The following is a 229,337-nucleotide window of genomic DNA, read 5'->3' as shown; positions in this document are numbered from 1 at the left end:
TGCGATGCGCGACGGCGACCTCACCACCCAACCCCACGCCTGGGGCAAAGACGAGATTGCAAAACTGATTGGCAGCGTCAAGGACATGCAATCCTCACTCAGGCGAATCGTCAGCCGAGTGCGCGACGCATCGGGCGCCATGGTGTCAGCCAGCGCAGAGATTGCATCGGCGTCCGTCGACCTTTCTCAACGTACCGAACAATCGGCAGCGAGCCTGGAACGTAGCGCGGCATCTATGGAGCAAATCAGTGCCACCGTGAACCAGACTGCAGACAATGTGGTCCAAGCCGCCGAGGTTGCGTCAGACAACGCACGCGTTGCGTCTAAAGCCGGACAAGAAATTGCTGCGATGGTGAGCACCATGCAAGGCATACACGACGCATCCAAAAAAATCAGCGAAATCATCAGCACGATCGACGGCATTGCATTTCAAACCAATATCTTGGCACTGAACGCGGCGGTGGAAGCTGCACGCGCAGGAGAGCAAGGCAGAGGCTTTGCCGTGGTCGCAGGCGAGGTGCGGGGCTTGGCACATAGAAGTGCAGTGGCGGCGCGCGAAATCAAGACGCTAATCAGCGGCAGTGTGGAGCAGGTCGATGCCGGTACGCAACGGGTGCACAGTGCTGGAAAAAGCATGGGGCAAATGGTGAGCAACGCGACCCGCATCAACGACTTGCTATCTGACATTTCAACTGCGGCCCGGGAGCAAAGCAAAGGAGTGGCGACCGTAGGCGACTCTGTAGCCGAACTCGACAAAATGACCCAACAAAATGCGGCGCTGGTCGAGCAAACGGCTGCGGCTGCCTCCGCTTTGAAAGACCAGGCCAACAACCTGGCCAATGAAGTGGCATCGTTCCGAACAACCTGAGCGCCATTTCGGGGCTTTAGCGTGCGACCGTTCGCACCTGGCGTGACTTGCACCTACTGTCGGGCAATGGCTCTATGTGCGCTTAAGAACAATATGCGCCGGGGTCGGTACGCAGCGCCATTAGATTCCCGCCGTCGGTTGGATGAACGTCCACTGACATCACCCTTGATGTGGCGAAGGCCACTTTCAACCCACTGCCTCGGCAGTGGGTTTTTTTATGTGCGTTCGGGTTTGGGGTCGGTGATGAACAGACGCTGCACGGCTACGTCTACGGCGCTGGTACGCATCTCGCGCCGCAACCGTATCCAGGTCATCGCGGTGGTGCATTTGTACCGATAGAAGACAGTCTGGATTTCCTGGTAGTCCCATCCGGTTTGCGCAATTAACTCCTGCCACCCTATTGGCTGATCGATGTGCCTATCAATCCAGTCGCACAGGGCGTCGAGTTGTTCTCGCTGATCCTGGTGGCGGCGTCCAGATGCGCCCAACGAACCCAAACGCTTTAGCTTTTCTTCCAGCATGGTGTCTCCAACTTCAATGCGTGTGCATCGCAAGTGGTGCGCATGCTAGGAAGCGCAGTGGAGCCCGAACTCCCACAAGTATTGAAAACGAACAATCGCGAGCCACCACGATCCGATTTGGGAAAACACTGCGCCGGTTTTTATTCCACCGAGGTTCACAAACATGGCACTTGGCTCCAACCCGGCACACCCTTTGCAAGTCATTCTGGGCAGCCCCACCATCAAAGCCTATGTGGCTTGCCCAAAAGAGTTTGAGGTAATTGGTATCGTGCGGTGCGCACTGGAATACGGGCTCCTGGCCACCAACGAAGCAGGTCAGTACCTGCGTGTTAACGGATCTCAGGTGGAACCCCTCAGCCAGCGCGCCGTCGAGAAGGCAATCGAAGCCGCCCGACTGCACGGTCGGGGCTGCTCCTACGCAAGCGAGCGACCGACCGAGCAGAAAAAAGCGCCAACCGTCATCTTGCGCAAACGCCGCCACGCCTTGCCGGCCTAGCCCAGCTGCAAGGCGGTCAGCAAGACCGAGATCTGAGGTGCTGCGCTAAGCCTTTCGAAACCGCCGCCAGAGCGGTGGCAACACCAGCAGAAGAACCGACACTGCCATCAACGAGCCAGACAAGGGTCGGACAAAGAAGGTCGACCAATCGCCCATGCTGATAGTGAGCGCCTGGCGCATCGACTGCTCGGCCATAGGCGACAAAATCAAGCCCACGATCAGCGGAGCTGCTGGGAAGTCAAAACGCCGCATCAGAAAGCCTATCAGGCCAAAGAAGTACAGCAAGCCCACGTTGAAGACCGAGTTGCCGGCGCCATACACGCCTGCGGTCGAAATAATGATGATGCCTGCATACAGCCAAGGTGGCGGAATCTTCAGAAGTTTGACCCACAAGCCCACCAGCGGCAGGTTGAGCACCAACAAAATCACATTACCGATGTACAGGCTAGCGATCAAAGTCCACACCAAACCGCCTTGCTGGAGAAACAAGGTGGGCCCAGTCTGGATGCCGTAGCCTTCAAAGGCGGACAGCATGATGGCCGCAGTTGCAGACGTTGGAATACCCAAAGTCAGCAAGGGCATCAACACCCCAGCGGCGGCGGCGTTGTTGGCTGCCTCAGGGCCTGCGACGCCCTCGATGGCACCTTTGCCAAACTCCTCGGGATTTTTGCTCAGTTTTTTCTCGGTGTAATAAGACAAGAGCGTAGGCAATTCGGCTCCACCGGCGGGCATGGCACCAATCGGAAAGCCATACATCGCACCACGCAGCCATGCCTTCCAGGAGCGCGCCCAGTCATTTTTGCTGAGCCACAAGCTACCTGACACTTTCATCACCTCCCCCGCTTTGGACTCCTTGCCATGCCACGCAAGGTACAGCGCCTCGCCAATGGCAAACAAGCCCACCGCAGCGACGGTGACTTCGATTCCATCAAGTAGTTCGGCCTGGCCAAAAGTGAATCTGGGTTGACCCGTTTGCAAGTCGATTCCAATCAACCCAAACAACAGGCCCACTGACAAACTGATGAGACCGCGCAGCACCGAGTTGCCCAGTACCGCAGAGACTGCGACCAGCGACAGGACCATGAGGCTGAAATACTCTGCCGGGCCAAAGGCCAGCGCCGCTTCCACCACCCAAGGTGCGAAAAAAGTCAGGGCGATCGTGCCTATGGTTCCAGCGACAAAACTTCCGATGGCGGCAGTGGCCAAGGCTGGCCCAGCTCGGCCGCGGCGCGCCATTTTGTTGCCTTCTAGTGCGGTCACCACCGATGCAGATTCGCCGGGGGTGTTGAGCAAAATAGACGTGGTCGAGCCACCATACGCGGCACCGTAATAGATGCCAGCAAACATCACGAACATGCCGGTGGCCGGTACGTGGTAGGTCAGTGGCAAAAGCAAGGCGATGGTGAGCGCGGGGCCGATGCCGGGCAAAACGCCTACCAAGGTTCCCACAAAGCATCCGATGAAGCCGTACATCAGCGTCATGGGCTGCAAGGCGCTGGCAAAACCACCCATCAAAGAATCAAAGGCGTTCATTGGATTGTTTCTTTCGGGTTCAAAACGCCCAGGCCACCGCAGGGCCCAGACCGACACCCAACACTTGGGCAAACAGGGTCCAAAACACCAAGGCAATCGCACCGCACATCGCTGCCGACCGCAGACCGAACGGCGCGTCAAAGGCCTTGGCCACGCCCATGCCGCACAGGGTCGCAGGGATCACAAAACCCAGTGGCACCACCAGCGCGATGAAAGCCACGCCGCCCAGCAGGAGGGTCAGCATGCGCCGGTTAGCGCCGGCCAGCGGCTGGCCGTCGTCACCGTCGATCGCGTCGGTCTGGCGTCCGCGCCATGCGCTGACGCCATACAGAAGGCCCAACAAGAGCAGCAGCCCCGCCACCACACCGGGGGTGAGTACGGGGCCCACCGGCATCTGGATGGGTGACTCTGGGATGACGGTGACCTGCCAGGCCGCCAGCAAACCCAGAGCCAAAACGCAATAGGCAACGCGCAAAGGCGTCATGCCAGACCCAGGTCCTTCAACACTGCTTCGGTTTCGCTGATGTTATGTTCGATCTCGCGCTGGAACGGCAGGTCAGCAAGGAACACGCTGGTCCACTTGCGGGTGGTCAGCTCCTGCTGCCACTGTGCCGACTGCGTTACCTTGGTCATCAGGTCGACCAGTTTGTCGCGCTGTGCGGTGGTGATGCCGGGCGCACCGAACACACCGCGCCAGTTGGAGGCGGCCACATTGAGGCCCAGCTCGCGCAGGGTTGGGACGTTCACGCCAGGGATACGCGCATTGCCAGAGACTGCCAAGGGGATCATGCGACCGGCTTTGATCTGCTCTTCAAACTCGGAGTAGCCCGACACGCCCGCAGCCACTTGGTTGCCCAAGATCGCGGCATTGGCGGGGCCGCCGCCAGCAAACGCCACATACGCGGCTTCCTTGGGGTTGCGACCCAAGGCCTTGATGATCAGTCCCAACACGATGTGGTCGGTGCCGCCAGCGCTGCCGCCTGCGACTGACACTGCTTTGGGATTGGCTTTGATCGCAGCCGTCAGGTCAGCCCAAGTCTTGATCTTGCCTGCGGCGGGCACCACGATGACGCTGGACTCTTCGGTCAAGCGCGCAACCGGCGTGACGTTGCGCATGGTGACCGGACTCTTGTTGGTCAGCGCTGCGCCCACCATCACCGAGCCGCCCACCATGAGGCTGTTACCCTGGCCTTTGCGTTGGTTCACAAAACGGGGCAAGCCCACCATGCCGCCGGCACCACCGACGTTCTCGAACTGGAAGTTGCCAACCAAGCCAGCGCCTTTGGCGGCACGCTCAATGGCGCGGGCGGTACCGTCCCAGCCGCCGCCCGGATCAGCGGGCACAAACATGTTGACGGTGTCAAACACTGGCTGGCCTTGGGCCCATGCTGGCAAGGCTACGCTGGCGCCAAGGGCTGCGCCCATGGTCATGAATTCACGCTTGTTAACTTGCATTGATGTCTCCTGGGTGAAAATGTTCATCACACTACTTGGCAACACGCCAAGGCCCGGCAAGTTTCCACCAATACGCGGCGCCAATCTGTCAATCGGCTTTCAAATGCAGTCCGTGATAACCCTTAAATACCGTGTTTTGTTGGTGGAGGACACCCCTGAACTGTCGCTTTGGTTGGGGACCGCGCTGCGCCAGATGGGCCTGACCGTGGACTTTGCGCACGATGGCGAGGACGCGCACCAGCGCCTGCAGCCGGGCCACGGCTACGACCTGGTGTTACTGGACCTCAACCTGCCGCGCCGGGATGGGCTGTCGGTGCTCGAGGCCCTGCGCAAACGCTCAGACCCGGTGCCGGTCTTGATTCTGACCGCCCGCGCCAGCGTGGCCGACCGGGTACTTGGGCTCAATGGTGGCGCCGACGACTACCTGCCCAAACCGTTTGACCTCAGTGAATTTGAGGCCCGCGTGGGTGCGCTGTTGCGCCGCCCGCGCCAGATGCAGTGGTCCGAGCTCGGTGTAGGCCCCTTGCTGTGGGAGGCATCCAGCCACAGTTTTCGGCTGCATGGGCACATGCTCTCGCTCAGCCCGCGCGAAGCCTCAGCGCTGCAAGCTTTGGTGGAATCAGCGCACCGGGTAGTCAGCAAAGAGCGCTTGCACGCCAACGTGTTCGGCGACGGCGCAGCGGAGTTGGACGCGGTGGAAGTGCTGATCTACCGCTTGCGCAAGAAAGTAGAGGTGGGCCCACCCGCTGGCAGCGCGGACAGTGGCAAGCGCTTGCGCATCAACACCTTGCGCGGCCTGGGCTACATGCTGACCGACCAAGGTCAAGCATGAGGCACCAGGGCTGGCCCAAACCAGGCAGGGGCATCCGCACGGCGCGCTCCACCCCGATCGACCAGCCCGGTCGCAAAACCAGCCGCTTCGCTGAATAAAGAAACCATCTGCTCCCATGACTTCGTTGCGCCAACGCCTGCTGCTGTGGATCTTGCTGCCGCTGCTACTGCTGATTGTTGCTGGCGCCTACGTTTCGTACCAACGCGCTGTGGAATCGGCCAACCAAGCCTACGACCGCTCCCTGTACCTGGCTGCACGCACCTTGGCCGAGGAGATCCGGCTCGACCAAGGCCGGGTGCAAGTCGATGTCTTGCGTGCGGCGGGCTACCTGTTCGAAAACCATATTGGTTCGCGCCTGTACTACAAGATCCAAGATGCCGACGGTCGCTTGCTCGCCGGCGACCCGGAAGTCCCCAGCCCACGCGCAACGCCCCAGGAGGTGCATTACTTCTCGCTCGTCGATTTTGAAGACGGCTTGCTACGCAATCAACCGGTGCGCCTTGCCAGCTTGCGCCATGTGCTGGTGGACGCCAGCACCGCTGCGGGCCAAGCACCCCACACCCAGCTCATCACCGTGCGTGTGGCCGAAACCCTGGAGGCCCGCCAACAACTCATCCAACACATCTTGCGCGACACGCTGGCGATTCAGGGGTTCTTGCTCGCCGTTGCGGTGGCACTGGTCTGGTGGGGCATCCACCTTGCCATGCGCCCGCTAGAAGCCTTTCGTTTGCGCCTGGCAGCGCGCGACGAATCCGACTTTTCAGCGATCAGCACGCAGGCCAATGCGAGGGAATTGCTGCCGCTCATCGACACACTCAATGGTTACCTGCAGCGCTTGGGCAGGCTTATCGATATCCGCAAGCGCTTCCTGGACAACGCCGCTCACCAGTTGAGAACGCCATTGGCGATTCTGAAAACCCAGCTCGCCCTGGCCGAGCGCGACACGCTGGGCGAGAGTGCCCACGCGGCAGTCAGTGCGGCGGCGCGCACCACCGACAACGCGGTGCACCTGACAGAGCAACTGCTGGCCATGACCCGCGCCGAGCATGCCCCAGAGCTGGAGACGGCCCAGCCCATCGACCTGGTCGGCATGGCCCGGGAGGTCACCCAATCGCTGTGGCAGCGCGCCCACGACGCACAGCAAGATTTGGGCTTTGAGAGTGCGCTGCAACGCAGCTATGTGCAAGGCAACCCACTGCTGGTCCAAGAGGCTATGCGCAATCTGGTCGATAACGCTCTGGTGCACGCCGGTCCGAACATCCAGGTCACCGTGCGGGTGGGCAATGGCTGGGTCGAAGTGGAAGACAGTGGCTCTGGCATTGCCGCGCACCACCAAGCCCATGTGTTTGAGCGCTTTTACCGTGCCGATACAGCGGCAACCCGCGGCAGTGGCCTGGGCCTTGCGATCGTGCAAGAAATCGCTCGGCAACACGGTATCCAACTGCAACTCACCAGCCCGTGCATTGGCGGGCACGGCACGCGCATTCGTATGCAGTGGCCGACGAAGGAGTCAGGGGCCGCCGTCAGTCCAGCGTAGTTTTGGCGTTTGCCGAAACCGGCTGGCGGCACTGCTCCCAAAACCGGAGGACAAAAAGAAGGCGCCGCACAGTCAGGCGCGGCGCCAGAGCAAACCCGAGTGGCTGGTGGCGTGCTGATTACTTGGGAATGACGACGCTGTCGATCACGTGGATCACACCGTTGTCGGCCACGATGTCGGTCTTGATCACATTGGCACCGTCCACTTTGACGCCGCCCATTGTGCTCACCGTCAGCTGGGAGCCTTGTACCGTTTTCACCTTACCGGCCTTCACGTCCGCCGCCATCACTTTGCCCGGTACCACGTGGTAGGTCAGTACTGCGGTCAGCTTAGCCTTGTCCTTGAGCAACGCATCGAGGTCTGCCTTGGGCACTTTGGCAAAGGCTTCGTCGGTCGGTGCAAACACAGTGAACGGACCCTTGCCCTTGAGCGTATCCACCAAGCCGGCAGCGGTCAGCGCTGCAGCCAAGGTCTTGAAATTGCCCGCGCCCACGGCGGTGTCCACGATGTCCTTAGCCTGCGCAGACAGCGACATGCCCAGGGCCAAAAAAGAAGCGATCAAAGTTTTTTTCATGGGGTTCTCCAAAGTCAATTGGGTGACTGAGTCAGCACGCCAAAAATGTGGCGCGACCGGATCATAAAACCAAAAGGTATCCATTTAGTTTTTACGGTCGTTTTGTGACTGATTAGTTTTTCTCCACTTGCCGACCCCCATTCGGTGCTGCCCGCCACGCGCAGCACTGCACCCCAAGCCGCAGCGCTGCCGCGTCGGCACAATGCTGGGCAGCGCGTCGGCCACACCGCCGCAGGCCAGACCGGCCCCAGCCAACCACCCACGCGAACACTTCACCATGCAAACCTACACCTCCCTGCAGTGGGCCCGAACCGCCATTTGGTTCATTCCTCTTTTGTGGGCGGTCAATTACTACGTGGCCCGCCAAGCGCCTGGGGTGGTGGAGCCCTACACCTTGGCCACTGTCCGTTGGGGTCTGGCCGGGGCACTGCTGACGGTGGCGGCTCGCACCGAGCTGTGGGCACAGCGTCGGCATATCGCAGCGGTTTGGCACCAGTACGTCGTGCTGGGCTTTTGCGGCATGGTGGTGTGCGGTGCCTGGGTGTATGTGGGCGCACAGTCCACTGGGGCCGTCAACATCGCGCTGATTTATGCCGCCTCGCCCGTGCTCATTGCAGTGGGCTCGGTGCTGTGGCTGCGCGAGCGCATGCGCGGGCCGCAAGTGCTGGGCGTGGCCATCGCCTTGGCCGGCGTACTGCATGTGATCGTCAAAGGCCGCTGGACCGCACTGAGCGAGGTGCGCTTTGTGGCGGGCGACTTGTGGATCGTCGCCGCCATGGTGGCCTGGGCGGTGTACGCCTTGCTGCAAAAAGTGTGGCCCAGCCCCATGGGACCCACCGCCCGGCTGGCCGCCATTTGCTGGGGCGCCATGCCGGTACTGCTGCTGGGCACCGCATGGGAGATGGTGCAGCCGCAAACGCCCCCACTGACGCCCCACGCTTGGGCCCTGGGCATCACCGCCGCGCTGGTGCCTGGCATTGCGGCCTACTGGACCTATGGCTGGGCGCAAAAGATGCTGGGCGCCAGCAAGGTGGCCGTGACCCTGTACCTGGGTCCGCTGTACGGGGCCTTGGTGGCGTGGTTGCTTTTGGGCGAGCGCCTGGGTTGGTTCCATTTGCAGGCAGCCCTTTTGATACTGCCAGGCGTTTACTTGGTGTCGCGCCCCGCCCCGCCCTCCCCGGGCTGAGCGCTACGCGACCCCCGCAAGCCGGGTCAGACAATTTTTTTCAACTGCGACCCACTGGATTTCAGCCGTGGGCTGCTTGTCGGCGGCTTACCATCGCGCAAAACACCACCACGAAGAGGCATGGCATGACTGTGATCACCACCATCGAAGACCTGCGGGTTCTGGCCAAAAAACGTGTGCCGCGCATGTTTTACGACTACGCCGACTCCGGTTCCTGGACCGAGTCCACCTACCGCGCCAACGAATCAGACTTCCAGAAGATCAAGCTGCGCCAGCGCGTGGCGGTGAACATGGAGAACCGCAGCACCGCCACCAAGATGGTCGGGGTCGACGCCAAGATGCCGGTCTGCATTGCGCCGGTGGGCCTGTGTGGCATGCAAAGCGCCGATGGGGAAATCAAGGCAGCCAAGGCAGCCGAAAAGTTTGGCATTCCGTTCACCCTCTCGACCATGAGCATCTGCTCCATCGAAGACATTGCCGAGCACACCAGCGCGCCCTTTTGGTTCCAGCTCTACATGATGCGCGACCGCGAGGCGATGAAAAGAATGATCGAACGCGCCCGCGCAGCGCGCTGCAGCGCACTCGTGCTCACGCTGGATTTGCAGGTGATCGGCCAGCGCCACAAGGACCTCAAAAACGGCCTGACTGCGCCGCCCAAACCCACGCTGGCCAACCTCATCAACTTGGCCACGAAGCCACGCTGGTGCCTGGGCATGGCCGGTACCCGCCGCCACACCTTCCGCAACTTGGTAGGCCATGTAGAGGCGGTCACCAATATGTCTTCGCTGGCCTCGTGGACCAACGAGCAGTTCGATCCGCGCCTGTCCTGGGCCGATGTAGCCTGGGTCAAAGAGCAGTGGGGCGGCAAACTGATCGTCAAGGGCATTCAGGATCTGGAGGACGCCCACTTGGCCGTGGCCAGCGGGGCCGACGCCATGGTGGTCAGCAACCACGGCGGCCGTCAGCTCGACGGCGCTCCCAGCAGCATCTCTGCGCTTCCTGCCATTGCGGCGGCAGTGGGAGACAAGATTGAGGTCTGGATGGACGGTGGCATCCGCAGCGGTCAAGACGTGCTCAAGGCCTGGGCGCTGGGGGCGCGCGGCACCATGATCGGCCGCGCCTTCGTATACGGCCTGGGCGCCATGGGCGAAGCCGGGGTCACCAAGGCGCTGCAAATCATCCACAAAGAGCTCGATGTGACCATGGCTTTTTGCGGCCACACCGATATCCAGAACGTGGACCGCAACATTCTGGTTCCGGGTACCTACCCCGCCTGATCGTCTCAGTCCGGCGCGTCGGTGCCTATGGACTCACGGGCCAGTTGCTGCAGCGCTTGAACATCGGAGGCTGATGCAATCCCCATCACGTCGCCCTTGGTCGGCCGCTGCCACAGCACCGTGTCATCCCAAAGAACCATGACCGCCAAGGTCTGATCTTGCAACATGACCGTCAGACGCAAAGCCGGCTCGTTTGCAGGTACTGCCGTTGGATCGCGCGATGCGACTGGCATGTCCCCTAGCTGGCGCATATGCCGCGCCAGGCGGACCATCCCGGAGAACAGTTTTTGTGCCTGCGCACGGTTCAGCGCTTTCGTGTGCCCCCGCATCTGTAGCTGCATTGCAGTCCAGCCATCCAGACCGGAGAGATCGGCGCTTGCCTGCTCCATGGGTGTAGGAGCCAGGGCAGTTGCCAGGAGAGCAGAAGGCATTGCGGACGCGGCGGCAGGCGCTGGGGCGGGTGCAGCAGCGCGCGCCAACTCCGCGCGGGACGACTGTGCCTGCGTGCTTGCATCTTGTTGCAAGCGGGCCGTTTGAGCTTGCTCCTGGGCAGCCACGTCCGCAGTGGCTTTGTCAGCCGCCAGCGCCTGATCCGCCTGCGGTGCAGCAGGCTTTGCAGCCTCGGCCACTTTGGAAAGTGGTGGCTCTTGCGCGAGTACAGCCACAGGAGCTGGCGCTGGCGCTGGCGCCGTCGAGATCTTGGCCGCAGCAAAACGATCTGACTCAACGGGTGCCGGTGCAGCTGCGGGCCCAGGCGGAGGTAAAGATGCCAGTGAAGATTCGCCTTTGGCTGCAGGCGACGGCGCTGACTCCTCAAACGGCCTTGCGTCCGGCACAGGCTCGCGCACCCAGATCACGGTCACTAGAACCGCTACGAGCAGCGTCGCAAAGGCTGCGTGCCATGGCGCGCCAGGTCTCCCGGTGTGATGCCAAAGGCGCTTCCACCAAGGGGGTGTTGCAACTGGCCGCGGCGGCATCGACAGAGCATTGCGCGCGGCGTCGCGTATCGCCTGGGCCACCTTCTGCGGCGGGTGCTCAGCGGCATCGGGAGCCTCTTGCAAGGCCTTCTGAAAGCGTGCGTCCCGCATATCGGTCATACCGCCTCCCCGCCCGGCAAATACCCTTGCATGCAGCCGCGCAACTTCTGTAGCGCATAACGCAGCCGGCTTTTCACGGTTTCAAATCCCAGATCCAGCGTCTTGGCCAGCTCTTCCAGCGTGGCGCCGTCTTCATGGTGCAGCAAGAACACCGCGCGCTGCACTGCCGGCAGGCCCTCCAGGCATTGCAACAGCTGCTTGCCGGCTGCGCGCCAGAAGGCCGCGTCTTCGGCGCTGGCATGACTGAGTTGCATCGTGGCTTGCAGCCACTCCAGCCGTTCCGTCCCGCTTTGCGCGTTATCTCCATCCACACTCAATTCGCGACCAGATGTGCGCAACCGATCCAGCGCCACATGGTGGGCAATGGTGAAGGCCCAGGTTTTCCACTTGCCGGCATCTGCAGAAAAACTCGCCCGTTTATTGACGATGCGCAGCCAGCAATCCTGAAACACCTCATCTGCCTGCGCCGCCAGGGCTTGCCCGAGCACACGACGCATAAAGCGGAACAACGACGCCTCGTAGCGCGCGTACAGGGTGTCAAAAGCCGGAGCTTCGCCCTGGCAGTAGGCCTGCATCAATTGCTCGTCTGACATGTGCTGGTAGCGCGCTTGCATGGTGGATTTGTATCAGTTTGTACGTGCGGGCCCGCCAAACGGGGTCGGCCGCCACAAAAAAAAATTGCACACGCTTTAACCCCGGACCTTGCGCCGGCCCGTATTACGCAGGTCGAAACAACCACAGGAAAGGTCCTTCATGCGATCGCACATTCAAAGAACCCTCTGCGTACTGCTGGTGCAAAGTCTTGCAGGCAACCCGCTGAGCCTGGCTGCCAACCTGGTGTGGCCCAGCCCGAGCCCACCGCAGCAGGGGCAAATCAACACGCAGCAGGTGCCAGTCCGCCCTAACTTTGAAGCGCCCTCGGCCACCAGTTGCCAGCGCCCCATTGCAACCCGCGAGATCAGCGACGGACAACCCCGGACGCAGCACCGACCCTCGCCCAGGACACCGGGTGACAAGACCGATGCGCCACTCGCCGATCGCCTTGAAAGCAGCACCACGTCGGATGCGCGGCGGGAATCCGGTGGGATGGCCGCTCTCGCTGCCGCGCCCGCGCCCGCTGCGGCAGTTGCAGGAGCAAAGAGCAGCAAAGATACCGCCAAGCGGGCGGGCGATGCCGCATACCAGACTGCACCTGGGACACAGGAGCAGGGCGTAGTGACGGCCGGCATGGTGGATGACAATGCCGCGTTTTCGGAGTTTCTGGCATTTCGCAAACGCACCCAGGTGGCGCACCGCGAGCGCGACGTGAGGGAACGCTACCTACTGGAAGTGAATGACGCGCAAGGCCGGGGCGTGCCCGATGCCGAGGTGGCCGTGCAGGCCGCCAACGGTGCCACGACCTGGTTGCGCACCGATGCCGGCGGAAAGGGCTGGATCCACCCAGACGCATTTGATCCCGCCCGCAGCAACTTTTATGAGGTGACCGTGCGCCAGGGCGGCTCCCAAGTCACCGCCGTGCTGCAGCGCGGCCAAAAGAGCTCGGTAGAGGTACAACTGACCAACGCCCGCCAGCCGGTTCGCGCCAAACTGGACCTCGTGTTTCTGGTGGATGCCACTGGTTCCATGGGCGACGAGATCGACAAACTCAAAAGCAGCCTGCGCAGCATCACCGACGAAGTGGCCCGCCTGCCCAGCCGCCCGGACCTGTGTCTGGGGTTGGTGGCCTACCGCGACCGTGGCGACGAGTTCTTTGTTCGCAGCCATGATCTGACGAATGACGTGAACGCCTTCCAGGGCGTGCTCAACGCGCTGCGCGCTGACGGTGGTGGTGACGAGCCGGAGGCTATGAACGAGGCGCTGCATGAGGCCGTACACCGCATCAGCTGGCGCGGCGAGCAGGCCACACGCTTGGTGGTGCTGGTGGCCGATGCGCCACCGCACCTGGACTACGGTGGTCCGCAATATGACGACGCAATGCAGGCTGCCCTGGGCAAAGGCATCAAGCTGATGAGCGTAGGCGCCGGTGGTCTGAACAAGCAAGGCGAATACATTCAGCGCCAGATAGCCCAGTACACCGGCGGGCGCTTTATCTTTCTCACCTATGCCGATGCCAATACGTCAGCCAGCGGGCCAGGGCGCGAAACCGTGCACGACGTCCGCAACTACTCGGTACAGACGCTGGACAGGCTGATCGTGCGGCTGGTACGCGAGGAGTTGGAGAAGCTCCCCAAGGTGTGATGAACGAATGCCCCAAAAGGGATGGGGTAGGATGAAAAACATCTATGTCCCATCCTGAAAATACCCCCTCGATACCAGCCCCAAAAAGTGTCAGCCCGTGGTGGCGCGCACTCAGCATTGTTCTGGCCGTGCTGCTGGCCATTGGTGTCGCATCGGGCGTGAGTTTGTTTGAGCAGTTCAAAGCGCAGATGCAGCACATGCAGACGCAGCTAATCAGCGTGCCGCACATCAAATACATCAGCGTATTGACCGACGCCCAAAAGGCACCCGCCATACTGATCACGCTGGACCCGAAAGACAACACCTTGCAACTTCAGCGCTTGAACAAAGTGACTGAGGGCCAGGAAGACAGCATGCAGCTGTGGGCCTTAAGCGGCAGCGAGCGGCCCCGCTCTTTGGGTGTGCTGACGGCCAAATTGCCTATGCAGCGCCTCAATGCCAGCGACGCCGACTTAGCCCGCGCCCAAGAACTGGCAATCAGCGTGGAGGCCAAGGGCGGGGTGTCGCCACAGCAGGGGCCACGCCTGCCCTACCTGTTTAGCGGTGCGGTGATTCAGAAAGCGCAGTGAGCTCCAAAGTACGACGCATTGCCCACCTCGACATGGACGCGTTTTACGCGTCGGTGGAGCTGCTGCGCTATCCGCAGCTCAAGGGCTTGCCCGTGGTGATTGGCGGTGGGCGGCGCAAAGAAGACGAACTGCTAGAGCGACTGCGTGCAGAGCGGCCAGGCCAGATTCCGGTGGACTTTTTCCCGGTGCTGCAAGGCTATGTAGGGCGCGGTGTGATCACCACAGCCACCTACGCGGCTCGCCAGTTTGGCATCGGTTCGGCCATGGGATTGATGAAGGCCGCCAAGCTGTGCCCGCAGGCTGTTTTGCTTCCGGTGGACTTTGCGCAGTACCGGCGTTATTCACAGCGCTTCAAGGCCATCATCACCGAGATCGCGCCCCAGATGGAGGACCGTGGCGTGGACGAGGTGTACATCGACTTCACCGACGTACCCGGCGGCCAGCGCCAAGGTGGTCGCGCCCTGGCGCGCCTGATTCAAAAAGCCATTCTTGACGACACCGGCCTGACCTGCTCGGTAGGCGTTGCGCCGAACAAGCTGCTAGCAAAAATGGCCAGCGAGTTCAACAAGCCCAACGGCATCTCGGTCCTGATGGAAGACGAGATCGAATCCAAAATCTGGCCCCTGGCGTGCCGAAAGATCAACGGCATCGGGCCCAAAGCGGACGAAAAGTTGCGTAGCCACGGCATCGCCACCGTCGGCGACTTGGCGCGGCGCGACCGCCAGTGGTTGATGGACACCTTTGGCCAACGCACGGGCGCCTGGCTGCACGATGCATCACACGGCCGCGACGACCGGCCAGTGGTGACCGAGAGCGAACCAGTCAGCATGAGCCGCGAAACCACCTTCGAGCGCGATCTGCACGCAGTGCGGGACCGGGCGGCGCTGGGTGCCATCTTCACCCGGCTGTGCGAGCAAGTGGCGGCCGACCTGCAGCGCAAGGGCTACAAGGGGCGCACCATCGGTATCAAGCTGCGCTTCGATGACTTCAGCACCGTCACCCGCGACCAGACGCTGGACCATGCCACCGCAGACGCCGCCGAAATTCGCCGCGCAGCTGGCCAATGCCTCAAGCGCGCACCCCTGGAAAAACGGCTGCGCCTGCTGGGCGTGCGCTTGGCGGGGCTTGAACCCGAAGGCGGCGCACCGCAGGCCGGGCCCGCAAAGTCAGCAGCAGCGTCGGGCAGTTTGTTTTAGCGGGACGCCGCGAGCCCGTTCGCAGCCACGCCCACTACTGCCGCGCAGTGCGAGTGTTGGCTGGTAGCCGTTGGGGGTGGTTGGTGCGAAAGGGGTTGATGTCGAGCCCGCCGCGGCGGGTGTAGCGCGCATACACAGAAAGCTTGTGCGGTTTGCACCGGGTCAGGATGTCCATGAAGATACGCTCGACACACTGCTCGTGGAACTCGTGGTGGTTGCGAAAACTCACCAGGTACTGCAGCAAACCTTCTTGCTCAATGGGTGCGCCAAAGTAGCTGATTTGCACACTGCCCCAGTCCGGTTGGCCGGTGACCAAGCAATTGCTTTTGAGCAAATTGCTTACCAGCACTTCACTCACCGGCGGCGCGTCGGGCACCGTGGATAGCAGCCCAGGCGCGGGTTGGTAGTGCACACATTCCAGGTCAAGGCGGTCCAGGCTCAGGCCATCGAGCTCGTGCACCGGCTCGGCGTCGAACTGCTCTGGGCCGCGCAAGGCCACACCGACTGCGGCCTGCGGCACCGCGCCGCGCCACACCGCTTCGGTCACGTCGGCGCGCAAGCGCTCCAGCACCTCGGCGGCATCGGCAAAGCGGGTGTTGTTGAAGCTGTTGAGGTACAGCTTGAAGGACTTGCTCTCGATGATGTTGGGCGTTTCGCAGGGAATGGTGAAGTGCGCCAACGCGATCTGCGGCTTGCCGCGCAGGTTGAGCCAACTCAGCTCGAAGGCGGTCCAGATGTCGGCGCCCATAAAGGGCAGGCTGCTGCCGATACTGGTACCGATACCGATTTCAGCCCGCTTCTGCGCACGCGGGATGGGAAACAGCAAGGTCGCGTCGTACTGGTCCTGGTACACAGCCGCCTTGCCCAGGAGGGACTGTTCGGGCGTATTCATGCCGCATCGCTCGCATCGGCGGTGGCGTCGGTGTGCCGGCGAAACACCATGCGTTCGGGTGTCGATGCGGCAGCATCAAAGGCGTAGCCCTCGGACCGAAAGGCACGCAGCTGATCGGGCAGAACCGCGCGCTGCTGCACCGCAAAACGCGCCATCAAACCGCGCGCCCGCTTGGCCATGAAGCTGATGACCTTGTACTGGCCATTTTTGTATTCCTGGAACACACACTCCACCACCCGGGCCTTGAGCGCACGCAAGTCCACCGCCTTGAAATACTCTTGCGAAGCCAGGTTGACAACCACCGGGCTGGCATCCGCACGCAAGCGGGTGTTGAGGTAGTCCGCAATCTGCGTACCCCAAAAATCGTACAGATCGCGGCCCTTATCGGTGGCCAGGCGGGTGCCCATCTCTAGCCGGTAGGGCTGCATCAAATCAAGGGGACGCAGCACTCCATACAGCCCACTCAAAATGCACACATGGTCTTGCGCCCAGGCCAGGTCTGCTGGCGGCAAACTGCGCGCAGCGAGACCGCCATACACATCCCCATCAAAAGCCAGCACCGCCTGGCGCGCGTTCTTCACGGTGGCACGGCTGGACCACGCCTGGTAGCGCGCCACATTCAGGCTGGCGAGCTTGTCACTGAGGTCCATCAACGCGGCAACCTGTTGCGGCGACTGCGTGCGCAACACATCGATCAGCGCCTTGGATTGCTTGACGAACAAGGGGGGCGAATGGGTTTGACCAGACAGCTCGGTCTCGTAATCCAAGGCCTTGGCGGGGGAGAGTAAGAAGAGCATGGGAGGGATTATCCCCGTGGAATTCCCGGGCCGGGCGCAGCGCCGCAGTCACAACACCCTAGAAACAAAAAAAATCCAAAGCCAGTCAACAACCGGAAACTATCTACGCATTACGGAGCCAGCAACACCCGCTACTACCGCTGTAAACACCCTGAACTTGGTATGACTTTTTTGCGCTACCAACTGTGGGGGTTGGTTTGCTGGCCGTCACTCCAACTGCCATGTCGCTCACGCGGCTAACTCTGGCACGCAACCTAGTTTTTGTACTATCGGCCATGACAAACGAACGCAGCGACGAAGGCAAATGAAGTCAAGTACCGTGGTCACCTATTCCACTGAACTCCAGCTTGCAGCCTTGGTGGACCAAGGGCGGTCGCTCCACCGCCAAGGGCGGCTTGCTGAAGCCAAGGCTGTGTGCACCCACATCCTGGCGCGCCAACCCAAAAACTCCGACGCGCTGAACTTGATGGGTGTGCTAGCTGCACAGGAGGGTAACCTGGTACTCGCTGCCGAGCTCATGAGCAAGGCATTGGAGGTAAGTCCCAATGAAGCGATGCTGCATTTCCATTGCGCGGCGGTGCTGCGACAACTCAATCGGACCGAGGAAGCTTTGACCAGTTTCCAACGCGCCACCGCGATCCAGCCGGATTACGTCGACGCCCACTTCAACCTTGGACTTGCACTCCAAGATCTCCATCGCACCGAAGAAGCATTGGCCAGCTTCGACCGTGCCATTGGTATCAAACCAGATTTTGCACAAGCCCATTTCAACCGCGGTGTTGTACTAGGGAGACTCAAGCGAGCCGAAGAAGCGCTGGCCAGTTATGACCGAGCCATCGCGATCAGACTGGACTATGTACTTGGAAACAGTAACCGCGGCACTGGGCTGCATTGGCTTTCTCGCAGCGAAGAAGCGTTCGCAAGGATTGACCGTCCCATTGCGCTTGAGCCGAGCGATGCTGAGATCTATCACCAGCCACGCGCGTCGGAAACGCGTGTCGGTCAGACGCAGAACGCAGTTGCTAGTCACGGCAAAGCGATTGCGATCGATCCGGAGGTTGCGGTGCCCCACTGGAATAAGTCCTTGTTGTTGCTCAAAATTGGTCGCTATGAGGAAGGCTGGGCACTGCATGAGTGCCGCTGGATGCTCAAGGAGATAAAGGCGGGGCGTGCTTTCAGTTCAAGCCAACCCCTGTGGCTCGGAGAGCAGAGCTTGGCCGACAAAACCATCTTGCTCCACGCCGAACAAGGGTTAGGCGACACCATCCAGTTTTGCCGCTACGCCAAGCTGGTCAAAGGCTTGGGGGCCACCGTGCTGATGGAAGTTCCCAAGCCACTGGCGGGTTTGCTCTCTGCTTTGGAAGGCGTAGACCAGGTGATCGAGCAGGGCAGCGCACTGCCCGCCTTCGACTACCACTGTCCCCTGATGTCCCTGCCTCTGGCCTTCCAGACCCGGCTTGACACCATCCCCAGCAGCCAAAGTTACCTGCGCGCCGAGCCCACCAAAGTGGCGCAGTGGCAACAGCGACTGGGCCCAGCGCTGCGCCCGCGTGTAGGTTTGGTGTGGTCCGGTGGTTTCCGCCCTGATCAGCCTGAACCGTGGGCGCCCAACAACCTCAGAAACGTCCCGCTCGAACAGCTCAAAGCACTCCAGGGCTTGGACGTGGACTTCATCAGCTTGCAAAAGGGCGAGCCCGCCGAGTCGGAGTTCACATCTGCCATGCAAGCGGGCTGGGAAGGCCCAGCGATTGCAAACTATGGCGGCCATTTGCAAGACTTCAGCGACACCGCTGCACTGATTGAAACGCTGGACCTGGTCATTTCGGTAGATACCTCGGTGGCGCACCTGGCTGCAGCCCTTGGCAAGCCGGCGTGGATCCTCAACGGCTTGGACAGCTGCTGGCGCTGGCTGCAAGACCGTACCGACAGCCCCTGGTACCCAACGGTGACGCTGTACAACCAGCGTACGGCGGGGGACTGGGGGGATGTCATGCAGCGAGTCAGACGCGACTTGGAGCATGTCGCTCCTGTGCCAGCCCTGAAGGATGTCGCGACGCTATTGCAACAAGGGGAAGCGCTGCAGCAGCAGGGGAAGATTACGGCGGCAGAGATGCTTTACCAGCAGGTGCTGGCACTTGACCCAAAGAACTTTGATGCGCTTTGCCTGATGGGTGTCATGGCAGCCCAAGCCAACCAGCCTGCCCAGGCGGACGAGTGGATGGGCAAGGCTTTAGAGCTCGACCCCAGCCGTGCGGAGTTGCACTTTAATCGGGGGGTGGTTTTGCAGACACTCCAACGGCAGAAGGACTCGCTGGATAGCTACGACAACGCAATTGCGATCAATCCTGACTATGCCGAAGCGCACTTCCGTCGCGGTCTTGCTTTACAGGAGTTACAGCGCCCGGAAGAGGCTATCAGCAGCTATGGCCGTGCCATTGCTATACGGTTCGAATACGCGGCAGCGCATTTCAATCGAGGTAACGCACTCTTTTCGCTCCAACGCATCGAAGAGGCCTTGCGAAGCTATGACAACGCCATCGCATTGCAGCCACATCTCGACCGCGCGCACTGCAACAGAGGCAATGCCCTGTGGGCACTCAATCAAAAGCCGGAAGCGTTGGCCAGTTATGACCACGCTATCGCCATTAATCCAAATCTCGCAGAAGCTTATTCCAACCGTGGAAACGTCCTGCATGAACTCCGCTATCTCGAAGAAGCCGTTGCCAGCTACGCCAAAGCGATTGCCATCAGACCAGACTATGCATCCGCGCACTCTAACTGTGGCATCGCGCTACAGGAGCTCAAACGATTCGACGAGGCAATGTCTAGTTTTGACAGCGCCATCGGTATCAACCCTGAATTCGCCCTTGCGTACTGGCACAAGTCGTTGTTGACGCTGCGCCTCGGATTGTTCGAAGAAGGCTGGGGTCTTTATGAATGGCGCTGGAAAATCAAGGGTCGGCCAGAACCGCACTTCTTCCAGTTCACCCATAAGTTCTGGCTCGGCAATAATTCTTTGTCGGACAAAACCATCTTGCTCCACGCCGAACAAGGGTTAGGCGACACCATCCAGTTTTGCCGCTACGCCAAGCTGGTCAAAGGCTTGGGGGCCACCGTGCTGATGGAAGTTCCCAAGCCGCTGGTGGGTTTGCTCTCTACTTTGGAAGGCGTAGACCAGGTGATCGAGCAGGGCAGCGCACTGCCCGCCTTCGACTACCACTGTCCCCTGATGTCCCTGCCTCTGGCCTTCCAGACCCGGCTCGACACCATCCCCAGCAGCCAAAGCTACCTGCACGCCGAGCCCACCAAAGTGGCGCAGTGGCAGAAGCGACTAGGCCCAGCGCTGCGCCCACGCGTGGGCCTGGTCTGGTCCGGCGGCTTCCGCGTGAACCAGCCGGAGTTGTGGGCGCTCAACAAACGCAGAAACTTGCCCCTGGACCAGCTCAAAGCACTCCAGGGCTTGAACCTGGACTTCATCAGCCTGCAAAAGGGCGAGCCAGCCGAGTCGGAGTTTGCGTCAGCGCTTCAAGCAGGCTGGGAAGGCCCAGCGATTACAAACTACAGCGCCGACCTGCAAGACTTCAGCGACACCGCTGCGCTTATCGAAACCTTGGACCTGGTCATTTCGGTCGACACCTCGGTGGCGCACCTGGCTGCGGCTCTGGGCAAACAGGTATGGATACTCAACCGGTTCGACAGCTGTTGGCGCTGGCTAAAAGACCGCACGGACAGCCCTTGGTACCCGACGGTGACGCTGTACAACCAGCGCAGTGCGGGGGATTGGGAGGAAGTCATGCACATGGTGCGGCAGGATTTGATCGCCCGATCTGGTTGACCTTCGCTGAATCACGCGCGCGCACAGGACCAAAACAGAAAGTGAATTCGGCAGCTAAAGCTGCAGCGCCGAGACCTGAATCCAACAACGAAGCCTACTGATTCAATGCCTTGGCGGGTGAGAGTAGGAGGAGCATGGGCGGGATTATCCCGCGCCCCTCAGGGCATCTGCACCACCGCCGCAGTGGCTTTGCGCACCAGCGGCAAGACCAGTAGCAGCACCGGAAATGCGATCACCCACGACAAACCCCACGAGCCCAGCCACAGCACCAGAAAACCATCCGCTAAACCCACGCCGCGCAAGGTACTCACCAGCGAGATGATGCACGTCATGATGACGGACAAAAACAGCGGCATCACGACGCTGGCGTACTTGGCGGGGAGCTTGGGCAGGCCCAGGGGGCCTGTGGGTGGGGTGTGCTTGGAGGTCATGGGGCAAATCCTAGCCTACCCGCCCAGTAAAATCGCGCCCCACCCCATACGAAGCACCATGTCCGACCACGCCCCCTCCCCCGCCCCCGCCCCCGCTAAGAACTCCACGCCAAGCCCCACGGACGCACCCGAGCAACCCGGCTTGCAGGCACTGTCCAAGTCGTTCGAACCGGCTGCTTTGGAGGCGCACTGGGGGCCGGAGTGGGAGCGGCGCGGCTACGGTGTGGCGGGCTTTCGCGGAACCCAGGTGCCGCACCGCGACGCGCCAGCGTTTTGCATCCAGTTGCCACCACCCAATGTGACGGGCACCCTGCACATGGGGCATGCGTTCAACCAGACCATCATGGACAGCCTGACGCGCTACCACCGCATGCGTGGTTTCAACACGGCCTGGATTCCGGGCACCGACCATGCGGGCATCGCCACCCAAATCGTGGTGGAGCGCCAGTTGCAAGAACAAAAACTGAACCGCCACGACTTGGGGCGCGAAGCCTTTGTGAAGAAGGTGTGGGAGTGGAAGGATAAAAGCGGTAACACCATCACCACCCAAATGCGCCGCATGGGCGACAGCGTGGACTGGAGCCGCGAGTACTTCACCATGGACACCAAGCTGTCGGCGACAGTGACCGAAACCTTTGTGCGCCTGTACGAACAGGGCCTGATTTACCGGGGCAAGCGCCTAGTCAACTGGGACCCGGTGCTGCAAAGCGCGGTGAGCGACCTGGAGGTGGAGAGCGTCGAGTCCGAGGGCAAGATGCACTACATCCTGTACCCGTTCTCTGACGGCCCGCAGCTGATTGACGGCGTGCTGTGCAAAGGCATGACGATTGCCACCACCCGGCCCGAGACCATGATGGCCGACGGCGCGCTGGCCGTGCACCCCGAGGACCCGCGCTACCAGCACCTGCTGGGAAAAATGGTGGACCTTCCCCTGTGCGACCGCCAAATTCCCATCATCGCCGACGACTTCGTCGACCGCGCCTTTGGCTCGGGCTGCGTCAAGATCACCGGCGCGCACGACTTCAACGATTACGCCTGCGCCCAGCGCCACAAGCTGCCGCTGATCACCATCTTTACGCTGGAAGCCAAGGTCAACGATAACGGCCCGGCACCCTACCAAGGCATGGACCGTTTTGTCGCCCGCAAGGCGCTGCTGGCCGATCTGGAAGCACAAGGTTTTTTGCTGGAAATCAAACCGCACAAACTGATGCTGCCCATCTGTGCGCGCACCGGCCAGGTGGTCGAGCCCATGCTCACCGACCAATGGTTTGTGGCCATGAACAAGGCGCCTGATGCCGCCACTGGGGCCGCCGCCGGATTGCAGGATGCGCGCTCCATCGCCCAAAAGGCCATCGATGCAGTGCAATCGGGCGCAGTGACCTTCGTGCCCGAGAACTGGGTCAATACCTACAACCAGTGGATGCACAACATCCAGGACTGGTGCATCAGCCGCCAACTCTGGTGGGGCCACCAAATCCCCGCCTGGTACGACGAAGACGGCATGGTGTACGTGGCCCGCAATGAAGCCGATGCCCAAGCCCAAGCCCCCGGCAAAACCCTGCGCCGCGACCCCGATGTGCTCGACACCTGGTACTCCAGCGCACTGGTACCTTTCAGCACCATGGGCTGGCCCGACAAGCAACCAGATAGCGGAGCTGCCGGGCGCACCGGGCATGGTCGCAGCGATTTGGCGAGCGAAGCGAGTATGAGCCAGACCGTGCCCGGTGCGCCCGGCAGCGTAGCGGACCGCAGCGATTTGGCGAGCGCAGCGGGCCACAGTGCCACCAGCGACTACGACCTGTACCTGCCGTCCAGCGTATTGGTCACCGGCTACGACATCATCTTCTTCTGGGTCGCCCGGATGATCATGATGACCACCCACTTCACCGGCCGCGTACCGTTCCAACACGTCTACATCCACGGCCTCGTGCGCGACGCACAAGGCAAAAAAATGAGCAAGTCCGAAGGCAACGTGCTCGACCCGGTGGACCTCATCGACGGCATAGCCCTGCCCGCGCTGCTGGCCAAGCGCTCCGAAGGCCTACGCAAACCCGAGACCGCGCCCACGGTACGCAAAAACACCGAAAAAGAATTTCCTGATGGCATCCCCGCCTTCGGTGCCGACGCGCTGCGCTTCACCTTTGCATCGCTGGCCTCCCTGGGGCGCAACATCAACTTCGACGCCAAGCGCTGCGAGGGCTACCGCAACTTCTGCAACAAGCTCTGGAACGCCACCCGCTTTGTGCTGATGCACTGCGAGGGCCAGGACTGTGGTCTGCGCGAGCACACCAAAGCAGAATGCGCCGCCGGTGGCCCAGCGCACAACTACCTGCGCTTTAGTGCGGCCGACCGCTGGATCGTGTCACTGCTGCAACAGGCCGAGGCAGACGTCGCCAAGGGGTTTGAAGAGTACCGCTTGGACAACGTGGCCAACACGATTTACCAGTACGTTTGGGACGAGTTTTGCGACTGGTATCTCGAAATTGCCAAGGTGCAGCTCCAGCAAGGTGCGCAGCACCCAGACGCTGCCCAGGGCCAAGCGGCCCAGCGCGCAACCCGGCGTACCCTGATCCGCACGCTAGAAACCATTTTGCGGCTGGTGCACCCGATCACGCCTTTCATCACCGAAGCGCTGTGGCAAACCGTCGCGCCAGTGGCCGGACGCATGCCGACCACCGCAGCCGCACAAGGTAGCGCGAACGCAAACGGGACCTCAGGCGCAGCGGACGCAACGGGGACTGCGGGTGCCTCCGTCAGCGTGGCCGCGTACCCCGTGAGCCAGCCCGAGCGCATCGATGTAGGCGCGGTAGCAGAGATCGCCAAGCTCAAACAGTTGGTCGACGCGTGCCGCAATTTGCGCGGCGAGATGGGCGTGTCACCGGCCACCAAGTTGCCGCTGTATGTGCTGGCGAACACGGCTGAGGAAGGTGCCTTTGTGCAGTCCTTCGGTGCGGTGTTGCAGGCCCTGGCAAAGCTCATCGAAGTCAAGCTGTTTGCCACCGAGGCCGACTGGCAAGCCGCCGCGCAGAACGCGCCGGTGGCGGTGGTGGGTGGCGCACGCATTTGCCTGCACATGGAAGTCGACCCTGCCGCCGAGAAGCTGCGCTTGGGTAAAGAAGCAGCGCGCCTCGAGGGTGAAATCGCCAAAGCTCAAGGCAAGCTCGGCAACGAGGCATTTGTGGCCAAAGCACCGCCCGCAGTGATCGAGCAAGAACGCAAACGCCTGGCCGACTTTGGCAGCACGCTGGCCAAAGTGCGCGAGCAGCTTGGGCGGCTGGGCTAACTGCAAATTGCTGATAACGGCTAACAGCTGACGGCTGGAGGTGGACTGAAGGCCGCGTGCGCACTGGAGGGCGCTGCGCCAGACCACGCAGCGCGCCGTCCTGCCGTATCAGCGCCGGCGCATCAGGTGGATAAAGTCAGCTCCCACCGTGGCTTGTTCCAAAAGCTCGTTGCCCGTCTGCTTGGCAAACGCTTGAAAGTCCCGCACCGACCCGGCGTCGGTGGACACCACCCTCAAAACCTGCCCGCTCACGAGCTCCGACAAAGCCTTTTTGGCCTTGAGAATCGGCAGGGGGCAGTTAAGGCCCCGGGCATCAATTTCTTTGTCGAATTGCATAGACATTCCTTGGGTCCGGTCCATTGTAGGTTGCCATGCATCAGGCGGGGAACACGCCGGTGGAGAGGTAGCGGTCGCCTCGGTCGCAAACGATGAACACCACCACCGCATCGCGTTCGCGCGCTGCAATTTGCTGCGCCACCCAGCAGGCACCTGCGGCGGAGATGCCGGCAAAAATGCCCTCTTCGCGCGCCATGCGACGGCACATGGCCTCGGCGTCTGCCTGGCTCACGTACACCAACTCGTCCACCTGCGTGGGGTCGTATATTTTTGGCAAGTAGGCTTCGGGCCATTTGCGAATGCCCGGAATGCGCGAGCCCTCGGACGGTTGCGCGCCGATGATGCGCACCGCAGGGTTCTTTTCTTTGAGGTAGCGCGACACGCCGGTGATGGTGCCGGTGGTGCCCATGGCGCTGACAAAGTGGGTGACGGTGCCGCTGGTGTCCTGCCAGATCTCGGGGCCGGTGGTCTCGTAATGGATGCGCGGGTTGTCTTGGTTGGCAAATTGGTCGAGCACCACGCCCTTGCCCTCGGCTGCCATTTGCACCGCCAAGTCGCGGGCATATTCCATGCCACCGCTCTTGGGCGTGAGGATGAGTTCTGCGCCAAAGGCCTTCATGGTCTGCACTCGCTCGATGGACAGGTCTTCCGGCATGATCAAGACCATGCGGTAACCCTTGATGGCCGCCGCCATGGCCAGTGCAATGCCGGTGTTGCCCGAGGTGGCTTCAATCAGGGTGTCGCCGGGCCGAATGTCGCCGCGCTCCTGCGCACGGGCAATCATGGAGAGCGCCGGCCGGTCCTTGACCGAGCCAGCCGGGTTGTTGCCCTCCAACTTGCCCAGCACCACCGTGTTGCGTTGGGCATTGTCCTGTGCGCCTATGCGCTGCAAAACGACCAGCGGCGTCTTGCCAATAGCATCTTCAAGGGTCGGGAATTTCATGCCGCAACTGTGCCATAATTCGCGGCTTCGCAAGCCCTGCCCGGGTGGTGAAATTGGTAGACTCAGGGGACTCAAAATCCCCCGCCGCAAGGCGTGCCGGTTCGAGTCCGGCCCCGGGCACCACCCCTTCCCTCTCCCCTTTCCCGCAAGCTGCAACGGTTTACAAAAACCGGTCCAGTATGCGCTTGCTCGCCGCATCCAAAGCGCGTTGGTCTCGCACCAGGTACTGGATGCCGTGCGAGTCCGCCACCAAGAGCGCGTGTTCGGTGCCAATACGGCGGATGTCCTCGTCTCCGCGCAGCACAAATTGGGTGGAGCCGCGGTCGGTCTGTACCGTCCAGGTGCAGGGCGTAGAAAAACTGGTGACCCCCACAATGGACTCGATCACCGGCGTGAACTCGCGGCCAGCCAAAGTCTCGCGCACCAGCGTTTGGGCCGGCTCCGGCATGGTGTCCAAACGCGCCACCCACGCCAGTTCCCGGCCATCGGGATGCACCAGCGCAATGCCCTCACCCGGTGCCTTGATGGGGAAGGCGCGCACCGGCACCACGTTGTCAAATCGCTCGCCTTGCGCGTTGGTCAGGGTGAGCTTGCCAAACGCATCGCGCTGCAAAGTGAAGCCGAGGTCGGTCATGGGTCAGTACCCCTCTCAACATGGAGGGCACTGGCAGCCTCCGCGTCCATGTTGCGTGCCTGCGCTTGCACTAAGTTGAAGTACGCGCCTTGCTGCGCCATCAAGACGTCGTGCGGCCCCTCTTCCACCACCCGTCCGCGGTCCAACACCACCAGCCGGTCGGCGCGTGCCAGCGTGGACAAGCGGTGCGCAATGGCAATCGTGGTACGCCCCTGCACCAGGTTCTCCAATGCCTTTTGAATTTCCTTTTCCGTCTCGGAGTCCACCGACGAGGTGGCCTCGTCGAGGATCAGGATGCGCGGGTCGATCAACAATGCGCGGGCAATGGATATGCGCTGGCGCTCGCCACCCGACAAGCCCTGGCCGCGCTCGCCCACCATCGAGTCGTAGCCCAAGGGCAGGCGCAAGATGAACTCGTGTGCATGCGCGGCGCGGGCTGCGGCAATGACCTCCTCGCGCGTGGCCTGCGGCTTGCCGTAGGCGATGTTCTCGGCCACCGTGCCAAAGAATAAAAAAGGCTCTTGCAGCACCAGACCGATGTTGCGCCGATAGTCGGCAATCGGAAAGCTGCGGATGTCCACACCGTCGACCAAAATCGCGCCCTCGGAGACGTCGTAGAACCGGCAAATCAGGTTCACCAAGGTACTCTTGCCTGAGCCGCTGTGGCCTACCAAGCCCACCATTTCACCGGGCGCAATGTTGAGTGAAATGCCGCGGTTGACCTCGCGGTTGCCGTAGCGAAAACCCACATCGCGCACTTCAATGCGGCCTTGCAGCTGGGGCACGGGCACCGGATTTTTGGGCTCTGGAACGCTGGAGACATGGTCAAGGATGTCAAAAATGCGCTTGGCCGCCGAGGCCGACTTCTGGGTCACCGAGACGATGCGGCTCATGGAGTCCAGTCGGCCGTAAAAGCGTCCGATGTATGCCAGGGCCGCCAGCAGCATGCCGACCGTGATCTCGCCTTTGGCCACCTGCCAGATCCCAAAGCCCCAGACCACTAGCAAGCCGATCTCAGTCAGTAGCGACACGCTAGGGGAAAACAGCGACCAGATTTTATTGATGCGGTCGTTGACGACCAGGTTGTGGGCGTTGGCCTCACGAAAACGCTTGGCCTCGCGCTGCTCTTGCGCAAACGCCTTGACCACGCGGATGCCGGGGATCGTGTCGGCCAAGACATTGGTAACTTCGCCCCACACGCGGTCGATCTTTTCAAAGCCGGTGCGCAGCCGGTAGCGCACAAAGTGGATCATCCAAGCGATAAAGGGCAGCGGTACCAAGGTGATGAGCGCCAGGTAGGGATTCATGGAAAACAAGATGACGGAGGTCATCGCAATCATCACCACGTCGCTGGCGAAGTCGGTCAGGTGCAGCGACAGGTACACCGCAATGCGGTCGCTCTCGCTGCCCACCCGCGAGAGCAAATCGCCAGTACGCTTACCGCCAAAGTACTCCAGCGAGAGTCGCAACAAATGCTCGTACGCCGTGGTGCGCAAGTCGGCAGCGATGCGCTCTGACACCAGCGCCAGGATGTAGGTCTTGGCCCAGCTCAAAACCCACGCCAACACGCCAGCCACCAGCAGGCCCGAGAGGTAGCCAAGCACCGTGGTCAGTTCCACATGCTGGCCGTTTTGGTAAGGAATCAAGACCTTGTCGACCAGGGGAATGGTCAAGTAAGGCGGCACCTGGCTGGCGGCAGTTCCCAGCAGCATGAGCACAAAGCCCAGCAGTAACTGGCCCCGGTACGGCCGGGCAAAGCGCCACAAGCGAAAAAGCGTCCAGGTGGACGGCGGTGTGTGCACCACCTGGGTACAGACCGGGCACTCGGTCTCGTCGGGACCCAGCGGTGCCTTGCAGCTGGGGCACACGGTTCTTTGAGGCGGCGCAATCGGCACGCCGCGAGCCACACCATCTTGTACCGCTTGGAACTGCTGCACCAGCGCAATCGCGTGCAGGTTTTGGGCGAGGGTGAAGCGCCAGGTGTGCAACAGTCCGCTGGAGTCTTGCAGCGCCAGCTGGCCCACGCCCGCATGGTCCGAATGCTCCAGCAAAAATCCAGCTGCGCAGGGCCAGTCTGTCCAATTGGCAACCCCTCCCACTCGGCTGAGCAGGCGCTGGTTAGTCACCACCAGCCAACCACTGCGGAAATGCAATTGCGCATCCAGATCGACCTGCATCGCCGCAACCACTTGCTCGTTGACACGCAGTTGCTGCTCCACCTGCCGGTGGGCAGCGGCTGCGATATCGCCCACGCGGGGAGGAACAACGGAGGCTTCGATGGTCATGGCTTGCACTAATCAATCAGAACCGCGCGCAGCGCAGGTGGCACTAGGCCGCCGTCGGCGCCCCACGGGCCGCGATACTGGCAGCCCCGCACTGTACGCCACAAAGGCAAGGGCGCACCTTGGCTCGGTGGTCAGAGTGGGTGAGAATAGACACCGCGTCAGGTGCAGCGTTGGTGCATCGCCTCACTTAGTTCCCATGCCGGTCTTCAAAAACATCGAAATACTGCGGGTCCTTGCCCTGCGCGGCCCCAACATCTGGACCTACCGGCCAGTGATTGAAGCTTGGGTCGACATCGGCGATTTAGAGGACCACCCCTCCAACACCGTGGCCGGCTTGTACGAGCGCCTGGTGGCGATGCTGCCCAGCCTGATCGAACACCGGTGCAGCCCTGGCGTGCGCGGCGGGTTCTTGCAGCGCCTGCAGGAAGGCACCTGGGCTGCGCACATTTTGGAGCACGTGACCTTGGAGTTACAAAACCTTGCGGGCATGCGCACTGGTTTTGGCAAAGCCCGCAGCACCTCTGCGCGAGGTGTATACAAGGTGGCCTTTCGCACCCGGCAGGAAGACGTGGGGCGCGCTGCGCTGAACCTGGGGCGCGACCTGCTGATGGCAGCCATCAACAACACACCGTTTGACGTCACCAGCTCGGTAGACCAGCTGCATGCGATGGTCGACGACCTGTGCTTGGGCCCCAGCACTTCCCACATCGTGGATGCGGCCATCAGCCGCAGTATTCCCTTCATTCGCCTGAGCGAAGGCAATCTGGTGCAACTTGGCTACGGGGCGGCGCAGCGGCGGATCTGGACCGCCGAGACGGACCAGACCTCGGCTATCGCCGAAGAAATCGCCTGCGACAAGGATTTGACCAAAACGCTGCTTGAAGCATGTGGCGTGCCGGTGCCGCGCGGCGCGTTGGTGCGCAGCGCCGAAGCCGCCTGGGAAGCGGCGCAGTCAATTGGCACACCGGTGGTGGTCAAGCCACTCGACGGCAACCACGGTCGCGGCGTTTCCCTGGACCTGCGTACCGAGTCTGAAGTGCACGCCGCCTACGACCTGGCGCTGCACCAAGGCGACGCCAGCAGCGTGATTGTGGAGAAACACATCCATGGCAACGAACACCGGCTGCTGGTGGTGGACTCCAAGGTGATCGCCGCCGCCGCAGGCGATGCGCTGTGGATCGAGGGCGATGGCGTGTCCGACATCGACCAACTAGCCCGCTCGCAGATCAACACCGACCCACGCCGAGGCGAGGGGGAGAAGTTTCCACTCAACCTCGTCAAACCCAGCGAAAGCGGTGAGATCATTCTGGAACTGGAGCGCGTGGGGCTCACACCCAGGAGCGTGCCAGCACAGGGCCGCAAGGTACTGATCCAGCGAAACGGCAATGTCGCATTCGACGTCACCGACAAGGTGCACCCCAGCATCGCGCAGGCAGCCACCCTATCGGCGCGTGTAGTGGGTTTGGACATCGCGGGCATCGACATGGTGCTGCAAGACATCAGCCAGCCGCTGCAAGCCCAGGGCGGTGCGGTGGTGGAAGTCAATGCCAGCCCCGGGCTGCTGGCCCACCTGCATCCCGCCGAGGGTGAAGCGCAGCCTGTGGGGCAGGCCATCGTGTCGCACCTGTTTCGCGCAGGTCACGAAGGGCGCATCCCAGTCGTCGGCATCACTGGCACCCAGCGCGCCGGCCGGGTCGCGCGGTTAGTGGCTTGGCTCCTCCACATCAGCGGCAAGCGCGTCGGCTTGGCCTGCAGCGAAGGCATGTATCTGGGGGCCCGCCAGGTCGAGGCTGACGACTGCGCGCGCTGGGAGGCCGGCCAACGCGTGCTGATGAATCGCGCGGTGCAGGCTGCTGTCATAGAGAACCCCAGCGCACACATTCTGGGCGAAGGCTTGGCCTATGACAAATGCGCGGTCGGCTTGGTCACCGACGTGACTTGGCAACCAGCGCTGCGCGACTTTGATATCCAAGATGCCGAGCAAACCTTCAAAGTGGCCCGCACCCAAGTGGATGTGGTGCTGCCCTCGGGATGCGCGGTGCTCAATGCGGCCGATGCGCAGGCCGTCGCACTGGCCGAGCTCTGCGACGGCCGCGTCATGTTCTACGGGCTCGATGCCTCGCTCCCGGCACTGGCTGCCCACCGGGATGCGGGCGAACGCGTGGTGTTCTTGCGCGATGGTGCCATCGAACTTGCGCAAGGAGCAACGGTCTTGGCGCGGCTGCCGCTGTCCATGCTTAAGCCTGCCAAAGCGTCACAGCCGGAAATGGTCATGGCTGCGGTGGCGGTGGCATGGGCCCTCGACATTCCCTTGGAGTTCATCAGCGCAGGTCTGCGTACCTTTGACTCCAGCCCCAAGAAAACCCCGTATTGAGCACACCATGGACGTGACCCGAATCCGCGCGCTGCGCGGCCCCAACCTTTGGAGCCACCACACCGCCATTCAAGCGGTGGTGGCCTGCAACGCCGAAGAGGACGCCATCCACCGTGTGCCGGGCTTTGAAGCGCGGCTGCGTGAGCGCTTTCCAGCGCTCGGACCGCTGCAAGGGATTGGCCAAACCGACACGGTGCCTATTGCGCGCGCGCTGGAGCTTTGCGCCTTGGGTTTGCAAGCGCAGGCCGGCTGCCCGGTCACCTTTAGCTGCACCACGCCCACGGTGGACCCACAGATCTACCAAGTCGTGGTGGAGTACAGCGAAGAGGCGGTGGGGCGGCTGGCGGTGGAACTGGCGCAGGCGCTATGCGCCTCCGCGCTAGACGGCACCAACTTCGATCTTCAAGACGCGCTGGCCCGCTTGCGTGCCTTGGACGAGGATGTGCGCCTGGGGCCCAGCACCCGCTGCATCGTCGACGCCGCAGTAGCACGCGGCATCCCCTACAGCCGCATGACAGAAGGCAGCATGGTGCGCTTTGGCTGGGGCAGCAAGCAGCGGCGCATCCAGGCGGCGGAGATTGATGCCACCAGCGCGATTGCGGAGGCTATCGCCCAGGACAAACAGCTCACCAAAAAGCTGCTCGCCGCAGCCGGGGTGCCAGTACCCGCGGGGCGCACCGTGCGTGACGCCGAGGACGCGTGGGCTGCAGCCCAAGAGATCGGCCTGCCGGTGGTCGTGAAACCTCTGGACGGCAACCAAGGCAAGGGTGTGACCGTCAACATCACCAACCAAGAACAGTTGCTCAAGGCCTATGCCACTGCCAGCGAGTACCGCCGGCGAATTCTGGTGGAGCGCTACATGCCAGGCAGTGACTTTCGCTTGCTGGTCGTGGGCGACCGCTTGGTGGCAGCAGCGCGGCGCGATCCGCCCACGGTGGTGGGCGACGGCGTTCACACGGTTGCCCAGCTGGTCGACCACGTCAACCAAGACCCGCGCCGAGGCTCGGGCCACTCCACATCTCTGACCCGCATCCGCTTAGACGACATCGCGCAAGGCTGCCTCGCTGTGCAAGGCTTTGCAGCCGATTCGGTGCCACCCAAAGGGCGTCGCGTGCACTTGCGCAACAACGCCAACCTGTCTACCGGCGGCTCGGCCACCGATGTGACCGATGACGTGCACCCCGATGTGGCCGCGCGCGCGGTCGACGCAGCCCAGATGGTTGGCTTGGACATTTGTGGCGTCGACATCGTGACCGAAAGCATTTTGCGCCCCCTGGAAGAGCAAGGCGGGGGTGTGGTGGAGGTCAACGCCGCACCCGGCCTGCGAATGCACCTGGCGCCCTCATATGGCAAGGCCCGCCCGGTTGGCGAGGCGGTGGTGTCCATGCTGTTCAAGCCCGGGCAAGACGGGCGCATCCCGGTAGTTGCGGTCACAGGTACCAACGGAAAGACCACCACTGTGCGTCTCATATCCCACATCATGGCGGTGCATGGGCTGCGGGTGGGCATGACCAATACCGATGGCGTATATGTCAACGGTCAGTGCGTAGACACCGGCGACTGCAGCGGCCCCAAAAGTGCGCGCAACGTGCTGTTGCACCCTGATGTGGACGTGGCAGTACTGGAAACCGCACGCGGCGGCATCCTGCGCGAAGGCCTAGCGTTTGACCGTTGCGACGTGGCGTTGGTGACTAACATAGGTAGCGGCGACCACCTCGGGCTGAACTACATCACGACCGTAGAGGAGCTGGCCATCCTCAAACGCGTGGTGGTGCAAAACGTGGCGCCCAACGGCGTGGCAGTGCTCAATGCGGCAGATCCCAAGGTCGCACGCATGGCCACCATGACCAAGGGGTTGGTAACTTTTTTCGCAATCGATCCGCAGCACCCAGTGCTGGCGACCCACAAAGCCCAAGGCCATGCGGTGGTGTATGTGCAAGACGGCCAGATCGTGGCCAGCAAGGGCAGTTTCAGTCACCATATTGCACTCTCCAATGTGCCCATCACCCTGGGCGGCGCCATCGCCTTTCAAGTGGAAAACGTGCTTGCTTCGGTGGCTGCGGCATGGGCATTGCGCATAGAGTGGCCGACGATCGAAAAAGCCTTGGCATCGTTTTCCAACGAAGCCAACAATGCGGCCGGGCGTTTCAACCTGTTCCAGTTCCGCGGAGCCACTGTGATCGCGGACTACGGCCACAACCCGGATGCCATGGTGGCGCTGGTGCAGGCGGTGGAATCCATGCCCGCCCGTCGACGCAGCGTGGTCATCAGTGGCGCTGGCGACCGCCGCGACGAAGACATCCGTCAGCTTACCGAAGTGCTCGGCAAGGCATTTGACGAGGTGGTGCTGTTTGAAGACCAGTGCCAACGCGGGCGCAGCCACGGCGAGGTGATCGCCTTGCTGCGCCAAGGGCTGGAGCAAGCCCAGCGTACGACCAGCACATGCGAGATCTACGGAGAGTTCCTGGCAATTGACACGGCGATGGACGTGCTCAAGCCAGGCGACCTGTGCCTGATTTTGGTGGACCAAGTGGAAGAAGCGCTGGCGCACATTGCGGCCAGAATCCGCGCGCAGTAGGCCACTAGTTTGCGCCCAGGTCGGGCGCTTCGGCCTTGGGGTCACGTCCCATCAGTTCGGCCAAGGCCTGCGCGCTTTGCAAGCGTCCATCGAGCAGGGCCACCACGCAGCGGGTCACCGGCATATCGACGCCCAGGTCCTCGGCACGCTGCAGCACGGTTCGCGCGCAGTACACGCCCTCGGCTACATGGCCCAGTTCTGCGACCGCATGTTCCAAGCTGGCCCCCCGGGCCAAGGCCAACCCCACTTTGCGGTTGCGCGAAAGATCACCTGTGGCAGTTAGCACCAGGTCACCCAAGCCGCTCAGCCCTGTAAAGGTCTGGGACCGCGCGCCCAGCGCCACGCCGAGGCGCGTCATCTCTGCCAGGCCACGGGTAATGAGTGCAGCACGTGCATTGAGTCCCAACGCCAGGCCGTCACACAGGCCTGTGGCGATGGCCAGCACATTTTTCACCGCGCCGCCCACCTCGACACCCACCACATCGTCAGTGGCGTACACCCGCAGGCTGCGGCCATGAAAGGCCTGCACCAGGCTGTCGCGCACACCGGGGTCCTGGCTTGCCGCTACCAATGCCGTGGGCTGACCCAGCGCCACCTCCTGCGCGAAACTGGGGCCGCTGAGTACGCCGGCGCGCAGTGCGGGCGCCACCGACTGCTGAACCTCGTGGCCCAAGCGACCTAGGCCTCCCACGTCCAAGGGCGGTGCCTCCAAGCCTTTGCACAACCACGCCACTGGGCAGGCCTGGTCCCGCAGTCGCTCCAAGAGGACACGCAAGCCCGCCATGGGTGCTGCGAGAACGATCAGGTCTTGATCTGGCAACAAGTTGCGCAGGCCAGCTTCGCCACCTTTTGCAATGTGCATCGCATCAGGGAATACCAACCCGGGCAAGTAGCGCTGGTTCACTCGGTCGCTGGCCATGCTTTGGGCATGCGCCGTGTCGCGAGCCCACAAGGTCACGGTGTGCGCTGAACCGCCGTGGCTGGCCCGCACCGCCAGCGCTGTACCCCAAGCACCGGCGCCCAGAATTGCAATCTTCATGCGACGTTGGGAGCGCACCCAAGCGCAACGGTGCGCGCGGTTGCGCACATTGGTGCGCTGGATTTACTGAGGCAGGGCAGCACCGACGTCGCCTGCACTCTGCACCTGCTGCTGCTCGTACATCGCCTGGAAGTTGATCTCCGACAGATGCACCGGTGGAAAGCCGCCACGCTGGATCAGGTCGGCAACGTTGCCGCGCAGGTAAGGGTAAACGATTTGCGGGCAAGCAATGCCCATGATCTGGCCAAGTTGTTCTTGCGGTAGGTTGCGAATCTCAAAGATGCCTGCCTGCCGTGCCTCCACCAGGAATACGGTGCGGTCCTTCACTTTGGTTTGCACTGTGGCGGTGACGCACACCTCGTAAATGCCTTCGGCCACTGGCGCGGCTTCTACGCCAAGCTGGATGTCTACTGAAGGTTGCTCCTGCTCTAACAAAATCGCGGGGGAATTGGGCTGCTCCAGCGAGGCCTCTTTGAGGTAGACACGCTGAATCTGGAACACGGGATCTTGGTCGGCCATGGGAGGGTTCTTTCAAAGTAAAACAAAGCCCGCTTGGCCAAAGATGCAAGCGAGCCCAAACAATGCAGTCGGCGCAATTATCTCAGCGCGCTGACAACAACGGCACCAAGCCACCCCGGCTGTCGAGTGCCACCAAGTCATCGCAACCGCCCACGTGGGTTTCGCCAATGAAGATTTGCGGCACGGTGCGCCTGCCGGTGAGCTCCACCATGCGGTTGCGCTCGCCAGGGTTGAGGTCCACCCGAATCTCATCGATGTGCGCGACGCCTTTGGACTGGAGCAGCCGCTTGGCCTGAATGCAATACGGGCACGTCGCGGTGCTAAACATTTTGACGTTCTGCATGGTGCGCCACTCAAGCCTTTTCGGTGGGCAAGTTGGCGTTGCGCCAAGCGGCAAGACCACCCGCCAAGGTTTGAACCTGGGAAAAACCTAACTTCTTGGCAATCGCCACTGCGCGCCCGGAACGCGCACCGGTTCGGCATACCAAGAGCAGCGGCATGGCCTTGTTTTTCACCGCCGTTGGCAGTTTGGTCTCCAACTCTCCCAAAGGGATGTTTTTGGCGCCGACGATGTGCCCCGCCGCGAACTCGCTGAACTCGCTGACATCGACCACTGCAGCCTTTTCGCGGTTCATGAGCTGCACAGCCAATGCAGGGCTGATCCCCGTCGCCGCGGCACCCTGCAGGATGGGCCACAGGAGCATGCCGCCAGAGAGCATGGCGATCGAAATGAGCATCCAGTTGTCAACAATAAATTTCACGGTGATCCTTGATTGGGTAGGTGACCTAGGCCCGCCTGGGCGGGGTAAGTCGGGCAACATTCTAGAATGCTGCGTTGCACTTGCGTCTGGCTGCGGCGCACATCCCCCTCTGACTTGAATACCTACCATGTACAAAATCGTCCTCGTACGCCACGGCGAGTCGACCTGGAATTTAGAAAACCGTTTCACCGGCTGGACCGATGTGGACCTGACACCCACCGGCGTGGCGCAGGCCAAGGCAGCGGGCAAGCTGCTGCAATCGGAGGGTTTTGACTTTGACCTGGCCTACACCAGCGTGCTCAAGCGCGCCACCCGTACTTTGTGGCACTGCCTAGACGAAATGGACCGCACCTGGTTGCCGGTTGCGCACACCTGGCGCCTCAATGAGCGCCACTATGGCGCCTTGCAAGGTCTCAACAAGGCGGACACAGCGCAAAAGTATGGTGACGCGCAGGTGCTGCTGTGGCGGCGCAGTTACGACGTCCCACCGCCAGCCTTGGCCGCCGACGATCCCCGTTGCGAGCGCGGAGACAGGCGTTACGCCAAGCTGTCGGCACACCAGTTCCCTTTGACCGAGTGCCTGCAAGACACTGTGGCACGCGTACTACCGTTCTGGCACGAGTCAGTGGCGCCCGCCGTGCGGGCCGGCAAACGTGTGCTCATTGCCGCACATGGCAACTCCATCCGTGCGTTAATCAAATACTTGGACCAGATTGCGCCGGCAGATATCGTTGAACTGAACATCCCTAATGGCATACCACTGGTGTATGAGCTGGACGCCGATCTGCGTCCCCTGAGGCATTACTACCTCGGCGACGCGCAGGCGGCAGCGTCTGCCGCCGCTGCCGTCGCAGCACAGAGCAAAGCCTGATGGCATCCTCATGGCCGTGGCGGCCCATGCGGACCAATACCCCGCCTCGACGGTAGCGCAGCCAGCAAGGTTTCCAAGGTGTATATTGATTCGCTTACACAGGCAGCACAAAGTATGGGTCACAAATTAAGAATCACCGGCTGGATCGCACTCGGTGTCATGGCGGGTTCGCTGACAACGGTTTCATTGCAGACCTTTGCGCGGGGGACAGTGGCACCGCTGCCACTTGAAGAGTTGCAGCAACTTGCCGTGGCGTTCAGCATCATCAAAAGCGATTATGTGGAGCCTGTCGATGAGAAGAAACTCATTACCGCCGCCATCTCGGGCATGGTATCCAGCCTCGATCCACACTCCCAATACTTCGACAAGAAGTCCTTCAAGGAGTTTCAGGAAAACATCTCCGGAAAGTTCGTTGGAGTCGGAATAGAAATCACCCAGGAAGACGGTCTGGTCAAAGTGGTTTCCCCCATTGAGGGCTCGCCAGCGTTTCGTGCCGGTCTCAAGCCCAACGACCTGATCACCAAGATTGACGACACACCTGTCAAGGGTTTGCCGCTGAACGAGGCGGTCAAGCGCATGCGGGGCGAGCCGGCCACGCGGGTGCTATTGACCGTTTTTCGCAAGTCGGAGAACCGCACATTTCCGGTCACGATCATTCGCGAAGAAATCAAGCAGCAATCGGTGCGAGGCAAGTTGGTCGAGCCGGGTTATGCCTGGGTACGTGTAAGCCAGTTCCAAGAGCGCACTGTCGAAGACTTCGCCAAGAAGCTCAATGAGTTGTACAAACAAGACCCGGACCTCAAAGGACTGGTGCTGGACCTGCGCAACGACCCGGGCGGTTTGCTCAACGCCGCAGTGGCCATTTCAGCTGTGTTTCTGCCAGAGGACGTGACGGTGGTGTCCACCAAGGGACAGACTCTGGGCAGCCAGCAACTGGTCAAGGCCACGCCCAAAAACTACCAGAACGTTTTGGGTAGCGAGCTGGTTGGGTCACTACCGGCAGCATTCAAAACATTGCCACTGGTTGTGCTGGTCAACGAGGGGTCTGCCTCGGCCAGCGAAATCGTTGCCGGCGCACTGCAAGACCACAAGCGAGCCACCATCATGGGCAGCCAAACCTTTGGCAAGGGTTCGGTGCAGGCACCACGTGATCTCGGGGGCGACTCTGGCACGGGTATGAAGATCACGATCTCGCGCTACTACACGCCGCTGGGCCGCTCCATCCAGGCCAAGGGTATTGTTCCTGATGTGCTGGTCGATGAGACCGCGGAAGGTAGCCCGTTTGCCGTCCTTCGCATGCGTGAGGCAGACTTAGAAAAGCACCTCGGTAACGGCCAAGGCGACGAAAAGAAGGACGCCGCGCGGGAAAAGGCACGCGAAGAGGCCATCAAGCGCCTAGAGGAAGAGTCCCGTAAACCGGTCGCCGAACGCCGTGCGCCCGAATTTGGCTCGGACAAGGACTTTCAGCTTGCCCAAGCGCTCAACCAACTCAAAGGCAAGCCGGTGCTCGTGAGCAAAACCCAAGTCGAGCGCGAGGAACAGAAAAAGGAAGAGTAGCGCACCATGCAGGACGCCCAACTGATGCGCTACTCGCGCCACATCCTGCTTAACGACATCGGCATCGAAGGACAGCAACGCATTCGAGACGCACATGCATTGATCATTGGCGCAGGCGGGCTGGGATCGCCACTGGCGATGTACTTGGCTTGCGCAGGGATTGGACACCTCACGGTGCTCGACCACGACACGGTCGATCTGACCAACCTGCAGCGCCAGATCGCCCACCGCACCGAATCCATTGGCCAGCCCAAGGTGCAGTCGCTGCAACACACCCTGCAGTCCCTCAACCCCGATGTCGAACTGACGACCTTGCAGACCCGGGCCGACGCGCAAGTACTGGACGCCTTGGTGCCGCACGTCGATATCGTGTTCGATTGCAGTGACAACTTTCAAACCCGCCACGCGGTCAACGCCGCCTGTGTACACCACACCAAACCCTTGGTCTCGGGCGCGGCGGTCCAGTTTGATTGCCAGATCAGCGTCTACGACACCCGAACGCCGCACGCGCCCTGTTATGCCTGCGCTTTCCCACCGACGGTGACGGTACAAGAGCAGCATTGCGCCACGCTGGGAGTGTTTGCACCGCTGGTCGGAATCATCGGTGCCATGCAGGCGGCCGAGGGCTTGAAGCTTGTCGCCCATGTGGGAAGCAGTTTGCAGGGTCGTTTGCTCATGCTCGATGGCCGAGCAATGCAGTGGACCGAGATTGTGCTACCGCGCGATCCGCATTGCTCAGTATGTGCTAGCCACCGTGGTCTTGCTGTTAGACTTTAAGCAACATAAAGTCAGTTCCATCGTGGCGTCTCCCTCCTCTGTTCCTCCCCTCGACTTTGAACAGTTGCGCCTGGATGATGCGCGCGCACTATTGAGTCGGGACAGCGCACTTCCACTGCCCACACCCGGCCACTCCACCACCGCGTACCTGCAGGCCGTTATCGACGGACTCTGCGAGCTCTCACTGAAGGACCCTTTGAGCGGCCTTGCCAACCGCAGGCACTTCCGCAACGTATTGGACCGCACGATTGAGGTCGTGGCGCGGTCTGGCGAACCTGCCTTGCTGTTGATGCTCGACATTGATCACTTCAAGAAGGTAAATGACACCTATGGCCACAGCGTGGGCGACCTCGTGCTGCAGACCGTGGCCACTGCACTGGGTAAATGCGTGCGCCCGATGGACACCCTGGCGCGATACGGTGGTGAAGAGTTTGCGGTGATCTTGCCCAACTGCCATACCTATTTTGGCCAGACCATTGCCGAGCGCATTCGTCAAACCATTGAGCAAATGCCCATTACTGTGGCGCCCGGCGTGGAGATCCATGTCACAGTCAGCATCGGGGGTGCGTATGCACCTGAATGGGTGCGCTCCACTGGCGCTCTATGGACGGAGCGTGCAGACACGCAGCTCTACCGCGCCAAGACCGAAGGGCGCAACCGCGTGTTCCTCGATTACCAGCAAGAAATCGTGGTGAGTGCCGAAGAAAAAAATATGCTGTTTGGGCATCTGGCGCTGGGTGACCCCGCCTGGATCGAAAACCCGACGGGTGACTCGCCCTCGGGCAGTGCAATGCAGAGAGTGAACTGATGTCAGACCTTACCCCTACGCCCGCAGCGGCCGCAGGCACCCCGACCGTGCCCTTGAAGCCCCTTGGCAAAGTGGTTGCGGTCACCAGCGGCAAAGGTGGCGTCGGCAAGACCTTCGTGTCTGCCAACCTAGCCGCTGCACTGTCACGGCGTGGACTTCGGGTGCTAGTGCTGGATGCAGACCTGGGCTTGGCCAACCTGGACGTGGTGCTCAACCTGTACCCCAAAGTCACGCTGCACGACGTGTTCACCGGAAAAGCCAAAATGGAAGACGCAATCGTGAAGGCGCCTGGCGGCTTCTCGGTGTTGCTTGCGGGCTCTGGCATGGTCGAATACTCGCGCTTAACCCCTGAGGTGCGCGATGATTTTCTGCGCATCATGGGTGGCCTGGTACCGCACTACGACATCGTATTGTTGGACACCGGCGCAGGCATTTCGGACGTGGTGCTGTTTGCGGTTTCGCTTGCTTCCGAGGTGATTGTGGTGGCAACACCGGAGCCGACGTCGCTGACCGACGCCTACGCCACTATCAAGGTGTTGGTGGGCCAGCAAAAACGACAGACGATTCGCATGCTGGTCAACCAAACGGCGCGCCTTGGCGACGGGCGCGCGATCACGGTACAGCTGCAGCAGGTGCTGGATCGATTTGTCAGCTCTGAGCCGGGCCGGCCGATCAAGCTTGTCCACCTGGGCGATATTCCCGCCGATCCGTCGGTACGCCAAGCGATCATGCGCAGACAGCTACTCATCCAGTCCACGCCTGGCTCGCCGGCGGCGATGGCGGTGACCCAGATCGCACAAAAAATCGAAGAAACCGTGCTCCCACGGATTTGATCGTCGGCTAGGCCGTCACGATCCAACCTTCTAAAGGGTCCAGATCTGCAGGCAAGCCATACATAGGCGCACCCTGTTGGTGTTGGCGCAAGCCCCAAGCGGCTTGCAGCAGGCACAGAACTGCGTCGAGAGCATCACCTGCCGCGTCGGCAACTACATGGTCGCGCTGGGCATGACTCACTTTCAGGCGCAAGCCCAGCCGAGACTGCCCGAGTTCCAACCCGTTGAGCAAGTCCTTGCGGGCCAGCAAGCGCTGGGGCGTGTGCTTTGCTTTGTCGTCGCTTTTGTAGCTGCGGCTGCCCAGCAGCTCACGCGCAAGCAAGCCCGGATAGGCCTCCAGTGCCACCTTGCGCGAACCAGGCTCGGGTGGATGTAAACCCGGCAAGTACACGTCCGCATCCAGCAGGCGGGGGACACCCGCGTGCAACATAAAGGCTACTGGCGGATTCACCCATTTCATCGAAGGACTGGACTTGGCAAGCAGGTCGGTGGCACGGTGCGCGAACTTAGCGCCCACTGGCCGCGCATTGCAGAACGCCGCAAAGCGCTCGCGAATCTCTGCTCGGGATAGGCCTGCGTAGTGGCGCATGCAGTCAGCCCAGTCCAGAGGCCAACCCAAGGTCTGCACCAACTGACGCGGCAGGCCAAAAGGCAAATCGAAACCACCCACCCAGTCGCCTGGCTGCGCCATGGCGTGCGAGAACGCATCCAGTGTTTCAAGCCGCTCCAGCCGCGCAAGCGTCACTCGGGTTCCTTCCATCGCACCCCAAGCAAGCACGATCGATTTGCGGCGCGAGGGGCTACTGGAAAAATCGCAACCCAGGAGTTGCATCAGCGCTGCAAAAAAGCCACCACGCCACTGGGCGGCCTGCGGCGAAGAGGTGTCACGCCCGGCCGATGATGGATGCCGTGGCCATCAGCTCTTCGAGCAAGGCCAGCGATACGCGGCCCGATACCGCATAGGGGTCCAACTCGGGCTTTTCGGCGTACTTCAGCAGGATGCTGGTGTTGATTTTGGACATGTTGACCTGGCCCATGGTCCAACCTCCAAAACGGCGCTCGGTGATTTCTTCGTAGTGCAATAACACCACGTCCTTGTGGCGCGGGTCTTTCTGGATGTGACCGTACAACTCGCTCACCGCCATGCGTCCACCCTCGATGGCCTGCAGGAAGATGCCGCCGCCGTAGCACAAGATGCCGGTGATCCCACAGGTGGGGTTGTACTGGCGGGACTGGCTCAAGATCTCATCGATCGAGGTGCACGCAGGGTCTATCGCGCGACTGGCATAAAGCAAACGGACCAACATGACATCAGCCTTTCTTGGGAATCAGGGACAAGAACTCGCGACGCAAATTGGCGTCTTTGAGAAAGACGCCGCGCATGACCGAGTTGATCATCTTGCTGTCCATGTCCTTCACGCCGCGCCACGACATGCAAAAGTGGCTGGCCTCCATCACGATGGCCAGTCCATCGGGCTGGGTTTTTTCCTGGATCAGGTCGGCCAGTTGCACCACGGCTTCCTCTTGGATTTGGGGGCGACCCATGATCCACTCGGCCAGGCGCGCGTACTTGGACAGGCCGATCACATTGGTGTGCTCGTTGGGCATGACGCCAATCCAAATCTGCCCAATCACCGGGCAAAAGTGGTGGCTGCAGGCGCTGCGCACGGTGATGGGGCCGACGATCATCAACTCGTTGAGGTGCTCGGCGTTGGGGAACTCAGTGATGTTGGGCGCTGGCACATAGCGGCCGCGAAACACTTCATTGAGGTACATCTTGGCCACCCGGCGCGCGGTGCTGCCGGTGTTGTGGTCGTTCTCGGTGTCGATGACCAGGCTGCTCAAGACGCCCTTCATTTTTTCCTCGACCTCGTCAAGCAGCAACTCCAGCTCGCCGGGCTCAATGAACTGCGAGATGTTGTCGTTGGCGTTGAATCGCTTGCGCGACGCGGCGATGCGCTCGCGAATTTTGACGGAAACCGGAGTTCCCTCGTCGACGGCTGTGGGGTGCATTCGGCAGTGGCTAATCGTTGGGGTCGGGCCATATTACCAGCGTTCACCCGCTGCAGTGATGGCCCTACAAGGGGTCCACGGCAGCGCGCGTACCGGTTGCGCTCAGTAGTCGGTGCCAGTCAAAAACAGCGTGGCGCGCATCACCCAGTACCCGAGCACATCCTTAGCCCGCTGTCGCCAAGGGCGCCGCTCAAAGGCATTGCGCTCCAGCGGCAAGCTCTTGTCGGTGATGGCCTCGCGCAGACGCGCGAGCAAGGTCTGGGCAAACACTGCGTCGTGCACCACTACATTGGCCTCGCGTGCGAGCAGCAGGCTCAAGGGGTCCAGATTGGACGAACCCACGGTGGCCCACTTGCCATCGATCACTGCCACCTTGGCATGCAAGAAGCCCGCTTGGTACTCGTGGATCTCCACACCTGCTGCCAACAAGATGTTGTAGTAAGGCTTAGCCGCGTGAAACTGCATGAAGTATTCGTAGCGCCCTTGCAGCAGCAACTGCACCCGCACCCCCCGCCGCGCTGCGTGTACCAGCGCGCGGCGCAACTTGGCACCAGGAACGAAGTAGGCGTTGGCAATGACCACCTCCTCTTTGGCGTGCGCAATCGCTTGGCGGTAAGCCCGCTCAATGCGCGAGCGGTTGCGCAGGTTGTCGCGCAACACCAGCGCAGCACCAGCGCCGTGGACCACGCTATGGACCCCACTTTGGGCGACCGCCTGCCCACCGGTCGGCTGATCAGCACCGTGGCCCACTGCCTGTCCACCCGCACTACGCGACGCTTGAGGATCAGGCGCAGCGTGGTCCACCGCGCTGGGGTCGCTGCAAGCGCGGGGCGTCGCCGACGAGGGTGGTTTAGGCGCAGCGCCCACCCAACCGGCACCCAAGCGCCCACTGAGCTCCAAACGGCGCCAGAGCTGCTCCATCGTTGCCTGCGCGTCGCCCACCAACGGGCCGGTGACCCGCACCGCAAAATCCAAGCGCGGCAGTGGCTGAACGCCATGGTCAAATTCGAAATGGTCGTCGAGTATGTTGATGCCACCGCAGAGCAGGACACTGCCATCGACCACACACAGCTTGCGGTGCAGGCGCCGCCAGCGCCCCGGAATCAGCAAGCCCAACGTACCCAGCGGGGAAAACTGGTGCCATCGCACGCCCGCTGCACGAAGGCGTTGCAGATCCTGCAAGGGCGCGGAAGGCGTGCCGATACCGTCCACCACCACATACACCGCCACGCCGCGCAAAGCCGCGCGCTCCAAGGCTGCCGCCACTGCCGAGCCCACGCTGTCGAACAAGAAAATGTAGGTCTCCAGCCGCACCTCGGTCCGGCTGCCATCGATGGCAGTCACCAACGACGGAAAAAACTCCGCGCCACACTGCAACAGCTCCACCGTATGGCCACGCCGCAGGCTCATTGCGCCCTCGCTGGCAAATCAAACTCTGCGATCAATGGCAGGTGGTCAGACATGCGCCACCAGATGCGGCCCTGTGGCACTTCCAAGCCCACCGGGACCAAGCCACGCGCATACACGCAGTCCAGTTGCACCAGCGGGAGGCGCGAAGGAAACGTCGGGAAGCTTGCACTGGTGATCGCGCGCAAGCCTGCGCTTGCCAAGGCCCGCGGCACCACCGTTCCCCAGTCGTTGAAGTCGCCCGCCACCAGCACAGGCGCTTGGTGCGGAACCTCGCGACCGATAAATGATTTGAGTTGCGCCAATTGGCGTATTCGGCTGGCACGGATCAGGCCCAGATGGACCACGATGACATGCACCGCCTGCCCGTGCATCTGTACCACGCAGTGCAACAGGCCACGCTGCTCGAAACGGTGGTCCGACATGTCTTCGTGCTGGTGGGTCACCACCGGCCAGCGTGACAGCATGGCGTTTCCGTGCTCGCCGTGGCGGGTGAATGCGTTGGTTCGGTAAACCGCCTCGTACCCGGGTGGTGCCAAAAAGTCGGCCTGCGGCAGGTCCGGCCAGTGGGCGAAGTGCCGCGCCTCGCGTTTATGGAGTTTGCGTACCTCTTGTAGGCAGACGATATCTGCATCAAATTGCTCTACCGCGTGACCCAGGTTGTGTATCTCCAGCCTCCTGCTTGGGCCCAGGCCTTGCACACCTTTGTGGATGTTGTAGGTAGCCACCCGCACACGATTCATGTTGCACCCCGGTTCGCACGAATCGCACCTGCTACGAAGCGGGGCAACTGCAAAATCGCCTCGGCGTTGGACGGCGAGAAGCACCGCTCGGCGGCCTCTTGGTAGCCCAGCCACACGTGGTTGGTGTGCTCCGCAGCATGCAGTGTCACCGGGCACACGGCGGGTACCGTCAAGCCCAATACCCGCTCCGTGTTGTGGGTCACACCTGGCGCGTAGCGGTGCAGCCAACGGGGGTAAATGGTGTACACGTTTTCAAGCTGCCAATCCTCCAAATGCGCAGCCAAGGGCGTGCCGCTACGGCAGTCAATGCCGGTTTCTTCCCAGACCTCGCGCGCGGCGGTCTCCTGCCAAGGTTCATCGGGGTGGTCCTTGCTACCGGTCACCGACTGCCAGAACGCCGTCTCGCCAACGTCTGCGCGGCGCAGCAGCAGCACCTCGAGCGTCGGCGTGTGGACCACCACCAGCACCGACTGCGGAATTTTGAAATGGGTTGTCATGCGAGATGATTGTGCATCCCGCAAGCGTGGCACAATCGTTTTGGTCCCAGCGTGCTGTGGGACCTTATCAAACTGGCCCAACGCTGCTTGCAGTGCTGGTCAGTGGCGTGGGGAGAGACTGCACAGACCACCCCTGGTGTGCTGCAGCGCCGAAGGAGCAACCGCCCCGGAAACTCTCAGGCAAAAGGACCGACGCCATTTTTGATCTCTGAAGAGCTTGCTGGAGTTTGCGTCGTCCAGCGCACCGAAGGAGCAAACCGGGCACCGCCCTTGCGGCAGTGCGCGGCGAATCTCTCAGGTTCCAAACAGAGGGGGCGTTCGATCCGCGTGCTTGACTGGATGCCGGACGGACCTCCTCCTACTTTGGCGCCTAGGAAAGCTCTCTCACATGAAAACCATTGCAGTCGTCGGCGGCGGCATCACTGGCGTCACCAGCGCGTACGCGCTGGCCCAACGTGGCTTTGCAGTCACGCTCTTCGAAAAACACCGCTACTCGGCGATGGAAACCTCCTTCGCCAACGGCGGCCAGCTCTCTGCTTCCAACGCCGAGGTCTGGAACCACCCGGCCACCATCCTCAAAGGTTTGCGCTGGATGCTGAAGGCGGATGCACCGCTGTTGGTCAACCCCAAACCGAGCTGGCACAAGCTATCGTGGTTTGCCGAGTTCGTTCGCCACATTCCGCTCTACGAGCGCAACACCGTGGCCACCACGGCGCTGGCGATTGCCGCGCGCGAGCATCTGTTTGCCTGGGCCCAGCGCGAACACATCGACTTTGACCTCAAGACGCGGGGCATTCTGCATATCTACCGCAGCAAGGCAGGCTTTGAGCATGCGGGCAAGGTGTCGCAACTGCTCGCCCAAGGTGGACTCGAGCGCCGCGGAGTAACACCATCCGAGATGCGCGCCATCGAACCCACGTTGGCGGGCGATTTTTACGGCGGCTACTTCACACCCAGCGACGCCACAGGCGATATCCACCAATTCACCACCGGCCTGGCCACAGCAGCGCAGCGCTTGGGCGTGGAGTGCCTGTTCGAACGCGATGTGCAATCGGTGACCCACCAGGCCGGACGAATCACCATCCGCACCGCGCACGCAGGGCAAAGCGAAACCAGGTTGTTTGATGCAGTGGTGGTATGCGCGGGCACTGCCAGCCGGGCCATCGCGGCGGGCTTGGGCGACCGGCTCAACGTGTACCCGGTCAAGGGCTACTCCATCACGGTGCAACTGAACGACGCACCAAGCCGCGCTAGCGCACCAACAGTGAGTTTGCTCGACGACGAAACCAAACTGGTCAGCAGCCGGCTGGGCGAGCACCGGCTGCGGGTGGCAGGCACGGCGGAGTTCAACGGCTACAACCGCGATATTCGGGCGGACCGCATCCAGCCCCTGACCGATTGGGTCGCGCAGTGCTTCCCTGGCGTTCGCACCGAGAACGTGGTGCCCTGGGCCGGCCTGCGGCCCATGATGCCCGACATGATGCCGCGCGTCGGCCCTGGCAAATCGCCCTGCGTCTTCTACAACACCGGGCACGGCCACCTGGGTTGGACCCTGTGCGCGATCACTGCGGAGATGGTTGCCGACGCGGTACAAGGCAGTCCTGCACGTGCGGTATCAGTACCCATCCTGCGCCAGCGCACCGTCTGAGCGGCACGCAACCACGAACCATGTAGGTAAGGGCCTGCCAAGAACCAAGCAAAGGTTCTTGGCGGGCGATCAACGCCACTTAGGCTGTACGCGGACTCGGCCGCTCACGCGGTCTTGGCGGGGTCTAGATTGCGCAAGCGGATATGCAGCTCACGCAGTTGCTTCTCGTCCACGGGGGACGGCGCTTGAGTGAGCAGGCACTGTGCGCGCTGGGTCTTGGGAAACGCAATCACATCGCGGATGGATTCGGCCCCGGTCATCAGGGTGACGATACGGTCCAAGCCGAAGGCCAAACCGCCGTGCGGCGGTGCGCCGTATTGCAGGGCGTCGAGCAGAAAGCCGAACTTGAGTTGCGCTTCCTCGGGGCTGATCTTGAGCGCATCGAACACTTTTTTCTGCACCTCAGCGCGGTGGATACGCACTGAACCGCCACCCATTTCCCAACCGTTAAGGACCATGTCATATCCCTGGGAGATGCACTTTTCGGGGGCGGTGACCATCCAGTCCTCGTGGCCCTCTTTGGGCGCGGTGAAGGGGTGGTGCACTGCGGTGTAGCGCAGGTTCTCTTCATCGAACTCAAACATCGGAAAGTCAACCACCCACAGGGGGCGCCAGCCAGCGGTAAACAAGCCGTTCTTGCGGCCAAACTCGCTGTGGCCGATCTTGATGCGCAGTGCTCCAATGGCGTCGTTGACGACCTTTTCTTTGTCTGCACCAAAGAAAATCAGATCGCCGTTCTGTGCTCCGGTGCGCTCCAAAACCGCAGCCAGCGCAGCGTCGTGGATGTTCTTGACAATGGGGCTTTGCAAACCATCGCGCCCCTTGGCCAGGTCGTTGACGCGGATGTAGGCCAGGCCCTTGGCACCGTAAATCTTGACGAACTCGGTATAGGCGTCGATCTCGCCGCGGCTGATACCGCCCGTTTCGCTGGAACCACCGGGTACCCGCAAGGCCACCACGCGCCCGCCCTTCATCGTGGCCGCGCCGGAAAACACCTTGAAGTCCACGTCCTTCATCACGTCAGTGAGCTCTGCAAACTCCAGGTTCACCCGCAGGTCAGGCTTGTCTGAGCCGAAGAGGCGCATGGCGTCTTGGTACGTCATGACAGGAAACGCGCCCAAGTCCACGCCGATGGTGTTCTTGAACACCGTGGTGATCATGCCCTGGAACATCGCGCGGATTTCCTCCTCGGAGAGAAAGGACGTTTCGATATCGATCTGGGTGAACTCGGGCTGGCGGTCGGCGCGCAGGTCTTCGTCGCGGAAGCACTTGGTGATCTGGTAGTAGCGGTCAAATCCCGACACCATGAGCAGCTGCTTAAACAACTGCGGAGATTGGGGCAGCGCGAAGAATTGGCCGTCGTGCACCCTGCTGGGCACCAAGTAATCACGTGCGCCCTCGGGCGTGCTCTTGGTGAGCATGGGCGTCTCAATATCGACAAAACCGTGGGCATCCAGAAACTTGCGCACCTCCATGGACACGCGGTAGCGCAGCATGAGGTTGTTTTGCATGTAGGGGCGGCGCAAGTCGAGCACCCGATGGGTTAGGCGGGTGGTTTCCGACAGGTTGTCGTCGTCGAGCTGGAACGGCGGCGTCACCGAGGGGTTGAGTACGGTCAGCGTGTGGCACAACACTTCGACTTTGCCGCTCTTGAGGTTCTCGTTGGAAGTGCCCTCGGGACGCAAACGCACCACACCTTGGATTTGCACGCAGTACTCGTTACGAATGCCTTCGGCCACCTTGAACATATCAGCGCGGTCTGGGTCGCAGACCACTTGCACATAGCCTTCTCGGTCGCGCAGGTCCACAAAGATCACACCGCCATGGTCGCGGCGGCGGTTGACCCAGCCACACAAGGAAACGGATTGCCCTAGCAGGGCTTCGGTCACAAGACCACAGTAATGGGAGCGCATGGCCATAGAGAGCTTTCGGAGGCTGCGCGCGGCAGCGGTTGCAAAAATCAGGGTTTGGGTTTTTGAAGCGTTGCGGCAGGCAAGGACGGCGCCACCGAGCCCATGGAGATCACGTAGGTGAGGGCCTCATCCACGCTCATCTGGAGTTCGATCACGTCAGAGCGTGGAAGCATCAGAAAAAAGCCGCTCGTGGGATTGGGCGTGGTGGGCACATACACGCTGACAAAGTCCGCGCCCAAGTGGTTTTGCACCTCCCCGCCAGGTACGCCGGTCTGAAAAGCTATGGTCCAACTGCCAGCGCGCGGGTACTGCACTAACAGCGCAGTGCGAAAGGCGTTGCCGTTGCTGGAGAACAGCGTGTCCGACACCTTTTTGACACTGTTGTAGATCGACTTGACGATCGGGATGTTGGTAAACAAGCGGTCCCATTGGCGAATCCACCAGCGTCCGGCCACGTTAGAAACCAAGGCGCCAGTCACCAGCATCACCGACACGACGAGCACCACGCCCAAGCCCGGAATGTTGCGCAGCTTCTCAGACCAGACCGTGATGGCCACGGGTGCGACCGAGTTGATCACCGACAGCAAGCCACCAAAGACTGCATCGAGCGCCCCCACCAACCACAGGAGCACCCAGATGGTGATGGCCAAGGGCAGCCACACCATCAGGCCGGTCAGCAGGTATTTTTTGAATGGCATGGTCGGTCCGGTGGTGGGGCGCTCAACTGGCTGCGGGGATATCGGCTTTTGGCGGGGTTGCACTGCCGGCGCTGGAGCTTGCGCTGGTGAATGCGGCCTCGGTTGCGGAGGCTGGCGTGGTTGCGGCAGGCGATGCGTTGGAATCGGTGGGTGCTGCACTGGGGGCGCCAGAGCCCTTGAAATCGGTTGCGTACCAGCCGGCACCTTTGAGCTGAAATCCCGCTGCCGTCACTTGCTTCTTGAATGCCGGCTGCGCGCACGACGGGCAGTCCACCAAGGGCGCATCGGAAAGCTTTTGCAGCACATCCTTGGCGAACCCACAGGAGTCACATTTGTAAGCGTAGATGGGCATAAGTGTTGGTTTCAGCGAGACTTGGGCGCCGCCGTAGCGTCCATCAGCAAAGCCCACAATTATAGGCCGGGGCCTAAAACAAGCCGACCCGCACCACGACCTGCATGAGCACCATCCCCAGCGCAAACCCAAACAACACATAGACCAAGCTTTGCAGTAAGCGGTTGGTGCGGCGCTGCTCGGCCAACAGCTCGGCGGTCAAGGCGTCGGACGGGTTGCCTCTGCGTTGAAGGTACTGGTGCAACAAGATAGGCAAGTCGGGCAGCAGCTTGGCATAACGTGGGGCCTGGGCCTTGAGTTGTTCTACCAAGCGTTGAGGGCCAACTTGGCCGATCATCCATTGCTCCAAAAACGGCTTGGCCGTGGCCCACAGGTCCAAGTCGGGGTCCAGGTCCCGACCCAAACCTTCGATGTTGAGCAAGGTCTTTTGCAGCAGCACCAGTTGCGGCTGGATCTCGACTTGAAAACGGCGAGAGGTTTGAAACAAACGCATCAGCACCAGCCCAAGCGAAATTTCCTTCAAGGGCCGGTCAAAGTAGGGCTCACACACCGCGCGCACCGCGGCCTCCAACTCGTCAACGCGGGTGGCCGCAGGTACCCAGCCGGACTCGATATGTAACTCCGCCACGCGCTTGTAGTCGCGCCGAAAAAAGGCAGCAAAGTTCTGTGCCAAGTACTCCTTGTCCACCTCGGTCAGCGTGCCCACAATGCCGAAGTCCAGGGAGATGTAGCGGCCAAAGGTCTGCGGATCCAGGCTGACCTGGATGTTGCCCGGGTGCATGTCCGCGTGGAAAAAGCCGTCGCGAAAAACTTGGGTAAAAAACAGGGTCACACCGTCTCGGGCCAGCTTCGGAATGTCCACCCCAGCCTGGCGCAGCCGCTCCACTTGGCTGATGGGCACGCCATGCATGCGCTCCATAACCAAGACCTCGGTGGTGCAGTAATCCCACAGCATCTCTGGAATCAGCACCAGATCCAGGCCCTGCATGTTGCGGCGCAGCTGAGCGGCGCTGGAGGCCTCTTTGATGAGGTCGAGCTCGTCATGCAAGTACTTGTCGAACTCGGCCACCACTTCGCGCGGCTTGAGCCGCTTGCCGTCCACCGACAAGCTGTCAAGCCATCCGGCCATCATGCGCATCAAGTTGAGGTCTTTGTCGATGGCCGACAGCATGCCTGGGCGCAGTACCTTGACGGCCACATCACGCAGCCGACCACTGCGGTCACGCACCACCGCAAAATGAACTTGGGCGATGGACGCGCTAGCCACCGGCTCTCGCTCAAAGGATTCAAATATCTCGGCCAACGGCTTGCGCAGTGCGCGCTCAATGGTGGCCACCGCCAAGCCAGAAGAAAACGGAGGCACGCGGTCTTGCAGCTTGGCTAGCTCATCTGCAATATCGAGCGGCAGCAAATCGCGCCGGGTCGAGAGAACCTGGCCGAACTTGACGAAGATCGGGCCCAAACGCTCTAGCGCCTGGCGCAGCCGCTGGCCGCGCGGTGCGTCTAGATTGCGTCCCAGCGAGACAACACGGGCAACGCCCCGCAGCCAGCGCGACTTGAAGCTATCGAGCAGCAGCGCGTCCAGGCCATACCGCAATACGACCCAGACGATAAAAATGCCGCGGGACAGGCGGCTCATGGGCCGGAGCCCGTGGCAGGCCCGCTGCCCCGCTGCGCCCCCACAAACTGACGCAGCGCCCGCGCCACCGTGCTGGCCGCATCGACCACCAAATGCGCTGGCGCATCGCCCAGCACACGCGACAAGTCTTCTTCAATGTCCCAGCGAACGTGGTCAACCAACCAGTTGATTTCCGCCGCCAACTGCACATCGCCGGCAACCCGCACCGGCGGCTTCTTCCCGTCCAGCAGTGTTTGCGCCAGCGCCCAAGGCGAGTCCTCGGCAATGAACAGTTGCAGGTCCGCGTTGACCACCTCGGCCGCCAGGTCCAACAGGCCCGCTGGCGTCACTATCACGCCAAACTTGAACTCTCGCCACTGCGCCAGCACGGTCTGTCCCTTATGACGAACCAGGCGTTCCATCGCCACCGGCTCTTGCATCAAGATGTGGTTGACCAGCAGCAGGATGCGCCGGTGCGATTCCTGCACCGCCCAAGTCGGCGGCAGGGGCAGTCTGCCACTCTGAAAAAAAGCCTCGACAAAAGAAAATGGGGACTGTGTTGCCATAGTCCCCATTATTCACTGAAAGCCCGTGCGCAGACCCTAGCGCGAGGCTTGTGAAAATGCCCTTACTGGAGTGCTTGCACCCCGGCGACCAGCCAACCACCACCGTTGCGCGGCTTGGTCATGTTCCACACCTCGCGGAACGGGCTGGGACCCGCCGAGGGCTCTTCGCGAATCATGCCGGAGAACTCCACGCTGGCCATGTATTCGTTGGGCAACTCTTCGATGCCGAGCAGGCGGGCTTCGATCATGACCACGTCGGTGCGGTTTGGCGTGTCACCGGTGTGCGTTTCACGCTCGGCCAACTGCGACTTGATTTCATCAAGCATCCCGTCGGTCATCATGGAACGCAAAGACGAGATGTCGGAGCGGTCCCAAGCGGCCTGCAAGGTGATGAAATTGGCCTTGGCGGCCTTCAAAAAGCCTTCGCTGTCAAACCCGGCCGGAATGCCCCAAGTTTGCGAGCCCATTAGACCGGAGCCGATCATGGAGCCGCCTTGCGGTGCCGTCTCCAAACTACCCAAACCACTGCGCTCGAACGGCCGGGCCGAGGCGTCATTGCCAACATGATCCGGGCTGTAGGAACGGTGCTGGGACACGGGGGCATTGCCTGCGCCCTGGAATGCAAACGGACCAGCTGCGTTGCTTTGCACAACCGCCTTTCGACGCATGAACCAGCCCACCAAGAGCATCACGCCCATGGCCAGCAGGCCGAACAACAAAATCTGCCCGAATGCCTCACCCAGCCCCAGCGAGCTGGCCAGCCATGCCAAACCCAGACCAGCCGCCAAACCGCCCAACATGGCACCCCAAGGACGCGAAGGCGCAGGGGCTGCAGCCTGCTTGCCGGCACCCGCATTGCCCACGCCTTGCGAGGGTGTGGCCGGGGTTGCTGGTGCCTGTTGCTGGGTCACATTGTTGGACTGCTTGCCAAACGACTTGCCACCGCCCATGCGCTTGGCGGCTTCGGCGTTGCCGCCAAGCAGCGCCACTGCCAGTGCCAAACCTACTGCCCAAAGTTTCATGATTGCTCCTAAGTGAATCGAACTAACACTTGATTCCAACATGCAACGCTGCAATGCCACCGGTCAGGTTGTGATAGTCCACATGTCCAAAACCACCTATGTGCATCAGGGCTTTTAGCTCATCTTGGCCGGGATGCATTCGGATCGACTCCGCAAGGTAGCGGTAGCTGGCGTCATCGCCTGCAACGATGCGTCCCAAACGGGGCAGCACCTTGAAGGAGTACCAGTCGTACGCCTTCTCCAAAGGCTTAGCCACGCGGGAAAACTCCAGCACCAAGAGCTTTCCGCCGGGCTTCAACACACGGTGCATTTCTGCCAGCGCCCGGTCTTTGTGGGTCATATTGCGCAGGCCGAAGGCCACGCTGACCAAGTTGAAGTAGCCGTCGGCAAAGGGAAGTTGCTCGGCGTCGCACACCAGCGTCGGCAAGGCGATGCCCGCATCGAGCAGTCGGTTGCGCCCAGTGCTGAGCATGGCCTCGTTGATGTCGGTATGCACCACCTGCCCTGACTTGCCAACTTTCTTAGAAAAGGCCATGGCCAAGTCGCCAGTGCCACCGGCAATGTCAAGGGCACGGTCACCTTCGCGCAATCCGGCGACCAACACGGTGTATGCCTTCCACGCCCGGTGCAGCCCGAGCGACATCAGGTCGTTCATGACGTCGTACTTGGGCGCGACCGAATCAAACACGCCGCGCACATGGCGGGCCTTTTCTTCCTCTGCGACTGACTTGAATCCAAAATGGGTGGTGCTCATGGCTTGGGTTTCCTCAATGGCTGGCACAGCCGGTGCCGGCTTTGGGCGCCATGGGCGCATCGCGGTCGGTGTGGGCCTCTTGCAGACGCCGGGCGTAGTCTTGCCAGAGCTGGTCTTGTTGCGCGCCCAGAAAATACAGGTAGTCCCAAGAGAAGATGCCGGTATCGTGGCCATCGGAAAAGCGGGGCTGCACCGCGTAGTTGCCCACTGGCTCGAGCGCCACCAAATCGACCAGTCGCTTACCGGTCTGCAAAACCGCCTGGCCAGGCCCGTGCCCCTGAACCTCGGCGGACGGTGAGTTGATGCGCATCAGCTCGAACGGAATGCGAAACACTGCGCCATCTGAAAAACTGATCTCCAGCACCCGCGACTGGGCGTGCACTGTCAGAGCCTGTGGAGTCGGCGAACCTGCTTGTAAACCTGCCATCCGGTTATTGTAGGCAGGCGGTCAAAAGCGCGCAGTCAGGCTCACGTGCAGCTTGTCCTCGCCGACTTTCGGCTGGGTCGACGTTGCCCCATCTGCAGGTGCGGTAGCACCCGTGATGATCCGCCCCCAGTCCGCTGTCAGGCTCAGCGTGCCAGCCGTGTACCGAAAGCCCAGCCCGGCGCTTGCCAGCTGGTCCCGCGCCGGCTTACCGGAGGAACTGGCACCGGTGTTGAGGCTGCGCAGCCAACCTGCATCGACAAAGCCCAAGAAGCGCAGCCCCTTGGCGACTTCGGGCGTGGTGAGCTCCGCCGACACCGCAAGCCCCCGATCGCCTGAAAGCACACGCTCGCTTGCGCCCCGCACCGACCCCACCCCGCCCAGCCCCATCTGTTCGCCTGAGATCAGGGGGTTGTTGGTGGTCTGCATTTGACTGCGCACGCTGGCGCGCCAGCCTCGGGGCAAGGTTGAACGCCAGTGGGCGTTCAGCCGAAGCACCTTCCATTGGTCCGTGTCGATCCGGGACTCCTCGGTTTGGTAGGCACTCAAATCGTTGCCCGGGCTGCCGGGCAAGTTCAGCGCCAACTCCGCGCCATAACCCCAATCGCCAGCATCGGACTCCGTTTTGGCGCTGTAACCCAGCGAGGCGGGGCGGCTGCCACGGTCGAGCTGGCCGGGAATCACCATGCCATTGATCTTTCCGGCCTTAAAGAGCTTGTCCTCAATACCCAATGTAAGGTAGGACTTGCGCCCGCCTTGCGGTGGCAGGTAGTGGCTGTAGGAGAGGCTGTAGGTGTCACCCGCGCCGGAGCTGTTGAAGGTTCCAAAATGGCCCTCCACGTCCGAGTTGGTGTAGTTAAAGGCAACCATGCCGCCCCATCCGTACAGCGGCACACTGTAACTAAGGCCCAACTGCTTGACACGCTCTGCGCGCTCAATCGATGTGGTGTAGGCGAAGCTTGCTTGGTGGTCGCGCCCAAACAGGTTGGCGTGGCCGCCCACCAAGCTCAGGCGATCCGCTCCGGTGGCCGCGCTGCCGGTGTTGGCCAGACTGGCCGCAAACGTCACGGCAGGTGCGGTCTTGACCATCAGCCTGGCGTCGATTTTTTCAAGCTGGTCCGACTCCTTGAGGAGCACCTGAACCTGCTTGCTTGGGTTTTCGTTGGCCAGTGCCGTCTGCACCGACAGCGAGCGGAAGTTGGGCGACTGCCCCTCTTGAAGCTCGGGCAAGCTGGCTCGAATGTTGACGTCCCCAAACGCACCAGCGCCCTCGACTGTGACGGCACCAATCACGAACTTGACCACCGACAAACGGATTGACTCGCCCACCTCCTGCGGCGGAAGCACGACCCGGTGCAGGCCGAAGCCCCGTGCCTTCAGTGCCGCCTCCAGTGCGGTGGCGGCCTGCTGCAATGTCTCCAGTGTGCCGTCCTTGCGCACGTAGGGCGCCAGCACGGCGGTGACTTCGGCGGGCTGCAGGGGGATGTCGCCCTGAACATCGAACCCGCGGATGTCAAAAGTCACATTCGCGCCGGACGCCTGCGGCTCTGCGGTTTGGGCTTGCGCACCAGATGCCACTGCCAAAGCGACGACCAACAGCGCGACGGGGTTCAAACGACGGCGTACTGCCGACCCACGCCAACCCAGCGAGAGCGACCGGTTCAAGTGATGGAATGCATGCAACATGGTGAAGGCCCGCGTTTACCGACAAATCTGGGGCGCGCCGCTACCGGCCTCCCTGAGCAAACCGACCAACATCGGATTGGCCCGGTTGGGCATCAGCACCGGGTCGTTCTGCAAGAACAGCGGAATCGCGTCGGGTCGGCCGGTCTTGCCGTCAGCCCGGGCGAAGCCCACCTCGCCGCGGCCCAGGTCCAGTACCTCGGTGGCCGTCAAGATTTGAATGTGGCCATCGCGCACCCAAACAAAAACGCCGACATCCTCTGGCATGACACCGCCCACCGAGAACAGTTGTTCAAAGTTCACCGGAACGGTGTCCGGGCGCTGCAGGTTGTCCAGCGTCGGCGTGGTCAACACCCGCACGTCGGTGTCACTCACCCACAAGCCCTGTCCGGCCTGAAGAACCTGCAATGCCGTCTGCCCATTAGGCTGGACCTCGATCGTGCCCAACCAACTAAAGAAGCTGCAGGCCTGCGGCTGGGCGCAGTCCAAGTCCAAGCCAGTTCCCCGAATGCCAATCGTCGCCGTTGGCGTCTTGAAGCCCACGTTGCGCGTGTCAGCCTTACCCACCAAGCCGGTAACGGCACGCATTGACCCTTGGAGCAGACTCACCAAGAAACGTCCCTCGCCAGGGTTTTGCACATCAAATACAAAGCTGTCTACACGGAACTGGCTGTTGGCACCCAGCGTGATCCGGCTCTCGTCCCGAAACGCCACGATGGCGCTGGAGCCTGCACCCGACTGCAGCACATCGCCGGGATACACACTGCCGCCGTCGCTCAGACGGCGTCTGTTACCCGCCATGTCGGTGGCAAAAATCTCCCCGCGCACGACCAGCAGCTTGGCGCTTGCAAGCACCGCGTTGCGACGCGCCTTGTCCGACCCTTTGGCGGACTCAGCCTGGCAGTCTGTGCCACAAATGCGGGCGTCGAAGTCGGTGCCACGGATCCCCAGGGTGGCCGTGGGTGTCTGGATCTTCGCTGCGTCGGGCGTGTCTTTGGACACCAGCCCGGTAATGGCGCGCAAGCCCCCGCGCACCAGCTGCAACACCATGGAGTTGTCTGACGCACCTTCCTGGTAACGGTAGGACTGCACGACCAATTCGGAGCCTGGGCGCAGCGTCATCCGGGTGCCGTCGCGCAGCTTGACGATGGAGCTTGCGCCCTGTGCCGTCGTAAGCCGGTCGCCTTGGTTGAGCACCAAACCCTTGCCCATGGTCCTGGGCAATTGCCCCGGTGCCTGCGCCACCGCCGCACCCTGGGTGAATTCGACCTCGCCCACCGGCTGGGCCAGCACAGTCGTGGCGCCCGCTGCGGCCCAGACCAGCGCGGACACAGCCACCCAACGGGCGGCGCGCTGCGCTGACACTAGCGCACGCATATTTCGCCCTCAACCAACACGCCCTCGTTGGCACGGTCGCGCTGCCCGAACACAGGGTCGGTGGGCACCAATGGGCTTTGCCAGGCGGTGGGCTGGTTGCTCAGGTAGCTGTCAATAATCGCGCCGGAGTTTCCGTACGGTTGCTGTTGCAGCCATTGAATTGGGCTGGGCGCTTCGCTAGGCACTTGCGGAGGCGGTCCCTTGTCTGGCGTTGCTGGCAGCACCACGCCCACGGGACCGCTGACGTCGCTGTCGCCGTAGTACACCGTCATGATGTTGTCGGTTTTCACATCCCTCACGCCCGAAAACACCGGGCGCGTCAGGCGCACCACCTTGCCGGTACCCACATCGGGGTCATCTAGCTGCACAGTAGCCCCAACCAACAACGCTTGCGATAGGTCGTCGTCGGTGCCGTTGGTTTGCGGCACAGGACTGTTGTTATGGGAACTGACAAAACTCAAGCCTGCAAAGCCGATGGCCCGCTCTCCGTCATACACCTTCGAAGTCTGGCCAGACAGCTGCATGTTCCACAAGGTGCCGTTGTATCCGTCCATAACACCATTGCCCGAACCCAGCACGGCGTCGCCATAGACTGCGTCGTACTGCTTGAAGTTGGCTTGCAGGTTACCCAGGTTGATCGTTGGTCTGTTGCAATCACAATTTTCCATAGCGAGGTATACGAGCCAACGCCCACTACCCGTCAAGTCGATGGAGCCGTTTTGGGCATCAAAACCTTGGTTGGCGGCGTGTTCGCCGCCGTTATTGCTGCTCTTGTAAGGCACCAACGTCACTGCGTCGCCAGCAGCATCAGAACGCAGCGCCCCCAGGGTCAGGCCACTCGTGGCTTTCAGCGAAATGCTGCCCTTGGCGGTAATGCTCTTCGCCCCGCCGTTCACCCCGACCATGTTGATGCGGCCGTTCGTCGTCTCGACCCTGACGTTGCCCTGTGGGGCCGCCAGATCGCCTTTGTTTGGGTGAAACACAACGTCTCCTCCAGCAGTGAAGAGCGAGATCGCATCACCAGTCGCTGAGGATTCCAAGTAACCCAAGGTCAAGCCCTGCGTTGCTTTCAGGGTGATGCTCCCACCCGCCTGAATATCCCTATCTGTGGTGTCGATCTGACCACCGGTCGTCTCCACCTTGACGTTGCCTTTGCCAGCCTTGAGGTTGCCGGCAGAAACAATACTGCCTCCGGCGACGACGGATATCGCGTCGCCAGTCGACTTAGAGTCCAAGTTGCCTAAGCTAACGGCATCCTTGGCTTCGACGGTGATGGCTCCAGAGGCTGTAATGCTCTTCGCCACGCCGTTCACTACGTCCACGGTGATGCCACCGCCAGTCGTTTTGAGGATAACCTTGCCCGCATCGGCAGTCAGATTGTCAGCAGAACCAATATTGCCCGCAGTCTCGACGGATATGTCGCCGGTCGATTCGGATTTCAGGTTGCCTAAGCGAACGTCAGCCGTGGCTTTGACGGTGATACCTCCCGCCGCTGTGATGCTCCCCGCGCCGCCTGGCCCGGCCATATTGATGCTGCCGCCAGTGGTCTCGACCTTGACGCTGCCCGCCGAGGCCGCTAAGTGGCCTGAGTCTGCATGAAAAACAATGTCCCCTCCGGTGCGAAGCGAGATTGCTTCCCCAGTCGCTGAAGATTTCAAGTAGCCCAGGGTCAAGTCCTTCGTGGCCTGGAGGGAGATGCTTCCACCGGCTTCAATTTGCCGATTTGTGGTGCCAACCGTGTTAATGATGCCATTGGTCGTCTCAATCCTCACGTTGCCAGCGGTGGCCTTGAGGTTGCCAAATGAAAGAACATCGCCTCCAGTAGAGACGGATATCGCGTCTCCAGTCGATGTGGAGTTCAGGTTGCCTAAGCGAACGTCAGCCGTGGCTTTGAGGGCGATGGTTCCTCCCGTCGCTGTGATACTCCCCGCGCCGTCGTTCATGTAAATGCTGCCGCCAGTGGTCTCGACCTTGACGCTACCCGCTGTGGCGGTCACGCTGCTAAGCAACAGGACGTCGCCATTCGACACAAGGTCAAACGATTCGGCGTTGCTTTGACGCAGCGTTAGATCCTCTGGCGGTGGCGGCGCGGTGAATTGCGCAAAGGATACGTGGTCACCGCCGTCGGGGCTGGGGGGCAAGCCGTTGCTGTTCAACTGAACCGCGCCAGCTTTATGGATCGTGAGGTCCCTGAACCTGTTGCTTTCAGACTCCAATGTAATATCACCAGTCACGTCGAAATCGGCCTTAACGACCTGCATCGACGCCCAGTGAGACTGGGTCACGTTGCCACGCACATTCTCCAGCTTAAGTTCATGTCCAAAAACATCGGCAAACTCGATATTCCGGTTGTTGGAGAACTTGATTTCTCCGCTTTCTTTGTTGGCGGAAAACCTTGCCAATGTGACGCTGTTGCCGTATCCAGTCAGGGTAATGTTCGTAGCGCTGGCTTCTAAATAACCTGCTTTGATCGTGCCTGTGCTTTGCGATATGTCCCCACTGGCACTCAATAACACGTATCTGGATTCGTTTGAGTAGGTTACGTCCACTACACCAGCAATATCCAAGTCTCCACCGGATACATCAATTTCAACGTTTCCACTGTTGTGGCTGCTGCTATCGATGTTGTGCACCACCAGACTTTTCTGGTTTCCAAATTGCAAACTAAATCCTGGCCCACTTATCGGGACTTCCAAGTTGTTAACCTGGTGATAAACGCCGGACACTCGCCCCAACGACACACCACCCGAGGATGAAATGTTTAGTTGGTTAACGGTTATCACCCCGTTGCCGCCCACAATGCCACCCGAGCCAGCATGCAGGTTCAGCTCGGGAGAAATCACGGGGCTACCGTAGCCATCGGGGGCCGCCGAAAGATTGATGTCCGCATCGAGGCGGATACCGTAGCCTGCTCTCAGCGTCAAATCGCGGTGACCAGTCACTGGCGCGTTGACAATGATGTCGTGGGAAGCTTGCAAGGACACATTGGACGGTTGCGACTGCGCAGGCTGCGATGGACTGCCTACGTTCACATCACCAGCGACCTGCAAGCTGCCATCGACAACGTCAATGTCTACCTCTCCTGCAAAGCTGGTGCCGCTTAGCAAGTTAAGGTTGCCAAGATTGTGAAACACCAACCTTGGCCTGTGACCTGTGGTTGAAACAAAGTGCAAATTTTTGACACGTACAAGCGGGCCGGACATTACGTCATGTACGTTAAACAACACATCTCCATCCGATTTAATCTTCAAGGTGTCGACCTCGATAACACCCGCCCCGCCCACAATGCCCCCCGCGCCTGCCGTCAAGCTCAGCTCGGGAGAAATCACGGGGCTGCCATAGCCATTGGGGTCTGTCGAGGCATTGGGGTCCTGCGTGAGGTTGATGCCCGCATTGAGATGGACTGCGTTGCCCGCGTCCAGCGTCAAATCGTGGTGACCAGTCACAGGCGAGTTGACAAAGATGTCGTTGGTTGCTGCCAATGACACGTTCGTGTTGGCTAGTAGGCCAGACAGTGAAGACGCCGTGATGAAACTGGGGAAAGAATCATCTTTGGCAATGTCACCGCTGACAGTCTCGCCACCGTACCCATCGATGAACTCGTTACTAATGAGCAGATCGGTCGGATCCAACAACAAAGTTCCGGTCTTCCCCGCCGGTGCTCTCAAGTCAGCCTTGCCCTGGAAATCCAGAAACTGCTTGCCCGACACCTCGGCGAGACCGCCGTTACCGCCAAGCAAACCGCCGCGCGCAGAAACGGCGCCCATAAACTGCGTGGCTTGGTCGGACCAGACCACCACTGTGCCTCCGTTGCCACTGCCCAAGGCATCGGCCCGGATGTTGGCGCCAGCCTGCACCGAGGTGCGCCGCGCATTGGCCAGCCGGGCATCTTGACCTTTGTAACCGCCGCCAATGAGCGCCTCGCCGCCGCCGCGCTCGCCGCTCACATCGATCAGCGCGTCCCCAAGCACGGCCACCTTGTCTGCCGTTACATGCACTTGGCCACCCCGCCCAGCTAGGCCCAACCCGCTCACGCTGCCACCGACCTCGGCGCGATCGGCGGCCTTCAGAACCACCTTGCCGCCCTCGGTGCTGACCGCAGTCGCAGCTACGCTGCCTGTGGTCTTGAGTGTGCCGGCAAACACGCCGACCGCATCGCCCTGCAGAGTGCCCAGGTTCAGGGCGGAGTCGGTGGGCGCCTGCACCAGCATGGAGATACCCTCTAGCCCACGCCCGGTCAGTTCTACCTGCTGGCCGGCTGCCAGCACGGTGCTGCCGTTGGGCGAGCGCACCAAAGCATCGGCCCCGGTCGCGACTTGTCTGCCGATGAGAACAACGTCGCCGCTGCGGGCCAGCACACTGCCCTGCACCGACACATTGCCGCCGGATGCCGTGGCGCTGCCAAACCGCAGGCGCCCAGCGAGCGCGTCCGCATCGCTCATGTGCAATGCCGACGCGGTAAAACCTGCGGCGTCCACCGTCGCACCTGCGCCCACCGTGACCCCGGTGTGGTTGACCAGCACCACGTGGCCATTGCTGCCCAGGTTTCCAAACAGCAAGGAAGGCGTGTTGGTCACCACCCGGTTGATCACGGTGCTGTTGGCGTCGGGCTGCTGAAAATAGGTGCTACTACCTTTGGGAATGGAGAAGCTTTGCCAGTCAATGGCCGAATGCTTGGTGCCTGCACCGTTTTGGGTGACGACCGTGAGCTGGTTTCCGTTGGTGGTTTGGGTGGCCTGTCCGTGGACCACCACGGCGCCAGTGGGATTGGCCACTGCGGGCAAAGAGGCTGCGCCCCACACACAGGCGACAGCCAGCGCGCACAACCGCAGTCCACCAGCACAGGGCAACTCGCCGCTGGTGCGTGAGCCGGACGCCGACCCGGCTACTGAACCACCCCGCGTGTGTTCAGCTACGGCCACCATCGCGCCCAGGGCCTGGTTCCAGACGGTGCGGTAAATGTGGTTCAGCGATGCACGGTGACCCATAGGACTCCCCTTGGTCTGGTCTGTGACCAGTTTGTTTGACGTTTATTTAATCACAGAACTGTGCCCAGATAAACAATTAGCGCCTCGGCTCTTGAAAGTCTTGCCCCAAAGCCGCCTCTAGTGTCGCGGCGCATCGTCCACACCCAGCGCCTGCGATACATAGTCCCGCACCGCTTCATCCCGGTAGGCTGGGATCTCCCCCTGCAAAACGCGTGCCTGTTCACGGATTTGCGGATTGTTGTGGACGGCCTGGATGGCAGCCGCATAGGCGCTTTGGTCTTGAAAAACCACCGCGCCTGCGCCGGTTGAGACCAAGCGCAGGGCCAAAAACAATTGCTCCTGGTGCAAAGGGACCATCAGCTGGGGCACGCCCGCCGCCGCAAAGGTGGCGGCTGTGCTGTGGTTACCGCAATGCACAACCCAGGCCGCTTGGCACGCCACCTCGGCCAAGTTCACCGGGTGGTCGATAAATCGCATGCGTGGCCCGCTGTAGCGCGCCTTGAGCGCGGGCGGGAGGTTTCGCACAAACAGCAGTGCGCAGACGCCTGCGTCTTGCAGATCCTGAAGCAAGCGCTCAACGCATGTGAAGGCGTTGAGGTAGCCAAACACCCGTGGACCGTCGCCATTCGGCCAGATGGGAGCAGCATAGGGATGTGGCGCCTCCACCCCCAGGTAGCGGACATCGGGCTTGGCACCAAAGTGGTCCAGCTGGGGAAGCGTCATGGCCAGTATGTCGTCGGCCTGGGTGAAGATCGTGTGCAATCCGTCCATGGACGGCGCGCCAAGCGCCTGCAGCGCGGTATTGATGGTTGTCAGCAGCGCGGCATCATCATGCAGCAATGACGCTAACACTTCGGGGGTGCTTGGGGTCGTCGGAAACAGGAGGAAAGGCGTGGTCGGTGCCTGCTCTGGCACTGGTGCGGTGAAGCCGGTTCCGATCAACACCTTTTTAAAGCCGAGGCCGTGCGCGGCAATGAGCGCAGTGGGACTGTGCTCGAACAGCACCACATCCGGCTGGACCAGCGCAAACAAGCTGCGCCAAGCTTGCAGGTACACCCCCAAGTCGCTTGCGCTGGTGCAGCACTGGTGCGCCAGCAAGTGCGTGTAGCTCAGAAAAACAGGTGGGCTGGAAGATGCTCGGCGTTGCTTGAACGGGGCCTGTAGGTAGGTGATAGGCCAATCACCCAACACGAGTTTGGCATTGTGCAGCTCGCGGGCTGCCAGCACCACGCGATGACCGGCAGCCAAGGCGACCTCGATGGGGAGGCGAAAGTGGCTGAGATGCCCTAAATTCCCACCCAACTCCCAAACGCACATTACGGTGGCCATAGCGCATCTGTACCCAAAGCCGGCCGCTACACCAGCACCCGCTCAATGCCGCCCGCGTTGGCATGCTGCACGTACAGAGGCAGCCAGTCATCGCCGAGAATGTGCTTGGCCATTTCCACCACGATGTAGTCGGCCTCCAGCAGGCCATTGCTGAGGTCATTGCCGTAACGGGACAGGCCTTGCAGGCAGCTCGGGCAGCTGGTCAAGATCTTGGTGGGCGCCTGCACTGCGGGTTCCGCGTGGACCGCCGCCATATGCGAGCGCAGCGCGAGTTCGCCTTTGCGCAACTCCTCTTCTTTGCGGAAGCGCACCTGCGTAGAGATGTCGGGCCGGGTGACGCCCAAGGTGCCCGACTCCCCGCAGCAACGTTCGTTCTTCATCACCGCATCGCCCACCAGTGCCTTGACGGTCTTCAAGGGGTCTTGCAGCTTCATCGGGCTGTGACAAGGGTCGTGGAAAAGATAGCCCGCGCCCGCACCGCCTTGTGGCACCAGGGTCATACCTTTTTCCAGCAAGAACTCGTGGATGTCGATGATGCGGCAACCCGGAAAAATCTTGTCGAACTCGTAGCCCTGCAACTGGTCGTAGCAGGTACCGCAGCTCACCAGCACCGTCTTGATGTCGAGGTAGTTCAGCGTGTTGGCCACCCGGTGGAACAGCACCCGGTTGTCGGTGATGATTTTTTCAGCCTTGTCAAACTGCCCGCTGCCGCGCTGGGGGTAACCGCAGCACAGGTAGCCCGGCGGCAGCACGGTTTGCACGCCCGCATGCCACAGCATGGCCTGTGTGGCCAGGCCCACTTGGCTAAAAAGGCGCTCCGACCCGCAGCCAGGAAAGTAAAACACCGCCTCGGACTCCGCCGTCGTGGTGCCCGGGTTGCGGATGATGGGCACATAGTCCCCATCTTCGATGTCAAGCAAGGCGCGCGCGGTCTTCTTGGGCAAGCCACCGGGCATCTTCTTGTTGATGAAGTGGATTACCTGCTCCTTGATGGGCGCGGTGCCCACCGTCGCCGGTGGTTTGGCGGTCTGGGCTTTGGCGAACACGCGCAAAACATCGTTGGCCATGCGCTGCGCCTTGAAACCCACCCCCACCATGGCCGTGCGCATGAGCTTGATGGTCTCGGGTCGCGTGGCGTTGAGGAACAGCATGGCGGCCGCATTACCGGGGCGAAAGCTCTTTTGCCCCATTTTGCGCAGCAGGTTGCGCATGTTCATGGTCACGTCGCCAAAGTCGATCTTCACCGGGCAGGGCGACTCGCACTTGTGGCACACGGTGCAGTGGTCGGCGACGTCTTCGAACTCTTCCCAGTGCCGAATGCTGATACCGCGGCGGGTTTGCTCCTCGTACAAAAAGGCCTCGATGAGCAGCGAGGTGGCCAGGATTTTGTTGCGCGGGCTGTACAGCAGGTTAGCGCGCGGCACGTGGGTGGCACACACCGGCTTGCACTTACCGCAACGCAGGCAGTCCTTGATGGAGTCGGCGATCGCACCGATGTCGCTTTGCTGCATGATCAAAGACTCGTGCCCCATCAAGCCAAACGATGGCGTGTAGGCGTTGGTCAAGTCGGCGTGCAGTGCGGGCTCGGCGGCGGCTGCCGGTGTTTTGCGCTGAACCTCGCGCTGCGCTGGGTCATGCGATGGGTATTGCGCGTCGCCCTGCACCGCAGTCTGGGCTGGTGCCGTAGGTGCACGCATCAGCTTGCCTTTATTGAAGTGCCCTTGCGGGTCAATGCGCTGCTTGTAGTCCTGGAATGGCTGCAGCTCGGCGTCGCTCAAAAACTCCAGCTTGGTAATGCCAATACCGTGCTCGCCAGAGATCACGCCGTCAAGCGAGCGGGCCAGCGCCATGATGCGTTTGACTGCACCGTGCGCGGCTTGCAGCATGGCGTAGTCGTCGCTGTTGACAGGGATATTGGTGTGCACATTGCCGTCGCCTGCGTGCATGTGCAACGCCACCCATACCCGGCCCTTGAGCACCCGCTTGTGGATGGCAACACACTCCGCCCAAATCGCCGCAAACGCGCCGCCAGTAAAAATGGCCTGCAAGGGCTCGCGCAACTGGGTTTTCCAGCTGGCGCGCAGTCGGTGGTCCTGCAACTGGGCAAATAAGGTGTCCACCTGGTCCCGCCAGCCCTGCCACTGGCTGCGCACCTCAGCAATCAACGCCAACGCCTGGCCTACGCGCTCTTCCAGCAGCTCGGGTGAAGGCGTGTCGATGGCGTCGTCGACCTTGCCCAGGGGCAGGTTGTCTCTCTGCAAAAACGCCTGCAAAGCGTCACACAACGCCAGCTTGTTTTGCAGACTGAGCTCGATGTTGATGCGCTCAATTCCATCGGTGTACTCGGCCATGCGCGGCAGCGGAATCACCACGTCCTCGTTGATCTTGAAGGCGTTGGTGTGTTTGCTGATGGCAGCCGTTTTTTTGCGGTCCAGCCAAAACTTTTTGCGCGCCTCGGGGCTCACGGCCACAAAGCCTTCGCCACTGCGTGAATTGGCGATGCGCACCACTTCAGACGTTGCGCGCGCCACGGCATCGGCGTCGTCCCCGGCAATGTCACCGAATAGCGCCATCTTGGGCAGGCCGCCGCGTTTGGACTTGGTGGCATAGCCCACCGCTTTGAGGTACCGGTCGTCCAAGTGCTCCAAACCTGCGAGTACCACGCCCGAACCGGCCTGCGCGAACAGGTAGTCCTTGATCTCCACCATGCTGGGCACCGCCTCGCGCGCCGTGCCAAAAAACTCCAGCACCACGGTGCGGGTGTGCGCCGGCATGCGGTGCACCACCCAGCGCGCGCTGGTGATCAGGCCATCACAGCCTTCCTTTTGGATACCCGGCAGACCGCTAAGAAACTTATCGGTAACGTCTTTGCCCAAGCCCTCTTTGCGAAAGCTGGCACCGGGAATGTCCAAGCGCTCGGTGCGCAGCAGGGTTGTTCCGTCGGCCTCGAAGTACTGCAGCTCAAAACTCGCCACTGGCGCGTCGTGGATCTTGCCCAGGTTGTGGTTAAGACGGGTCACTTGCAACCACTGCGCTTGGGGTGTCACCATGCGCCAGCTCACTAAGTTGTCGAGCGCAGTGCCCCACAGCACCGCCTTTTTGCCGCCTGCATTCATCGCAATATTGCCGCCCACGCAGCTGGCCTCGGCCGAGGTGGGGTCCACCGCAAAAACATAGCCCGCGCGCTCGGCGGCATCGGCCACCCGCTGCGTGACCACGCCAGCTTCGCTCCAGACGGTAGCCACTTCACGGTCCAGCCCGGGCAGGCGCACCATCTCGACTTCCGACATGGCCTCCAACTTTTCGGTGTTGATGACCGCACTCTTCCAAGTCAGGGGAATCGCGCCACCGGTGTAGCCGGTGCCACCGCCCCGCGCGATGATGGTCAGACCCAACTCAATACATCCAGCGACCAGCCCGGCCATCTCTTGCTCCGAATCGGGCGTCAGCACCACAAACGGGTACTCCACCCGCCAGTCGGTCGCATCGGTCACATGCGACACCCGCGACAGACCGTCGAACTTGATGTTGTCGCGCGCGGTGAGTTTGCTCAACAGCTTGTGCGATTGCTTGCGCAACGCCGCCACCTCGGCAAATCCCGCACCAAATGCCTTGACCGCAGCCCGCGCAGCCGCCAAGAGTTCGCCCACCATCGCATCGCGCAGCGGGTCGGCATCCGGTGTGCGTCGCTTTTCTACCTCGGTGAGCCGGTGGTTCAGGGCGTCGACCAATTGGCTGCGTCGCCGCGGGTTGTCCAGCAAATCGTCTTGCAAATAGGGGTTGCGCTGCACCACCCAGATGTCGCCCAATACCTCGTAGAGCATGCGGGCCGAGCGCCCGGTGCGCCGCTCATCGCGCAGCGCGTTGAGGGTGGCCCAGGCTTGGTGGCCCAAAAGCCGGATGACAATCTCGCGGTCCGAGAAGGATGTGTAGTTGTACGGAATTTCGCGGATGCGCTCGTGCCCCAAGGTCGGGGGTTCAGAGGCATTCATCAGGTGGGAAAGCGAAGTCGGAGCATTCATCAATCAGTGCCTTGGCTGCCCAATGGGCCGCAGTTGGCCGCCTAACTGACAAACCGGGTCGCATTCGGGCCAGTTCAGACGGACGGGCATGTTAACGCAGTGCAGCAATTGCACCCGACGTTCCGTCCCATCTCCCCACAGGACGCCCCAGCAGGCCGCGCTGCCCCAGACCGCGTCTGATCTTCCAACAACGCGCTTAGGCGAGCGACCGCAAGACTACACTTTTGCCACTGCGAATCGGGGTTCCACCCGACAGCGCACGCCCACAGCAACCTGGTATCCATATGACGCAACTTGATCTTCCACCTTGGCCCTACCCGCGCTGGATTGCCCACCGTGGCGCCGGCAAACTGGCACCTGAAAATACCTTGGCTGCGTTTCGCGAGGGCGCGCGCCACGGCTACCGGATGTTCGAGTGCGACGTCAAACTCAGCGCAGATGGCATCCCCTTTTTGTTGCACGATGCGACGCTGGAGCGCACCACGAATGCGGCCGGCCCGCTGCGCGGCCAAAGCAACGTGGCAGGGCACCACCATTGGCATGCGCTGTCCCAACTTGATGCGGGTAGCTGGCACTGCGCGGCGTACGCCGGGGAGCCACTGCCCACCCTCGAAGCCGTAGCCCGCTACTGCCTCCACAACGATTTCTTTCTGAACATCGAGATCAAAGCCACACCGGGTACCGAACACCACACCGGCGCAGAAGTAGCGCGCCATGCCGCTCGCCTGTGGCAAGACGCTGCGGTGCCGCCGCTGCTGACCTCGTTCGATGTCGAATCGCTCGAGGGTGCCATGCAGTCGGCACCCGAGCTACCGCGCGGCCTGCTGCTCGATGAACTTTGGACAGGCTGGTTGGAGCGCGCCCTCACCCTGGGCTGCCAGGCAGTGGTCTGCAACCACCGCCTGTGGGACACCAGCAGCGTGACGCAAGCGCAAAGCGCAGGCTTTCGCACGCTGAGCTATACCGTCAACGAGAAGGTCGATGCGCAGCGGCTGATCGCATTGGGGACGGACGGCATCATTACCGACCGGGTAGACCTTTTCGAGCCAGATCAAAATATTCAATTAAGTATTTAACTTTTACTGTTAAACAGTATATATTTGCTGCATTTCAACCTTTAGGAGATTGTCATGCATGGCCCAGACCGCACGCAAACCAACCCATCCAAACAACCTACCGCTGCGCTGACCAAGCTACGCGGCGCCGTCTTTGCAATGCGCTTGCTCAGCGCAGCCTACTTGGTGCTGGTCGCCTGGTACATCCAAAACTGGTGGTTGGATGGCGACAAGGTCGTGCGTCTGAAGGGCTACCACTTTGGGCTCGACTTGGGCGCGATGCAGGCTTGGCAGCGGCATGCGGCGATGGGCTTGGATGTGGTGGCCTGGGCGATGCTGGCAGTTGCCGTGTGGTTTGGCTGGCGCTTCCTGGCTAGCCTGGTGCACAAAACGCAATTTCCAGGCATTGGGGCGCAGGACCTGTTGCGTTGTGCATGGTGGGGTTTGGCTTGCGAAGCCCTGTCGGTACTGTCGCGTCCACTGCAAAGTTACCTGCTCACGCTGCATTTGGAACCAGCGAACCGGCAGTGGCGCTGGGCGTTTCATTCGGCCGATGTCCAAAGCGTCATTCTTTGCCTGGCACTGGTCATCTTTGCGCTGATGTACGCATGGACGCTTGAGGTTGCCGAAGAAAACCGGAGCTTTGTCTGATGCCCATCGTCGTTACCCTGGATGTCATGCTGGCCAGACGAAAAATGCGCTCACGTGAGTTGGCGCCACTGGCAGGCATTACCGAGCAAAACCTGTCTCTGCTGAAGTCAGGCAAGGTCAAAGGGGTGCGGTTTGATACGCTTGAGCGCATCTGCACGGCGCTGCAATGCCAACCCGGCGACATCTTGACTTACGAGGTAGACGAGACGCCCACGCCGCCCGACTGATCTGGCGTGGGCCGTGCCGGGCAGCGTAACTCTGGCATGGAACATGCCCCCTTAAGCCAGACCGCTGGTTGCAAGAACCGCATCGTGGTGAGCCTAGGCGCCCTGCCCTATTTGCGCCAAGCGGCGCTACCCACCCACTGACAGGTAGCCACCAGCGCGCACATGGCCGCGTAAGTTGCCATCTTGCCGTCGTTGCCAAAGAAGGCTAGCCCCGCTAGCAGCGCCACCGCGCCGGCAGCGGCGTTGAAGGCCGACTGGCGCCACAGGCTGCGCGGCGTGCGGCGCTTAAGAACCCAAGGCGACGCCAACGCAACCAGCGTACCCACCACGACCGCGGGCAGGAAAAAATTGAGCAGGTGAATCAAGAAGTCCAGAGGTGCCATTGCGCAGTTTTGGTGCCACACTTGGCCCCCACACACCGCCGCACGGGCGAAAAGGCTAAGCGAGCCGGGATTTTATAATCCCGCACACATATGGCAGTCTGGGCATTAGGCATCAACCACACCACCGCGCCGCTGGACATGCGAGGCCGGTTTGCCTTCGCCACCGAAGCCATGGAGCCGCACCTCAAAGCGCTGCGCCAATCCATTTCGCGCACCCACGAGGCGGCCATCGTTTCCACCTGCAACCGCACGGAAATCTATTGCGCTGGCGACGAATCCGCGCTGGAGCAAACCTTGGATTGGTTGGCCCAATCGGGAGGTGTCTCGGCCAACGAGCTGCGCTCTTACACCTACCGCCTAGAAGGCGACCAAGCAGCGCGCCACGCGTTTCGCGTGGCCAGCGGCCTGGACTCCATGGTGTTGGGCGAACCCCAAATTTTGGGACAGCTCAAAGACGCGGTGCGTGCTGCTGATGCGGCAGGCGCATTGGGCACCACGCTATCGCAGCTATTCCAACGCTCGTTTGCGGTGGCCAAAGAGGTGCGCACCTCCACCGAAATCGGCGCGCACTCCATTAGCATGGCGGCGGCGGCGGTGCGACTTTCGGGCCAGTTGTTTGAAGACCTTGCCAAGGTAAAAGTGCTGTTCGTGGGCGCGGGCGAAATGATCGAGCTGTGCGCGACCCACTTCGCCGCCAAAAATCCACAAACCATCGCCATTGCCAATCGCACGTTGGAGCGCGGCGAAAAGCTGGCCTCGCGCTTTGGTGCCGAGGTGATGCGACTTGCCGATCTGCCCGATCGCTTGCACGAGTTTGACGCCGTGGTAAGTTGCACTGCCAGCACCTTGCCGATCATTGGCCTAGGCGCCGTGGAGCGGGCGCTGAAGAAGCGCCGTTACCGCCCGATGTTCATGGTGGACCTGGCGGTACCGCGCGACATCGAGCCCGAGGTCAAAAAGCTCGAAGACGTCTACCTGTACACCGTGGACGACCTAGCTGGCGTGGTGCAGACCGCGCAGGCCAACCGGCAAGCGGCGGTAGCGCAGGCCGAAGCGATTGTTGATGCGGGTGTGCAGAGTTTTATGCACTGGATTGACCAACGCGGCTCGGTACCGCTGATCCAGCAGCTCAACGCCCAAGCCGATCAATGGCGCGCCATCGAACTGGCGCGTGCACGCAAGGCATTGGCCAAGGGTGAAGATATGGACGCTGTGCTCGAAGCCCTGTCACGCGGCCTCACCCAAAAAATGTTGCACGGTGCCATGGCTGAGCTGCACGCAGGCGACGCGCACGCACGCGAGCGGGCCAGCACCGCCATCCAGCACTTTTTCCTGCGCAAAGAGCGTTAGCGCCGACCGCATCGTGCGTGGCCCTACAGGCTGTGCGCACCGGACGCTGGCTCCGCAGACCGTGCCAGCACACCTACCGGTACCGGCGCTCCTTCCCCAAACTTTCCTTGATCCGTTCACCATGAAACCGTTTCTCCGCCAACAACTTGCCCGCTACGCCGACCGTTTGGGTGAGCTGGAGTTTTTGCTTTCGCGCGAAGACATCATGAAAGACATGAAGCAATTCTTGGTCCTGTCGCGCGAGCACACCGAGGTGGCCGCGGTGGCCAGCCGCTGGGCGCGCTACCAACAACGCGAGTCCGACGTGACCGCAGGTCAAGACATGCTGGAGGCTTCTGCGGGTGACGAGGACATGCTGGTGATGGCGCAGGAAGAGATCGACAGTGCGACTGCTGAACTGGGGCAACTTGAATCCGAGTTGCAACGCATGCTGCTGCCCAAAGACCCGGACGACGCACGCAATGCCTTCATCGAAATCCGCGCCGGCACCGGTGGCGACGAGTCGGCACTGTTCGCCGCCGATCTGGCCCGCATGTACACCCGCTACTGCGACGCCAAAGGCTGGAAGACCGAGGTGGTGAGCGCCTCGGAGAGCGAACTCGGCGGCTACAAAGAAGTCGTGTTGCGCATCGAGGGCGATGCGGTGTATGGCGCGCTCAAGTTCGAATCCGGTGGCCACCGCGTCCAGCGGGTGCCCGCCACCGAGACCCAGGGGCGCATCCACACCAGCGCCTGCACCGTGGCGGTGCTGGCCGAACCTGATGAACAAGAAGCCATCAAGATCAACCCCTCGGAACTGCGCATCGACACCTTCCGCGCCAGTGGCGCGGGCGGACAGCACATCAACAAAACCGACTCCGCCGTACGCATCACCCACTTGCCCACCGGCATCGTGGCGGAGTGCCAAGACGGGCGCAGCCAGCACAGCAACAAGGCGCAGGCGCTGCGGGTGCTGACCGCGCGCATCCAGGAAAAAGAGCGCTCTGAGCGTGCTGCCAAAGACGCGGCAGAGCGCAAGAGCCTGATCGGCAGCGGCGACCGCAGCGACCGCATCCGCACCTACAACTACCCGCAGGGCCGCCTGACCGACCACCGCATCAACCTCACGCTGTACAAGTTGCTGGGCATCATGGAAGGCGATCTGGGCGACGTGGTGGAGGCGCTGCAGGCCTTTGAAGCCGCGCAGCAAATGGCCGATCTCGAATTGGGCATGGCCTGACGTGACCGTCGACCAGGCCGTCCGCCACGCCTTAGCGCTTGGCTTGGAGCGGGTGGATGCCCAGTGGCTGCTGCTGCACGCTTGTGCGCGCGGCGCGGACGGACGGGCCTGGTTGTTGGCGCACGCAGCCGATGCGCTGCCACCCGAAACCCACAGCGTGTTTGACGCCATGGTGATGCGGCGGCTGGCCGGCGAGCCGCTGGCGTACATCACCGGCCAGACCGAGTTCTACGGACTGCCCCTGCAAGTCGACGCCCGCGTGCTGGACCCGCGAGCGGACACGGAAACCTTGGTGGATTGGGCGCTGGAGGTGATGGACACACGTGACACGGCCGCGCCACAACGGCTGATCGACCTGGGCACAGGGAGCGGCGCCATCGCGTTGGCGCTCAAGCACGAGCGCCCGTTCTGGGATGTGCACGCGCTCGACCGAAGTGCAGACGCTCTGGCCGTGGCCCGCGCGAACGCACAGCGACTGGGCTTGGATTTGCACTTGCATGTGGGTGATTGGTTGCGAGGCATGGAGCGCAACTTTGCGCTCATCGTTGCCAACCCGCCCTACATCGCGGCGGCGGACCCGCACTTGGACCAGCTGCAGCACGAACCTTTGCAGGCACTGGCCAGTGGCGCGCTGGGGCTCGACGACCTGGCGGTGATCGTGGCGCAGGCTCCACAGCACCTTGCGCCTGGCGGCTGGCTGTTGCTAGAGCACGGCTACGACCAAGCCGATGCAGTGCGCACCTTGCTGCAGCGCGCAGGCTTTGTGCAGGTTCAGTCGCGGCGCGATGTGTCAGGCATCCAACGCTGCAGCGGTGGCCAGTGGCCTGGGCTGTGACGTGCGCAAGCCCAGGCGCTGTACACCGCTAACCAAGGCCTTGAGCGACGCGGTGACGATGTTGCTATCCACGCCCACGCCGAAGCGATCGGCGCCAAGCCCGGGGGCTACCAACTCCAAAAATGCACAGGCCTGCGCCTCCCCGCCGTGCGTGCTGGCTTGGGTGGACCGCTCCTCGAAGCTGCGCACCTGAACTGCGATGCCCACGCTGTGCAGCGCATGGACTGCCGCATCGATCGGCCCGTTACCCTGGCCCAAAAGTGTCCGTACCTCGCCATCGATTTGCAGCTGCAAGCGGATGCCCTGCTGGGATGCGTGCCCTGCCGGCAACCCGTCGACCAATTGGTGGCCCGCGTAGCGCACGTGGGCCGCGCGCGGGTTGAGGTAGGTCGCGTCGAACAAGTTCCATATGTCTTGGGCGCTCATCTCGCCGCCGTGCAGATCGGTCTGAGCTTGCACCACATTGGCAAACTCCACCTGCAGGCGCCGCGGCATGACCACGCCGTAGTCCGCCTCCATCAGGAAAGCCACCCCGCCTTTACCCGATTGGCTGTTGACGCGGATCACTGAGTCGTAAGTGCGCCCCACATCGGCAGGGTCGATGGGCAGGTACGGCACCTTCCAGAGTGCATCCCTCTTCTGCGCCGCAAAGCCCTTTTTGATGGCGTCCTGGTGCGAACCGCTGAACGCGGTAAACACCAGGTCGCCCACATAAGGGTGGCGCGGGTGGATGGGCAATTGGGTGCAGTGTTCCACGGTGCGCGCCACGGCATTGATGTCTGAGAAATCGAGCCCCGGCGCCACACCCTGGGTGTAGAGGTTCAGCGCCAATGTGACCAGGTCCACATTGCCGGTGCGTTCGCCGTTGCCAAACAGGCAGCCCTCCACCCGGTCGGCGCCAGCCATCAGGCCGAGCTCGGCTGCCGCCACCGCAGTGCCACGGTCGTTGTGGGGGTGCAAGCTCAGCACCACGCTGTCGCGCCGCGCCAAGTTACGGTGCATCCACTCAATCTGGTCGGCGTACACATTGGGTGTGGCCACCTCGACCGTGGCAGGCAAGTTCAGAATGACCGGGCGGTTTGGCGTGGCGCCCCACTCGACTGTGACGGCGTTGCACACCTCCAAAGCAAAATCCAACTCGGTCGAGGTGAACACCTCCGGGCTGTACTGCAAGACCCATTCAGTCTGAGGCCGCTCAGCTGCCAACTGCTTGATCAGCCGCACCGCCTGCACTGCCAGACCAAGCACCTCTGCTTTATCCATACCAAACACCACCTCGCGGAACACGGGGGCGGTGGCGTTGTACACATGGACGATGGCGCGGCGCGCGCCCTGCAAGGCATCGAAAGTGCGGCGAATCAGATCCTCGCGCGCCTGGGTTAGCACCTCGATGGTGACGTCGGCGGGAATGTGCCCGCAGTCGATCAGCGTGCGCACAAAGTCGAAGTCGGTTTGGGAGGCGCTGGGGAAACCCACTTCGATTTCCTTGAAGCCGATGGCGCACAGGCTGCGAAACATGCGCATCTTGCGCTCGCCGTTCATGGGCTCAAACAGCGATTGATTGCCATCGCGCAGGTCGGTACTCATCCAGATCGGTGGCACCGTTAACTGGCGTGACGGCCACTTGCGGTCGGGCAGATGCACCGGCGCGAAGGCGTGGTACTTTTGGTCGGGTTGGGACAGCACAGGCAACTCCTTGGTATCAAAACGCCGGACACCCACGGCGCCCGGACCCAAGAATGGTAGTTGCGCGAAGAACGCACATTTAACCAATAACAGCCTTTCAATCGCCAATATAGACAACAAAAAGTCTGAAAAGTTAAAAATGAAGACTTTTCTAGCTCTTTAGGTGCTTTGCCACCACGGCGCGCAGCTGGTCAACCGCCACAGGTTTGCCCAGAAAGTCATTCGCACCAGCATCGCGAGCGGTTTGAACTGCCTCGTTCATGACGTCGGCTGTGAGCACCACGATTGGGGTCGCCGCCACAGGCCCGTCCATGACACGTATGGCCCGGGTTGCGGTCAGGCCGTCCATGACAGGCATGCTGACATCCATCAAAATCAAATCGAACGGCTCTTGCGCCACACGGTCCAGTGCGAGCTGCCCGTTCTCGCAGAAGGCCACAGAACAGCCCATGCGCTGCAGCAGCACACCCACCAATTTTTGGTTGATTGGGTGGTCCTCGACGACAAGTACGCGGGGTGCATTTGCGACCACTGATGAGGACGCTGCGTCGGCCTGTGTCACGGTGGGCACCAAGGCAAGTGCGGACCGATTCGTCGGCGCAGATGGCGGCGGCGGTTCGCCCACGGCCAATGGCACTGAGAGCGTGAACTCAGAACCCTCACCCAGCTCACTGGTAACGGTAATTGCGCCGCCCATCATGTTCGCCAGGGACTGCGAAATCTCCAGCCCCAAACCGGTTCCACCGAAACGCCGGGTGGCGCTACCGTCGACTTGGTAGAACCGCTGGAACAACTGCGCCATGCCTTGCACATCCATGCCAATTCCGGTATCGCGCACCGCAATGGCCAGACGCACGGATTGATCCGACTCCCTGCTCTGCGCAACCGTCACCTTGACTTCACCTTCTTCGGTGAACTTGATGGCGTTGTTGATGAGGTTAAACAAAATCTGCTTGAGCCGCGTCTCGTCTGCTATCACCCAGCGCGCAGATACATCGCTCGACTGCACATGGACCAAAGAGAAGTCCAATCCCTTGGCGGTGGCATGCGGTTGCATAAGCGCCTCCACGTCCATCAGCAGGCGCCGCAAATCCACCGGCAGGGGTTTGAGCGTGACTTTCCCGGCCTCCAGCGCCGAAACATCCAAGATGTCGTTGAGCAAAGTGAGCAGGTGGTGGGCAGAGCGTTGTGCCGTCTTAATGTAGTCGGCCTGCTCTGCAGAAATAGGGGTTGCCTCCAGCAAGCCCAGCATGCCCATCATGCCATTGAACGGCGTGCGCAACTCGTGGCTCATTTTGGCCAAAAACTGGCTCTTGCCCCGGTTGGCAGCCTCGGCTTGGATGCGAGCCTCCAGCAAATCTTCGGTCAACTTTTCCAGCGCCAGGCGCTCCTTCTCCTGACGTCGATGCCGCAAGGCCAAAGCGGCTGAAGCACCCAGCAGTAACAGAAGCTGCGCCAACGTTAGCGCCACGATCAGGTCGTTTTGGTCCAGCATCGTGGTGGATTGACGCTCCAACAAACGTGCAACCTCGGAATCAGCGGCGTGACTGACGGCCTGCACGCTGGCACCCAAGGCGTTGTACTGATCGAGCAACTGTGCCAATGCATCACGGTCCAGCGGACTGGCACCCATAGCCGCATCGCTACGACGCACAAGCTCTTCAAGCCGGGGCAATAACTCCTGGTATTCAGGGCGCGAGTCGAGCACGGAAAGGCCTGGACTCTCGCGCAGCAAGGCTACCCGGCTAAGGAAAAGGTCGTAGCGCAGCGTCAGGTTCTGGGCATCGATGGGCGCGCTGGCACCGACCTCCTTATCCAACGTTTGTCTAAAGCGCAAGAACTCGCGCTCAAATTGAAACACCAGCGCAGTGAGTGAATCAGAACGCAGGCTGCTGCTTTGCTCGATAGTGCGCTTCTGGGCGAGCTCAAATGCCAGCAGCGCTGCCATCGCAATGGCCATGGTGGCGGTGCCTAGCGCCAGCCACAGCAGATAGCGCTGGTTTGTCCTGCGGCCCGTCATCCGAGGGCTTTACTCGATGACCATCGATTTAAGCTGCCAAGCCGAGCGTTCGTAGTACACCGTGGAACGCAATTCTGCCTTCTTGTCGAAGGGGTAGACGATGAAAAGGGGGCCCTTGGTCTTGATCGGGATGTTGGCGCCGTTCATCTTATGGGCCACCACCACATCAAACTTTTGCGCATCCTCTACAGGAATGCTGGTTTGGTAGTCATTGAGCGCGGCGGCCTTAATCACCGAACCCTGGGCTTTGGCCGCACCTAAAACATCGCGCAGCAAGGGGCCGGTGAACTCGATAGGCTTTTTGTCCCATGGCGTCATGGTGGTGAAGGTTTGTTGCGGCAACTTTTCGATCATCGCCATGTCAAACGCGGCAACGTTGGCCGTGTTTTTCTGCCCGATCTTTCCGGAGATGGTCAACACCACCTTGCCTTTGGGGAGTTCAAGTGCGGATGCGGGCTGTAAGGCTCCCAAGATGACAACCCCCAGGGACGCAACAACACTTTTGGCAAATACAGATTTCATCCTCTGGCCCCTTCGCATGTTTGATCGGGAAATTATGCCAAACGCAGTGTCGCAACTGACCCTCTTCGGATGGCAAGTTTTCCACGCGAATCAGCGTTTCAATGGTGGTGGCCGTGCGCGCCGTGCACATGACCGTGTTGGATCTCCTCGGCTGAAGCGCTACGGACGTCCAGCACTTGGAGTTGGAACACCAAGGTCTTGCCTGCCATCGGGTGGTTGCCGTCCAATAGGACATGGTCGCCCTTGACTTTGACGACGGTGAAAACCTGCGAGCGCCCCGACTCGTCTTGGCCCCGCAGTTGGCCTCCAACTTTGACCCCAGGTGGGAATTGGGATTTTGGAATGCTCGTCAAGAGCGTCTCGTCGCGCTCACCAAAGGCGTCTTTTGCAGCGAGTTCAATGCGCGCTTGGAAACCTGCCTCCCGACCTTCAAGCGCCGCTTCCAGCAAGGCAAACGTGTTGCCGTAGCCACCGTGCAGATAGGCCATGGGATCTTTGCCGTCGTCCAGCACTTTGCCACTGGGGTCGGTGACCTTGTATTGCAGCGTAACTGCCGTGTCTTTTTCGATTTTCATAGTGTCGGTGGAAGTGAAGGCGCGATTATCGATACAAAAAACCACGACACCAGTGCCTGCCGTCGCCGCCAGCGCCACGCGGGCTTGGCGTTGGTGAAATAATCTCTCCCATGCAAGCGAACCAAGGAAACCCAATGAGCAACACCCACCAACGCATCGACCAACTGGTCAAGTCCAACGAAATCTTGCTGTTCATGAAGGGCAACGCCAGCTTCCCCCAGTGCGGCTTCTCTGGCCGCGCAATTCAAATTTTGAAAGCTTGTGGCGTTGACACCAAGTCGGTCAAGACAGTGAACGTATTGGAGGACGACGAGATTCGCCAGGGCATCAAGGAGTACAGCAATTGGCCCACCATTCCCCAGCTGTACGTGGGAGGCGAGTTCATTGGCGGCTCGGACATCATGATGGAGATGTACGAGTCCGGCGAACTCGCCCAAATGCTTGGCAAGAAGCCGGCCTGAGTCAACTGGTTACGCAAATCCCCACAGCCGCCGCGCCCCCAGAACCGCCTGGGGGTAAGCGGCTTTTCCTCGTGAACCGTTGTAGCGCCCAAGCGCAAGAAACAGATCTCCTCGCTCAATGTCGAGGTAGTGCCGCAGGATCACGCAGCCAAAACGCAGGTTAGTTTGCAGATGAAACAGGGCTGCAGAGTTGCCGTCAGCGAGCACCCTAGTCCAAAAGGGCATTACCTGCATGTATCCGCGCGCGCCCGCCACGCTGACTGCAAACTTGCGAAAGTTGCTCTCGACTTGGATCAGGCCGAGCACCAAGTCGGTGTCAAGCCCAGCGCGTTTGCTCTCGTACCACACTGTTTGCAAGAACTCTCTGCGCACGTTCGCATCGGGCTTTCGCTTGATAAGCCGAGCACTCATCTCACCGAGCCAGCGCAGGTGGTTCAGCCTGCTGGAAGTGTCCTCGAACTCCGGAATGGGCGGCGCTAGGTTTTGGATAGCGGCACTCAGCGCGGTGCGCACCGAGTCGACCAAAAGCTCTTCGCGCTGGCGGCCTGCCAATGCGCCACCCGGTAGCAGCATCGCACCACCAACGCCCAAAACCCAGACCATGCCAGCCCGTCGTGTCAGCGCCCCGGAGGCCGACCGGGTCAAGCTTGCAGGCGCGAGCGGATCCATTTCGAGGCGTCAGAGACTGGCACCTTGGTTGGCTCGGTGTCACGGCGGTGCTGGTACTCAACGTGGCCTTCTTTCAGCGCACGGTCACCGATCGTCAATCGGTGTGGAACGCCAATCAGCTCCCAATCGGCGAACATCGCACCAGGGCGTTCGTTGCGGTCGTCCAAAATCACATCCACGCCGGCATCCAACAAATCTAGGTACAGCTTCTCCGCCACAGCTTTCACGTCCGCAAAGCGATCCGGGCTGATCGGACACAGCACCACTGTGAAGGGCGCCAGCGCATCGGGCCAGACGATGCCGCGCTCGTCATGGTTTTGCTCAATCGCTGCCGCAGGTAAACGCGTGATCCCGATGCCATAGCAGCCCATCTCCATGAACTGGGGCTTGCCGTTCACATCCAAAAACGTCGCACCCATGGCCTGGCTGTACTTGGTGCCCAAGTAAAAGATGTGCCCAACTTCGATACCGCGCTCAATTGCCAATGGGCCTTTTCCGTCCGGCGAGGCATCGCCTTCCACCACATTGCGAATATCGGCTACCACATCAGGCTCACGCAGGTCCCGGCCCCAGTTGACGCCGCTCAGGTGGGCGTCAACTACGTTGGCCCCGCAAACAAAGTCAGCCATCAATGCAACTTCGCGGTCGGCGACAACTTTCAAAGCTTGGCGCAAACCCACCGGCCCGAGGTAGCCGGGTTCGCAGCCAAAGTGCTTGTCGATTTCGGCCAAGGTGGCAAATCGGAAGTTTGCCAAACCCGGAACCTTTCCGACTTTGACCTCGTTCATGCTGCGGTCACCACGTATCAACAGCAACCAAACTTGCGACTTGATCACTTCGCCTTGCTCGTTCCGCTCGTCGGTGGCCACCACCAGAGACTTCAGCGACTGTTCCAGAGGCAATCCCAGGAACTCTGCGACATCGACACAGGTGCTCTTGCCTGGCGTGGCGACCTGTGCCATGGCCTGTGTCGGTGCAGCACGGGGTACCGCCGGGGCCAGTGCCTCGGCCTTTTCCATGTTGGCGGCGTAGTCACTGTTTGGGCAGTACACAATGGCGTCTTCACCGGTCGCCGCAATCACCTGAAACTCCTCGCTGAGTTCACCACCAATCGCACCACTGTCGGCAGCTACAGCCCGGTAGGTCAGACCAAAGCGGTCAAAGATTCGACGGTAGGCCTTGGCCATGGTCTGGTAGCTGGCTTTGGCGGCTTCAGAGTCGCGGTCGAAGCTGTAGGCATCCTTCATGGTGAACTCACGCCCGCGCAGCAAACCAAACCGGGGCCGTCGCTCATCACGGAACTTGGTTTGAATTTGGTACAGGTTTTTGGGTAGCTGCTTGTAGCTCTTGATTTCCTGCCGGGCAATGTCGGTAACCACTTCCTCACTTGTGGGCTGAACCACGTAATCACGTTCATGTCGGTCTTTGATGCGCAACAGTTCTGGACCCATTTTTTCAAAGCGACCTGTCTCTTGCCACAGTTCAGCAGGCTGCACCACCGGCATGGTGATTTCAACCGCGCCAGCACGGTTCATTTCTTCCCGCACGATAGCTTCCACCTTGCGAATCACTCGCAGCCCCATGGGCATGTAGCTGTAGATGCCAGCGCCAAGCTTTTTGACCATGCCCGCACGCATCATCAGTTTGTGGCTCACGACCTCAGCATCTGCAGGCGCTTCCTTGAGCGTGGATATGAGGAATTGGGAGGCTTTCATGGCGCAACTCGCAGGAATTGGAAGGGCTCTAGACCACCTCGCCCCTTGATGCACCGCGCACGCTGTGCATAATGAACGAAGTTTAAAAATTGGGGTTTGATTATGCTTGACCGGGACGGCTTTCGCCCCAACGTCGGCATCATCCTGCTCAACCAGAGAAATCAGGTTTTTTGGGGCAAACGCATACGTACCCACTCGTGGCAGTTCCCGCAAGGTGGCATTGACCGGGGCGAAACCCCCGAGCAGGCCATGTTCCGCGAACTGCATGAGGAAGTGGGGCTCCAGCCGGAGCACGTATCCATCGTTGCCCGCACCCGAGACTGGTTGCGCTATGAGGTGCCAGACAGGTACATCCGCCGCGATGCGCGCGGTCACTACAAAGGCCAAAAGCAAATTTGGTACTTGTTGCAGTTGGTCGGCCACGACTGGGATTTGAATTTGCGGGCGACCGACCACCCCGAGTTCGACGCTTGGCGTTGGAACGAGTACTGGATCCCGCTGGACGCAGTGGTGGAGTTCAAACGGGACGTATACCAGCTCGCGCTGACGGAGCTTGCGCGCTTCCTGCCGCGGCAGGAAGCGCGGAGCCGATATCTTCGGGGAGGCGCGCGCACTCGTGAGGCAGACGTATTGGGCTCCCGATCAGAACAACCGGAACCAATGTCGGACGGGTTACACCGAACGACAAGCGCCCCAGACCTTGCAGACCCAGGTTGAAATGTTTGCTTAAACGCTAGCGGGTAAGTACCAAGTTGTCTCGATGCACCATTTCTGACTCAGCCACGTAACCCAACACACGGGCAAACTCGGCGGACGGTTTGCGGCATATCAAACGAGCTTCAGAGCTTGAGTAATTCGCAAGCCCTCGCGCGATTTCGGCGCCCGAAAGGTCGCGGACTGCGATGACATCGCCGCGCGAGAACTCGCCCTCAACTTGGACCATGCCGATCGGTAGAAGGCTCTTGCCCGCGCTTTGCAACACTGCTGCGGCGCCGTCGTCCACTACCACGTAGCCACGCATTTGAAGGTGGTCAGCGATCCACTGCTTGCGGGCCTGAATCTTCTGGGTTTGAGCAACCAACAATGTGCCGATGGACTCACCGCGGGATAAACGGATCAATACGTCGGCTGTGCGACCCCAAGCGATGACCGTAGAAGCACCAGAACCAGCGGCACGCTTAGCGGCAAGTACCTTGGTGATCATGCCACCCCGGCCAATGCTAGACCCTGCGCCACCAGCCATGGCCTCAAGAGCGCCATCGCCGGCGATAGCCTCATGCACGAAGGTCGCAGACGGCTCCTTTCGGGGATCCGCGGTGTACAGCCCATGCTGGTCGGTAAGTATCACCAGTGCATCCGCTTCTACCAGATTCGCAACCAGCGCACCCAGGGTATCGTTGTCTCCGAACTTGATTTCATCGTTGACCACGGTGTCATTCTCGTTAATGACAGGCACGACGCCCAGTTTGAGTAGCGTCAACAAGGTGGAGCGGGCGTTGAGGTAGCGCTCCCGGTCAGCCAAGTCAGCGTGCGTGAGCAGCACCTGCGCACTCCCCAAGGCGCTTTGGCGTAGCTTGGTCTCGTACATCTGCGCCAAGCCCATTTGTCCCACTGCGGCGGCAGCCTGCAACTCGTGGATGGCACTGGGTCGGCTCGCCCAGCCAAGGCGTTTCATACCCTCGGCTATGGCCCCACTGGAAACGATGATGACCTCACGCCCATCTTCCACCAAGTATGCAATCTGACGGCACCATTCGCCGATTGCGACTTCGTCCAACCCCCGCCCCTCGTTCGTGACTAGGCTGGAGCCCACCTTAACAACGATGCGTTTGGCTGTGCGCAGCAAGTGCGGATGCTGGATTGGGTTCATGGTAAACAAGGTCATCGCAACTGCGCCTAAGCATCAATCACGCGCAGGTAGCCCAATGAGAAAGCATAGTGCGCAACATCGCGCTAAGCCTTTGGGTTCGGGCCGCTTTCAACAAACCGGGGATCGGACTCGATATGCGGTTGCTCAGCCAATTGCTGCGCCTTCACATGTTTGTAAATTTCCTTGGTTAAGGGTTCACAGCCATCGCGGGTGAGCGCTGAAATCTCAAAAACGGGACCTTTGAACTTCAAACGCTTTACGAAGTCCTTGACGACGGCAGCTCGGGCATCGGGAGGCACCATGTCCAACTTATTCAAAACCAGCCAGCGTGGTTTCTTGTAAAGCGCTTCATCGTACTTTTTGAGCTCATTGACTATGGCCTTGGCCTGCGCAACCACGTCCACGCCCTCGTCAAAAGGGGCAACATCGACTATGTGCAACAGCAAGCGAGTGCGCTGCAAGTGGCGCAAAAACTGATGCCCCAACCCAGCGCCCTCGGCCGCACCTTCAATCAAGCCAGGCAAGTCGGCGACCACAAAGCTCTGCTCGGGGCCCACGCGTACCACGCCCAAGTTGGGATGCAACGTGGTAAAAGGGTAGTCTGCAATCCGGGGACGCGCATTGGACACCGCTGTGATGAATGTGGATTTTCCTGCATTGGGCATACCAAGAAGTCCAACATCTGCAAGCACCTTGAGCTCAAGCTTGAGATTGCGCTTTTCACCAGGCCACCCTGGGGTCTTTTGGCGTGGTGCACGGTTAATCGCGCTCTTGAAACGGAGATTTCCAAAGCCACCATCGCCGCCTTTGGCGATTGTGATGACTTCCCCAGGCACTAACAACTCAAACAGCAATTCGCCAGTTTCTGCATCAGTAATCACCGTACCTACAGGCACTTTTAGTGTGATGTCGCGGCCGGCAGCACCAAACATGTCCGACCCCATACCGTGTTCACCACGTTGGGCCTCATACCGACGAGAAAATCGAAAATCGACCAAGGTATTGAGGTTGACATCAGCCACCGCGAAGACATGCCCACCGCGGCCACCGTCTCCACCATTGGGGCCACCGAACTCCTTGTATTTTTCATGGCGAAATGAGACGCAGCCAGCACCACCATCTCCTGCGGAGACGTCAATGTAGGCTTCGTCAACAAACTTCATAGTGTCAATTTCAGCTGCGCAGACCTCAGAAACAAAAAACCCCGCGCCAGGCGCAGGGTCTTAGAGTTGAGGCCGCACCAAACTAGGCCGCAGCCACACTAACAGTATGTTTGTTCAATGCGCCCTTGGTCGCAAAGGACACATGCCCATCCACCAATGCGAACAACGTGTGGTCTTTGCCAATACCAACGTTGCTGCCAGGATGGAACTGCGTACCACGCTGGCGAACAATCACGGAGCCGGCACTCACCAACTCACCCCCGAACGCCTTCACGCCAAGCATTTTTGGTTTTGAATCACGCCCGTTTCGCGTCGAGCCGCCGCCTTTTTTCTGTGCCATGACTAGCGCTCCTTATGCGGCAATGGTTCCGATTTGCAGCTCAGTGAACTGCTGCCGGTGACCTTGGCGCTTTTGATAATGCTTACGACGACGCATCTTGAAGATGCGCACCTTGTCGTGTTTTCCGTGGGCGATTACTGTGGCAGTAACCGTTGCACCGGACACCAAGGGTGTGCCAACTTTCATCTCTGCGCCGTTTCCGACAGCGAGCACTTGGTTGATCACCAACTCTTGGCCTACATCCGCAGCAATCTGTTCTACTTTAATTTTTTCACCGGCAGCAACACGATACTGCTTGCCACCGGTTTTTATGACCGCGTACATATTGACCTCTTTCACTAGACGCCTGCAGGTAGCTTCCTGCAAAGCCAGATAGTGTACCAGTCAAACCTTGGGCCGGCAAGTAGGAGCGCTTTTCGCCCCGGCAGGCGGCTTGCACCTTCCTATAATTCGCTGCAATTACTTCGGTACTTCGTTTTGAACGCTAATTCGCGCACTCCCACGACTGGTCTCTCCGTGATAGCGGCAGACATGGCACGCGTTGACCAGGTCATTTTGAGGAGCTTGAATTCCTCGGTGCCGATGGTCAGTAGCGTGTCCAACTACATCATCGATGCGGGCGGAAAACGCCTGCGTCCGGCGCTGATGTTGCTGGTGTGCGGCGCTCTCGGCTGCCAACATCCACAGCGTTGCAACATGGCCGCAGTGGTGGAGTTCATTCACACGGCGACTTTGCTACACGATGACGTAGTGGACGATTCTGCGCTGCGGCGCGGGCGAGCCACTGCCAATGCTGCGTTTGGCAACCCGGCGAGCGTTTTGGTTGGCGACTTCCTTTACTCCCGTGCCTTTCAGATGATGGTAGGGGCGCAAGACATGCGCATCATGCAAGTGCTCGCCGACGCCACCAATGTGATAGCTGAAGGCGAAGTGATGCAACTCATGAACATGCACAACGCAGCGCTAGATGAGGACGGATACGTGCAAGTCATACGATCCAAGACCGCCAAGCTTTTCGAAGCAAGCGCCCGCGTTGGAGCCATTTTGGCTCAGGCGGATGCCAGCATTGAGGCTGCATGCGCTGAGTACGGTCAAGCACTAGGTACCGCATACCAGATCGTTGATGACATCCTTGACTACGCTGGGGATAGTACTGTCATGGGGAAAAGTCTTGGAGACGATCTGCGTGAGGGTAAAGCCACCTTGCCTTTGATTGCAGCGATGCAGCGCGGGAATGCCCGACAGAGCGAATTGGTGCGTACAGCGATTGAAAATGGCGACGTGGGCCAGCTACACGCCGTTTTGGAGATCGTGAAGGCGACTGGCGCCTTAGAGGTCGCACGGATGGCGGCACAAAAGGAAGCACAACGCGCAATACACGCGACGCGACTATTGCCGCCGGGAACCCATACCGAATGCCTGACCCAACTCGCCTGCGAACTTTTGTCGCGCGACCATTGACTACATTTCTGCCGAAACGCTGACAAACGCGCGTTGCTGAAAGCTCACACGCTTCGGGTCGTAGTCTGCGTACGGAGAACCGATGTTTTGGACAGTGATGGCCCACTCGCCGCGTTTTGACCCCAATCGCAAGGGAACTGCAAAGCGAACATCGGTACGCGACACGGAACGCGCCATGTCTACGGCTCTATTCTCGGCCAGCACCCGAGGCCCGCTGGCGTTGTGCATCAGGCTGAACTCCATATTGCCCGGAAGTTTTTGAAACCAGGCCAGCGAGCTGGACTGCGCCGCCACTGACATCGACGTATCCACATTGGACGAATCGTTGTGCAGGTAAGTCTGACTCCAGAGCAACTGGCTGCCTGCCCAAGGTCGCCACTTGACCTGGTACTCTAGGCCATCCAATGCGAATTGGTCAGCATTGGAATACGACTTGACCCCACTGGCTGAGCTACCTTGAAAGATCATTCCCGATAGCTGCTCGTTGAATACCCGTACGTCCATCGCAAGCTTGGCTTGCGGGAACTCACCAAGGTATCCGATCTCACGGGCTCGCACAAACTCCGGACGCAGATCGCCCGAGCACTTGTTCGTGATAGCAATCTCAACTCCGGTGGAGGTTGCATAACGCACATCACACCGTTGCTCGAAGGCACTAGCCGGTCGGTAGGCATGGGACTCGCCAATGCGCCACGTGTGTCCGGGCGCTACATGCCAATTCAGCATGAGACGCGGTGCGAGGGTGTCGCCTCCATCCGCGCTCTTCTCAGCCATGACACCCGCATTCAAGATCAAGGCCGGGCGCAGATGCGACTCCACGTTTCCAAACAAGCGAAAGAACTCTGCTGTAACTGGTTGGTCCGTGTTGTACAGCGGACGAGAGCGCACATGCTCGCTGCGCAGCTCGGCACCCCACGCGATTCGTGACGTCTGAAGGAAACGGGCTGTATGGTGCACCGACAGTGTGTCAATCACCGCGGTTCCCGTGAAATCAATCCATGTGGTGTCTGGCAGGCCCAGTGGCAAGAGTGAATAAGCAAAACGGTCGCCGTAGCGTTCCTCAGTGCGTACATAGCGCAAGACTAAATCGGCGTCGCTGCCCAAAGTGCGCTTCCAGTCCACCTGCAAGTGGTTCGCAACGTAATCGGTATCTCGCAGCGGGTTATCCAACGTGTTGGCCACACCGGTGCCGGCGCGAATAGCAAGTTGTCCCAAGCGGAGCTCCAAACGCTCTGCGACGCCGATTTGCGTCACGGATTGGAAGTTCACACGTTCGACAGTATTGTGGTCATTGCCCCCCTGCAAACCACCATCGCGCCGCCGGTCCAGTGAAAGCCGGTACGCACCGGACTCACCTAAGGATCCAAAACTTGCTCTGGCGTCCTCAATCAGGTTGTCGCCTCGGACGATGGCGGCCGTCCAGCCAGGAGTTTGACTCGGGTTTAGCGTGACGATGTTGATTACACCCAGAAACGCTCGAGCGCCGTAAGTTACGGAGTTGGAGCCCCGCAATACTTCAACGCGCTCTATGTCAGAGAGCGACACCGACTGCAATCCCGTGCCCACTCCACCGACAAGAAATGGCGAATAAACGGAGCGTCCATCCACTAACACTTGCATACGGTTGGATACGCTCCCGTACATGCCATGGTAGGAAGCCTGCGGGGCGATACGCTCAAATGACATCGAGGAGTCAAAGCCTGGCACCAAACGAAGCAGGTCGGCCAAGTCGCGTGCACCAGACAAGCGAATCATTTCGCGGTCCAGGATCGTGACGGCACCGGGTGTTTCATCAATGCGCTGCGAAAGCCGTGAGACCGACAAAACAATTGGAATATCAGCTAGGAAGTCCAACTCCGATAGCGGTGCGCCCACTTGAGCTTGCGCGTGCTGCAAGCCGAAAATGCCCATCCACAACGCAATTGCCAAACAGTCTTTGCTTTTCATGCTGCCTCTCAAAGCCCAAGCGAAGAGGTGCCCAGACCCCAAAGCTGGGCACATTATCTGCGCCAAGCTGGCTCTGCAGTGGCGCATAAATCAGCCGGCGAAGCGCACGGTCAGACCCAATCTGCCGCCGCAAACTGACAATTGCGTTTGCTAGAATCCAAGGCCGTTTGAATTGCGGGGTGTAGCTTAGCCTGGTAGAGCGCTACGTTCGGGACGTAGAGGCCGGAGGTTCGAATCCTCTCACCCCGACCAACTCGAGCATCTAACGCAAGCACCTGCGATTTGCACCCCTGCAGCGCGCCTTTTTTTTACGACTCAGGCGCGAGCATCGCCCCAGCGCAGGTTAGACACATCGTCTCCAACGTACAAGGTCTCGCCACGGCGGTTCACACAGTACTGACGGGACACGATCATTTCCTCAAAATGCATGTTTGCAGCAATGCGCGTGTATTCGAACAACACGCTACGAACGACCCGCGCGCCCGCTCGCAGTATGCTGCCGTGGCCAATCCAACAGGGGCCAATGAGCGTCGCGCCCGGTTCGATCTTGACGCTGGAGCCGATGTACACAGGCCCTTCAATGGTCACATCGTCCCATGGGATTTGGGTGTTCAGTCCCACCCACACACCGGGCCTGACTTGCTTGCCGGGCATTTTCATGTCCGCGATTTCACCCTTGAGAACACGCTGCAACACCGTCCAGTAGTCACTTACTCGGCCGATGTCGATCCAGTGAAATGGGCGACTTTGGGCAAAGAAGGCTCTGCGTTCAACCACCAAGCGGGGGAAAAGTTCTGAACCAATGTCGTAGCTTTGGTTGGGCGGAATCATGCCAATGAGTTCAGGCTCAAACAGGTAAATGCCGGCACTGGCCAAGGTGGACTTGGCTTCTTGGGGCGTGGGCTTTTCCTGGAATGAGGAAATTTGGCCACTGGGCTGGGCAACGACAATGCCGTAGGACTGCACTTCTTCGATCGGGACTTGGACCGCCAAAATGCTGGCCAACGCCCCAACCGCCCTGTGCTCAACCAGAGCCGCTGAGATGTCTAGGTCGATCAGCGCGTCGCCACACAGAACCAAGGTAGTCTCATCGAAAAATCCACTGAAGTCCTGAATCTTGCGCAAGCCCCCGGCTGACCCCAAAGGGCGAGGGAAGATGTCACCGTGCTCGCGTACACCCTCGTAAGAATAGCCAATCGATGCACCCCAACGGCTGCCGTCGCCAAAGTACTGCTCAATGCGTTGGTGGTGGTAAGCCACGTTCACCATGATCTCGGTAACGCCGTGGCGCACCAGATGTTCGACCAGATACTCCATCACCGGCTTACCCAAGATAGGGACCATCGGCTTGGGCAAGTCCTTGGTGAGCGGGCGCACCCGTGTGCCCTGCCCCGCCGCCAAAATCATGCCTTTTGCCATTGGTTGTACTCCTGTATTTCCATCGGAATAGTGCAACTGTCAGATCGCGACTTGCGGGCAGTTGCGGGGGAGAAAGTGGGCCGCAGCCAACTCGGTGAGTTGGCGTGAGCAGTTTAGCGGAGCACCACACACCTTGCGACCCCCGCATCGCATCGCGCAACTGGTGTAGCACAGCCGAAAAGCGCCACCAACTTGTCGCTGATTTGTCACTGAAATGACTCATTTATGTCGCCAATGTGTCGCGTTGCGTTTGTACATTTTGTCATCCACTTTTTGTAAGGCTCAGCGCATGAAGATCACCGTTATCGGCACCGGCTATGTTGGCCTGGTATCTGGCGCATGCTTTGCTGACATGGGCAACGATGTGCTGTGTCTGGATGTCGACCCCCGAAAGGTTGAAACGCTTGAGCGCGGCGATATCCCGATCTACGAACCCGGCCTGCAAGCCTTGGTGACGCGCAACGTCGCTGCAGGCCGACTGCGATTCACCACAGACGTCGAACGGGCCGCGCATTTCGGCACCGTGCAGTTCATTGCCGTCGCCACACCACCAGACGAGGACGGTTCAGCCGATATGCAGTACGTCATGTTGGCTGCGCAAAACCTAGGCAAACATATGACCGACTACAAGGTGGTGGTCAACAAAAGTACCGTCCCAGTGGGCACCGCGGACCAAGTCCAAGCGGCCATTGCGCACGAGCTGGCGCAAAGGTCAGTCACCGTCCCCTTTAGCGTGGTCAGCAACCCAGAGTTTTTGAAGGAAGGTGCCGCTATCGACGACTTCATGCGCCCGGCGCGTATTGTGGTGGGCTGCGACGATGAACAGGCCGCGCTGCACATGCGCGCGTTGTATGCACCGATCCAGCGCAACCACGAGCGGATGATCCTCATGGATGTCCGCAGCGCCGAACTCACCAAGTACGCAGCCAATGCAATGCTTGCAACCCGCATCAGCTTTATGAACGAAATGGCCAACTTGGCCGAGGTGCTGGGTGCTGACATTGAGAATGTCCGTAAAGGTATTGGCTCCGATCCGCGAATTGGGTATGACTTTCTGTATGCGGGGGCAGGCTATGGCGGATCCTGCTTTCCCAAGGACGTGCAGGCACTGATCTCAACAGCGTCTGGCCACGTTGGAGCATCGCTGCAAGTGTTGCAAGCAGTAGAGTCGGCAAACAACGCCCAAAAGCGCGTATTGGGCACCAAAGTTTGCAGGCGCTTTGGCCAGGACCTGCGCGGCAAACACTTTGCGCTCTGGGGCTTGGCGTTCAAAGCCAACACGGACGACATGCGCCAGGCCAGCAGCCGAGAAGTCATTGCAGACCTGCTGCAGGCCGGCGCCACAGTCACGGCTTACGACCCTGTTGCCACGAAAGAGGCGGCAAGATGCTTTCCCGACGAGACGCGCATCACGTTTGCGCAATCCCAAACAGCCGCCTTGGAGCGCGCAGACGCGCTGATCATCGTCACCGAGTGGCGGGAGTTTCGCAGTCCCGACTTTGATGTGATTAAGGCCAAGCTGTCGCACCCGGTCATTTTTGATGGCCGTAACCTGTACGACCCCAAGCTGGTTCGGAGTTTAGGCTTTGAGTACTACGCGATAGGACGCTAGAACACCGCCCGCTTACTCCTTGGCTGATACACGAATCTAGCCCCTAAAGCCCCGGCTCATTGACGCATCCGAGCTCGCAACTAGCCTCGCGTTGTCGCCGATAATCGAGGACTTCTAGTGCCGTTGAGGGGTCCCAATGACAATACTGGTCACCGGTGGAGCCGGGTTTATTGGCAGCAACTTTGTGCTGGACTGGCTTGCCCAGAGCGATGAACCGGTTGTCAACCTCGACAAATTGACATATGCAGGCAACCCGGAAAACTTGGTATCGTTGTCAAAGCATCCGGGCTATCTGTTTGCGCACGGTGACATACAAGACGCTACCCTCGTCGATAGATTGCTGGCGGAGCATAGGCCGCGCGCGGTGGTGAACTTTGCCGCTGAAAGCCATGTGGACCGCAGCATTTCTGGACCGAGCGCGTTCATCCAAACCAATGTCGTCGGTACCTTCCAACTGCTCGAATCGGTGCGGCGCTACTGGGGAAAACTGGTGGACGCGGAAAGAACCACCTGGCGTTTTCTGCATGTTTCTACCGACGAGGTCTACGGTTCATTGGCGCCGACCGACGATGCCTTTTCAGAGACGCACCGCTACGCACCAAACAGCCCCTACTCCGCGTCCAAAGCCGCCAGCGACCACTTGGTGCGCGCCTACCACCACACCTACGGGCTTCCAGTACTGACGACCAATTGCAGCAACAACTACGGCCCCTACCACTTCCCGGAAAAGCTCATTCCGCTGATGATCGTCAACGCCCAAGCAGGCAAGCCCTTGCCCGTCTACGGCGATGGTCAGCAAGTGCGTGACTGGTTGTATGTAAAGGATCACTGCAGCGCTATCCGACGGGTCTTGTACAAAGGGCGGATGGGCGAGGTGTACAACATCGGCGGTTGGAACGAGAAGCCCAACCTCGAGATCGTGCATACCGTGTGTGACCTGCTAGACGAACTCAAGCCTCGTGCCGATGGCAAGTCCTACCGCGCGCAAATCACCTACGTGGCAGACCGCCCCGGCCACGACCGACGCTACGCAATTGACGCCCGCAAAATCGAACAGGAGTTGGGCTGGAAGCCCAGCGAGACCTTTGAATCTGGCATCCGCAAAACTGTTCAGTGGTACCTGGAGAACCCTGCTTGGGTAGCCAACGTACAAAACGGCAGTTACCGCGAATGGGTCGCGCAGCAGTACGGCCATGGCAACCCAGTTGCTCCTGCGGCATGAAGATACTTTTGTTGGGACGTGACGGCCAAATTGGCTGGGAGCTTCAGCGCGCTCTGTCGGTGCTCGGCGAGGTGGTGGCGTTGGGCACCAATTCCACACGCAACTCTGGTGGCTTGTGTGGCGACTTGACCCAGTTGGACGGTTTGGCCCGCACCATTCGAACGATCAATCCTGCGGTGATCATCAACGCTGCGGCATATACCGCTGTCGACAAAGCCCAATCCGAGCCCGATCTGGCCCACACGGTCAATGCGCTGGCACCTGCAGTGCTCGCCTCAGAAGCCAACGCGCTGGACGCGTGGCTAGTGCATTACTCGACCGACTATGTGTTCGATGGCAGCGGCCACACCCCGTGGACCGAAGAAGATGGCCCCAATCCACTCAGTGTTTACGGGCACAGCAAATGGGACGGTGACCAAGCTGTGACCGGCACACCGAAACACCTGATTTTTCGAACCAGTTGGGTGTATTCTGCCCGGCGATTGAACTTCGTCCATACGATGCTGAAGCTGGCGAAAGAGCGCGACACCTTATCTGTGATTGACGATCAACATGGCGCACCAACAGCTGCAGAACTGCTGGCTGACACCACGGCGCATGCGTTGCGCACAGCGCTCATACAGCCCAAAGTGGCTGGTCTTTACCACTGCGCTGCCGCTGGCGCAACCACGTGGCACGGTTACGCGCAGCATGTCATCGAACACGCGACCACATTGGGCTGGCAGTTCAAGGTCAGCGCCGACCAAGTGCGTGCGATTCCCAGCACCGGCTACCCCAGCGCGGCCAAGCGGCCTCTCAACTCGCGCCTGGATACCAGCAAGCTGCAGGCCACATTCGGACTGGCAATGCCGCCGTGGCAGTTTGGCGTGAACCGTGTGCTTGCCGAAACCCCCATTCCCGCCTGACACCATGAGCAACTCAACCGAATCCACCCCTACCCATCCCAGCCGCCGCGGCATCATCCTGGCTGGCGGCTCCGGCACACGCCTGTACCCGGCCACCCAATCGGTCAGCAAGCAACTACTCCCGATATACGACAAGCCCATGATCTACTACCCGCTGACCGTGCTAATGCTGGCGGGTATCCGAGAAATATTGGTGATCTCTACCCCCCAAGATACTCCGCGTTTTGAGCAGCTGCTGGGTGATGGTGCCCAGTGGGGCATTGACATCTCTTATGCGGTGCAGCCCTCGCCCGATGGCCTGGCGCAGGCGTTTTTGATTGGCGAGCGTTTTATCGGGTCGGCTGCCAGCGCATTGGTATTGGGCGACAACATTTTTTATGGCCACGACTTCGCAGCACTGCTCAAAAGCGCCAATCAACAGACCGCTGGCGCAACAGTTTTCGCCTATGCGGTCAACGACCCAGAGCGCTACGGCGTGGTGGAGTTCGACAACGCGGGGCGGGCTATCAGCCTGGAAGAAAAGCCACTCGCACCAAAAAGCCGCTATGCGGTGACCGGTCTGTACTTCTACGACAACCAAGTTGTAGACATGGCCAAGCAGGTCAAGCCCAGTGCCCGCGGAGAGCTTGAGATCACGGACCTCAACCGCATGTACTTGGACAAGGGCGCACTTGATGTGCAGACCATGGGGCGCGGGTATGCCTGGCTCGACACAGGCACCCATGAGTCCATGCTGGAGGCAAGCCAATTCATCTACACCATTGAAAATCGACAAGGCCTTAAAGTCGCCGCGCCGGAGGAAGTGGCTTGGAGAAGCGGCTGGATCAACAATGCCCAATTGGAGTTACTTGCAGGCCAACTGGCCAAATCGGGCTACGGAAAGTACCTGTTGCGATTACTTCAGGAAGCGGTGTATTGATGCCACACTCACCTACATGAAGCCGCCCCCATGAAGGTTACCTCCACGGCCATCGCCGACGTGCTGCTGCTCGAACCCACGGTGTTCGGGGACACGCGCGGTTTCTTTTTTGAGAGCTTCAATGCCCACGTGTTTGAGCAGGCCACGGGGGTCAAGGCCGTCTTTGTACAAGACAACCATTCCCGCTCGACCGAGGGCGTGCTGCGTGGCCTGCACTACCAGGTGCAACGCCCGCAAGGCAAGCTGGTTCGCGTGACGCAAGGCGAGGTGTTTGACGTCACGGTGGACATCCGACCAGACTCCAAAACCTTTGGAGCTTGGGTGGGAGTGATCCTCTCGGCAGAGAACAAACGCCAGCTCTGGATTCCGCCCGGCTTTGCCCATGGTTTTTTGGTGCTATCGGACGCCGCGGACTTTCTCTACAAGACCACCGACTACTACGCGGCGCAGCACGAACGTTGCATCCACTGGAATGACCCAACCCTGGCAATTGCCTGGCCTCTAGGAAGCCGCTTACCCATACTCTCGGCCAAAGACGCCGAAGGTCAAGCATTCTTTGACATCAGGTCAGGGAGCGTTTGATTTACAGTGGCGTGACCAAGTCCGCTGCATTGCAGCCATTTTCAGCACTATACCGACGGCACAATGGCATCTTCAGTTGATTCACTGTTACAAGGTTCCAACACCGTGGCACTTCCTGGCATCGGGCGTGCCATGGTCACAGCGGGCAAGCTGGGACAAAAATCAGCCGAAGAGATCTACAGCAAATCCGTCAGCAACAAGAGTAGTTTCATCGCTGAATTGGTCGGCTCTGGCGTGCTTTCGGCGTCCGATCTGGCACACACCCTCTCGGTGGCATTTGCGGCTCCCCTGGTGAACCTAGATGCCCTTGACCCGAAGCGTCTGCCCAAAGGGCTGCTTGACAGCAAGATTTGCCAAGACTATCGGCTGGTCGTACTGAGCAAGCGCAACAACCGGCTCATGGTGGCTACCGCCGACCCATCGGACCAAAGGGCAGCAGAAAAGATCAAGTTTTCGACCCAACTCGGAGTGGACTGGATCATTGCCGAGTACGACAAACTGTCGCGAATGGTGGAGGCCGACAAGGTTACTGCCACCGAGGCAGTCGAAGACATCATTGGCGGCGATTTCGAGTTTGACGAAAGCGCGGTCGATACCGCCACTGAGAACACCCAAGCCACGGCGGAAGTGGAAGACGCGCCGGTGGTGCGCTTCCTGCAAAAGATGCTTCTTGATGCCGTCAGCATGCGCGCTTCCGACCTCCACTTTGAACCCTTCGAGCACAGCTACCGGGTGCGTTTTCGGGTGGACGGCCAGCTGCGTGAGATCGCCAACCCGCCGGTAGCCATCAAGGACAAGTTGGCGTCGCGAATCAAAGTCATCTCCCGCATGGATATCTCTGAAAAGCGGGTGCCCCAGGACGGGCGAATGAAGCTCAAAGTGGGGCCCGAACGGGTGATCGATTTTCGGGTCAGCACCCTGCCCACCCTGTTCGGCGAGAAAATTGTGATCCGAATACTGGATCCGAACAGTGCCAAGCTTGGCATTGACGCCCTGGGCTATGACGCGGAGGAAAAAGAGCGACTGCTCAAGGCGGTGGGAAGGCCCTACGGCATGATCTTGGTCACGGGTCCCACTGGTTCCGGCAAAACGGTTTCACTCTACACCTGCCTGAACATGCTCAACCAGCCCGGTGTCAACATCGCGACCGTGGAAGATCCCTCCGAAATCAACCTGCCCGGCGTCAACCAAGTAAACGTCAATGAGAAGGCCGGTCTCACGTTTGCGGCCGCGTTGCGCTCATTTTTACGGCAAGACCCAGACATCATCATGGTGGGCGAAATCCGCGACGTAGAAACTGCTGACATATCCATCAAGGCGGCACAAACAGGGCACTTGGTGCTCTCCACCTTGCACACCAACGACGCCCCCACAACACTCACGCGCATGAGGAACATGGGTATCCAACCTTTCAACATCGCGTCCAGCGTGATACTGATCACCGCACAGCGCTTGGCGCGCAGGCTTTGTCTCAGCTGCCGCGCGCCTATGGAAATACCCAAAGCCGCACTACTGGACGCTGGTTTCACACAGCAAGACCTAGACGGCAGTTGGAAACCGTACAAGCCGGTTGGCTGCGCTAGCTGCAATCTGGGCTTCAAAGGCCGGGTCGGCATTTACCAGGTCATGCCGATCACTGAGGCTATTCAGCGCATCATTTTGCAAGATGGCAGCTCACTGGATATCGCCAAGCAGGCCGAGCGCGAAGGCGTGCGTTCGTTGCGCCAATCCGGCCTGAACAAAGTCAAGATGGGACTGACTTCACTGGAAGAAGTTTTGGCCGTCACCAATGAGTAAGTCGATAGCCAAGGGACAATATGGCAACGACTAAGCCCAAGACCAGCGAAAGCAAGGACGCCGTTTACGAATGGGAGGGTAAGGACAGGAACGGAAAACAGGTGCGTGGAGATATGCGCGCCGCTGGGGAAAACCAAGTCAAGTCTGCATTGCGCCGCCAGGGCGTCACCTTGAGCAAGCTCAAAAAGCGCCGAATGCGATCAAGCCGGTCCATCAAGCCCAAGGACCTTGCAATATTCACCCGCCAGCTCGCGACCATGATGAAGGCTGGTGTGCCTTTGCTTCAAGCCTTCGACATCGTGGGCCGCGGCAATCCCAACCCCAGCGTGACTCGGCTGCTCAACGACGTTCGCAACGATGTCGAGACCGGCACCTCGCTGAGCAACGCGTTTCGCAAGTACCCGCTCTACTTCGACAAGCTGTACTGCAACTTAATCGAAGCGGGTGAGTCTGCAGGCATCTTGGACCAATTGCTGGACCGCCTGGCTGTCTACATGGAAAAAACCGAGGCCATTAAGTCCAAGATTAAGTCTGCGCTGATGTACCCGATCACGGTGCTGATCGTCGCCTTTGTGGTGGTTTCTGTGATCATGATCTTCGTGGTGCCTTCCTTCAAAGAAGTCTTTGCCTCATTTGGTGGAGAGCTTCCGGGGCCCACATTGATGGTCATTGCCATGAGCGAGTTCTTTACCGCCTATTGGTATTTGATATTCGGCGCGTTGGGCGGGGGAGTCTATTTCTTCTTAGAGTCTTGGAAACGGGACATTCGGGTTCAGGCCTTCATGGATCGTCTAATGCGAAAGCTTCCAGTGTTCGGACCCCTGGTTGAAAAGTCATGCATCGCACGCTGGACGCGGACCCTTTCCACCATGTTTGCGGCAGGCGTACCCTTGGTGGAGGCACTGGACTCGGTGGGAGGTGCCGCCGGCAATGTTGTTTATGCAGAGGCCACCCAAAAGATTCAGCAAGAGGTTTCCACTGGCACCGCGTTGACGGCCGCTATGTCTAACGCGGATCTGTTCCCTTCCATGGTGCTGCAAATGTGTGCCATCGGCGAAGAGTCCGGCTCCATTGACCACATGCTGTCCAAGTGTGCGGACTTCTACGAAGCCGAAGTGGACGACATGGTGGCGGGCATCTCGAGCTTGATGGAGCCCATCATCATTGTGGTACTGGGCGGCATCATCGGCGGCATCGTGGTGTCCATGTACCTGCCTATCTTCAAACTTGGACAGGTGGTGTGATGCTGTCTGGGGTACCTAGTCTCGATGCCGGTTTGTTCGCACTGGCAGGCCTCTTGGTTGGCAGCTTCATCAACGTTGTGGTGTACCGTCTGCCCAAGATGCTGGAGCGACGGTGGGCTGCAGAGTGCGCAGAGTCTTCTGGCGCCACGCCCAATGAACAAGCGCCCTTCAATCTAATGGTTCCGCGTTCCCGCTGTAATCATTGCGGCCACCCGATCTCCTGGCACGAAAACATTCCCATCGCCAGCTACCTCTACTTGGGTGGGAAATGTTCGGTTTGCGCCTCGCCAATCTCTGTTCGATACCCCCTGGTTGAGGCCCTCACTGGAGGGCTGTTCTTTTTTTGCGGCTGGGTATTCGGAGCCAACGCCACCGGCGTGGTCTGGAGCGTTTTTTCAGCCATGCTGCTGACTTTGGCGCTGATCGATTGGGACACCACGCTGCTGCCTGACGACATCACGCTGCCTTTGCTGTGGCTGGGCTTGGTGGCAGCTGCTTTGCAATGGACTCCTACTGGCTTGAACTCGGCGCTTTGGGGGGCGGTAGCGGGCTACTTATCTCTGTGGTCTATCTATTGGGGCTTCAAAATCACCACAGGCAAAGAAGGCATGGGCTACGGCGACTTCAAGCTGTTCGCAGCGTTGGGCGCTTGGTTTGGCTGGCAAGCTCTCATTCCGCTGATTCTGATTGCTTCGATCGCAGGTGCGGTCGTGGGTCTCGCAATGAAGTTCACGTCCGGCTTGCGCGAGGGCGGCTACATCCCGTTTGGTCCCTTTTTAGCGATGGCTGGCTATGCAGTACTGGTGCTAGGACCAGAAACGGTACGTAGCCTTGCGGGCATTTGAGGTGGGGTCTCGATCCACACGGCTTGGGCTAACTGGCGGCATTGGCAGCGGCAAAAGTACGGTAGCAATGATGCTGGGCCAACTGGGCGCAGCGGTGGTGGATGCGGATGCCATTTCGCGTCAGCTCACCGCGCCCAGCGGCGCGGCGATTCCCGAGATCGCGCAACAGCTTGGTCCGCATTGCATTGCAAGCGACGGTGGCTTGGACCGTGCCGGTGTACGAGACTTGGTATTTCGCAATCCCGACGCCAAGCTTCAACTTGAGCGCATCATCCACCCCTTAGTGGCACAAGAGGTCAAACAGCAGGTCGCATCTGCACAGCGTTCCGCAGTCCCCTGCATCGTGCTGGATATTCCGCTGCTTGTAGAGTCGGCGAATTGGCGTGCCCGCGTGGACCGGGTGCTGGTTGTCGACTGCATAGAAGCGACGCAAATCGCTCGCGTCATGCAGCGCAGCGGGCTGGCTTTGGCCGAGATTGAACGCATACTGCGCATTCAGGCCAGCCGCCACCAGCGCCTCAAAGCGGCAGACCTTGTGCTCTACAACGAAGGGCTGACCATGGACGAACTGGGGCGTGAGGTACGCCAGATTGGGGCGAAGTTCGGGCTATGATTCGGTGACTGGAAAGCGCAGTGTGATTCTTTACGAGTACCCCTTCAACGAGCGAATTCGCACCTACCTGCGGCTGGAGCAGCTTTTCCTAAGGTTGGGTGTTCTGGTGTCGCGCAGCCACGCGGTAGACCACCACTTTGCCCTCACCACCATCTTTGAAGTGATGGATGTCGGAGCCCGGGCCGACCTCAAATCCGATGTATTGCGCGACCTAGAAAAGCAAAAGCAAACACTCAATGGCTACCGTGGGAACCCGGCCATCGCAGAGTCGGTACTGGACCGTGTGGTTGCACAGGTCGAACAATGTTTTGAGGCGCTCAATCGCCTTCCCGGCAAAGCCGGTCAGGCGCTTACGGAGAACGAGTGGTTGATGAGCATTCGAAGCCGCGTGGGCATCCCGGGTGGTACTTGTGCGTTTGATTTGCCTGCCTACTTCGCCTGGCAACAGCGCAGTGATTCGGCCCGCCGATCCGATTTACAGCGTTGGATTGCCACATTGGTGCCCTTGGCCGAGTCCATCCAACTTTTGCTAAAGATGCTGCGTGACGGGGGTGCACCGCAAAAGGTGGTCGCCGTGGGCGGCCAGTTTCAGCAGAACCTACCTCAAGGACGGACCTTTCAGTTGCTGCGTTTGGCCATTGACCCGGGGTTGTGCTTAATCCCGGAGATCAGTGGTAACAGATTGCTGGTATCCATCCGCATGCTGCGCCAGGACGCCGACGACAAGTTGCACGCATGCCAAGAGGACGGTGCGTTTGAAATCGCGCTCTGTTCCTGACCTTATGTACATGGGCTGTGTTTGACACCATGCAATGCAAGATGGTTCCATGTCCGGCGTGCGGGGCAGACAGCGTGTTTGCGCCCTCCAATCCATTTCGGCCGTTTTGTGGCGAGCGCTGCAAGAGCCTCGATCTCGGCGCCTGGGCGGACGAAGCGTTCCGCGTGCCAGTACGCCCTGAGGCCGAAGATGCGGCTCCGGAAGCCCATAACTCAAGACAGTAGACCGCGCTCCTGGGCGAGCCAGTCCAGTACCGGCAAGGTGCCAGGCAACACCGGCTGCAGCTTGACTGGCAACTGGGTCCAGACAAACGACTGGCCCTCACGCATTTGCAAGGCGCCGACCCACGTGAACACCTTACAGAAATGCAGACGCACCAAGGCATGGGGATAGTCAACCACCTCGGACTTCCACGGCCGCGCCGAACCTATGGTGACGCCCAACTCCTCCAACAGTTCCCGCGCGAGCGCCTGCTCGACTGACTCGGCTGGCTCGAGCTTACCGCCAGGGAATTCCCAGTAGCCTGCGTACGCCTTGCCAGCAGGCCGGGTTGTCAACAAAAAGGCGCCGTCAGGTCGTATCAACACCCCAACCGCCACTTCGGTGACCGGTCGGTTGGCACCACCACCTTGGCGAGGCACATCCGCGTCAGCCACCAAAGGCGTTGGCTGGTGGGCCTGGTGCATCAGCGCGACGCCTTACGTCCCGCAAAGTCACGCGCGAATTGCCAGGCCACCCGCCCACTGCGAGATCCACGCTCCAATGCCCACAAAAGCGCCTCTCCACGCGCAGCAGCAACCTCGTCGGGTGCAACGCCCAGCACGTCCAGCCACTGCGATGCAATATGCAAGTACTCGTCCTGGGAAAACGGGTAAAAGCTCACCCACAGACCGAAACGCTCGGACAGGGAGACTTTTTCCTCCACCGCCTCGCCAGGGTGGACTTCCCCATCCTGGGTGTGGGTGTAGCTCAGGTTCTCTGCCATGTATTCGGGCAACAAGTGGCGGCGGTTGCTGGTGGCGTAAATCAACACATTGGGGGTGGATGCTGCCACCGATCCATCTAGCACGGACTTGAGTGCCTTGTAGCCGGATTCGCCGTCGTCAAAGCTTAGATCGTCGCAAAAGACAATGAATTTTTCGGGCCGAGATGCGACCACATCTACGATGTCGGGCAGGTCCACCAAATCGGACTTATCCACCTCGATCAGACGCAGCCCCAATGGTGCGTAAGCATGCAGACAGGCACGGATCAAGGAGGACTTGCCGGTGCCCCGCGCGCCCGTGAGCAATACGTTGTTAGCGGTAGCGCCACGCACGAACTGTTCGGTGTTGCGGCATATCTTTTCCTTTTGGACGTCAATTTCCTTGAGGTCCACAAGTGCCATTGCCCCCACATGCTGCACCGGCGCAATAACGCCTTGACCAGAAGTGCGCCTGCGGTAGCGAAAGGCCACAGACGCGCTCCAATCGGGCTGCACCAAACCACGTTCAAGCGCGGCCTCGACGCGCGACATGAACAACTCGGCGCGCGCAAAAAAATGCATTGCTGGATCGGTCATCAGAGGCCTTGGCCAAACAGATCTGGTTCAGGATCGGTAGTCAGCATTGATCGTGACGTAGTCGTGGCTGAAATCACAGGTCCAAACCGTGTCCATCGCTGGCCCGCGCCCAAGGTGTACACGGATTGTGATTTCCGACTGCCGCATCACTCGCTGTCCATCGGCTTCTTGGTAAGCTGGATTGCGACCGCCCTGTGTTACCACATGTACGTCGTCAAGGTGGAGTTCAATCCGATTGGCGTCTAGGTCGACAATCCCAGCGTATCCCACCGCGGCCAGAATGCGTCCTAGGTTGGGGTCGCTGGCAAAAAAAGCGGTCTTCACCAAAGGTGAGTGTGCGATCGCATAAGCCACCTGGCGGCACTCTTGGGGCGACTTTCCACCCTCCACCACCACCGTGATGAACTTGGTCGCTCCCTCACCGTCGCGAACGATCGCATGCGCGAGTTGCCGGGCGACGCCAAGCATCAAGGCGAAAAGTTGCTGACCCTCTTCGCTGTTGATCGAGTCGATAGGGGCATTGCCCGCCCGGTTGCTGGCGATCACCAGTAGCGAATCATTGGTCGAGGTGTCGCCGTCGACGGTAATCCGGTTGAAGGAGGACTCGGCTAAGGCGGTAGCCAAGCCTTGCATCAGATCGGAGTTCACACACGCGTCAGTAGCAATGAAGCCAAGCATCGTGGCCATGTTGGGGCGAATCATGCCCGCGCCCTTGCTGATGCCGGTGACGGTGATGGTGTGTCCGCCAATCTGGGCTTGCGCGCTGTATCCTTTGGCGACCGTGTCGGTGGTCATGATGCCCTCGGCAGCACGCAACCAATGATCGCCAGCGGCGTCTGCGATCGCCGCGTCGAGCCCTGCCACGATGCGCTCGCTTGGCAGTGGTTCCATGATGACGCCCGTGGAGAAGGGAAGAACTTGGGTTGGCTGCAAGCCCAAGCGGTTAGCGAGAGCCTCACACACATTGCGGGAGCGCAGCATGCCGTCGGCACCAGTTCCTGCATTAGCATTTCCGGTATTGATGACCAGTGCACGCACACCCGCATTCGAGGCCAAATGCGTTCGGCACAGGTGCACTGGCGCAGCGCAAAAGCGGTTTGAAGTGAAAACTCCGGCCACGCTGTTGCCCTCATCGAGCAGGAACACTGTCAGGTCTTTGCGCCCGAGCTTTCGCACACCAGCTTCCGTGACACCGATTTGAACACCGGCAATGGGCAAGAGAGAGGCTACTGCAGGTGCAGAGAGGTTCACAGGCATGGTGCTTTCTCAGGCAAGTTTTCCGTGGCAGTGCTTGTACTTCTTGCCACTGCCGCAGGGGCAGGGATCATTGCGACCAACGCGAGGCACATCGGTCGCAGGGCCCGACCGCGCACCGGCCACTTCCGATGCTGCGACCGTCTCGGTCTCGCCAGTTTCAGTCGGAGCGGTGTAGGTGACGTTCGCAATGCTTTCGGCGCGCTCTTCCATCGCCTGCGCGGCCTCGTCGAGCTGGGCGCTGGACTGGATCTTGACGGTCATAAGCAATTTGGTTACTTCGTTCTTGACCGAGTCCAGAAGTTGGCCGAACAGCTCGAAGGCTTCGCGTTTGTACTCCTGCTTGGGCTGCTTTTGCGCGTAGCCGCGCAGATGGATGCCCTTGCGCAGGTAGTCCAATGCGCTCAGGTGGTCGCGCCAATGGGTGTCTAAGCTTTGCAGCAACACCATGCGCTCGAACTTGGTGAAGTTTTCTTCGCCAACCTCAGCCACCTTGCTCTCAAACGCAGCATTTGCCGCAGCGATGGTGGCTTCCAGCAGGTCTTCATCAGTGATGGCACTGGCCTCGCTGACCTGCTTTTCCAAGTCCAGCGCGATGTTCCAATCGTCCGCCAGGGCCTTCTGCAAGCCCTTGACGTCCCACTGCTCTTCTACCGACTCTGCGGGTATGAACTGACGCACCAGATCCGTGAAGCAGCCTTGGCGCAAAGAGGCGATTTGGGCACTGAGCGTCTGCGCGTCCAAAATGGCATTGCGCTGCTGATAAATCACCTTGCGCTGGTCGTTGGACACATCGTCGTATTCCAGCAACTGCTTGCGCATGTCGAAGTTACGGGCCTCTACTTTGCGTTGGGCGCTTTCGATGCTGCGGGTCACGATGCCCGCCTCAATGGCCTCGCCATCGGGCATTTTCAATCGCTCCATGATGGCCCGCACGCGGTCACCGGCAAAGATGCGCATCAACGAATCGTCGAGGCTCAGATAAAAGCGCGAGGACCCAGGGTCCCCCTGGCGACCCGACCGGCCGCGCAACTGGTTGTCAATGCGCCGAGACTCGTGGCGCTCGGTGGCAATGATCCGCAGACCTCCCAGAGCCTTGACGGCCTCATGGTCCTGAGCCCATTGCGCACGCACCGCTTCAACTTGGCGCGCTTTGGTCCCGTCATCAAGTGCAGGATCTGCCTCGATAGCCTCAACGGCCTTCTCCAGGTTGCCGCCGAGCACGATATCGGTCCCACGACCGGCCATGTTGGTGGCGATGGTGATCATCTTGGGACGACCAGCCTGTGCCACGATGTCGGCCTCGCGCGCATGCTGTTTGGCGTTGAGAACCTGGTGTGGCAGGTTTTCTTTTTCCAGCAGCTTCGCGATGATCTCGGAATTCTCAATTGACGTGGTTCCCACCAACACCGGTTGGCCGCGGGTGTAGCAGTCGCGGATGTCTTGGATGGCGGCGTCGTATTTTTCAGGAGTCGTTTTGTAAACCCGATCGAGTTGATCCTCGCGCCGACTCACGCGGTTGGGCGGCACGACCACGGTCTCAAGACCATAGATCTCCTGGAACTCGTAGGCCTCGGTGTCCGCAGTACCCGTCATGCCAGCGAGCTTGTTGTACAGGCGAAAGTAGTTCTGGAATGTGATGGAAGCCAAGGTTTGGTTTTCGGCTTGGATTGCCACCCCTTCTTTGGCTTCCACCGCTTGGTGCAAACCATCGCTCCAACGGCGACCCGTCATTAGGCGACCGGTGAACTCGTCGACGATCACAATTTCACCTTGCTGCACCACGTAGTGCTGGTCTAGGTGAAAAAGGTGCTTAGCACGCAATGCCGCGTACAAATGGTGGACTAGGGTGATATTCGCCGGGTCGTAAAGCGAAGCACCCTCTGCAATGAGCCCGTTGTTGAAAAGAATACGTTCGGCGTTCTCGTGTCCACGCTCGGTGAGAAAAACCTGATGGGACTTTTCGTCCAGCGTGAAGTCTCCAGGCTTGGTAATGCCCTCTCCAGTGTGTGGGTCGGCCTCCCCCTCTTGGCGCTCCAGCAGCGGCACCACCTTGTTCATGGCTATGTACAGCTGGGTGTGGTCTTCCGCTTGGCCGCTGATGATGAGCGGAGTTCGGGCTTCGTCGATGAGGATCGAATCGACCTCGTCAACGATGGCGTAGTGTAGGCCACGCTGCACCCGGTCTGCGACCTCGTACACCATGTTGTCACGCAGGTAATCAAAGCCGAACTCATTGTTGGTGCCGTAGGTAATATCCGCTGCGTAAGCTGCTTGCTTTTGCTCGCGCGAGGTGTGCGGCAAGTTGATGCCCACAGACAAACCCAAAAAATTGTAGAGGCGACCCATCCACCGTGCGTCACGACTCGCAAGGTAATCATTGACCGTAATCACGTGCACGCCTTTGCCAACCAACGCGTTGAGATAGACCGCCAGCGTGGCTGTCAATGTCTTGCCCTCGCCAGTACGCATCTCAGAAATCTTGCCGTGGTGCAAGGACATGCCACCGAGCAATTGAACGTCGAAATGACGCATCTTCATCACGCGTTTGGAGGCCTCGCGCACCACTGCAAACGCCTCGGGCAACAGCGCTTCCAGAGCCTCGCCGTTGGCAATACGTTGTCTAAAGTCCCCTGTTTTCGACTGCAGGGCTTCGTCTGTCAAACGTTCCAACTGCGACTCGAGTGCATTGATGCGCACCACCACAGCGCGGTACTGCTTGAGCAGGCGGTCGTTTCGACTGCCAAAGATTTTTGTGAGAAAGTTGGTTGCCATGCATTCGAGGCCGGTAAAGCGCAGCGGTCCGCGCCAACCAGCAGCATCCTTTTGTCAATACTGTGAAGAGTTGGGGGTACTTCGAAAAAACGCAACGTCATGCACGCCACGTTCATCAAACCGCCCTGACGAATTTTAGCGTTGCGCGGCAACCCCACCGATTTGGCCTGGCTTGCGCTCGTTCTTTGTTAGCAAGGGAGCGGGCACCGAACTACCCGCAGTCAAAAACTTTTGCGGATCCTGCGGCACCCCCTGAACCAACACCTCGAAATGCAAGTGGGGACCTGTTGATCGCCCGGTGCTACCGACAGCCGCAATTTTCTGTCCTCGCTTGATCAAATCACCCTTCTTTACATAAACCTCGGAGGCATGCGCATAGCGAGTCGTCAGGTCGTTACCGTGGTCGACCTCAACCAACTTGCCGTACTGAGGATGAAACTCTTCAGTCACCACAATGCCCCCCGCAGCGGCAAGTATGGGGGTACCCGGATCCGCAGGGTAGTCCAGGCCTGTGTGCAAGGCCGATCGGCCAGTGAACGGGTCAATGCGCCAGCCAAACTGCGAACCTGTGTTGACCGACTGAACTGGCGCCTGCGTAGGAATCATCATCTTTTTGATCTTCTGTTCAAACAGCCGCGACTCGATGATTGTGAGCATGTCGGTGCGCTGGTCGGTCAACCGATCGAGCTCGCTCAAAGTCTGCTCCAGTTCCTCCAAAGTAAGTGACCGCCCCGGCACCAGTACTCCACCACTACCGGGTTTGGCCTTTAAATCTGCGGGATAAACGCCTGAAAGCCCCGAAACTCGTTCACCCAAGGACTCCATCTGCACCAGCTTGGCCTGCATCTCGCCCAACTTTCGGGCCATGACGTCGATGTTCTCCCGAACAAACCGGTCACGTTGCGCGACCTCGTCCTTCACCACCAAGCGCACTAACGAGCCCACAACTGGCCAACCCTCACGAGCGCCCTTCAAGAATACCCAGTGGTACAGCAAGGCTGCCATTAGCATCAGCATCAGCGATGCGAAGAACGTGACTACCAACAGGCGCGCGGCACTGAGTTGAATGCTGTGGCTCTTGGAGAGCCGGGAGTCCGTGATAATCAACTGCACATGCAATCCCCCACTATGGAACCAAAGCGCCGAAACACTGCCGTTACTGTTATGGAAGCCACCCAAAGCTCGCCCATGTTGGCTCAGCTTGTTGCGATGGCCGATCAGTCACGCGAACGCTTAGAAGCCCTTGCGCCACTCATACCAAAAGCACTGCACAACCACATACTGCCCGGACCCACAGAGGGCAACAAATGGAGCTTGCTGGTGGACAACAACGCTGTGGCCGCCAAACTGCGCCAGATCATCCCCGCCCTGGAGAGCCACCTGAAGTCACGCGGGCTCGGTCAAACCTCTATCCGTTTGCGAGTTCGCTCAGGCAAGTGATCAAGGAATGTACTGCAATGGTGCCGATTATCGGATTCGAACTGATGACCTACCGCTTACAAGGCGGTTGCTCTACCAACTGAGCTAAATCGGCGCGGGGCGAGTGTAACCTAGGCAGATTGGGCTTTACTTGCCCCCGACTACTTGACACGGGTAAGCGTGGGACGCGAACCGGGCGGCGGGCGGGGCGCTGGTCCAGCGTCCCCATGGTCTGCAACAACCGTACTTGAAATTCCACCTGAAGATGTGGTGGGTTCCTCGGCGTCTTCGTCCAAGTTTTGGACCAAAGGGAACGCCATGCCTTGGCCATTCTCGCGAGCGTAAATCGCCAGTACTCGATTCACAGGGATCAAGATATCCCTGGCAACCCCGCCAAAACGCCCTTTGAACTCAATGTAATCGTTGCCCAACTTCAAGGCACTGGTTGCATCGAAGCTGATGTTCAAAACGATTTCACCGTCCTTGATGTATTCATTGGGTACTCGGACAGACTCATCCGCATGCACTGCAATAAATGGCGTGAAAGCGTTGTCTGTACACCACTCATACAAGGCACGAATCAGGTATGGGCGGGTCGACGCAAGCGCGTTGCTGTCCATGCCGGTCAGCCTCCAAACATCACTTGCGCATCACCTTTTCTGACGGAGTAAGCGCTTCGATATACGCTGGCCGCGAAAAGACTCGTTCGGCATACTTCAACAGCGGTGCCGCGTTTTTACTGAGGTCGATACCGTAGTAGTCAAGACGCCAGAGCAGCGGAGCAATGGCAACATCCAGCATGGAGAAGTTCTCACCCAGCATGTACTTGTTTTTCAGGAAGACTGGGGCAAGTTGGGTCAAGCGATCACGGATGTGCGAACGCGCTTTATCGAGCGCCTTTTCATTACCCTTGGATGCACGGGCCTCCAACGTGGAAACATGTACAAACAACTCCTTCTCGAAGTTCAGCAGAAAAAGACGCACGCGGGCCCGGTCGACGGGATCGCCGGGCATGAGCTGAGGATGCGGAAAACGCTCGTCTATGTACTCATTGATGATGTTTGACTCGTAGAGGATCAGGTCACGTTCCACCAGGATCGGAACTTGGCCGTAAGGATTCATCACGCTGATGTCTTCTGGCTTGTTGTAAAGATCCACATCACGGATCTCAAAGTCCATACCTTTTTCAAACAGCACAAAGCGGCAGCGATGCGAAAAGGGGCAGGTTGTTCCTGAATACAGCACCATCATGGCGAAAGACTCCTAAAAATCAAAAGGAGTGGGCCACTGGTCGTCAGCCCACTCCACAATTGCAAATGCGCAAAGCGTGCGCACGCTAACAGCAAAACCTACTTGATGTCTTTCCAAAAGGCGACGTTGAGACGCCAAGTGAAAAGTGTGAGAAGCCCCAGAAACAGGAGAACCACGACGCCAACACGTACACGGGTGTTAGCGGCCGGCTCGGCCATCCATTGCAGGTAGCTCACCAAATTGCCCATTTCGTTGTCGAACTCGGCTTGGGTCAGGGTGCCTGGCGTCAACTGCGTCCAGCCTTTGAACACCTGCGTCTGGTGGCCATGTTCTTCAATGGTGTCGAAGACAGGTGCCCGCATGCCTTGCAGTTCCCACAGCACGTGGGGCATACCGACGTTGGGGAACGCCAAGTTGTTCCAGCCAGTAGGCTTTGTGTCATCGGGGTAATAGGTGCGCAGATAGGTGTACAGGTAGTCGGCGCCAGGGCCCATACCGACCGCAGACCTGGAGCGCGCAATGAGGGTCAAATCGGGTGGGTTGCCACCGAACCACTCTTTGGCCTGACGTGGGTCCACGGACACCTTCATTGTGTCGCCCACTTTGTCGGTAGTGAAAAGCAGGTTGTCCTTGATCTCCTGTTCGGTCAAACCGATATCTTTGAGCCGGTTGTAGCGCATGAATGCAGCAGCGTGACAGTTCAAGCAGTAGTTCACGAAGGTCTTGGCGCCACTTTGCAGAGCCTCCAAGTCGTTCGTCTTGTCGGGCGCCTTATCCCAGGCAATACCGCTAGAAGCTGCATGCGAAGAGATCGCCACGCTCAAACCCATCAACAGGGCCAGAATGATTTTTTTCATGGTGGTGAACTCCTCGCTCAATGGGCCACAAAGTTGACGCGTGCAGGCACGGGCTTGGGTTCACCCAGGCGACTCCACCACGGCATGAGGAGAAAAAATCCGAAATAGAACAAGGTTCCAACTTGCGATACACGCTCGCCAACCAATGACGTTGGCTTGACGCCCAAGTAGGCCAAGATCAAAAAGTTGATCACAAACAAGCCGTACACATACTTGTGCCAGCTCGGACGGTAGCGAATGGACTTGACTGGGCTGTAGTCGAGCCAAGGAAGGAAAAACAGGATGATGACTGCGCCACCCATCACCACAACGCCCCAGAACTTGGCATCGATCGACAACATCATGGCCGCCAAACCGGCAGCCAGCACTGCAATGACGCCCTTCACCACAGAGGGCAACTTGGTCTTGAACATACCAAACGCCGCAGCGGCAACAACGCATGCAATCAGCACATACATCATTTCTGTAGTGATGGCACGCAACATCGAATAGAAGGGCGTGAAATACCAAACAGGTGCGATGTGCAAAGGCGTCTTCAGCGGGTCGGCGGGTATGAAGTTGTTGTACTCCAAGAAATAGCCACCAAACTCAGGTGCAAAAAACACAATGGCAGTGAACACCATCAGGAACACACTCACCATAAAGATGTCGTGCACGGTGTAGTAGGGGTGGAAGGGAATGCCATCCAAGGGGTGGCCCTGCGCGTCTTTGGGTGCATTCGGTCCTTTGATCTCGATACCGTCGGGGTTGTTGGAGCCGACATCATGCAGTGCCAACAAATGGGCCACAACCAGTCCGAGCAGTACCAAGGGGACCGCGATCACGTGGAAACTGAAGAAGCGATTGAGTGTTGCATCGCCAACCACATAGTCGCCACGGATGAGCAACGCCAAGTCGGGGCCGATGAAGGGAATCGCAGCAAACAGGTTGACGATCACCTGAGCGCCCCAGTACGACATCTGGCCCCAGGGGAGGAGGTACCCCATGAAGGCCTCTGCCATCAGGCAAAGAAAAATTGCACAGCCAAAAATCCAGACCAGCTCACGCGGCTTGCGGTAGCTGCCGTACATCAGACCGCGGAACATGTGCAGGTACACGACCACGAAAAACGCCGAAGCGCCTGTGGAGTGCATGTAGCGAATCAACCAACCCCAAGGCACATCGCGCATGATGTACTCGACTGAGCCAAAGGCCAAATTGGCGTCCGGCTTGTAGTGCATCACCAGAAAAATACCGGTCACGATCTGGATGACCAAGACCAACATTGCCAAGGCGCCGAATGCATACCAAAAATTGAAATTCTTGGGTGCGTAGTACTCCGCCATGTGCACGCGGTAGGCCTCAAAGGCCGTTGGGAACCGGTTCTGAAACCAGTTCGTCACATGTTCGCCTGCCGAGGCGTTGGGGGAGATTTCTTTGAACTCAGCCATTTTCACGCGCCTCAGGCTTTCTTATCTTCACCGATTAGCAACTTGCTGTCGGAGAGGAACATGTGGGGAGGAACTTCGAGGTTATCTGGAGCAGGCTTGTTTTTGAACACGCGCCCGGCCATGTCGAATGTGGAACCATGGCATGGGCAAAAGAACCCACCCTTCCAGTCATCCGGCAAGGAGGGTTGGGCGCCCAACTGGAACTTGTCTGACGGAGAACAACCCAAGTGGGTGCAAATGCCCACTGCCACAAACACGTCCGGACGGATAGAGCGGCCTTCATTGCGCGCGTACTCAGGCGTGAACTCTTCGGGCTTGCGTTTGGACTCTGGGTCGGCCAGCTGGTCGGTCAGGGCGCTCAGGGTTGCAAGTTGCTCTGGGGTCCTGCGCATCACCCACACGGGTTTGCCGCGCCACTCCACTGTCACTTTTTCACCCGGCTTCAACGCTGCGATGTCAACCTCAACCGCTGCCCCAGCGGCTTTGGCCCGCTCAGATGGCTGAAAGCTGCTGACAAACGGCACTGCGGTGGCAACTCCGGCGACCGCGCCAGCGCAGCCGGAAGCGATCAGCCAGGTTCTCTTGCTAGAGTCGACCTGTGCGGTCGCAACATGGGTTTCACTCATGAGAATCCTCAATGAATTTCGGTACAAAGGTGAGCTAGGATTGTAGCTGACGCAAAAGTGCCAACTTGGTCACCCGCAGCAAGGGTTTTTCATCCAGCGTCCCGGGGCATCACCTGCCAAAGCCGGTCCAAGACCACAGGAGTCCACAACGATGGGAATGTTGCAAGAGTTCAAGGAATTCGCCGTCAAAGGTAACGTCATCGACCTCGCGGTGGGCGTGATGGTCGGGGCCGCCTTTGGGAAACTGGTCGATTCTGTCGTGGGCGATTTGGTGATGCCACTCATCAGCTCCGTGCTCGGAAAGCTGGACTTCTCCAGCATGTACTGGGTGGTAGGCGCCGTGCCCGCGGGTACAGAAAACACACTTTCTGCACTCAAAAAGGCAGGCGTTCCTGTATTTGCCTATGGCAACTTCTTGACGATTGCTCTGAATTTTTTGGTGCTCGCTTTCATCATTTTTGTGATGGTCAAACAGATCAACCGCCTGAAGCGGAACGCACCTGCTCAGCAGGAGGCTCCTGCGCCCGCGCCTGAGTCTCAAGAGGTGTTGCTGTTGCGCGAAATCCGCGACAGCCTCAAGAAGCAATAAGCTGCCTTGCGGCCCGCAGGGCTGCCACCAGGCTCGAGGGATCCGCTCTTCCCGTGCCAGCAATGTCGAAAGCGGTTCCATGGTCTGGGCTGGTTCGCACCAGAGGCAGACCCAGGGTGACATTGACACCCTGCTCCACCCCGAGGTACTTCACCGGGATCAAGCCCTGGTCGTGGTACATCGCCACCACGACATCAAATGCACCCACGCGGCCCAGCGCGTGCCGCGAACGCATAAAAACGGTGTCGGGCGCCCACGGACCACTCACCTGGCAGCCTGACGCGCGCGCAGCCGCAACTGCCGGCACGATCACCTCCAGTTCCTCCCGGCCAAACAAACCGCCTTCGCCCGCATGGGGATTCAAGCCAGCGACGCCAATTTGGGGCGATCGACCGAGCAGCTTGCCCAGGGCTGCATGGGTCACCATCAGCGTCTCAAGCACACGCTCAAAAGTGACAGCGGCGATCGCGTCACGCAATGACAGATGGATACTGACCAACACTGTGCGAATTTCGCTGTTCATCAGCATCATGCGGACCGGAATCTGTTCGACCGGCTTCCCCAGAAACTCTGCTGCCACCGCCTGGAGCAGCTCGGTATGGCCCGGGTAGCGGCTGTAGGGCGCACCCGCGGCTGCGAAGGCCTCTTTGTGGATGGGTGCGGTCACGATGGCGGCTAGCTCATTGCGCATCGCCGCCTGCGCGGCCCACACGATGCAGGCGCCCGCAAACGCGCCGGCGGCAGGGTTTACTTGTCCGTGAGCCACCGCCTGCAATGGCCCTGTCGGCTGAAGCACTGCGATGCAAGGGGTCGCCAATTTAGTGTAAGCATGCGGGGTATCGACTGCCACTACGGGAATCTCTATCGGGCATGCACCTTGTTGCTTGAGCAGCGCGGCGGCTCTTCGTAGGGTGTGTAGGTCGCCGACCACGAAACAGTCGCGGGCGGCATCCGGAGCTTCACAGTACGTCTTGACGATGATCTCTGGGCCGATGCCTGCAGCGTCACCCATGGTGATGGCGATGGGGGCGGTCACGTCCAAGGCTTTCACGCTGGGTTGTCGATGTCGATAAACAGGTGCTCCAGGCCATGCTGCGCGGCTACGTGAGACGCCAACGCTGACACGCCGTAACGCTCCGTTGCATGGTGTCCGCACGCCAGGTACGAGACGCCGCATTCACGCGCATAGTGGGCCTGAGGCTCGGAAATTTCACCGGTTACAAACACATCGGCTCCCGCTGCGATGGCGGCCTCAAAGTAGCCTTGTGCGCCGCCGGTGCACCATGCGATGCGACGAACCGGCGCCCGGTTGGCGTCGACCACGGTAACCGCGCGTCCAAGCTTGCCGGCGATCTGGTCGGCCAAAGCGTGGGCGCTGGCGAGTGGTCCGCCCACGGGTTCACCCAGCCATCCAAGCTGTTGCTCACCGAACCGCGCAGTGGGCAACCACCCGAGCAACGCGCCGAGCTGGGCGTTGTTACCCAAGGACTCATGCGCGTCTAGGGGCAAATGGTAGGCCAGCAGATTGATGTTGTGCTGCAAGAGCAAACCCAAGCGCTGGCGCATCCAGCCGGTGACGCGACCGTCATTGCCCCGCCAAAACAAACCGTGGTGCACCACCAAGGTATCGGCCTGCGCAGCCACCGCCGCTTCGATGAGCGCCAAGCTCGCGGTGACGCCCGAGACCAGCCTTTGAACCTGCGGCCGACCCTCCACCTGCAGTCCATTGGGACAATAGTCCTTGAACCTCTCTGGTTGCAGCAAATTGTCAAACGCCGACACCAACTGTGCGCGCTCCATCATGGTTGCTCCTCCAAGTTATGCGGTGCGCCCACGGGCGATGGCGCCACCTCCAAATTGCTGTCGCAGCCCACACCTGCCGCGATCCACCGCCGTGCGCCCCAGGCCAAGACCCGTGTTAACCCAGGCTCAGCGAAGCGCAACCACGCGGGCAGCACCTCCTTGGCGACCTTTTGCGGCGTAGATACCACACCACACCGGTACCGCAGCGCTTGGGGCTCCCACACCAGGCCGGGGCACGCGCCACGGCGCTGTCGAAACAACATCATTCCCAGTGGGCAGGGCTCCACTGCACAACACACACCGCAGCCGTTGCAGGCAGCTCCCATCGCCGGCTTGGCAGAGGCCGCTGCTTCGATATGGATCACAAAAGGCTTGGAGCTGATCGGGCCGCGCAGATGCATGGCCTCACTGTATCGGGATCTGTGGTCGAGCCTACAATTTGTTGCTATGAAACGATTCTGGTTGGTTTTTTCCCAGGCCGTGACGGTGTTGGTGGCAGCCTACTTTGTGGTCGCCACGCTCAAACCGCAGTGGCTGGACCGCACGCCGACCATGTCCAATGTGGTGGCACTCCTCGAAGCTCCTGCAACGGCACCGGGGGCGGTCCCGGCGGGAAGCTTTCGGATCGCGGCGCAAAGGGCCTCTGCGGCGGTTGTCAGCATCAGTACCAGCAAGGCGTCGCGCCAAAATCCATCGTCCAGAGACCCTTGGTTCCGATTTTTTTATGGTGAGCAGGGTGAAGAAAACCAAAGTGGGCTGGGAAGCGGCGTCATCGTCAGCCCCAACGGCTACGTTTTGACCAACAACCACGTCATTGAAGGCGCGGATGAAATTGAGGTGTTTTTAAACGACAGTCGGCACGGCACCGCCAAAGTCATTGGCACCGACCCGGACACCGATCTGGCCGTGCTGAAGATCGAGCTTGACCGCCTGCCCGTGATTGTGCTGGGCAACTCAGACCAGCTTGAAGTAGGCGATCAAGTGCTCGCCATTGGCAACCCATTTGGCGTGGGGCAAACGGTCACCAGTGGGATTGTGAGCGCCTTGGGCCGCAACCAACTGGGCATCAACACCTTTGAGAACTTCATCCAGACCGATGCGGCCATCAATCCAGGTAACTCGGGCGGCGCCTTGGTCGACACCAACGGCAATTTGTTGGGCATCAACACCGCGATTTACTCCCGCTCCGGTGGAAGCATGGGCATTGGGTTTGCCATCCCGGTGTCCACCGCCAAGATGGTGCTGGATGGCTTGGTCAAGGACGGGCAAGTGACACGTGGTTGGATTGGTGTCGAGCCCAATGACTTGTCGCCCGAGTTGGCGGAAGCGTTCGGTGTTCAGGCGCAAGCGGGCGTGATCATCACCGGGGTGCTACAAAACGGGCCCGCCGCCAAAGCCGGCGTGCGGCCAGGGGATGTCATCACGCGCATTGGTGATCGCAGTGTTGCCGACGTCTCCCAGCTTCTGTCCGTGGTAGCTGCTCTGAAACCGGGGGCGCCCGCGCGTTTTTCGGTTACGAGAAAAAACCAGAATTTGGAGATCGAGGTAACACCAGGTGTCAGGCCACGGCCCAAAGTGCCCAGCCCCGAACGCTAGGTTTGCTGTTGTGGGGCGTCGTCCGACGGCGCCTGAGTGTGTCGAATGAATATTTGTGCGGCCCAAATGCCTACCTCGTAGAGGATGCACATCGGTATGGCAAGGGCCAGTTGGGACACCACATCGGGCGGCGTGACAATCGCTGCGATCACGAAGGCGACCACAATGAAATAGCTGCGAAACGCCTTGAGTTTTTCGATGCTGACCATGTTCAAGCGGGCAAGGACGATGACCACAATCGGCACCTCAAAAGCCAAACCGAACGCCAAAAACATTGACAACACAAAGTCAAGGTAGGCCTCGATATCGGGCGTGGCAGTCACCGCCTTGGGCGCAAAGCCTTGGATGAACTTGAAGACCTGCCCAAAAACGAAAAAATAGCAAAACGCCACGCCCACAAAAAACAGCAAAGAACTAGAGATGACCAGGGGCAACACCAGCCGTTTTTCGTGAGAGTACAAGCCTGGCGCGACAAAAGCCCACATCTGCCACAGCACCACGGGCAAGGCCAGCAAAAAGGCTGTCATCAGCATGATCTTGAGCGGCACCAAGAACGGTGAAATGACAGAGGTCGCAATCAGCGTGGCCCCCTCTGGCAGCGTGGACACCAGTGGCGCAGCCAAAATGTCGTAAAGGGCCGCCGGGCCTGGGTAGATCGCCAAGACCACCAAGGCCACACCGACAGCAAGCGCCGCCTTGATCAGGCGGTTGCGCAACTCAACGAGGTGCTGGACAAAAGGTTGCTCTGTACCAGCGAGTTCGTCGTCTTTGGGTGGGTCTTGGGCCATAAATCGGGCGTAACTTGAAGGCTCAGCTCAGTCGCGTTGGTCTGTACCGGGCCACGCGGGCAGCGCCCGAAAGTGCCTTGGTGCGAACGCCGCTACGTGCCTTGTACCAGTTGGGAACTGCGCCCTGTTTGAGGCGCCAGTTCTTTTGAGGCCGCTTGTACACAGGGAAACTGGGCTCCAACGATGCATTGAGTTCCACAGTGGACTCTGCCCAAGACTTCTCGAAATCGGACGCTTGGGTTTGGATGGAGCTTTCCACCGCCTGGGCCGCGCCCTCTACCGACTCCCGCATCTTCTTGAGCTCTTCGAGGTCCATGGAACGGTTGACTTCCGCCTTCACATCGGACACGTAGCGCTGGGCCTTGCCCAGCCACGCGCCCAAGGTGCGCGCCACGCGGGGAAGCTTCTCAGGACCGATCACGACCAGTGCAACCACACCGATCAACGCGATCTTCGATATACCAAGGTCAATCACGCGGGTTGCACGCTAGAAACAAGCGTTGCGCCAAAAGAGAACTCAAGACTTTTGCCGCGCTTCTACATCGATCGTGGTTTTTTCCGTGGCGGCGTTGGCAACTTGCGAGGGTGCAGCGGCAGGCTTCTCTTCGGTAGAGGTCGTACCGTCTTTCATGCCGTCCTTGAAACCCTTGACTGCGCTGCCCAAATCTCCGCCCATGTTCTTGAGCTTCTTGGTGCCAAACACCATGACCACGATCAACAAAACGACCAGCCAATGCCAAATTGAAAATGAACCCATGGGGTGCTCCTAACAGTAACAGTGAATTCTAGTCTGCGCTCAACCACGCGCCCAAGGCCGCGGACCACCCATCACGTGGAAATGCAAGTGGTGAATTTCCTGACCGCCTTCAGCACCAGTGTTGGTGACCAGCCGGAACCCACCTTGCGGGTAGGGCCTGCAACCAGTTTGCAAGGCAAGCTGGGGCACCAAGGCCATCAGCCGCCCCATCAGGCCAGCGTGGCTCGCATCCAAATGTGCCATGGACGGGATGTGCGCCTTAGGGATGATAAGAAAGTGCACCGGCGCCCAAGGGTTAATGTCGTGAAAGGCAAAAAACTCGGCGTCCTCGTACGCCACCCGCGACGGAATCTGACCGGCGGCAATTTTGCAGAAAATGCAACTGGCATCGTGTTCCATGGAGGCCTCGGTCATGGTGCTGCGTCAGCCGGTGACGGCATTGCATGGCCCTTGTGCATCGCGACAAAGCCTTTCACGACGCGGTAGAGAAACCAAATAGATATGCATGTCCAGGCAATCCAGCCGGGTGCCAGCAGCAAAACCCACAACGGCGCGGTCAACAGGTACAAGGCGGCCGCAATCAGCACGGTGCGAATGCGCCAGCGAAAGTGGGAGGCGTGCCAGGTGCCCTCAGCATCGCTGCGCTTGACCAAGTCCAGCACCAAGGCAGCAATCAGCAGCATCGGGCCAAACTGCCCGCCCGGAACGACGGCTCCCACTGCCACCACCAAATGCAGCACATAGCTGATGGTGCCTATGGTGTTAAGGGACTGGAGCCTTTGCAAGGCTGCAGCGTCGGATGTGATGGGCCTGGTGAAATTCTGGGTCATAGGGTTGCTCCTGGGTTGGCGTGCGCCGCATCGCGCGCCTGCGCTTTGCGCAGGGCTTTCTCGTCGATGCCGCTGGTGCCCTCGCGCCGCTGCAGCTCGGCAATCACATCATTGGGTGACAATCCGTAGTACGACAGCGCGATCATGCAGTGAAACCATAGGTCTGCGATTTCGGACACAACCTTGGCCGTGTCTGCGCCGTGGTCTGTGTCCTTGGCTGCCATCACGACCTCGGTGGCCTCTTCGCCGATCTTTTTCAGGAAGGCGTCTGGCCCCAAACGCAAGAGCCGGCCCACATAGCTCACATCTGCTTGTCCTGGGACGGCGCCTTTGCGGCTCTCGATCACGGCGGCCAAGCGGGCAAGCACGTCCTGGGAATGCTCTGAAGGCGGAAGATGTGACATGCTGTTGGCGCTCATGGCTGTGGGTACATGGACCGCGGGTCTTTCAACACAGGCTCCACGGTCTCCCACGTGCCATTCTTCAATACGCTGAAAAAGCAGCTATGGCGCCCGGTATGGCAGGCAACGCCTGGCACATGGCCAACTTGGGTCACTTTGAGCAACACCACATCGTTGTCGCAGTCCAAACGGATTTCGTGCACCTTTTGCACATGCCCAGACTCTTCACCCTTGAACCACAGCTTGGCGCGGGAGCGGCTGTAGTACACCGCGCGGCCTAACTCCGCTGTGGTTTGCAGGGCTTGCCGGTCCATCCATGCGAACATCAACACGTCGTTGCTGCCCTGCTCTTGGGCAATCACCGGGACTAGGCCCTGCGCGTCCCACCGTACTTGGTCCAACCAGTTCATCACCACATTGTCGGCTAAATGCGCACCGGTATGCCGCGCTCGGCCATGCGCGCCTTGGCTTGGCCCACTGTGAACTCGCCATAGTGGAAGATGCTGGCCGCCAGCACCGCATCGGCACCGCCTTGCTGCACCCCGTCTGCCAAATGATCCAGCGTGCCCACGCCGCCCGAAGCAATCACCGGCACCGCCACCGCATCGGCCACCGCGCGGGTCAGCTCCAAATCGAAGCCAGACTTGGTGCCATCGCGGTCCATGCTGGTCAGCAGAATTTCACCAGCGCCGCGGCGCGCCATGTCGACCGCCCATTCCACCGCGTCCAAGCCAGTGTTCTTGCGACCACCGTGGCTATAAACATCCCAACCCGGACCGATCGCAACGCCGTCGACGGTACGCGCACTCTCGGTCGCCGACCGACGCTTGGCGTCAATGGCAACGACGATGCATTGGGCGCCATACTTAAGCGATGCATCCTCGATCACCTGCGGATTGGCAATGGCAGCGGAGTTGAAACTCGTCTTGTCGGCACCGGCATTGAGCAAGCGGCGCACATCGTCGACGGTGCGCACCCCACCACCCACCGTCAGCGGAATAAACACCTGCGAAGCAACCGCCTCGATGGTGTGCAACAGCAGGTCGCGCCCGTCGCTGGTGGCGGTGATGTCCAGAAACGTCAGTTCGTCCGCACCCTGTGCGTTATAGCGCGCGGCAATCTCCACTGGGTCGCCAGCGTCACGCAACTCCACAAAGTTGACGCCCTTGACTACCCGCCCGCCCGTCACATCCAAGCAGGGAATGATGCGTTTGGCTAGCAAGGTCGGCTATCCGTTGAGCTCGTCAGCACGCGCCTGCGCGGAAGCAAAGTCCAGGTCGCCGCTGTAGATGGCACGGCCACAGATGACGCCCTCAACGCCCTCGTCCTCCACACCACAGAGCGCTTCGATGTCGGCAATGCCCGAAAGTCCACCCGAAGCAATGACAGGGATGGTGAGCGCCTGTGCGAGCTTGACGGTCGCGTCAATGTTGATGCCGCTGAGCATGCCGTCACGACCAATGTCGGTGTAAATGATGGCTTCCACACCATAGTCTTCGAACTTTTTGCCTAGGTCGATCACGTCGTGGCGTGTCAGCTTGCTCCAGCCGTCGGTGGCCACTTTGCCGTCCCGTGCGTCCAGACCCACAATGATGTGGCCACCAAAGGCGGTGCAGGCGTCTTGCAGAAAACCTGGGTTTTTGACGGCTGCCGTGCCGATGATGACGTAGCGCAGCCCCGCATCCAAATAGCGCTCAATCGTGTCAAGGTCGCGAATGCCGCCGCCAAGCTGCACGTCGACTTCGCTGCCCACGTTTTTGAGGATTTTGCGGATCGCCATTTCGTTCTTGGGGTGTCCGGCAAACGCGCCATTGAGGTCCACCAGATGCAGCCTGCGCGCGCCTTTGTCCACCCAACTTCGGGCCATGGCCACGGGGTCCTCGGCAAACGTCGTGGATTGGTCCATGTCGCCCTGTTTGAGGCGAACGCAGTGACCATCTTTCAGGTCAATCGCAGGAATGAGAAGCATGATGGCGGGGGCGGCCGGTGGAGATCAAGGGTTCCAGTGAAGGAAGTTGCGGTAAAGAGCCAATCCGTTGTCTGCGCTTTTTTCAGGGTGAAACTGCGTGGCAAAAATATTATCGCGTGCAAGCGCCGACGCAAAGCGCTGCCCGTAATCAGTCTCGCCGACGATGTGGTGCGCATCCGACGGTTGTGCATAGTAGCTGTGAACGAAGTAAAAGTAGCTTCCGTCGGGCACCTCACCCCACACGGGATGGAGGCTCCCAGCGGCACTGCGCCACACGCGGTTCCAACCCATTTGCGGCACCTTATACCGGCTGCCGTCCGGCTGTGTTTGCCCGGCGAGCTCAAACTTGACCACTTCGCCGGGGATCAGCCCCAGGCAGGGTGTGTCGAGTTCTGCGCTGTGGTCGAGCAGCATCTGCATTCCCACGCACACTCCCATCAGCGGCTTGCGCTGGGCTGCGTGCAGCACGGCGTTGAGCATGCCAGCACCGCGCAGCTCGCGCATGCAGTCACGCATTCCGCCCTGGCCTGGCAACACCACACGGTCTGCGTCCATTACCTCTTGGTGGGTTCGAGCCCAAACGACCCGCACGCCCGTGCCAGCAGCAACATGTTCCACCGCCTGCGTGACTGAGCGCAAATTGCCCATGCCGTAATCGACGACCGCGACGGTTTTCATGCCCTGACTGTCACGCCTACAAAGCGCCCTTGGTCGAAGGAATGCTGCCCAGCGCACGAGGGTCGAGTTCGACTGCAGCGCGCAGCGCACGGGCAAAGGCCTTAAACACGGTTTCGGCCTGGTGGTGAGCGTTCTCGCCCTTGAGGTTGTCAATGTGCAGCGTGATGCCCGCGTGGTTGACAAAACCTTGGAAGAACTCGTGGGCTAGTTGGGTATCGAAGGTGCCCACCATGCCACTTTTGAATGGCACATCCATGACCAAGCCTGGGCGGCCAGAAAAATCGACCACCACGCGGGACAAAGCCTCGTCCAGCGGCACGTAGGCATGACCGTAGCGACGGATTCCCTTTTTGTCGCCCACAGCCTGCTGCACCGCCTGGCCCAGGGTGATACCGACGTCCTCCACCGTGTGGTGTCCATCGATGTGCAAATCGCCGTCGGCTTCGACGTCGAGGTCGATCAAGCCGTGGCGGGCAATTTGGTCCAGCATGTGGTCGAAAAACCCAATGCCGGTGGACAAGCGACTGAGGCCGGTCCCGTCCAGGTTGATCTTTACCCGAATGCGGGTTTCGGCGGTGTTGCGCGACACCTCCGCGGTGCGCGGCGCTTGCGAAGCGGGAACTTCAGCCAGTGCGTAATTCGTCATAGGATTTCCTTCAGGGCCGCCAGAAGTTGTTGGTTTTCGTCTTCGGTACCCACGGTAATGCGCAAGCAGTTCGCCAACAACGAATGCATTCTAGAAACGTTCTTGACCAGAATGCGGCGCGCCTTGAGCGCCTCAAACACGCTGTGGGCGCGGTCGCCCTGCCCCGCAACCCGAACCAAAATCATATTGGCGTCGCTGGGCCAGGTCGTTAGCCCGGGGAAGCTACTGAGGGCTTCCTGCAAGCGTTGGCGCTGCGAACGTACCGATGCAGCCTGGTGCGCATACACCTCGGCATGCTCCAAAGCGAACAGGGCGCACTCGCAGTTGAGAACGCTGACGTTGTAGGGCGGACGCACTTTGTCAATCTGCGCTACCAGCGCCGCATGCCCCAGCAGGTAGCCAATGCGCACTCCGGCCAAGCCGAACTTGCTCATGGTGCGCATCAAGAGCACATGCCCATGCCTCTGCGGTGCGTCACGGATCACGTCCAGGTAGCTGTGGCTAGAGAAGGGTTGGTAGGCCTCGTCCACCACCACCAACGTGCCCACCTCCGCGGCTGCCGCAATCACCCGGGCCATAGACGCCGCTTCCCACAACTTGGCGGTGGGGTTGTTGGGATACGCCAAGTAGACCAAGGCGGGTTGGTGGTAGGCAAGGGCCTCCACCATGGCGAGCACGTCGAGTTCGAAATCCGGCGTCAACGGCACCCCCACGAACTGCAGCCCTTGCAGTTGCGCGCTCATGGCATACATCACAAAACCAGGCGTGGGCGCCAGCACGACCGGCTTGGCACCACCATCGGGCGCGCTGCACGCCAGCGCCAAGAGCGAAATCAACTCGTCAGACCCATTGCCCAGCACCATGCCAAAGTCGGAGGGCAAGCCAGCTTGGTCTGCCAAAGCCTGGCGCAACGCATCAATTCGGCCATCCGGATACCGATTGAGCGCAAGGTGGCCCAGCCGCTCACCCAAAGCCTGCTGCAGCGCAGGCGCCAGGCGGTAGGGGTTCTCCATGGCGTCGAGCTTGACCATGCCAGAGGCGTCTTGCACGACATAGGCTTGCATGGCCTGCACATCGGGCCGGATGCGGCGGTCAATAACCGACTGCACTTCGGGTGGAGTGGCAGGAGCCGGGGTCGTCATGGCGCAATGGGCTCCGGGCTCAGCAAGGGTAGGCTGCCGCCAGTGCGTTGGCGATGACCAGTTGGGCCGACATGTCGGCTTCGTAGACATCGACGTTGCGACGCATCTCGCCTTGGTACAGGCCTTGGGCCATGCGGGGCTCGAGGCGGCGACCGTCTAGGCAAATGCGTGGCTTGGCGCCTTGGCGCACATCATGTGCGTGGGCCTCCACCACACCTTCCATTACACCTACCAAGTAATACAGCACAAAACTCTCACCATGTCGCGCATCCGATGCTTGCACTGCTCGCAACTCACGAATGGTCATGGATTGTGCTGGCGCGCACAGCGCTGCGGCAAAGAGCAGCGCACCCAAAGTGCGCAGGGCCACAGAAGATCGCGGGGATTTCATAAGGCAGACTTGTAGGTGATATCACTAGGGCTTACTTTAGCCGCAGCGCAGCGGCGCAGGCATGGGCCGCGAGGCCTTCGCCCTGGGCGAGCTCAATGGCAATCGGACCCAATACCTGGGCACCGGCTGCGCTCACCTCGATCAGGCTGGAGCGCTTCTGAAAATCGTACACGCCGAGCGGGCTGGAAAAGCGCGCGGTGCCACTGGTGGGCAGCACGTGGTTGGGACCCGCACAGTAATCGCCCAGGGACTCGCTGGTGTAGGCACCCAGAAAGATGGCACCCGCGTGGCGCAGCAAGGGCTCCCAGCGGTGTGGGTCGCGGCTAGAAACTTCGAGGTGCTCCGGCGCAATGCGGTTGCTGATCTCGCACGCCTCTTCCATGCTGCGGGTGTAGATCAACGCACCGCGGTCACTCAGGCTCCTGGCAATGGTGGCTGCGCGCGGCATGGTGGGCAGCAAGCGCTCGATCGATGCTTGCACTTGGTCGATGTAGCTCGCGTCGGGACATAGCAAAATGCTTTGCGCCAGTTCATCGTGCTCAGCCTGGCTGAACAAATCCATAGCCACCCAATCAGGCGGGGTGCTGCCGTCGGCTAGCACCAAGATTTCGCTTGGACCGGCAATCATGTCGATGCCCACCCTGCCGAACACGCGGCGTTTGGCGGCCGCGACATAGGCGTTGCCAGGCCCTGTAATTTTGTGGACCGCCGCAATCGTGGCGGTGCCGTAGGCCAACGCCGCAATCGCTTGGGCTCCGCCGATGGTGAATGCACGGGTCACACCAGCAAGGTGCGCTGCGGCCAGCACCAAGGAGTTTTTGTCGCCCTGCGTCGTACCGCTGGCGTCTTTGCGCGCCGGCGTGGGCACTACCATGATGATCTCGCCCACACCGGCCACCTGCGCGGGAATTGCGTTCATCAGGACGCTGCTGGGGTACGCCGCCTTGCCGCCAGGCACATAAATGCCCACGCGGTCCAGGGGCGTGACTTTTTGTCCCAGCAAAGAGCCCTCCTCGTCGCGGTAACTCCAGCTTTGGCCACAGGCCTGCAGTTGGGCCTGGTGGTAGGCACGCACCCGCGCGGCGGCGGCCTGCAATGCATCGCGCTGCTTGGCAGGAATTGCGTCAAAGGCGGCCTGGAGTTCGGCCTGCGTTAGCTCCAAAGCGTGCAGCGAATCGGCCACCACGCCGTCAAAGCGCGCGGTGTACTCCAAGACCGCCGCGTCGCCACGGCGCTGCACATCAGCCAAGATGTCGGCCACCCGGCCCTCGATGGCCGCGTCGGTGTCGCCGGACCAATGCAGCCGGGCTTGGAACTGCTTCTCAAATGCAGCGTCGGTGGTGGACAGGCGGGCGGGGAAGGCGCGGGGGTGCATGCTGGGGTTTGAACTGGCCGGCGCTAAGTCGCCTCGCTGGCCGCAGCCACGGCGCCGGCAAATGCCTGGATGATGTTGCGTATTGGCTCTTGCTTGAGCTTCAGCGCCGCTTGGTTGACCACGAGCCGGGCGCTGATGTCCATGATGCGTTCCACCTCGATGAGGTGGTTGGCCTTGAGCGTGCTGCCTGTAGACACTAGGTCGACGATGGCATCGGACAGGCCCACCAAGGGCGCCAACTCCATACTGCCGTACAGCTTGATCAAGTCCACATGCACACCCTTGGCAGCAAAGAAATCGCGGGCAATCGCCACATACTTGGTGGCCACCTTCAGGCGCGCGCCCTGTCGTACGGCCCAAGCGTAATCAAAATCCGCGCGTACCGCGACACTGATACGACACTTTGCAATCTGCAGATCAAGCGGTTGGTACAAGCCTTCGCTACCGTGCTCGAGGAGCGTGTCTTTGCCAGTGATGCCCAGATCGGCGCCGCCATACTGAACGTAGGTCGGCACATCGGTGGCTCGCACCACGAGGACCCTAACGTTAGGCTGGTTGGTATCCAAAATGAGTTTGCGCGATGTGTCAGGGTCGTCTTGCACCTCAATGCCAGCGGCGCGCAGCATCGGCAAGGTCTCCTCGAAAATGCGGCCTTTGGAAAGGGCCAAGGTGATCATGCCGCTGCTCACTTGACGCGCTCCACATCAGCCCCTATTCCTCTGAGCTTCGTTTCCATCTGGTCGTAGCCCCGATCGAGATGGTAGATGCGGTCCACAGTCGTTTCGCCATCAGCCACCAAGCCGGCAATCACCAAGCTCGCAGACGCACGCAGATCGGTAGCCATGACGGTGGCCCCGGACAGGCGAGGCACACCCTCCACCACCGCCACCTTGCCGTCAATCTGTATGTTGGCGCCCAAGCGCACCAACTCGTTGACATGCATGAAACGGTTCTCAAAAATCGTTTCGGTCACCTTACTGTGGCCTTGGCCCACGCAATTGAGCGCCATGAACTGCGCCTGCATGTCGGTAGGAAAACCGGGGTATTCCGTAGTGCGAAAGCTCTGCGCCCTGAAGTATGCACCCGCAGGCTGGGGGGCATGCACACGGATTCCACCGTCCACCGCGGTCACAGTGGCACCACCTTCACGCAACTTGTCGATGACCGCATCGAGATGGTCGGGACGGCCGTGGCGCAGCAGCACATCGCCGCCCGTGGCTGCCACGGCGCACAAAAAAGTACCCGCCTCGATGCGGTCCGCCACCACCTGGTGGGTGCAGCCGCGCAGGGCTTCGACACCTTGGATGCGGATGCGGCTGGTGCCGTGACCTTCGATGCGCGCCCCCATGGCAATCAACATTTCAGCCAGGTCAGGGATTTCTGGCTCCTGTGCAGCGTTTTCCAGAACGGTTTCGCCTTCGGCCAGGGTGGCCGCCATCAGAAAATTTTCGGTACCGGTCACCGTGACCATGTCGGTGGCAATGCGGGCGCCTTTGAGTCTGCTGCGTCCATTGGCAACCTTGGCCCACATATAGCCCTGCTCCACCACGATCTCAGCCCCCATCGCGGCCAAGCCTTTGAGGTGCTGGTCCACCGGGCGCGACCCGATGGCACAACCACCCGGCAGCGACACTTTGGCGCGCCCAAAGCGCGCCAGCAATGGCCCCAAGGCCAGCACCGAGGCGCGCATGGTTTTCACAAGTTCGTACGGCGCTTCGGGATTGACGAGGCGGGCCGCATCGACCGTCACGGTGCCGACCTCGCGCACCTCCACCGCAACGCCCATGTTGCGAATCAGCTTGACCATGGTGCTGACATCTTGCAGGCGCGGCACGTTGTGCAAGGTGACGGGTTGCGCGGTGAGCAGCGTGGCGCACAGCTCGGGCAAAGCGGCGTTCTTGGCGCCCGATATCTGCACCTCACCGACCAAGCGGCGGCCGCCGCGAATGCGTAGTTTGTCCATACTGTGATTCAGGCGGCTTGTTGGGCCCACTCGGCCAGTGTCAGGGTTTTCATTGACAGCGCATGCACCTCGTCGGTGTGCATGCGCGCGCCCAAGGTGGCGTACACCATTTGGTGGCGCGCGATCAGGCGCTTGCCTACAAAGGCGTCTGACACGATCGTGGCGTACCAGTGTCGGCCATCGCCTTCAAGTGTGCAGTGCGCACACGCAATACCGGTGGTGATCAGGGATCGAAGTTCGTCTGCAGTCATGGCAGTTTGGTATCACAAGTGGGCAGCCTAGCTGCGAATTTTGTAGCCGGTGCGAAGCAGGTACAGCGCCACCGCGCTGACTGCGCCGAGTGCCGCGCCGACCACGCCCAGACTTAGCCAGGGTGACACGTCGCTGACGCCAAAAAAGCCAAACCGGAAGCCGTCAATCATGTAGAAGAACGGGTTGAGGTGGCTCACGCCCTGCCAGAACGTGGGTAACGAATGGATGGAGTAAAACACGCCGCTCAAAAACGTCATGGGCATCACCACGAAGTTCTGAAACGCCGCAAGTTGATCGAACTTTTCGGCCCACAACCCCGCGATCAGACCCAACGTGCCCATCAATGCAGCACCTAGCACTGCGAACACCGCAATCCACACCGGTGCGACAAAACTGAGCTGGGTAAACCAAGCTGACACTGCGAACACCCCCACCCCCACCACTATGCCGCGCACTACCGCTGCCCCCACATAGGCGACAAACCAATGCCAGTACGACAGGGGCGTGAGCATCAAGAACACGAGGTTGCCCATCACCTTGCTCATGATGAGCGAAGACGAGCTGTTTGCAAACGCGTTTTGCAACAGGCTCATCATGGCCAAGCCCGGCACCAAAAAGGCGGTGTAACCCACTTGGTCGTAGACCTTGACGTGGTCTTCCAGCGCGTGACCGAAAATAAGCAGGTACAACATGGCGGTTAGCACTGGGCCTGCAATCGTCTGGAAGGCCACCTTCCAGAAGCGCAGCACCTCTTTGTACAACAGGGTTTGCCAGCCGTTCATGTTGTCGGCACAGCGCCAATGGCGGGCAGTGCGTCTTTGTTCTTGGTCATCACATCAAGGAAAACGTCTTCCAGATCTGCCTTGCGGATCTCCACGTCCTGCGCCACCAACCCGGCTTCACGCACTGCAGCCAAATAGCGCTCCACCTCATGCGCATCTTTGGCTGGGAGTTGGACAATGCGGCCGGTGATGCGCGCCTTCGCGGCCAACTGCGGTGGCAGGTCTGCGTCCAGTTTGAAACGCAGCACATTGCTTGACGCAGCCCTCAGCAGGTCGCTCGTTTTGTCTAGTGCCACGATGTGCCCGCTCTTGAGCATCGCAATGCGGCCACACAGTGCCTCGGCCTCTTCGAGATAGTGGGTGGTAAGCAATACGGTGTGACCCTGTTTGTTGAGCTTGGCGATGAATTGCCACAATGTCTGGCGCAGCTCCACATCAACGCCTGCGGTGGGCTCGTCTAGGACGATGACTGGCGGCTTGTGCACCAAAGCCTGCGCGACCAGCACACGGCGCTTCATGCCGCCCGAGAGCTGGCGCATGTTCGCTTCGGCCTTGTCGGTCAGGCCTAGGTGGGCTAGCAGTTCGTCAATCCAGTCGTCGTTGTGTTTGACGCCAAAGTAGCCCGACTGGATGCGCAGTGCCTCGCGCACATTGAAAAAGGGGTCGAACACCAGTTCCTGCGGTACTACACCGAGCCTTCGGCGCGCCTGTGCGTACTCGGTCTGCACATCAAAGCCCATCACGCTGGCCTTGCCAGCGCTAGGCCGAGACAAGCCCGCAAGAATACTGATCAGGGTGGTTTTGCCAGCGCCATTGGGCCCTAACAAGCCAAAGAACTCTCCCTCTTCGATAGCGAGAGACACGCTGTCAAGCGCGAGGAAGTTCCCCTTGCCTGCGGATTTGCTGGGTGTGCGTGAGGACGGGTACGACTTAGAGACCGACTGGAACGAAATAGCGGGCATGGGAGCCGCTGAGTTTACCCGGCCAACACTATGCGCTGGGCAGCAAGCCTTCGATTCCATACAGACTGGCTAGGTCGCGCAATCGCTGCGGCAATCCCTGGACCGCAAAACGCTTGCCGGCACGTGCACACTCGCGCCGCAAGGCCAGCAACACCGCCAGTGCCGACGAGTCAAAGCTGCGCAGGTCTGCGGCATCCACCACCACCTGTGCTGCAGGCTCGCTGTGCACGCCAACCGTCAATTGCCGCAAGCAATCTTGCGCTTGGACTTGTGTCAGTGTGGTGGGCAAAGTCAGCATATCAACCCTTCTTGGCAGCATTGGCCCGATTGCGTTCGGACAGTGTGGCGATCAACCCGTCCAGCCCTTTGGCATTGATCTCCTGGGCAAACTGGCTGCGATAGGTTTCCACCAGCCACACCCCCAACACATTGATGTTGTAAATCTTCCATCCCGCTCCTTGGCCTGGTGTTTTCTCAAGACGGTAGTCAAGCTGGATGGGGTCGCCACTACCCCGAACTTCAGTACGGACGATCACTTCCTTGTCATCTGGACTGGCGCGTAGGGGCCGCATGGAGATCGTTTGGTCTGTCACTTGCGAAAGCGCACCAGAGTAGGTGCGAACCAGCAAGATCTTGAACTCTTCTTGCAATCGCTTCTGCTGCTCCGGTGTTGCCTGGCGCCACGCGGGTCCGACGGCTGAAGCGGTCATGCGCTGGAAGTTCACATTGGGCAGGATCCGTGAATCCACCAAGGCAACCACCCGTCCGATGTCGCCCGCTTTGATCGATTTGTCCGCCCGGATGGTGTCGAGCACATCAACCGACAAGCGTTTGATCAACGCGTCCGGCGCTTCGTCCTCGGCCTGAGAGGCCAATGAAAAGAACAGGGCGCCGACGACCGACATACCCACAAACACCTTGCGCAAAAAACCCAATGTCATACCGTCTACTCCGCCATGCTGATGTGAAGCATTATGAAGGCTGGCCCGATTCCAGGACCGGGCGCGGGGCTTGGAGGGTCATGGTGCAGCGTCCTCCTCGGGCGGGTTACCGTCGTACTGATGGCTTCGCTGGCGCTGCAAATAGGCGTCCCGGGTGAATGTGTATTTGTCCAAGGCCGCGCCACCGAGCACCGAATCAGCACCCAGAAAACCCGCGCGGACATCCACCAACTTCACTACGGTCAAGCCCGTCGACAGCGGTGATTCGAGCTGGTTGATAGGGTCGGCGCTCCATTCCACCGGCAAGGCGGACACCTCACGCAAGGTGAAGGGACCCAACACAGGCAAGACGACATAAGGCCCTGGTGAAACGCCCCAACGCCCCAAGGTCAACCCAAAATCCGCTGTGTGGCGTTCGATGCCCGCCTCGGTGGCGATATCAATGACGCCGAACAAGCCAAAGCTGGAATTGAGCATCACCCGGCCTAGGTTGTCACCCATTTCCTCACCCCGCCCTTGCAACCCGTTGTTCACAACCGACCAAGCGTCTTGCAGGTTGTTGAAAAAGTTGCGTACGCCATTGCGAATCCATCTAGGGGCGACGTCCCGGTACGCCGTCGCTGCGGGCTTGAGCACAGCGCCGTCGACCGCCTCGTTGAAACCGAAGATGGCCCGGTTGACTGGCTCCAGCGGGTCACGCGCATCGCGCTGCAGGTTGGATGCGCAAGCCTGCAACAGCAGCATCGCCAATGCTGCAGCACCGAGTCGAAAAGTGCTGATTCTCATTTTTCTTTCTCTGCACTGGGACCGTCCGCCGCCTTGCTGTAGAGAAACTGGCTAATCAAGTTCTCCAAGACCACGGCCGATTGGGTGGACCCGATGGTGTCTCCAGCCGCCAAGTTGGCCGTGTCTGCACCCGCTTCGATACCGATGTACTGCTCACCAAGCAAACCCGAAGTCAGTATCTTCAGCGAGCTATCTTTCGGAAAGGCATACCGGGTATCCATGGAAATCGATACCCGTGCCTGGAAGGAGGAGTCGTCAAAGGCGATGGACTCGACCCGGCCGACCACCACACCACTGCTCTTGACTGCCGCCTTGGGTTTGAGGCCGCCGATGTTATCGAACTTGGCCGTCACCCGATAACCGCGGTCGAAGCTTAGCGTCAACAGGTTGGCCGACTGCAGCGCCAAAAAAAGGATGGCTGCACCGCCAATAAGCACAAACAAACCGACCCACACATCTTTGCTGGAGCGTTGCATTCTTTGGTCTCCTAAATACTAAACATCATGGCAGTCAGCACAAAATCGAGGCCAAGCACCGTCAGCGATGCCACCACTACAGTGCGCGTGGTGGCGCGTGCCACGCCCTCCGGTGTGGGCTGGGCCTCGTAGCCCTGCAACAGCGCGATAAAGCTCACAGCAAAGCCAAATACGATGCTTTTGAGCACGCCGTTACCCACGTCGGCCCACACGTCCACGCCGCCTTGCATTTGGCTCCAAAACGCGCCCGCGTCAATGCCTATCATCAGCACGCCCACCGCCCAGCCGCCCAAAATACCCACTGCGCTAAACACCGCCGCCAACAGCGGCATAGCGATGACTGCACCCCAGAAGCGCGGAGCCAGAATGCGTTGAATCGGGTCCACCGCCATCATTTCCATAGCGCTGAGCTGCTCACCCGCTTTCATCAGACCGATCTCTGCGGTCAGCGCCGTACCGGCCCGCCCCGCAAACAACAAGGCGGTGATCACCGGTCCCAGCTCGCGCACCAAGCTGAGCGCCACCAGCAGCCCCAATGCTTCCGACGAACCGTAGCGCTGCAGGGTGTAGTAACCCTGCAAGCCCAACACAAAACCAACAAAGGTGCCTGAGACCGCGATGATCGCCAGGGAGTAGTTGCCCATGAAGTGAACCTGGTCACGAAGCAATCCAGGGCGTTTGAGCGTCCCCCCCAACGTGGCCATCAGGCGCAAGAACAGACGCGCACCGAAGCCCAGACCGGCAAGCTGACGGCGCGCTGCCCACCCCAACTCTGAAGGATGCAGCCACTTCACGGATGAGCTCCAGCAGAAAAGTCTTGCTCGACCGTCGCAGCTGGGTAGTGGAAGCGCACCGGCCCTTCGGGCAAGGCGTTGACGAACTGGTGCACCAGTGCGTCCGGGCTCTCGCGCACGGCATCGGGAGTGCCCTGCGCAGCAACTTTTCCGTTAGCCAAGATGATCACGTGGTCGGCGATGTGAAATGTCTCGTTGAGATCATGGGACACGACCACACTGGTAAGGCCCATAGCGTCGTTAAGTTCGCGGATGAGGCGTGCAGCGGTCCCCAAAGAAATGGGATCCAAGCCGGCAAACGGCTCGTCGTACATCACCAGCTCAGGATCGAGCGCAATGGCGCGGGCCAGTGCGACGCGGCGCGCCATGCCACCTGATATCTCCGAGGGAAACAGGTCGCGCGCGCCGCGCAAACCCACAGCGTTGAGCTTCATCAGCACGACGTCGCGCACTAGGTCTGGCGCCAAGTTGGTGTGTTCGCGCAACGGAAAAGCCACGTTATCGAAAACGCTCAAATCGGTAAACAGCGCACCAAACTGGAAAAGCATGCCCATGCGTCGGCGGGCCCTGTACAAGGCATCGCCCTGCATGGGCCCGATGTCTTGGCTCGCGCCGCCCTGCTCTGCGTCATGGAGCAAAACACCCCCGCTTTGGGCGCGCACTTGGCCGCCGATGAGCCGTAAAACCGTGGTCTTGCCACCACCGGAGGCGCCCATCAATGCGGTGACTTTGCCGCGTGGCACACTGAAAGACACACCATCCAAAATGGCGCGCGCACCGTATCCAAAGTGAACTTGGCGAAACTCGACGAGTGGGGCTGGGTTGAGGGCTGCCATGAAGTGCAAAAGCCGGTGGGCACCCGGCTTTTGCATGATAAGTGAAAACCCGCAGTTCAACGGGGCAGCGTGCTGGTCCCCATCAAAAACTCGTCCACCGCGCGTGCGGCCTGCCGACCTTCGCGGATAGCCCAGACCACCAAGCTCTGTCCGCGGCGCATATCGCCAGCGGCAAACACCTTGGGCACGTTGGTGTTGTAGCCACCCACCGCCTCTGTAGAGGCTTTGGCGTTGCCCCGAGCGTCCTTATCGACCCCAAAGCTGTCCAGCACGGAAGCCACGGGGTTGACGAAGCCCATGGCCAGCAAGACCAAGTCGGCCTTCAAGACCTTTTCAGAACCGGCCACTTCGACCATCTTGCCGTCCCTCCACTCGACGTGCACAGTTTTCAGGCCAGTCAGCTTGCCTTTCTCACCGATGAATTCCTTGGTCGAGATGGCAAACACACGCTCGCAGCCCTCCTCGTGGCTGGAGCTGGTACGCAATTTAAGCGGCCAGTAGGGCCAGGTCATGGGGCGGTTTTCTTCAGCCGGTGGTTCGGGCATCACCTCGAACTGGGTGACGCTGGCAGCGCCATGGCGGTTGCTGGTGCCCACGCAATCGGAGCCGGTGTCGCCGCCACCGATCACGATGACGTGCTTGCCGTCTGCACGCAACTGGCCCTTGAGCTTGTCGCCCGCGTTGACCTTGTTTTGCTGGGGCAAAAACTCCATGGCGAAATGGATCCCGTCGAGATCGCGCCCCGGCACGGGCAGATCGCGCGACTGCTCGGCGCCGCCCGTTAGCAACACGGCATCAAAGTCTTGCTGTAGCTTCGCGGCCGAAATGGTTTCCTTGGCCCAGTTGGTGACCTTGCTGTCTTTGGGCATCGCGCCCACCAGCACGCCAGTGCGGATGGTCACGCCCTCAGCGACGAGCTGCTCCACCCGGCGATCAATGTGGGACTTTTCCATCTTGAAGTCAGGAATGCCATAACGCAACAAGCCACCGACCCGGTCATTCTTCTCGAACAGGGTCACATCGTGGCCCACGCGCGCGAGCTGCTGCGCTGCGGCCAAACCAGCCGGGCCCGAGCCCACAACCGCCACCTTTTTCCCGGTTTTTTGCTTGGGCTGCTGGGGCGTCACCCAGCCTTCGGCCCAGGCGCGGTCGATGATGGCGTGCTCGATCGACTTGATGCCCACCGCATCGTCGTTCACGTTCAGGGTGCACGCAGCCTCGCACGGTGCAGGGCAGATGCGCCCGGTAAACTCGGGGAAGTTGTTGGTGCTGTGCAGTGTCTCGATGGCGGCCTTCCAGTCACCACGGAACACCAGGTCGTTGAAGTCAGGAATGATGTTATTGACAGGGCAGCCGTTGTTGCAAAACGGCGTTCCGCAGTCCATACAACGTGCCGACTGGGTCTTGGCCTGCACGTCGTCCAGACCCACCACAAACTCTTTGTAGTCTCTCAGGCGCTCTGCCACCGGTTTGTAGCCCTCTTCCACGCGGGCAAACTCCATGAATCCCGTCACTTTTCCCATGGTCCGTGTCCTCAATCGTTAGTTCGTTGTGCGCAGCATTTACTTTGCTGGTGTGGCCTCTTTGGCAGCAGCCTTCTTGGTCTGAGCACCGGTCGCAGCCGATGCGGCCTTACGCAACTGCATCTCGCCCAAAGCGCGCTTGTACTCGCTGGGAAAGACCTTGACAAACTTGGTGCGCGAAGCGGCCCAGTCGTCGAGCAGTTCACGGGCACGCTTGCTGCCGGTCCAGCGGTTGTGGTCTTCCAACAGCTTCCTGAGTTGCGCCTCATCACTCTCGCCACGGTGCCATACAGCCTTGTTTTCTGCCGCCTCCTGTTCTGCAGATGCCAACACCTTGTCCAAGCTGACCATGGACGTGTTGCAACGCTTGGCAAACTGGCCATCCTCGTCGTACACGTAGGCCATACCGCCGCTCATGCCTGCCGCGAAGTTACGCCCAGTCTTGCCCAAAACCACGACCGTGCCACCGGTCATGTATTCGCAACCGTGGTCGCCGGTACCCTCCACCACTGCAGTTGCACCCGAAAGACGCACAGCAAAGCGCTCGCCGGCCACTCCGCTAAAGAAGGCCTCGCCTGAGGTGGCACCGTACATCACGGTGTTGCCCACAATGGTGTTGGCCGTGGCCGCGCCACGAAAGTCAATGCTGGGGCGCACCACTACGCGACCACCGGACAGTCCCTTGCCGGTGTAATCGTTGGCGTCTCCAATCAAGTACAAGGTGATGCCCTTGGCCAGGAACGCGCCAAACGATTGCCCGCCTGTGCCTTCAAGCTGGATGCGGATGGAATCGTCGGGCAAGCCCTGCGGATGGACTTTGGTCACTGCGCCCGAAAGCATGGCCCCCACCGAGCGATTGACGTTGCGCGCCACCTCCATGAACTGCACCCGCTCGCCCCTGTCGATGGCTTGGCGGCTCTTGGCGATCAACACGTTGTCGAGTGCCTTTTCCAGACCATGCTCTTGCTCCAGCGTCTGAAAGCGCGGAACGTCGGCGGGCACATTGGGCTGAGCGAACAAACGGCTGAAGTCGAGCCCGCTGGCCTTCCAGTGCTCAATGCCTTTGCGCATGTCCAACAGGTCGGCGCGACCGATCAAATCATCAAACTTTCGAACGCCAAGCTGGGCCATGATCTGGCGCACCTCCTCGGCAATGAAAAAGAAATAGTTCACCACATGCTCAGGCTTGCCAGAGAACTTGGCACGCAGCACCGGGTCTTGCGTGGCCACACCTACCGGGCAGGTGTTGAGGTGGCACTTGCGCATCATGATGCAACCCTCTACCACCAGAGGCGCGGTGGCAAAACCGAACTCATCGGCCCCTAGGAGCGCGCCAATTGCCACGTCGCGGCCGGTTTTCATTTGGCCGTCGGCCTGCACCCGAATTCGGCTGCGCAGGCGGTTGAGGACCAGGGTTTGCTGGGTTTCTGCCAGACCAATTTCCCACGGACTGCCGCAGTGTTTGATCGACGACCAAGGCGAGGCCCCGGTACCGCCGTCATGGCCGGCGATGACCACATGGTCGGCTTTGCACTTAGCAACCCCTGCGGCAATCGTGCCGACGCCGATTTCGGACACCAGCTTGACGCTGATGCCGGAGTGCGGCGCAACGTTCTTGAGATCGTGAATCAGTTGTGCCAAGTCTTCAATCGAGTAAATGTCGTGGTGCGGCGGTGGCGAAATCAGGCCCACACCAGGCACCGAGTAGCGCAACCGGCCGATGTACTCCGACACCTTGCCACCGGGCAACTGGCCGCCCTCGCCGGGCTTGGCACCCTGGGCCATCTTGATTTGAATCTGGTCGGCACTGGAGAGATATTCGGCTGTCACACCAAAGCGGCCTGAGGCCACCTGTTTGATACGCGATCGCAGGGAGTCGCCAGCCTGCAGGGGCAAGTCAACCTCGACCACGTCGTCTCCGATGATGCTTTTGAGCGAGTCACCCTGTTTGATCGGAATGCCCTTGAGCTCCTGGCGGTAGCGCGCCGGATCTTCGCCGCCTTCACCGGTGTTGCTCTTGCCGCCGATGCGGTTCATGGCCACAGCCAGCGTGGCGTGGGCTTCGGTGGAGATAGAGCCCAGCGACATCGCGCCCGTGGCAAAGCGCTTAACGATCTCTTTGGCCGGCTCAACTTCGTCAACCGAGATCGCTTTAGACGGATCGATCTTGAACTCAAAGAGGCCGCGCAGTGTGAGGTGGCGCTTACTCTGGTCGTTGATGATCTGGGCGTACTCCTTATAGGTGTTCCAGTTGTTGGCGCGGGTGGAATGCTGCAGCTTGGCGATGGCGTCGGGCGTCCACATGTGATCTTCGCCACGCACGCGCCACGCATATTCACCGCCGGTTTCCAGCGCGTTGGCCAGCACCGGGTTGTCGCCGAATGCCGCCTTGTGCATGCGGATGGACTCTTCGGCGATTTCGAACACACCAATGCCTTCGACCCGGCTGGGCGTGCCAGTGAAGTACTGCTGCACCGTGACGCTCGACAGTCCAATGGCCTCAAACAGCTGCGCACCGCAGTAGCTCATATAGGTGCTCACGCCCATTTTGGACATGATCTTGGAGAGCCCCTTGCCGATGGCTTTGATGTAGTTGTAAATGGCCTTCTCTGCACTGAGATCACCGGCCAAGTCTTTGTGCATGTGCGACAGGGTTTCCATTGCCAAGTACGGGTGCACGGCCTCCGCACCATAGCCAGCTAATACCGCAAAATGGTGTACTTCGCGGGCGGTGCCGGTCTCGACCACCAAGCCTGCGGTGGTACGCAGTCCCGCTTTCACCAAGTGCTGGTGCACGGCGGACAGGGCCAGCAAGGCAGGAATGGCCACTTGCTCGGCAGTGATGCCACGGTCGCTGATGATCAAGATGTTGTTGCCGCTGCGAATCGCATCCACCGCTTCGGCACACAAGGACGCCAGCTTGGCCTCCACGCCCTCGCGGCCCCAGGCCAGTGGATAGGTGATGTCAAGCGTGTAGCTGCGAAACTTGCCTTGGGTATGCGCTTCGATGTTGCGCAACTTGGCCATGTCGGCAAAGTCCAGCACTGGTTGCGTCACTTCCAAACGCATTGGTGGATTGACTTGGTTGATGTCCAACAGGTTGGGCTTGGGTCCGATGAAGGACACCAGGGACATCACGATGGCTTCGCGGATGGGATCGATCGGCGGGTTGGTGACTTGCGCAAACAGCTGCTTGAAATAGTTGTACAGCGGCTTGTCTTTGTTGGACAGCACCGCTAAGGGGCTGTCATTGCCCATGGAGCCCACGGCCTCCTCCCCCGCTGTGGCCATGGGAGCAATCAGGAACTTGATGTCCTCTTGGGTGAAGCCAAAGGCCTGCTGGCGGTCGAGCAGCGCCACCTTGTCGGTGAATCTCTTAGGCGCAACATCTGCCACCGAGTCGCGGTGCACGGGAGCGCTTCGGCGATCGGCAAAGTTCACGTCGTCAAGCTTGATGCGCAGATTCTCAATCCATTGCTTGTATGGCTTGCTATGGGCGAGGTTGGCCTTAAGCTCCTCGTCATCGATCATGCGGCCCTGTTCAAGGTCGATCAGGAACATCTTGCCGGGCTGCAGGCGCCATTTGCGCACGATCTTGTTCTCGGGCACCGGCAGCACGCCCGACTCCGAGCCCATGATGACCAGGTCGTCGTCGGTGATGCAGTAGCGTGAGGGACGCAGACCATTGCGGTCCAAAGTGGCGCCGATTTGCCTACCGTCGGTAAACACGATGGATGCAGGGCCATCCCAGGGTTCCATCATGGCGGCGTGGTACTCGTAAAACGCCTTGCGACGCGGGTCCATCGTGTTGTGCTGCTCCCACGGCTCTGGGATCATCATCATCACCGCCTGACTGATCGGGTAACCGGCCATGGTCAGCAGCTCCAGGCAGTTGTCGAAAGTCGCCGTGTCAGACTGGTCCGCAAAGCTGATGGGGTAAAGCTTGTGCAGATCGGCGCCGAGCACCGGCGAAGACATCACGCCTTCGCGCGCCTTCATCCAGTTGTAATTGCCCTTGACAGTGTTGATCTCTCCGTTGTGCGCCACATAGCGGTACGGGTGGGCCAGCGGCCACTCCGGGAACGTGTTGGTCGAGAAACGCTGGTGCACCAGCCCGAGCGCAGACACGCTGCGCTCGTCTTCCAGGTCTTTGAAGTACACGCCCACTTGGTCCGCCAGCAGCAACCCCTTGTACACCACCGTGCGGCTCGACATGCTGGGAACGTAGTACTCCTTGCTGTGCTTGAGCCGCAGGTTCTGGATGGCCGCGCTGGCGGTTTTCCGAATGACATAGAGCTTGCGCTCCAGTGCATCTTGCACGATCACGTCATTGCCACGCCCGATGAACACCTGGCGCAAAACCGGCTCCTTGGCACGCACCGTGGGCGACATGGGCATGTCGCGGTTGACCGGCACATCGCGCCAGCCCAACAAAACTTGACCCTCGGCCTTGATCGCGCGCTCCATTTCTTGCTCGCAGGCCAAACGTGAGGCGTGTTCTTTCGGCAGAAAAATCATGCCCACTCCGTACTCGCCAAGGGGAGGCAAGGTCACCCCTTGCGCTTGCATCTCCTGCCGGTACAGCGCATCGGGCAGCTGTAGAAGTATTCCCGCCCCATCTCCCATCAGCTTGTCGGCACCGACCGCGCCACGGTGATCCAGGTTCTCCAGAATTTTGAGCGCGCTCTTGACGATCGCGTGGCTTTTTTCACCCCGGATATGCGCCACAAAACCAACGCCACAGGCATCGTGCTCGCGCTCAGATGAATACAGACCATGGTCTTGGAGATGTTTTACTTCTGCAGCGGTCGCCATGGCGCACTCCTAGTGAGTTTTTTTGGATCAAGCAGGATACTGCAATGCAACAAAAGTACCAAGAGAAATAAATGGGGTCAGACCCCAATTTAGCCACAGCCAAACCGGTACTTGAAAAAAATGGGGTCAGATTGATTCAGGCGCGTGCGCTGGCCGACCTGGCGCAGCTTTACGCAGGCGACGGGCCGTTAGCCTTTGCAGACCATCGATGAAATCCGGCTCTCCAAGGGCCCAGCCGCGGTTGACACTGGCGGCCAACGCATGGATCTGGGAGGTATCCACGCCCTCTTGCAGCAGCCGGGCATACGCCGCCTCGCGGGCAAACGGCGTGTTGCCTAGACTCCAGTACTGTGGCAACGGAGTGATGGATTTGTCCATCTTTGCACCACAATAGTGCGGACTGCTAGACCAAGGGTGGGGCTGCTCCAGTGTGGCCAAACCGGCTCGCACCGGATGCAGGTCCATGAATACCATCGCTGCCAGTCCAAAGCGCTCAGGTTGGAGTACGGTGGACTTGTAGCGGCCCTCCCACAGTGCACCAGAGCGGTGATGACGGTCATTGAAGTAGCGTGCGTACCGGCGGCCCAGGACCTGCATCATCAAGGGCAGCGATGTTGCCTCGGGCGGTGTCAGCAGCAGGTGAAAGTGGTCTGGCAACAGGACGTAGGCATGCAGTTCCACACTTAACTGGCCGGCCGCGTCTCGCATCGCATCGCGCAGGGCCTCGAAGTCGGAAGGGTCGGCACACATGCGCTGCCGGTTGTTGCCTCGGTGCAGCACATGATGCAGATGACCGGCAAGCGCCAGGCGGGGAAGACGGGCCATTGCCGATCCAAGGGGCCCCGTGGTCGGTCCACGGGTAGCGACCTACTTGGGTGCCTTGTTCACGCGGACCTTGCCACCGGTGGTCACCAAAATCACTGCATCGCCTGGCTCAAACTTCTCGGACCCCTTGGCCTGCACCACCGCACGGCGCTCGCCGCCCTTGAGTTGAAGCAGGATCTCTAGCGCGTCTTCGCGGGTTACCGCCCGCTCGATCGCATTGCCGGCAGCCGCTCCGGCCACGCCAGCCAGTACGCCCAGCACCTGGGACTCACGCTGCACGCTGCTGCCACCAAAGCCACCGATCGCTCCCACCACGCCGCCCACCGTTGCACCGACGCCAGATTGGCTTCCGTCCACAGTCACGGCACGCACGGATAGCACCACCGCGTCCTCCACCACCGCCAGGCGCTGCGCGTCGCCTCGCTTGACCACATCAGGGCTGCTGCTCGCGCACGCGGTCACCACGGCTGCCACCGCCAACAAAAACAGGCTTTTCACCATTTGCATATCCCAATCCCTTTTTAAAGATACTGATTCATCTCGCAGCGCCCAGCATGGGCGTTTGCGAAGCGTGCAGATTGTGGTTTATCCATGTAAAGCGTGTGTCAAGCAGGGACTCAATTCCGAACTCTTCGAGAATTTGTACCAGCCTCTGCGCCGGGGCCTGTTTGCGTTGGCCGGTGTAGCGCGCGAGGATCAACTCATTTTTCATGCTGTGCTCCCAGCCCACCAGCTCAGTGACAGTGACTTGGTAGCCACAGGCCTCCAGATACAGGCAGCGCAACACATTGGTGATCTGGCTGCCCAGCTCACGAGCGTGCAGCGGATGGCGCCACAACTCAGCCAAAGGGGTCCGGCGCAAGGAAGTGGCCTTGCCCAGGTTCAGGTGGCGGGCCACCTCCGCCTGGCAGCACGGCACTAACACCATCACACGTGCACACTTTTCCAACCCAAAGCGAATCGCATCATCGGTGGCAGTGTCGCAGGCGTGCAAGGCGGTAACCACGTCGATTGCAGGCGGCAAGGCGGCAGATGCCAGTGAGTCCACCACGCTCTGGTTCAAAAACACCATCCGGTCATAGCCCAAACGTTTGGCCAAGGTGCGCGATGCTTCCACCAACTCCGAGCGCGCTTCTATGCCGTAGATCACGCCCTGCGGGAGTTGCTTGAAAATCAAGTCATAAAGAATGAAGCCCAGGTACGACTTGCCTGCACCATGGTCTGCCAGGTGCAAGCCTGCTCCTACTTGCAGGGGCAAGGCTGCAATGGCCTTTTCAATGAATCCAATGAGGTGAAACACCTGTTTGAGTTTGCGCCGGGAGTCTTGGTTGAGCTTGCCTTCACGGGTGAGGATGTGTAGTTCCTTGAGCAGTTCAAGTGACTGCCCCGGGCGCAGGGGCAGATCGGGTGCATGTGACGGCTGGGACGTGGGCCGCGCTTGTGACTTGCGTTGCGCGTGGTGGTTGCTCACTGCGGTGGCTCCTCGGTCAGTCCCACACCAAGCGCAACCCATCCAGCCGCGCCCAGCGCCTGGAGCGTTTCCATGTTCTTTTGGTAGATGGCTTCGGCCTGGGGGTAAGCGGCCACCGCACGGTCCATGCTGTCCTCTCGCAGAAGGTGCAGCATCGGATACGGCGCGCGGTTGGTGCAATTGGTGATGTCATCGGGCTCAGTACTCGCAAACTGGAATTCGGGATGGAAGGTGGCAATCTGCAGCACACCGACTTGGCCCAAGCGTGCGAGCAAGCGCTCTGCTTGCCCAAAAAATGCATTGAACTCCATGAAATCAGGGTATTGCAGGGGCAATATCCAAAGCGTGGTGTCGCGCACCAGAGCTTGAGCTTCCACTAAGCCACTGATCTCCTTGCGTAGTTCGTCCAAGAGCTCTGGCGCGGTGTGCGAGCGCGCAATCGCGTAGTGGATTTGCTTTTTGTTGTGCACCGCCTTGGCAAATGGACAGAGATTGAGCCCGATGACAGCGCGCTCCAGCCAACGCACGGTCGCAGCAAGTACAGCGGCGTCTGCGGGCGCAGCGGTAGTGGCAGATATATCCATGCGTTACACCAGCACCTGCTGACCAGTGAGCCGAGCGTGCTCCCGGGAGGCAAAGCGGTCGGTCATGCCGGCGATGTAGTCTGCAACCACCCGCTGCATTCCAACATGCGAGGCGCCCCCGACCCCGCGGCTGCGCCGCGCCCCCCCCCCTTGCATCTCGTGCGGCGCGTCGACGTACATCACAAACAAGTCACACACGACCGCTTTGGCGATGTCCATGGTCTTCTCGACGCGGGGATGCCGGTACAACTGGCGAAACAGAAACTGCTTGAGTAGCACACAGTCCTCTTGCATAGCTGGACTGCACACCAGTAGCGGCGGACCCGCACGGACATCACTAGCAGATTGCGGCGCATGTTGCGCAATAGCAGCCTGGGTGGATGCGATGACGTCATCCACCTGCGCGCTGAGCATCCTGCGTACCGTCTCGTAGAGAAGCCGCCGCCGCTGGTGTGCTTGACCAAGCGCAGGGTGGGCGCGCAACGCGGCCTCCTGGTGGGTTTGCCACACTGGTAGCGCCTGCAGTTGCTCCAACCCGATCAGCCCTGAGCGCACCCCATCGTCAATATCGTGCGCGTTGTAGGCCAACTGGTCGGCCAGGTTGCACAACTGCGCCTCCAGACTGGGCTGGCGGTGCTCCAGAAACCGCCGGCCCACGCCGCCTAAGGCATCGGGATAGGGCGGCTCGGACGCCTCCAGCGCAAGGGCTTGGGAGCGGGCACAGTGCTTCAGTATCCCCTCGCGCGCCTCAAACGTAAGGTTCAAGCCGTCGTAGGCGCCGTAGCGCTCCTCCAACTCATCTACGACTCGAAGGCTTTGCAAGTTGTGCTCAAAGCCGCCGTAGGCAGCCATGCAGTTGTTGAGCGCCTCTTGGCCGGCGTGGCCAAACGGCGTGTGCCCCAAGTCGTGCGCCAGTGCAATGGCCTCGACCAGGTCTTCGTTGAGTCGAAGAGCGCGGGCGATGGAGCGGGCCAGTTGTGCCACCTCAAGCGAGTGAGTCATCCGGGTGCGAAACAGGTCGCCCTCGTGGTTGAGAAACACCTGTGTCTTGTAGCCCAAACGCCGAAACGCGGTGGAGTGCACGATACGGTCGCGGTCACGCTGGTAGTCGCTGCGCGTCGACGTTGGGTCCTCGGGAAAACGGCGACCACGGGTCCGGTCGGGCCAGCAGGCGTAAGGAGCCAGCAACGCGCTCACTGGCAGCACGCATCCACTACGCGACGCACCAGTGCATCGGGCGCTTCCCGCAGTGCAGCGCACCCGACACCGTCAATCACCACAAAACGTATTGCGCCAGCTTGGGACTTCTTGTCCTGGCGCATCAATTGCAAGTAACGCCCAGCGTTGTCATTTTCGTCAAGCACAGGGCCGACCACTGGAAGACCGGCACGTTCAATTAGCGTGCGCAAGCGCTGAACGAAAGCTCCATCCACCAATCCCAAATCCTGCGACAGGCGCGCCGCCATCACCATTCCACAGCCCACAGCCTCGCCATGCAGCCACTGCCCATAGCCCAAGCCTGCCTCAATGGCATGGCCGAAGGTATGCCCAAAATTGAGGATGGCGCGCAAGCCCGACTCGCGCTCGTCTTGCCCAACGACCCATGCCTTGATCTCGCAGCTTCGGCGCACCGCATGCGAAAGCGCTTGGGGCTCTAGATCGACCAGTTGTGGAATATTCAGCTCGAGCCAGCCCATAAATTCCATGTCTGCAATAGGTCCGTACTTAATGATCTCAGCCAAGCCAGCACTCACTTCCCGTGCGGGTAGGCTTGCCAAGGTAGCAAGATCACACACCACCAGCGCAGGCTGATGAAACGCGCCAACCATGTTCTTGCCAAGAGGATGGTTGATGCCGGTTTTGCCACCCACCGATGAATCCACCTGCGCCAAGAGCGTGGTGGGCACCTGCACAAACGGCACGCCGCGCATGTAGCAGGCCGCTGCAAACCCCGTCATGTCACCCACTACCCCGCCACCCAGGGCAAAGAGCACTGTCTGTCGGTCACAGGCCTGTTCCAACAATGCGTCAAAGATCAGGTTCAGGCTATTCCAAGTTTTGAACGCTTCGCCGTCGGGCAGCACCACGATATGCACGTGACGGTAATAGGTCAGCAAGACGCGCTGCAAGCGCTGCGCGTACAGCGGCGCCACAGTAGTGTTGGTCACTAGCACCGCCGCCGCTGCTCGCGGCAAGTCACCCCACACCTCAGCTTGCTCCATCAGGCCAAAGCCGATGTGGATCGGATAACTGCGCTCACCCAGCGCAATCGGAACGGTGCATGGCAAAGCAGATGTCATACGAGGAGTTTAGGGGCTTTTGTAGCTGCCCCGCCTGAACTCCAACGATGGGCGAGCGGCGTCAACCCTATGCAGCGGGCTGGGGGTACAAGCCTGCAAGTTCGAGCTGCATGACCAGCATGTTCACCAAAGACGGTACCTGGGGCCGACCGGTTTCCAGCACAAAGTGGGCAATCTCCCGGTACAAGGGGTCTCTCTCCTCGAAAAGCGCGCGCAGCCGCGCCAAGGGGTCTGCAACTTGCAGCAGAGGGCGCATGGTGTCGTGCCGCAGGCGGCGATAGAGCTCATCCGGCGTGGATTTGAGATAGATCACCTGGGAGCGCTCGCGCAGACGCAGGCGGCTGAGCTCGCGCAATACTGCACCGCCACCGGTGGAGACAATGGTTCCACGTCGCTGCGTGAGGTTGTCGATCACCTGTTCCTCGATGTCTCTGAACCTCGACTCGCCTTCGCGTTCAAAAAACTCACGAACAGTGCAGCCCAGACGTTCTTCGATGGCGTGGTCTGAGTCCACGAAACGCATGTGCAGTTTGCGCGCTAGCTGCCGACCGACCGTGGTCTTGCCGCATCCTGGAAGACCCACGAGGCTCAAAACCAAGGGTACCGCCACAAGTTCATCCGAATCGATAACCACCGGGCCTCTACCTGCCAAAGCCTCGGTCCGAGAGCATTTTTGGAGTGATGAAAACGAGCATCTCGCGTTTGGCGGTGGACTTGGAACGATTGCGAAACAAAACGCCCAGGCCGGGTATGTCGCCAAAAAACGGGACCTTGGCTTCGTTCTCCTGCTGCTCTTCGGTAAAGATGCCACCGATTACCACGGTGCCACCGTTCTCGACGAGGACCTGGGTTTGTATGTGCTTGGTATCAATAGCGAATCCTGCCGGCGTGAGCGTGCCTACTGTGTCTTTGGTTACATCCAGCGCCAAGATGATGTTGCCCTCGGGGGTGATCTGGGGTGTCACCTCCAGCTTGAGGTTGGCCTTACGAAACGCAATGGACGTGGCACCGCTTGCTGACGCCACCTGGTAGGGCAATTCAGTGCCCTGCTCAATGAGCGCCTTCACTTGGTCGGCCGTGACCACACGGGGACTGGAAACTACCTTGCCCTTGCCGTCGGCTTCGAGAGCCGATATCTCCAGATTAAGAATCTGGTCGGTACCGGCACCAAAAATCGACAGCGCGAATGCCGCAGGTGTATTGACACCATTGGCGCCAGTGGACGGCAGGTTCACAAAGTTATTCAGATTCAAGTTCGGCGTGGTCGCGCCGCTGGTGCTGGGCGATCCATACAAATTGACGCCAATGCCTGAGCCCGTCGACTGCCGCGGCCCACCGCCACCGAGCTTGACACCCAAGGATTTACCAAAGCTGTCGGTGGCTTCAACGATGCGAGCCTCAATCAGCACCTGCCGCACGGGAATATCCACCTTGGCAATGAGCTGCTGCACCTGTTCTAGCTTGCTTGGGATGTCAGTCACAAAAAGCTGGTTCGTTCGCGCCTCAGCAATGACACTACCGCGCGCACTCAAAATGCGGGCGCCCGCGCCAGCCGACCCGCCGCCCGAGCCCATGGCAGACAACTGAGTTGCCACGTCTGTGGCTTTGGCGTAATTCATCTGGAATGACTGCGTCTTGAGTGGCTCCAGGCTCTGAACTGCCGCCTGGGATTCCAACTCGATCTTCTCTTTATTCGCAATTTCGTCTTTGGGTGCTACCCAAATCACATTGCCACTCTTGCGCATTCCGAGACCTTTGGCCTGCAAGATGATGTCCAGCGCCTGGTCCCAGGGTACGTCCTGCAGTCGCAAGGTGACGGCACCGGAAACAGAGTCAGATGTGACGATGTTGAAGTTGGTGAAGTCGGCGATCACCTGCAAGAGCGAACGCACCTCGATATTCTGAAAATTCAGGGACAACTTCTGCCCATTGAAGCCCACGCCCTGGGTCAGCTTTCTTGGGTCGACTTTGAGTTCCTTGACTTCAATGACGAACTGTTCATCACTTTGGTAGGCACTATGTTCCCACTGACCGCTGGGTTCAATTACCATGCGCACCCGGTCTCCAGACTGTTGCGTCGTCACAGTTTTGACGGGGGTTCCAAAGTCCGTAACGTCCAAACGCCTGCGCAAGCCTTCGGGAAGGGTTGACTTCATAAACTCGACCACTAGCGCCTGGCCCTGCTGGCGGATGTCCACTCCCACCAGGTTGTTTGCAAGTGTGACCACAACCCGCCCGGACCCATCGGGGAGTCGACGGAAGTCCACGTCCTTTAGGGGGGCAGTCTCTCTGCTGAGGTTTTCAGCAAAATGGGGGCCTGCGCCGCCGACCACCATGCCGGTGGAAGTGCTCTCTAGAAAGACCAGCAAAGACTTATCCCGGATTTCCGCCTTATAGGCCGCTGGCTTACGCAGATTCAGCACCAAGCGGGTGCGGTCACCGGCTTGCACCACGCTGATTGACCGCAAATTGCCTTGGTTGACTTCAATTGTGGAGCGGCCCAGAGCATTGGACACGCCAGGGAAATCGAGGGCAATTCTGGCGGGTGCCTGAATTGAGAAGCCGGCCGGGACCGCATCAAGGGCTTTCGTCAATTCCACCCGCACCACTTCAGAGCCACCCTGCACCGTTCCGGTTACGGACTCAATTGCATTTTGTGCGTACGCAGAGGGGCCTACAACGCACAGCATCGCAACAAAAACGATGTGCATCCAACGGGTCGCTTGCCATTGCTCGAGTCGATTGGTCATTGTTGTCTCTCCTGGAGTTGGAGGCTTACGATGCGTTCGACCCACTCACCCCCCGCATCTTGCACGATTTCCCTCAGGGTTACTTCTGTCTCTGAGATCTTCGTTACCTTGCCAAAGTTTTGTCCCAAGTAGTTGCCGGGCCGCACTTGGTACAGCAAGTTGTCCACCTTGACCAATGCGACTGGCCGGCCAGCTTTGGAAATGCTACCCACTAAGGTCATCGCATCCAGGGAAAATGCCTCCAATGGTTCGCGGCGGCGTTTGAGTTCAGGCGCAACCAAGGCACCGTTGGAAGCGGCTTGTGACGAGTCGCGCATCAACGCTTGGGTCAATTTCTGGCTGCTAAACGGCTCCACCACAGAAGCGTTTTGGTATGGCTCTGGAACGAACTGCTTGGGTGCTGGCAAGGGCTGTACCTTGGGTTGGGTCTGGTTGCGTTCAGACACCAACCACTGACGTATGTCGTCGTCCCGAGATTCCCCACATCCAGTCAGCAGAACTCCGACAGCCCATACACACGAAAAGTGCCAGAGTTTCATTTCTTGGGTACCTTGGCACCAGTCGCCTTGCGTTGCGCAGCGACCTCATCACTATCAAGGTAGCGGAACGTTTTTGCCGTTGCTTCCAGCACCAGGGTACCGTCAGGCTTGGGTGAAATTGCAAGGTTATTCAGTGTGACGATCCGGGACAGGTGAGCGATATCCGACGCGAATGCGCCTATGTCATGGTAGCGGCCGCTGACTTTGATGGCGATAGGAAGCTCAGCGTAGTACTCCTTGACTGCGACCTGTCCAGGCCTGAAAACATCAAACTGCAGGCTGCGCCCCAGCCCGGCCTGGTTGATGTCCGACAGCAGCGCATCCATCTCTGCCTTGCTGGGGAGTTGTTTCTCCAGCTGGGTTACATACTGCTGCACTTGCTCACGTTGCTTTTTCAAGACCTCTAGGTTGACCGCTTTGTTGAGCTTGAGCTTGTAATCCCGCCGCAAGTTGGCCTCCTGCGCCTGCGCAGCTTCAAGCCCATGCTGGGTTGAACTCAACCAGACAAACCAAAGCAAAATCATGACTGCGATGGTGGTCAACACAAAAAGACCTGCCCTAGGGACTGGTGGCCAGCCAGACGGATCCTTGGGATCCAGACCAGCAAGCTGACTTTGCAGCCGACTACGCAAGAGCGAGAAGTCAATGGACGCTTTTAGCATGCTCGCCATGTCAAGGACCTCACTGCTTGGCCGGGGGCTGGACCAGCTTCGTGGCTTCTGAAGCTTGACTGACCACCGTCGCCCCCTTTTCGGCGTCGGTTGCTCGCACCAGTCCTACACGAATGACGAAATTCGACACGCGCTTTGGCTCTCTGGAGGCCACGCTGACCGAACCGGCAACAATTTCCACGAGCTCAGGCTTGGCAAACCATGGGGTGTTATTGGCAAGGTTTCGGAGCAGCTCGGACACCCGTTCATTGGACTGCGCAGTACCATTGATGGTCACCGACTGCCCTGCCTGCAACATTTTGGAGATGAACACCCCGTCAGGCAGCTGATTCACCAATTCGGTGAGCAGGTGCACCGGTAAATTGCGATCTGACTGAAGGTCCTCCACGGCTTGCTGCCTCGCGCGCAGCGCCGCGATCTCAGCCTCAAGCCCCTCAATGTCCTTGATTTCCGCCTCCAATTTGCGGATTTCCGTCTGCAAGGTTTGGTTGGTCGCCAGTTGGGTGGATTCCGTGTGCTGGAACCACAAATACATCGCACTGGAAATGACAACACCCAACAGCGCCGACAAGCCGAGCGAGAAGTTAAAGACATCGCGTCTGCGCTTTCTTGCAGCCTCCCGATGGGGAAGCAGATTGATCAGAATCAAAGCGCAAACCTCCGCAGCGCCAAGCCACAGGACGTGAGATACGAAGGTGCTTCGCGCGTCATCTTCTTGAGGCGCACGCCGTCTCCGATAACCATGCCGTCAAAGGGATTCAACAAACTGCATGGAAAAGACACTTGCAACGTGACCGCTGAAGTCAAGCCAGGCAGCGCCGCCGAGCCTCCAGCGACTAGGATGTGATCCACCCTGTTGTAAGGAGTGCTGGTAAAGAAGAACTGCAGTGCGCGCCCAAGCTCTTGTGCCAGCGAGTCCATAAAGGGCTTGAGCACCATGGTCGCATAGTCAGGTGGCAGATCGCCACTCCGCTTTTTGGACTCGGCCTCGTCCCCGGAAAACCCATATTGCCGGACGATCAGCTGCGTCAGTTGCGTGCCGCCGAAGGCTTGATCGCGATCGTAGAGCACCTCTTTATCGCGCAACACCTGCATACTGGTGGTAACTGAACCGATCTCAAACAGCACCACGATCAAGCCCTCGCCACGGTTGGGCAGGTGCTCTATCAAGCGGCTGGCAGCTAAGCGGGATGCATATGACTCCACGTCAACCACCACCAGCGTCAGCCCGGCTGCCTCTGCCAATCCTTGGATGTCCTGCACCTTCTCACGCCGCGAGGCGGCGATCAGGACTTCGACGTCACCTGCTGATGTAGCGCTGGGCCCAATGACGCAAAAGTCCAGGCTGACTTCTTCCAGCGGAAAGGGGATGTACTGGTTGGCTTCCAACTCTACCTGCTGCTCCAACTCCAAGTCACTCATTCCACCGGGAAGAATGATCTTCTTGGTGATCACCGCCGAGGGTGGTAGCGCCATGGCGACCTGCCGCGTGCGGGCACCCGTTTTTTTTACCAGCCGCCGGATGGCGTCAGCCACCTCGTCAAACTTTTCGACATTGCCGTCAACCATCCAGCCCCGCTCGAGCGGCTCAATCCCGCAACGCTCGAGCACCAGACCGCCTGCTTTGTCCCGACCCAGTTCCACCAGCTTCACACTGGAAGAACTGATATCAACGCCCAGCAAGGGCGCTGGCTGACGACTGAACAAATACCCCAATGAGATCAAAAAAATCCCCTGAAACGAACCGGCACCAAGCCAGCCACACCATGAAACTCGGCGGAATGCTATCAGCATGCCTATGGCCGGGCAAAAGATTCTTTGCCACCGTGGACAAAGGTCACGTTGTCAAAAGCACACGCTTCGCTGACCATAGTCCCACTGCCGCAGGCGCCAAAAAATGTTCACGCTCGATTCGGCGCAACAATGGGGTCTGAAACAGATGCCGTCTAGGGCGACCGTTTTTATACTTTCGATGTCCAGACGCCAGACGCCATGTCCCAGAACCCACAATTAACTCCGAGCCCAAGTACCGCATCCCCGACTCCTAGACCAAAGGTGCATTGGCTTATCACCGGTTCGCTGTGGTTGCTTGGCTTGGCGGCAGCGGGGGCACTTTCGGTATTGATGATTGTTGGTATCGCGTTGGCGGTGGCCTATCCCAATCTACCAGACATCTCGGACCTGTCCGACTACCGTCCCAAACTGCCCCTGCGCATCTTCTCCATCGAAGGCGAGTTGCTTGGTGAGTTTGGTGAGGAGCGGCGCAATCTGACGCCGATTGCTGAAATTCCCAAGGTGATGACCCACGCCGTTTTGGCGATCGAAGACGCGCGTTTTTTTGAGCACGGCGGTGTCGATTACGTAGGCATGCTGCGGGCTGCTCTTGCCAATGTGAGCCGGGCCAAAAGTCAGGGGGCCTCCACCATCACGATGCAAGTAGCGCGCAACGTTTACTTGTCCTCTGAAAAAACTTTCACTCGAAAAATCTATGAGGTGTTGCTCACCTTCAAGCTCGAGCATCTGCTTAGCAAAGACCAGATCCTAGAGATCTACATGAACCAGATTTTTCTGGGCAACAGGGCCTACGGGTTCGCGGCCGCAGCGGAAACCTACTTTGGTAAACCACTCAAGAACGTGTCCATTGCGGAGGCCGCCATGCTGGCGGGCTTGCCCAAAGCTCCCTCGGCTTATAACCCCATCAGCAACCCCAAGCGGGCACGATCGCGCCAGCTCTACATCATCGAGCGCATGCTCGAAAACGGCTTCATTACCGCCGAACAGGCGCAAAGCGCCAAGACTGAGCAGCTGAACATAAAAAGTGGGCCAGATACCAGCAAGGTGCATGCGGAGTACATCGCGGAAATGGTGCGACAACTGGTGTTCACTCAGTACGGCGACGAAACCTACACCCGTGGGCTCAACGTACAAACCACCATTCGTGCTGCCGAGCAGACCGCAGCGTACCGGGCCCTTCGTGCAGGCATCATGGACTTCGAACGTCGCCAGGTGTACCGAGGGCCCGAAAAGTTCATTGCGCTCGATGGCGGCGCCCAACCCACGGACGAAGCCATTGACGAGGCACTGGAAGACCACCCAGACAATGGCGACATCATGTCCGCCGTCGTGTTGAGCGCAAGCCCGAAGAAGATCGTCGCGGTGCGCCAAAACAGCGAGAGGCTCGAAATTGTCGGCGAGGGCCTCAAACCGGCCCAGTCCGGACTGTCTGATAAAGCGCCACCTACTACCAAGATCCGTGTGGGCGCCGTGATCCGTGTCACCAAGTCCAGCAAAGGGACTTGGGAGATTACTCAATTGCCTGAAGTTGAAGGTGCCTTCGTCGCGATGGACCCCCGCGATGGCTCCATCCGTGCTCTGGTGGGAGGTTTTGACTTTACAAAGAACAAGTTCAACCATGTCACCCAGGCATGGCGCCAGCCGGGATCAAGCTTCAAGCCGTTCATCTACTCGGCTGCACTGGAGAAAGGCTTCTCACCGGCGACGGTGGTTAACGACGCGCCGCTATTCTTTGGAAGCGGGGTAACAGGCGGGCAACCGTGGGAGCCAAAAAACTACGACGGCACCTTTGAAGGCCCTATGACTTTGCGCCGAGGCCTGGCCAAGTCGAAAAACATGGTGTCGATTCAAGTGCTCAACTCCATCGGCCCGCAGTACGCACAAGACTGGATCGTCCGCTTCGGTTTTGAAGCGGAGAAGCACCCCCCTTACCTGACAATGGCGCTCGGCGCCGGATCGGTCACCCCCTTGCAAATGGCCAGCGCTTACGCGGTGTTTGCTAATGGAGGCTTCCACGTCAACCCGTGGCTGGTAACCAAAATCAGTGAGCAACGTGGCAAGGCGCTGCTGGAAACCAAGCCGCCCGTGCTGGACGAGGCCCAACGCGCTATTGAACCGCGCAACGCCTTCGTAATGAGCAGTTTGCTGCAGGAGGTGACCCGATCAGGCACTGCAGCCCGTGCGCAAAGCACGCTCAAACGGCACGACTTGTACGGAAAAACCGGGACGACCAACGACTCCATGGATGCTTGGTTTGCTGGCTACCAGCCCACCATCGCAGCGGTTACCTGGATCGGCTATGACAACCCGCGCAAACTAGGCGATCGCGAGACTGGTGGCGGGTTAAGCCTACCGGTGTGGATCCAATTCATGGAAACAGCCTTGAAAAACGTTCCCGTTTCCGAGCTTGCGGTGCCCGAAGGTGTGGTGCAAATAGGCAATGAGTGGTACTACGACGAATTCACCAAAGGTACCGGGGTCTCCAATCTGACGCTGGTGGACGGAGCCGAGCCCAATCCCAACCAAGTGCCTCCTCCCTCCGAAGAAAAGCGACGCATCTTGGACTTGTTTAGCAATTAGTCAGGCGAAAAACAACAAGGGACTACCGGCCTGTAGAGATGCGTGGTGGCTTAGCGCAGAGAAAAACTCACCCCCACCTTTGGTGTCTTGCCACGCGCCTTCAACACAGCGGTAGTGGTAGCCGCCCAGCTTCGTGGCCATCCAGACCTCGTGCAGCGGCTTTTGCAGATTGATCACGATCTGGCTACCGTTATCGAACACCAGAGTCACCATGCCGCCCACACGCTGGTTGTCGACGTCCACCGCCGACCCGTCGTTGATGCGGTCACAGCAAACTTCCACCGCCCGCAATAGGGCTTCAGCACGTTCTTGGAACTCTAAGTCGGTCATTACAATTTCGCCATGTTGAAACCAACTTTGATTCTAGTCAGCGTAGGACTTGCATCCGCGGCCGTACTGGCTTTGGTCGGGTGTGGCCAAACCGGTCCCCTGTACTTGCCAGAACGCCCGACCATGGCTGCGGCGCTGGACCACTCACCTACAAGCCCCGAGCGCCACGCAGCGCTGTCTTCGCCATGAACCTGCCCGGCCACCCCCAGTTAGCCTACGTCGACAACCTGTTGTGCGTTGAAGGCCACGCCCTAGACGACTTGGCCAACCAGCATGGAACACCTCTGTTCGTGTACTCCAAAGCGTCGATGCTGGCAGCGCTTGCGGCCTACCAAAGAGGCTTTGTGGGGCGCCATGTACAAATCTGCTATGCCATGAAGGCCAACCCCTCACTCGGCGTTTTGCAGGTGTTTGCGAAAGCGGGGTGTGGCTTCGACATCGTCTCAGGCGGCGAACTTGCCCGGGCACTGGCAGCCGGCGCGGCGCCCGAAAAGATCATTTTTTCAGGCGTAGGCAAAACGCGCATGGAGATGCAACGCGCACTCGAGGTCGGCATTGGCTGCTTCAATGTCGAGAGCGAGGCCGAAATCGAGGTGCTCAATTCTGTGGCCCTGTCCTTGGGCAAGCGTGCACCGATCAGCATCCGGGTCAATCCCAATGTGGACCCCAAGACCCACCCCTACATTTCAACCGGCCTGAAGGGCAACAAATTTGGCATCGCGCACGACCGCACCTTGGCCACCTACCAACGCGCCCACGCACTGGCGGGGTTAGAAATCGTGGGCATTGACTGCCACATCGGCTCCCAGATTACGGAAGAAGCGCCGTACCTAGAGACGGTTGATCGCATGCTGGAGCTGGTCGAATCTATTGAACTGGCCGGGATTGCCATTGAGCACCTCGATTTCGGCGGTGGGCTGGGGATCAACTACAACGGAGACTCGCCGCCGGCAGCCGAGACCTTGTGGAGCAAGATGCTGCAACGGCTTGATGCGCGAGGCTTTGGACAGCGCAAGCTCATGATCGAACCAGGCCGATCGCTGGTCGGCAACGCCGGTGTGTGCGTGACCGAAGTGCTGTACCTCAAACCAGGCGAGCAGAAGAACTTTTGCATCGTAGACGCCGCCATGAACGACCTGCCCCGTCCTGCTATGTACCAGGCGTTCCACACCATCATCCCCACCGCCAGACACCAGCACGCCGAGGCCAGTCAGGTGTACGACGTCGTGGGCCCGGTTTGCGAAAGCGGTGACTGGATCGGGCGAGAGCGGCGCCTACTGGTACGCCCCGGAGAGCGGCTTGCGGTGCTGTCGGCTGGTGCTTATTGCATGAGCATGGCCAGCAACTACAACGCCCGACCACGTGCCGCCGAATTGCTGCTCGACAGCGAGCACTGTCATGTAATTCGCCGCCGCGAAACCATAGACGACCAACTGCGCTGCGAAGCTTTGGTGGACGAAACCACGGCCGCGGCCCCAAGGTAATCTACCGGAACGCGATCTAGGCGTCGCCGCGATTTCTCAAGGCGCGGTGTACGCGCCAGCCCAGCAGAGAGGCAAGGATCGCGGCGTACAGGGCCACCTCAGCAAAATCATTCTTGCCCGCACGCATCCAAAAAAAGTGCAATACCGCTAGCAGCGCCACTGCGTAGACCAGGCGATGCAGCATCTGCCAGCGCTTGGCACCCAACCAGCGAATGGCGCGGTGAAACGACGTCGATGCCAGCAGAGTTAAGAGCACCACAGCGCTGAAACCCACCAGAATGAAGGGACGTTTCAGGATGTCCGTGGCGACGTCTTGCAACACGAGACCCATGTCCAGCCACGCATAGGCCAACAGGTGAAGCACCGCGTAAAAGTACACAAAAAGTCCCGCCATGCGCCGAAAACGCGCCAGCGCCGGTAGCCCCAAGACCACGCGCAATGGCGTGATGGCCAGCACGACGCACAGTGCCCGCAAAGCCCAATCGCCGGTGGACCGCACCAATGCTTCGGCGGGGTTGGCCCCCAGCTGATCGGTCAGTGCGGCCACCACCAACCACACCATAGGCAGCAGTGACAGGCCAAACCACAGCGGTTTGGACCAGCCGCTTTGCAACCAGCGCTTCATGGGTACACGCAAAGAACGATTCAATAGAATTTTTTGAGGTCCATGCCTGCATACAACTGGCCCACCTGCGCCTCATAACCATTGAACATCAGGGTCGGGCGCTTCTTGGTAAACAGCCCATCCTCGCCGATTCGCCGCTCGGTGGCCTGACTCCACCTTGGGTGGTCTACTGTGGGGTTGACGTTGGAATAGAACCCATATTCGTTGGCGGCTGCCCTGTTCCAGGCAGTTGCCGGCTGCTTTTCGGTGAAGCGGATCTTGACGATGCTTTTCCCGCTTTTGAAACCATACTTCCATGGCACCACCAAGCGAATTGGCGCGCCATTTTGGTTGGGCAAAACTTCACCATACATGCCAAACGCGAGCATGGTCAGCGGGTGCATCGCTTCGTCCATGCGCAGACCTTCCACGTAAGGCCAATCCAAAACCCGCGAGCCGACAAAAGGCATGGTCTTGGGATCCGCCAGCGTAATGAACTCCACGTACTTGGCGCTGCCCAAAGGCTGCACCCGCTTGATCAATTCGGCCATCGAGTAGCCGATCCACGGAATCACCATGGACCAGCCCTCCACACAGCGTAGGCGGTACACGCGCTCTTCCTGCGCACTGAGTTTGAGCAAGTCCTCCAGTTGCAATGTGCCCGGTCGGCTAACCAGTCCCTCAACTTCCACCGACCATGGCTTGGTCTTCAGGGTGTGCGCGTTGCGGGCGGGGTCGGCCTTGTCGGTACCAAACTCATAAAAGTTGTTGTAGCTGCTGGCATCCTTGTACAGCGTTGCCTTCTCGGTCGTATTGGCGCCAGCCACCTTGGACATCTGCGCAGGCAATGCCGCCAACTTTCCCGGTCGCACGCCCCAGCTCGCTTGGGCCAGCGCCTGGCGCGAAGCCCAGGTCGCCATGCTCAGGCCTGCAACGCCGGTGGCCATCTGTTTCAAGATGTCCCTGCGTCGCGCGTACACCGCGGGGTCGGTGATTTCGCTGGACAGAATGGAGGGAAGGCCGAGGCGTTGCGGGTTGTGGGGCATGGTGTGGTCCTGGTTAAGGCAGTGGTCGGCTGGCAGCCCAGCTTCTTACACACATCTTCACACAGGCGCATGCTGCGTGCCAGCGCGGGGCCAAACCATAAAAAAAGCGAGGTAGCAGATGCCACCTCGCTCCTCAGGGGTGCCGGGCCCGCGCCAAGGGGCGCTGGATGTTTAGCGTAAACCGGCGATGTAGTCGGATACCGCCCGAATCTCGCGGTCGTTGAGCTTGGCAGCGATCTGGGTCATGGCCAAGTTGTTCTTACGGATGCCGTCACGGAAGGCCGTCAGTTGCGCTGCCGAGTAATCGGCATGCTGTCCGCTCAGGCGCGGGTACTGGGAAGGGATGCCGGCGCCGTTGGGGCTGTGGCAACCGGCACACGCAGGAATCTGACGGTCTGCAATACCGCCCCGGTAAATCCGCTCACCCAAAGCCACCAGATCCTTGTCTTTGGCAAAACCTGGCTTGCCGGGCTTGCTCGCCAGCCAATAAGAGATATTGCGCATGTCGTCGTCCGACAAGGCAGTGGCGAAACCCAGCATAACGGCGTTGTTGCGCTTGCCCGACTTGAACTCTTGCAGCTGCTTCAGCAAGTACTGTGGATGTTGCTGCGCCAGCTTGGGGTTGGCAGGGATGGCCGAGTTGCCGTCGGTGCCATGACACGCAGCGCACACTGTGCTGTAGCTGGCTTCCCCTTTGGCCAGATCGGGCTTGGCTTTTTCAGCTGCGGGCGTGTTCGCAAACGCAGAAATTGACAATGCGGCGATCGCAGCAGTGAACATCAAAGAGGCGGGCAGCTTCATAGTGCGTGGGTGTCGGGTGGGCAAAAACTATCGGCATTCTACAATGCGCCCCGGGCCGACCTCTTCACACAATGACAAACCACAAAGACCCTCGCCCAGCACGCGCCACACCCAGCGTACCGCCCAACCCAGAGAAAACCGCAGCCGCCACCGCACTGGGTTGGCTGCACACCGCGAAGTTCCTGACCACGGCGCCGCAGCTGCATTTTTTGCCGGCCCTGGATGTGCCGGAGATTGCGTTTGTGGGCCGCTCCAACGCAGGCAAGTCCACCTGCATCAACACACTGACCCAGCAGCGGCAACTCGCATTTGCCTCAAAGAAGCCTGGGCGCACACAACACATCAATCTGTTTTCGCTGGGCAAACAAGGCGTTACCGATGCGGTGTTGGCCGATTTGCCGGGCTATGGCTATGCGGCAGTGCCGCAGCAAGACAAGATCCGCTGGCAGCAAGTCATGGCCAACTACCTGGTGACGCGGGAAAACTTGGTAGGCATTGTGTTGCTGTGCGACCCACGCCACGGGATCACCGAACTCGACGAAATACTTCTTGACGTGATCCGCCCTCGGGTACAGGAAGGACTGAAGTTTTTGATCGTGCTAACGAAGTCCGACAAACTTACCCGCGCTGAGGCGACCAAAGTTTTGTCCATCACTAAGTTGCAAGCTGGGGGGGGAGAAGTGATGCTGTTTTCAGCCCCAAAACGCAAGGGTATTGACGAAGTCGCCGATTTGCTCTGGCGCTGGGCGCACCCGCAGCAGACATTGCAAGCACTGGCTGCGTCTGACGTGGTGGACCTCCAACCAGCGACAGAATCCGCTGGAGTCGGTGCGCCGCAGGCAACTAGCTAGTAGGGACTGGGCCCGCCGTCGGGACGGTCTTTGAAGCGCTTGTGCACCCAGTAGTACTGCGCTGGATCCCGATCAATATAGGCCTGCAAGCACAAGTTCATGGTGGCGGTGTCGGCCACCCAGTTGTCGCTGGGGAAGTTGGGCCACCGCCGCGTGATCTCGACCTCGTAGCCTTGCGGCGTGATGCGCGAAATCATCGCAATCACTTTGGCGCGACCCATTTTGGCAACCCTCGAAAGCGACGGAATGGTGGCGGCGCTCACACCGTAGAAAGGCACAAACACCGAATCTTTGGGGTCGTAATTCATGTCCGGCAAAAGGCACAGAGGCTCGCCCGCTCGAAGTGCTTGCAGCACCGGCTTGAATCCTTCACGCCGATCAAACGGACGGCCGTTGGGGAAGCGCTTGCGCCCTTTCAAAATCCAGGCATCCACCACCCGGTTGGTTTGCGCGGCATACACCGTGGTGAACTGGCGAGAAAGCTGCTGCGTCATCGCAGTCCAGCCCGCGTCCATACCCACGAAATGCGGCACAAAAATCAAGGTGGCAGCTTGGCCATCCAGTTCATCTACGGCGCCCACTAGCCGCAGCCTCGCCAGGGTTACTTCGGGTGGCGCGTACCACAGCCAACCCCGATCAAGCCAGGCCTGCGCGAAGTAGACAAAGGTTTGGCGGGTCTGGCGCTGCAACTGCCGCGCGCTCCAATGCGGGAAGCACAAACGCAAATTGGTGTGCACCACACGGCGGCGCGACCCGATCAGCAAGTACAAGGCCCAACCCAAGGCTGCCCCCAGAGCGCGCACCCAAGGCAGAGGCAGGCGGCCCACCCACTGCACCAAGCGCAGCGAGAAATGGGTCATCTCAGCCACCCTCCTTGGGTTGTTTGTAGCGGTCGTAGCCCCAAAGGTACTGGCTCGGGTGGGCCAGGATCAGTGCCTCCATGGCCTGGTTGATCTGGCGCACCGCACACTCCAAGTCGGCATCCAAACCCTGCTCTTGCGAACCGTGCGCAACACCTGCCCATGGCGACACATGCACCAAATAGCCCCGCCCCCAAGGCAAGCGCTCGCCCCAGGCCAGCAGCACCGTGGCGTCGGCTTGCAAGGCCAAACGGGCCGACAGTGTCATGGTGTAAGCGGGCTTGCCAAAGAATGGGGTCCACAGCCCCTGATGTTGCGGCGGCACCTGGTCGGGTAGCAGCCCCACGCAATTGCCTGTCTTCAATGCCTTCAACAACTGCTTTACGCCTGCCAACGTTGCCGGCACGGTGTGCAGGCCGGGCCGGGCGCGCGAGGCCACCACGAGGCGCGCTAGCCAGGCTTTGCGCGGCGCCCTGTACAGCACCGTCATCGCCCGCTCACTTTGGCCAAAACGCTGGGCATAGGCCTGCGCCGTCACCTCGAAGCAGCCCAAATGCGGCGTCAAAAAAACAATGCCGCGACCCGCTGCGAGCGCCGCGCGGATGTGCTGCTCACCGTCCCACTCCACGGGCACGGCCGGTCCCAGCCACAGGCGGGGCAACTCGGCCACCAGCTTGCCTGCCTCACCCACCGCGCGCATCCAGGCATTGCGGCCCACACCAGCGAGCGACGCATGCACCAGCAGCCGCTGCCGGTAGCTTCCCGACACCAGAAACGCCAGCCAACCCAATGCCACACCGCCGGCGTGCAGCAGCCACAGCGGCAGGTAGGACAGCAGTCGGAATAGGGCGGTCATGGCTGGGATAAAATGCGCGCTGTCGCTGAGTTACTGAACTACTTGCAGGGCGACACACAGGGGCTGGCTCAGCAAGGGCTTGCCATTGTGCCTTGTCACTTCGGTTTGACAAATCTGCTAAAGCGTTCGCTGCAAGCCAAAAGCCCAAGCAACGCGACTTGACCTCACTTTTGGAGCATCTTTGATGGCGAACGACTTTCTCTTCACTTCCGAATCGGTATCCGAGGGCCACCCCGACAAGGTGGCAGACCAAATCTCGGATGCGATCCTCGATGCGATTTTCAAGCAAGACCCCAAGTCGCGCGTAGCAGCAGAGACGCTGTGCAACACCGGCTTGGTGGTGCTGGCCGGTGAGATCACCACCAACGCGCATGTGGACTACATCCAAATCGCACGGGACACCATCAAGCGCATTGGCTACGACAACACCGAGTACGGCATCGACTACAAAGGTTGCGCGGTGCTGGTGGCCTACGACAAGCAGAGCAATGACATAGCCCAGGGTGTTGACCATGCGTCCGACGACCACCTCAATACCGGTGCGGGCGACCAGGGACTGATGTTCGGCTACGCCTGCAACGAAACACCTGAGCTGATGCCCGCGCCGATCTACTACGCCCACCGCCTGGTGGAGCGCCAGGCCCAGTTGCGCAAAGACGGGCGCCTGCCCTTTCTGCGCCCGGACGCCAAGAGCCAGGTCACCATGCGCTACGTGGACGGCAAGCCGCATAGCATCGACACGGTGGTGCTCTCCAGCCAGCACAGCCCCGAGATGAGCAACGGCACCACCATGAAGCAGGAGTTCATCGATGCTGTCATTGAGGAAATCATCAAGCCGGTGCTGCCCAAGGAGTGGCTGCACAACACCCGCTATTTGGTCAACCCCACCGGCCGCTTTGTAGTGGGTGGTCCACAAGGCGACTGCGGCCTGACCGGGCGCAAGATCATTGTGGACACCTACGGTGGCGCATGCCCCCACGGCGGCGGCGCGTTCTCGGGCAAAGACCCCACCAAGGTGGACCGTTCCGCTGCCTACGCCGCCCGCTACGTGGCCAAAAACATCGTGGCCGCTGGGCTGGCGCGCCAGTGCCAAATCCAGGTGGCCTACGCGATTGGCGTGGCCAAGCCGATGAACGTAACGGTTTACACCGAAGGCACCGGCGTGATTTCAGACGAAAGAATCGCCGCCCTGGTGAACGAGCACTTCGACCTGCGTCCCAAGGGCATCATCCAGATGCTCGACCTGCTGCGGCCTATCTATGAGAAAACCGCAGCCTACGGCCACTTTGGCCGGGAGGAGCCTGAGTTCTCGTGGGAGTCCACCGACAAAGCCACCGCACTGCGCGCAGCCGCAGGCCTTTAAGGCGCGCCTGTAGACCACCACCATGAAACTGCAGACACAACGCTTCATTGACCGCTGGCTAGGCCAGTTGCTGTGCGGCGTGGTGTCTGTGTGGGTGCGCTGGACCCAGCGCACGCCACCCGCACTGCCGCAGCAAGCCAACAACATCCTGGTGATCCTTCTCTCCGAAATGGGCAGCATCGTGCTGGCCGGGCCGATGTTTGCCGAGCTGCGTCGCAAGTACCCGCAGGCCCAAATCCACATCCTGCAGCTCAAGAAAAACCAAGAAGTCTCCAAACTGCTGCAGCTCACCCAGGCAGAAAACATGCACAGCCTGGACGACAGTTCGGGCCTGAGCTTGCTGCGCGACATCGTGCGCGTCAGCCTGGCCATGCGCAAGTTGCCTCTGGAAGCGGTGGTGGACTGCGAGCTGTTTTCGCGCATCAGTGCGCTGCTTTCGTTCTCGACCGGCGCACAGGTGCGGGTGGGCTTCACGCCCCACACCCAGGAGGGTTTGTACCGTGGCAGCTTCATCAACCACGCCATTCCCTACAACCCTTACCAACACATCAGCAAACAGTTTTTGTCGCTGGTGGATGCATTAAACAGCGCTGGCAGCGCGCCGCGCAACAAGTCCGCCGCCATTCGTAGCATGCCGCAAGACACCGAGCTATCGGTGCATTTCAGCGGCACCGAACTGGCCCAGTACCAAAGCCAGCTGTACGCCGACCACCCTGCCACCGCTCAGCGCGATCTGGTGCTGCTGTACGCTGGTGGCGGCATCCTGCCGGAACGGGCCTGGCCGGCTGCCCATTACGCGCGGGTCGCACAAGGGTTGTGCCAAGCCGGGTATGCGGTGGGCTTGATTGGCCTCAAAGACGACGCGCAATTGGCGCGCGACCTGCAAGCCCAAACCAACAGCCCCGCCTGCATCGATCTGACCGGCTACACCCGCAGCATCCGCGAGCTATTGATGCTGTTCCATGCCGCGCGCCTTCTCATCACCAACGACGGCGGCCCCGGCCATTTCGCCACGCTCACGCCCATCCACACCATGGTGTTTTTTGGGCCCGAGACCGGCCGCTTGTACGGCCCGCTGGGCACGCGCAACAAGGTGCTGGAAAGTGGCATTGCGTGCTCGCCCTGTTTGTCGGCCTACAACCATCGGCTCACGTTCTGTGACGGCGACAACCAGTGCCTCAAACGCATTGCGCCCGACCCGGTGCTGGCCGACGCGCTGACCTTTTTGCAGCGAGCCCCGCAGGCGGTTGCGACGGCATGAATGGCCTGCAGCGACTGGTGCTGTGGGGCTTGGGCTGGGTCGAGCGCTACCGGTACATCAAGTTCGGCATCGTCGGCGCCAGCGGTACGGTGGTCAATCTGGCCGTGCTCTACGTGGGACATGAGTACATCTTTCACTCCATCGAGTCGGCTTACCAAAAGCCCTACATCTCACTGGCGTTCGCCATCCTCATTGCCACGATCAACAACTTCACCTGGAACCGCCTGTGGACTTGGTCGGACCGGGTCAAGCGGCTCGAGGCCCACGAGTCACCCGGGCGCGTGAGCCTGCGGGTGCTGTCCAAGGAGTTCGGCCAGTACGCCACAGCCTCCGGCTTTGGCAGCGCCTTGCAGTATGTGCTGACGCTTCTTCTCTCCGGCGTCATGGACTACCGCTTGGCCAACCTGACTGCCATCCTGGCGGCCAGCGTGAGCAACTACCTGGCCAACGACCGTTGGACCTTCCGCCGGCGTTAAGCGCAAGCGCCCTCCGCCAGGCCACCCGCCCCGCAGCGCACCACGCCATGCACAGCACCCCAACCCCCTCGGCGCAGCAGCACAGCACACGCGCCGCGGGCAACGCATTGGGTCAGATCCTCATCCCACAGGGGACGCACCACCAAGCGCTCTGGATTGCGCTCGTGCTGTTTGCGGCGGTGCTCTACCTGTTGGGCCTGGGCAGCATGTATGCGCCCACCAATGGCGACGAGATGGTGTACCTGCACATCGCCCGGCGCACCGCCGAGTCGGGGCAGTGGCTGCCGCTGGTGTCGGACCTTGCCAATATGCGCAACACCAAGCCGCCGCCACTCATCTGGCAGGCTATGGTCGCCGGCGACTGGGGGCAATGGAACCTTGGGGCTCTGCGCTTGCCCAGCGTGCTCTACACCTTCTTGACCACCTCTGCTTTGGCATTACTCGTGTGGCGCATGGACGGGCGGCTGCGCACCGCTTGCCTGGCCGCGGTGCTGTACCTCGCGTTTTTCTCGACCTATCGCTACGGGCGGGTGTACCTCACCTCGGCACCCGAAACCTTTTGGCTGGCGCTGCCCCTGTTTTGGCTGCTGTGGAAATGCACACCGCCGCATTCAAGCACTGGCTCTGGCTTTGGGTTTAGCTACGGCGGCAGCGTGACCAGACCTGGCGCCCATGCCGCCACGGTCAACGCCGTGGCTGTGCCCTGGTGGGCCTGGGCGGTGTTTGGCATCGCCATCGGCCTGGGCGCGGGCTACAAGTCCTTTGCACTGATCGTGCCCGCAGCGGCCACCCTGTGGTGCGCGCTGCTGGTGGCGCAAGGCCCGCTGCACTGGGCCAAGGTCTGGACCACCACGGTGGGCGTGGCTGGGGCCGCGCTGTTGGCGCTGGCCTTCTTTGGCCTGTGGTTTGTTTTCGACCCTGACCCCGGCGCGGTTTGGCGTGAGTTTGTGGTGGGCGAGAACGCTGGCAAGCTCGCCAGTGCCAAGGGCTATTGGCAGGTGGCGCTGGCAGGTGGCGGCTCTATTTGGATACATAGCCTGGCCTATTTTGAAAACGCTGGACTACTCTTTTTTGTGGCCCTGGGTTTGGCGGCGTGGGGGCTGCTGCGGGCGCGCAGTGTGCAGCGCTGGCACACCCTGGCACCGCACACGCGCATCTTGCTGGTGTGGCTGGTAGTGTGGCTGCTGGTGTTTGCCATCCCTAGCCAGCGCTCGGCGCGCTATGTCATCCCGGCCATGCCCGCCCTGGCGATGCTGGCGGCCTTGTACTGGGAGCGCATCGCCCGGCCTTGGTTTTGGCTCACCCTGCTGTTGACGGTGCCCGCCTTGGTGATGCTTGCGCGCATTGCCTGGGTCCTGGCCGACATGGGCCTTGGCACGCCAGTGTTGCTGGCCTTGGCCCTGGCTGGCGCAGCGCTGGGCATGGGAGCAGTGCTCGCCGGGCTGCTGCGCCCGGCTTGGATCCGCAATGCCTCGTTAGTGGCCTGCCTGGCGGTGTACGCCTGCTTCTGCGCCATGGTGGCCCCCTTGGGCACGCGCGAAGCCAACTACAGCGCCGCCATCCAACAACAATTGCAAGGCAAGCGCGTGGCCGTGCCCAACGGCTTCAACGCCCAGTACGAACGGTTTCGGTTTGTGCTGCCCGGTGCGCAGCTCGCACCGTTTGATACCGACGGCCGCAACGCCGGCGAAGGTTACCCGGACCTGCCTTCGCAGGCGCGTTTGCAGCGGCTGCTGGCCGAGTCCGATGCGGTTGTGTGGGTGCAAGACGAGCCGCAACAACAAGCGCCCAGTTGCGTACCTCACTGCCGCGTGTTGGCCCAGCGCTGGCATGTCAAGAGCCGGCACAAATCTGGCGAAATCACCTTGAACAACCTTTGGATGCCCCAGGAGTGGCTCTTCAGGCGCGAGTGGCTGATCGTGCCCGTACCCTGAGCAGCAAAAGAACGTGTAATACCAGCCAGGTCAGCGGGTCCAGCACCGCATCCCATACGTTGCCCGTGGGCAGGCGGGTGGCCGCAAAACAAAGCAACGCTGATGGTGCGATCCAGGCCGCTACACCCCGCGCACCCAGCACAAACGGCAACAGGGACACGACCATCACAGCGGCCAGCGCCCACGGGCTAAAGCCCCAGGCGTACACCTGCAGCGGCAGGTAGCCCAAGGTGTCTAGCAGCAGCACATAGCCCAACAGCACGCCGACCCAGGCACCCACCCGCGCCGCACCCGACAGCGCCCGCGTACCGCCTTGGGTCCAGGGCGCCGGTGGGGCCACAGACAGGCCGCGCCACAAGCCGACCACCGCCAACGCGCACCCCACCCAACTTGGCGACTGGAAGGCCAAGCCCAACCAAAAAGTGGGCGATGCCTCGCCTGGCAGCATCGCCCACAGCGCCAGACCGGTCGCGGCGGCAGCGCGCACCACCAGCGCCTGCCTACGCAACAGCAGCACCGCGATGCAGGCCAGCACCAGCGCCCATGCGATTGAGCGGCCCCACTGCAAGGCCCAACCCAGCGGCAACGATGGCGTGCTCGCAGCGCCCAGAACTTCGACCCAACTCATGGCGCAGGCCCCAATACGGTGGCGCTCGCGCCCGCGGCACTGCTGGCGCCATCTCGCAGCGCAAAACGCTGCCAGGCAATGCGGGTGCGGTGGTCGGTGTAGCTCACCCACAGGTGACCATCGGCCCAGACCATGGAAGGGTAGGAGTACTCGTCGGCATCGGTGCCCTGCTCCAACACAACGGCACGCGTCCAGCTCAGACCGTCACCTGAGGTGCTGAGGTCCAGCAAACCGCGCGAATGGGGCGAGGCGTTGTGCACCAGCACATGGTGGCCGGGCGACAGCGACAGGCCGGCAATCGCCGCGTCCGGATTGACCAGCGGCAGGCTGTCTGCATCGCGCCACTGTGCGCCGCCATCGGTTCTGCGGGAAACGCCGATGCGCCCGTTGGGCAGGTTATCGCGGTGCAAGGCCAGCCAATCGGTGGCCGAGGTGGCCAAGAGCGTGGGCTGCAGCAGGTGCTTGCGCTGCGAGATGCGCTCCATGCCCACGAACGCGCCCGTGCGGTCAAAGCGCAAGGCGACCGGGTACTTGATGCCCAGCTCAAAGTACACCGGCAGCACCATGCCGCCGTCGGCCAGAGGCAAAGGCGCGCTGCGCACCAAGTAGCTGGTGTTCCACAGCCACGACAGCGGCAGCATGCGCAAGGGCGCGAACTCCAACTCGGCCAGGCCCTGTCCCGGACTGCTTTGCACCGTGTGCAAAATCCGGCCCGCCGCCCAACCGCCCAGGCCGGTGGCCACCACAAACAGGTGGATACGCCCCGACGCGTCCAGCCACGCCACCGGGTTGCCAATCCGCCGTATTCCCGAGCCCAGCTGCGCGCCCATCAGGTGCCGATTGACCACGTACTTGGGTGGCACCCACTGCTGGCTGGCCCGGTCGAACTGCGAGGCCGCGATCTGCACATTGGGCGCACTCTCGCGATCTCCCGCGAACCAAAACGCAGTCAGCACCGCAGGCGATGACGCAGGCATGGCCAGCAAATCGCTGGCGTGCGCCGCCAAGGCGTCGCTGGGCATGGGAATCCAACCGCGGTCTACGCGGGTGAAGGATGCAGCATGTGGTTGCGGTGCCGTCCATGGTGCAGCAGGCGATGTCGCAAGCGATGGAAGCGCCGCGTGAGGATCAGGCGCAGGTGCCGCGCGCTGGGCGAGGTCGAGCGCCATTGCGCCAGCGACTAGCGTCACCGCGATCGAAGCGCGCAGCGCGAAGGCGCGCCAAGCACCCCAACTACGTGGGCCACGGGGGCTGGGGCGGTCGTACGAGTGGCGCATCGCTTTAAGGCAGTGGGCTCAAACCCAGCTCGTTCAAAAAGGCGTTGTGCTTGCGCTTTGCATCAGTAATCGCCCGCTCTATATCTACCAACTCTTGGTGCATCGCTTGCAGGTCAATTTCCGCCTCACCCACCGCCGTGCTGATGTAGCGCGAGATGTTCAGGTTGAAATCATTCTTTTCAATCTCTGCCATTTCTACCCGGCGCGAGTAGCGCGCCTCTTCGTCGCGGAACTGGTAGGTCTTGATGATCTTGGCTATGTGCGCTTCGGTCAGCTGGTTCTGGCGCTTGCCTTTGACAAATTGCTCGGCTGCGTTGATGAACAACACGTCGTCGGGCTTCTTGCACTTCTTCAATACCAAGATGCACACCGGAATGCCGGTGGAATAAAACAGGTTGGACGGCAGGCCAATCACCGTGTCGATGTGCCCGTCTTTGAGCAGCTTGGTGCGGATACGCTCCTCGGCGCCGCCACGAAACAGCACTCCGTGCGGCAGGATGATGGCCATTACGCCTTCGTCTTTGAGGAAGTGAAAGCCGTGCAACAAAAACGCAAAGTCCGCCGCCGACTTGGGCGCCAAGCCGTGGTTCTTGAAGCGCACATCGTCGCCCATGGCCTCGGTTGGCTCCCAGCGGTAGCTAAACGGCGGATTGGCCACGATGGCATCAAACGTGGGCTTCTTGGCGGGGTTGAGCTCGCGCAGCATCTCCCAGTCATTGGTGAGCGTGTCGCCGTGGAAGATTTCAAACTCGGTGTCCTTCACCCCGTGCAGCAGCATGTTCATGCGCGCCAGGTTGTAGGTGGTGATGTTTTTCTCTTGGCCGTAAATCTTGCCAATGCCATGTGGCCCCATGCGCTTGCGCACATTCAGCAACAACGAGCCCGAGCCACAGGCAAAGTCCATCACGCTTTCTAGCCTTTGCTTTACGCCCGTGCGCGGCTCCTGGCTGTCCAACGTGACGATGGTGGAAAGAATGTCCGAGATTTGTTGCGGCGTGTAGAACTCGCCTGCCTTTTTTCCCGAGCCAGCGGCGAATTGGCCAATCAGGTACTCGTAAGCGTTACCTAAATCATCCTCATCCTTTGATAAACCGGCAGCCAATCCTTCGGCAATTTCCTGGATCACCACGCACAGCTTGGCGTTGCGCTCGGTATAGGTCTTGCCCAGCTTGGGCGAGCCAAGGTCAATCTCCGAGAACAGGCCCTGAAAGGTACTCTGAAACGACTCGGTCTCGATGTACTTGAAACCCTCTTGCAGCGTGTGCAGCAGCTCACCGTCTTGCGTGCGCGCCATGCTGGCAATGCTGCTCCACAGGTGCTGCGGCTCAATCACGTAATGCACCTTGCGGCGCATCTGCTTTTCAAATTCGGGCACATCGGCTGCGTTGTCGGCATACCAAACTGCCAGCGGCATGCGGGTGTCGTCTTCTTTCAGCGTGGGGTAATCGCTTCCCAACTCCTTCTTGGCCGTCGCCTCGTAGCTGTCGGACAAATAGCGCAGGAACAAAAACGACAGCATGTAGTCGCGGAAATCGTCCGCGTCCATGGCCCCGCGCAGTTTGTCGGCAATGGCCCACAGGGTGTTGCCCAGTTTCTTTTGGCTTTGTTCGGTCATGGTTTAGGGCTTGTCGTCTTGCGGTGGGGGCAGAGTTTTGGTGCGCTCGGCCAGCTTTTTGTCGTCCGTTTTGACTCGGCGTTCCAGCTTCTTTAAGTCCTCTTCTGGCGCCAGCTTTTCAGGCTGAATGCCACGCTGCCCCAGCATGTCGCGCACGCTTTCGTTGTTTTTGACATGCTCGTGCGTAATGGCGGGTTCGCCCCGCAAGTTGTCTTGCCGCACGTTGTGGTTGGTCATCTCGGTGGCCAGGTTTTTGGCGGCAATCGTTAGCGTGGGCAAGAAGTCAGCCAGTGGGCGGTTGGCCACAATGCCGTATTTGTTCTTCATGGCCAGCGTGGTGTTGCCACCAAACAGCGCTTGGTCTCCACGTGATCGAATCCTGCCAAAACCAGCGTCGTCCACACCGCGCTCATAAATGTTTTGCGAGAGTGCCTTTTCTGATTCCTTGAGCCTGTCACGCGCCTCCATGCGCGCTTGCAGGCGCATGCGGTCTTCAATCAGCTCTTGCTTGCGGGTTTGCACCGCAAAGTAGCTTTGCGCAAAGGCGATTTCAGGCTTGCGTGGGTCGCCATTTTGGGCGATGAGGTAACAGGCATAGCGTGTTAGCATGAAATCAACGATTTCACGCTGGGAACCACTGCCCAGCTCGACCATTTTCGTGACGCCACGAAAATGGTCTGTCGCCACATGCCCAGAGGCTTCGCACGACTGCATGGCCCGCTGGATGGCAGCTTGAAAGTTCTCCCAACGGGTGTAGCCCAAGGGGGCTTGCAAATCGCGTGCAAACCAAAACTCGATCCCCTCCGCATCAGCACGCTGGGCACCGGCTTCAAGGCTGGTTTGCAAAGCTTTTAGTTGTTCATCCATAGTGTTTCCTCCGCTGGCTTCTGTCTTGTTCGAGCACTTGAACTGTCAAGGATTTCTTGACGGTTGGCCTTTGGCAAGCGTAGGCGGCAGTTGTCAACCAACACTTGACAACTGAAGCTATGGCCTTTCGTTCTTCAATGCAGTTAAGAGTCGGCGCGTTCATACCTCACTCCGCATGCAACACAAACTTGTACTTCGCTAGAAGGCCACTCATCACCTCCTCGAAGATATCCAGGTTGTCTTGAACAACGATGTCCGACTCGTAGTAGTAAACCTTCTTATGCGACAGGGCATTAACAATGTCTGCTACTCGACTGGCCTCGGTGATACCAATCTGATTAAGCACATAACTGAATTGCCCTACGCCGAGAAACGACGCGACGTTTTCCAGAACCTGCCGGAGCATCGCGAAGTGGTACGCACGGACATCCTTGGCATCACGAGCTATAAAAAGTAACTGGAGTACCCGCAAGTGATACAAAAACACATCGTTACGACAGTTCTCTAGCTCAAGCGCACCCGACTTCGCACTCAAAATGTGCAACTTATAGAGAGGCTTGTCTTTCTTCTTGAACTTGTGGCTCTTTTCACCCTTGGTAATCCAGTCACTCAAGATGGAGAAGAGCCCCAGATGATGCGTGGTGACGATGATCTTGCGTTTCTCAAACTGTTTCTCGATGAGGTCGTACAAAGTCGCCGCAGTCACAAAAATGTTGTGATCGTCCAGGCTAGAGACTGGGTCATCGATAAAGAAGTGGCTCGACTGCTTGTCGGCCCAGCCCTCAACTTCGAAAAGCGCAAGGAAAAAGCACCAGACAAAAATTCGCTCCTCCCCACGAGAAATCTTGATCGGTGGCTGCGGTACATCCGGATTTTGATTGGGTATGAAAAACGAAATCGACTCAATCCCCTTCTCAGGGTCGTCTTCATAAGGATTGAACGAAAACCCGAATTTGGGCTTGTAGGCGTTGAGCTTGTCGCGAACGTTGTCCTCTGTCATGGAGGAGTGGAACTTGCTCAGACTGCTCGGCAAAACAGTCAACCGGACGTTGGTACCACCATTCTCTTCGTCGTTGTCCCAGACAAAGAGATCCTCGCTATAAGCGTTGTAATAAACCCCGGTATGGCTACCGTCCTCTAGCTTAGTGGCATTCTTGTACGCAACGCTGAGTTGTGTCTTGCCAGTCGCGTTGAAGGCGTACATCAGCGTAATCTGTGCAGGATCAACCTTCAGTATTTCAGCGATTTCGTCGAGCGTCATACAGCTTCCTGCAGAGACGGGAAGAGCTGCTGCATGAGCCCCTTCTTGTGGGTCTTAAGTGTTTCGAGTTCTTCAGTGGCAGCAATGATTAAGGTGTCGAGTGAGGATAGACAACTCGCGATTGCCAGTTGTTCTTTTTCAACTTTAGGAACCGCTACAGGTACTTTTTCCAATACATCTACTGACAGGCCTGGTTGCGCCTGACCTGTAGCAAAGCGGTTCAGATTCAGAAGGTCGAGAAGGTAATACAGCCAAATTGCTTCAACGCCCTTGTTTGGTGTCACAACCAGCGCGTGCTCAGTGGCATGAAATTTACCTGTGGCAAGTTTTACGTTGCCGCAGAGAGCCCCTTGGCGACCAATCAACGGATAAGTTCCATTGTGCGTTTGCGTTACGGTATACCCCCGTAGCCCGTTGCCGCCGAAACAAGGAAAAAGTCCACCTGTGCTTTGCGCGTATATGTCCGCCGCCGACACAAATTTTCCAGCTTGCATTTTGCAAGCACCACCCAGAGTTTTCGGTAACCACTCGCCAGAATCCTGAAACTCAGGAAACCGCAGGCGCGGTTGGGTTTCGCCTTCGCGGGGGAAAAGTTGCTGCATCAGCCCTTTTTTATGGGTCTTGAGTGCGTCCACTTTGCGGGCTTGCGCGGCGATCAGTTCGTCCAAGGAACTCAGGCAGTCGGCGATTTTTTGTTGTTCGTTCAGCTTTGGCAGGGGAATGCCAATATTAGAAATATCGTCCTTAGTAAAGCCTTTAATGGCCATGCCTTGATTGAGTGCAAGTAGCTTTGTTTTTAGCGATTTTATGCAATAAGCTAAAAACACCAAATCATCTTTAGCTGGCGTGAAGTTTGTAAAATCTTGGCTTGTACAAATAGATGCTCTTGAAATTGCAAGTTTGCCTACACCGACTCGAGATACAAGCAAAATGCTATTTGGAGGAACCACTTTCGTAGCGGTAGCTTGAATTGCATCATCGGAAATGAATCGACTGATAGAGAGATCGTGGATTCCATCGTCAGATATATCAGAGCTTGACACCCAAGGATTTACTCCTGTCCAATATTCCGCATTGTCCTTGCTAGGAGTTCCCCCGCCAGTAAAGGAACCAATCGAACCAAGCTTGGGAACCGACCAGCCTTCCGTCCCCCTAAACTCCGGAAACCGCAGCTTGGGCACTGGAGCAGCCTTGTTCTTACTGCTCATACGCACTCAACCCAGAAATATCACGCCCCTGCACCCTTTTGCTCAACAACGGCACCAGTTCTTTCATGAGCGCCGTTTCCGCCTGTGCGCGGGCTTTCCAGCCCAATTCCAGCGAAGCCATCAAATCACTTAAGCGCTCGCCATCAAAAATCATGCGCTGCAAGATGCCATCCACAAAGGTTTGCAGTGCAGCGGGGGTCAGTTGGTGGCGTGTGGCAATGGCACTTAGCTCGGCGCTGTCTTTCTCTTTCTTAAAGCGGGTGTAACCCTCGCGGATGGCGGTTTCGCTCAAGCCCTCGCCCGCCTTCAGGGTGTTGATGTAGGCGGCAATGTCGTCGCGCTCGTTCATGAACTTGGCGTCGGCCTGGATGAGGCCGATGAGCTGCTCGCGGCTCATCTTCTGCTTGCCCGGCCCCTGCTGTGAATAGCGGGACATGAGGCCCATGATGTAGTCGTAGTCAATCACCGCGCTGGCAAAGAGCACAAATTCAAAGTCGAGCTGGTCCGCCTCGGCGCCTTTACCCGCGCTACCCGGGTCTGTCTGGGCCTGCTGTGCCTTCAGGCGCTGGGCCGTTTCCAGGTAAGCGCCGCGAAAGCCTTGGAGGTGCTCGGCCGGCAGGATGTGCTCGATGGCTACCGCGTTGCCTTCCGTGAGGTCGGTGTACTGGTCTAGCTGGGTTTTGAGGCGCTGCACTTCTTTGAAGTTTTTGATGAAAGCGGCGCGGGCTTCGTCGCCCTTGAGGCTGTGCACGGATTCGGGCGTGCAAGTCAGACCCTGGCTTTGCATGAAGTCGGCCAGCTTGGTGACGGCGGCGTCCAGCTTTTGGATGACGACCGGGGCTTTGTCTACCAGCCAAATTTCGCGGGCTTGTTCACCTGACTTTTCGCCCGAGAACAGGGCGATGGCGGCGTCCACGTTGGATTGCTGCTGGCGAAAGTCCAGCACGTTGCCGTAGGGCTTGGTGCCGTTGAGCACGCGGTTGGTGCGCGAGAAGGCCTGTATCAAGCCGTGGTGCTTGAGGTTCTTGTCCACATACAGGGTGTTGAGGTATTTGCTGTCAAAGCCGGTGAGCAGCATGTCCACCACGATGGTGATGTCGATCTTTTTGACCGCCGGGTAGTCGGCATTGGGCCACTGCTGGTCTTTGATGCGCGTTTGCACGTCCTGGTAGTACAGGTCGAATTCGTTGATGCTGTGGTTGGTGCTGTAGCGGGCGTTGTAGCTGGCCAGAATGGCCTTGAGCGCGGCCTTTTTGCCTTCGGGGTCTTGCTGGTTGTCTTGTCTTTCTTGGGGCAGGTCTTCCTGAATTTGCTTCACATCCGCATCGCCTTCAGCCGGGGGCGAAAACACGCAGGCGATGTTGAACGGCACAAAGGTTGGATCAGCCTTTTGCTTGGCTTCTTGCAGGCTTTGGAACAGGCCGTGGTATTCAATGGCGTCGTTGATGCTGGCGGTGGCCAGCACGGCGTTGAAACGGCGGCCTGCGGTGGCGGTGTCGTGCTTGGCCAGGATGGCTTCGATGACGGCCCGTTTAGCTAGCGCCTCGCCCGGCTTGGGCGGGTTCTTGCCTTCGGGTTTGAAGTAGTCCACATGGAAGCGCAGCACGTTGGCGTCTTCAATGGCGTGGGTGATGGTGTAGGCGTGCAGCTGTTTTTGGAACAGGTCTTCGGTGGTGCGGAACTGGCCTTCGTCACCCTCGTACTGTTTGGCCGTGGCGTTGGCTTCAAAAATGGGGGTGCCGGTAAAGCCAAAGAGCTGCGCCCTAGGGAAAAAGTTCTTGATGGCGTCGTGGTTGTCGCCAAATTGGGAGCGGTGGCATTCGTCAAAGATAAAGACCACACGCTTGTTCGCCAGCGGCGCCAGTTGCTCTTTGTAGGTGGCTTTGCCATCCTTCTTCTGTTGCTTGTTGCGTTTGCTGTTTTCATCCAGCGCTAAACCCAGCTTCTGGATGGTGGTGACTATGACCTTGTCGGCGTAGTCGTCAGACAGCAAACGGCGCACCAGCGCAGCCGTGTTGGTGTTTTCTTCCACGCAGCCTTCTTGGAAGCGGTTGAATTCTTCGCGGGTTTGGCGGTCCAGGTCTTTGCGGTCCACCACAAAGAGGCACTTTTCCACGTCGGGGTTGTCTTTGAGCAGGGTGGCGGCTTTGAAGGAGGTGAGCGTTTTGCCGCTGCCGGTGGTATGCCAGATGTAGCCGTTGCCACAGTTTTGGTGAATGCAGTCAACGATTTGCTTGACGGCATACACCTGGTAGGGCCGCATCATCAGCAACTTTTGCTCAGCTGACAGCAACACCATGTAGCGGCTGATGGTTTCGCCCAAAGTGCACTTGGCCAAGAACTTGTCAGCAAAGTCGTCGAGCTGCGCGATCTTGGTATTGGCCTCGTCCGCAAATTGGTAGATGGGCAAGAAACGCTCGTCGGCGTTGAAGCTGAAGTGCCGCGCGTTGTTGTTGGCGAAGTAGTAGGTGCTGGTGCGGTTACTGACGATGAAGAGCTGCAAGAAGCACAGCAGCGTTTTGCTGTAACCGTTGCCAGGGTCGTTTTTGTAGTCAACGATCTGCTCCATGGCGCGGCGGGGGTGGATGCCCAGCGTTTTGAGCTCAATCTGCACACACGGCACACCGTTGATGAGGATGAGCACGTCGTACCGGTGGTGGCTGTAGTCGGTGTTGATGCGCAGCTGGTTGACCACCTCAAAGGTGTTTTTGCACCAGTCTTTGATGTTGACCAAGGTGTAGTTCAGCGGCGTGCCGTCTTCGCGCACAAAGGAATTGCGCCCACGCAGCATGCGGGCGGCGGTGAACACGTCGGGGGTGACAACTTCGTCTAGCAGGCGCGCAAATTCTCCGTCGGACAGCTTGACGCGGTTGAGGGCTTCGAACTTCTCGCGAAAGTTGCGCTCCAGCGCGGCACGGTCCCGAATGTCTTCGCGGTAGGCGTACTTCAGGCCCTGCAACTTACCGATAAAGCCGTACTCAATCTGTTCCTCCCGCACGGCAACGCCCATTGAATTGGAAGGCGGGTCGCGGTGCGGGTTGGATGGGGTCATGGTCGGCGGTTGGCGTTGCTGCGCGATTATCCGATTACGCAGAACAAAAAATGCCCCGCCTTTGGATTGGGCTCATGCTGCGAGCGTTCGGCGTTGTGACTGCAGGCCAAAGGCACCAAGTCCTTGGCCATCACGGCCCGCACACACAGCCCCCACCGTAAAATCCACCGATGCAAGACCACTACGCGGCTTTGGGCCTGGACAGCAGCGCCACGCTGGCTGACATCAAAAAGGCGTTTCGCCTCAAGGCCGCCCAACTCCACCCCGACCGCAACCCGGCTGCCGATGCGCCAGCGCGATTCCAGGCGGTGCAAGCGGCCTACGAGGTGCTGGGCGATGCCAGCCGCCGCCAAGCCTACGACGACCACCGACGCCGCAACCTGCTTGACAGCCCAGCCGACACCGCACGCGAAATCTGGGACCAGTTTTTTCGCCCTTTGCGCGGGCACCTTTGACCTCTTTTTGGATCGGCACGGCCATGCGTATTTCCCCGTTTTTCCTGGACCTGCAATCGGTCTACCACGCCGAGTTGGACGACCTGCGCTCCGACTCCGAAGGCGTGGACGTACTGCGCCATCGCCTGGCCGACAAACGCAAGGCGCTGGGCTTTTTGCTGCAAATGATGGAGACCAGCCCCGAGATGGTGGTGGTGGTGCTGCACCAGGCGTTCACTTTCTCCAAGCCCGCCGTGCTGGATCGTCTGGTGTCCCAAGACGATGACGAGTTGCCGGAGTGGGAACAAATTGAAGGCGCACTCACCATCGCACCCTGGGCGCACAGCACGGTGACGCAAATCCTGCGCGAACCGCTGGGCCCCTGGTTCATGGTGGTGGCTGCGGGACTGGAGTACCTGTACCACCGCGCACCGAGTGCTGCCAGCCACAGCGCGGCAGACGATGCCGACGACGACGGCGCTGGTGACGATAACAACCGCGAACACAACGACAACGACCGCGACGGTGGCAGCGATAGCGCAGATGACGACGAAGCCAACGACCGCGCCCGTGAAGACGCCAGCAACGACTGGCTGGCCGAGCAAGGTTTTGACCGCAAGGACCCCACATGACCCAGGAAGCACCCACCAACGCGCTGGCACTGATTGCCAAAACCCAGAGCCTGATCGCCTCGGGCGACATCGGCGCGGCCGAAGCGGCGCTGGCCGAAGTGGCCGACACCCAGGGCGATGGCGCCCTGATGCTGGTGCTGGAACAACTGCCGCCCAAAGACATGCTGGCCGTGATCCGCGAGTACGACAACTCCAAGGAGTCGGTGATCAACCTGCTCATCACACCCGAGATGTTTGCCCGCGCCGTGGTGATCGAGAAGCAATACAAAGACCTCAGCCGCACCCATTTGCGTGGCATGGTCAACGCTGTGGTGTTTCGGGAAGACGCCGACACCGTGGCGTTCTTGGAAGCCATTGGCGAGCTTGAGGGCGGTGCCGAAGCCCTGGCCGACTACTTCTCGGAAAAGTGGGCGCGGGTGGAAAGCTTTGCACGCCACGGCACCTTCGATGCGTCCGAGGACGATGGCGAAATCCTCTCCGAGCAGGCGCTGCTGGCCTCGGCCTACGTCCGGCCCCGGGTGGACGAAGACGAAATCGCCGACCAGGACTGGATGCAACTGGCTTGGCTGTTGCGCCACAAATGCCCGGACCTGTTTATTGAGATGCTGCTGGTGCTGCGCGCCAAGGCGCGCGCGCACGACCTGGGCCTGTCCGAGGACGAGGAGGCCGAAGAAGAGGACGGCAAAGTAGAAACCCGCGACACCGACCGCGGCAAGGCCACGCCCGCTGCGCTCGAGTCTGACGAAGAGTCGGCGATTTAGGGTGTCGCAGACCGCACCGCAGGGCGCCAGCGCCCTCCACTCGCTGGCTCAGTTTGACGACCGCAGCTTCTTCGAAAAGGCTTTGGCGCACGGACTGGCCCACGGGCTGATCGACACCACCAAGCTCGACGCCATCGCACTCGAAGCGCCCAAAGGCATGGTGCAGATTGCACGCTATTTCGGCAGCGAGTTTTTGCGCCCCGAGCTGGAAAAAGCGCGCGAGCGCCTGGTCAACCTGGTCAGCCTCGCCTTGGAAATACACAGCGACGGCGACCTGCACCAAGCCGCCGTCGCGCTGCGCGAGCACAGCCTGCTGTCGCGCTCCAAAGCCGGCGCAGACTTGCTCAAGGCGCTGATTGCCATGCCGCAAAGCAGCCACTTCGGCATGCACGAAAGTGGTGGCTTTACCGACGAACACATTCCTCAGTTGGCCAAGTGGTCCCTGCGAAGCGCGGCCGACTACCGCGCCGAACTGGCCAAGCGCCAACAGGTGGCCAACGTGGTCGATGCCGCGTTGCACTTGGCCGAGGCACTGGGCACCGACCGAGACGACCTGGACGACAGTGGACGCGACGCTGAAGCCGTGATCCGCACTGCACTCTTGGCGCTGTCACTTGGCCACACGCAAATGCCCGATTGGGTGGCGTTTGAAAAAATGGTGCAGCAGCTGCGCAAAAAATTCACTGGCGGCACCACCGGACGCAGCACTGGTAAAGCTGCCGCACGCAAGACAGTTGACGCTGCAGCACGCAGCGTAGCGCTGCCTCTGCCAAAGAGCTTGCCGGCCAGGCTGCATGCTTCCGTCGACGCGGTGCGCCTCTCGGTAGAGAGCGACCTGCCCAAGATCTTCGAAAGCGCCCTGCCCGCGCGCAAACTGTTCGACCAAACCCCAGCTTTCATGGGCCGCTACTTCTGGGTGGAAGACGCCCTGAACGAAGTAGACCACTTTGAACGCGCAGCCAGTGCCGTCTGGCACAAAGCCACTGGCGGCCACAGCGACGACAGCTCGCTGCTCACCTTGTTCTTGTGCGTGGCCGCCGGTGGGCCACACAAAACACTGCTCAGCGCCCAAGGCGCGGCTGCGCTGGTGCGCAAGCTGCGCAAGAACGGCCTGCAAGCGCAGGCCGCGCAAGCCTTCATCGCCGACCACGCACCCGACACCCACCGAAGCGACTACCTGGAGATGTGGCAAGCGTTTTTGCTGGACTTGGAGCCGCTGCTGGCCAGCGACCACCGCAGCGCCCCCAACGACACGCTGTCGCTGCTGCGGCGCGAGTGCAACGTGGCGGACTGAGCGAAGCCTTGGGGACGGCAAGCGCGGCCTTGTGCACTGAGGGCAGGGTGGCGCACGCACGGGGGCCCTGCATCAATGGAAATCCCGGCTGGAAGTCGGTAGCGCACCCAGCCAATCGCTGCGGTCCACCAGCCGCTTGGCCACCAGGTGGCGCACCTCGCCACCGCTGTGGTCGTCGCGCTGCCATACGCCATACACCGCCATCAGGCGGGCGCGGTAGAGCGCATCACGAAACTGGTCTTTGACGGCCTTCCAGACGATCACATTCACGCTGCCGGTCTCATCTTCTAGCGTGACAAACACCACGCCCTTGGCGGTGGCCGGTTGCTGGCGCATGGTGACGATGCCGCAGGCGCGCACCAGCCGGCCACTGGGCAGGTCGCGCAACTGCGCGGCACTGAGCAGGCGCTGCGGCACGAGTTGCGCGCGCAGCATCGCCACCGGGTGGCTGCGCAGCGACAGGCCGGTGGCGGCGTAGTCCAACACCACCTCCTCGCCCTCGTGCGCTTGCGGCAATTCCAACGGCGCCTCCAGCACCGGCACGCCACGCAACAAGGGCGGCGCGGGGCGCAGGGCGGACGCATCCCAGACCTGCTGTCGGCGGTGGCCGCTGAGGGACAAAAGCGCGTCGGCGCTGGCCAGGGCCTTGAGATCGCCCGCGTCCAGCGCACAGCGCAACGCCAGGTCCTGCGTATTGGCAAAAGGCGCCACCGCGCGCGCCGCAGCAATACGCTGGGCCACCGCCTCGGACAAGCCGCTCACCAAGCGCAAGCCCAGACGTACTGCGGGCTGGGATTGGCCGGATGATGGTTTGGGTTGCCGATCGACCGTCGCCTGGTGCAGCACGGTGGGTGGCTCCAGCGTGCAGTCCCAGTCGCTGTGCGACACATCCACCGCGCGCACCTGCACGCCGTGGCGCTGGGCGTCTTGCACCAACTGCGAGGGGCCGTAAAACCCCATGGGCTGGCTGTTGAGCAGGGCCGCTAAAAAGCAGGCGGGTTCGTGGCATTTGAGCCAGCAGCTCACGTACACCAGCAGGGCAAAACTGGCGGCGTGACTCTCGGGAAAACCGTATTCGCCAAAGCCTTCAATTTGCTTGAACAAGGCCTCGGCAAACTCCTCGGTGTAGCCGTTTTTGCGCATGCCACCGACCAGGCGTTCGTAAAACACATGTACCCCGCCTTTGCGTTTCCAAGCGGCCATGGAGCGGCGCAACTGGTCGGCTTCGCCAGCCGAAAAGTCGGCGGCGGCCATGGCAATTTGCATCACCTGCTCCTGAAAAATCGGCACACCCAGGGTGCGCTTGAGCACCTCTTTGAGGGCCGGGCTGGCGTACTGCACATGCTCGGGGTGTTCGCGCGCCTTGAGGTAGGGGTGGACCATGCCGCCTTGGATGGGGCCGGGCCGCACGATGGCGACTTCGACCACCAGGTCGTAAAAGCAGCGCGGCTTGAGGCGCGGCAGCATGCTCATTTGCGCGCGGCTCTCGATCTGGAAGACACCCACGGTGTCGGCGCGGCAGACCATGTCGAAGGTGGCGGTGTCGTCGCTCGGGATGTCTTGCATGCGCACGGTGCGGCCACGGGTTGCGCCCACGAGTTGCAGGCAGCGGCGGATGGCGCTGAGCATGCCCAGGGCGAGCACGTCGACTTTGAGAAGGCCGACGTCGTCGAGGTCGTCTTTGTCCCATTGGATGACGCTGCGTTCTGGCATGGATGCGTTTTCAATGGGGACCAGACGGGAGAGCGGGCCGTGGGTGAGGACGAAGCCGCCTACGTGTTGGCTGAGGTGGCGGGGGAAGCCTTGAAGCTGGGTGGCTAGGTCGATCCAGAGTTGGAGGTGGCGTGGTGGGGGGAGGTGGATGCCAGCTGGCTCGGCGGGGGACTCTTGCGGTTCGCCTGGAGCGCGGGTGCTTGTTACTTTGTCGATCGCGTTTTGCAGGCGCTCGGCCAGCACGGTGCGGCTGTACATGCCGGGATGCTCTTTGGCCAGGGCGGTGATGAGTGGCTCGGGGATGTGCAGGGCGCGGCCTACGTCGCGCAGGGCGCTGCGGGGGCGGTAGCTGGTGATGACGGCGGTGATGGCGGCGCGTTCGCGGCCGTATTTTTGGTAGATGTACTGGATGACTTCTTCACGGCGCTGGTGCTCAAAGTCCACGTCGATGTCGGGCGGCTCGTCGCGCTCGCGGGAGATGAAGCGCTCAAACAGCAGGTTGGTGCGCGCGGGGTCCACCTCAGTCACGCCCAGGCAGTAGCACACCGCCGAGTTGGCCGCCGAGCCGCGTCCCTGGCACAAGATACCTTGGCTGCGGGCGAAGCGCACGATGTCGTGCACCGTCAAAAAATACATCTCGTAGCGCATCTCGGCAATCAGCGAGAGTTCGTGTTCGATCTGCGCTTGCACGCTGTGCGGCAGGCCACCGGGGAAGCGCTCTTGCGCGCCTTCGAGCGTGTGGTGGCGCAGGGTTTGTGCTGGTGAGAGGCCGGGCAGCAAGGCCTCGCGTGGGTACTGGTAGCGCAGCTCGTCCAGCGAAAAGCTGCAGCGCTGCGCCACCACCAGCGTGGCCGCTAGCCACGCGGTGGGGTACAGCGCGGCCAGGCGGGTGCGGGTGCGCAGGTGCAGCTCGGCGTTGGCCTTGAGTGCAACGCCGCACTGCGCTATCGGTTTGCCCAGGCGCACAGAGGTGAGCACGTCGTGTAGCGGTTTGCGCGAGCGCGCGTGCATGTGCACATTGCCTGCGGCCACCAGCGGCACACCGCACAGGGCCGAGATCTGTTGCAGGCGGTGGCGCTGCAGGGCATCGGCAGCGCCCAGACCCAGGGTGATGGCGAGCCACAGACCCTGGCCCCACAGCGCTTTGGCGCGCAAGCACAGGGCAACTGCAGCCTCCATGGTCAGCGTAGGGGGCAATGCCAGCAGCACCTCGCAGTGCTGCAACAGGCCCCACTGTGCCGTGTGCCAGTCCACGCGGTACTGGCCCTTGGGCGCAGCGCGGCGCGCCAGGGTGATGAATTCGCACAGATTGCCCCAGCCTGGCAGGTTGTGCGGCAGCACCACCAACTTGCAGTGGCCGCTGGGCAAGGTGACGAAAAACTCGGCACCGGGGATGAACTGCAAGCCCAGGCGCTGCGCCTCGGTGTGCGCCCGCACCACGCCCGAGACCGAGCAGGCATCGGTGAGCGCCAAAGCGCGGTACCCCAGCCGGTGCGCGCGCTGCACCAGCTCGTGCGGCTGCGACGCACCGCGCTGGAAGCTAAAGCTGCTTAGGCAATGCAGCTCGGCATAGTCAGGCAGCGGTGCCGGTGCCACCATTGCTGCTGCTGACGCGCACGGAGGGGATTGCAAGATGTTCGCCTTGATACTGTGTTTAAAAACAGTATAGAGCGTTTGAACAGCTTCATCTGTTAGCTCCGCCATGCCGACGCTCAAGGTTCTGTATGTGCTCGATATCGGTTTGACCACTGATCGCGAGGCGGGCTGCTTCCAATCGCCCTACACAAAACTGCATTCGGTTAGCTGACATTACTTGGACGCTGCTAGACCTGACGTGCTCAATGAAATCCATCAGTTCAAAAACCCCCTCTGGAACCTCTGTTTTGAACTCGGCATTTCCTGTGAACACAACAGCAGAGCGAATTGAGTTGGTCGGTAAGAAGTCAAGCAGGTCGCCGACTGCGCGGACGTGGCGAAGATTTTGGAAGATCGGATTCTGAAAACTGGACTTTCGCATGAACAAAACTTGGGTCCATTTGGCTTGCTTTGCGTTCGCAAATATCCAGCCGCTGAAGTGCTTGGTCTCGATGACGAAGACCCCAAACCTAGACACCAGAATGTGATCAATTTGGGTGCTTCCGTCCGGCATAGGCAGAGTCACGTGGTTCAGAAGGTGGTAATCGGGGCTGGGGAAGTACCTGCGAAGCGCGCTCGCGAGTAACTTCTCTCCCTCGTTCTGGTAGCGGTTGGCGCGGGCTCGACCATAGAACAGCGCAATGCCAAGCAAAAAGCCTAGGCCGAACGCTATGGTGAGTTTGAGGATTGGGGACACGCGCTTGTTTTTGCTGCCTAAACTCGGCTCCACCCAGCATGCAACACATGCTGCGCAACGGCAAGCAGTTGCTGCATTTCAGTAATACACACGCTGTCAAACCGAGGCATCGCGGAACGCCCGCAGCACCGTATTGATGCGGGTCTGGTAGCCCGCTCCCTGCGCTTTGAACCACTCTAAAACGTCTTGGTCCACCCGCAAGGAAATCGATGTTTTGGCGGGTAGCGGCGCCAGACCCTTGCGAACCATGCCACGAACAATGTGTTTGACATCCGCCTCGGGGTGTCCGGATGTGGTCTTAGCATCTTCCGAGCCAGACTTGAGGCGTACCCAATCAGTTTTGGATTGCATCGAAGTAGATTTGCGACTCGCGCTTGCTTGCTTTGCGGAACGAGATGATGCGGATTTCATGTTCATTCTCCGTATGTACGACTGAAACCGTGATGATGACCAGGCCATCCAATGCAGCACAGAAGTGATTCGCTAACACCCCTCTACGCAAACATACCATGCAGATACCAGCCTAAGGCGGTGTCCGGGTGGGTGTGGGTGGGGCGCTCGCGGTAGACCCAGACCAGGCCGGCTTGGGGGCTGTGCGCCACGAAATAGTCGCGCAGTGCCGGTGCGCCTTCGAGCCAGTCGGCTTCCAGGCGCTGTGGCCCAGCCAGCAGGGCCAGAGGGCCGTGGTAGTGCGGGCAGTGCGCGCGCACTGCCAACTTCAATGGTGGCTCCAGCAACCAGCTGGGGTACAGCGCGGCATGGGCGGGGGATGGTGACGAAGCCTTGGGTGCCGGTGTGCCAGTCCAGGGCAGCCACTGCTGCATGCGCTCTGGCGTGTGGCTGGCCTGCGCTTGGACGCAACGCACCGCATCGTGGGCCAAGCGCGCCTGCAGTCGCTCCAGGGTCTGGTGCAGGTCGTCGCCGGTGCGCAGGTCCTGGGGCAGCAGGCTCAGGCTGTCGGCGCCTTGCGTTGAGGTTTGCAAGGTGCGCAGGTGCAGATGCAGCACCGGTGCTGCCAGGTGCACCTGCGCAAGCTGCTCTGCCAACAGCCGCTGCAGGTGCTGCATATTTTGGGTGGCTTGGGCGGTGCGCAGCGCCAGCCGCCCATGGCGTGCGGTGCCACGGCGAAGGTCGTAGTCCCACAGCAGCTCCAGCGCCAATACGCCGCGCTGGCGTGCACGCAGCCACACTTGCAATTGCGCAAGCAAGCGGCGGGCGCCAAACAGCAAGGCCGGTGCCGACTCCACGCCGGTGCTGAACTCCAGCGCAGCCTCGAACACATCGGGCAGGGTCAGCCACGGGTAGACCTCGGGCGCGCTGCCATACGCGCGGTCCAGCGCAGCGAGCAGTTCTGCGCCAAAACGGCGGGCCACCCCGGCGCGGGGCAAGGCGCGCAACTGGCCCCAGCGGGTGCACCCCAGGCGTGTCAGCGCAGGCAGGTGGGCTGCAGCAGCGCTCAGGGTATGCAGTGGCAGGTTGTCGGCGGGCAGCTCGGCCTGCGAACAGCGGATGCGAGCCAGGGCCAAGAGCGCGCTGGCACCTTGTGCGTGGCGCATAGGGCACGGTGCGGGCGGATACGCAAGCAGGCGCTGCACCAGGGCATCGCGCCCCCCAAACAGGCGCTCGCTGCCCGAGACTTCCAGTAGCAGCGCTTCTTCGAGCCGCGTCACCATGGGGGTGAACCGCAAGGCCCACCAGCCCAGGGCGGTGTCGGCATCGACCAGCGCTGCGCTGTCCGTCTCTGCGCCGCAGGGCGCAGCGGTCTCAGGCAGAAGTGCAATCCAGTGCATGGCGCTTGGAGGCTGCCAGCAGCAGCTGCAGGGCTGGGCAGCGGGCGGGCAACTGCAGGCTGTGGGCAAGCGGCGGACCGCGGCGCTTAGGCAGGTGCACCTGCAGTGGGTCCACGCATGCGCTGTAGTGTGCACGGGGGAACGCGGCGGGGGACGCGCTGGGTGGCATGTTGAACAGTGCCTCGGTTGGTGCGCCGGGTACGGCAATGGGCGCAGGATTGGATTGCGCGCTCAGGTGCAAGCGCAGCACCGCTGGTGAGGCCATGTGCTGGGCCGAGGCAGGGCGCATCAGAAAAAACAGTTTGTGGTGCTGGGCTGCTGCCATGTGCAGTCGACGCAATGCGTCGCTGCGCACCGCCGCGCTCTGGCGCTCTGGCAGCCAGAGCAGTACCGCATCCACCGCCGCGCAGCGCAGCAACTGCTCGGCGGCCCACAGGCGCTGAGCGATGGTCTGCGCCTGGATGCACAACAAGCGCTGGTGTGGCAAGCCCTGCGCCGCCAAGGCGGGGGCGAACGGCACATAGGGCGGACCAACGAGTGCCAGCGGCCCATCTCCGCAAGCGACCAAGGCGGGCAGCAACAGGCGCCATTCGGCGTGCAGACCTTCGGTTTGCAAGACCTCGATCAAGGCTCCCACCGGCCAACCCGCGCCGGGCAGCTCGGCGTCGAGTACGGCATGGCCAGTGCACTGCACCGGCGCTGCGGACTGCGCCAGCGCATGCGCAGGCCAGACATCGGCATGCAGCGCTGGCGCGCTTTCATCAGCAAGAAGTGGAAACGGGGACATGACAAGGACAGGCTGGCAGCGGATGGTTGCAGGCGATGAATACTGTATAAAAAAACAGATATTAACGCCCCTTGCGATGCGGGGCTATTCCCGCAGCACAAGTCCTGGTTCAACAAGCAATGCGCGTGCGGATTCGCTCTAAAAAGACCGCAGCCTGTAGCAGGCGCACACAAGCCCGGCGCAATCCATCGGTGTGAACCCTATCGGCGAATCGAAGACATCCCACTATAAACAGGGTCTGACCAATGGGAGACAACGTGCAGGTTCTTCAACTGCTGATCAGCGGTATTGCGCAGGGGTGCATTTACGGGCTGATCGCGCTGGGCTTTGTGCTCATCTACAAGGCGACCGAGACCGTCAGCTTTGCCCAAGGCGAGCTGATGATGCTGGGCGCCTTTGGCGGCCTGGTGGGGCTGACCATGCTGGGCTTTCCCTACTGGATCACGGTGCTGTCCACGGTGGCTGGCATGGCCATTTTTGGCATGCTGCTCGAGCGCATGGTGATTCGCCCGGTGTTGGGACAGCCAGCCTTTTCAGTGGTAATGCTGACCATCGGTATTGCCTATGTGGTGCGCGGTTTGGTCACCATGATTCCCGATATCGGCACCGACACCCAGGCCTTGCCCGTGCCCTATAAGGACGAGATCTGGAAGTTCGGTGGCGACGCCATGGGCATAGGCGCGCTCATTCTCAATGTGGAACACATGGCCGTCATTGCCACCACCGCCGTGCTATGCGGCCTGCTGTTTGCGCTGTTCCGTTACACCAAGCTGGGCATTGCCATGCAGGCCGCCTCCCAGAACCAGCTGGCGGCTTACTACATGGGCATTCCGGTGCAGCGGCTCAATGGCATTGCCTGGGCGCTGGCCGCAGCGGTGGCTGCGATTGCGGGCCTGCTGCTGGCCCCCATCACCTTTGTCCACGCCAACATGGGCTTCATTGGCCTCAAAGCCTTCCCGGCTGCGGTGGTGGGCGGCTTTGGCAGCTTGCCGGGGGCCATCGTGGGCGGGCTGGTGATTGGCTTGGTGGAGTCCTTTGCCGGCTTTTACCTGCCCGATGGTTTCAAGGACACCGCCGCCTATGTGGTGGTGCTCATCATGCTGATGGTCAAGCCTACCGGCCTCTTTGGCCCCAGCCTGCGCAAGAAGGTCTAACGTGCGTTTCATTTTTAAAACCGACTACGCGCAAGACATTCGGCTGGCCAAGCACGGCGGCCATGTTTTTTGGTACGGCCTGCTGCTTGCTACCTTGCTGGTGGCGCCTTGGCTATTGGCCGAATACTGGCTGGCGCAACTGACCTTCGTGCTGATTTATTCGATCGCCGGTTTGGGCTTGATGCTGCTGGCGGGCTTTACCGGCCTGTTCTCGCTGGGCCACGCGGCGTTCTTGGGCGTGGGCGCTTACACGCAGGCGGTGCTGACCCACATGGGGGTGCCATTTCCGATTGCCCTGGCCTGCGCTGCCGGTTTGTCTGCGGCCGTCGGACTGGTGGTGGGCTTGCCGGCCTTGCGGGTCAAGGGCATTTACCTGGGCATGGCCACCCTGTCGTTTGGCTTCATCGTCGAAGAGGTGCTGGCGCGCTGGGAGTCGGTGACTGGCGGCAACGCAGGCATGCACATCAAAAAGCCCGAGCTGTTTGGCTGGGTGCTCGACAGCGGGGACCAGTTTTACTGGCTGTGCCTGGGGCTGACCGTGGTGTGCACCTTGGGCATTCTGAACCTGCTGCGCTCCCCCACCGGGCGTGCCTTTGTAGCGATACGGGATTCGGAAATCTCGGCGCAAAGCATGGGCATCCATCTGGCGTATTACAAGACGCTGTCGTTCTCGCTGTCGGCCGCGCTGGCCGGCATTGCTGGGGCCTTGTATGCGCACAAGCTGCAGTTCATCTCGCCCGACCAGTTCAGCTTGCTGCAGTCCATCGATTTGCTGCTGATGATTGTGATCGGCGGCGTGGGCTCGGTGCACGGGGCGTTTCTGGGTGCCATGTTCCTCATCAGCATGCCTCAGCTGATCGCCTTGTTCAAAGACCAGCTTCCCGCCACGATCGGCCAGGCACCAGGCCTGCAGGCGGTGGTGTATGGCGCAGTGGTGATTGCCTTTGTGTTGTTTGAACCGCAGGGTCTGTACGGCCGCTGGCTCAAGGTGCGTACCTATTTGCAGATGTTTCCGTTTTACCGACAAGGCATGTTCAAACGCCAAAAGTCATTCCAGAAATCGGACCGCTTGAAATGACGTCTTCTCCTGTACTTCTCGCGGCCAACGAAATCAGCGTGCGCTTTGGTGGCGTGTTGGCGGTCAACAAGGTGAGCTTTGAGGTGCGCCAGGGCGAGGTCTTCACCCTGATTGGCCCCAACGGCGCGGGCAAGACCACGGTGTTCAACCTCATCAGCCGCATCTACACACCCACCAGCGGCAGCATCAGTTACCTGGGACCGCAAGGCATGATCGCGCTCACCGAGCAGGCGCCGCAGGCGATTGCCGCGCTGGGTATCGCGCGCACCTTCCAGAACATTGAGCTGTTTGAACACGCCAGCGTGCTGCACAACCTGCTCATCGGCAGACACACCCACCGGCGCACTGGCTTCTGGCAAGAGCTGGTCTTTAGCCCAGAGGTGCGCCGCGCCGAGTTGGAGGCGCGTGCGAAGGCCGAAGATGTGATCGATTTTTTGGGGCTGCAGCACTACCGCGACACCTATGTCGCTGGCCTGCCCTACGGCGTGCGCAAGGTGGTGGAGCTGGGGCGGGCGCTGTGTACCGAGCCCAAGCTGCTGTTGCTCGACGAGCCCTCTAGCGGCCTGAACTTGGAGGAAACCGACGACATGGCGTTTTGGATTCAGGACATCAAAAACGAGCTTGGCATTACGGTGCTCATGGTCGAGCACGACATGGGCTTGGTCTCCAAAGTGTCTGACCGCGTGCTGGCCATGAGCCAAGGCGAAGTGTTGGCCATGGGCAGCGCCCGCGAAGTGCAGCGCGACCCCGGCGTGATTGAAGCCTACCTGGGCTCGGCCGACGATGTTTCCTCCCTGCGGCGCACCGCCAACGCCAGCGCCACCGACAGTCCCACACCATGAGCATGCACCCTCCCCCCGTGAGCGGCCAACCGGTGCTCAAGCTGCAAAACGTGGAAAGCGCCTACGGCCCGATCAAGGCCATCCGGGGCGTGAGCCTGGAGGTTGCACGTGGCGAAATCGCCACGGTGCTGGGCTCCAATGGCGCGGGCAAAACCACGATTTTGAAAACCATCTCTGGCATTCTGGACCCGCGCAAAGGCAGCATCGAGTTCAAGGGCCGCGACATCACCGCCAAAGACCCGGCCACCATCGTCACCCAAGGGCTGAGCCACGTGCCCGAGGGGCGCGAGGTGTTCCCCTTGCTGAGCGTGCGCGACAACCTGCTGATGGGCGCCTACACCCGCGCCGACCGCGATGGGGTGGCGCGCGACATGGAAACCGTGTTTGGCTACTTTCCAATTTTGCGGGAGCGTGCCACCCAAGATGCGGGCCTGCTTTCGGGCGGCCAGCAGCAAATGCTGGCCATCAGCCGCGCCCTGATGGCCGACCCCGACATGATCTTGCTTGACGAGCCCAGCCTGGGCCTGTCGCCCAAGCTAACCAAGGAGATTTTCGAGATCGTGGTGCGCATCAACCGCGAGCGCGGCACCACCATCTTGCTGGTCGAGCAAAACGCCAACATGGCGCTCAACGCCTGCGACTACGGCTATGTGCTGGAGAACGGTCGCATCGTGATGGAAGACACCTGCGCCCACTTGCGCGAGAAGGACGACATCAAGGAGTTCTACTTGGGCCTCAAAGACGACGGCGTGCGCGGAGAGCGCCGCTGGAAAAAGAAAAAGATGTGGAGGTAACCCCGTGAGCGTTTTGTGGGATCTCCAACACCTCCAAGCCAACACCGACAGCGTGTTGGACGGCAACACCATTCCCGCCATGTTTTGGGAGGCAGTGCGCAAGCGCCAGCACCGGGTCTGGTTGCGCCAAAAAGACAAAGGCCTGTGGCGCAGCCACACCTGGGAGCAGACCGGCGTGGCGGTACAGGAAATTGCCTGCGGGCTGATGGCCCTGGGCTTTCAGCGGGGCGAATGCGCATCCATCCTGGCCAACACCGTGGTGCAGTGGGTGTGGGCCGACCTGGCCGTCCTGTCTGCCGCAGGCGTATCCAACGGCATCTACCCCACTGATGCGCCCAGCCAAGTGCAGTACCTGTGCGAGGACTCGCGCACCACGGTGCTGTTTGTCGAAGACGACGAGCAGCTCGACAAGGCCCTGGAGGTGCGCGCGCAGCTGCCGCTGTTGCGCAAGATTGTGGTGTTTGACATGCACGGCCTGCGCGACCTGCAAGATCCCGATGTCCTCAGCCTGGACGCCTTGCGCGCGCTGGGCCGCAGCTACGCCCAAACCCACCCCGGCGCACTCGAAGCCTCGGTGCAAGCCTGCCAGCCCCAAGACCTCGCCATTTTGGTCTACACCTCGGGCACCACTGGCAAGCCCAAAGGGGCCATGCATTTGCACAAGGGGCTGGTCTACACGGTGCGCGGTTTCAATACGCTGCTGGCGCAAAACGAGGACGACGAGCGCATGTGCTTTTTGCCGCTGTGCCACATCGCCGAGCGCATGGGCGGCGAGTACTTTTCGCTCTACACCGGCACCATCCTCAATTTCGTAGAGAACCCGCAAACCGTGCCCGAGAACGTGCGCGAGATCGCACCCACGGTGTTCACCGCCGTGCCCCGGGTGTGGGAGAAGCTGTACTCGGGCGTGATGATTGCGCTCAAGGAATCCGGCTGGCTGCAGCAAGCCGCGTTCGGCTGGAGCATCCGTGTTGGTGAACGGGTTGCCGCGCAGGTGCTTGCGCAGGCCCCGGTGGGCGCCGCCCTCAAGCTGCAGTTCCAGCTGGCCCGCTTGCTGGCCTTGAACAATGTGCGCCGCTTGCTCGGCATTCACCGCGCGCGCTATCTGGTCACCGGCGCGGCCCCGATTTCGCCCGACCTGGTGCGCTGGTACTTGGCCTTGGGGGTGCCCATGCTCGAGGTGTGGGGCATGACGGAAACCTGCAGCGCCTCCACCGGCGTGCCGGCCGCGCGCATCAAACCCGGCAGCATCGGCCCGGCAGCTGGCTTCAACGAAATCCGCGTGGACCCCCAAACCCAAGAAATTTTGGTGCGCGGACCCAATGTGTTTGCCGGCTACCTGAACCAGCCGGAGAAGACCGCCGAAACCATAGACGCCGATGGCTGGCTGCACACCGGTGATGTGGGCGAGATGGACGCCGACGGCTACCTGCGCATCACCGACCGGATGAAGGACATCCTGATCACCGCGGGTGGCAAAAACATCACACCCAGCGAGCTCGAAAACGACCTGAAGTTTTCACCCTACATCACCGACGCGGTGGTGATAGGCGACAAGCGCGCCTACCTGACCGTCATCATCATGATCGATCAGGACAATGTGGAAAAGTTCGCACAGGACGCCGATGTGCCTTTCAGCAACTACGCCAGCCTCACCCGCAGCCCTGAGGTGCAGGCCCTGATCCAGGGCGAACTCGACCGGGTTAACAAAAAGTACGCGCGGGTTGAGCAGATCAAAAAATTCTTTTTGCTGGAGAACCAGCTCAGCGCCGAGGACGAAGAACTCACGCCCACCATGAAGCTCAAGCGCAAGCTGGTGGAGAAAAAATATGCCGCGCAGATTGAGGCGATGTACCGCTAAGAGCCCCCAAGCGATGTGGTATTTCAACCAGGTTGGTAGTGTGTAGGAACTGAATTTTTACAAGGAGACTGATGATGAAGTTCAAAACCCTTTTTGCCCACAGCGCCGTGCTGGGCCTGGCCCTCGCGGGCGGTCTGGCGCACGCGCAGCAGGGCGTGAGCAAAGACGAAATCACCGTGGGCAGCATCCAGGACCTGTCAGGACCGCTGGCAGGTTTTGGCAAGCAAATCCGCTCGGGCATGGCGCTGGCGGTGGACGAGATCAATGAGCAAGGCGGCATCAACGGCCGCAAGGTCAAGCTGCTGGTGGAAGACTCGGGCTACGACCCCAAGCGGGCGGTGCTGGCGGCCCAAAAGCTGGTCAACCAGGACAAGATCTTCATCATGCTGGGCCACCTGGGTACCGCCCAAAACATGGCCGCCATGCCGGTGCAGTTTGAGAAGAACGTGATCAACTTCTTCCCGGTCACTGCGGCGCGGGAAATGTACGACCCCTTCCACCGTTTGAAGTACGCCTTCGCGGCCACCTATTACGACCAGATCCGGTTTGCTGTGCCCAGGCTGGTCAAAGAAAAAGGTGCCAAGAAAGTCTGCACCATGTACCAAGACGATGACTTTGGCCTGGAAGTACTCAAAGGCGGCGAAGACGGCTTGAAGAGCATCGGCATGGAGTTTGCCGAGAAAACCAGTTACAAGCGCGGCGCAACCGACTTCTCCTCCCAGGTTGCAAAAATGCAGTCCAGCGGCTGCGACTTTGTGGTGTTGGGCACCATCATCCGCGAGACGATTGGCGCCATCGGCACCGCCCGCAAGCTGGGCTACAACCCCACCTTCCTGGGCTCCAGCGCGGCCTACACCGACCTGATCCACAAGCTTGGCGGCAAGGCCATGGACGGTTTGTACGCCACCATGACGGTGCAAAACCCCTACACGGATGAGCAGTCCCAGCCGATCCGGTTCTGGGCCAACAAGTACAAGACCAAGTTCAATGACGACCCCACCGTGTTCTCGGTCTATGGCTACTACGTGGTCAACGCTTTTGCCAACGCAGCCACCAAGGCCGGCAAGAACCTGACGACCGACAGCTTCATCAAGGTCATGGACAACACCACCATCCCGACCGACATGTTTGGTGCGCCAGCGGCCACCTTCACAGCCACCAAGCGCTTGGGCAGCAGCGTCTCACGCCTGTCGCAAATCAGCGATGGCAAGTGGAAAGTGGTGTCCGAGTACTTTGGCGACACCGCAGCCAAGAAGTAAGCAACAAGCCGCTTAGACACCAAGCGGCTTAAAAAAGACCACCCCCGCCAGGCGCACCGGTTGACGGTGCATCTGGCGGGGGTGGTCTTTTTTTTGGCTGGGCTACGGCCAGCCAAGCACTGCTACTTGAACCAGTGGATATTGTCGAGCCTGATGGCTGGCATGCCGGTACGGACGGGGTTTTTGGTGACACTCTCGATATCGGAGATCGAGAAGCGCTGCAACACCAGGCTCAGGTCCAGCTTCGGATTGGCTGCCTTGAACGCACTTAGGGGGATGCTCACATCGCACCAGTTGTTGGTGTTGCAGTAGCCGTAGGTACCGTTGGATACCAGCACATAGGCTTCTGCCCCCGCGCCCAGGACGGTGTCGCTGCTGACGCCAATGCGCAGCTTGTCAGCGTAGCTGGTTTTGACACTAAAGCGCAGCGAGCCGTTGGCGAAGTTCGATAGATTGGCGGTGCCGTTTGGCGTGGTGGACTGCCACAGCAGGCCCCAGCCGTAGGACGCTGGTGCCGTGAAGTTTCCGATTTCAATGTACTTGCTCAACGCCGGACTGGCCCCTACGTCGCCGGGTGCAGAGTCTCCGGACTCGGTGTAAGACACATTAAAGGGGGTGCCCCCTCCGTACATATCGGCTCGCATGCCCACAGGCCAACCTGCCGGGACGCTCTGATCAAAAATGACGAACTTGTCTGTCGTCACCGCAGCGCCCGGCACCGGTGGCTTGAAATACAGCGCCTGGGAGTCTGCGCAACTGCCAGCCTCTTTGGCCCAGGTGGCCGTGGGATTGAGCGCTTGGGCACTGCAACGGGCCTCGCGGACTACAGTAAACAGACCCCATTTGTCATCCTGCCCCTTCCACGGCTCATCGAACGCCTCGAAGTACACGATGCCCTTGGGACCGTTGTTGTTCTTGGACTCGACGGCCCAGTCCAGCAAACGCTCGAGGTACATTTTTTGGTTGACCGGGTGACCGGTGTAGCGGTAGCGCTTGTCGTCGGTGGGGTCGGTCGCTTTCCAACCGGTTTCACCGATCACGATGGGCAGGTTGGCGCGCCCGCTTTGGTCGAGGAAGCTGCGCGCAAGTGCATAGTCTTTCTTGGCCTTGCCAACGGCCGCCTCCATCATCGCCCGGGCACGCTGGGTTTCGTCGGTGACGCCAATTTGCTGCCAATCCCAATCGGGCAGGGGGTCGTTGTCGCTGAAGTTGCTGTAGTACAGGTCTTCGCTGGGGTAGGTGTGGATCGAGGCGAAGTCGAGTTGGCGGAATACCTCGGACACCTGCTCGGAGGCATTGCGCACATTGCCAGCAAACAGGGCGTAGTTGTCGTCGGTCGTTACCGGCTGGGTGATTTGGTCGCGCACTGTTTTGATGTAGCGCGCCATGGTGCCGGTGGAAATGGCATTGGTCGACCAAGTCACCATGGTTTCATTGCCCACGCTCACCGCCACCACCTGGTTGGGGTAGGCCTTGGCCAGGGCCACGCCCCGGGTGATCTCGTCTTCGTTGGCCGCGATGACACTGGCGCGGGTTACCGGGTTGGTCAGGTATTCGTAGCTGTTGACGTAGATGCCCAGCATCACCTTAATGTCGAGGTTGTTGGCGGTGATGACGCGCAAGGTGCGCGCGGCCACCTTGTCCGAGCTGTCGAAAATGCGGATCAGTCCAATGCCTGCGGACACCAGCAAGTCGAGGTCCTCTTTCACCTGGGCATCGGTAATGACTTCGGTCTCACGGCCTGCCACATTGGGCGCCGTGCGGTAGGGCGAATACGCGACCGCTTTGCGCTCTAGAAACGCTGCGGGCAAGGGACGCAGATTGGACGAGGCTGCGGTCAAGGCAGAGCCGCTGCTGGCATCGGTGGTGGTGCCGCCACCGCAGGCCACCAAGGTGAGCGCCACGGCGGCCGCCACCATCGTGAAGGCAAAGGCTGTGCGCTTGGCGTGTCCTGGGTTTGCAAATGTCGGTTCCATGGGTTCTCCGGTCGTTCGTGCGCTGCGCTGGGTTGTGGTGTTCGATGTCATGGTTAGAAGCTGTAAAGCATGCCCAGGGTGATCCAGTAGCCATCGCGCGTGACGCGGGAGTCCACATTGCTAAACGACGCATTGCCCGGCATGGACATAGGCGAAAGCCCTTGTTTGCCGTAATGCACCATGGCCGCAGTACCCGAAAGCTCCAGCCCACGGGCCAGGGCGTAGCGGGCGCCTAAGGTGCCAAAGATCGCGCTGTTACCCTGACCACGGTCGCTGGGGTTGCGTGTCTCTGCGGCACCCAGATAGACCATGCCAACCAGGTAGGTCCAGGGGCCGTCGCGGTAGCGTGCCCCCAGCATCGCGTCGATCGAGGAGGCAGAGTAGCCGGGGTGGCTGGTGGCAAAGGGGTTGCTGTAGTCGACGTTGAAGCCTGAGGTCCACTTCGTAGCGGGGTTGAACACGACATTGGCGCCGCTCCATTGGTTATGGCGAATGCCTCCTGACACCTCGACCTTGGCATTGACTTGGTAGCGCGCCATGGCCATCACGATGCTTTGGTGGGTTTCACCGAACTTCGAACCGTCTGTGCCGACATAAGAATCGTCGTCCACAAACGGGGTCACGCTGGAAAACGGCGCGTGACCCCAAGCACCAGCGTTGCCATTGGTGGCGTGCTGTACCACGGTATCAAGCACCAGATCGCCCTTGCTGTACTGGCCGTACAGCTCAAAGAAGCTGGGGCGCAAGCGCTTGAAGTTGGTGTTACCGCGGTCGTAGGTCAACTCCAAAAACAGGTTGCCCTCGGCCACATCCAGCGGACGTGAGCCGAGCCGGATGGCGTTGGCCAGCATGCCGTAGCCGGCACCGCTGGCGCCCCAGGCCTCGGCCAAACCGAGGTTGCCGCCATACGGGTAGTCGGCCACGCTCCAACCCCGGGTGGTCATGGCGCCTACACGCACGCTGCCAATGTCTTCGTGACTCAGTGCGACATTTTTTTCGTACCAGTAGTCAGGGATGTCCACAAACTCAGCGTAGCGGGTTTCCTCCAAATTGCCATTGACCGTGCCTTGGCGGTAGCGCTGGCTCAGGGTGGCCGAGATTTCATAGCCCTGTCCCAGGCGGCGCTTGGCGCCCAAATAGGGCTGCACCTGCCAATTGGTCAAGGTGGCAAACGAGTAACTTTTGCCGGGAATGATGGCGTCGGCGGCCTGCAACTGCTTGGAGGTGTTCTTGTTGGCCACCTGACAGTTGAGGCAGTAGTTGCTCTGGGCGGTGGTGGTGCCTTCAGCGAAACCCGTCAAACTGAACATACCGTCGGGCCCGAAGTCCAGGGCATAACCCAGCGAGCTGCCGGCCAACAACACGGTGCACACACCCGCTTTGACAGCGCCAAAAGCAGCAGACGGTGTGCGCTTGAAATCGACAGGGGGCGTAAAGGGTTTGGGGGTCATTCGGTGTTTCATAGGGGTCGTACCAATGGATAGGCTGGCAATGTGAAAGCGCTTTCAAGAGAATAGCTGCGCCGACTCGTAGCGTCAACCAAAATGCCCTCCGTGTTTTCCCGTATGCGTTGCGCCCACCTGTGTCGAGCCAGTTACGGGTTTACCCGCACCATTGTTGAAAGCGCTTTCACTATGATCTTGCGATACTTGTTTTCAACGGACATCGCCATGATTTCTGCGCTGCGTACCTGCTTGCTTCTTGCATCGGTCAGCCTCTTGGGCACGGTCGTCACCGCGCAAACCGTGCCGCTGGGTGCGGCGTCGATTTACACCGCGCCCAAGAAGGGCGACCGCGAGATTCCGCCGGCGCGCTTTCGCACCCCAACCATGCTCAATACGCCAGCGCAGACCTCGCAGTGGTATTCGACGGTGCTGTACAGCGCCAAGCCCGAGGCGCTGTTCGTGCAGCCGATGACGGTGCGCCCGACGGCTGCCGGGCTGGAAGTGGCGCTGCCCGTCAAGGAAGTGCAACCCACCGAGCGGCGCGACGTCGAGATCCGCTATCCGCATGCAGCGCCCCTGCTGATCGCGCCCGCCGCATTTGCGCCCGGCCAGTCCAAGTTGGCGCAGCGCGGAGACTGGTCGGTTGCCATCTCCATGGCACGTGAGGCCGACGATATGACGGTCCATGTGGCCCGCGGTGTGCCGTACGCGCTGGTGCGCATCAGCCGTGGTGACGCCTTGCTGACACTGCCCAGCGGCGCCAGCGCCCAGGTGCACGGCACAGACACGCGGGTGCTGCGGGTGAATGCCAAAGGCGTGCACTACGCAGTGTTTGGGCCCAGTGGCGGTGCCTGGAAGCAAAACACCGAAGCGCAATGGCAGTTGCAACTGCCCGCAGGCAAGGGGTACTTGTCTGCTGCGGTCTTGCCCGACGGTGCAGATGCCACCGTGGCGCTGTTCACCCGGCATGCGTACACCGCCATCGTCGACACGCGGGTGGGCTGGAAGTTTGACCGCGCCTCCAGCACCGTGGAAACCACCTTCAGCGCCACCACCCAAGCCCTCGAAGGCGCACCGGCCAGTGCCCTGCTGGGCCTGTACCCGCACCACTGGTTCAACAACCCCAGCGTGGCCGACAAGCTGGGGCCGGCATTCGACACGGTGCGCGGAAAAATCCGGTTGCTCGCAGCCAACGAGTTCAAAACCCGCCTGACCTACAACGGCTTTGTGCCCTACTGGCCGGCCATTGCCGACCCCACGCGCAAGGCGGAGCTGGCCGAGCTGACCAAAGCCGACCAGCGCAACGCGCGGCGCATGATGCTCGAAGAAGGCAAAGGCCCGTACTGGCAAGGCAAGGGCTTGCAACGCATCCTCAAGCTGATGGATGTGGTGGAGCAAGAGGGCGACCTCGCCGGGCGCGATCGGTTGCTGCAGATGGTGCAAAAACGCGCCGAGTCCTGGTTCACCGGCGAGGGCGGCGGCTACTTCTACTACGACAAAAAAGAAGGCACGGTGGCGAGCTACCCCGAAGAGTTTTTTACCGTCGAGCAGCTCAACGACCACCACTTCACCTACGGCTACTGGATACGCGCTGCCGCAGAAATCGCCATGCGCGACCCGCAGTGGGCCAGCACCGAGCGCTGGGGCGGCATCGTGGACCTGCTGATCGGCGACATCGCCACCGCGCAACGCGAGGGCGCACCCTTTCCCTTCTTGCGCAACTTCGACCCCTACGAGGGCCACTCCTGGGCCTCGGGCATCGGCATGGGCGAGATGGGCAACAACCAGGAGTCGTCCTCGGAGGCAATCAACGCGTGGGTCGGGCTGATTCTGTGGGCCGAAATCAAGGGCGACACTGCCTTGCGCGACCTCGGGCTGTACCTCTACACCACCGAGGTCGAGGCCATCAAGCACTACTGGTTTGACATCCACGGGCTGGTGTTTGCGCCCGAGTACAAGAACATCGAAGTCAGCATGCTGTTTGGCGGCATGTATGCGCACAACACTTGGTGGATCGATGACCCACGGCAGATCAAAGGCATCAACCTGCTGCCCATCACCACCGCATCCGCCTACCTCGGCTTTGACCCCAACTTTGTAAAAAAGAATGTGGCATCGCTGGGCCCTGAGACCGCGATCTACAACGCCCGTGGTCGCTATGCCAAACCGCCTGACATCTGGCAAGACCTGTTTGCCAAGTACCTGAGCCTGGCCGATCCGGACGCGGGCCTTGCCTCGTGGAACCGCTGGGGGTCCTTCGAATTGGGCGACACCCGCAGCCACGCGCTGCACTTCATGCAAAGTCTCAAAGAAATGGGCACGCCCGACTTTGGGGTGACTGCCAACACCACCTTGTACGCGGTGTTCAAACGCGTCAACGGACAGCGCAGCTACCTAGCCTACAACGCGGGCAAATCGCCCATCACCGTCAACTTCAGCGACGGCAAGTCGATGACGGTACAGGCCGGCCAGCTAGGGCGACTCTGATCACGGGCTGACTTGGTACACCCGCACGTAGTCGACCTCCAAGCCCGTCGCTGACAAGGTGGCGTCGTTCACCGTGCCACCCAGCACGCCGCCGACAGCCACATTGAGCAGCAGGTACTGCGGCCGATCGAACGGCCACGCTGCTGGGTTGCTGGACTTGGTGTAGCTGGGCCGAAAGGACACACCATCCACATAAAAGTCGATGGCGGTGGGCGTCCATTTGATTTGGTAGTTGTGAAACGCAGTGCAGGCGTCCGCCAGCGGCCGCGAGCCGGTGCTGCCATTGCCTCCCGAGCCAGCGGAGGTGTGCACCGTGGCCAGCACCGTTGCCTTGTCCCAGCCAGTTTGCTCCATGATGTCGATTTCGCCCTGCGCGGGCCAGGTGTCCACGCTTGAGCCCAATGTCCAGATGGCCGGCCAGGTTCCGGTACCGCAAGGCAGCTTGGCGCGAATCTCGAAGAAGCCATAGGTCCAGCTCGCTTTGCCGCGCGTGATCAGGCGCGCGGAGGTGTAGCCCTGCCCACCCCAGTCGTTGACCTGGCCTGCAAGGCTCTCTTTGCGTGCAGTGATCAGCAGCCGTCCGTTTTGCACTGCCGAGTTTTGCAATCGGCCGTTGCTGTAGTACTGCAGCTCGTTGTTGTACCAACCCTGCGTGTTGCGATGCGTGTCATACGCCCAGTTGTTGGTATCGGGCAAGTTGGTGCCGGGTGTATTGAACTCGTCGGCCCACACCAAGCGGTAGCCCGCCGGCACCTGGTTGCCCGCTGCGGCTGTGACCCGCACGGTGGACATCGCACTGGCCTGCGTGCCATCGTGGACCACCAAGCCCAGCACGTACTCGCCCGGCACATCTGGTATGAAGCGCGCTGCCACGCTGGTGGCCGCAATGAGGCTGGCCGTGCTCTGCGACGGCCTTGCGACAAAACTCCACTGGTAGGTCAATGCGTCGCCGTTGGCATCGGTGCTGGCGCTGGCACTCAGATCCACCGCGGCGCCCACCACCGCGTTTTGCGCTGCGCCAGCATGGGCGTGGGGCGCCACCGCAATCCGGGTGCTGCCGGTGCCACCGTTCAAGGTGGACTGGAAATGCGCGCGCGCATCGGCTTCGCCGACCGGGGAACGCCCCGCCGATGTGGCGCCAACCAATCCGGTCACAGCCGGGTTGCTTCGGAAAGAACTGGTGGGCACATCGAAGTTGAGCGGCGACGTCGCCAAAGCCGCGGCCTGCGGCGGCAGCGTGATTCCGTTGGCCGGGTTGGCATCAGCATCCAGACTCTGCAACAACACCAACATGTTGAGCACACGCTGGTCTTGCGGGTTGGTCGTGCCAGCGACATCCAGAGGCGTCAGCACCGGCTTGGCGGCGGTGCTTGTCAACAGAATGGCGCCAAGCGAAAACACAACCGACTCACCCGGGCGGTACTGGTAACGCCCCGACGCATCGGTGGTTCCGCTTAGGCTGGGGGTGGTGTAACGCAAGCCCGCCACAGCACCATCCAAGAACACACCCAGCAGCGGCTCGGACTGGGTAGCTTGGCCACTGCTGCCACCGCCTGCGCCGCCGCAGGCTGCGGCTTGCAAAGTGAGGGCGGCCAACAAGCCGCCTTGAGAGAGGCGCGGCACCAATCGCTGCGGGCGGCGCGCCATGCTATTGCCGGCAGCCATAGACAAGGTTTGTTGAAGTGTTTTGCATGGGTACTGCGACCTGCGTCCCTAGATGTGGTTGGGGTTCATGCATAGAGGCCTTCCCTCTGGCCCTTAACTCCGTAGCTGAACTGGTAGGTGGCAATCGACCTGGGTGGCAGCAATGCGCTCCAGGTGTGTGTTCCAGTGCAGATGTCAAACGCTTGGGATTGCTCGCTTCGGTTCAGGACAACGGTGGCGACCACGCCATCCGGGTTCAAGAACGCTGCGCACTCAAGCACCTCTTTATTGGATGCACACAGGACGCGTTGCGCGCCGACCCGGACGAACCGCGCAAAGTGGCCGATGGCTGCATAGGAACTCTGGAACGCCAAGGCGTCGCTCTCGACATCCGCCAACACCGGCGCGCTGCACAGGTTTCCGACATGGTTGGGGCCACCGGTGGTGTCCAGCAGCAAGTTCCAATCGATCCAGCCGACGGTCCAGCGGTTCAGGTCATTGATCATGGAGCGGGCATAGCGCTCGCCCAACTCCCACTCCCCCGCATGGGGCCCACCTTCTTGGCAGCCTTCGGTGAACAGCAGTTTTTTGTCCGGCCAGGCATCGTGCACCAACTGCACGTGGTCAAAATGGTCCTCGCCATACCAATGGAAGCCGGTGCCCCACACAAAATCGGCAGCCTCGGGGTCTGACAACACGATGCTGGCGCGCTCCACCATGGCGTCACGGTTGTGGTCCCAAACAACAATTTGGATGTGACCCAAGCCTGCGCTGCGCAGCGCAGGCCCCAGGTGGTCGCGAATGAAATCACGCTCTTCAACAGCACTGTAGATGCAGGAGTCCCAGCGTTGAACGGCCATGGGCTCGTTCTGCAACGAAACGCCCCATATCGCAATGCCATGGTCTGCGTAGGCCTGTATGAACTTCACGAAACACGCAGCCCACGCGTCTCGGTACTCGGGCAAAAGCGTTCCGCCGCCGTTCATCTGGCCGTTGCTTTTCATCCAAGGTGGCGGACTCCAGGGCGAGGCCAACAGCCGCAGCGGCGCGCCTGCCGCGTCCTGGGCGGCACGAATAAAAGGTATCAAGGCCTGTGCGTCCCTGGCCACTGAAAAATGTTCGAGCGCGGTATCCCCAGGAACTTCGGCGTGGGCGTAGTTGCCCAGTGAGAAGTCGCAGCTGTTCATGTGAACCCGACAGAACCTGTACCCATGTCCCGTCACAGGATTGAAGTACGCATGCAGCAATTCATCGCGGTGTTGCTGGCTCAGTTTCATCCAAGTCACCGCAGCCGCTTCTGTGAAAGCGCCACCAAAACCCTCGACCGTTTGAAAGGTTCGACTAGGCTCCACCCACACCCGCGCTGCGTGATGTCCAGCATCAGTCGAGGCCACCAAAGCACCTTGCGGCATCAAGTTCGGCCCTGCGCCCTGTGACGAGAGGTGCCATGACAACTGGTTTGGGTCCATCAAGATTCATCTCCTCGCAACGGATCGCGCAGTGGCCGGAATTTCCACCGCTCTACCCACTAAGAACAAGGGTAAGCACCAATGCAGCCAGTAAAGCATGTTCGATACTATCCGCTTGTGAAAGCGCTTTCATGCAATTGTGACGGCATTTCAGAAATCAGTCACGCACACACGCCAAAAATTTGAGGAACGCACAGACATGAACCACTCACCCAAAAATCTTGCGCTGACAGCAGTTTGTTTAGCGACAGTTGCATTCATCACCGGTTGCGGCGGGGGGGGGTCGACTGCTTCCGGCCCGGTGTCATTGACTGGCGCTGTCATTGATGGCTACATCACGGGCGCGATTGTGTGCCTGGACCTCAATAGCAACCGCGTTTGCGACAGTGGAGAACCAACCGCCACCAGCGGTACCAACGGGCGCTATTCGCTCACTGTGCCTACAGGAACCAACCTGACCAACCTGCACATCATTGCCACAGTCCCTGCAGGCGCGGTGGACAGCGATGCACCCACTACCCCCATTGCCAACCCCTACACGATGTTGGCGCCCGCCAGCATGCCCACGGTGGTGTCGCCACTGACGACTGCGGTCTCCGCGAAGATGATCGTAGAGTCCAAAACCTTGTCTGAGGCGCGTATCGCAGCGCGCAATGATCTGGCGTTGCCTCCTGGCTACGACTTCACCACCGACCACGTCACTGCCACCCATGCCGGGGCTCGCAATGTGGCCAAGGTAATGGCCGCGGTTCTGGCGGTCAAAGTGGGTACCGATACGCCAAACGCAAGCAATCTGGGCGAGGCGCTGACGCAAATTTCTTCTGGCGGTACCGCTGCGGCCGCTTACGCCAGCTCAGATGTCAGTGGCACGGTCAACAGCATCTTGGGTATCACCCCGCCGCCTGCAGGCAGCACGGCCGTGGTTAACTTCGACGGCACGCCACCGACCGCGGTCCGCGATACCGCTGGCACGGGAGGCTTCGCCAGCGTCACCGCCACGAAGCCCGCAGCGGGCGGCTCCGGATCGGTTTTGAGGCTGTTGCGCTCAGGCGGTGAGCCATATGCGCTTGCGGTGGTCGATGTCGCGGCCATTCCCTTCACCAGCACCCGCAAAACCCTGTCTGCCCGCGTTTACTCGCCCACGGCGGGTATCCCGATGAAGATCAAGCTGGAGACCACTGGCAACACCGCTAACTCTGGCAACGTTTCCTCCAACGAAACGGTCGTCGTCGGCTGGCAGACCCTCACGTGGACATTTAGCAGCATCGATACCACGTTGCCTTGGACCGCGATCGTGCTTTTGCCCAACCTCGACACAGTCGATGCGCCTCCTGGAAAAGCGTATTTCTTTGATGACATTGCTTTGAATGCCGCTGCTGCACCGCCTCCACCTGCAGGCAGCACGGCAGTGGTCAACTTCGACACCACGCTACCAACCGCCGTCCGCGATACCGGTGGGACGGGCGGTTTCGCCAGCGTCACCACCACGCCACCTGCAGGAGGTGGCTCCGGCTCGGCTTTGAGGCTGTTGCGCTCAGGCGGTGAGCCTTATGCACTCGCGGTGGTCGATGTCGCAGCCATTCCCTTCACCAGCACCCGCAAAACCCTGTCTGCCCGCGTTTACTCGCCCACAGCCGGCATCCCGATGAAGATCAAGCTGGAGACCACTGGCAACACGGCCAACTCTGGCAACGTTTCCTCCAACGAAACGGTCGTCGTCGGCTGGCAGACCCTCACGTGGACATTTAGCAGCATCGATACCACGTTGCCTTGGACCGCGATCGTGCTTTTGCCCAACCTAGACACCATCGACGCAGCGCCCGGAAAAGAGTACTTCTTTGATGACATCGCGTTGAATGCCGCTGTCGAATCCCCGCCGCCGACTCCAGGGCCCACCACCACGGCGGTGGTTTCCACCGGCTTCAACGCGGACAACACCACGAAGAACGGCGGCACCTGGAACGTTTATTCGGGTGATGGCGCGATCGATGCTGGCTCAGGCGGCGGCTTTGGTTCGCCCAGCAATGTGTACCTGTACATCAACAATTCAGTACAGCCTTACACCTACCAGGGAATTTCAGTCAAGTCGCCCGCCGGCTCCAATGTGAGCGCAGTTGGAAAGACCACTCTGAACTACACCTTCGGTGTCAACCCAGAATGGTTTGCCGGAACGAACGGGGCCAAGTTTGCAATCTCCATTTTGGCCAACGTTCCTGGCGTCTCAACCCCAAGTTGCGACCCTGAAGTCTCAACGGTTGTGAACGCGACTGCAAGTGCAGACACTGCCTACGCGACGCCTTTGTCCAGCTTCACTGCCATCAAACAGGATTGCGGCAATGCCAGCGTCACGCCAGCGCAAGTGCTTGCCGGAGCGATCAAGGCGGTTGACTTCAAGGCCAACGGTGGAGCCGCTGCGTGGACCATCAATGGGCTGACCAGCAATACCAACACAACAGTCCCAGCGGGCGGTCTGTACCCCACAACCATCAACGTGGTGGGTGGAGTGCAGTTTCAGTAAACCCCGATGGGGACAGACCTTTGACCGGTAACGGTCACTGGGGCCATTGACCAGAAAAGGTCGATGGCCCTTTTTTGTTTTGGTGGGGCGAAGACCAGCCGATCCGCAGGCCGCAGACAGGAAGGTCAGCCCAACCGCTCTGCAAAAAGTCCCTGCATCACCTGCTTGGGCCGACGGTCCACATCGAAAAGGCCCCAGTGTTTCTCCGGCTCCAGGGGGTCGGGCGAGCCTTTCCACGGTTCGTCAAAGGCCTCGAATACAAACACCAGCGTGCCGCTCTCGCGGGACCATTGCATCAGCGCCTCGTAATAGACCGCCTGCAGACGCTGCGAGGCGTTATCCGGTTGGATTCCACGGCCGTTGGACTGGGTGGCCCAGCCAGCTTCGGTAATCACAATCGGCTTGTCCGGGTAAAGCGTGGCAACACTTTGGACGTTGTCGATGGTGTAGGCCAAGGCCTCGTGCACTTGCTTGTACTCCCACACCGGGTAGGTGTGCAAGGACAGAAAGTCGAGCTCGGGTACCAGGTCGGCTAACTTGTGCTGCCAGGGCACGTAGTTCTCGCAGAACGTCACCGGCTGGCGCACGCCCGCTTTGACCTGGCGGACGTAGTCGATCATGCGTTCCACGGGCACCAGGTGGTCGGTCCAGTCGACGGTGGCCTCATTGCCCACTGCCACCGAAAACACGGTATCCGGGTACAGGTTGGCGAGTTGGACGAGGCGCTGCACCTCCAACGCATTGGCCTGCATGCTGGCCTGCAGCGCCGCTTCGCTCAATGGCGTGCCCCAGGGGCATTGGGGGTTGTTGACCTCGGCCCCCAAGTACGCACCCAGCATGACCTTGAACCCAAAGCCTTCATCTTGGATGACCTGCAGCACCCGCTCGGCATGCAGGCTGCAGTCGTACAGGCGCAGGTACTGCCAGTGGCGGGACAGGATCATGAGGTCCTCGCGGATTTCGTCCACCGAGGGATAGGTTTGGTCGCCAGGGTTTTGGTTACGCCGGTAGCCCGAGTAGCAAATGGCGTTACCGGGTGCAAATTGGAGCATGGGTTTCATAGGAATTTGGCCTGACCGTCTTTGTCCCACAGGCCCCAAAAGGCGCCCACATCGCCTTCGGCACCGACCTTCCAGGCTTCATCGAATGCGGAGAAATAAAAAACGTCAATGCCCTCGCGCTCGGCCCAATCGAAGGTGTCGTTGAAGTAGCGCAGCGCCGCATCCGGCGATGGTTGTGCGGCGCCAAAGGGGCTGCCCCGATCCGGCCAGCCGGTCTCGCTGACGATGACCGGTTTGCCGGCGGCCACGGCCTGCGTACGCCGCACCATGCTTTGCATGGCGGGCAGCGCCTGGTCCAGCGTGTAGCCCTCCCAAAACGGGTAGCAGTTGGTGAGCAGCACATCGCACACCGCGCTCACACGCGGGTGCAACTCGAACAGATAGTAGGCATCCACATAGCCCACCGGGATGCCCGGCAGTGCCGCCTTGACCTGTTCGATGCAGGCAATCAATGCGTCCTCGCTCAGGTCTTCGCGCAACAGCACTTCGTTGCCCACGGCCACCATGTCGGCATGGCCGGCCTGGGCCACCGCGATCACGCCCGCTAGCTCGCGCGCGTTGATCTCCAAATCGGTGCCCAACCAAGCGCCTACCAAGGTCTTGAGCCCCATGCTGTGGGCCAGTTGGGGAATGTGTTCGTTGCCCTCGGTGCACGAAAAGCTGCGTACCCAGCGGGTGTGGGGGGCGATGTGTTGCAGGCGCTGGCGGATGGGCTCCTCTTGCAACACCGTGCCCGGCCCTTGGCCGTCAAGGTAAGGGCTAAAGCACAGCCCATGCACCTTGCGTTGCAGGCGCTGCGCCAGGTCGGCTCGCAGCGCCTGCTGCGCCTGCGGCTCCAACACCAGGCCCGACGCGGATGCGGCCACGGGTGCGGGCGCAGCTGCGCCCTGCTCCCGGTTAGCGTCGCCACGGCCGTGGCCTGCGGGGTGCGGCGGGTTCTGGCGCTCGCCAGGACCCGCGTCGGCGGGGGACCTCCCATGGCGATTGGCTTCACCAGGGGTGTGGGCGTCGGCGCGGTCCGAAGCATCGGTGTGCGCCGCATTCGATGGCGTGTTGTGGGGGCGTGACATACTGGGCGTTTACGCCTTTTGCTTGCTGTACGGCATACGCCCAGGGGCGCGGGGCTTGCTTTCGCCGTAGCCCGCGCTGCGCTGGTAGACGCGCACATAGTCGACCACCAGAGTGGCCGGGAACTGGGTTTGCGCGTTGGGCACGCCAGGAAAATTGCCGCCCACGGCCACGTTCATCAGCAGGTAGAACGGGTGGTCAAAGGGTGCCGGCCAGGGGTTGATATCGCTGGCACGGCGGGGGGCTAGGCCCTGGCCGTCGCGGGTCTGGCTGCAGCTCCACCAAAAGCCCTGGGTGGCCCAATGCACGCCGTCAAAGTACCAGCGAATTTCGCCGGGCTCCCACTCCACCGCATAGACATGCCAGTCGGCCACGGTGGTGGTACTGGGCAACTTGTGCGTGTGGGTGACCAGCGAGCGCTTGGGGTAGGTCGAGCCAAAGTGGATGGAGCCCAGCGTGCGGGTGGGGTCCTCGCCGTGGATTTCCATGATGTCGATTTCGCCCGAGGCTGCCCAGCGGCCGTGGGTGTCGTTTTGCGGCAGCATCCACAGGGCAGGCCACAGGCCTTTGCCCCAAGGCACCTGGGCGCGGATCTCAAAGCGGCCATAGGTCTGGTTGAACAAGGGCGCGCCGTCTCGGCTGCGGGTTTTCAAGCGCGCCGAGGTGTAGCCACAGCCGTGCAGCGACTCTTTGATGGCGCAGATGTGCAGCGCGCTGTCTTTCACGTAGGCGTTGGCCGCCGCGTCGGTGTAGTACTGCAGCTCTTCATTGCCCCAGCCCGGAACCCAGGTGTGGCTGTGGTAGTCAAAGAAGCCGTTCCCGATGTCGAAGTCCCACTTGCTGCGGTCGATCTGGTCGCCATCGAACTCGTCATTCCAGACCAGCGTCCAGCCATCGGGTGCCGGGCGTGCAGGTGCCTTGCGCGCGCGCGTCATCGTGTGCGCAGGCCTTAGGCCACTAAGCGGCCGTCGGCGCCAAAGGGCAGCGCAAACTGGGCATCAGGCACCAGGTGAACCGTGTCGCCTGCAGCGCAATGCAGCCGATTGGCAACCACCTTGGCGTTGAGCAATCCGTCGATGCCGTCTACGCGCAAGTGGATGATGGATGCATCACCCAGGTGCTCGGCCAGTACCACCTGCGCGGGTACGCCCTGCTCGGGCGCGCCCAGGTGCAGGTGCTCGGGCCGCAGCCCGATGCGCTGGGTGGGCTCGGGCGCATTGCCTTGCAGCAGAGCCCAAAGCTGGCGGTGCGCGGCGGGCGCAGCATCGCCAGGCTTGGCCACCAGGTTGATGCGGGGCGCGCCGATAAAGCCCGCAACAAACTCGGTACGCGGGCGGTTGTACAACTCCAGCGGTGCGCCCAACTGCTCGATGGCGCCATGGTGGAACACCGCAATGCGGTCGCCCAAGGTCATGGCCTCGACCTGGTCGTGCGTCACGTAAATCATGGTGGTGCCCAACTCCGCATGCAGTCGGGAAAGCTCCACCCGCATGTCCACCCGCAGCGCAGCGTCCAGGTTGGACAGCGGCTCATCAAACAAAAACACCTTGGGTTTGCGCACGATGGCGCGGCCAATGGCGACACGCTGGCGCTGCCCGCCGGACAGCTCTTTGGGAAAGCGGTCAAGCAGGTTGGTCATGCGCAAAATCTCGGCGGCTCGACCGACTTGCTGGGCCCGCTGCTGCTTGTCCACGCCGGCCATCTTCAAGGCAAAGCCCATGTTCTCGGCCACCGTCATGTGCGGGTACAGGGCGTAGCTTTGGAACACCATGGCCGCACCGCGGTCTGCTGGGTGCAGGTCGTTGGCGCGTTGTCCATCGATCAGAAGATCGCCTGCGGTGATGCTCTCCAGGCCCGCAATCATGCGCAGCGTGGTGGACTTGCCGCAACCCGACTGGCCGACGAACACCATGAATTCGCCATCGCGAATGTCTAGGTCAATGCCACGGATGACGTCAACCGAGCCAAAGCTCTTGCGCAATCCCTTCAAACTGACTTGTCCCATGTTTATGCTCCTGCGACTGCAACATTCGAATCGGCAGCCACCGGTACCGGTCCGCCACCTTGGGCCCATTGCTGCTTGCGGGCATGCAGCATCGCCGCATACCACAGGGCGCTGTCTTTGGGGGTGCGCTTTTGGGTGGCGTAGTCCACATGCACGATGCCAAAACGCTTGGCGTAGCCCGAGGCCCACTCAAAGTTGTCCAACAGACTCCAGACCATGTAGCCCTCCATACGCACGCCCTGGCTCATGGCATGGGCGACGGCGTTGATGTGGCGGGCGATGTAGTCGGTGCGGTCGGCGTCGTGCACTTTGCCGTCGACCAACTGGTCTTTGAAGGCCCCTCCGTTTTCGGTAACGTAAAGGGGTGGCACCTGGTAGTCCGTGTGCATGCGCACCAAGAGCTCGGTCAAACCCTCGGGGTAAACCTCCCAGCCCATATCGGTGAGCGCCAGGCCACTTTGCTTGGTGTCCCAAGGCCCCTGGGCACTGACCACCGAGCGGGAGTAGTAATTCACTCCCATGAAGTCCATGGGGGTTTGGATGGCCTGCAAATCGCCGTCGCGCACCGCTGGCGCGTCCTCGCCCAGAAAGTCCAGCACGTCTTGCGGGTAGCTGCCGGTAAACAGCGGGTCCATGTACCAGCGCAGCAGCCGCCCGTCTTCCAGATGGGCTTGGGCGCGGTCGGCCTCGGTATCGGTGGCGCTTTGGACCGGCGAGAGGTTGAGCACGATGCCCAGCCGCGCCTTGGAGCCCTGTGAGCGCAAAGCCTGCAGCGCCATACCGTGGCTGAGCAAAAGGTGGTGTGAGGCTTGCATAGCAGCCGCGCGGCTCTTCAGACCAGGCGCAAAAATGCCCTGCTCATAGCCCAGTACCGCCATCACCCAGGGCTCGTTGTGGGTTGTGATGGTCGCCAGCCGGTCACCCATGCGGCGATCGATGCCCTGGGCGTATTCGACAAAGCGGTGCACCGTGTCGCGTACCGCCCAGCCACCTTGGCTTTGCAGTTCGCTGGGCAGGTCCCAGTGGTTGAGGGTCAGGTAGGGGCGGATTCCACGCGCGAGCAGACCGTCGACCATGCGCTCGTAAAAATCCAGTCCCTTTTCGTTCCAAGCACCGGTGCCACCAGGACGCACCCGCGGCCAGGACACCGAGAAGCGGTAGGCGTCCACGCCCAGGCTGGCGACCAAGTCCAGATCATCCTGCCAGCGTTGGTAGTGCTCGCAGGCGATGTTGCCGTCACTGGCATCGGCAATGGCGCCGGGGCGGCGGCAAAAATCGTCCCAAATGGACGGGCCTTTGCCGTCTTGCGTGGCTGCGCCTTCAATTTGGAAGGCGCTGGTGGCTACGCCCCAGACAAAGTTCTGCGGGAACGCGGCGATGGAAGGAGGTGCGAAGTTTTTGGTCATCGTGGGAGGGGCTGGGCGGGTTCGGCGCGTGCGCAATCGCGCACCGCCTACTTGACGGCCCCGGCGGTCAGTCCGTCGATCAGACGGCGCGAGGAAATGGCAAACAACACCAGTAAAGGCAAGGTGGCAATGGCTGAACCCGCCATCACTGCACCCCATTCGGTGTTGACCGGGCTTTGCATGCTGCGCAGGGCCAGTGGCAAGGTGTACATGTCGGGTGAGCGCATCACGATCAGCGGCCCGATGAAGTTGTTCCACGACGCAATGAAGGTGATCAGGCCCAGGGTGCCCATGGCCGGCGCCAGCAAAGGCAGCACGATGCGCCAGTAAATGCCCAACTCGCCGCAGCCGTCCATGCGTGCCGCTTCAATCAGTTCCTTGGGAATGGAGGCGCTGATGAACTGCCGCATCATGAAAATGCCAAACGCACTGGCCGCACCGGGGATGTAAAGGGCACGCGGCTGGTCGATCCAACCGAAGGCATCCATGATCATGAAGGTCGGGATCATGCCGAGAAACTGCGGCAACAGCATCGTTCCCATGACCAGCAAAAACAGCTGCTTCTTGTACCGGAACTCGAACATCGCAAACGCATATCCACCCATCGAACAAAACAGCAGCGTGAGCGCGGTAGACGCCAGCGCCACATAAAGGCTCCAGCCCAGGGCACGCCAGAAGGCTATCTTTTCGGTGAGGATTTGCAGGTTGATGGCGAAGTTGCCACCAAAGAAAAGTGGCGGCGGCAGGTTGAAGATGTCGGTGCGCGAATGGGTCGCAAACACAAACATGAAGTAGAACGGCATCAGCATGATGAGCGCGCCCACGCCCACCAGCAGGTAGGCGGCGCGCGGGGCCATCTTTTCGGTGTTCATGGCCGTGCTCCTACACGCTGCCTTCGCGTGGCTTGAAGGCCCGGTTGGTCAACCAGGTCAAGAGCGCGATCAGCACAAAAAACAACCAGGACAAGGCGCTGGCCAGGCCAAAGTCGTTGAACTCAAAAGCGGTGCGGTACATGTACATCGCCGCCGTCATGCCGGCTTGGTCGGTGCCACCGCGCCCGCCGGTCAAGATAAAAGGCTCTTCAAACAATTGCAATCCACCGACTACGCTGAGCGTGACGCCAAAGTAAATCATCGGCTTGAGGCTGGGCAAAGTGATGTAGAAAAACTGCTGCAGGCGCCGCGCCCCGTCCATGGTGGCGGCCTCGTAAATGTCTTTGGGGATGGTCTGCAACGCGGCCAGGTACAGCACGGTGTTGAACCCCACATAACGCCAGAACACCACGATCGACACTGCGGGCTTGACATTCTCGGCGCGGTTAAGCCAGTCGATGGGTTCCCCCGAAAAAAGCCAGCCCAGGCCGGGCACTTGCGAGAGGCCGTGCAAAGCGATGTTGATCAGCCCGTAGTCGGTGGAAAACAGCGTGCCGAACATCATCGCGATGGCCACCGTGGAGGTGATGTAGGGCAAGAAGTACGCACCGATCACCGCGTTGCGGGTGCGCTTGAAAGCGGTGTGAATGAAGTAGGCCAGCGGTATCGCGATCACATGCTGCGGCACCCCGGAAACCACTGCCAGCCACGCGGTATTGACCAATGACTTGTGAAACCATTCGTCGGTCAACGCAAAGGCGAAGTTATCCAACCCGACAAACTGCATCGATGCCAGGCCTGCGGTGGGCTCCCAAGTCTGGAACGCCAGATAGAACGAAAAACCCAGCGGAAACAGACCAAAGACCAAAAACAAGATGACAAACGGGCTGACCAGCAGGTACGGAATGGCCTTGGGCGAGAGGCGCCAGCGCGGGCGCAGAGTGGATGTGCTCACAGCGGCTTAGCGGCCCATGCGGGCTACGCGACGTTCGAGCAGTGCCTTCGCATCAGCCAAGGCGGCCTTGATGTCCTTGCCCTGGTCCAGCACCTTGTCGAGCTCAGTGCCCACGATTTCGTCTGCCACCGGGTCGAGCTTGTGCACATCGACCGCGGTGATCTTGTTGGCCGCATCACGCCACAAAAGGCGTGCCTTTTGGCCACCCAAAAACTCAATCGGCTGGTCAAAGAATGCATCCTTGTGCACATCGAGCAACGCCGGGAATGCGTCTTGCGACTTAAACGCGCTGAGCTGCATCTCCGGGTTGAGCGTCATCATCTGGATGAACTCCCACGCCAATGCTTTGTTCTTGGAAGCCTTGGGTATGGTGTAGAAACTTCCGCCCCATGAGCCATAGGCTCCCTCGGGCAGCTGTGCAGCCCGCCACAGGCCTTTGGTGGCAGGCGCAAGCCAGTTGTTCAAGTGCCCAGCCAGCCAAGCGCCAGAGAGTTGGGTAGCGATGGTGCCGCGCTTGAAGCCCTCAGACCATTCGTTCGACCAGGCGTTGATCTTGCCGTCGAGCTTTTGCTCGCGCACCTTCTTTGCCAACTCAAAGGCGCGCACAAAGCGCGGCGAGTCCACCAGCACCCGACCGCTGTTGTCGATGTACAGCCCCTCGCCCGGTTTGATGTTGGAGCGAATCACGATGTCCTTGACGTCCCGTGCATGGGCCACCAGGTAGGCACCGGTGCTGGCCTTGATCTTGACGCCAGCCGCAACAAACCCGTCCCACGACTGAGTGAGATCGGCCTCTTTCACACCGGCCTTTTTGAGCAGATCGTCGCGGTACAGCAGGGTGCCCGGGCCGATGTCTGAGGGCACCGCGACCACCGCGCCGCCTTGCGTGGTACCTTGGCGGAAGGCATAGGGCACGAAGCGGGCCTTTTGCGCTGCAATGTTGTAGGGCGCAATGCCCAGGTTCTCTAAGCCGCCGCCTTCGGCAAACCGCGCCACATAACCGTACTCCACCACCATCACATCGGGCAAGTTGGAGGAGGTGGACAAGGCGGTGGTCATTGCGGTGTGGTGGTCCGCAAACGCCCGGCTAATGACCTTGACCTCGACGGTGGGGTGCTTTTTCTTCCAGGTCGCCATGGCGGACTTGGCAATCTCATCGACCGCCGGGTAGGCGGCCACCGTCAAGGTTTGCTGGGCCGATACTGCACCCGCCCAGGCCAACCCAACGCAACTGGCCACCAGGCACTTGGCAAAGGCGCGGTTCAGATAACTCGCTTTAGGCATAGACGCTCCATTCGGGTTGCGGATTGGCGAACGACAGGCAGTTGTGAAAGCGCTTTCATTATAGAAAGCTAACCTGAGTGCTTGGGCTCAGGGTATTCCCCATGAAGCGTGCTAGATCAACAAGCGTCGGCAAGATTCCCGGGACACCAGCCGCGGTGCGGGCACCTCAAACACCGGCGTCTGGCCGCCGAGCATTTGCAACATCACATCCGCCGCCAACTGTCCCATCTCATAAGCCGATTGGTGGATGCTGCTCAGCGGGGGGTTGGAGTACAACGAGGACGACAAGTCGTCGTAGCCGATCAGCGAGACATCCTCGGGCACCCGAAGGGAGTGCCGGCTTAAGCCCAAGGCCGCTCCGACCGCCATCTGGTCGTTGGCTGCGAAGATGGCTGTGAAGCGCTTGCGCGATGCCATCAAGTCGGCCAGCGCCTGCAAGCCGCTGGCTTCAAAAAAACCGCCCTCTGCTACCAGCGCTGCATCGAACCGAATACCTTCGGATTCCAAGGCTTTGCGGTAGCCTTGGAGCCGGTCGATGGCGTCAGGGTGGCGCGGATCACCCGAGATAAACGCAATCTGGCGGTGTCCCAGGTCGATCAGATGTTTAGTCGCCAGCCGGGCACCCTCGACGTTGTCGAAGTACAAACCCACCAGCCCGGGAGCGGTCACGCGGCGGCCGGTCACCACAATCGGCAGGTGCTTGGCGCGGGCTTTAAGTACTTTGTCCGTGAGGCGGCCGTTGAGCACGATGATTCCATCCACTCGGCGTGCGCGCAGCGTGTCCATGCAGCGCAGTTCCACCTCAGCATTCCACTGGCCACTTACAAACAGTGGGCTGTAGCCCAAGGGCAGCAATTTTTCTTCAATGCCGCGCAGAGCCGAACCGTAAAACGGACTGTCCAGCGCCTGCGTAACCACGCCGATGCTCAGGGTACGTCCCCCAGCCAAACCCCGCGCCACTGGGTTAGGAACAAAACCAAGTTCGGCAATCGCCGCCTCCACTGCCGCCTTGCGCACGCTACTGACCACCGCCGTCCCATTCAAAATGCGCGACACCGTAGCCGGCGATACACCCGCCTGTCTGGCGACACTCTCCAAAGTGACCGGTGTGGCGCCAGCGGCCAGCACATCGCGGCCGCGCTTGGGCTTTTGAGTTTTCATAGGGCGCGATGGTAAATCAGCGCTGTAAGCGTTTACAAGGCTGAGGCGCGGCGGCGGCGGCACCTTCGCGGCGCTCCTTGGGCGCCCGGCCAACACCTTGCAACGAACAATCTCCCACTACAATGCCACCCGCACGCAAGGCACTGCGGCGAGCGCCGTGAGCCGCAGACACTGCAAGTGCCATCGGGATGGCCATAACAAGCGCCACCAAGATAGAAAAAGCGCTGCCACCTCCCCGCTGTTCAATGGGTTTTTTGGGATTTCAGATGATTTTTCACGCTGCATTTTTGGCCCGCCGAGTGCGCGCGATCACGTGTGCCCTGCTGCTGCTTCCCGGCCTGGGCTACGCGCAAACAACGCCTCGAACATGGGATAGTCCGGTGGGAGCCGTGGCCAACGGCGAACGGGCTTTGGCTTCTTCGCCTGATTCGGCAAGTGCATCTGAAAGCGAAGCAACCCGATTGGAGTCCAAGGGCGCCGCTGTACGCGAACCTGGCAAACTCGCTGAGGCAGTCGACCAGGAAGCGAAAGAGGCAGACAGCTCCAAGCGCACTGCAGACAAAACACGCGCCCCCAACCGCAAAGAGCCGACCAGCCAGTTCCAGCGCTTTGTTCAAGAGGCCACGGGCAGCCTGTTGCCGCATTTCGGCAGTGCATTGTTTGAAGCGCCCCCGGCCTACGGGGCGGACGCGGGCCTGGCCGCCCCCGTCGGCTATGTGTTGGGGCCAGGTGACGAGGTTCGGCTGCGAGTCTGGGGCGCCGTGGACTTCTCCGCTAACCTGCTAGTCGACCGCAATGGCCAAGTGCAGATACCCAGGGTGGGGGTGGTAACACTTGCAGGGGTGGCCCTGTCTGAGCTGGAGACGGTGCTGCGGGGGCAGATTGCGCGCACCTACACCAACTTCAGCCTGAGCGCCAACCTGGGCCGCTTGCGCAGCATCCAGGTCTATGTCGTAGGCCAAGCCAAACAGCCCGGCACCTACGTTGTGTCGAGTCTGAGCACACTGGTCAACGCGCTGTTTGTCAGCGGCGGCCCCAACATCAACGGCTCCATGCGCCGCATCGAGCTACAGCGCGCAGGCAAGGTGGTGACCCGCTTGGATCTGTATGACTTCATAGCCCGTGGCGACAAGTCCAAAGACCTTGCGCTGATGCCAGGTGATGTGATCTTCATCCCTCCAGCAACCCAGCGCGTGGCGGTCACCGGCGCATTCGACCAAGCCGCGATTTACGAGCTCGGGCCTAACACCACTGTGGCCGAGGTTTTGTCCCTGGGCGGCGGAGCATCGCCGGTGGCCAGCAGCCGAAAAGCGATTCTGGAGCGGGTTGACGCCTCGCAACAACCGGCCCGCCAAGTACAAACGCTGGCGCTCGATACCGATGGACTCAGGCTGCCGCTGCGCGGCGGTGACATCCTCACTTTGCTGCCAGTAAGCCCTGCTTTCGCAAATGCGGTGACCCTGCAGGGTGTGGTAGCCGAACCGCTGCGCTACCCCTGGTTCGAAGGCATGCGCATCCGCGACCTGATTCCCAGCCGGGAGGCGCTTATCACGCCCGATTACTACCGTCGCAAGAACCAGCTGGTCCAAAAGGACAGGCCGCAGTCGGCGGCGCCTGCCAATGTCGATGAGGCAGTAACCAACCGCTTTCGCAGCGTTGTCGACCAGATCAACTGGCAGTACGCGGTGATCGAGCGACTCAACCGCGACACCTTGAGCATCGAGCTGCTGCCCTTTAACTTGGGTAAAGCGGTGCTTCAAAACGATGCCACTGAAAACCGTGTGTTAACCCCGGGCGACGTGGTCACCATCTTCAACCACCAAGACTTGGCCCTGCCGCAAGAGCGCCAAAGCCGCTTGGTGCGGGTGGAGGGCGAAGTGGCCGCACCGGGCGTCTACACCACGCTGCCTGGCGAAACCTTGCCCCAGCTTATCGCGCGCATCGGTGGCCTGAGCTCCAACGCCTATTTGTTTGGGGTTGAGTTCGCCCGCGAATCGGTGCGGCGCCAGCAGCAAGGCAACCTTGACACCTTTATTCGCAAGCTTGAAGCGCAGTTGCAGGGACGCGCTGCGGGCACCATCGCCACCGGCAGCGACCCCACCGCGCTGGCGCAGGCGCAGAACATGCAACAACAACAACAGGCGCAGCTCAAGGCGCAAATCGATCGCCTGCGGACCCTGCGCAGCAGTGGTCGGATTGCCCTGGAGCTGGACCCCCAATCCAGGGCGCTGTCTGCCTTACCCGCCATCGTGCTGGAAGACGGGGACCGGGTGGTGGTGCCATCGGTACCCAGTTTCGTATCGGCGCTGGGCGCGGTTAGCAATGAAAACGCGATCATCTACAAGCCGGGTAAAAACATTGGGGACATCATTCGTGCGGCTGGCTTCCAGGTTGACGCAGAACCTGCCAGCGCCTTTGTGTTGCGTGCCGATGGCAGCGTGCTCACCAAGCGCGATCGCGCTGGCTGGTTTGGCGGCTCGTTCGAGTCGACGCCGATCATGCCCGGCGACACGCTCGTGGTGCCTGCCAAGGTGGACGTGGAATCCACCTACAACTTCACCATCCGCGCCCTCAAAGACTGGACCCAGATTTTTGCCAACTTTGGGCTCGGCGTCGTGGCGGCCAAACAGCTATGAGCGCGCCCGACCAACCCGCGGCAACGAGCGACTCCATGCCAGCAGGCCAAGCTGCATCGGGGGCCCAAGCCACCCCTGCCGACGCGGATGACATCAGCTTGCTGGACTTGGCGCAGGTGGTCGTGGAAAACCTGCGGCTGCTCGTCCTCGCCCCGTTGGTATGCGGCCTGCTTGCATTCGGCGCGGCGTCACTGATTGCACCCACCTTCACCGCCAGCACCCGCATCATGCCGCCGCAGCAGCAGGCATCGGGCGCTGCCGGGCTGATCCAGTCGCTGGGTGCTTTGGGTGGCTTGGCAGGCTCGGTAGGCGGCATCAAAAATCCGATCGACCAGTACGTGGCCTTCCTCAAAAGCCGCAGCTTGCAAGACGCGCTGATCGACCGATTTGCGCTTCAAGAGCGCTACGACACGGCGTTACGCGAAGACGCTCGCCGGGTGCTGAGCGGGCGCGTGCGCATCAGCGGCGGCAAAGACGGGCTGATCACCATCGAGGCCGACGACACCAACCCGCAGTTTGCGGCCGATGTGGCCAATGCGCATGTGCTGGAACTGGGGCAACTTCTCAAGCGGCTGGCCGTCACCGAGGCACAGGAGCGCCGCGTGTTTTTTCAGGCGCAGCTCGAGGCTGCAAAGGCCAATCTGGTGCGCGCAGAACTGGCCCTTAAAGCCACCGGCGTGGGCGTAGAAACGCTCAAGTCCGACCCCAAAGCGGCGGTCGAAGGCGTTGCCCGCTTGCGCGCATCGGTCACTGCCCAGGAAGTCAAGCTCGCAGCAATGCGCGGCTACCTCGCCGACACCGCGCCCGAATTCCGCCAAGCCCAAAACGAGCTTACTGCGTTGCGCGCGCAGCTGGAAAAAAACCGGCTTGAAACTCTGCCGAGCTCCGCAGCCAGCGCTGCGGATGGCGAGACCAGCTACATCGAGCGCTACCGCGAATTCAAGTACCAAGAAACACTGTTTGAACTGTTTGCCAAGCAGTACGAAGTTGCCCGCATCGACGAGGCGCGCGAGGGCGCAACCATCCAAGTGGTGGACCCGGCGGTAGCCCCGGAGCGCAAGGCTTCGCCTAAGCGCTCGTTGGTCGCCGCTGTGGCCACGTTGGGGGTTTTCTTCGTGCTGCTACTGTGGGTATTCGTACGGCAGTCGCTGCGCAATGCCAGCCAAGACCCCCAAGCTGCCGCCAAGCTCGAACGCTTGCACTCGGCATGGCGCGGTCTGCTTGGCCGCCGCTAGACCGAAGGAAGGGCCGCCGGCATCACGAGGATAGGCCGCCGCCCTAGGAGCTTGCCGAGTCCACCAGCCGCTGCACCAAGGGATGCTGGACTTTTTTCTCGGTCCCGATGGCGAAGAAATGCTCGGCCACGCCATCGCACGGCCCCAGGCGCTGCACCGCGTAGTGGGCCAGTAGATCGTCCTGGACCCACTGCGCTGCCGGGAACACACCCATACCGCTGGCGCCGAACGTCGTAAGCAGGGCGCTGTCTTCGAATTCACCAGCGATCCTCGGCCGGATGCCATTGCGCTCAAACCACTGGTCCAGACGCGCCCGTACCGCGGTATGGGCTGTGGGCAGCAGCAAAGGCACATGGGCCAGGCTGTGTGGAAAGTCGGCGCTGGCGAAGGCCACCATGTCGGGAGGACCATACCAGTCGATGGCCGAATCGCCCAGTGCGTGGGTGTAGAGCTTGATGTTGGGATTGGCCGGCGCTGGACGGTCGGAGAGGACCACGTCGAGCCGGTGCAAGGCCAGATCTCCCAGCAGGTCATCGAGCTCGCCTTCGTGGCAAAGCAGCCGCAGATTGGGCTCAGCAATGACTGGCAACAGCATGCGGTGCACCACCATTTTGGGCAGGCTGTCGCAAATGCCCACGGCCAGGCGCACAGTGGGCGAGCTGATAGCGTCGCGCACCTTGGCAGGCAAGTCCTCTCCCAGCTGGAAAATCAAGTCGGCCTGCTGCATGGCGGCCTTGCCTGCCTCGGTCAATACCAGCCCCCTGCCAGCGGGCTTGAGCAGCGCAAAACCTAGGGCTCGCTCCAAATCACGCACCTGGGCGCTCACCGTCTGCACCGCCATGTCGAGCTTGCTGGCAGCGCGCGAGATTCCACCCTCCTTGGCGACCACCCAGAAGTAGTAAAGGTGTTTGTAATTGAAGGCGGTGCTCACGTTGGTCCAGCTAGCTTTTGCTTTGGTCGTACGTTGAATGCGCGTTGGGTCAGCGTTGATTCTGCGTTGTGGATGGGCTGCTATGCGTGGTTACCAAGCGTGCCGCGATGTCCTCAACCGCCCGCTGGAGGCAGCTTGCGGGGCCGCGCCCATGCCGCCAAGCTGACTTGTTTGCCACGCGCCAGGCTCAGGGCACCCGGCGCAGTGCTCTTGGTGATGGTGGAGCCGCCGCCAATGGTGCCACCGGCGCCCAGCGTGACAGGCGCAATCAGCACGCAGTTACTGCCCACGTGCACATCGGCCTCAATCACCGTGCGGTGTTTGTTGGCACCGTCGTAGTTGGCAGTGATGCTGCCCGCGCCAAAGTTGACCCGCTCACCCACCGTGGCGTCACCCAGATAGGCCAAGTGGTTGGCCTTGGCGCCATCGGCCAGGGTCGAGTTTTTGACTTCGACAAAGTTGCCAATGTGCACCTGCGCTCCCAGGTGCGCACCGGGACGCAGGCGAGCAAACGGGCCAATCAACGCCCCCGGCCCCACGGTCACGCCCAGCTGCTCTCCATCGATATGGGTGAACGGGTGGATCACCGCACCGGCCTCAATGACCGCATTGGCAATCACACAGTTCGCCCCAATGGACACCCCCTCGCCCAAGTTCACCTGGCCCAAGAAGACGCAGTTCACATCGATGCTCACATCGTGGGCGCAAGATAGATCGCCACGCACGTCCAGGCGATCCGGGTCGGCCAGGCGCACGCCCTCTTCCATGAGGCGGTGTGCCACACGGCGCTGGTGGGCACGTTCCAGCTGCGCCAACTGCACCGGGCTGTTGATGCCCGCCACTTGGATCGCGTCGCTGATCTTGTGGCCCACCACGCCGACGCCGTCGGCTACTGCGAACTTCACGATGTCGGTCAGGTAGTATTCGCCCTGTGCGTTCTTGTTGTCCAGGCGGGCCAGCCAGCGCTTCAAGTGCGCTGCGGGTACCGCCAGTATGCCGCTGTATATCTCGGTGATCTGGCGCTGCGCATCGCTTGCGTCTTTGTGTTCGACGATGGACTGCACTGCGCCGGCGCTGCGCACAATGCGCCCGTAGCCGTCGGGCTCGGGCATCTCCAGGGTCAGCAGCGCAAGCCGCTCGCCGCCACTGGCCGCAATCAGCTCCAGCAAGGTGTCGGCTTGCGTGAGCGGCACATCGCCAGACAGCACCACCACCACGCCATCGTCAGGCAGCGCGGGCACGGCTTGCTGCACCGCGTGGCCGGTGCCAAGTTGCGGCTCCTGTCGCACCCATGCGAGCGCAAATTCTTTGGCAGTACCTCGGTGTTGGGCGCAGGCGGTTTCGACCGCTTCAGCGCCATGGCCAGTGACCACTACCACCGTGCGCGCCGCCAGCAAAGCTGCGGTGTCCAGTACATGCAGCAACAGCGGCCGCCCGGCCAAGGCCTGCAGCACCTTGGGGATTTTGCTGCGCATGCGCGTTCCCTTGCCCGCCGCCATAATGACCACGTCCACCGGGGGCGCGCCTGCCACCCTGGGATTCACGTCGGACACCCTGTTACCTTCAAGCACGGACTCACCTCGTATGATGCGTTGGACCTCCATTATCGGCGCGAGCCTGCTGGCGCTTGTGCTCTCGGGTTGCAGCGCCTTGCGCACCGGTTACAACAACGCCCCTACGCTGACCTACTACTGGCTCGACGGCTACCTCGACCTCGATAGCCGCCAAAGCACGGTGCTACGCGAGGGCCTGAAATCGTTGCACGACTGGCACCGCAAGGAAGAGCTGCCGCTGATCGCCCAAACGCTGTCGGGCCTGCAGTCCGCAGCAACCAACGCGATCAGCGCGCCTGAGGTGTGTCGGGTGTACGACGGCTTGCGAGAACGCGCCATGGCCCCCATGGAACGCTTGGCACCCCTGATGGCGAAGCTCGCCACCACCATGACAGCCGCGCAACTGGCCCACTTGGCCGCGCAGTACGAGAAACGCAACGCTGAATGGCGCGAAGAGTGGCTAGACCCCTCCCCCGCCGAGCGCAACGAACGTCGCAGCAAGCAGTTGCAAGACCGTGCAGAAGGCTTTTATGGCGACCTGAGCGACGCCCAGCGCAGCTGGATCCAAAGCCAAATTGAAAGCGGCGGTTTCGACCCCGCTTTGCAGCACCGCGAAACCCAGCGGCGCCAGCAAGACAGCCTGCGCACGCTGGCACTGTTGCGCTCTGGCACCCTGTCCGAAGCCCAGGCTTTGGCAGAAATGCAAGCCCTGATCGGGCGATCCTTCATGTCACCGGATGCCAACTACCGGCGCTACCGCGAGCAGATCCGCGAGGCCACCTGCGCAGCCATTGCGGGCTTGCACAACAGCAGCACCCCGCTGCAGCGCGAAAAAATGGCCCAGACGCTCAATGCCTACGCATCGGACGCACGCGCCTTAGCAGCAGCGCGCTAAACCGGCCAGACCACGCCGTAGTCGTTGAGGATCGCATCCAGCGGTATATCGTGCGGCTCGGGCTCCAAATCGGGCACAAAGCCGACGCCGTAACCTAGACCCACGGTGAAGGGCCGCGGCGACAGACTCGCCAGCATGCGGTCGTAAAACCCCCCACCGTAGCCCAGCCGGTAGCCACCGGGCCCGTAGCCCACGCAGGGAGAGAACAGCAGCGTGGGCACAATCACCTCGGTGTCCTTGGGCTTGGGGATGCCGTAGGCGTCCTCTTCCATCGGACATCCGGGATACCAGGCATGGAATGTCATGGTTTTGTGCTCCTTGTTGACCACCGGCAGACCGATGCGGCGGCGCTGCGGTTGGTCCAGCAGCTCACCGTCTTCCTTCCATCGGTGCAGCGCGGGCAAGGGGTCGAACTCGCCTTTGATGGGCCAGTAGGCACCAATGACGAGTTCCGGCCGGCCCACCAGCCAGATGCGCATGACCTGCTGCAAGGCATCGGCACGGTCTTGCCGGTCGGGCAAGCTGTTGCGCAGCGCGATCAATTCCTTACGAAGGGCCTTCTTCTGCAGGGCTTTGTCCGAGTCGGAGTTGTCCATAATCCGCCTATGTTGCTTTCGTTCATTCTGACACCGATGCTATCGGTCCTCGTACTGGCCAGCGCGTTCGCGCTGCCCAGCACCGCCCAGGCGCAAATCCGCGAGAACCAGCGCACAGACACTGCACGTACCGACAGCGCCCTCCTCGATATGGCGCAGGCCTACCGCCAAAGTGATAGCAGGCGGCTTGCCACCCTGTTGCCCCAGGTGCGCAACTCGGTGCTGGAGCCTTGGGGCGCGTACTGGGAGTTGTCAGCCCGTCTGGACTCCGCCAGCGCCACCGAGATCCAAGATTTTCTGAGCCGCTACAGCGGCACCTACCAAGAGGACAAGCTTCGCAGCGAGTGGCTGCTGCTGCTAGGCGATCGGAAAGACTGGTCAGGCTTTTTCCGCGCGCTGCCGGCCTACCGAATGAGGGATGACAAATCGATCCAGTGCTACCAGTTGCTCGGGAGTCATCTGCAACGCAACGGCGACCCCACGGCCATCGCGGCGCAGGTCACCGAGCTCTGGCTTAGCCTGCGCGAGACGGATGAGGGCTGCGCTGCGGCGGCCCAGCAACTTCTGAGTGACACCGCGATGCGGCCATACACGGCCTGGGTACGCGCCCGACTGGGCATGGAAACAGACCGCCTGCGTGTTGCCACCCAAGCCGTAGGCCTGCTCGACGAACGCTGGGCCAAGACGGTTGCGCAGGTCTACCAAAACCCTGCCAAGTACCTCGCAGACAAGCTCACCGCCTTACGACCGCAAACGCGCGAACTGGTTTCGCTCGCACTGATCCGCCTGGCCTACCAAGACCCGGCGCAAGCGGCACAGGAGTTGCAGCAGCTGCGCTGGCGCGCCCAGCTTACCCAAGAAGAACGCAGCTGGATTTGGGGCGTGATTGGTAAGCGCGCAGCGCAGCGGCTGCAATACGAAGCGAGCGACTACTTTGCCAAAGGCCAGTTCGATTTGATGCATGAAGACCACCTGGCCTGGGCGGCACGTGCGGCGCTGCGAACGGGTAACTGGGCGCAGGTGCAAGCGGCCATCACCGCCATGCCCGAGCGGCAGCGCGCTGATCCAACGTGGACTTACTGGCATGCGCGCGCGCTGCTGGCGGGCAATCGGCCCGCTGCCAACCCGGGGGAGGCCCAGCGCATGCTCGAGCGTATCGCCGGTGTGCGCGGTTTTTATGAACAGCTCGCACTGGAAGACCTGGGCCAGCGCATTACCGTGCCTGAGCGCCCTGCACCGCTGACCGAACCAGAGAAAGAGGCCGCACGCCAGAACCCGGGGCTGCGGCGCGCGCTCTACGCCATCTCCATCGGACTACGCAGCGAGGGCGTACGCGAATGGAACTACACCACCAACCTGCATCAAAGTGGCGGCATGGACGATCGCTCGCTGCTGGCCGCTGCCGACCTGGCCTGCCGGGCCGAAGTGTGGGACCGCTGCATCAACTCCAGCGAACGCACAAAGACGATCATCGACATGGAGCAGCGCTTTCCCATGCCCTTCAAGGCTGCGGTGTTAGCGCAGACCCAAAAAATCGGCCTGGACCCGGCCTACGTCTATGGCCTCATTCGGCAAGAGAGTCGCTTCATCATGGACGCCAAGTCCAGCGTGGGCGCCTCCGGGCTGATGCAGGTGATGCCAGCCACTGCGCGCTGGACCGCCAAGAAGATTGGGCTTACCGGTTTCCAAGGCCACCAAATCAACGATCGGGACATCAACCTGGCCATAGGCACTGGCTACCTTAAGCTGGTGTTAGAGAGCTTTGAAGGCTCCATGCCCCTGGCCACCGCTGCCTACAACGCCGGCCCCAGCCGGCCACGGGCCTGGCGTGGCCAAGCCGGTGCGCGCACGCTGGATGCAGCCATCTGGGCAGAGAACATCCCCTTTAGCGAGACCCGCGATTACGTCAAAAAGGTACTCGCCAACACCACCAACTACGCGGCCCTGATCACCGGCCAACCCCAATCGCTGAAGGCTCGCTTGGGCGCGGTGGGTCCACGCGATGGAGATATCGCTGACACCGCCGCCGACTTGCCCTAGCCCATTGGCGCTGCACAAGCTGACGCACCATGTAAGAACACACTTCAGAGACATGCGAGACCGCCCTACCTACGCACTGACAACGCACCCCCCGCAACCGCCGCAACCGCCAAAGGCCCACCATGCAAAAGCTCTACATTGGTAACAAAAACTACTCCTCCTGGTCGATGCGGCCCTGGGTTCTACTCACCCAAGCGGGCATCCCATTCGAGGAGGTCCGAGTGCGCTTCGACTCGTTCGATGCGGGTTCGGACTTCCGCAAAGCGCTCTCAGGCATCACCCCGGTGTCCAAAGTACCGGTGCTGGTCGACGGCGACCTGGTGGTGTGGGACACCTTGGCGATTGCCGAGTACCTGGCCGAAAAGTACCCACAGCACGCGCTGTGGCCCGCTGACACCCACGCCCGGGCCCGCGCGCGCAGCATCTGCGCCGAGATGCACAGCGGCTTTGGCCACCTGCGCAGCCACTGCCCCATGAACATTGAAGCCTCGCTGCCCGACATCGGCGCCTTGGTGTGGCGCGACAAGCCCGGCGTACGCACTGACGTAGCACGCCTGGTGTCGATGTGGAGCGAACTGTTGCAAGCCCACGGCGGGCCGATGCTGTTTGGCACGTTTTGCATCGCCGATGCCTATTTCGCCCCGGTGTGCATGCGCCTGCGCACCTACGCCTTGCCGGTGCCACCAGAGATTGCGGCCTATGTGCAGCGCGTCTGTGCCTTGCCCGGCGTGCAAGCGTGGATCGAGGGCGCACTGGCGGAGCAGGACTTCCGCGACTTCGAAGAGCCCTACCGCGTCTCGCGCTAGGGCGTACCCCCAGCCCACGCATCCCATGCAGTCCTATCTGGTTGGTGGTGCCGTGCGCGATGCGCTGCTGGGCCTGGGCCTGCGCGACCGCGACTGGGTGGTGGTAGGCGCCACGCCGCAGCAAATGCTGGACCTGGGCTACACGCAGGTAGGCCGGGACTTTCCAGTTTTTTTACACCCCACCAGCCACGAGGAGTACGCGCTGGCGCGCACCGAGCGCAAGACCGCGCCAGGCTACCGTGGTTTTGTGGTGCATGCGCAGCCCGATGTCACACTGGAGCAAGACCTGGCGCGGCGCGACCTGACGATCAATGCCATCGCCGCCCCGGCCGACGCACTGCGAAGCGACGGCAGTCTGGACTCCCGCGCCTTGGTCGACCCGTTTGGTGGCCAGCACGACCTGGTCCATAAAGTGCTGCGCCATGTCGGCCCCGCCTTCAGCGAAGACCCAGTGCGCATCCTGCGTGTGGCGCGTTTTGCCGCCCGCTTCGCCGATTTTCGGGTCGCACCCGAAACCCAGGCGCTGATGCAACAGATGGTGGACGCCGGCGAAGTCGACCACCTGGTACCCGAGCGGGTGTGGCAAGAGCTGTCGCGCGGCCTGATGGAGCACGCACCCTCGCGCATGCTCACCGTGCTGCGTGACTGTGGCGCGCTCCAGCGGTTGTTGCCCGAAGTGGCGCGCTTGTGGGGCGTGCCGCAAAGCGTGGAGCACCACCCCGAAGTGGACACCGGTGTGCACCTCATGCTGGTGCTGGACATGGCAGCGCAAATCGACGCGCCCTTGGCGGTGCGCTTTGCCTGCTTGGCGCACGACCTGGGCAAAGGCACCACGCCTGCCAAGGTGCAGCCGCGCCACATTGGCCACGAAACGCGCAGCGTGGCCCTGTTGCGCGCCCTGGCGACGCGCTTGCGCGTGCCCACAGAGTGCCAGGCGCTGGCCGAGGTGGTGGCGCGCGAACACGGCAACATCCACCGCAGCGCCAGCCTGGGCGCAGACGCACTGTTACGCCTGTTGGAACGCTGTGATGCCATTCGTCAACCTGCGCGCTTTGCCGATGTGCTGCTGGCCTGCGAATGCGATGCGCGCGGCAGATTGGGCCTGCAAGACCGGCCCTATCCGCAACGTGGCCGCTTGGCGCAGGCGCTAGAGCGGGCGCTGTCGGTGGCCACCGACAGCGTGGCCCAGCAGGCCACGGCCGCGGGCGCGCAGGGCCCGGCCATCGGAGATGCGGTGCGCAAAGCGCGCACAGCCGCACTTGCCGACCTCGCCCCACCGCCATCCCCAACCCCACTGCGTTGACCTGGGGCGGTTTCCGACAAAAGGCCCTTGGTATGCTCGGCGCATGGCCCATTTGCTGATTGTGGAAGACGACGAACTGCTGCGCGACGGCCTGTGCGCCCAGCTCACCCACGCAGGCCACCAGGTCAGCGCAGCCACCGATGGCGCACAGGCCCAACGCTGGCTGGAGAGCCACCGGTTTGATGCCGTTGTTCTGGATTTGGGATTGCCCGTCGTCGATGGCATCACCGTGCTGCGATGGATTCGCCAACGGCTGGCGGCGCTGCCGGTGTTGGTGTTGACCGCCCGTGACGGGGTGGACGACCGGGTACAGGGTCTCAACGCGGGGGCCGATGATTACCTCACCAAACCCTTCAGCATGGACGAACTGCTGGCCCGCTTGGCCGCCATGCTGCGGCGCTCCCGCTTGCCGGCATTCGGCGGCTCGCTGGAAGTGCAGATTTCCGTGGCCAAGCGCTTGCGACTGGACCCGGCGCTGCCGGTAGCCTGGCTGGATGACGAACTCATGGAGCTGACCCACCGCGAATGGTCGCTGCTCTCGCTGTTGGTCAAGCACATGGGCCAGGTGGTCAGCCGCGAGGATGTGCTGGCGGTGTGGCAGTCCGCGCCGGCCGAGGGCGCAGGCGGTGGCTCCAACGCGCTGGAGGTGTACGTGCACCGCCTGCGGCGCAAGCTACAGGGCTCGGGCCTGGGCATTCGCAATGTACGCGGTTTGGGCTACATGCTGGAGCTGGTGAGTGCATGAGCGCATCGGCGCGTCTTTCCCTCAAACGCCAGTTGCTAGTCTGGCTGCTGCTACCCCAGTTGGTGCTGTGGCTGATGGGGGGTGCGCTGGCCTTTCGGGTGGCGCTGGTGTATGCAGAAAAGGCGATTGACCAGTCGCTGACGCAGTCGGTGCGGGCGCTGGCACGCCAGGTCAAGCCGCTGGGCTCGGGTCTACTGGTGGACTTTCCGCGGGCAGCGCAAAGCATCATCGAGCAAGACCCGCAAGACCGGGTGACCTACATGGTGTCCTCGCCCCCGGGAAGCTTCTTGCTGGGTAACGGCACGCTGCCCCCACCGCCGGCCGACTTGGCGTTTGGCCCCGATGAGACTGTGCTTTACAACGTCGAAGTCGAGCGCAAGTCCATGCGGGTTGCGCTCTTCGAACTCAGCTTCGGCGACGGCCCCACGCCCCAACGCCTGCGGGTGCAGGTGGCCAAAAGCCTGGTGGTGCAGCAAAACATCGCGCGGGAGTTGGTGGTGGACGTGCTGTTTCCACTGCTGCTGCTCGGTGCGGTGCTCAGTGTTCTGGTGTACGCTGGCATCCAGCGCGGCCTGGCACCGCTGCAACGGCTGGAGGCCCAGCTTGCCAATCGCTCGGCGGCGGCGCTCTCGCCGATCGAGCTCACGCAGGCACCGCCCGAGGTGCACTCCCTGGCCACCGCCCTCAACCAGATGCTGACCTCATTGCGGCGCAGCCTGAGCCAGGAGAAGCGCTTTCTCAATGACGCGGCGCACCAGCTGCGCACGCCCTTGGCAGGCCTGATCAGCCAAACCGAATTGGCCATGCAAGAGCGCGAGCCCGAGGCCCTGCTGCAGCGGCTGCAAAAAGTGCACACCGGCGCCGTGCGCAGCGCACATCTGGTGCACCAGCTCTTGTCGCTGGCCCGCACCGAGGCCGATGTGGTGTTGCGCACCATGGACGGTGCGGCGCTGGCGCGCGAGGTGGCGCGCGAATGGACACCGCGCGCGGTGGCTGCGGGTATCGACCTGGGCTACGAGGGGCAGGACAGCATGCCGGTGGCCGCTGATGCACTGCTGCTGCGGGAAGCCCTGAGCAACCTGATCGACAACGCACTGCGCTACGCAGGACGCGGCGCGAGCGTCACCGTGCGCGCGCACCAGCGTGAAAATGCCTGCGTGTTGGAGGTGGAAGACAACGGCCCGGGACTGAGCCCGCAGGACCTCACCCGCGTGTTCGAGCGTTTCTGGCGCGCCAGCGACCTGCCCGGCGGCTGCGGTCTGGGCTTGGCCATCGTCGCAGAGATCGCCCAGCGCCACGGTGGCCACGCAGAAGCCCTCGGCCAGACGCCGCAGGGCCTGGTGTTAAGGCTGGTGCTGCCACGGCCTGGGACCTAGGGCATGTACGACCCCATCCAAGATGGCGTAGCCAGAACCGCAAGCTCCGTCCGCTATGCGGTAGAAAAGCCACCCGCGTATCTGGCGGCCCTGGTGCATTGCTTCTGGGAACTGAAAACCGAGACGACGCTGGCGCAGGACTTCTTACTGCACGCCATGCCGGATGCTTGCGTGAACCTCCTGTTCAACCAACACGACACCCGCATCGCCGGTGTAACTGCTTTGCGTACCACGTACACCGAGCTGAACTTGGGATCCTCGTTTCACTACGTTGGCATCGAGCTGTTACCGGGTGTGTGGCAAGGCAACCCGAACGAAATCAGCGACCAGTTTGTCGGCACGCCCTATGCGGGTGAGCTGCCGCTGCAAACTGCCGGCGAGCAGATGCTTGCGCTGGATTTTTCGACCAAGCAAGCTGTCATGGCGGACTTGGTGCAGTGGTGTATCAACACCAAACGGGTGGTAGCCAACCCGGTGACCGAAAGAATCCTGGCACGGCTCGACGACATCCGCAGTGTGGCGGACATGGCAGAGCTGGCTTGCCTTTCGCCGCGCCAATTGCAGCGGACCTTGAAGCAAACCACAGGATTCTCCCCGCACGACCTGCTCAAGGTGTTGCGCATTCAGCAATCCTTCAAACAGCACTACCTGGACTTGTACGCCGACCAGTCGCACTACATCCATTCCTTTCGCAAGGTGACGGGTTACACACCGGGGGCCTACCTGCACAAGTTTGGTGTCTGATTTACACAATACGCGCGTTCGACCACTTCCTAGACTGGCCGCCTGTTCAACCCCACAGGAGTGCCAAATGGCAAAGTCGAATGCAATTGCTTGGTTTGATATCTACGTCAGCGACATGGGCAGAGCCGTCGCGTTTTACGAGCGCGTGCTGCAAACCAAGCTCGAACCGATAGGCGACCCGACCGGCGAAACCCAGATGATGGGATTTCCAACCGACATGGGGCTGTACGGCGCGGGTGGTGCATTAGTGAAGTCCGCGTACGCACGGCCAGGCGCGGGCGGCAGCTTGATGTACTTCGGTGTTCAAGACTGCGCAAACGAGGCCTCGCGGGTCGTAGCGGCAGGGGGCAAGCTCATCCGGCCCAAGTTTTCCATCGGCGAGTTTGGTTGGGTCGCGCTGTGTGAGGACACGGAGGGCAACCCGTTTGGGCTGAGTTCGATGCAGTAGGTTTGCGGCGACTGGTGAAACACTGCACGCAGGTCAAGATCGAAGCCCCAACGACAGTGCCTTCGCCGCATCTTGCAGCAGCGCACGGACTTCAGCCAGATCCGGGCCCACATGGCGGTCGATGCGGCGGATGTACGGGCAGGTGAGCGCGGCCAAAGCGGTGTTGTCGGGGCCCAGCACCGGGTACGAGATATCGGTCACACCGAAGGACTGGACGCTGCTGCGCTGCAGGTAGCCGCGTTTGCGAATGGCCACCAAGGCGCGCTGCAAGGCGGCGGCGGTGATGGGCACTTCGCCATCGAGCGGCAGGTGTTCGGCCTGCATGCGCTGGTAACTCGGGCGGTCACTGAAAGCCAGCAGTACCTGGCCTGACGCAGTGTCGAGCAGTCCGACGCGGGCACCGCGCTGCAAGGAAAAACTCCAACCCCGCGGGCTGTTGACCTGCGCGCTGATCAACACATTGCCGCGGTCGTACACGCCCAGGTGGCAGGACTGCTCGGCCTTGCGGGCGAAGTCGTCCATCACCGGCAACGCCTGGTTGACCAGGCGGTTCAGGGGCGGGTGCATGTGCGCCAGCGCGAACAGCTTGAGGCTCAAGGCATAGCGGTCGCCCGAAGCACTGCGCAGCACGTACTGGCGTACCACCAAGCGCTCGAGCATGCGGTAGATCTCGTTGGCGCTGCGGTCCATCTCTTTGACGATCTCGGCGCGGGTGAGGCCCTGGGGCTGACTGGCCAGCAGCTCCAAGATGTCTAGCCCTTTGTCGAGCGCAGGAGCGCGGTAGCGGGCGTCGTCTGCGTCCAGCGGCGCGGCGTGGTCGAGGTTCTTGGGACGGCGCCCTCGGGGGCGCGCCGGCGCAACGGGAACGGGAGCCTTCAAAACCCGCAGCATGACCGCGCCACCCTAGGGGAACTACTGAGTGCGCAAGCACAAATCGATCGTAGTATTTGAATCACTTATGAATAACTTATTTATAAGTGAATTAATTTACCGGGCTTATTACGATGCGTCAAGGTCGCCTGCAAGGCAAAACCGTTCTGATCACCGCCGCCGCCCAAGGCATAGGCCGGGCCAGCGCCTTGGCCTGTGCCGCCGAGGGTGCGCGGGTGATTGCCACCGACATCCAACAGTCGCTGCTCGACAGCTTGGCCGCAGCGTCGCCCGCCATCGAAGTGGCCTTGCTGGACGTGCGCAGCGACAGCGCGGTGCAGCAACTCGCCCAACGCGTGGGAGCGCTGGACGCACTGTTCAACTGCGCGGGGATGGTGGCCAACGGTAGCCTGTTGGACTGCAGCGAAGCCGACTGGGACCAGTCGTTTGAGCTCAATGTCAAAAGCATGTTTCGCATGACGCGGGCTTTTCTTCCGGGCATGCTCGCCAGGGCGCAGACGCCGGGTATGAGCGTGTCGGTCATCAACATGGCCTCCATGGCATCCAGCATCAAAGGCTTCACCAACCGCTGCGCCTATGGCGCGACCAAGGCGGCGGTCATCGGGCTGACCAAATCGCTGGCCGCCGACTATGTCAAACAGGGCTTGCGCGCCAACGCGCTGTGCCCGGGCACGGTGGACACGCCCTCGCTGCGCGGCCGCATTGCCAGCGCCGCCGACCCGGTGCAAGCCGAAAAAGACTTCATCGCCCGCCAGCCCATGGGCCGCTTGGCCCTGGTGGACGACATTGCGCCTATGGTGGTCTACCTTGCCAGCGACGAGTCGCGTTTTGTCACCGGCCAGACCCTGCTGGTCGATGGCGGCGTGACCATCTAGGCCCGCAACGTTCTCCCAGACACGGTCCATGACCTCGCTGGTTTCCATACGCACGCTGAGCAAGACGTTTCCTGGCGTGCGCGCCCTCGACGGAGTGCATTTCGACCTGCGCGCCGGCGAGGTGCATGCGCTCATGGGCGAGAACGGTGCGGGCAAGTCCACGCTGATGAAAATTCTGGCGGGCATCCACCGCAAGGACAGCGGCGACATCTTGCTGGACGGCCAGGCAGTGGACATCGCCAGCCCGGCGCATGCGCAGTCACTGGCCATCGGCATCATCCACCAGGAGCTGTGCCTGATGCAGCACCTGAGCGTGGCGCAAAACATCTTTTTGGGGCGCGAGCCGCGCGGTCGCTTTGGGGTGTTTCTGGACGAGGCGCAACTCAACCAACAAGCCCAGGCGCTGATGCAGCGCATCCACCTCACGCTGGCACCGCAAACCCTGGTGGGCGAGCTCACGGTGGCGCACCAGCAAATGGTGGAGATTGCCAAGGCGCTGTCCTTCCAGTCGCGGGTGCTCATCATGGACGAGCCCACTGCCGCTTTGACGCACG

General features: G+C 60.7%; 210 protein-coding genes, 3 tRNA genes and 1 riboswitch (2 of these 214 cut by a window edge). Of the genes, 76 read left to right on the top strand and 137 right to left on the bottom strand.

The annotated features are described in order from the left end of the window. Positions 1–868 carry the end of a methyl-accepting chemotaxis protein gene (locus tag ACILRC_RS01325; protein WP_395667516.1) on the top strand. Its footprint begins 1,136 nt before the window's first position, so only the last 868 of its 2,004 coding nucleotides appear in the window; its start codon lies off the left edge, out of view; the stop codon is at positions 866–868. A gap of 215 nt (positions 869–1,083) precedes the next feature. Here the strand turns inward: ACILRC_RS01325 and ACILRC_RS01320 are convergent, their stop codons facing one another. Further along, positions 1,084–1,389 (bottom strand): hypothetical protein, encoded by a 306-nt coding sequence (locus tag ACILRC_RS01320; RefSeq protein WP_395667515.1) that lies wholly within the window; start codon positions 1,387–1,389, stop codon positions 1,084–1,086. A 163-nt stretch (positions 1,390–1,552) separates the two neighbouring features. Between ACILRC_RS01320 and ACILRC_RS01315 the strand changes: the two genes are divergently transcribed. Next, on the top strand, positions 1,553–1,885 hold the full coding sequence (locus tag ACILRC_RS01315) for a hypothetical protein (protein ID WP_395667514.1): 333 nt from the start codon (positions 1,553–1,555) through the stop codon (positions 1,883–1,885). Positions 1,886–1,930: 45 nt separating this feature from the next. On the opposite strand, the gene ACILRC_RS01310 is transcribed toward ACILRC_RS01315, so the two are convergent. The 3 genes from ACILRC_RS01310 to ACILRC_RS01300 are packed head-to-tail and all read right to left on the bottom strand — an operon-like array spanning position 1,931 to position 4,873. Then, positions 1,931–3,418, bottom strand: a complete 1,488-nt coding sequence (locus tag ACILRC_RS01310; RefSeq protein WP_395667513.1) for a tripartite tricarboxylate transporter permease — start codon at positions 3,416–3,418, stop codon at positions 1,931–1,933. Positions 3,419–3,437: 19 nt separating this feature from the next. Continuing rightward, positions 3,438–3,902 (bottom strand): tripartite tricarboxylate transporter TctB family protein, encoded by a 465-nt coding sequence (locus tag ACILRC_RS01305; RefSeq protein WP_395667512.1) that lies wholly within the window; start codon positions 3,900–3,902, stop codon positions 3,438–3,440. Beyond that, entirely contained in the window at positions 3,899–4,873 is a 975-nt protein-coding gene (locus tag ACILRC_RS01300) for a Bug family tripartite tricarboxylate transporter substrate binding protein (RefSeq protein ID WP_395667511.1), read from the bottom strand. The genes ACILRC_RS01305 and ACILRC_RS01300 overlap by 4 nt, the downstream gene beginning before the upstream one ends. Before the next feature lie 103 nt (positions 4,874–4,976). On the opposite strand from ACILRC_RS01300, the gene ACILRC_RS01295 reads away from it, so the two are divergent. Both ACILRC_RS01295 and ACILRC_RS01290 read left to right on the top strand, forming a co-directional pair. Beyond that, positions 4,977–5,705 (top strand): response regulator transcription factor, encoded by a 729-nt coding sequence (locus ACILRC_RS01295; RefSeq protein WP_395667510.1) that lies wholly within the window; start codon positions 4,977–4,979, stop codon positions 5,703–5,705. A 115-nt stretch (positions 5,706–5,820) separates the two neighbouring features. Then, positions 5,821–7,242 (top strand): sensor histidine kinase, encoded by a 1,422-nt coding sequence (locus tag ACILRC_RS01290; protein ID WP_395667509.1) that lies wholly within the window; start codon positions 5,821–5,823, stop codon positions 7,240–7,242. 118 nt (positions 7,243–7,360) lie between these two features. Here the strand turns inward: ACILRC_RS01290 and ACILRC_RS01285 are convergent, their stop codons facing one another. Beyond that, a complete protein-coding gene (locus ACILRC_RS01285; RefSeq protein ID WP_395667508.1) occupies positions 7,361–7,816 on the bottom strand; it encodes a fasciclin domain-containing protein in 456 nt (151 codons plus the stop codon). Between the two features lie 277 nt (positions 7,817–8,093). Here ACILRC_RS01285 and ACILRC_RS01280 point away from each other — a divergent pair, with 277 nt between their 5' ends. Together ACILRC_RS01280 and ACILRC_RS01275 are read left to right on the top strand one after the other, a co-directional pair. Then, positions 8,094–9,002 carry a DMT family transporter gene (locus ACILRC_RS01280; protein WP_395667507.1) on the top strand — a complete coding sequence of 303 codons (909 nt, stop codon included), beginning with the start codon at positions 8,094–8,096 and terminating at the stop codon, positions 9,000–9,002. A 125-nt stretch (positions 9,003–9,127) separates the two neighbouring features. Next, positions 9,128–10,279: an L-lactate dehydrogenase gene (locus ACILRC_RS01275; RefSeq protein ID WP_395667506.1), complete on the top strand. Its 1,152-nt coding sequence runs from the start codon at positions 9,128–9,130 to the stop codon at positions 10,277–10,279. A 5-nt stretch (positions 10,280–10,284) separates the two neighbouring features. On the opposite strand, the gene ACILRC_RS01270 is transcribed toward ACILRC_RS01275, so the two are convergent. Then, positions 10,285–10,668, bottom strand: a complete 384-nt coding sequence (locus tag ACILRC_RS01270) for a hypothetical protein (RefSeq protein ID WP_395667505.1) — start codon at positions 10,666–10,668, stop codon at positions 10,285–10,287. Positions 10,669–11,372: 704 nt separating this feature from the next. Next, on the bottom strand, positions 11,373–11,990 hold the full coding sequence (locus tag ACILRC_RS01265) for an RNA polymerase sigma factor (protein ID WP_395667504.1): 618 nt from the start codon (positions 11,988–11,990) through the stop codon (positions 11,373–11,375). Positions 11,991–12,129: 139 nt separating this feature from the next. On the opposite strand from ACILRC_RS01265, the gene ACILRC_RS01260 reads away from it, so the two are divergent. Genes ACILRC_RS01260 through dinB form a run of 3 tightly spaced genes read left to right on the top strand, consistent with a single transcriptional unit; the run spans position 12,130 to position 15,379 of the window. Next, entirely contained in the window at positions 12,130–13,614 is a 1,485-nt protein-coding gene (locus ACILRC_RS01260; protein WP_395667503.1) for a VWA domain-containing protein, read from the top strand. Between the two features lie 44 nt (positions 13,615–13,658). Beyond that, a complete protein-coding gene (locus ACILRC_RS01255; RefSeq protein WP_395667502.1) occupies positions 13,659–14,183 on the top strand; it encodes an anti-sigma factor domain-containing protein in 525 nt (174 codons plus the stop codon). 32 nt (positions 14,184–14,215) lie between these two features. Then, positions 14,216–15,379, top strand: a complete 1,164-nt coding sequence (gene dinB / locus ACILRC_RS01250; protein WP_395667580.1) for a DNA polymerase IV — start codon at positions 14,216–14,218, stop codon at positions 15,377–15,379. A 34-nt stretch (positions 15,380–15,413) separates the two neighbouring features. Here the strand turns inward: dinB and queF are convergent, their stop codons facing one another. After that, a complete protein-coding gene (gene queF / locus ACILRC_RS01245; RefSeq protein WP_395667501.1) occupies positions 15,414–16,271 on the bottom strand; it encodes an NADPH-dependent 7-cyano-7-deazaguanine reductase QueF in 858 nt (285 codons plus the stop codon). Continuing rightward, positions 16,268–17,068 (bottom strand): peroxide stress protein YaaA, encoded by an 801-nt coding sequence (yaaA, locus tag ACILRC_RS01240; protein WP_395667500.1) that lies wholly within the window; start codon positions 17,066–17,068, stop codon positions 16,268–16,270. Before yaaA ends, queF begins: the two co-directional genes overlap by 4 nt. Before the next feature lie 304 nt (positions 17,069–17,372). Between yaaA and ACILRC_RS01235 the strand changes: the two genes are divergently transcribed. Continuing rightward, positions 17,373–20,903: a tetratricopeptide repeat protein gene (locus tag ACILRC_RS01235; protein ID WP_395667499.1), complete on the top strand. Its 3,531-nt coding sequence runs from the start codon at positions 17,373–17,375 to the stop codon at positions 20,901–20,903. A gap of 158 nt (positions 20,904–21,061) precedes the next feature. On the opposite strand, the gene ACILRC_RS01230 is transcribed toward ACILRC_RS01235, so the two are convergent. Further along, positions 21,062–21,334: a DUF2798 domain-containing protein gene (locus tag ACILRC_RS01230; RefSeq protein WP_395667498.1), complete on the bottom strand. Its 273-nt coding sequence runs from the start codon at positions 21,332–21,334 to the stop codon at positions 21,062–21,064. Between the two features lie 58 nt (positions 21,335–21,392). Here ACILRC_RS01230 and ACILRC_RS01225 point away from each other — a divergent pair, with 58 nt between their 5' ends. Further along, positions 21,393–24,617 carry a valine--tRNA ligase gene (locus tag ACILRC_RS01225; protein WP_395667497.1) on the top strand — a complete coding sequence of 1,075 codons (3,225 nt, stop codon included), beginning with the start codon at positions 21,393–21,395 and terminating at the stop codon, positions 24,615–24,617. 108 nt (positions 24,618–24,725) lie between these two features. Here ACILRC_RS01225 and ACILRC_RS01220 read toward each other — a convergent pair whose 3' ends face one another. After that, entirely contained in the window at positions 24,726–24,953 is a 228-nt protein-coding gene (locus ACILRC_RS01220) for a sulfurtransferase TusA family protein (protein ID WP_395667496.1), read from the bottom strand. 40 nt (positions 24,954–24,993) lie between these two features. After that, positions 24,994–25,896 (bottom strand): cysteine synthase CysM, encoded by a 903-nt coding sequence (cysM, locus tag ACILRC_RS01215; protein WP_395667495.1) that lies wholly within the window; start codon positions 25,894–25,896, stop codon positions 24,994–24,996. A 38-nt stretch (positions 25,897–25,934) separates the two neighbouring features. On the opposite strand from cysM, the gene ACILRC_RS01210 reads away from it, so the two are divergent. Continuing rightward, a tRNA-Leu gene (locus ACILRC_RS01210) sits at positions 25,935–26,019 on the top strand. Positions 26,020–26,056: 37 nt separating this feature from the next. Here ACILRC_RS01210 and ACILRC_RS01205 read toward each other — a convergent pair. Beyond that, a complete protein-coding gene (locus tag ACILRC_RS01205; RefSeq protein WP_395667494.1) occupies positions 26,057–26,530 on the bottom strand; it encodes a DUF1854 domain-containing protein in 474 nt (157 codons plus the stop codon). Continuing rightward, positions 26,527–28,815: an ABC transporter ATP-binding protein gene (locus tag ACILRC_RS01200; protein WP_395667493.1), complete on the bottom strand. Its 2,289-nt coding sequence runs from the start codon at positions 28,813–28,815 to the stop codon at positions 26,527–26,529. The genes ACILRC_RS01205 and ACILRC_RS01200 overlap by 4 nt, the downstream gene beginning before the upstream one ends. A 196-nt stretch (positions 28,816–29,011) precedes the next feature. Here ACILRC_RS01200 and cphA (ACILRC_RS01195) point away from each other — a divergent pair, with 196 nt between their 5' ends. Both cphA (ACILRC_RS01195) and cphA (ACILRC_RS01190) read left to right on the top strand, forming a co-directional pair. Continuing rightward, positions 29,012–31,189, top strand: coding sequence for a cyanophycin synthetase (cphA, locus tag ACILRC_RS01195; protein ID WP_395667492.1), 2,178 nt, complete (start codon positions 29,012–29,014; stop codon positions 31,187–31,189). A gap of 7 nt (positions 31,190–31,196) precedes the next feature. After that, entirely contained in the window at positions 31,197–33,767 is a 2,571-nt protein-coding gene (cphA, locus tag ACILRC_RS01190; RefSeq protein WP_395667491.1) for a cyanophycin synthetase, read from the top strand. Positions 33,768–33,771: 4 nt separating this feature from the next. On the opposite strand, the gene ACILRC_RS01185 is transcribed toward cphA (ACILRC_RS01190), so the two are convergent. From ACILRC_RS01185 to ACILRC_RS01170, 4 genes are all read right to left on the bottom strand, one after another. After that, positions 33,772–34,806 carry an NAD(P)H-dependent glycerol-3-phosphate dehydrogenase gene (locus ACILRC_RS01185; protein ID WP_395667490.1) on the bottom strand — a complete coding sequence of 345 codons (1,035 nt, stop codon included), beginning with the start codon at positions 34,804–34,806 and terminating at the stop codon, positions 33,772–33,774. 63 nt (positions 34,807–34,869) lie between these two features. Beyond that, positions 34,870–35,325 carry a protein-export chaperone SecB gene (gene secB / locus ACILRC_RS01180; RefSeq protein ID WP_395667489.1) on the bottom strand — a complete coding sequence of 152 codons (456 nt, stop codon included), beginning with the start codon at positions 35,323–35,325 and terminating at the stop codon, positions 34,870–34,872. Between the two features lie 82 nt (positions 35,326–35,407). Beyond that, complete coding sequence (gene grxC / locus ACILRC_RS01175; RefSeq protein WP_395667488.1) at positions 35,408–35,668, bottom strand: glutaredoxin 3; 261 nt, start codon at positions 35,666–35,668, stop codon at positions 35,408–35,410. 10 nt (positions 35,669–35,678) lie between these two features. Continuing rightward, on the bottom strand, positions 35,679–36,086 hold the full coding sequence (locus ACILRC_RS01170) for a rhodanese-like domain-containing protein (RefSeq protein WP_395667487.1): 408 nt from the start codon (positions 36,084–36,086) through the stop codon (positions 35,679–35,681). Positions 36,087–36,213: 127 nt separating this feature from the next. On the opposite strand from ACILRC_RS01170, the gene gpmA reads away from it, so the two are divergent. The 5 genes from gpmA to ACILRC_RS01145 all read left to right on the top strand — a co-directional run bounded on the left by gpmA (position 36,214) and on the right by ACILRC_RS01145 (position 40,932). Then, positions 36,214–36,957 (top strand): 2,3-diphosphoglycerate-dependent phosphoglycerate mutase, encoded by a 744-nt coding sequence (gene gpmA / locus ACILRC_RS01165; protein ID WP_395667486.1) that lies wholly within the window; start codon positions 36,214–36,216, stop codon positions 36,955–36,957. Between the two features lie 114 nt (positions 36,958–37,071). Then, the gene (locus ACILRC_RS01160; protein ID WP_395667485.1) at positions 37,072–38,514 is read left to right on the top strand and encodes a S41 family peptidase; all 1,443 of its coding nucleotides are present in this window, start codon (positions 37,072–37,074) and stop codon (positions 38,512–38,514) included. A gap of 6 nt (positions 38,515–38,520) precedes the next feature. Further along, positions 38,521–39,291: a HesA/MoeB/ThiF family protein gene (locus tag ACILRC_RS01155; RefSeq protein ID WP_395667484.1), complete on the top strand. Its 771-nt coding sequence runs from the start codon at positions 38,521–38,523 to the stop codon at positions 39,289–39,291. 22 nt (positions 39,292–39,313) lie between these two features. Beyond that, on the top strand, positions 39,314–40,099 hold the full coding sequence (locus tag ACILRC_RS01150; RefSeq protein WP_395667483.1) for a GGDEF domain-containing protein: 786 nt from the start codon (positions 39,314–39,316) through the stop codon (positions 40,097–40,099). Continuing rightward, the gene (locus tag ACILRC_RS01145; RefSeq protein ID WP_395667482.1) at positions 40,099–40,932 is read left to right on the top strand and encodes a MinD/ParA family protein; all 834 of its coding nucleotides are present in this window, start codon (positions 40,099–40,101) and stop codon (positions 40,930–40,932) included. Before ACILRC_RS01150 ends, ACILRC_RS01145 begins: the two co-directional genes overlap by 1 nt. Before the next feature lie 7 nt (positions 40,933–40,939). Here ACILRC_RS01145 and ACILRC_RS01140 read toward each other — a convergent pair whose 3' ends face one another. The 6 genes from ACILRC_RS01140 to nudB all read right to left on the bottom strand — a co-directional run bounded on the left by ACILRC_RS01140 (position 40,940) and on the right by nudB (position 45,592). Beyond that, positions 40,940–41,764 (bottom strand): DUF429 domain-containing protein, encoded by an 825-nt coding sequence (locus ACILRC_RS01140; protein ID WP_395667481.1) that lies wholly within the window; start codon positions 41,762–41,764, stop codon positions 40,940–40,942. Positions 41,765–41,816: 52 nt separating this feature from the next. Further along, entirely contained in the window at positions 41,817–42,239 is a 423-nt protein-coding gene (locus tag ACILRC_RS01135) for a BLUF domain-containing protein (protein WP_395667480.1), read from the bottom strand. 4 nt (positions 42,240–42,243) lie between these two features. Next, complete coding sequence (gene folE, locus ACILRC_RS01130) at positions 42,244–42,945, bottom strand: GTP cyclohydrolase I (RefSeq protein ID WP_395667479.1); 702 nt, start codon at positions 42,943–42,945, stop codon at positions 42,244–42,246. Between the two features lie 102 nt (positions 42,946–43,047). Continuing rightward, a complete protein-coding gene (clsB, locus tag ACILRC_RS01125) occupies positions 43,048–44,355 on the bottom strand; it encodes a cardiolipin synthase ClsB (RefSeq protein WP_395667478.1) in 1,308 nt (435 codons plus the stop codon). Next, positions 44,352–45,095, bottom strand: a complete 744-nt coding sequence (locus ACILRC_RS01120; protein ID WP_395667477.1) for an endonuclease/exonuclease/phosphatase family protein — start codon at positions 45,093–45,095, stop codon at positions 44,352–44,354. The genes clsB and ACILRC_RS01120 overlap by 4 nt, the downstream gene beginning before the upstream one ends. Then, positions 45,092–45,592 carry a dihydroneopterin triphosphate diphosphatase gene (nudB, locus tag ACILRC_RS01115; RefSeq protein WP_395667476.1) on the bottom strand — a complete coding sequence of 167 codons (501 nt, stop codon included), beginning with the start codon at positions 45,590–45,592 and terminating at the stop codon, positions 45,092–45,094. The genes ACILRC_RS01120 and nudB overlap by 4 nt, the downstream gene beginning before the upstream one ends. A 99-nt stretch (positions 45,593–45,691) precedes the next feature. Further along, a riboswitch (glycine riboswitch) is annotated at positions 45,692–45,794 on the top strand. Positions 45,795–45,980: 186 nt separating this feature from the next. On the opposite strand from nudB, the gene ACILRC_RS01110 reads away from it, so the two are divergent. After that, positions 45,981–47,240 (top strand): D-amino acid dehydrogenase, encoded by a 1,260-nt coding sequence (locus tag ACILRC_RS01110; protein WP_395667475.1) that lies wholly within the window; start codon positions 45,981–45,983, stop codon positions 47,238–47,240. Between the two features lie 104 nt (positions 47,241–47,344). On the opposite strand, the gene aspS is transcribed toward ACILRC_RS01110, so the two are convergent. The 13 genes from aspS to ACILRC_RS01045 all read right to left on the bottom strand — a co-directional run bounded on the left by aspS (position 47,345) and on the right by ACILRC_RS01045 (position 67,986). Continuing rightward, on the bottom strand, positions 47,345–49,159 hold the full coding sequence (gene aspS / locus ACILRC_RS01105) for an aspartate--tRNA ligase (protein WP_395667474.1): 1,815 nt from the start codon (positions 49,157–49,159) through the stop codon (positions 47,345–47,347). 41 nt (positions 49,160–49,200) lie between these two features. Continuing rightward, on the bottom strand, positions 49,201–49,851 hold the full coding sequence (locus ACILRC_RS01100) for a DUF502 domain-containing protein (RefSeq protein ID WP_395667473.1): 651 nt from the start codon (positions 49,849–49,851) through the stop codon (positions 49,201–49,203). 22 nt (positions 49,852–49,873) lie between these two features. Next, entirely contained in the window at positions 49,874–50,203 is a 330-nt protein-coding gene (locus ACILRC_RS01095) for an FmdB family zinc ribbon protein (protein ID WP_395667472.1), read from the bottom strand. A gap of 73 nt (positions 50,204–50,276) precedes the next feature. Beyond that, positions 50,277–51,842, bottom strand: coding sequence for a ubiquinone biosynthesis regulatory protein kinase UbiB (gene ubiB, locus ACILRC_RS01090; protein WP_395667471.1), 1,566 nt, complete (start codon positions 51,840–51,842; stop codon positions 50,277–50,279). Continuing rightward, entirely contained in the window at positions 51,839–52,387 is a 549-nt protein-coding gene (locus ACILRC_RS01085) for a hypothetical protein (protein WP_395667470.1), read from the bottom strand. The genes ubiB and ACILRC_RS01085 overlap by 4 nt, the downstream gene beginning before the upstream one ends. Before the next feature lie 62 nt (positions 52,388–52,449). After that, on the bottom strand, positions 52,450–53,409 hold the full coding sequence (locus ACILRC_RS01080) for a Tim44 domain-containing protein (protein WP_395667469.1): 960 nt from the start codon (positions 53,407–53,409) through the stop codon (positions 52,450–52,452). A 22-nt stretch (positions 53,410–53,431) separates the two neighbouring features. Further along, complete coding sequence (gene ubiE / locus ACILRC_RS01075; RefSeq protein WP_395667468.1) at positions 53,432–54,163, bottom strand: bifunctional demethylmenaquinone methyltransferase/2-methoxy-6-polyprenyl-1,4-benzoquinol methylase UbiE; 732 nt, start codon at positions 54,161–54,163, stop codon at positions 53,432–53,434. 13 nt (positions 54,164–54,176) lie between these two features. Continuing rightward, on the bottom strand, positions 54,177–54,590 hold the full coding sequence (locus ACILRC_RS01070) for a gamma-butyrobetaine hydroxylase-like domain-containing protein (RefSeq protein WP_395667467.1): 414 nt from the start codon (positions 54,588–54,590) through the stop codon (positions 54,177–54,179). Positions 54,591–54,611: 21 nt separating this feature from the next. After that, positions 54,612–56,201 carry a ShlB/FhaC/HecB family hemolysin secretion/activation protein gene (locus tag ACILRC_RS01065; protein ID WP_395667466.1) on the bottom strand — a complete coding sequence of 530 codons (1,590 nt, stop codon included), beginning with the start codon at positions 56,199–56,201 and terminating at the stop codon, positions 54,612–54,614. Between the two features lie 87 nt (positions 56,202–56,288). Further along, positions 56,289–57,647 (bottom strand): FecR domain-containing protein, encoded by a 1,359-nt coding sequence (locus ACILRC_RS01060; protein ID WP_395667465.1) that lies wholly within the window; start codon positions 57,645–57,647, stop codon positions 56,289–56,291. Next, on the bottom strand, positions 57,635–62,572 hold the full coding sequence (locus ACILRC_RS01055) for a filamentous hemagglutinin N-terminal domain-containing protein (RefSeq protein ID WP_395667579.1): 4,938 nt from the start codon (positions 62,570–62,572) through the stop codon (positions 57,635–57,637). Before ACILRC_RS01055 ends, ACILRC_RS01060 begins: the two co-directional genes overlap by 13 nt. 180 nt (positions 62,573–62,752) lie before the next feature. Next, positions 62,753–63,964: a glycosyltransferase gene (locus ACILRC_RS01050; RefSeq protein WP_395667464.1), complete on the bottom strand. Its 1,212-nt coding sequence runs from the start codon at positions 63,962–63,964 to the stop codon at positions 62,753–62,755. Positions 63,965–63,990: 26 nt separating this feature from the next. Next, positions 63,991–67,986 carry a DUF3683 domain-containing protein gene (locus ACILRC_RS01045; protein WP_395667463.1) on the bottom strand — a complete coding sequence of 1,332 codons (3,996 nt, stop codon included), beginning with the start codon at positions 67,984–67,986 and terminating at the stop codon, positions 63,991–63,993. Between the two features lie 284 nt (positions 67,987–68,270). On the opposite strand from ACILRC_RS01045, the gene ugpQ reads away from it, so the two are divergent. The 3 genes from ugpQ to ACILRC_RS01030 are packed head-to-tail and all read left to right on the top strand — an operon-like array spanning position 68,271 to position 69,919. Then, positions 68,271–69,062 carry a glycerophosphodiester phosphodiesterase gene (gene ugpQ / locus ACILRC_RS01040; protein WP_395667462.1) on the top strand — a complete coding sequence of 264 codons (792 nt, stop codon included), beginning with the start codon at positions 68,271–68,273 and terminating at the stop codon, positions 69,060–69,062. Between the two features lie 54 nt (positions 69,063–69,116). Next, positions 69,117–69,692, top strand: a complete 576-nt coding sequence (locus ACILRC_RS01035; RefSeq protein WP_395667461.1) for a hypothetical protein — start codon at positions 69,117–69,119, stop codon at positions 69,690–69,692. Beyond that, positions 69,692–69,919: a helix-turn-helix domain-containing protein gene (locus ACILRC_RS01030; RefSeq protein WP_395667460.1), complete on the top strand. Its 228-nt coding sequence runs from the start codon at positions 69,692–69,694 to the stop codon at positions 69,917–69,919. The genes ACILRC_RS01035 and ACILRC_RS01030 overlap by 1 nt, the downstream gene beginning before the upstream one ends. Before the next feature lie 107 nt (positions 69,920–70,026). Here ACILRC_RS01030 and ACILRC_RS01025 read toward each other — a convergent pair whose 3' ends face one another. Then, a complete protein-coding gene (locus ACILRC_RS01025) occupies positions 70,027–70,302 on the bottom strand; it encodes a hypothetical protein (RefSeq protein WP_395667459.1) in 276 nt (91 codons plus the stop codon). A 90-nt stretch (positions 70,303–70,392) separates the two neighbouring features. Between ACILRC_RS01025 and hemA the strand changes: the two genes are divergently transcribed. From hemA to prmC, 3 genes are all read left to right on the top strand, one after another. Further along, positions 70,393–71,652 (top strand): glutamyl-tRNA reductase, encoded by a 1,260-nt coding sequence (gene hemA / locus ACILRC_RS01020; RefSeq protein ID WP_395667458.1) that lies wholly within the window; start codon positions 70,393–70,395, stop codon positions 71,650–71,652. Between the two features lie 121 nt (positions 71,653–71,773). Next, on the top strand, positions 71,774–72,871 hold the full coding sequence (gene prfA / locus ACILRC_RS01015) for a peptide chain release factor 1 (protein WP_395667457.1): 1,098 nt from the start codon (positions 71,774–71,776) through the stop codon (positions 72,869–72,871). Position 72,872: 1 nt separating this feature from the next. Next, entirely contained in the window at positions 72,873–73,706 is an 834-nt protein-coding gene (gene prmC / locus ACILRC_RS01010; RefSeq protein WP_395667456.1) for a peptide chain release factor N(5)-glutamine methyltransferase, read from the top strand. Here prmC and leuA read toward each other — a convergent pair. The 4 genes from leuA to ACILRC_RS00990 form a co-directional block, all read right to left on the bottom strand. Beyond that, positions 73,662–75,392, bottom strand: coding sequence for a 2-isopropylmalate synthase (gene leuA, locus ACILRC_RS01005; protein WP_395667455.1), 1,731 nt, complete (start codon positions 75,390–75,392; stop codon positions 73,662–73,664). The genes prmC and leuA overlap by 45 nt on opposite strands. A gap of 151 nt (positions 75,393–75,543) precedes the next feature. Further along, positions 75,544–77,412 carry an ATP-binding protein gene (locus ACILRC_RS01000; RefSeq protein WP_395667454.1) on the bottom strand — a complete coding sequence of 623 codons (1,869 nt, stop codon included), beginning with the start codon at positions 77,410–77,412 and terminating at the stop codon, positions 75,544–75,546. Between the two features lie 9 nt (positions 77,413–77,421). Continuing rightward, positions 77,422–77,934, bottom strand: a complete 513-nt coding sequence (locus ACILRC_RS00995) for a molybdopterin-dependent oxidoreductase (protein WP_395667453.1) — start codon at positions 77,932–77,934, stop codon at positions 77,422–77,424. Positions 77,935–78,032: 98 nt separating this feature from the next. Continuing rightward, a complete protein-coding gene (locus tag ACILRC_RS00990; RefSeq protein ID WP_395667452.1) occupies positions 78,033–78,509 on the bottom strand; it encodes a peptidylprolyl isomerase in 477 nt (158 codons plus the stop codon). Positions 78,510–78,643: 134 nt separating this feature from the next. Between ACILRC_RS00990 and grxD the strand changes: the two genes are divergently transcribed. Beyond that, positions 78,644–78,970 (top strand): Grx4 family monothiol glutaredoxin, encoded by a 327-nt coding sequence (gene grxD, locus ACILRC_RS00985; RefSeq protein ID WP_395667451.1) that lies wholly within the window; start codon positions 78,644–78,646, stop codon positions 78,968–78,970. Between the two features lie 9 nt (positions 78,971–78,979). On the opposite strand, the gene ACILRC_RS00980 is transcribed toward grxD, so the two are convergent. Next, positions 78,980–79,573, bottom strand: coding sequence for a lytic transglycosylase domain-containing protein (locus ACILRC_RS00980; RefSeq protein WP_395667450.1), 594 nt, complete (start codon positions 79,571–79,573; stop codon positions 78,980–78,982). Between the two features lie 38 nt (positions 79,574–79,611). Beyond that, on the bottom strand, positions 79,612–81,354 hold the full coding sequence (locus tag ACILRC_RS00975) for a proline--tRNA ligase (RefSeq protein ID WP_395667449.1): 1,743 nt from the start codon (positions 81,352–81,354) through the stop codon (positions 79,612–79,614). Between the two features lie 102 nt (positions 81,355–81,456). Here ACILRC_RS00975 and ACILRC_RS00970 point away from each other — a divergent pair, with 102 nt between their 5' ends. Then, complete coding sequence (locus ACILRC_RS00970; protein WP_395667578.1) at positions 81,457–82,071, top strand: RNA pyrophosphohydrolase; 615 nt, start codon at positions 81,457–81,459, stop codon at positions 82,069–82,071. 16 nt (positions 82,072–82,087) lie between these two features. Here ACILRC_RS00970 and proB read toward each other — a convergent pair whose 3' ends face one another. The 4 genes from proB to rplU all read right to left on the bottom strand — a co-directional run bounded on the left by proB (position 82,088) and on the right by rplU (position 85,051). Beyond that, positions 82,088–83,224, bottom strand: a complete 1,137-nt coding sequence (gene proB, locus ACILRC_RS00965; RefSeq protein ID WP_395667577.1) for a glutamate 5-kinase — start codon at positions 83,222–83,224, stop codon at positions 82,088–82,090. Between the two features lie 83 nt (positions 83,225–83,307). Continuing rightward, positions 83,308–84,387 (bottom strand): Obg family GTPase CgtA, encoded by a 1,080-nt coding sequence (gene cgtA / locus ACILRC_RS00960; protein WP_395667448.1) that lies wholly within the window; start codon positions 84,385–84,387, stop codon positions 83,308–83,310. A gap of 82 nt (positions 84,388–84,469) precedes the next feature. Next, entirely contained in the window at positions 84,470–84,727 is a 258-nt protein-coding gene (rpmA, locus tag ACILRC_RS00955) for a 50S ribosomal protein L27 (RefSeq protein WP_395667447.1), read from the bottom strand. Positions 84,728–84,739: 12 nt separating this feature from the next. After that, entirely contained in the window at positions 84,740–85,051 is a 312-nt protein-coding gene (gene rplU / locus ACILRC_RS00950; RefSeq protein ID WP_395667446.1) for a 50S ribosomal protein L21, read from the bottom strand. A 207-nt stretch (positions 85,052–85,258) separates the two neighbouring features. Between rplU and ACILRC_RS00945 the strand changes: the two genes are divergently transcribed. Next, positions 85,259–86,188, top strand: coding sequence for a polyprenyl synthetase family protein (locus ACILRC_RS00945; RefSeq protein ID WP_395667445.1), 930 nt, complete (start codon positions 85,259–85,261; stop codon positions 86,186–86,188). Here the strand turns inward: ACILRC_RS00945 and ACILRC_RS00940 are convergent, their stop codons facing one another. Beyond that, positions 86,189–88,135 carry a TonB-dependent receptor plug domain-containing protein gene (locus ACILRC_RS00940; protein WP_395667444.1) on the bottom strand — a complete coding sequence of 649 codons (1,947 nt, stop codon included), beginning with the start codon at positions 88,133–88,135 and terminating at the stop codon, positions 86,189–86,191. It abuts the gene before it with no gap. A 175-nt stretch (positions 88,136–88,310) separates the two neighbouring features. Here ACILRC_RS00940 and ACILRC_RS00935 point away from each other — a divergent pair. Next, positions 88,311–88,387 (top strand) — tRNA-Pro (locus ACILRC_RS00935). Between the two features lie 63 nt (positions 88,388–88,450). Here ACILRC_RS00935 and ACILRC_RS00930 read toward each other — a convergent pair. Beyond that, positions 88,451–89,554 (bottom strand): sugar phosphate nucleotidyltransferase, encoded by a 1,104-nt coding sequence (locus tag ACILRC_RS00930; protein ID WP_395667443.1) that lies wholly within the window; start codon positions 89,552–89,554, stop codon positions 88,451–88,453. Positions 89,555–89,843: 289 nt separating this feature from the next. On the opposite strand from ACILRC_RS00930, the gene ACILRC_RS00925 reads away from it, so the two are divergent. The 11 genes from ACILRC_RS00925 to ACILRC_RS00875 all read left to right on the top strand — a co-directional run bounded on the left by ACILRC_RS00925 (position 89,844) and on the right by ACILRC_RS00875 (position 100,295). Next, positions 89,844–91,166 (top strand): UDP-glucose dehydrogenase family protein, encoded by a 1,323-nt coding sequence (locus ACILRC_RS00925; RefSeq protein ID WP_395667442.1) that lies wholly within the window; start codon positions 89,844–89,846, stop codon positions 91,164–91,166. Positions 91,167–91,302: 136 nt separating this feature from the next. After that, positions 91,303–92,388 (top strand): dTDP-glucose 4,6-dehydratase, encoded by a 1,086-nt coding sequence (rfbB, locus tag ACILRC_RS00920; protein ID WP_395667441.1) that lies wholly within the window; start codon positions 91,303–91,305, stop codon positions 92,386–92,388. Then, positions 92,385–93,293, top strand: a complete 909-nt coding sequence (gene rfbD, locus ACILRC_RS00915) for a dTDP-4-dehydrorhamnose reductase (RefSeq protein ID WP_395667440.1) — start codon at positions 92,385–92,387, stop codon at positions 93,291–93,293. Before rfbB ends, rfbD begins: the two co-directional genes overlap by 4 nt. Positions 93,294–93,297: 4 nt before the next feature. Beyond that, positions 93,298–94,212: a glucose-1-phosphate thymidylyltransferase RfbA gene (gene rfbA / locus ACILRC_RS00910; protein WP_395667439.1), complete on the top strand. Its 915-nt coding sequence runs from the start codon at positions 93,298–93,300 to the stop codon at positions 94,210–94,212. A gap of 30 nt (positions 94,213–94,242) precedes the next feature. Further along, positions 94,243–94,794 (top strand): dTDP-4-dehydrorhamnose 3,5-epimerase, encoded by a 552-nt coding sequence (gene rfbC, locus ACILRC_RS00905; RefSeq protein WP_395667438.1) that lies wholly within the window; start codon positions 94,243–94,245, stop codon positions 94,792–94,794. Between the two features lie 63 nt (positions 94,795–94,857). After that, positions 94,858–96,591, top strand: a complete 1,734-nt coding sequence (pilB, locus tag ACILRC_RS00900) for a type IV-A pilus assembly ATPase PilB (RefSeq protein WP_395667437.1) — start codon at positions 94,858–94,860, stop codon at positions 96,589–96,591. A 20-nt stretch (positions 96,592–96,611) separates the two neighbouring features. Then, complete coding sequence (locus ACILRC_RS00895; RefSeq protein ID WP_395667436.1) at positions 96,612–97,835, top strand: type II secretion system F family protein; 1,224 nt, start codon at positions 96,612–96,614, stop codon at positions 97,833–97,835. Then, complete coding sequence (locus ACILRC_RS00890) at positions 97,835–98,680, top strand: prepilin peptidase (RefSeq protein WP_395667435.1); 846 nt, start codon at positions 97,835–97,837, stop codon at positions 98,678–98,680. Before ACILRC_RS00895 ends, ACILRC_RS00890 begins: the two co-directional genes overlap by 1 nt. Position 98,681: 1 nt before the next feature. Continuing rightward, positions 98,682–99,293, top strand: coding sequence for a dephospho-CoA kinase (coaE, locus tag ACILRC_RS00885; RefSeq protein WP_395667576.1), 612 nt, complete (start codon positions 98,682–98,684; stop codon positions 99,291–99,293). A 22-nt stretch (positions 99,294–99,315) separates the two neighbouring features. Further along, on the top strand, positions 99,316–100,071 hold the full coding sequence (gene zapD, locus ACILRC_RS00880) for a cell division protein ZapD (protein WP_395667434.1): 756 nt from the start codon (positions 99,316–99,318) through the stop codon (positions 100,069–100,071). 29 nt (positions 100,072–100,100) lie between these two features. Beyond that, positions 100,101–100,295, top strand: coding sequence for a DNA gyrase inhibitor YacG (locus ACILRC_RS00875; protein WP_395667575.1), 195 nt, complete (start codon positions 100,101–100,103; stop codon positions 100,293–100,295). On the opposite strand, the gene ACILRC_RS00870 is transcribed toward ACILRC_RS00875, so the two are convergent. From ACILRC_RS00870 to ACILRC_RS00850, 5 genes are all read right to left on the bottom strand, one after another. Continuing rightward, entirely contained in the window at positions 100,284–100,757 is a 474-nt protein-coding gene (locus ACILRC_RS00870) for an NUDIX domain-containing protein (RefSeq protein WP_395667433.1), read from the bottom strand. The two genes, ACILRC_RS00875 and ACILRC_RS00870, sit on opposite strands and share 12 nt — an antisense overlap. Continuing rightward, positions 100,757–101,632, bottom strand: a complete 876-nt coding sequence (locus ACILRC_RS00865; protein WP_395667432.1) for an ATP-binding protein — start codon at positions 101,630–101,632, stop codon at positions 100,757–100,759. The genes ACILRC_RS00870 and ACILRC_RS00865 overlap by 1 nt, the downstream gene beginning before the upstream one ends. Positions 101,633–101,659: 27 nt before the next feature. Next, the gene (gene argJ / locus ACILRC_RS00860) at positions 101,660–102,889 is read right to left on the bottom strand and encodes a bifunctional glutamate N-acetyltransferase/amino-acid acetyltransferase ArgJ (protein WP_395667431.1); all 1,230 of its coding nucleotides are present in this window, start codon (positions 102,887–102,889) and stop codon (positions 101,660–101,662) included. A 9-nt stretch (positions 102,890–102,898) separates the two neighbouring features. Further along, positions 102,899–105,661 carry a preprotein translocase subunit SecA gene (gene secA / locus ACILRC_RS00855; RefSeq protein ID WP_395667430.1) on the bottom strand — a complete coding sequence of 921 codons (2,763 nt, stop codon included), beginning with the start codon at positions 105,659–105,661 and terminating at the stop codon, positions 102,899–102,901. Between the two features lie 135 nt (positions 105,662–105,796). Further along, complete coding sequence (locus ACILRC_RS00850; RefSeq protein ID WP_395667429.1) at positions 105,797–106,774, bottom strand: M23 family metallopeptidase; 978 nt, start codon at positions 106,772–106,774, stop codon at positions 105,797–105,799. Positions 106,775–106,825: 51 nt separating this feature from the next. Between ACILRC_RS00850 and ACILRC_RS00845 the strand changes: the two genes are divergently transcribed. Beyond that, on the top strand, positions 106,826–107,101 hold the full coding sequence (locus tag ACILRC_RS00845) for a hypothetical protein (RefSeq protein WP_395667428.1): 276 nt from the start codon (positions 106,826–106,828) through the stop codon (positions 107,099–107,101). Between the two features lie 18 nt (positions 107,102–107,119). Here the strand turns inward: ACILRC_RS00845 and ACILRC_RS00840 are convergent. From ACILRC_RS00840 to petA, 6 genes are all read right to left on the bottom strand, one after another. After that, positions 107,120–107,195, bottom strand: a tRNA-Thr gene (locus tag ACILRC_RS00840). A gap of 46 nt (positions 107,196–107,241) precedes the next feature. After that, entirely contained in the window at positions 107,242–107,700 is a 459-nt protein-coding gene (locus ACILRC_RS00835) for a ClpXP protease specificity-enhancing factor (RefSeq protein ID WP_395667427.1), read from the bottom strand. A 19-nt stretch (positions 107,701–107,719) separates the two neighbouring features. Beyond that, on the bottom strand, positions 107,720–108,331 hold the full coding sequence (locus tag ACILRC_RS00830) for a glutathione S-transferase N-terminal domain-containing protein (protein ID WP_395667426.1): 612 nt from the start codon (positions 108,329–108,331) through the stop codon (positions 107,720–107,722). 98 nt (positions 108,332–108,429) lie between these two features. Beyond that, the gene (locus ACILRC_RS00825) at positions 108,430–109,188 is read right to left on the bottom strand and encodes a cytochrome c1 (protein WP_395667425.1); all 759 of its coding nucleotides are present in this window, start codon (positions 109,186–109,188) and stop codon (positions 108,430–108,432) included. 17 nt (positions 109,189–109,205) lie between these two features. After that, a complete protein-coding gene (locus ACILRC_RS00820; RefSeq protein WP_395667424.1) occupies positions 109,206–110,618 on the bottom strand; it encodes a cytochrome bc complex cytochrome b subunit in 1,413 nt (470 codons plus the stop codon). Between the two features lie 11 nt (positions 110,619–110,629). Continuing rightward, on the bottom strand, positions 110,630–111,244 hold the full coding sequence (gene petA / locus ACILRC_RS00815; RefSeq protein ID WP_395667423.1) for a ubiquinol-cytochrome c reductase iron-sulfur subunit: 615 nt from the start codon (positions 111,242–111,244) through the stop codon (positions 110,630–110,632). 151 nt (positions 111,245–111,395) lie between these two features. On the opposite strand from petA, the gene mscL reads away from it, so the two are divergent. After that, positions 111,396–111,833, top strand: coding sequence for a large conductance mechanosensitive channel protein MscL (gene mscL, locus ACILRC_RS00810; protein ID WP_395667422.1), 438 nt, complete (start codon positions 111,396–111,398; stop codon positions 111,831–111,833). Here the strand turns inward: mscL and pdxA are convergent. Both pdxA and ACILRC_RS00800 read right to left on the bottom strand, forming a co-directional pair. Then, positions 111,820–112,845, bottom strand: a complete 1,026-nt coding sequence (gene pdxA, locus ACILRC_RS00805) for a 4-hydroxythreonine-4-phosphate dehydrogenase PdxA (protein WP_395667574.1) — start codon at positions 112,843–112,845, stop codon at positions 111,820–111,822. The two genes, mscL and pdxA, sit on opposite strands and share 14 nt — an antisense overlap. A 35-nt stretch (positions 112,846–112,880) precedes the next feature. Continuing rightward, entirely contained in the window at positions 112,881–113,636 is a 756-nt protein-coding gene (locus ACILRC_RS00800; protein ID WP_395667421.1) for a Nif3-like dinuclear metal center hexameric protein, read from the bottom strand. 447 nt (positions 113,637–114,083) lie between these two features. Here ACILRC_RS00800 and ACILRC_RS00795 point away from each other — a divergent pair, with 447 nt between their 5' ends. Beyond that, the gene (locus ACILRC_RS00795) at positions 114,084–115,232 is read left to right on the top strand and encodes a trypsin-like peptidase domain-containing protein (RefSeq protein WP_395667420.1); all 1,149 of its coding nucleotides are present in this window, start codon (positions 114,084–114,086) and stop codon (positions 115,230–115,232) included. Here the strand turns inward: ACILRC_RS00795 and tatC are convergent. From tatC to ACILRC_RS00600, 39 genes are all read right to left on the bottom strand, one after another. Further along, the gene (tatC, locus tag ACILRC_RS00790) at positions 115,229–116,020 is read right to left on the bottom strand and encodes a twin-arginine translocase subunit TatC (protein WP_395667419.1); all 792 of its coding nucleotides are present in this window, start codon (positions 116,018–116,020) and stop codon (positions 115,229–115,231) included. The two genes, ACILRC_RS00795 and tatC, sit on opposite strands and share 4 nt — an antisense overlap. A 22-nt stretch (positions 116,021–116,042) precedes the next feature. Then, the gene (tatB, locus tag ACILRC_RS00785; RefSeq protein WP_395667418.1) at positions 116,043–116,495 is read right to left on the bottom strand and encodes a Sec-independent protein translocase protein TatB; all 453 of its coding nucleotides are present in this window, start codon (positions 116,493–116,495) and stop codon (positions 116,043–116,045) included. A gap of 42 nt (positions 116,496–116,537) precedes the next feature. After that, positions 116,538–116,777, bottom strand: coding sequence for a Sec-independent protein translocase subunit TatA (gene tatA / locus ACILRC_RS00780; protein WP_395667417.1), 240 nt, complete (start codon positions 116,775–116,777; stop codon positions 116,538–116,540). A gap of 39 nt (positions 116,778–116,816) precedes the next feature. Further along, positions 116,817–117,176, bottom strand: a complete 360-nt coding sequence (locus tag ACILRC_RS00775; protein WP_395667573.1) for a histidine triad nucleotide-binding protein — start codon at positions 117,174–117,176, stop codon at positions 116,817–116,819. 11 nt (positions 117,177–117,187) lie between these two features. Beyond that, a complete protein-coding gene (locus ACILRC_RS00770; RefSeq protein WP_395667416.1) occupies positions 117,188–117,607 on the bottom strand; it encodes a DUF4870 family protein in 420 nt (139 codons plus the stop codon). Continuing rightward, positions 117,604–118,011: a phosphoribosyl-ATP diphosphatase gene (locus ACILRC_RS00765; RefSeq protein WP_395667415.1), complete on the bottom strand. Its 408-nt coding sequence runs from the start codon at positions 118,009–118,011 to the stop codon at positions 117,604–117,606. Before ACILRC_RS00765 ends, ACILRC_RS00770 begins: the two co-directional genes overlap by 4 nt. A gap of 11 nt (positions 118,012–118,022) precedes the next feature. Next, positions 118,023–118,418 carry a phosphoribosyl-AMP cyclohydrolase gene (hisI, locus tag ACILRC_RS00760; protein ID WP_395667414.1) on the bottom strand — a complete coding sequence of 132 codons (396 nt, stop codon included), beginning with the start codon at positions 118,416–118,418 and terminating at the stop codon, positions 118,023–118,025. A 14-nt stretch (positions 118,419–118,432) separates the two neighbouring features. Beyond that, a complete protein-coding gene (hisF, locus tag ACILRC_RS00755) occupies positions 118,433–119,230 on the bottom strand; it encodes an imidazole glycerol phosphate synthase subunit HisF (protein ID WP_395667413.1) in 798 nt (265 codons plus the stop codon). Between the two features lie 6 nt (positions 119,231–119,236). Further along, on the bottom strand, positions 119,237–119,977 hold the full coding sequence (hisA, locus tag ACILRC_RS00750; RefSeq protein ID WP_395667412.1) for a 1-(5-phosphoribosyl)-5-[(5-phosphoribosylamino)methylideneamino]imidazole-4-carboxamide isomerase: 741 nt from the start codon (positions 119,975–119,977) through the stop codon (positions 119,237–119,239). Positions 119,978–120,001: 24 nt separating this feature from the next. Then, positions 120,002–120,655, bottom strand: a complete 654-nt coding sequence (hisH, locus tag ACILRC_RS00745) for an imidazole glycerol phosphate synthase subunit HisH (protein WP_395667411.1) — start codon at positions 120,653–120,655, stop codon at positions 120,002–120,004. 16 nt (positions 120,656–120,671) lie between these two features. Then, positions 120,672–121,301 carry an imidazoleglycerol-phosphate dehydratase HisB gene (gene hisB / locus ACILRC_RS00740; protein ID WP_395667410.1) on the bottom strand — a complete coding sequence of 210 codons (630 nt, stop codon included), beginning with the start codon at positions 121,299–121,301 and terminating at the stop codon, positions 120,672–120,674. Next, positions 121,298–122,443, bottom strand: a complete 1,146-nt coding sequence (gene hisC / locus ACILRC_RS00735) for a histidinol-phosphate transaminase (RefSeq protein ID WP_395667409.1) — start codon at positions 122,441–122,443, stop codon at positions 121,298–121,300. Before hisC ends, hisB begins: the two co-directional genes overlap by 4 nt. A 19-nt stretch (positions 122,444–122,462) precedes the next feature. Beyond that, positions 122,463–122,834 (bottom strand): Rap1a/Tai family immunity protein, encoded by a 372-nt coding sequence (locus ACILRC_RS00730; protein ID WP_395667408.1) that lies wholly within the window; start codon positions 122,832–122,834, stop codon positions 122,463–122,465. Between the two features lie 31 nt (positions 122,835–122,865). Further along, on the bottom strand, positions 122,866–124,209 hold the full coding sequence (gene hisD, locus ACILRC_RS00725; RefSeq protein ID WP_395667407.1) for a histidinol dehydrogenase: 1,344 nt from the start codon (positions 124,207–124,209) through the stop codon (positions 122,866–122,868). A gap of 23 nt (positions 124,210–124,232) precedes the next feature. Continuing rightward, on the bottom strand, positions 124,233–124,886 hold the full coding sequence (gene hisG, locus ACILRC_RS00720) for an ATP phosphoribosyltransferase (protein ID WP_395667406.1): 654 nt from the start codon (positions 124,884–124,886) through the stop codon (positions 124,233–124,235). Positions 124,887–124,894: 8 nt separating this feature from the next. Next, the gene (gene murA / locus ACILRC_RS00715) at positions 124,895–126,172 is read right to left on the bottom strand and encodes a UDP-N-acetylglucosamine 1-carboxyvinyltransferase (protein WP_395667405.1); all 1,278 of its coding nucleotides are present in this window, start codon (positions 126,170–126,172) and stop codon (positions 124,895–124,897) included. Between the two features lie 8 nt (positions 126,173–126,180). After that, positions 126,181–126,423, bottom strand: a complete 243-nt coding sequence (locus tag ACILRC_RS00710) for a BolA family protein (RefSeq protein WP_395667404.1) — start codon at positions 126,421–126,423, stop codon at positions 126,181–126,183. A 27-nt stretch (positions 126,424–126,450) separates the two neighbouring features. Continuing rightward, positions 126,451–127,206 (bottom strand): ABC transporter permease, encoded by a 756-nt coding sequence (locus tag ACILRC_RS00705; protein ID WP_395667403.1) that lies wholly within the window; start codon positions 127,204–127,206, stop codon positions 126,451–126,453. Further along, entirely contained in the window at positions 127,203–128,168 is a 966-nt protein-coding gene (locus ACILRC_RS00700; RefSeq protein ID WP_395667402.1) for an ABC transporter ATP-binding protein, read from the bottom strand. Before ACILRC_RS00700 ends, ACILRC_RS00705 begins: the two co-directional genes overlap by 4 nt. Positions 128,169–128,196: 28 nt before the next feature. Continuing rightward, on the bottom strand, positions 128,197–128,466 hold the full coding sequence (locus ACILRC_RS00695) for a lipid asymmetry maintenance protein MlaB (RefSeq protein ID WP_395667401.1): 270 nt from the start codon (positions 128,464–128,466) through the stop codon (positions 128,197–128,199). Between the two features lies 1 nt (position 128,467). Then, positions 128,468–129,073 (bottom strand): phospholipid-binding protein MlaC, encoded by a 606-nt coding sequence (locus ACILRC_RS00690; RefSeq protein WP_395667572.1) that lies wholly within the window; start codon positions 129,071–129,073, stop codon positions 128,468–128,470. A gap of 114 nt (positions 129,074–129,187) precedes the next feature. After that, positions 129,188–129,895, bottom strand: coding sequence for a VacJ family lipoprotein (locus ACILRC_RS00685; protein ID WP_395667400.1), 708 nt, complete (start codon positions 129,893–129,895; stop codon positions 129,188–129,190). Beyond that, complete coding sequence (gene mlaD, locus ACILRC_RS00680) at positions 129,892–130,371, bottom strand: outer membrane lipid asymmetry maintenance protein MlaD (protein ID WP_395667399.1); 480 nt, start codon at positions 130,369–130,371, stop codon at positions 129,892–129,894. The genes ACILRC_RS00685 and mlaD overlap by 4 nt, the downstream gene beginning before the upstream one ends. A gap of 11 nt (positions 130,372–130,382) precedes the next feature. Continuing rightward, complete coding sequence (gene mlaE, locus ACILRC_RS00675; RefSeq protein ID WP_395667398.1) at positions 130,383–131,165, bottom strand: lipid asymmetry maintenance ABC transporter permease subunit MlaE; 783 nt, start codon at positions 131,163–131,165, stop codon at positions 130,383–130,385. Next, entirely contained in the window at positions 131,162–132,001 is an 840-nt protein-coding gene (locus ACILRC_RS00670; protein ID WP_395667397.1) for an ABC transporter ATP-binding protein, read from the bottom strand. Before ACILRC_RS00670 ends, mlaE begins: the two co-directional genes overlap by 4 nt. A 56-nt stretch (positions 132,002–132,057) precedes the next feature. Further along, positions 132,058–133,524 (bottom strand): glutamate synthase subunit beta, encoded by a 1,467-nt coding sequence (locus ACILRC_RS00665; protein ID WP_395667396.1) that lies wholly within the window; start codon positions 133,522–133,524, stop codon positions 132,058–132,060. 39 nt (positions 133,525–133,563) lie between these two features. Beyond that, a complete protein-coding gene (locus ACILRC_RS00660; protein ID WP_395667395.1) occupies positions 133,564–138,339 on the bottom strand; it encodes a glutamate synthase-related protein in 4,776 nt (1,591 codons plus the stop codon). A 126-nt stretch (positions 138,340–138,465) separates the two neighbouring features. Then, complete coding sequence (locus tag ACILRC_RS00655; RefSeq protein ID WP_395667394.1) at positions 138,466–139,164, bottom strand: transposase; 699 nt, start codon at positions 139,162–139,164, stop codon at positions 138,466–138,468. A 42-nt stretch (positions 139,165–139,206) separates the two neighbouring features. After that, on the bottom strand, positions 139,207–139,671 hold the full coding sequence (locus ACILRC_RS00650; RefSeq protein ID WP_395667393.1) for a hypothetical protein: 465 nt from the start codon (positions 139,669–139,671) through the stop codon (positions 139,207–139,209). Between the two features lie 28 nt (positions 139,672–139,699). Then, positions 139,700–140,677 (bottom strand): class I SAM-dependent methyltransferase, encoded by a 978-nt coding sequence (locus ACILRC_RS00645; protein ID WP_395667392.1) that lies wholly within the window; start codon positions 140,675–140,677, stop codon positions 139,700–139,702. Next, positions 140,632–141,219 (bottom strand): DUF1415 domain-containing protein, encoded by a 588-nt coding sequence (locus ACILRC_RS00640; RefSeq protein ID WP_395667391.1) that lies wholly within the window; start codon positions 141,217–141,219, stop codon positions 140,632–140,634. The genes ACILRC_RS00645 and ACILRC_RS00640 overlap by 46 nt, the downstream gene beginning before the upstream one ends. Positions 141,220–141,222: 3 nt before the next feature. Then, positions 141,223–142,422 carry a deoxyguanosinetriphosphate triphosphohydrolase gene (locus tag ACILRC_RS00635; protein ID WP_395667571.1) on the bottom strand — a complete coding sequence of 400 codons (1,200 nt, stop codon included), beginning with the start codon at positions 142,420–142,422 and terminating at the stop codon, positions 141,223–141,225. Then, a complete protein-coding gene (gene aroB, locus ACILRC_RS00630) occupies positions 142,413–143,519 on the bottom strand; it encodes a 3-dehydroquinate synthase (protein WP_395667390.1) in 1,107 nt (368 codons plus the stop codon). Before aroB ends, ACILRC_RS00635 begins: the two co-directional genes overlap by 10 nt. Before the next feature lie 67 nt (positions 143,520–143,586). Next, positions 143,587–144,117 carry a shikimate kinase gene (locus ACILRC_RS00625; protein WP_395667570.1) on the bottom strand — a complete coding sequence of 177 codons (531 nt, stop codon included), beginning with the start codon at positions 144,115–144,117 and terminating at the stop codon, positions 143,587–143,589. A 43-nt stretch (positions 144,118–144,160) separates the two neighbouring features. Continuing rightward, complete coding sequence (gene pilQ / locus ACILRC_RS00620) at positions 144,161–146,269, bottom strand: type IV pilus secretin PilQ (protein WP_395667389.1); 2,109 nt, start codon at positions 146,267–146,269, stop codon at positions 144,161–144,163. Beyond that, positions 146,266–146,808, bottom strand: a complete 543-nt coding sequence (locus ACILRC_RS00615) for a pilus assembly protein PilP (protein WP_395667388.1) — start codon at positions 146,806–146,808, stop codon at positions 146,266–146,268. Before ACILRC_RS00615 ends, pilQ begins: the two co-directional genes overlap by 4 nt. Beyond that, a complete protein-coding gene (locus ACILRC_RS00610) occupies positions 146,805–147,479 on the bottom strand; it encodes a type 4a pilus biogenesis protein PilO (RefSeq protein ID WP_395667387.1) in 675 nt (224 codons plus the stop codon). Before ACILRC_RS00610 ends, ACILRC_RS00615 begins: the two co-directional genes overlap by 4 nt. 10 nt (positions 147,480–147,489) lie before the next feature. Then, positions 147,490–148,128 (bottom strand): PilN domain-containing protein, encoded by a 639-nt coding sequence (locus ACILRC_RS00605; RefSeq protein ID WP_395667386.1) that lies wholly within the window; start codon positions 148,126–148,128, stop codon positions 147,490–147,492. Then, entirely contained in the window at positions 148,125–149,204 is a 1,080-nt protein-coding gene (locus ACILRC_RS00600) for a pilus assembly protein PilM (RefSeq protein WP_395667385.1), read from the bottom strand. The genes ACILRC_RS00605 and ACILRC_RS00600 overlap by 4 nt, the downstream gene beginning before the upstream one ends. A gap of 267 nt (positions 149,205–149,471) precedes the next feature. Between ACILRC_RS00600 and ACILRC_RS00595 the strand changes: the two genes are divergently transcribed. Then, a complete protein-coding gene (locus ACILRC_RS00595; RefSeq protein WP_395667384.1) occupies positions 149,472–151,853 on the top strand; it encodes a penicillin-binding protein 1A in 2,382 nt (793 codons plus the stop codon). Here the strand turns inward: ACILRC_RS00595 and cyaY are convergent, their stop codons facing one another. Next, positions 151,854–152,183, bottom strand: a complete 330-nt coding sequence (gene cyaY, locus ACILRC_RS00590; RefSeq protein WP_395667383.1) for an iron donor protein CyaY — start codon at positions 152,181–152,183, stop codon at positions 151,854–151,856. Between the two features lie 12 nt (positions 152,184–152,195). Here cyaY and ACILRC_RS00585 point away from each other — a divergent pair, with 12 nt between their 5' ends. Then, positions 152,196–152,372 (top strand): lipoprotein, encoded by a 177-nt coding sequence (locus ACILRC_RS00585; protein WP_395667382.1) that lies wholly within the window; start codon positions 152,196–152,198, stop codon positions 152,370–152,372. After that, on the top strand, positions 152,369–153,667 hold the full coding sequence (lysA, locus tag ACILRC_RS00580; protein ID WP_395667381.1) for a diaminopimelate decarboxylase: 1,299 nt from the start codon (positions 152,369–152,371) through the stop codon (positions 153,665–153,667). The genes ACILRC_RS00585 and lysA overlap by 4 nt, the downstream gene beginning before the upstream one ends. A 16-nt stretch (positions 153,668–153,683) precedes the next feature. Here the strand turns inward: lysA and ACILRC_RS00575 are convergent, their stop codons facing one another. The 3 genes from ACILRC_RS00575 to ACILRC_RS00565 form a co-directional block, all read right to left on the bottom strand. Then, positions 153,684–154,292 (bottom strand): sulfite oxidase heme-binding subunit YedZ, encoded by a 609-nt coding sequence (locus tag ACILRC_RS00575; protein WP_395667380.1) that lies wholly within the window; start codon positions 154,290–154,292, stop codon positions 153,684–153,686. Between the two features lie 20 nt (positions 154,293–154,312). Continuing rightward, positions 154,313–155,317: a protein-methionine-sulfoxide reductase catalytic subunit MsrP gene (msrP, locus tag ACILRC_RS00570; RefSeq protein WP_395667379.1), complete on the bottom strand. Its 1,005-nt coding sequence runs from the start codon at positions 155,315–155,317 to the stop codon at positions 154,313–154,315. 171 nt (positions 155,318–155,488) lie between these two features. Continuing rightward, positions 155,489–156,118 carry a c-type cytochrome gene (locus tag ACILRC_RS00565; protein ID WP_395667378.1) on the bottom strand — a complete coding sequence of 210 codons (630 nt, stop codon included), beginning with the start codon at positions 156,116–156,118 and terminating at the stop codon, positions 155,489–155,491. A 71-nt stretch (positions 156,119–156,189) separates the two neighbouring features. On the opposite strand from ACILRC_RS00565, the gene yihA reads away from it, so the two are divergent. Continuing rightward, the gene (yihA, locus tag ACILRC_RS00560) at positions 156,190–156,969 is read left to right on the top strand and encodes a ribosome biogenesis GTP-binding protein YihA/YsxC (protein ID WP_395667377.1); all 780 of its coding nucleotides are present in this window, start codon (positions 156,190–156,192) and stop codon (positions 156,967–156,969) included. On the opposite strand, the gene ACILRC_RS00555 is transcribed toward yihA, so the two are convergent. Together ACILRC_RS00555 and ACILRC_RS00550 are read right to left on the bottom strand one after the other, a co-directional pair. Then, complete coding sequence (locus ACILRC_RS00555; protein WP_395667376.1) at positions 156,966–157,829, bottom strand: lysophospholipid acyltransferase family protein; 864 nt, start codon at positions 157,827–157,829, stop codon at positions 156,966–156,968. The genes yihA and ACILRC_RS00555 overlap by 4 nt on opposite strands. Position 157,830: 1 nt before the next feature. Next, positions 157,831–158,685: a lysophospholipid acyltransferase family protein gene (locus ACILRC_RS00550; protein WP_395667375.1), complete on the bottom strand. Its 855-nt coding sequence runs from the start codon at positions 158,683–158,685 to the stop codon at positions 157,831–157,833. Between the two features lie 184 nt (positions 158,686–158,869). Here ACILRC_RS00550 and metK point away from each other — a divergent pair, with 184 nt between their 5' ends. From metK to ACILRC_RS00530, 4 genes are read left to right on the top strand one after another with little or no spacing between them, the layout of a single operon-like run. After that, positions 158,870–160,048, top strand: a complete 1,179-nt coding sequence (metK, locus tag ACILRC_RS00545; RefSeq protein ID WP_395667374.1) for a methionine adenosyltransferase — start codon at positions 158,870–158,872, stop codon at positions 160,046–160,048. 22 nt (positions 160,049–160,070) lie between these two features. Beyond that, positions 160,071–161,309 (top strand): glycosyltransferase family 9 protein, encoded by a 1,239-nt coding sequence (locus ACILRC_RS00540; RefSeq protein WP_395667373.1) that lies wholly within the window; start codon positions 160,071–160,073, stop codon positions 161,307–161,309. Then, positions 161,306–161,785, top strand: a complete 480-nt coding sequence (locus tag ACILRC_RS00535; RefSeq protein ID WP_395667372.1) for a GtrA family protein — start codon at positions 161,306–161,308, stop codon at positions 161,783–161,785. The genes ACILRC_RS00540 and ACILRC_RS00535 overlap by 4 nt, the downstream gene beginning before the upstream one ends. A 47-nt stretch (positions 161,786–161,832) precedes the next feature. After that, positions 161,833–163,719, top strand: coding sequence for an ArnT family glycosyltransferase (locus tag ACILRC_RS00530; protein WP_395667371.1), 1,887 nt, complete (start codon positions 161,833–161,835; stop codon positions 163,717–163,719). Here ACILRC_RS00530 and ACILRC_RS00525 read toward each other — a convergent pair. The 7 genes from ACILRC_RS00525 to ACILRC_RS00495 form a co-directional block, all read right to left on the bottom strand. After that, positions 163,685–164,347, bottom strand: coding sequence for a hypothetical protein (locus tag ACILRC_RS00525; RefSeq protein WP_395667370.1), 663 nt, complete (start codon positions 164,345–164,347; stop codon positions 163,685–163,687). The two genes, ACILRC_RS00530 and ACILRC_RS00525, sit on opposite strands and share 35 nt — an antisense overlap. Beyond that, positions 164,344–165,369: an exo-alpha-sialidase gene (locus ACILRC_RS00520; RefSeq protein WP_395667369.1), complete on the bottom strand. Its 1,026-nt coding sequence runs from the start codon at positions 165,367–165,369 to the stop codon at positions 164,344–164,346. Before ACILRC_RS00520 ends, ACILRC_RS00525 begins: the two co-directional genes overlap by 4 nt. A gap of 259 nt (positions 165,370–165,628) precedes the next feature. After that, positions 165,629–167,239, bottom strand: a complete 1,611-nt coding sequence (locus tag ACILRC_RS00515; protein ID WP_395667368.1) for a type I restriction-modification system subunit M — start codon at positions 167,237–167,239, stop codon at positions 165,629–165,631. Positions 167,240–167,242: 3 nt separating this feature from the next. After that, positions 167,243–168,106, bottom strand: a complete 864-nt coding sequence (dinD, locus tag ACILRC_RS00510; RefSeq protein ID WP_395667367.1) for a DNA damage-inducible protein D — start codon at positions 168,104–168,106, stop codon at positions 167,243–167,245. 166 nt (positions 168,107–168,272) lie between these two features. Next, positions 168,273–169,367 carry an AAA family ATPase gene (locus tag ACILRC_RS00505; RefSeq protein WP_395667366.1) on the bottom strand — a complete coding sequence of 365 codons (1,095 nt, stop codon included), beginning with the start codon at positions 169,365–169,367 and terminating at the stop codon, positions 168,273–168,275. Then, a complete protein-coding gene (locus tag ACILRC_RS00500) occupies positions 169,364–170,575 on the bottom strand; it encodes a restriction endonuclease subunit S (protein ID WP_395667365.1) in 1,212 nt (403 codons plus the stop codon). Before ACILRC_RS00500 ends, ACILRC_RS00505 begins: the two co-directional genes overlap by 4 nt. Continuing rightward, entirely contained in the window at positions 170,565–173,585 is a 3,021-nt protein-coding gene (locus tag ACILRC_RS00495) for a type I restriction endonuclease subunit R (RefSeq protein WP_395667569.1), read from the bottom strand. Before ACILRC_RS00495 ends, ACILRC_RS00500 begins: the two co-directional genes overlap by 11 nt. Positions 173,586–173,797: 212 nt before the next feature. On the opposite strand from ACILRC_RS00495, the gene ACILRC_RS00490 reads away from it, so the two are divergent. The 4 genes from ACILRC_RS00490 to ACILRC_RS00475 are packed head-to-tail and all read left to right on the top strand — an operon-like array spanning position 173,798 to position 176,748. Further along, the gene (locus tag ACILRC_RS00490) at positions 173,798–174,082 is read left to right on the top strand and encodes a DnaJ domain-containing protein (protein ID WP_395667364.1); all 285 of its coding nucleotides are present in this window, start codon (positions 173,798–173,800) and stop codon (positions 174,080–174,082) included. Positions 174,083–174,105: 23 nt separating this feature from the next. Then, positions 174,106–174,693, top strand: coding sequence for a hypothetical protein (locus ACILRC_RS00485; RefSeq protein ID WP_395667363.1), 588 nt, complete (start codon positions 174,106–174,108; stop codon positions 174,691–174,693). After that, entirely contained in the window at positions 174,690–175,454 is a 765-nt protein-coding gene (locus ACILRC_RS00480) for a hypothetical protein (RefSeq protein ID WP_395667362.1), read from the top strand. Before ACILRC_RS00485 ends, ACILRC_RS00480 begins: the two co-directional genes overlap by 4 nt. A gap of 1 nt (position 175,455) precedes the next feature. Next, positions 175,456–176,748, top strand: coding sequence for a hypothetical protein (locus tag ACILRC_RS00475; RefSeq protein ID WP_395667361.1), 1,293 nt, complete (start codon positions 175,456–175,458; stop codon positions 176,746–176,748). 72 nt (positions 176,749–176,820) lie between these two features. On the opposite strand, the gene ACILRC_RS00470 is transcribed toward ACILRC_RS00475, so the two are convergent. From ACILRC_RS00470 to imuA, 5 genes are all read right to left on the bottom strand, one after another. Then, complete coding sequence (locus tag ACILRC_RS00470; RefSeq protein ID WP_395667360.1) at positions 176,821–180,060, bottom strand: error-prone DNA polymerase; 3,240 nt, start codon at positions 180,058–180,060, stop codon at positions 176,821–176,823. 85 nt (positions 180,061–180,145) lie between these two features. Beyond that, the gene (locus ACILRC_RS00465) at positions 180,146–180,793 is read right to left on the bottom strand and encodes a nuclease-related domain-containing protein (protein WP_395667359.1); all 648 of its coding nucleotides are present in this window, start codon (positions 180,791–180,793) and stop codon (positions 180,146–180,148) included. Positions 180,794–180,889: 96 nt separating this feature from the next. Then, positions 180,890–181,144, bottom strand: a complete 255-nt coding sequence (locus ACILRC_RS00460) for a BrnA antitoxin family protein (protein WP_395667358.1) — start codon at positions 181,142–181,144, stop codon at positions 180,890–180,892. A 143-nt stretch (positions 181,145–181,287) separates the two neighbouring features. Further along, positions 181,288–182,583 carry a Y-family DNA polymerase gene (locus ACILRC_RS00455; protein WP_395667357.1) on the bottom strand — a complete coding sequence of 432 codons (1,296 nt, stop codon included), beginning with the start codon at positions 182,581–182,583 and terminating at the stop codon, positions 181,288–181,290. After that, the gene (gene imuA / locus ACILRC_RS00450) at positions 182,558–183,370 is read right to left on the bottom strand and encodes a translesion DNA synthesis-associated protein ImuA (protein ID WP_395667356.1); all 813 of its coding nucleotides are present in this window, start codon (positions 183,368–183,370) and stop codon (positions 182,558–182,560) included. The genes ACILRC_RS00455 and imuA overlap by 26 nt, the downstream gene beginning before the upstream one ends. A gap of 257 nt (positions 183,371–183,627) precedes the next feature. On the opposite strand from imuA, the gene ACILRC_RS00445 reads away from it, so the two are divergent. The 6 genes from ACILRC_RS00445 to ACILRC_RS00420 all read left to right on the top strand — a co-directional run bounded on the left by ACILRC_RS00445 (position 183,628) and on the right by ACILRC_RS00420 (position 190,358). Next, a complete protein-coding gene (locus ACILRC_RS00445; protein WP_395667355.1) occupies positions 183,628–184,524 on the top strand; it encodes a branched-chain amino acid ABC transporter permease in 897 nt (298 codons plus the stop codon). 1 nt (position 184,525) lies between these two features. Next, positions 184,526–185,602 carry a branched-chain amino acid ABC transporter permease gene (locus tag ACILRC_RS00440; RefSeq protein ID WP_395667354.1) on the top strand — a complete coding sequence of 359 codons (1,077 nt, stop codon included), beginning with the start codon at positions 184,526–184,528 and terminating at the stop codon, positions 185,600–185,602. Beyond that, positions 185,599–186,444, top strand: a complete 846-nt coding sequence (locus tag ACILRC_RS00435) for an ABC transporter ATP-binding protein (protein WP_395667353.1) — start codon at positions 185,599–185,601, stop codon at positions 186,442–186,444. The genes ACILRC_RS00440 and ACILRC_RS00435 overlap by 4 nt, the downstream gene beginning before the upstream one ends. After that, a complete protein-coding gene (locus ACILRC_RS00430; RefSeq protein WP_395667352.1) occupies positions 186,441–187,238 on the top strand; it encodes an ABC transporter ATP-binding protein in 798 nt (265 codons plus the stop codon). The genes ACILRC_RS00435 and ACILRC_RS00430 overlap by 4 nt, the downstream gene beginning before the upstream one ends. Before the next feature lie 4 nt (positions 187,239–187,242). After that, a complete protein-coding gene (locus ACILRC_RS00425; RefSeq protein WP_395667351.1) occupies positions 187,243–189,099 on the top strand; it encodes an AMP-dependent synthetase/ligase in 1,857 nt (618 codons plus the stop codon). Positions 189,100–189,170: 71 nt separating this feature from the next. Continuing rightward, complete coding sequence (locus tag ACILRC_RS00420) at positions 189,171–190,358, top strand: ABC transporter substrate-binding protein (RefSeq protein ID WP_395667350.1); 1,188 nt, start codon at positions 189,171–189,173, stop codon at positions 190,356–190,358. Between the two features lie 122 nt (positions 190,359–190,480). Here ACILRC_RS00420 and ACILRC_RS00415 read toward each other — a convergent pair whose 3' ends face one another. Next, positions 190,481–192,334: a hypothetical protein gene (locus ACILRC_RS00415; protein ID WP_395667349.1), complete on the bottom strand. Its 1,854-nt coding sequence runs from the start codon at positions 192,332–192,334 to the stop codon at positions 190,481–190,483. A 53-nt stretch (positions 192,335–192,387) separates the two neighbouring features. Next, complete coding sequence (locus ACILRC_RS00410; RefSeq protein ID WP_395667348.1) at positions 192,388–193,785, bottom strand: hypothetical protein; 1,398 nt, start codon at positions 193,783–193,785, stop codon at positions 192,388–192,390. 219 nt (positions 193,786–194,004) lie between these two features. On the opposite strand from ACILRC_RS00410, the gene ACILRC_RS00405 reads away from it, so the two are divergent. Continuing rightward, positions 194,005–196,266 carry a glycosyl hydrolase gene (locus ACILRC_RS00405; protein WP_395667347.1) on the top strand — a complete coding sequence of 754 codons (2,262 nt, stop codon included), beginning with the start codon at positions 194,005–194,007 and terminating at the stop codon, positions 196,264–196,266. On the opposite strand, the gene ACILRC_RS00400 is transcribed toward ACILRC_RS00405, so the two are convergent. Together ACILRC_RS00400 and ACILRC_RS00395 are read right to left on the bottom strand one after the other, a co-directional pair. Next, positions 196,267–197,931: a family 16 glycosylhydrolase gene (locus tag ACILRC_RS00400; RefSeq protein ID WP_395667346.1), complete on the bottom strand. Its 1,665-nt coding sequence runs from the start codon at positions 197,929–197,931 to the stop codon at positions 196,267–196,269. A gap of 65 nt (positions 197,932–197,996) precedes the next feature. Beyond that, entirely contained in the window at positions 197,997–199,322 is a 1,326-nt protein-coding gene (locus ACILRC_RS00395; protein WP_395667568.1) for a glycoside hydrolase family 30 beta sandwich domain-containing protein, read from the bottom strand. 358 nt (positions 199,323–199,680) lie between these two features. On the opposite strand from ACILRC_RS00395, the gene ACILRC_RS00390 reads away from it, so the two are divergent. Further along, complete coding sequence (locus ACILRC_RS00390; RefSeq protein ID WP_395667345.1) at positions 199,681–201,897, top strand: hypothetical protein; 2,217 nt, start codon at positions 199,681–199,683, stop codon at positions 201,895–201,897. Between the two features lie 125 nt (positions 201,898–202,022). Here the strand turns inward: ACILRC_RS00390 and ACILRC_RS00385 are convergent, their stop codons facing one another. From ACILRC_RS00385 to ACILRC_RS00345, 9 genes are all read right to left on the bottom strand, one after another. Further along, positions 202,023–202,958, bottom strand: coding sequence for a glycosyl hydrolase family 17 protein (locus ACILRC_RS00385; RefSeq protein ID WP_395667344.1), 936 nt, complete (start codon positions 202,956–202,958; stop codon positions 202,023–202,025). Then, complete coding sequence (locus ACILRC_RS00380) at positions 202,955–204,028, bottom strand: glycosyl hydrolase family 17 protein (protein WP_395667343.1); 1,074 nt, start codon at positions 204,026–204,028, stop codon at positions 202,955–202,957. Before ACILRC_RS00380 ends, ACILRC_RS00385 begins: the two co-directional genes overlap by 4 nt. A 9-nt stretch (positions 204,029–204,037) precedes the next feature. Next, the gene (locus ACILRC_RS00375; RefSeq protein ID WP_395667342.1) at positions 204,038–204,961 is read right to left on the bottom strand and encodes a family 16 glycosylhydrolase; all 924 of its coding nucleotides are present in this window, start codon (positions 204,959–204,961) and stop codon (positions 204,038–204,040) included. A 14-nt stretch (positions 204,962–204,975) separates the two neighbouring features. Then, positions 204,976–206,031: an ABC transporter ATP-binding protein gene (locus ACILRC_RS00370; protein WP_395667341.1), complete on the bottom strand. Its 1,056-nt coding sequence runs from the start codon at positions 206,029–206,031 to the stop codon at positions 204,976–204,978. A 2-nt stretch (positions 206,032–206,033) separates the two neighbouring features. Next, complete coding sequence (locus ACILRC_RS00365) at positions 206,034–207,437, bottom strand: GH1 family beta-glucosidase (RefSeq protein WP_395667340.1); 1,404 nt, start codon at positions 207,435–207,437, stop codon at positions 206,034–206,036. A 47-nt stretch (positions 207,438–207,484) separates the two neighbouring features. After that, positions 207,485–208,309 carry a carbohydrate ABC transporter permease gene (locus ACILRC_RS00360; protein WP_395667339.1) on the bottom strand — a complete coding sequence of 275 codons (825 nt, stop codon included), beginning with the start codon at positions 208,307–208,309 and terminating at the stop codon, positions 207,485–207,487. Positions 208,310–208,319: 10 nt separating this feature from the next. Next, positions 208,320–209,264, bottom strand: coding sequence for a carbohydrate ABC transporter permease (locus tag ACILRC_RS00355; RefSeq protein WP_395667338.1), 945 nt, complete (start codon positions 209,262–209,264; stop codon positions 208,320–208,322). A gap of 6 nt (positions 209,265–209,270) precedes the next feature. Then, positions 209,271–210,548: an ABC transporter substrate-binding protein gene (locus ACILRC_RS00350; RefSeq protein ID WP_395667337.1), complete on the bottom strand. Its 1,278-nt coding sequence runs from the start codon at positions 210,546–210,548 to the stop codon at positions 209,271–209,273. 111 nt (positions 210,549–210,659) lie between these two features. Next, positions 210,660–211,709 carry a LacI family DNA-binding transcriptional regulator gene (locus ACILRC_RS00345; RefSeq protein WP_395667336.1) on the bottom strand — a complete coding sequence of 350 codons (1,050 nt, stop codon included), beginning with the start codon at positions 211,707–211,709 and terminating at the stop codon, positions 210,660–210,662. A 266-nt stretch (positions 211,710–211,975) separates the two neighbouring features. Here ACILRC_RS00345 and ACILRC_RS00340 point away from each other — a divergent pair, with 266 nt between their 5' ends. Together ACILRC_RS00340 and ACILRC_RS00335 are read left to right on the top strand one after the other, a co-directional pair. Then, positions 211,976–214,345 (top strand): SLBB domain-containing protein, encoded by a 2,370-nt coding sequence (locus ACILRC_RS00340; protein ID WP_395667335.1) that lies wholly within the window; start codon positions 211,976–211,978, stop codon positions 214,343–214,345. Next, a complete protein-coding gene (locus tag ACILRC_RS00335) occupies positions 214,342–215,580 on the top strand; it encodes a Wzz/FepE/Etk N-terminal domain-containing protein (protein ID WP_395667334.1) in 1,239 nt (412 codons plus the stop codon). Before ACILRC_RS00340 ends, ACILRC_RS00335 begins: the two co-directional genes overlap by 4 nt. 43 nt (positions 215,581–215,623) lie before the next feature. On the opposite strand, the gene ACILRC_RS00330 is transcribed toward ACILRC_RS00335, so the two are convergent. Together ACILRC_RS00330 and glmU are read right to left on the bottom strand one after the other, a co-directional pair. After that, the gene (locus tag ACILRC_RS00330; RefSeq protein WP_395667333.1) at positions 215,624–216,511 is read right to left on the bottom strand and encodes a LysR family transcriptional regulator; all 888 of its coding nucleotides are present in this window, start codon (positions 216,509–216,511) and stop codon (positions 215,624–215,626) included. 113 nt (positions 216,512–216,624) lie between these two features. Then, a complete protein-coding gene (gene glmU / locus ACILRC_RS00325; RefSeq protein ID WP_395667567.1) occupies positions 216,625–218,010 on the bottom strand; it encodes a bifunctional UDP-N-acetylglucosamine diphosphorylase/glucosamine-1-phosphate N-acetyltransferase GlmU in 1,386 nt (461 codons plus the stop codon). 85 nt (positions 218,011–218,095) lie between these two features. On the opposite strand from glmU, the gene ACILRC_RS00320 reads away from it, so the two are divergent. Continuing rightward, positions 218,096–218,959, top strand: coding sequence for a DUF6279 family lipoprotein (locus tag ACILRC_RS00320; RefSeq protein WP_395667332.1), 864 nt, complete (start codon positions 218,096–218,098; stop codon positions 218,957–218,959). On the opposite strand, the gene ACILRC_RS00315 is transcribed toward ACILRC_RS00320, so the two are convergent. Further along, positions 218,956–219,528, bottom strand: coding sequence for a 5-formyltetrahydrofolate cyclo-ligase (locus tag ACILRC_RS00315; protein ID WP_395667566.1), 573 nt, complete (start codon positions 219,526–219,528; stop codon positions 218,956–218,958). The two genes, ACILRC_RS00320 and ACILRC_RS00315, sit on opposite strands and share 4 nt — an antisense overlap. 36 nt (positions 219,529–219,564) lie before the next feature. On the opposite strand from ACILRC_RS00315, the gene ACILRC_RS00310 reads away from it, so the two are divergent. The 7 genes from ACILRC_RS00310 to ACILRC_RS00280 all read left to right on the top strand — a co-directional run bounded on the left by ACILRC_RS00310 (position 219,565) and on the right by ACILRC_RS00280 (position 227,017). Further along, a complete protein-coding gene (locus ACILRC_RS00310; protein WP_395667331.1) occupies positions 219,565–221,595 on the top strand; it encodes a transglycosylase SLT domain-containing protein in 2,031 nt (676 codons plus the stop codon). Between the two features lie 122 nt (positions 221,596–221,717). After that, positions 221,718–222,401 carry a glutathione S-transferase family protein gene (locus tag ACILRC_RS00305; RefSeq protein ID WP_395667330.1) on the top strand — a complete coding sequence of 228 codons (684 nt, stop codon included), beginning with the start codon at positions 221,718–221,720 and terminating at the stop codon, positions 222,399–222,401. Between the two features lie 25 nt (positions 222,402–222,426). Further along, complete coding sequence (locus ACILRC_RS00300; RefSeq protein ID WP_395667329.1) at positions 222,427–223,704, top strand: multifunctional CCA addition/repair protein; 1,278 nt, start codon at positions 222,427–222,429, stop codon at positions 223,702–223,704. A gap of 43 nt (positions 223,705–223,747) precedes the next feature. Beyond that, on the top strand, positions 223,748–224,449 hold the full coding sequence (locus ACILRC_RS00295; RefSeq protein ID WP_395667328.1) for a response regulator transcription factor: 702 nt from the start codon (positions 223,748–223,750) through the stop codon (positions 224,447–224,449). Then, entirely contained in the window at positions 224,446–225,825 is a 1,380-nt protein-coding gene (locus ACILRC_RS00290) for a sensor histidine kinase (protein WP_395667327.1), read from the top strand. Before ACILRC_RS00295 ends, ACILRC_RS00290 begins: the two co-directional genes overlap by 4 nt. Before the next feature lie 3 nt (positions 225,826–225,828). Then, positions 225,829–226,569 carry a helix-turn-helix domain-containing protein gene (locus ACILRC_RS00285; RefSeq protein ID WP_395667326.1) on the top strand — a complete coding sequence of 247 codons (741 nt, stop codon included), beginning with the start codon at positions 225,829–225,831 and terminating at the stop codon, positions 226,567–226,569. A gap of 67 nt (positions 226,570–226,636) precedes the next feature. Then, positions 226,637–227,017, top strand: a complete 381-nt coding sequence (locus ACILRC_RS00280) for a VOC family protein (RefSeq protein ID WP_395667325.1) — start codon at positions 226,637–226,639, stop codon at positions 227,015–227,017. A gap of 33 nt (positions 227,018–227,050) precedes the next feature. On the opposite strand, the gene ACILRC_RS00275 is transcribed toward ACILRC_RS00280, so the two are convergent. Next, positions 227,051–227,908, bottom strand: a complete 858-nt coding sequence (locus ACILRC_RS00275; RefSeq protein ID WP_395667324.1) for an IclR family transcriptional regulator — start codon at positions 227,906–227,908, stop codon at positions 227,051–227,053. A 113-nt stretch (positions 227,909–228,021) separates the two neighbouring features. On the opposite strand from ACILRC_RS00275, the gene ACILRC_RS00270 reads away from it, so the two are divergent. Together ACILRC_RS00270 and ACILRC_RS00265 are read left to right on the top strand one after the other, a co-directional pair. Next, entirely contained in the window at positions 228,022–228,783 is a 762-nt protein-coding gene (locus ACILRC_RS00270; protein ID WP_395667323.1) for an SDR family oxidoreductase, read from the top strand. A gap of 28 nt (positions 228,784–228,811) precedes the next feature. Further along, positions 228,812–229,337 carry the 5' end (the start) of a sugar ABC transporter ATP-binding protein gene (locus ACILRC_RS00265; RefSeq protein ID WP_395667322.1) on the top strand. It continues 1,022 nt past the right edge of the window, so the window shows 526 of its 1,548 coding nt (coding positions 1–526); it begins with the start codon at positions 228,812–228,814; its stop codon lies off the right edge, out of view.

It is taken from the genome of Rhodoferax sp., assembly GCF_044236835.1.
In the GTDB taxonomy this organism is placed as follows: Bacteria; Pseudomonadota; Gammaproteobacteria; order Burkholderiales; family Burkholderiaceae_C; genus Allorhodoferax.
Note: the sequence above shows the minus strand (reverse complement) of the source record. Positions and strands in the feature narration are given on the sequence as shown.

Excerpts from the sequence above, each read along its gene's own strand:
- ACILRC_RS01320 (WP_395667515.1), bottom strand. The coding sequence starts at position 1,389 with ATGCTGGAAGAAAAGCTAAAGCGTTTGGGTTCGTTGGGCGCATCTGGA.
- ACILRC_RS01315 (WP_395667514.1), top strand. The coding sequence starts at position 1,553 with ATGGCACTTGGCTCCAACCCGGCACACCCTTTGCAAGTCATTCTGGGC.
- ACILRC_RS01310 (WP_395667513.1), bottom strand. The coding sequence starts at position 3,418 with ATGAACGCCTTTGATTCTTTGATGGGTGGTTTTGCCAGCGCCTTGCAG.
- ACILRC_RS01305 (WP_395667512.1), bottom strand. The coding sequence starts at position 3,902 with ATGACGCCTTTGCGCGTTGCCTATTGCGTTTTGGCTCTGGGTTTGCTG.
- ACILRC_RS01300 (WP_395667511.1), bottom strand. The coding sequence starts at position 4,873 with ATGCAAGTTAACAAGCGTGAATTCATGACCATGGGCGCAGCCCTTGGC.
- ACILRC_RS01295 (WP_395667510.1), top strand. The coding sequence starts at position 4,977 with ATGCAGTCCGTGATAACCCTTAAATACCGTGTTTTGTTGGTGGAGGAC.
- ACILRC_RS01290 (WP_395667509.1), top strand. The coding sequence starts at position 5,821 with ATGACTTCGTTGCGCCAACGCCTGCTGCTGTGGATCTTGCTGCCGCTG.
- ACILRC_RS01285 (WP_395667508.1), bottom strand. The coding sequence starts at position 7,816 with ATGAAAAAAACTTTGATCGCTTCTTTTTTGGCCCTGGGCATGTCGCTG.
- ACILRC_RS01280 (WP_395667507.1), top strand. The coding sequence starts at position 8,094 with ATGCAAACCTACACCTCCCTGCAGTGGGCCCGAACCGCCATTTGGTTC.
- ACILRC_RS01275 (WP_395667506.1), top strand. The coding sequence starts at position 9,128 with ATGACTGTGATCACCACCATCGAAGACCTGCGGGTTCTGGCCAAAAAA.
- ACILRC_RS01270 (WP_395667505.1), bottom strand. The coding sequence starts at position 10,668 with ATGGAGCAGGCAAGCGCCGATCTCTCCGGTCTGGATGGCTGGACTGCA.
- ACILRC_RS01265 (WP_395667504.1), bottom strand. The coding sequence starts at position 11,990 with ATGCAAGCGCGCTACCAGCACATGTCAGACGAGCAATTGATGCAGGCC.
- ACILRC_RS01260 (WP_395667503.1), top strand. The coding sequence starts at position 12,130 with ATGCGATCGCACATTCAAAGAACCCTCTGCGTACTGCTGGTGCAAAGT.
- ACILRC_RS01255 (WP_395667502.1), top strand. The coding sequence starts at position 13,659 with ATGTCCCATCCTGAAAATACCCCCTCGATACCAGCCCCAAAAAGTGTC.
- dinB (WP_395667580.1), top strand. The coding sequence starts at position 14,216 with ATGGACGCGTTTTACGCGTCGGTGGAGCTGCTGCGCTATCCGCAGCTC.
- queF (WP_395667501.1), bottom strand. The coding sequence starts at position 16,271 with ATGAATACGCCCGAACAGTCCCTCCTGGGCAAGGCGGCTGTGTACCAG.
- yaaA (WP_395667500.1), bottom strand. The coding sequence starts at position 17,068 with ATGCTCTTCTTACTCTCCCCCGCCAAGGCCTTGGATTACGAGACCGAG.
- ACILRC_RS01235 (WP_395667499.1), top strand. The coding sequence starts at position 17,373 with ATGAAGTCAAGTACCGTGGTCACCTATTCCACTGAACTCCAGCTTGCA.
- ACILRC_RS01230 (WP_395667498.1), bottom strand. The coding sequence starts at position 21,334 with ATGACCTCCAAGCACACCCCACCCACAGGCCCCCTGGGCCTGCCCAAG.
- ACILRC_RS01225 (WP_395667497.1), top strand. The coding sequence starts at position 21,393 with ATGTCCGACCACGCCCCCTCCCCCGCCCCCGCCCCCGCTAAGAACTCC.
- ACILRC_RS01220 (WP_395667496.1), bottom strand. The coding sequence starts at position 24,953 with ATGCAATTCGACAAAGAAATTGATGCCCGGGGCCTTAACTGCCCCCTG.
- cysM (WP_395667495.1), bottom strand. The coding sequence starts at position 25,896 with ATGAAATTCCCGACCCTTGAAGATGCTATTGGCAAGACGCCGCTGGTC.
- ACILRC_RS01205 (WP_395667494.1), bottom strand. The coding sequence starts at position 26,530 with ATGACCGACCTCGGCTTCACTTTGCAGCGCGATGCGTTTGGCAAGCTC.
- ACILRC_RS01200 (WP_395667493.1), bottom strand. The coding sequence starts at position 28,815 with ATGACCATCGAAGCCTCCGTTGTTCCTCCCCGCGTGGGCGATATCGCA.
- cphA (WP_395667492.1), top strand. The coding sequence starts at position 29,012 with ATGCCGGTCTTCAAAAACATCGAAATACTGCGGGTCCTTGCCCTGCGC.
- cphA (WP_395667491.1), top strand. The coding sequence starts at position 31,197 with ATGGACGTGACCCGAATCCGCGCGCTGCGCGGCCCCAACCTTTGGAGC.
- ACILRC_RS01185 (WP_395667490.1), bottom strand. The coding sequence starts at position 34,806 with ATGAAGATTGCAATTCTGGGCGCCGGTGCTTGGGGTACAGCGCTGGCG.
- secB (WP_395667489.1), bottom strand. The coding sequence starts at position 35,325 with ATGGCCGACCAAGATCCCGTGTTCCAGATTCAGCGTGTCTACCTCAAA.
- grxC (WP_395667488.1), bottom strand. The coding sequence starts at position 35,668 with ATGCAGAACGTCAAAATGTTTAGCACCGCGACGTGCCCGTATTGCATT.
- gpmA (WP_395667486.1), top strand. The coding sequence starts at position 36,214 with ATGTACAAAATCGTCCTCGTACGCCACGGCGAGTCGACCTGGAATTTA.
- ACILRC_RS01160 (WP_395667485.1), top strand. The coding sequence starts at position 37,072 with ATGGGTCACAAATTAAGAATCACCGGCTGGATCGCACTCGGTGTCATG.
- ACILRC_RS01155 (WP_395667484.1), top strand. The coding sequence starts at position 38,521 with ATGCAGGACGCCCAACTGATGCGCTACTCGCGCCACATCCTGCTTAAC.
- ACILRC_RS01145 (WP_395667482.1), top strand. The coding sequence starts at position 40,099 with ATGTCAGACCTTACCCCTACGCCCGCAGCGGCCGCAGGCACCCCGACC.
- ACILRC_RS01140 (WP_395667481.1), bottom strand. The coding sequence starts at position 41,764 with ATGCAACTCCTGGGTTGCGATTTTTCCAGTAGCCCCTCGCGCCGCAAA.
- ACILRC_RS01135 (WP_395667480.1), bottom strand. The coding sequence starts at position 42,239 with ATGTTGGTCCGTTTGCTTTATGCCAGTCGCGCGATAGACCCTGCGTGC.
- folE (WP_395667479.1), bottom strand. The coding sequence starts at position 42,945 with ATGCACCCCACAGCCGTCGACGAGGGAACTCCGGTTTCCGTCAAAATT.
- clsB (WP_395667478.1), bottom strand. The coding sequence starts at position 44,355 with ATGAGCCTGCGGCGTGGCCATACGGTGGAGCTGTTGCAGTGTGGCGCG.
- ACILRC_RS01120 (WP_395667477.1), bottom strand. The coding sequence starts at position 45,095 with ATGAATCGTGTGCGGGTGGCTACCTACAACATCCACAAAGGTGTGCAA.
- nudB (WP_395667476.1), bottom strand. The coding sequence starts at position 45,592 with ATGACAACCCATTTCAAAATTCCGCAGTCGGTGCTGGTGGTGGTCCAC.
- ACILRC_RS01110 (WP_395667475.1), top strand. The coding sequence starts at position 45,981 with ATGAAAACCATTGCAGTCGTCGGCGGCGGCATCACTGGCGTCACCAGC.
- aspS (WP_395667474.1), bottom strand. The coding sequence starts at position 49,159 with ATGGCCATGCGCTCCCATTACTGTGGTCTTGTGACCGAAGCCCTGCTA.
- ACILRC_RS01100 (WP_395667473.1), bottom strand. The coding sequence starts at position 49,851 with ATGCCATTCAAAAAATACCTGCTGACCGGCCTGATGGTGTGGCTGCCC.
- ACILRC_RS01095 (WP_395667472.1), bottom strand. The coding sequence starts at position 50,203 with ATGCCCATCTACGCTTACAAATGTGACTCCTGTGGGTTCGCCAAGGAT.
- ubiB (WP_395667471.1), bottom strand. The coding sequence starts at position 51,842 with ATGAGCCGCCTGTCCCGCGGCATTTTTATCGTCTGGGTCGTATTGCGG.
- ACILRC_RS01085 (WP_395667470.1), bottom strand. The coding sequence starts at position 52,387 with ATGGCAACACAGTCCCCATTTTCTTTTGTCGAGGCTTTTTTTCAGAGT.
- ACILRC_RS01080 (WP_395667469.1), bottom strand. The coding sequence starts at position 53,409 with ATGAAACTTTGGGCAGTAGGTTTGGCACTGGCAGTGGCGCTGCTTGGC.
- ubiE (WP_395667468.1), bottom strand. The coding sequence starts at position 54,163 with ATGAGCACCACCCATTTTGGATTCAAGTCAGTCGCAGAGGAAGAAAAG.
- ACILRC_RS01070 (WP_395667467.1), bottom strand. The coding sequence starts at position 54,590 with ATGGCAGGTTTACAAGCAGGTTCGCCGACTCCACAGGCTCTGACAGTG.
- ACILRC_RS01060 (WP_395667465.1), bottom strand. The coding sequence starts at position 57,647 with ATGCGTGCGCTAGTGTCAGCGCAGCGCGCCGCCCGTTGGGTGGCTGTG.
- ACILRC_RS01055 (WP_395667579.1), bottom strand. The coding sequence starts at position 62,572 with ATGGTGGCCGTAGCTGAACACACGCGGGGTGGTTCAGTAGCCGGGTCG.
- ACILRC_RS01050 (WP_395667464.1), bottom strand. The coding sequence starts at position 63,964 with ATGGCCACCGTAATGTGCGTTTGGGAGTTGGGTGGGAATTTAGGGCAT.
- ACILRC_RS01045 (WP_395667463.1), bottom strand. The coding sequence starts at position 67,986 with ATGAATGCTCCGACTTCGCTTTCCCACCTGATGAATGCCTCTGAACCC.
- ugpQ (WP_395667462.1), top strand. The coding sequence starts at position 68,271 with ATGACGCAACTTGATCTTCCACCTTGGCCCTACCCGCGCTGGATTGCC.
- ACILRC_RS01035 (WP_395667461.1), top strand. The coding sequence starts at position 69,117 with ATGCATGGCCCAGACCGCACGCAAACCAACCCATCCAAACAACCTACC.
- ACILRC_RS01030 (WP_395667460.1), top strand. The coding sequence starts at position 69,692 with ATGCCCATCGTCGTTACCCTGGATGTCATGCTGGCCAGACGAAAAATG.
- ACILRC_RS01025 (WP_395667459.1), bottom strand. The coding sequence starts at position 70,302 with ATGGCACCTCTGGACTTCTTGATTCACCTGCTCAATTTTTTCCTGCCC.
- hemA (WP_395667458.1), top strand. The coding sequence starts at position 70,393 with ATGGCAGTCTGGGCATTAGGCATCAACCACACCACCGCGCCGCTGGAC.
- prfA (WP_395667457.1), top strand. The coding sequence starts at position 71,774 with ATGAAACCGTTTCTCCGCCAACAACTTGCCCGCTACGCCGACCGTTTG.
- ACILRC_RS01000 (WP_395667454.1), bottom strand. The coding sequence starts at position 77,412 with ATGACGGGCCGCAGGACAAACCAGCGCTATCTGCTGTGGCTGGCGCTA.
- ACILRC_RS00995 (WP_395667453.1), bottom strand. The coding sequence starts at position 77,934 with ATGAAATCTGTATTTGCCAAAAGTGTTGTTGCGTCCCTGGGGGTTGTC.
- ACILRC_RS00990 (WP_395667452.1), bottom strand. The coding sequence starts at position 78,509 with ATGAAAATCGAAAAAGACACGGCAGTTACGCTGCAATACAAGGTCACC.
- grxD (WP_395667451.1), top strand. The coding sequence starts at position 78,644 with ATGAGCAACACCCACCAACGCATCGACCAACTGGTCAAGTCCAACGAA.
- ACILRC_RS00980 (WP_395667450.1), bottom strand. The coding sequence starts at position 79,573 with ATGGTCTGGGTTTTGGGCGTTGGTGGTGCGATGCTGCTACCGGGTGGC.
- ACILRC_RS00975 (WP_395667449.1), bottom strand. The coding sequence starts at position 81,354 with ATGAAAGCCTCCCAATTCCTCATATCCACGCTCAAGGAAGCGCCTGCA.
- ACILRC_RS00970 (WP_395667578.1), top strand. The coding sequence starts at position 81,457 with ATGCTTGACCGGGACGGCTTTCGCCCCAACGTCGGCATCATCCTGCTC.
- proB (WP_395667577.1), bottom strand. The coding sequence starts at position 83,224 with ATGAACCCAATCCAGCATCCGCACTTGCTGCGCACAGCCAAACGCATC.
- cgtA (WP_395667448.1), bottom strand. The coding sequence starts at position 84,387 with ATGAAGTTTGTTGACGAAGCCTACATTGACGTCTCCGCAGGAGATGGT.
- rpmA (WP_395667447.1), bottom strand. The coding sequence starts at position 84,727 with ATGGCACAGAAAAAAGGCGGCGGCTCGACGCGAAACGGGCGTGATTCA.
- rplU (WP_395667446.1), bottom strand. The coding sequence starts at position 85,051 with ATGTACGCGGTCATAAAAACCGGTGGCAAGCAGTATCGTGTTGCTGCC.
- ACILRC_RS00945 (WP_395667445.1), top strand. The coding sequence starts at position 85,259 with ATGGCACGCGTTGACCAGGTCATTTTGAGGAGCTTGAATTCCTCGGTG.
- ACILRC_RS00940 (WP_395667444.1), bottom strand. The coding sequence starts at position 88,135 with ATGAAAAGCAAAGACTGTTTGGCAATTGCGTTGTGGATGGGCATTTTC.
- ACILRC_RS00930 (WP_395667443.1), bottom strand. The coding sequence starts at position 89,554 with ATGGCAAAAGGCATGATTTTGGCGGCGGGGCAGGGCACACGGGTGCGC.
- ACILRC_RS00925 (WP_395667442.1), top strand. The coding sequence starts at position 89,844 with ATGAAGATCACCGTTATCGGCACCGGCTATGTTGGCCTGGTATCTGGC.
- rfbB (WP_395667441.1), top strand. The coding sequence starts at position 91,303 with ATGACAATACTGGTCACCGGTGGAGCCGGGTTTATTGGCAGCAACTTT.
- rfbD (WP_395667440.1), top strand. The coding sequence starts at position 92,385 with ATGAAGATACTTTTGTTGGGACGTGACGGCCAAATTGGCTGGGAGCTT.
- rfbA (WP_395667439.1), top strand. The coding sequence starts at position 93,298 with ATGAGCAACTCAACCGAATCCACCCCTACCCATCCCAGCCGCCGCGGC.
- rfbC (WP_395667438.1), top strand. The coding sequence starts at position 94,243 with ATGAAGGTTACCTCCACGGCCATCGCCGACGTGCTGCTGCTCGAACCC.
- pilB (WP_395667437.1), top strand. The coding sequence starts at position 94,858 with ATGGCATCTTCAGTTGATTCACTGTTACAAGGTTCCAACACCGTGGCA.
- ACILRC_RS00895 (WP_395667436.1), top strand. The coding sequence starts at position 96,612 with ATGGCAACGACTAAGCCCAAGACCAGCGAAAGCAAGGACGCCGTTTAC.
- ACILRC_RS00890 (WP_395667435.1), top strand. The coding sequence starts at position 97,835 with ATGCTGTCTGGGGTACCTAGTCTCGATGCCGGTTTGTTCGCACTGGCA.
- ACILRC_RS00875 (WP_395667575.1), top strand. The coding sequence starts at position 100,101 with ATGCAATGCAAGATGGTTCCATGTCCGGCGTGCGGGGCAGACAGCGTG.
- ACILRC_RS00870 (WP_395667433.1), bottom strand. The coding sequence starts at position 100,757 with ATGCACCAGGCCCACCAGCCAACGCCTTTGGTGGCTGACGCGGATGTG.
- ACILRC_RS00865 (WP_395667432.1), bottom strand. The coding sequence starts at position 101,632 with ATGACCGATCCAGCAATGCATTTTTTTGCGCGCGCCGAGTTGTTCATG.
- argJ (WP_395667431.1), bottom strand. The coding sequence starts at position 102,889 with ATGCCTGTGAACCTCTCTGCACCTGCAGTAGCCTCTCTCTTGCCCATT.
- secA (WP_395667430.1), bottom strand. The coding sequence starts at position 105,661 with ATGGCAACCAACTTTCTCACAAAAATCTTTGGCAGTCGAAACGACCGC.
- ACILRC_RS00845 (WP_395667428.1), top strand. The coding sequence starts at position 106,826 with ATGGAAGCCACCCAAAGCTCGCCCATGTTGGCTCAGCTTGTTGCGATG.
- ACILRC_RS00835 (WP_395667427.1), bottom strand. The coding sequence starts at position 107,700 with ATGGACAGCAACGCGCTTGCGTCGACCCGCCCATACCTGATTCGTGCC.
- ACILRC_RS00830 (WP_395667426.1), bottom strand. The coding sequence starts at position 108,331 with ATGATGGTGCTGTATTCAGGAACAACCTGCCCCTTTTCGCATCGCTGC.
- ACILRC_RS00825 (WP_395667425.1), bottom strand. The coding sequence starts at position 109,188 with ATGAAAAAAATCATTCTGGCCCTGTTGATGGGTTTGAGCGTGGCGATC.
- ACILRC_RS00820 (WP_395667424.1), bottom strand. The coding sequence starts at position 110,618 with ATGGCTGAGTTCAAAGAAATCTCCCCCAACGCCTCGGCAGGCGAACAT.
- petA (WP_395667423.1), bottom strand. The coding sequence starts at position 111,244 with ATGAGTGAAACCCATGTTGCGACCGCACAGGTCGACTCTAGCAAGAGA.
- mscL (WP_395667422.1), top strand. The coding sequence starts at position 111,396 with ATGGGAATGTTGCAAGAGTTCAAGGAATTCGCCGTCAAAGGTAACGTC.
- pdxA (WP_395667574.1), bottom strand. The coding sequence starts at position 112,845 with ATGGGTGACGCTGCAGGCATCGGCCCAGAGATCATCGTCAAGACGTAC.
- ACILRC_RS00800 (WP_395667421.1), bottom strand. The coding sequence starts at position 113,636 with ATGATGGAGCGCGCACAGTTGGTGTCGGCGTTTGACAATTTGCTGCAA.
- ACILRC_RS00795 (WP_395667420.1), top strand. The coding sequence starts at position 114,084 with ATGAAACGATTCTGGTTGGTTTTTTCCCAGGCCGTGACGGTGTTGGTG.
- tatC (WP_395667419.1), bottom strand. The coding sequence starts at position 116,020 with ATGGCCCAAGACCCACCCAAAGACGACGAACTCGCTGGTACAGAGCAA.
- tatA (WP_395667417.1), bottom strand. The coding sequence starts at position 116,777 with ATGGGTTCATTTTCAATTTGGCATTGGCTGGTCGTTTTGTTGATCGTG.
- ACILRC_RS00775 (WP_395667573.1), bottom strand. The coding sequence starts at position 117,176 with ATGGAACACGATGCCAGTTGCATTTTCTGCAAAATTGCCGCCGGTCAG.
- ACILRC_RS00770 (WP_395667416.1), bottom strand. The coding sequence starts at position 117,607 with ATGACCCAGAATTTCACCAGGCCCATCACATCCGACGCTGCAGCCTTG.
- ACILRC_RS00765 (WP_395667415.1), bottom strand. The coding sequence starts at position 118,011 with ATGTCACATCTTCCGCCTTCAGAGCATTCCCAGGACGTGCTTGCCCGC.
- hisI (WP_395667414.1), bottom strand. The coding sequence starts at position 118,418 with ATGAACTGGTTGGACCAAGTACGGTGGGACGCGCAGGGCCTAGTCCCG.
- hisA (WP_395667412.1), bottom strand. The coding sequence starts at position 119,977 with ATGCTTCTCATTCCTGCGATTGACCTGAAAGATGGTCACTGCGTTCGC.
- hisH (WP_395667411.1), bottom strand. The coding sequence starts at position 120,655 with ATGAAAACCGTCGCGGTCGTCGATTACGGCATGGGCAATTTGCGCTCA.
- hisB (WP_395667410.1), bottom strand. The coding sequence starts at position 121,301 with ATGACGAATTACGCACTGGCTGAAGTTCCCGCTTCGCAAGCGCCGCGC.
- hisC (WP_395667409.1), bottom strand. The coding sequence starts at position 122,443 with ATGACGACCCCGGCTCCTGCCACTCCACCCGAAGTGCAGTCGGTTATT.
- ACILRC_RS00730 (WP_395667408.1), bottom strand. The coding sequence starts at position 122,834 with ATGAAATCCCCGCGATCTTCTGTGGCCCTGCGCACTTTGGGTGCGCTG.
- hisD (WP_395667407.1), bottom strand. The coding sequence starts at position 124,209 with ATGCACCCCCGCGCCTTCCCCGCCCGCCTGTCCACCACCGACGCTGCA.
- hisG (WP_395667406.1), bottom strand. The coding sequence starts at position 124,886 with ATGATCACCTTGGCCCTTTCCAAAGGCCGCATTTTCGAGGAGACCTTG.
- murA (WP_395667405.1), bottom strand. The coding sequence starts at position 126,172 with ATGGACAAACTACGCATTCGCGGCGGCCGCCGCTTGGTCGGTGAGGTG.
- ACILRC_RS00710 (WP_395667404.1), bottom strand. The coding sequence starts at position 126,423 with ATGACTGCAGACGAACTTCGATCCCTGATCACCACCGGTATTGCGTGT.
- ACILRC_RS00705 (WP_395667403.1), bottom strand. The coding sequence starts at position 127,206 with ATGAACGGCTGGCAAACCCTGTTGTACAAAGAGGTGCTGCGCTTCTGG.
- ACILRC_RS00700 (WP_395667402.1), bottom strand. The coding sequence starts at position 128,168 with ATGCCCGCTATTTCGTTCCAGTCGGTCTCTAAGTCGTACCCGTCCTCA.
- ACILRC_RS00695 (WP_395667401.1), bottom strand. The coding sequence starts at position 128,466 with ATGCTGACTTTGCCCACCACACTGACACAAGTCCAAGCGCAAGATTGC.
- ACILRC_RS00690 (WP_395667572.1), bottom strand. The coding sequence starts at position 129,073 with ATGTCGGTCGTCGGCGCCCTGTTCTTTTCATTGGCCTCTCAGGCCGAG.
- ACILRC_RS00685 (WP_395667400.1), bottom strand. The coding sequence starts at position 129,895 with ATGAGAATCAGCACTTTTCGACTCGGTGCTGCAGCATTGGCGATGCTG.
- mlaD (WP_395667399.1), bottom strand. The coding sequence starts at position 130,371 with ATGCAACGCTCCAGCAAAGATGTGTGGGTCGGTTTGTTTGTGCTTATT.
- ACILRC_RS00670 (WP_395667397.1), bottom strand. The coding sequence starts at position 132,001 with ATGGCAGCCCTCAACCCAGCCCCACTCGTCGAGTTTCGCCAAGTTCAC.
- ACILRC_RS00665 (WP_395667396.1), bottom strand. The coding sequence starts at position 133,524 with ATGGGAAAAGTGACGGGATTCATGGAGTTTGCCCGCGTGGAAGAGGGC.
- ACILRC_RS00660 (WP_395667395.1), bottom strand. The coding sequence starts at position 138,339 with ATGGCGACCGCTGCAGAAGTAAAACATCTCCAAGACCATGGTCTGTAT.
- ACILRC_RS00655 (WP_395667394.1), bottom strand. The coding sequence starts at position 139,164 with ATGGCCCGTCTTCCCCGCCTGGCGCTTGCCGGTCATCTGCATCATGTG.
- ACILRC_RS00650 (WP_395667393.1), bottom strand. The coding sequence starts at position 139,671 with ATGCAAATGGTGAAAAGCCTGTTTTTGTTGGCGGTGGCAGCCGTGGTG.
- ACILRC_RS00645 (WP_395667392.1), bottom strand. The coding sequence starts at position 140,677 with ATGGGTTGCGCTTGGTGTGGGACTGACCGAGGAGCCACCGCAGTGAGC.
- ACILRC_RS00640 (WP_395667391.1), bottom strand. The coding sequence starts at position 141,219 with ATGGATATATCTGCCACTACCGCTGCGCCCGCAGACGCCGCTGTACTT.
- aroB (WP_395667390.1), bottom strand. The coding sequence starts at position 143,519 with ATGACATCTGCTTTGCCATGCACCGTTCCGATTGCGCTGGGTGAGCGC.
- pilQ (WP_395667389.1), bottom strand. The coding sequence starts at position 146,269 with ATGACCAATCGACTCGAGCAATGGCAAGCGACCCGTTGGATGCACATC.
- ACILRC_RS00615 (WP_395667388.1), bottom strand. The coding sequence starts at position 146,808 with ATGAAACTCTGGCACTTTTCGTGTGTATGGGCTGTCGGAGTTCTGCTG.
- ACILRC_RS00610 (WP_395667387.1), bottom strand. The coding sequence starts at position 147,479 with ATGGCGAGCATGCTAAAAGCGTCCATTGACTTCTCGCTCTTGCGTAGT.
- ACILRC_RS00595 (WP_395667384.1), top strand. The coding sequence starts at position 149,472 with ATGTCCCAGAACCCACAATTAACTCCGAGCCCAAGTACCGCATCCCCG.
- cyaY (WP_395667383.1), bottom strand. The coding sequence starts at position 152,183 with ATGACCGACTTAGAGTTCCAAGAACGTGCTGAAGCCCTATTGCGGGCG.
- ACILRC_RS00585 (WP_395667382.1), top strand. The coding sequence starts at position 152,196 with ATGTTGAAACCAACTTTGATTCTAGTCAGCGTAGGACTTGCATCCGCG.
- lysA (WP_395667381.1), top strand. The coding sequence starts at position 152,369 with ATGAACCTGCCCGGCCACCCCCAGTTAGCCTACGTCGACAACCTGTTG.
- ACILRC_RS00575 (WP_395667380.1), bottom strand. The coding sequence starts at position 154,292 with ATGAAGCGCTGGTTGCAAAGCGGCTGGTCCAAACCGCTGTGGTTTGGC.
- msrP (WP_395667379.1), bottom strand. The coding sequence starts at position 155,317 with ATGCCCCACAACCCGCAACGCCTCGGCCTTCCCTCCATTCTGTCCAGC.
- ACILRC_RS00565 (WP_395667378.1), bottom strand. The coding sequence starts at position 156,118 with ATGAAGCTGCCCGCCTCTTTGATGTTCACTGCTGCGATCGCCGCATTG.
- yihA (WP_395667377.1), top strand. The coding sequence starts at position 156,190 with ATGACAAACCACAAAGACCCTCGCCCAGCACGCGCCACACCCAGCGTA.
- ACILRC_RS00555 (WP_395667376.1), bottom strand. The coding sequence starts at position 157,829 with ATGACCCATTTCTCGCTGCGCTTGGTGCAGTGGGTGGGCCGCCTGCCT.
- ACILRC_RS00550 (WP_395667375.1), bottom strand. The coding sequence starts at position 158,685 with ATGACCGCCCTATTCCGACTGCTGTCCTACCTGCCGCTGTGGCTGCTG.
- metK (WP_395667374.1), top strand. The coding sequence starts at position 158,870 with ATGGCGAACGACTTTCTCTTCACTTCCGAATCGGTATCCGAGGGCCAC.
- ACILRC_RS00540 (WP_395667373.1), top strand. The coding sequence starts at position 160,071 with ATGAAACTGCAGACACAACGCTTCATTGACCGCTGGCTAGGCCAGTTG.
- ACILRC_RS00535 (WP_395667372.1), top strand. The coding sequence starts at position 161,306 with ATGAATGGCCTGCAGCGACTGGTGCTGTGGGGCTTGGGCTGGGTCGAG.
- ACILRC_RS00530 (WP_395667371.1), top strand. The coding sequence starts at position 161,833 with ATGCACAGCACCCCAACCCCCTCGGCGCAGCAGCACAGCACACGCGCC.
- ACILRC_RS00525 (WP_395667370.1), bottom strand. The coding sequence starts at position 164,347 with ATGAGTTGGGTCGAAGTTCTGGGCGCTGCGAGCACGCCATCGTTGCCG.
- ACILRC_RS00520 (WP_395667369.1), bottom strand. The coding sequence starts at position 165,369 with ATGCCCAGCGACGCCTTGGCGGCGCACGCCAGCGATTTGCTGGCCATG.
- ACILRC_RS00515 (WP_395667368.1), bottom strand. The coding sequence starts at position 167,239 with ATGACCGAACAAAGCCAAAAGAAACTGGGCAACACCCTGTGGGCCATT.
- dinD (WP_395667367.1), bottom strand. The coding sequence starts at position 168,106 with ATGGATGAACAACTAAAAGCTTTGCAAACCAGCCTTGAAGCCGGTGCC.
- ACILRC_RS00505 (WP_395667366.1), bottom strand. The coding sequence starts at position 169,367 with ATGACGCTCGACGAAATCGCTGAAATACTGAAGGTTGATCCTGCACAG.
- ACILRC_RS00500 (WP_395667365.1), bottom strand. The coding sequence starts at position 170,575 with ATGAGCAGTAAGAACAAGGCTGCTCCAGTGCCCAAGCTGCGGTTTCCG.
- ACILRC_RS00495 (WP_395667569.1), bottom strand. The coding sequence starts at position 173,585 with ATGGGCGTTGCCGTGCGGGAGGAACAGATTGAGTACGGCTTTATCGGT.
- ACILRC_RS00490 (WP_395667364.1), top strand. The coding sequence starts at position 173,798 with ATGCAAGACCACTACGCGGCTTTGGGCCTGGACAGCAGCGCCACGCTG.
- ACILRC_RS00485 (WP_395667363.1), top strand. The coding sequence starts at position 174,106 with ATGCGTATTTCCCCGTTTTTCCTGGACCTGCAATCGGTCTACCACGCC.
- ACILRC_RS00480 (WP_395667362.1), top strand. The coding sequence starts at position 174,690 with ATGACCCAGGAAGCACCCACCAACGCGCTGGCACTGATTGCCAAAACC.
- ACILRC_RS00470 (WP_395667360.1), bottom strand. The coding sequence starts at position 180,060 with ATGGTGGCACCGGCACCGCTGCCTGACTATGCCGAGCTGCATTGCCTA.
- ACILRC_RS00460 (WP_395667358.1), bottom strand. The coding sequence starts at position 181,144 with ATGCAATCCAAAACTGATTGGGTACGCCTCAAGTCTGGCTCGGAAGAT.
- ACILRC_RS00455 (WP_395667357.1), bottom strand. The coding sequence starts at position 182,583 with ATGCACTGGATTGCACTTCTGCCTGAGACCGCTGCGCCCTGCGGCGCA.
- imuA (WP_395667356.1), bottom strand. The coding sequence starts at position 183,370 with ATGTCCCCGTTTCCACTTCTTGCTGATGAAAGCGCGCCAGCGCTGCAT.
- ACILRC_RS00435 (WP_395667353.1), top strand. The coding sequence starts at position 185,599 with ATGACGTCTTCTCCTGTACTTCTCGCGGCCAACGAAATCAGCGTGCGC.
- ACILRC_RS00430 (WP_395667352.1), top strand. The coding sequence starts at position 186,441 with ATGAGCATGCACCCTCCCCCCGTGAGCGGCCAACCGGTGCTCAAGCTG.
- ACILRC_RS00420 (WP_395667350.1), top strand. The coding sequence starts at position 189,171 with ATGATGAAGTTCAAAACCCTTTTTGCCCACAGCGCCGTGCTGGGCCTG.
- ACILRC_RS00415 (WP_395667349.1), bottom strand. The coding sequence starts at position 192,334 with ATGGAACCGACATTTGCAAACCCAGGACACGCCAAGCGCACAGCCTTT.
- ACILRC_RS00410 (WP_395667348.1), bottom strand. The coding sequence starts at position 193,785 with ATGACCCCCAAACCCTTTACGCCCCCTGTCGATTTCAAGCGCACACCG.
- ACILRC_RS00405 (WP_395667347.1), top strand. The coding sequence starts at position 194,005 with ATGATTTCTGCGCTGCGTACCTGCTTGCTTCTTGCATCGGTCAGCCTC.
- ACILRC_RS00400 (WP_395667346.1), bottom strand. The coding sequence starts at position 197,931 with ATGGCTGCCGGCAATAGCATGGCGCGCCGCCCGCAGCGATTGGTGCCG.
- ACILRC_RS00395 (WP_395667568.1), bottom strand. The coding sequence starts at position 199,322 with ATGCCGCAAGGTGCTTTGGTGGCCTCGACTGATGCTGGACATCACGCA.
- ACILRC_RS00385 (WP_395667344.1), bottom strand. The coding sequence starts at position 202,958 with ATGAAACCCATGCTCCAATTTGCACCCGGTAACGCCATTTGCTACTCG.
- ACILRC_RS00380 (WP_395667343.1), bottom strand. The coding sequence starts at position 204,028 with ATGTCACGCCCCCACAACACGCCATCGAATGCGGCGCACACCGATGCT.
- ACILRC_RS00375 (WP_395667342.1), bottom strand. The coding sequence starts at position 204,961 with ATGACGCGCGCGCGCAAGGCACCTGCACGCCCGGCACCCGATGGCTGG.
- ACILRC_RS00370 (WP_395667341.1), bottom strand. The coding sequence starts at position 206,031 with ATGGGACAAGTCAGTTTGAAGGGATTGCGCAAGAGCTTTGGCTCGGTT.
- ACILRC_RS00365 (WP_395667340.1), bottom strand. The coding sequence starts at position 207,437 with ATGACCAAAAACTTCGCACCTCCTTCCATCGCCGCGTTCCCGCAGAAC.
- ACILRC_RS00360 (WP_395667339.1), bottom strand. The coding sequence starts at position 208,309 with ATGAACACCGAAAAGATGGCCCCGCGCGCCGCCTACCTGCTGGTGGGC.
- ACILRC_RS00350 (WP_395667337.1), bottom strand. The coding sequence starts at position 210,548 with ATGCCTAAAGCGAGTTATCTGAACCGCGCCTTTGCCAAGTGCCTGGTG.
- ACILRC_RS00345 (WP_395667336.1), bottom strand. The coding sequence starts at position 211,709 with ATGAAAACTCAAAAGCCCAAGCGCGGCCGCGATGTGCTGGCCGCTGGC.
- ACILRC_RS00340 (WP_395667335.1), top strand. The coding sequence starts at position 211,976 with ATGATTTTTCACGCTGCATTTTTGGCCCGCCGAGTGCGCGCGATCACG.
- ACILRC_RS00335 (WP_395667334.1), top strand. The coding sequence starts at position 214,342 with ATGAGCGCGCCCGACCAACCCGCGGCAACGAGCGACTCCATGCCAGCA.
- glmU (WP_395667567.1), bottom strand. The coding sequence starts at position 218,010 with ATGGCGGCGGGCAAGGGAACGCGCATGCGCAGCAAAATCCCCAAGGTG.
- ACILRC_RS00320 (WP_395667332.1), top strand. The coding sequence starts at position 218,096 with ATGATGCGTTGGACCTCCATTATCGGCGCGAGCCTGCTGGCGCTTGTG.
- ACILRC_RS00310 (WP_395667331.1), top strand. The coding sequence starts at position 219,565 with ATGTTGCTTTCGTTCATTCTGACACCGATGCTATCGGTCCTCGTACTG.
- ACILRC_RS00305 (WP_395667330.1), top strand. The coding sequence starts at position 221,718 with ATGCAAAAGCTCTACATTGGTAACAAAAACTACTCCTCCTGGTCGATG.
- ACILRC_RS00300 (WP_395667329.1), top strand. The coding sequence starts at position 222,427 with ATGCAGTCCTATCTGGTTGGTGGTGCCGTGCGCGATGCGCTGCTGGGC.
- ACILRC_RS00295 (WP_395667328.1), top strand. The coding sequence starts at position 223,748 with ATGGCCCATTTGCTGATTGTGGAAGACGACGAACTGCTGCGCGACGGC.
- ACILRC_RS00290 (WP_395667327.1), top strand. The coding sequence starts at position 224,446 with ATGAGCGCATCGGCGCGTCTTTCCCTCAAACGCCAGTTGCTAGTCTGG.
- ACILRC_RS00285 (WP_395667326.1), top strand. The coding sequence starts at position 225,829 with ATGTACGACCCCATCCAAGATGGCGTAGCCAGAACCGCAAGCTCCGTC.
- ACILRC_RS00280 (WP_395667325.1), top strand. The coding sequence starts at position 226,637 with ATGGCAAAGTCGAATGCAATTGCTTGGTTTGATATCTACGTCAGCGAC.
- ACILRC_RS00275 (WP_395667324.1), bottom strand. The coding sequence starts at position 227,908 with ATGCTGCGGGTTTTGAAGGCTCCCGTTCCCGTTGCGCCGGCGCGCCCC.
- ACILRC_RS00270 (WP_395667323.1), top strand. The coding sequence starts at position 228,022 with ATGCGTCAAGGTCGCCTGCAAGGCAAAACCGTTCTGATCACCGCCGCC.